This window comes from Geothrix sp. PMB-07 (genome assembly GCF_030758935.1).
Lineage (GTDB): Bacteria > Acidobacteriota > Holophagae > Holophagales > Holophagaceae > Geothrix.
On the sequence record NZ_CP132333.1, the window covers coordinates 1,482,169 to 1,705,641 of the forward strand.

General features: G+C 65.3%; 210 protein-coding genes, 3 tRNA genes, 1 pseudogene and 1 riboswitch (2 of these 215 cut by a window edge). Of the genes and pseudogenes, 125 read left to right on the forward strand and 89 right to left on the reverse strand.

Translation table 11 applies throughout. The features are described 5' to 3' along the window. Window positions 1-825, forward strand: the 3' portion of a protein-coding gene (fbaA, locus tag Q9293_RS06515; protein WP_306251219.1) for a class II fructose-bisphosphate aldolase. The gene continues 201 nt to the left of window position 1, outside the view; 825 of the gene's 1,026 nt are visible here — the last part of the coding sequence; its start codon lies beyond the left edge, outside the window; the stop codon is at window positions 823-825. Window positions 826-925: 100 nt separating this feature from the next. On the opposite strand, the gene Q9293_RS06520 is transcribed toward fbaA, so the two are convergent. The 5 genes from Q9293_RS06520 to lpxK all read right to left on the reverse strand — a co-directional run bounded on the left by Q9293_RS06520 (window position 926) and on the right by lpxK (window position 6,948). After that, a complete protein-coding gene (locus Q9293_RS06520) occupies window positions 926-1,642 on the reverse strand; it encodes an ABC transporter ATP-binding protein (RefSeq protein ID WP_372342203.1) in 717 nt (238 codons plus the stop codon). 11 nt (window positions 1,643-1,653) lie between these two features. Continuing rightward, on the reverse strand, window positions 1,654-3,609 hold the full coding sequence (locus Q9293_RS06525; protein WP_306251223.1) for a branched-chain amino acid ABC transporter ATP-binding protein/permease: 1,956 nt from the start codon (window positions 3,607-3,609) through the stop codon (window positions 1,654-1,656). A 1-nt stretch (window position 3,610) separates the two neighbouring features. After that, on the reverse strand, window positions 3,611-4,489 hold the full coding sequence (locus Q9293_RS06530) for a branched-chain amino acid ABC transporter permease (RefSeq protein ID WP_306251225.1): 879 nt from the start codon (window positions 4,487-4,489) through the stop codon (window positions 3,611-3,613). A 69-nt stretch (window positions 4,490-4,558) separates the two neighbouring features. Next, a complete protein-coding gene (locus tag Q9293_RS06535) occupies window positions 4,559-5,827 on the reverse strand; it encodes an ABC transporter substrate-binding protein (RefSeq protein ID WP_306251227.1) in 1,269 nt (422 codons plus the stop codon). Between the two features lie 104 nt (window positions 5,828-5,931). Then, window positions 5,932-6,948 carry a tetraacyldisaccharide 4'-kinase gene (gene lpxK / locus Q9293_RS06540; RefSeq protein ID WP_306251229.1) on the reverse strand — a complete coding sequence of 339 codons (1,017 nt, stop codon included), beginning with the start codon at window positions 6,946-6,948 and terminating at the stop codon, window positions 5,932-5,934. Window positions 6,949-6,973: 25 nt separating this feature from the next. Here lpxK and Q9293_RS06545 point away from each other — a divergent pair, with 25 nt between their 5' ends. The 4 genes from Q9293_RS06545 to Q9293_RS06560 are packed head-to-tail and all read left to right on the forward strand — an operon-like array spanning window position 6,974 to window position 9,006. Next, complete coding sequence (locus tag Q9293_RS06545; protein WP_306251231.1) at window positions 6,974-7,495, forward strand: GAF domain-containing protein; 522 nt, start codon at window positions 6,974-6,976, stop codon at window positions 7,493-7,495. A gap of 53 nt (window positions 7,496-7,548) precedes the next feature. Beyond that, complete coding sequence (locus tag Q9293_RS06550) at window positions 7,549-8,271, forward strand: cyclic nucleotide-binding domain-containing protein (protein ID WP_306251233.1); 723 nt, start codon at window positions 7,549-7,551, stop codon at window positions 8,269-8,271. 51 nt (window positions 8,272-8,322) lie between these two features. Then, a complete protein-coding gene (locus Q9293_RS06555) occupies window positions 8,323-8,532 on the forward strand; it encodes a hypothetical protein (protein ID WP_306251235.1) in 210 nt (69 codons plus the stop codon). A 24-nt stretch (window positions 8,533-8,556) separates the two neighbouring features. Further along, a complete protein-coding gene (locus tag Q9293_RS06560; protein ID WP_306251238.1) occupies window positions 8,557-9,006 on the forward strand; it encodes a DUF1569 domain-containing protein in 450 nt (149 codons plus the stop codon). Window positions 9,007-9,075: 69 nt separating this feature from the next. Here the strand turns inward: Q9293_RS06560 and Q9293_RS06565 are convergent, their stop codons facing one another. Continuing rightward, window positions 9,076-10,047 (reverse strand): electron transfer flavoprotein subunit alpha/FixB family protein, encoded by a 972-nt coding sequence (locus Q9293_RS06565; RefSeq protein ID WP_306251240.1) that lies wholly within the window; start codon window positions 10,045-10,047, stop codon window positions 9,076-9,078. Window positions 10,048-10,082: 35 nt separating this feature from the next. After that, window positions 10,083-10,832: an electron transfer flavoprotein subunit beta/FixA family protein gene (locus Q9293_RS06570; RefSeq protein WP_306251242.1), complete on the reverse strand. Its 750-nt coding sequence runs from the start codon at window positions 10,830-10,832 to the stop codon at window positions 10,083-10,085. A 185-nt stretch (window positions 10,833-11,017) separates the two neighbouring features. Here Q9293_RS06570 and Q9293_RS06575 point away from each other — a divergent pair, with 185 nt between their 5' ends. Further along, window positions 11,018-12,106, forward strand: a complete 1,089-nt coding sequence (locus Q9293_RS06575) for a glycosyltransferase (protein WP_306251244.1) — start codon at window positions 11,018-11,020, stop codon at window positions 12,104-12,106. Here Q9293_RS06575 and tatC read toward each other — a convergent pair. From tatC to Q9293_RS06590, 3 genes are all read right to left on the reverse strand, one after another. Then, entirely contained in the window at window positions 12,094-12,864 is a 771-nt protein-coding gene (tatC, locus tag Q9293_RS06580) for a twin-arginine translocase subunit TatC (protein WP_306251246.1), read from the reverse strand. The two genes, Q9293_RS06575 and tatC, sit on opposite strands and share 13 nt — an antisense overlap. Before the next feature lie 61 nt (window positions 12,865-12,925). After that, window positions 12,926-13,111 carry a twin-arginine translocase TatA/TatE family subunit gene (gene tatA, locus Q9293_RS06585; RefSeq protein WP_306251248.1) on the reverse strand — a complete coding sequence of 62 codons (186 nt, stop codon included), beginning with the start codon at window positions 13,109-13,111 and terminating at the stop codon, window positions 12,926-12,928. 123 nt (window positions 13,112-13,234) lie between these two features. Next, a complete protein-coding gene (locus Q9293_RS06590; protein ID WP_306251250.1) occupies window positions 13,235-14,593 on the reverse strand; it encodes a UDP-glucose/GDP-mannose dehydrogenase family protein in 1,359 nt (452 codons plus the stop codon). A gap of 57 nt (window positions 14,594-14,650) precedes the next feature. Here Q9293_RS06590 and Q9293_RS06595 point away from each other — a divergent pair, with 57 nt between their 5' ends. From Q9293_RS06595 to Q9293_RS06625, 7 genes are all read left to right on the forward strand, one after another. Next, window positions 14,651-15,346 (forward strand): MotA/TolQ/ExbB proton channel family protein, encoded by a 696-nt coding sequence (locus Q9293_RS06595; protein ID WP_306251252.1) that lies wholly within the window; start codon window positions 14,651-14,653, stop codon window positions 15,344-15,346. Window positions 15,347-15,516: 170 nt separating this feature from the next. Then, on the forward strand, window positions 15,517-16,161 hold the full coding sequence (locus Q9293_RS06600) for a DUF3473 domain-containing protein (protein ID WP_306252423.1): 645 nt from the start codon (window positions 15,517-15,519) through the stop codon (window positions 16,159-16,161). Next, a complete protein-coding gene (gene yaaA, locus Q9293_RS06605) occupies window positions 16,158-16,904 on the forward strand; it encodes a peroxide stress protein YaaA (protein WP_306251254.1) in 747 nt (248 codons plus the stop codon). The genes Q9293_RS06600 and yaaA overlap by 4 nt, the downstream gene beginning before the upstream one ends. After that, window positions 16,901-17,734 carry a DUF309 domain-containing protein gene (locus tag Q9293_RS06610; protein WP_306251256.1) on the forward strand — a complete coding sequence of 278 codons (834 nt, stop codon included), beginning with the start codon at window positions 16,901-16,903 and terminating at the stop codon, window positions 17,732-17,734. Before yaaA ends, Q9293_RS06610 begins: the two co-directional genes overlap by 4 nt. Then, window positions 17,731-19,305, forward strand: a complete 1,575-nt coding sequence (nadB, locus tag Q9293_RS06615) for an L-aspartate oxidase (protein ID WP_306251258.1) — start codon at window positions 17,731-17,733, stop codon at window positions 19,303-19,305. The genes Q9293_RS06610 and nadB overlap by 4 nt, the downstream gene beginning before the upstream one ends. 94 nt (window positions 19,306-19,399) lie before the next feature. Next, entirely contained in the window at window positions 19,400-20,800 is a 1,401-nt protein-coding gene (locus Q9293_RS06620; protein WP_306251260.1) for an L-serine ammonia-lyase, read from the forward strand. Next, on the forward strand, window positions 20,800-21,534 hold the full coding sequence (locus Q9293_RS06625; protein ID WP_306251262.1) for a hypothetical protein: 735 nt from the start codon (window positions 20,800-20,802) through the stop codon (window positions 21,532-21,534). Before Q9293_RS06620 ends, Q9293_RS06625 begins: the two co-directional genes overlap by 1 nt. Here the strand turns inward: Q9293_RS06625 and Q9293_RS06630 are convergent, their stop codons facing one another. The 10 genes from Q9293_RS06630 to Q9293_RS06675 all read right to left on the reverse strand — a co-directional run bounded on the left by Q9293_RS06630 (window position 21,535) and on the right by Q9293_RS06675 (window position 29,170). Then, window positions 21,535-22,137 (reverse strand): L-threonylcarbamoyladenylate synthase, encoded by a 603-nt coding sequence (locus tag Q9293_RS06630; RefSeq protein ID WP_306251264.1) that lies wholly within the window; start codon window positions 22,135-22,137, stop codon window positions 21,535-21,537. Next, window positions 22,134-22,808, reverse strand: a complete 675-nt coding sequence (locus Q9293_RS06635; protein ID WP_306251266.1) for an NUDIX hydrolase — start codon at window positions 22,806-22,808, stop codon at window positions 22,134-22,136. The genes Q9293_RS06630 and Q9293_RS06635 overlap by 4 nt, the downstream gene beginning before the upstream one ends. A 132-nt stretch (window positions 22,809-22,940) precedes the next feature. Beyond that, a complete protein-coding gene (gene rpsO, locus Q9293_RS06640; protein ID WP_306251269.1) occupies window positions 22,941-23,210 on the reverse strand; it encodes a 30S ribosomal protein S15 in 270 nt (89 codons plus the stop codon). Between the two features lie 141 nt (window positions 23,211-23,351). Continuing rightward, window positions 23,352-23,437, reverse strand: a tRNA-Leu gene (locus Q9293_RS06645). Window positions 23,438-23,535: 98 nt separating this feature from the next. Beyond that, a complete protein-coding gene (locus Q9293_RS06650; protein WP_306251271.1) occupies window positions 23,536-23,994 on the reverse strand; it encodes a type II secretion system protein in 459 nt (152 codons plus the stop codon). Continuing rightward, a complete protein-coding gene (locus tag Q9293_RS06655) occupies window positions 23,991-26,339 on the reverse strand; it encodes a secretin N-terminal domain-containing protein (RefSeq protein WP_306251273.1) in 2,349 nt (782 codons plus the stop codon). Before Q9293_RS06655 ends, Q9293_RS06650 begins: the two co-directional genes overlap by 4 nt. Window positions 26,340-26,356: 17 nt before the next feature. Continuing rightward, a complete protein-coding gene (locus Q9293_RS06660; protein WP_306251275.1) occupies window positions 26,357-27,010 on the reverse strand; it encodes a hypothetical protein in 654 nt (217 codons plus the stop codon). After that, complete coding sequence (locus Q9293_RS06665) at window positions 27,007-27,585, reverse strand: hypothetical protein (RefSeq protein ID WP_306251276.1); 579 nt, start codon at window positions 27,583-27,585, stop codon at window positions 27,007-27,009. Before Q9293_RS06665 ends, Q9293_RS06660 begins: the two co-directional genes overlap by 4 nt. After that, window positions 27,582-28,439: a hypothetical protein gene (locus Q9293_RS06670; RefSeq protein ID WP_306251278.1), complete on the reverse strand. Its 858-nt coding sequence runs from the start codon at window positions 28,437-28,439 to the stop codon at window positions 27,582-27,584. Before Q9293_RS06670 ends, Q9293_RS06665 begins: the two co-directional genes overlap by 4 nt. After that, window positions 28,439-29,170, reverse strand: a complete 732-nt coding sequence (locus Q9293_RS06675; RefSeq protein WP_306251280.1) for a hypothetical protein — start codon at window positions 29,168-29,170, stop codon at window positions 28,439-28,441. Before Q9293_RS06675 ends, Q9293_RS06670 begins: the two co-directional genes overlap by 1 nt. Window positions 29,171-29,403: 233 nt before the next feature. Between Q9293_RS06675 and smc the strand changes: the two genes are divergently transcribed. Continuing rightward, window positions 29,404-32,913, forward strand: a complete 3,510-nt coding sequence (gene smc / locus Q9293_RS06680) for a chromosome segregation protein SMC (RefSeq protein WP_306251282.1) — start codon at window positions 29,404-29,406, stop codon at window positions 32,911-32,913. A 345-nt stretch (window positions 32,914-33,258) separates the two neighbouring features. Here smc and Q9293_RS06685 read toward each other — a convergent pair whose 3' ends face one another. The 3 genes from Q9293_RS06685 to ruvA form a co-directional block, all read right to left on the reverse strand. After that, on the reverse strand, window positions 33,259-34,800 hold the full coding sequence (locus Q9293_RS06685) for a tetratricopeptide repeat protein (protein ID WP_306251284.1): 1,542 nt from the start codon (window positions 34,798-34,800) through the stop codon (window positions 33,259-33,261). 93 nt (window positions 34,801-34,893) lie between these two features. Continuing rightward, complete coding sequence (locus Q9293_RS06690; protein ID WP_306251286.1) at window positions 34,894-35,823, reverse strand: D-glycerate dehydrogenase; 930 nt, start codon at window positions 35,821-35,823, stop codon at window positions 34,894-34,896. Further along, entirely contained in the window at window positions 35,820-36,407 is a 588-nt protein-coding gene (ruvA, locus tag Q9293_RS06695) for a Holliday junction branch migration protein RuvA (protein ID WP_306251288.1), read from the reverse strand. Before ruvA ends, Q9293_RS06690 begins: the two co-directional genes overlap by 4 nt. A gap of 130 nt (window positions 36,408-36,537) precedes the next feature. Between ruvA and Q9293_RS06700 the strand changes: the two genes are divergently transcribed. From Q9293_RS06700 to Q9293_RS06760, 13 genes are all read left to right on the forward strand, one after another. Beyond that, window positions 36,538-38,373 (forward strand): acyl-CoA dehydrogenase, encoded by a 1,836-nt coding sequence (locus tag Q9293_RS06700; protein ID WP_306251290.1) that lies wholly within the window; start codon window positions 36,538-36,540, stop codon window positions 38,371-38,373. Window positions 38,374-38,532: 159 nt separating this feature from the next. Next, window positions 38,533-39,855 (forward strand): methyl-accepting chemotaxis protein, encoded by a 1,323-nt coding sequence (locus Q9293_RS06705; RefSeq protein ID WP_306251293.1) that lies wholly within the window; start codon window positions 38,533-38,535, stop codon window positions 39,853-39,855. Between the two features lie 251 nt (window positions 39,856-40,106). Next, window positions 40,107-41,444, forward strand: a complete 1,338-nt coding sequence (locus tag Q9293_RS06710; RefSeq protein WP_306251294.1) for a site-specific integrase — start codon at window positions 40,107-40,109, stop codon at window positions 41,442-41,444. After that, the gene (locus Q9293_RS06715; protein ID WP_306251296.1) at window positions 41,441-42,064 is read left to right on the forward strand and encodes a hypothetical protein; all 624 of its coding nucleotides are present in this window, start codon (window positions 41,441-41,443) and stop codon (window positions 42,062-42,064) included. Before Q9293_RS06710 ends, Q9293_RS06715 begins: the two co-directional genes overlap by 4 nt. A gap of 102 nt (window positions 42,065-42,166) precedes the next feature. Continuing rightward, window positions 42,167-42,382, forward strand: a complete 216-nt coding sequence (locus Q9293_RS06720; RefSeq protein ID WP_306251298.1) for an AlpA family transcriptional regulator — start codon at window positions 42,167-42,169, stop codon at window positions 42,380-42,382. Window positions 42,383-42,385: 3 nt separating this feature from the next. Further along, window positions 42,386-43,267: a hypothetical protein gene (locus Q9293_RS06725; RefSeq protein WP_306251300.1), complete on the forward strand. Its 882-nt coding sequence runs from the start codon at window positions 42,386-42,388 to the stop codon at window positions 43,265-43,267. An 11-nt stretch (window positions 43,268-43,278) separates the two neighbouring features. Further along, window positions 43,279-43,458: a hypothetical protein gene (locus tag Q9293_RS06730; protein WP_291271803.1), complete on the forward strand. Its 180-nt coding sequence runs from the start codon at window positions 43,279-43,281 to the stop codon at window positions 43,456-43,458. Between the two features lie 39 nt (window positions 43,459-43,497). Further along, entirely contained in the window at window positions 43,498-44,145 is a 648-nt protein-coding gene (locus tag Q9293_RS06735; protein WP_306251303.1) for a hypothetical protein, read from the forward strand. 173 nt (window positions 44,146-44,318) lie between these two features. Then, window positions 44,319-44,564 (forward strand): hypothetical protein, encoded by a 246-nt coding sequence (locus Q9293_RS06740; protein WP_306251306.1) that lies wholly within the window; start codon window positions 44,319-44,321, stop codon window positions 44,562-44,564. Next, window positions 44,554-45,027 (forward strand): hypothetical protein, encoded by a 474-nt coding sequence (locus Q9293_RS06745; RefSeq protein WP_306251309.1) that lies wholly within the window; start codon window positions 44,554-44,556, stop codon window positions 45,025-45,027. The genes Q9293_RS06740 and Q9293_RS06745 overlap by 11 nt, the downstream gene beginning before the upstream one ends. Beyond that, window positions 45,024-45,317, forward strand: a complete 294-nt coding sequence (locus Q9293_RS06750; protein ID WP_306251311.1) for a hypothetical protein — start codon at window positions 45,024-45,026, stop codon at window positions 45,315-45,317. Before Q9293_RS06745 ends, Q9293_RS06750 begins: the two co-directional genes overlap by 4 nt. Next, the gene (locus Q9293_RS06755; RefSeq protein ID WP_306251313.1) at window positions 45,314-45,631 is read left to right on the forward strand and encodes a hypothetical protein; all 318 of its coding nucleotides are present in this window, start codon (window positions 45,314-45,316) and stop codon (window positions 45,629-45,631) included. Before Q9293_RS06750 ends, Q9293_RS06755 begins: the two co-directional genes overlap by 4 nt. Before the next feature lie 169 nt (window positions 45,632-45,800). Next, on the forward strand, window positions 45,801-46,526 hold the full coding sequence (locus tag Q9293_RS06760; protein WP_306251315.1) for a hypothetical protein: 726 nt from the start codon (window positions 45,801-45,803) through the stop codon (window positions 46,524-46,526). 528 nt (window positions 46,527-47,054) lie between these two features. Here Q9293_RS06760 and Q9293_RS06765 read toward each other — a convergent pair. The 3 genes from Q9293_RS06765 to Q9293_RS06775 all read right to left on the reverse strand — a co-directional run bounded on the left by Q9293_RS06765 (window position 47,055) and on the right by Q9293_RS06775 (window position 50,152). Further along, window positions 47,055-47,130 (reverse strand) — tRNA-Ala (locus tag Q9293_RS06765). A gap of 148 nt (window positions 47,131-47,278) precedes the next feature. After that, entirely contained in the window at window positions 47,279-48,316 is a 1,038-nt protein-coding gene (locus Q9293_RS06770; protein ID WP_306251317.1) for a 2-oxoacid:ferredoxin oxidoreductase subunit beta, read from the reverse strand. A 12-nt stretch (window positions 48,317-48,328) separates the two neighbouring features. Next, entirely contained in the window at window positions 48,329-50,152 is a 1,824-nt protein-coding gene (locus tag Q9293_RS06775; protein ID WP_306251319.1) for a 2-oxoacid:acceptor oxidoreductase subunit alpha, read from the reverse strand. 214 nt (window positions 50,153-50,366) lie between these two features. Here Q9293_RS06775 and lexA point away from each other — a divergent pair, with 214 nt between their 5' ends. Continuing rightward, window positions 50,367-51,032 (forward strand): transcriptional repressor LexA, encoded by a 666-nt coding sequence (lexA, locus tag Q9293_RS06780; RefSeq protein WP_306251321.1) that lies wholly within the window; start codon window positions 50,367-50,369, stop codon window positions 51,030-51,032. Window positions 51,033-51,169: 137 nt separating this feature from the next. On the opposite strand, the gene Q9293_RS06785 is transcribed toward lexA, so the two are convergent. Then, window positions 51,170-52,219: an isocitrate/isopropylmalate dehydrogenase family protein gene (locus Q9293_RS06785; protein ID WP_306251323.1), complete on the reverse strand. Its 1,050-nt coding sequence runs from the start codon at window positions 52,217-52,219 to the stop codon at window positions 51,170-51,172. A 61-nt stretch (window positions 52,220-52,280) separates the two neighbouring features. Here Q9293_RS06785 and Q9293_RS06790 point away from each other — a divergent pair, with 61 nt between their 5' ends. The 3 genes and pseudogenes from Q9293_RS06790 (at window position 52,281) to Q9293_RS06800 (ending at window position 54,883) form a co-directional block, all read left to right on the forward strand. After that, window positions 52,281-52,793 (forward strand): peroxiredoxin, encoded by a 513-nt coding sequence (locus Q9293_RS06790; RefSeq protein WP_306251325.1) that lies wholly within the window; start codon window positions 52,281-52,283, stop codon window positions 52,791-52,793. Window positions 52,794-52,866: 73 nt separating this feature from the next. Further along, a pseudogene (locus tag Q9293_RS18665) lies at window positions 52,867-53,442 on the forward strand (ATP/GTP-binding protein); the annotation flags it as partial. Between the two features lie 925 nt (window positions 53,443-54,367). Then, window positions 54,368-54,883: an outer-membrane lipoprotein carrier protein LolA gene (locus tag Q9293_RS06800; protein ID WP_306251329.1), complete on the forward strand. Its 516-nt coding sequence runs from the start codon at window positions 54,368-54,370 to the stop codon at window positions 54,881-54,883. Here the strand turns inward: Q9293_RS06800 and Q9293_RS06805 are convergent. Further along, complete coding sequence (locus Q9293_RS06805) at window positions 54,867-55,574, reverse strand: HAD family hydrolase (RefSeq protein WP_306251332.1); 708 nt, start codon at window positions 55,572-55,574, stop codon at window positions 54,867-54,869. The two genes, Q9293_RS06800 and Q9293_RS06805, sit on opposite strands and share 17 nt — an antisense overlap. 6 nt (window positions 55,575-55,580) lie before the next feature. Next, entirely contained in the window at window positions 55,581-56,108 is a 528-nt protein-coding gene (locus tag Q9293_RS06810; protein WP_306251334.1) for an inorganic diphosphatase, read from the reverse strand. Window positions 56,109-56,446: 338 nt separating this feature from the next. Here Q9293_RS06810 and Q9293_RS06815 point away from each other — a divergent pair, with 338 nt between their 5' ends. Both Q9293_RS06815 and Q9293_RS06820 read left to right on the forward strand, forming a co-directional pair. Continuing rightward, window positions 56,447-58,375, forward strand: coding sequence for a TonB-dependent siderophore receptor (locus Q9293_RS06815; protein WP_306251335.1), 1,929 nt, complete (start codon window positions 56,447-56,449; stop codon window positions 58,373-58,375). A gap of 8 nt (window positions 58,376-58,383) precedes the next feature. After that, window positions 58,384-58,809 carry a hypothetical protein gene (locus tag Q9293_RS06820; protein ID WP_306251336.1) on the forward strand — a complete coding sequence of 142 codons (426 nt, stop codon included), beginning with the start codon at window positions 58,384-58,386 and terminating at the stop codon, window positions 58,807-58,809. On the opposite strand, the gene Q9293_RS06825 is transcribed toward Q9293_RS06820, so the two are convergent. From Q9293_RS06825 to ispE, 9 genes are read right to left on the reverse strand one after another with little or no spacing between them, the layout of a single operon-like run. Next, window positions 58,806-59,891 (reverse strand): PAS domain-containing sensor histidine kinase, encoded by a 1,086-nt coding sequence (locus Q9293_RS06825; RefSeq protein WP_306251338.1) that lies wholly within the window; start codon window positions 59,889-59,891, stop codon window positions 58,806-58,808. The two genes, Q9293_RS06820 and Q9293_RS06825, sit on opposite strands and share 4 nt — an antisense overlap. Then, window positions 59,888-62,305, reverse strand: a complete 2,418-nt coding sequence (locus Q9293_RS06830) for a HEAT repeat domain-containing protein (protein WP_306251340.1) — start codon at window positions 62,303-62,305, stop codon at window positions 59,888-59,890. The genes Q9293_RS06825 and Q9293_RS06830 overlap by 4 nt, the downstream gene beginning before the upstream one ends. Then, window positions 62,272-62,952 carry an HD domain-containing protein gene (locus Q9293_RS06835; protein WP_306251342.1) on the reverse strand — a complete coding sequence of 227 codons (681 nt, stop codon included), beginning with the start codon at window positions 62,950-62,952 and terminating at the stop codon, window positions 62,272-62,274. The genes Q9293_RS06830 and Q9293_RS06835 overlap by 34 nt, the downstream gene beginning before the upstream one ends. Continuing rightward, window positions 62,949-64,439, reverse strand: a complete 1,491-nt coding sequence (gene hutH / locus Q9293_RS06840; protein ID WP_306251344.1) for a histidine ammonia-lyase — start codon at window positions 64,437-64,439, stop codon at window positions 62,949-62,951. Before hutH ends, Q9293_RS06835 begins: the two co-directional genes overlap by 4 nt. Further along, complete coding sequence (locus Q9293_RS06845; RefSeq protein WP_306251347.1) at window positions 64,436-65,713, reverse strand: MFS transporter; 1,278 nt, start codon at window positions 65,711-65,713, stop codon at window positions 64,436-64,438. The genes hutH and Q9293_RS06845 overlap by 4 nt, the downstream gene beginning before the upstream one ends. 38 nt (window positions 65,714-65,751) lie before the next feature. Beyond that, window positions 65,752-68,928 (reverse strand): PAS domain S-box protein, encoded by a 3,177-nt coding sequence (locus tag Q9293_RS06850; protein ID WP_306251349.1) that lies wholly within the window; start codon window positions 68,926-68,928, stop codon window positions 65,752-65,754. A gap of 57 nt (window positions 68,929-68,985) precedes the next feature. Continuing rightward, complete coding sequence (locus Q9293_RS06855) at window positions 68,986-70,044, reverse strand: ABC transporter permease (RefSeq protein ID WP_306251351.1); 1,059 nt, start codon at window positions 70,042-70,044, stop codon at window positions 68,986-68,988. Window positions 70,045-70,046: 2 nt separating this feature from the next. Next, window positions 70,047-70,967: an ABC transporter ATP-binding protein gene (locus Q9293_RS06860; protein ID WP_306251353.1), complete on the reverse strand. Its 921-nt coding sequence runs from the start codon at window positions 70,965-70,967 to the stop codon at window positions 70,047-70,049. Window positions 70,968-71,022: 55 nt separating this feature from the next. Then, window positions 71,023-71,859: a 4-(cytidine 5'-diphospho)-2-C-methyl-D-erythritol kinase gene (ispE, locus tag Q9293_RS06865; protein ID WP_306251355.1), complete on the reverse strand. Its 837-nt coding sequence runs from the start codon at window positions 71,857-71,859 to the stop codon at window positions 71,023-71,025. Between the two features lie 38 nt (window positions 71,860-71,897). Here ispE and Q9293_RS06870 point away from each other — a divergent pair, with 38 nt between their 5' ends. Together Q9293_RS06870 and Q9293_RS06875 are read left to right on the forward strand one after the other, a co-directional pair. Next, entirely contained in the window at window positions 71,898-72,401 is a 504-nt protein-coding gene (locus tag Q9293_RS06870) for a thioesterase family protein (protein WP_306251356.1), read from the forward strand. Between the two features lie 23 nt (window positions 72,402-72,424). Then, a complete protein-coding gene (locus Q9293_RS06875; protein ID WP_306251358.1) occupies window positions 72,425-72,883 on the forward strand; it encodes a GNAT family N-acetyltransferase in 459 nt (152 codons plus the stop codon). On the opposite strand, the gene map is transcribed toward Q9293_RS06875, so the two are convergent. After that, window positions 72,880-73,671 carry a type I methionyl aminopeptidase gene (map, locus tag Q9293_RS06880; RefSeq protein WP_306252425.1) on the reverse strand — a complete coding sequence of 264 codons (792 nt, stop codon included), beginning with the start codon at window positions 73,669-73,671 and terminating at the stop codon, window positions 72,880-72,882. The genes Q9293_RS06875 and map overlap by 4 nt on opposite strands. A 44-nt stretch (window positions 73,672-73,715) precedes the next feature. Between map and Q9293_RS06885 the strand changes: the two genes are divergently transcribed. From Q9293_RS06885 to Q9293_RS06905, 5 genes are read left to right on the forward strand one after another with little or no spacing between them, the layout of a single operon-like run. Next, a complete protein-coding gene (locus Q9293_RS06885; protein WP_306251360.1) occupies window positions 73,716-74,057 on the forward strand; it encodes a hypothetical protein in 342 nt (113 codons plus the stop codon). Beyond that, window positions 74,057-74,680: a hypothetical protein gene (locus Q9293_RS06890; protein WP_306251363.1), complete on the forward strand. Its 624-nt coding sequence runs from the start codon at window positions 74,057-74,059 to the stop codon at window positions 74,678-74,680. Before Q9293_RS06885 ends, Q9293_RS06890 begins: the two co-directional genes overlap by 1 nt. Then, entirely contained in the window at window positions 74,677-75,972 is a 1,296-nt protein-coding gene (locus tag Q9293_RS06895) for a hypothetical protein (protein ID WP_306251365.1), read from the forward strand. The genes Q9293_RS06890 and Q9293_RS06895 overlap by 4 nt, the downstream gene beginning before the upstream one ends. A 46-nt stretch (window positions 75,973-76,018) precedes the next feature. Beyond that, on the forward strand, window positions 76,019-76,594 hold the full coding sequence (locus Q9293_RS06900; RefSeq protein WP_306251367.1) for a TMEM175 family protein: 576 nt from the start codon (window positions 76,019-76,021) through the stop codon (window positions 76,592-76,594). A gap of 41 nt (window positions 76,595-76,635) precedes the next feature. After that, on the forward strand, window positions 76,636-77,934 hold the full coding sequence (locus tag Q9293_RS06905) for a right-handed parallel beta-helix repeat-containing protein (RefSeq protein ID WP_306251369.1): 1,299 nt from the start codon (window positions 76,636-76,638) through the stop codon (window positions 77,932-77,934). 17 nt (window positions 77,935-77,951) lie between these two features. Here the strand turns inward: Q9293_RS06905 and purT are convergent, their stop codons facing one another. Together purT and Q9293_RS06915 are read right to left on the reverse strand one after the other, a co-directional pair. Continuing rightward, window positions 77,952-79,133, reverse strand: coding sequence for a formate-dependent phosphoribosylglycinamide formyltransferase (gene purT / locus Q9293_RS06910; RefSeq protein WP_306251371.1), 1,182 nt, complete (start codon window positions 79,131-79,133; stop codon window positions 77,952-77,954). Window positions 79,134-79,198: 65 nt separating this feature from the next. Then, window positions 79,199-79,672: an Lrp/AsnC family transcriptional regulator gene (locus tag Q9293_RS06915; protein ID WP_306251373.1), complete on the reverse strand. Its 474-nt coding sequence runs from the start codon at window positions 79,670-79,672 to the stop codon at window positions 79,199-79,201. 77 nt (window positions 79,673-79,749) lie between these two features. Here Q9293_RS06915 and Q9293_RS06920 point away from each other — a divergent pair, with 77 nt between their 5' ends. From Q9293_RS06920 to recG, 3 genes are all read left to right on the forward strand, one after another. After that, window positions 79,750-80,958 (forward strand): PLP-dependent aspartate aminotransferase family protein, encoded by a 1,209-nt coding sequence (locus Q9293_RS06920; protein ID WP_306251375.1) that lies wholly within the window; start codon window positions 79,750-79,752, stop codon window positions 80,956-80,958. Between the two features lie 94 nt (window positions 80,959-81,052). Then, a complete protein-coding gene (locus Q9293_RS06925) occupies window positions 81,053-81,841 on the forward strand; it encodes a VOC family protein (protein WP_306251377.1) in 789 nt (262 codons plus the stop codon). Window positions 81,842-81,891: 50 nt separating this feature from the next. After that, window positions 81,892-83,973, forward strand: a complete 2,082-nt coding sequence (gene recG, locus Q9293_RS06930) for an ATP-dependent DNA helicase RecG (protein ID WP_306251379.1) — start codon at window positions 81,892-81,894, stop codon at window positions 83,971-83,973. Here the strand turns inward: recG and Q9293_RS06935 are convergent. Further along, the gene (locus Q9293_RS06935) at window positions 83,966-86,989 is read right to left on the reverse strand and encodes a serine/threonine-protein kinase (protein ID WP_306251382.1); all 3,024 of its coding nucleotides are present in this window, start codon (window positions 86,987-86,989) and stop codon (window positions 83,966-83,968) included. The genes recG and Q9293_RS06935 overlap by 8 nt on opposite strands. 58 nt (window positions 86,990-87,047) lie before the next feature. On the opposite strand from Q9293_RS06935, the gene Q9293_RS06940 reads away from it, so the two are divergent. The 4 genes from Q9293_RS06940 (at window position 87,048) to Q9293_RS06955 (ending at window position 90,726) form a co-directional block, all read left to right on the forward strand. After that, window positions 87,048-87,563: a helix-turn-helix domain-containing protein gene (locus Q9293_RS06940; RefSeq protein WP_306251384.1), complete on the forward strand. Its 516-nt coding sequence runs from the start codon at window positions 87,048-87,050 to the stop codon at window positions 87,561-87,563. Window positions 87,564-87,680: 117 nt separating this feature from the next. Further along, window positions 87,681-88,781: a hypothetical protein gene (locus Q9293_RS06945; protein WP_306251385.1), complete on the forward strand. Its 1,101-nt coding sequence runs from the start codon at window positions 87,681-87,683 to the stop codon at window positions 88,779-88,781. A gap of 26 nt (window positions 88,782-88,807) precedes the next feature. Beyond that, the gene (locus tag Q9293_RS06950; RefSeq protein WP_306251387.1) at window positions 88,808-89,653 is read left to right on the forward strand and encodes a tetratricopeptide repeat protein; all 846 of its coding nucleotides are present in this window, start codon (window positions 88,808-88,810) and stop codon (window positions 89,651-89,653) included. After that, entirely contained in the window at window positions 89,650-90,726 is a 1,077-nt protein-coding gene (locus Q9293_RS06955) for a tetratricopeptide repeat protein (RefSeq protein ID WP_306251389.1), read from the forward strand. The genes Q9293_RS06950 and Q9293_RS06955 overlap by 4 nt, the downstream gene beginning before the upstream one ends. Window positions 90,727-90,733: 7 nt before the next feature. Here the strand turns inward: Q9293_RS06955 and Q9293_RS06960 are convergent, their stop codons facing one another. Next, the gene (locus Q9293_RS06960; protein WP_306251391.1) at window positions 90,734-93,769 is read right to left on the reverse strand and encodes an ATP-binding protein; all 3,036 of its coding nucleotides are present in this window, start codon (window positions 93,767-93,769) and stop codon (window positions 90,734-90,736) included. Between the two features lie 76 nt (window positions 93,770-93,845). Next, on the reverse strand, window positions 93,846-94,328 hold the full coding sequence (gene coaD / locus Q9293_RS06965; RefSeq protein WP_306251393.1) for a pantetheine-phosphate adenylyltransferase: 483 nt from the start codon (window positions 94,326-94,328) through the stop codon (window positions 93,846-93,848). Window positions 94,329-94,435: 107 nt separating this feature from the next. Here coaD and Q9293_RS06970 point away from each other — a divergent pair, with 107 nt between their 5' ends. The 6 genes from Q9293_RS06970 (at window position 94,436) to Q9293_RS06995 (ending at window position 100,213) form a co-directional block, all read left to right on the forward strand. Continuing rightward, on the forward strand, window positions 94,436-95,563 hold the full coding sequence (locus tag Q9293_RS06970) for a D-alanine--D-alanine ligase family protein (RefSeq protein WP_306251395.1): 1,128 nt from the start codon (window positions 94,436-94,438) through the stop codon (window positions 95,561-95,563). 53 nt (window positions 95,564-95,616) lie between these two features. Continuing rightward, complete coding sequence (locus Q9293_RS06975; protein ID WP_306251398.1) at window positions 95,617-95,934, forward strand: flagellar basal body rod C-terminal domain-containing protein; 318 nt, start codon at window positions 95,617-95,619, stop codon at window positions 95,932-95,934. A gap of 72 nt (window positions 95,935-96,006) precedes the next feature. Continuing rightward, window positions 96,007-97,209, forward strand: coding sequence for a S41 family peptidase (locus Q9293_RS06980; RefSeq protein ID WP_306251400.1), 1,203 nt, complete (start codon window positions 96,007-96,009; stop codon window positions 97,207-97,209). After that, the gene (locus Q9293_RS06985) at window positions 97,209-98,147 is read left to right on the forward strand and encodes a divergent polysaccharide deacetylase family protein (RefSeq protein ID WP_306251402.1); all 939 of its coding nucleotides are present in this window, start codon (window positions 97,209-97,211) and stop codon (window positions 98,145-98,147) included. Before Q9293_RS06980 ends, Q9293_RS06985 begins: the two co-directional genes overlap by 1 nt. 5 nt (window positions 98,148-98,152) lie before the next feature. Beyond that, complete coding sequence (locus Q9293_RS06990) at window positions 98,153-98,884, forward strand: penicillin-binding transpeptidase domain-containing protein (RefSeq protein ID WP_306251404.1); 732 nt, start codon at window positions 98,153-98,155, stop codon at window positions 98,882-98,884. 5 nt (window positions 98,885-98,889) lie between these two features. Then, window positions 98,890-98,952: riboswitch (Fluoride riboswitch) on the forward strand. After that, on the forward strand, window positions 98,936-100,213 hold the full coding sequence (locus tag Q9293_RS06995) for a chloride channel protein (protein WP_306251406.1): 1,278 nt from the start codon (window positions 98,936-98,938) through the stop codon (window positions 100,211-100,213). It overlaps the preceding riboswitch by 17 nt. Window positions 100,214-100,219: 6 nt before the next feature. Here Q9293_RS06995 and Q9293_RS07000 read toward each other — a convergent pair whose 3' ends face one another. Then, window positions 100,220-100,762: a cation transporter gene (locus Q9293_RS07000; RefSeq protein WP_306252427.1), complete on the reverse strand. Its 543-nt coding sequence runs from the start codon at window positions 100,760-100,762 to the stop codon at window positions 100,220-100,222. 79 nt (window positions 100,763-100,841) lie between these two features. Next, on the reverse strand, window positions 100,842-101,282 hold the full coding sequence (locus Q9293_RS07005) for an ATP-binding protein (protein WP_306251408.1): 441 nt from the start codon (window positions 101,280-101,282) through the stop codon (window positions 100,842-100,844). Window positions 101,283-101,481: 199 nt separating this feature from the next. Between Q9293_RS07005 and Q9293_RS07010 the strand changes: the two genes are divergently transcribed. Next, a complete protein-coding gene (locus Q9293_RS07010) occupies window positions 101,482-103,713 on the forward strand; it encodes a nitric-oxide reductase large subunit (protein ID WP_306251410.1) in 2,232 nt (743 codons plus the stop codon). 72 nt (window positions 103,714-103,785) lie between these two features. Here the strand turns inward: Q9293_RS07010 and ppc are convergent, their stop codons facing one another. From ppc to Q9293_RS07025, 3 genes are all read right to left on the reverse strand, one after another. Continuing rightward, window positions 103,786-106,533 (reverse strand): phosphoenolpyruvate carboxylase, encoded by a 2,748-nt coding sequence (gene ppc / locus Q9293_RS07015; RefSeq protein ID WP_306251412.1) that lies wholly within the window; start codon window positions 106,531-106,533, stop codon window positions 103,786-103,788. A gap of 94 nt (window positions 106,534-106,627) precedes the next feature. Further along, on the reverse strand, window positions 106,628-108,541 hold the full coding sequence (locus tag Q9293_RS07020; RefSeq protein WP_306251414.1) for a methyl-accepting chemotaxis protein: 1,914 nt from the start codon (window positions 108,539-108,541) through the stop codon (window positions 106,628-106,630). Window positions 108,542-108,610: 69 nt separating this feature from the next. Further along, a complete protein-coding gene (locus Q9293_RS07025; protein WP_306251416.1) occupies window positions 108,611-110,536 on the reverse strand; it encodes an ATP-binding protein in 1,926 nt (641 codons plus the stop codon). Between the two features lie 142 nt (window positions 110,537-110,678). Between Q9293_RS07025 and ispH the strand changes: the two genes are divergently transcribed. From ispH to Q9293_RS07040, 3 genes are all read left to right on the forward strand, one after another. Then, on the forward strand, window positions 110,679-112,400 hold the full coding sequence (gene ispH, locus Q9293_RS07030) for a 4-hydroxy-3-methylbut-2-enyl diphosphate reductase (RefSeq protein ID WP_306251418.1): 1,722 nt from the start codon (window positions 110,679-110,681) through the stop codon (window positions 112,398-112,400). A gap of 39 nt (window positions 112,401-112,439) precedes the next feature. Beyond that, the gene (locus tag Q9293_RS07035) at window positions 112,440-112,736 is read left to right on the forward strand and encodes a hypothetical protein (protein ID WP_306251420.1); all 297 of its coding nucleotides are present in this window, start codon (window positions 112,440-112,442) and stop codon (window positions 112,734-112,736) included. 74 nt (window positions 112,737-112,810) lie between these two features. Next, window positions 112,811-113,635: an SDR family oxidoreductase gene (locus Q9293_RS07040; RefSeq protein ID WP_306251423.1), complete on the forward strand. Its 825-nt coding sequence runs from the start codon at window positions 112,811-112,813 to the stop codon at window positions 113,633-113,635. Window position 113,636: 1 nt separating this feature from the next. On the opposite strand, the gene Q9293_RS07045 is transcribed toward Q9293_RS07040, so the two are convergent. Continuing rightward, on the reverse strand, window positions 113,637-114,089 hold the full coding sequence (locus Q9293_RS07045) for a cache domain-containing protein (protein WP_306251424.1): 453 nt from the start codon (window positions 114,087-114,089) through the stop codon (window positions 113,637-113,639). Between the two features lie 158 nt (window positions 114,090-114,247). On the opposite strand from Q9293_RS07045, the gene Q9293_RS07050 reads away from it, so the two are divergent. The 3 genes from Q9293_RS07050 to Q9293_RS07060 are packed head-to-tail and all read left to right on the forward strand — an operon-like array spanning window position 114,248 to window position 117,278. After that, window positions 114,248-115,423 carry an acyltransferase gene (locus Q9293_RS07050; RefSeq protein WP_306251426.1) on the forward strand — a complete coding sequence of 392 codons (1,176 nt, stop codon included), beginning with the start codon at window positions 114,248-114,250 and terminating at the stop codon, window positions 115,421-115,423. Then, window positions 115,424-116,533: a sensor histidine kinase gene (locus Q9293_RS07055; protein ID WP_306251428.1), complete on the forward strand. Its 1,110-nt coding sequence runs from the start codon at window positions 115,424-115,426 to the stop codon at window positions 116,531-116,533. It abuts the gene before it with no gap. Beyond that, entirely contained in the window at window positions 116,526-117,278 is a 753-nt protein-coding gene (locus Q9293_RS07060; protein WP_306251430.1) for a LytTR family DNA-binding domain-containing protein, read from the forward strand. Before Q9293_RS07055 ends, Q9293_RS07060 begins: the two co-directional genes overlap by 8 nt. Before the next feature lie 14 nt (window positions 117,279-117,292). Here Q9293_RS07060 and Q9293_RS07065 read toward each other — a convergent pair whose 3' ends face one another. Both Q9293_RS07065 and Q9293_RS07070 read right to left on the reverse strand, forming a co-directional pair. After that, the gene (locus Q9293_RS07065; RefSeq protein ID WP_306251431.1) at window positions 117,293-118,249 is read right to left on the reverse strand and encodes an alpha/beta hydrolase; all 957 of its coding nucleotides are present in this window, start codon (window positions 118,247-118,249) and stop codon (window positions 117,293-117,295) included. A gap of 7 nt (window positions 118,250-118,256) precedes the next feature. Next, complete coding sequence (locus tag Q9293_RS07070) at window positions 118,257-118,910, reverse strand: TetR/AcrR family transcriptional regulator (protein WP_306251433.1); 654 nt, start codon at window positions 118,908-118,910, stop codon at window positions 118,257-118,259. A gap of 242 nt (window positions 118,911-119,152) precedes the next feature. Between Q9293_RS07070 and polA the strand changes: the two genes are divergently transcribed. Then, window positions 119,153-121,963: a DNA polymerase I gene (gene polA, locus Q9293_RS07075; RefSeq protein ID WP_306251435.1), complete on the forward strand. Its 2,811-nt coding sequence runs from the start codon at window positions 119,153-119,155 to the stop codon at window positions 121,961-121,963. 10 nt (window positions 121,964-121,973) lie between these two features. On the opposite strand, the gene tpx is transcribed toward polA, so the two are convergent. After that, window positions 121,974-122,519 carry a thiol peroxidase gene (gene tpx / locus Q9293_RS07080; RefSeq protein WP_306251437.1) on the reverse strand — a complete coding sequence of 182 codons (546 nt, stop codon included), beginning with the start codon at window positions 122,517-122,519 and terminating at the stop codon, window positions 121,974-121,976. A 156-nt stretch (window positions 122,520-122,675) separates the two neighbouring features. Between tpx and Q9293_RS07085 the strand changes: the two genes are divergently transcribed. The 3 genes from Q9293_RS07085 to purD are packed head-to-tail and all read left to right on the forward strand — an operon-like array spanning window position 122,676 to window position 125,870. Next, the gene (locus tag Q9293_RS07085; RefSeq protein WP_306251439.1) at window positions 122,676-123,776 is read left to right on the forward strand and encodes a sensor histidine kinase; all 1,101 of its coding nucleotides are present in this window, start codon (window positions 122,676-122,678) and stop codon (window positions 123,774-123,776) included. Then, window positions 123,773-124,525 (forward strand): LytTR family DNA-binding domain-containing protein, encoded by a 753-nt coding sequence (locus Q9293_RS07090; RefSeq protein WP_306251441.1) that lies wholly within the window; start codon window positions 123,773-123,775, stop codon window positions 124,523-124,525. Before Q9293_RS07085 ends, Q9293_RS07090 begins: the two co-directional genes overlap by 4 nt. A gap of 40 nt (window positions 124,526-124,565) precedes the next feature. Beyond that, on the forward strand, window positions 124,566-125,870 hold the full coding sequence (gene purD / locus Q9293_RS07095) for a phosphoribosylamine--glycine ligase (protein ID WP_306251443.1): 1,305 nt from the start codon (window positions 124,566-124,568) through the stop codon (window positions 125,868-125,870). A 9-nt stretch (window positions 125,871-125,879) separates the two neighbouring features. On the opposite strand, the gene Q9293_RS07100 is transcribed toward purD, so the two are convergent. Continuing rightward, window positions 125,880-126,230 carry a hypothetical protein gene (locus tag Q9293_RS07100; protein WP_306251445.1) on the reverse strand — a complete coding sequence of 117 codons (351 nt, stop codon included), beginning with the start codon at window positions 126,228-126,230 and terminating at the stop codon, window positions 125,880-125,882. Between the two features lie 24 nt (window positions 126,231-126,254). Continuing rightward, a complete protein-coding gene (locus tag Q9293_RS07105) occupies window positions 126,255-127,142 on the reverse strand; it encodes a 3-hydroxyacyl-CoA dehydrogenase family protein (protein WP_306251447.1) in 888 nt (295 codons plus the stop codon). Between the two features lie 104 nt (window positions 127,143-127,246). Between Q9293_RS07105 and Q9293_RS07110 the strand changes: the two genes are divergently transcribed. Continuing rightward, window positions 127,247-127,726 carry a DinB family protein gene (locus tag Q9293_RS07110; RefSeq protein WP_306251449.1) on the forward strand — a complete coding sequence of 160 codons (480 nt, stop codon included), beginning with the start codon at window positions 127,247-127,249 and terminating at the stop codon, window positions 127,724-127,726. Between the two features lie 9 nt (window positions 127,727-127,735). On the opposite strand, the gene speA is transcribed toward Q9293_RS07110, so the two are convergent. Further along, entirely contained in the window at window positions 127,736-129,625 is a 1,890-nt protein-coding gene (gene speA, locus Q9293_RS07115) for a biosynthetic arginine decarboxylase (protein WP_306251451.1), read from the reverse strand. 91 nt (window positions 129,626-129,716) lie between these two features. Continuing rightward, complete coding sequence (locus tag Q9293_RS07120) at window positions 129,717-130,685, reverse strand: epoxyqueuosine reductase (protein ID WP_306251453.1); 969 nt, start codon at window positions 130,683-130,685, stop codon at window positions 129,717-129,719. On the opposite strand from Q9293_RS07120, the gene Q9293_RS07125 reads away from it, so the two are divergent. Genes Q9293_RS07125 through Q9293_RS07140 form a run of 4 tightly spaced genes read left to right on the forward strand, consistent with a single transcriptional unit; the run spans window position 130,678 to window position 133,287 of the window. After that, the gene (locus Q9293_RS07125) at window positions 130,678-131,253 is read left to right on the forward strand and encodes a hypothetical protein (protein ID WP_306251455.1); all 576 of its coding nucleotides are present in this window, start codon (window positions 130,678-130,680) and stop codon (window positions 131,251-131,253) included. The genes Q9293_RS07120 and Q9293_RS07125 overlap by 8 nt on opposite strands. Before the next feature lie 42 nt (window positions 131,254-131,295). Next, entirely contained in the window at window positions 131,296-131,943 is a 648-nt protein-coding gene (gene pgsA / locus Q9293_RS07130; protein WP_306251456.1) for a CDP-diacylglycerol--glycerol-3-phosphate 3-phosphatidyltransferase, read from the forward strand. Then, on the forward strand, window positions 131,940-132,554 hold the full coding sequence (locus tag Q9293_RS07135) for a DUF502 domain-containing protein (protein WP_306251458.1): 615 nt from the start codon (window positions 131,940-131,942) through the stop codon (window positions 132,552-132,554). Before pgsA ends, Q9293_RS07135 begins: the two co-directional genes overlap by 4 nt. A gap of 1 nt (window position 132,555) precedes the next feature. Next, window positions 132,556-133,287 (forward strand): SDR family NAD(P)-dependent oxidoreductase, encoded by a 732-nt coding sequence (locus Q9293_RS07140; protein ID WP_306251460.1) that lies wholly within the window; start codon window positions 132,556-132,558, stop codon window positions 133,285-133,287. Here Q9293_RS07140 and Q9293_RS07145 read toward each other — a convergent pair. Further along, the gene (locus tag Q9293_RS07145) at window positions 133,281-134,522 is read right to left on the reverse strand and encodes an MFS transporter (protein ID WP_306251462.1); all 1,242 of its coding nucleotides are present in this window, start codon (window positions 134,520-134,522) and stop codon (window positions 133,281-133,283) included. The genes Q9293_RS07140 and Q9293_RS07145 overlap by 7 nt on opposite strands. A gap of 62 nt (window positions 134,523-134,584) precedes the next feature. Between Q9293_RS07145 and Q9293_RS07150 the strand changes: the two genes are divergently transcribed. Further along, on the forward strand, window positions 134,585-135,817 hold the full coding sequence (locus Q9293_RS07150; RefSeq protein WP_306251464.1) for an FAD-dependent oxidoreductase: 1,233 nt from the start codon (window positions 134,585-134,587) through the stop codon (window positions 135,815-135,817). Window positions 135,818-135,834: 17 nt separating this feature from the next. Next, a tRNA-Arg gene (locus tag Q9293_RS07155) sits at window positions 135,835-135,911 on the forward strand. Between the two features lie 52 nt (window positions 135,912-135,963). On the opposite strand, the gene Q9293_RS07160 is transcribed toward Q9293_RS07155, so the two are convergent. Continuing rightward, window positions 135,964-136,923 carry a hypothetical protein gene (locus Q9293_RS07160; protein ID WP_306251466.1) on the reverse strand — a complete coding sequence of 320 codons (960 nt, stop codon included), beginning with the start codon at window positions 136,921-136,923 and terminating at the stop codon, window positions 135,964-135,966. Window positions 136,924-137,369: 446 nt separating this feature from the next. Here Q9293_RS07160 and Q9293_RS07165 point away from each other — a divergent pair, with 446 nt between their 5' ends. The 4 genes from Q9293_RS07165 (at window position 137,370) to Q9293_RS07180 (ending at window position 144,562) form a co-directional block, all read left to right on the forward strand. After that, window positions 137,370-139,955, forward strand: a complete 2,586-nt coding sequence (locus Q9293_RS07165) for a glycosyl transferase family protein (protein ID WP_306251467.1) — start codon at window positions 137,370-137,372, stop codon at window positions 139,953-139,955. A gap of 110 nt (window positions 139,956-140,065) precedes the next feature. Beyond that, window positions 140,066-141,676 carry a hypothetical protein gene (locus tag Q9293_RS07170; RefSeq protein ID WP_306251469.1) on the forward strand — a complete coding sequence of 537 codons (1,611 nt, stop codon included), beginning with the start codon at window positions 140,066-140,068 and terminating at the stop codon, window positions 141,674-141,676. 52 nt (window positions 141,677-141,728) lie between these two features. Continuing rightward, window positions 141,729-142,820 (forward strand): non-hydrolyzing UDP-N-acetylglucosamine 2-epimerase, encoded by a 1,092-nt coding sequence (gene wecB, locus Q9293_RS07175; RefSeq protein ID WP_306251471.1) that lies wholly within the window; start codon window positions 141,729-141,731, stop codon window positions 142,818-142,820. Between the two features lie 146 nt (window positions 142,821-142,966). Further along, window positions 142,967-144,562, forward strand: a complete 1,596-nt coding sequence (locus Q9293_RS07180; RefSeq protein ID WP_306251473.1) for a DUF2334 domain-containing protein — start codon at window positions 142,967-142,969, stop codon at window positions 144,560-144,562. A gap of 4 nt (window positions 144,563-144,566) precedes the next feature. On the opposite strand, the gene Q9293_RS07185 is transcribed toward Q9293_RS07180, so the two are convergent. Further along, entirely contained in the window at window positions 144,567-145,925 is a 1,359-nt protein-coding gene (locus tag Q9293_RS07185; RefSeq protein WP_306251475.1) for an alginate export family protein, read from the reverse strand. A 271-nt stretch (window positions 145,926-146,196) separates the two neighbouring features. Between Q9293_RS07185 and Q9293_RS07190 the strand changes: the two genes are divergently transcribed. Further along, complete coding sequence (locus Q9293_RS07190; protein WP_306251477.1) at window positions 146,197-146,997, forward strand: hypothetical protein; 801 nt, start codon at window positions 146,197-146,199, stop codon at window positions 146,995-146,997. Between the two features lie 65 nt (window positions 146,998-147,062). Here the strand turns inward: Q9293_RS07190 and Q9293_RS07195 are convergent, their stop codons facing one another. After that, the gene (locus Q9293_RS07195; protein ID WP_306251479.1) at window positions 147,063-147,842 is read right to left on the reverse strand and encodes a hypothetical protein; all 780 of its coding nucleotides are present in this window, start codon (window positions 147,840-147,842) and stop codon (window positions 147,063-147,065) included. A 322-nt stretch (window positions 147,843-148,164) separates the two neighbouring features. On the opposite strand from Q9293_RS07195, the gene Q9293_RS07200 reads away from it, so the two are divergent. The 9 genes from Q9293_RS07200 (at window position 148,165) to Q9293_RS07240 (ending at window position 156,892) form a co-directional block, all read left to right on the forward strand. Further along, a complete protein-coding gene (locus Q9293_RS07200) occupies window positions 148,165-148,491 on the forward strand; it encodes an HU family DNA-binding protein (protein WP_306251481.1) in 327 nt (108 codons plus the stop codon). A gap of 538 nt (window positions 148,492-149,029) precedes the next feature. Further along, window positions 149,030-150,340 carry a porin gene (locus Q9293_RS07205; protein WP_306251484.1) on the forward strand — a complete coding sequence of 437 codons (1,311 nt, stop codon included), beginning with the start codon at window positions 149,030-149,032 and terminating at the stop codon, window positions 150,338-150,340. A 144-nt stretch (window positions 150,341-150,484) separates the two neighbouring features. Then, window positions 150,485-151,630 (forward strand): ABC transporter substrate-binding protein, encoded by a 1,146-nt coding sequence (locus Q9293_RS07210; protein ID WP_306251486.1) that lies wholly within the window; start codon window positions 150,485-150,487, stop codon window positions 151,628-151,630. 62 nt (window positions 151,631-151,692) lie between these two features. Beyond that, window positions 151,693-152,562 carry a branched-chain amino acid ABC transporter permease gene (locus Q9293_RS07215; protein ID WP_306251487.1) on the forward strand — a complete coding sequence of 290 codons (870 nt, stop codon included), beginning with the start codon at window positions 151,693-151,695 and terminating at the stop codon, window positions 152,560-152,562. A 10-nt stretch (window positions 152,563-152,572) separates the two neighbouring features. Continuing rightward, window positions 152,573-153,622: a branched-chain amino acid ABC transporter permease gene (locus tag Q9293_RS07220; RefSeq protein WP_306251490.1), complete on the forward strand. Its 1,050-nt coding sequence runs from the start codon at window positions 152,573-152,575 to the stop codon at window positions 153,620-153,622. Next, complete coding sequence (locus Q9293_RS07225; protein WP_306251492.1) at window positions 153,622-154,341, forward strand: ABC transporter ATP-binding protein; 720 nt, start codon at window positions 153,622-153,624, stop codon at window positions 154,339-154,341. The genes Q9293_RS07220 and Q9293_RS07225 overlap by 1 nt, the downstream gene beginning before the upstream one ends. Next, a complete protein-coding gene (locus tag Q9293_RS07230) occupies window positions 154,334-155,038 on the forward strand; it encodes an ABC transporter ATP-binding protein (RefSeq protein WP_306251494.1) in 705 nt (234 codons plus the stop codon). The genes Q9293_RS07225 and Q9293_RS07230 overlap by 8 nt, the downstream gene beginning before the upstream one ends. A 24-nt stretch (window positions 155,039-155,062) precedes the next feature. Further along, window positions 155,063-155,485, forward strand: coding sequence for a CBS domain-containing protein (locus Q9293_RS07235; protein WP_306251495.1), 423 nt, complete (start codon window positions 155,063-155,065; stop codon window positions 155,483-155,485). 102 nt (window positions 155,486-155,587) lie between these two features. Beyond that, window positions 155,588-156,892 (forward strand): MFS transporter, encoded by a 1,305-nt coding sequence (locus Q9293_RS07240; RefSeq protein ID WP_306251497.1) that lies wholly within the window; start codon window positions 155,588-155,590, stop codon window positions 156,890-156,892. Between the two features lie 26 nt (window positions 156,893-156,918). Here Q9293_RS07240 and Q9293_RS07245 read toward each other — a convergent pair whose 3' ends face one another. Further along, window positions 156,919-159,078 (reverse strand): DPP IV N-terminal domain-containing protein, encoded by a 2,160-nt coding sequence (locus Q9293_RS07245; RefSeq protein ID WP_306251499.1) that lies wholly within the window; start codon window positions 159,076-159,078, stop codon window positions 156,919-156,921. Window positions 159,079-159,203: 125 nt separating this feature from the next. On the opposite strand from Q9293_RS07245, the gene Q9293_RS07250 reads away from it, so the two are divergent. Next, the gene (locus tag Q9293_RS07250) at window positions 159,204-160,796 is read left to right on the forward strand and encodes a methyl-accepting chemotaxis protein (protein WP_306251501.1); all 1,593 of its coding nucleotides are present in this window, start codon (window positions 159,204-159,206) and stop codon (window positions 160,794-160,796) included. Here Q9293_RS07250 and Q9293_RS07255 read toward each other — a convergent pair. The 5 genes from Q9293_RS07255 to Q9293_RS07275 are packed head-to-tail and all read right to left on the reverse strand — an operon-like array spanning window position 160,786 to window position 164,865. After that, a complete protein-coding gene (locus Q9293_RS07255) occupies window positions 160,786-161,631 on the reverse strand; it encodes a HAMP domain-containing sensor histidine kinase (RefSeq protein WP_306251503.1) in 846 nt (281 codons plus the stop codon). The genes Q9293_RS07250 and Q9293_RS07255 overlap by 11 nt on opposite strands. After that, complete coding sequence (locus Q9293_RS07260; protein WP_306251505.1) at window positions 161,607-162,281, reverse strand: hypothetical protein; 675 nt, start codon at window positions 162,279-162,281, stop codon at window positions 161,607-161,609. The genes Q9293_RS07255 and Q9293_RS07260 overlap by 25 nt, the downstream gene beginning before the upstream one ends. 13 nt (window positions 162,282-162,294) lie before the next feature. Beyond that, the gene (locus tag Q9293_RS07265) at window positions 162,295-162,642 is read right to left on the reverse strand and encodes a hypothetical protein (RefSeq protein WP_306251507.1); all 348 of its coding nucleotides are present in this window, start codon (window positions 162,640-162,642) and stop codon (window positions 162,295-162,297) included. Between the two features lie 51 nt (window positions 162,643-162,693). Beyond that, window positions 162,694-164,004 carry a Xaa-Pro dipeptidase gene (gene pepQ / locus Q9293_RS07270; RefSeq protein ID WP_306251509.1) on the reverse strand — a complete coding sequence of 437 codons (1,311 nt, stop codon included), beginning with the start codon at window positions 164,002-164,004 and terminating at the stop codon, window positions 162,694-162,696. A 51-nt stretch (window positions 164,005-164,055) separates the two neighbouring features. Continuing rightward, window positions 164,056-164,865: a menaquinone biosynthetic enzyme MqnA/MqnD family protein gene (locus Q9293_RS07275; RefSeq protein ID WP_306251511.1), complete on the reverse strand. Its 810-nt coding sequence runs from the start codon at window positions 164,863-164,865 to the stop codon at window positions 164,056-164,058. On the opposite strand from Q9293_RS07275, the gene Q9293_RS07280 reads away from it, so the two are divergent. The 4 genes from Q9293_RS07280 to Q9293_RS07295 all read left to right on the forward strand — a co-directional run bounded on the left by Q9293_RS07280 (window position 164,864) and on the right by Q9293_RS07295 (window position 168,041). Next, entirely contained in the window at window positions 164,864-165,367 is a 504-nt protein-coding gene (locus tag Q9293_RS07280) for a methylated-DNA--[protein]-cysteine S-methyltransferase (RefSeq protein ID WP_306251513.1), read from the forward strand. The genes Q9293_RS07275 and Q9293_RS07280 overlap by 2 nt on opposite strands. 42 nt (window positions 165,368-165,409) lie before the next feature. After that, window positions 165,410-165,934: a methylated-DNA--[protein]-cysteine S-methyltransferase gene (locus Q9293_RS07285; protein ID WP_306251516.1), complete on the forward strand. Its 525-nt coding sequence runs from the start codon at window positions 165,410-165,412 to the stop codon at window positions 165,932-165,934. A 191-nt stretch (window positions 165,935-166,125) separates the two neighbouring features. Next, complete coding sequence (locus tag Q9293_RS07290; RefSeq protein ID WP_306251518.1) at window positions 166,126-167,541, forward strand: DNA-3-methyladenine glycosylase 2; 1,416 nt, start codon at window positions 166,126-166,128, stop codon at window positions 167,539-167,541. Beyond that, entirely contained in the window at window positions 167,538-168,041 is a 504-nt protein-coding gene (locus Q9293_RS07295) for a methylated-DNA--[protein]-cysteine S-methyltransferase (RefSeq protein ID WP_306251520.1), read from the forward strand. The genes Q9293_RS07290 and Q9293_RS07295 overlap by 4 nt, the downstream gene beginning before the upstream one ends. Here the strand turns inward: Q9293_RS07295 and speD are convergent. After that, window positions 168,031-168,390: an adenosylmethionine decarboxylase gene (gene speD, locus Q9293_RS07300; RefSeq protein WP_306251522.1), complete on the reverse strand. Its 360-nt coding sequence runs from the start codon at window positions 168,388-168,390 to the stop codon at window positions 168,031-168,033. The genes Q9293_RS07295 and speD overlap by 11 nt on opposite strands. Further along, entirely contained in the window at window positions 168,387-169,619 is a 1,233-nt protein-coding gene (locus Q9293_RS07305; protein ID WP_306251524.1) for a class I SAM-dependent RNA methyltransferase, read from the reverse strand. Before Q9293_RS07305 ends, speD begins: the two co-directional genes overlap by 4 nt. A gap of 28 nt (window positions 169,620-169,647) precedes the next feature. On the opposite strand from Q9293_RS07305, the gene Q9293_RS07310 reads away from it, so the two are divergent. The 4 genes from Q9293_RS07310 to era all read left to right on the forward strand — a co-directional run bounded on the left by Q9293_RS07310 (window position 169,648) and on the right by era (window position 173,623). Next, window positions 169,648-171,372, forward strand: a complete 1,725-nt coding sequence (locus Q9293_RS07310; protein ID WP_306251526.1) for an HD domain-containing phosphohydrolase — start codon at window positions 169,648-169,650, stop codon at window positions 171,370-171,372. An 88-nt stretch (window positions 171,373-171,460) separates the two neighbouring features. Beyond that, window positions 171,461-171,925: a 3-hydroxyacyl-ACP dehydratase FabZ gene (gene fabZ, locus Q9293_RS07315; RefSeq protein WP_306251528.1), complete on the forward strand. Its 465-nt coding sequence runs from the start codon at window positions 171,461-171,463 to the stop codon at window positions 171,923-171,925. A 2-nt stretch (window positions 171,926-171,927) separates the two neighbouring features. After that, complete coding sequence (gene lpxA, locus Q9293_RS07320; protein ID WP_306251530.1) at window positions 171,928-172,713, forward strand: acyl-ACP--UDP-N-acetylglucosamine O-acyltransferase; 786 nt, start codon at window positions 171,928-171,930, stop codon at window positions 172,711-172,713. After that, window positions 172,706-173,623, forward strand: coding sequence for a GTPase Era (era, locus tag Q9293_RS07325; protein WP_306251532.1), 918 nt, complete (start codon window positions 172,706-172,708; stop codon window positions 173,621-173,623). Before lpxA ends, era begins: the two co-directional genes overlap by 8 nt. Here the strand turns inward: era and Q9293_RS07330 are convergent. Further along, the gene (locus Q9293_RS07330) at window positions 173,620-174,288 is read right to left on the reverse strand and encodes a carbonic anhydrase (RefSeq protein ID WP_306251534.1); all 669 of its coding nucleotides are present in this window, start codon (window positions 174,286-174,288) and stop codon (window positions 173,620-173,622) included. The genes era and Q9293_RS07330 overlap by 4 nt on opposite strands. Before the next feature lie 39 nt (window positions 174,289-174,327). Next, complete coding sequence (locus tag Q9293_RS07335; RefSeq protein WP_306251536.1) at window positions 174,328-175,059, reverse strand: ABC transporter ATP-binding protein; 732 nt, start codon at window positions 175,057-175,059, stop codon at window positions 174,328-174,330. 152 nt (window positions 175,060-175,211) lie between these two features. Between Q9293_RS07335 and Q9293_RS07340 the strand changes: the two genes are divergently transcribed. Further along, complete coding sequence (locus Q9293_RS07340) at window positions 175,212-177,851, forward strand: AMP-binding protein (RefSeq protein ID WP_306251538.1); 2,640 nt, start codon at window positions 175,212-175,214, stop codon at window positions 177,849-177,851. On the opposite strand, the gene Q9293_RS07345 is transcribed toward Q9293_RS07340, so the two are convergent. Continuing rightward, window positions 177,848-178,987 carry a thiolase family protein gene (locus Q9293_RS07345; RefSeq protein WP_306251540.1) on the reverse strand — a complete coding sequence of 380 codons (1,140 nt, stop codon included), beginning with the start codon at window positions 178,985-178,987 and terminating at the stop codon, window positions 177,848-177,850. The genes Q9293_RS07340 and Q9293_RS07345 overlap by 4 nt on opposite strands. Beyond that, a complete protein-coding gene (locus Q9293_RS07350; RefSeq protein WP_306251542.1) occupies window positions 178,984-179,553 on the reverse strand; it encodes a vancomycin high temperature exclusion protein in 570 nt (189 codons plus the stop codon). Before Q9293_RS07350 ends, Q9293_RS07345 begins: the two co-directional genes overlap by 4 nt. Before the next feature lie 186 nt (window positions 179,554-179,739). On the opposite strand from Q9293_RS07350, the gene Q9293_RS07355 reads away from it, so the two are divergent. Beyond that, window positions 179,740-182,919 (forward strand): hypothetical protein, encoded by a 3,180-nt coding sequence (locus tag Q9293_RS07355; protein ID WP_306251544.1) that lies wholly within the window; start codon window positions 179,740-179,742, stop codon window positions 182,917-182,919. A 16-nt stretch (window positions 182,920-182,935) separates the two neighbouring features. After that, window positions 182,936-184,309 carry a replicative DNA helicase gene (locus tag Q9293_RS07360; protein ID WP_306251546.1) on the forward strand — a complete coding sequence of 458 codons (1,374 nt, stop codon included), beginning with the start codon at window positions 182,936-182,938 and terminating at the stop codon, window positions 184,307-184,309. A gap of 47 nt (window positions 184,310-184,356) precedes the next feature. Here Q9293_RS07360 and Q9293_RS07365 read toward each other — a convergent pair whose 3' ends face one another. Both Q9293_RS07365 and gatA read right to left on the reverse strand, forming a co-directional pair. Continuing rightward, window positions 184,357-185,691 carry a dihydrolipoamide acetyltransferase family protein gene (locus Q9293_RS07365; protein WP_306251548.1) on the reverse strand — a complete coding sequence of 445 codons (1,335 nt, stop codon included), beginning with the start codon at window positions 185,689-185,691 and terminating at the stop codon, window positions 184,357-184,359. After that, window positions 185,681-187,156, reverse strand: coding sequence for an Asp-tRNA(Asn)/Glu-tRNA(Gln) amidotransferase subunit GatA (gene gatA / locus Q9293_RS07370; RefSeq protein WP_306251550.1), 1,476 nt, complete (start codon window positions 187,154-187,156; stop codon window positions 185,681-185,683). Before gatA ends, Q9293_RS07365 begins: the two co-directional genes overlap by 11 nt. A gap of 211 nt (window positions 187,157-187,367) precedes the next feature. On the opposite strand from gatA, the gene Q9293_RS07375 reads away from it, so the two are divergent. The 7 genes from Q9293_RS07375 (at window position 187,368) to pilQ (ending at window position 193,719) form a co-directional block, all read left to right on the forward strand. Then, window positions 187,368-188,087 carry a J domain-containing protein gene (locus tag Q9293_RS07375; RefSeq protein ID WP_306251552.1) on the forward strand — a complete coding sequence of 240 codons (720 nt, stop codon included), beginning with the start codon at window positions 187,368-187,370 and terminating at the stop codon, window positions 188,085-188,087. Window positions 188,088-188,089: 2 nt separating this feature from the next. Continuing rightward, window positions 188,090-188,857, forward strand: a complete 768-nt coding sequence (locus tag Q9293_RS07380) for a Stp1/IreP family PP2C-type Ser/Thr phosphatase (RefSeq protein WP_306251555.1) — start codon at window positions 188,090-188,092, stop codon at window positions 188,855-188,857. Window positions 188,858-188,975: 118 nt separating this feature from the next. Beyond that, window positions 188,976-190,019 (forward strand): type IV pilus assembly protein PilM, encoded by a 1,044-nt coding sequence (gene pilM / locus Q9293_RS07385; protein ID WP_306251557.1) that lies wholly within the window; start codon window positions 188,976-188,978, stop codon window positions 190,017-190,019. Then, window positions 190,016-190,615, forward strand: a complete 600-nt coding sequence (locus tag Q9293_RS07390; RefSeq protein WP_306251559.1) for a PilN domain-containing protein — start codon at window positions 190,016-190,018, stop codon at window positions 190,613-190,615. The genes pilM and Q9293_RS07390 overlap by 4 nt, the downstream gene beginning before the upstream one ends. Before the next feature lie 9 nt (window positions 190,616-190,624). Further along, window positions 190,625-191,233: a type 4a pilus biogenesis protein PilO gene (locus Q9293_RS07395; RefSeq protein WP_306251561.1), complete on the forward strand. Its 609-nt coding sequence runs from the start codon at window positions 190,625-190,627 to the stop codon at window positions 191,231-191,233. A 9-nt stretch (window positions 191,234-191,242) separates the two neighbouring features. Continuing rightward, window positions 191,243-191,695 (forward strand): hypothetical protein, encoded by a 453-nt coding sequence (locus Q9293_RS07400; RefSeq protein ID WP_306251564.1) that lies wholly within the window; start codon window positions 191,243-191,245, stop codon window positions 191,693-191,695. Further along, on the forward strand, window positions 191,692-193,719 hold the full coding sequence (pilQ, locus tag Q9293_RS07405) for a type IV pilus secretin family protein (protein ID WP_306251566.1): 2,028 nt from the start codon (window positions 191,692-191,694) through the stop codon (window positions 193,717-193,719). The genes Q9293_RS07400 and pilQ overlap by 4 nt, the downstream gene beginning before the upstream one ends. Window positions 193,720-193,783: 64 nt before the next feature. Here the strand turns inward: pilQ and Q9293_RS07410 are convergent, their stop codons facing one another. From Q9293_RS07410 to Q9293_RS07420, 3 genes are read right to left on the reverse strand one after another with little or no spacing between them, the layout of a single operon-like run. Further along, window positions 193,784-193,984, reverse strand: a complete 201-nt coding sequence (locus tag Q9293_RS07410) for a hypothetical protein (RefSeq protein ID WP_306251568.1) — start codon at window positions 193,982-193,984, stop codon at window positions 193,784-193,786. 25 nt (window positions 193,985-194,009) lie between these two features. Beyond that, the gene (locus Q9293_RS07415) at window positions 194,010-194,159 is read right to left on the reverse strand and encodes a hypothetical protein (RefSeq protein WP_306251570.1); all 150 of its coding nucleotides are present in this window, start codon (window positions 194,157-194,159) and stop codon (window positions 194,010-194,012) included. Next, a complete protein-coding gene (locus Q9293_RS07420; protein ID WP_306251572.1) occupies window positions 194,156-195,025 on the reverse strand; it encodes a 3-hydroxyacyl-CoA dehydrogenase family protein in 870 nt (289 codons plus the stop codon). Before Q9293_RS07420 ends, Q9293_RS07415 begins: the two co-directional genes overlap by 4 nt. 155 nt (window positions 195,026-195,180) lie before the next feature. On the opposite strand from Q9293_RS07420, the gene Q9293_RS07425 reads away from it, so the two are divergent. The 9 genes from Q9293_RS07425 (at window position 195,181) to Q9293_RS07465 (ending at window position 201,848) form a co-directional block, all read left to right on the forward strand. Further along, window positions 195,181-196,101, forward strand: a complete 921-nt coding sequence (locus Q9293_RS07425) for a PP2C family serine/threonine-protein phosphatase (RefSeq protein WP_306251574.1) — start codon at window positions 195,181-195,183, stop codon at window positions 196,099-196,101. Beyond that, window positions 196,098-196,709: a recombination-associated protein RdgC gene (gene rdgC, locus Q9293_RS07430; RefSeq protein WP_306251576.1), complete on the forward strand. Its 612-nt coding sequence runs from the start codon at window positions 196,098-196,100 to the stop codon at window positions 196,707-196,709. Before Q9293_RS07425 ends, rdgC begins: the two co-directional genes overlap by 4 nt. Window position 196,710: 1 nt before the next feature. Then, on the forward strand, window positions 196,711-197,259 hold the full coding sequence (locus Q9293_RS07435) for a hypothetical protein (protein ID WP_306251578.1): 549 nt from the start codon (window positions 196,711-196,713) through the stop codon (window positions 197,257-197,259). Window positions 197,260-197,264: 5 nt separating this feature from the next. After that, a complete protein-coding gene (locus Q9293_RS07440) occupies window positions 197,265-198,929 on the forward strand; it encodes an N-acetylmuramoyl-L-alanine amidase (protein ID WP_306251580.1) in 1,665 nt (554 codons plus the stop codon). 18 nt (window positions 198,930-198,947) lie between these two features. After that, window positions 198,948-199,370 carry a hypothetical protein gene (locus Q9293_RS07445; protein ID WP_306251582.1) on the forward strand — a complete coding sequence of 141 codons (423 nt, stop codon included), beginning with the start codon at window positions 198,948-198,950 and terminating at the stop codon, window positions 199,368-199,370. A 94-nt stretch (window positions 199,371-199,464) separates the two neighbouring features. Next, the gene (gene purE / locus Q9293_RS07450) at window positions 199,465-199,962 is read left to right on the forward strand and encodes a 5-(carboxyamino)imidazole ribonucleotide mutase (RefSeq protein ID WP_306251584.1); all 498 of its coding nucleotides are present in this window, start codon (window positions 199,465-199,467) and stop codon (window positions 199,960-199,962) included. A 43-nt stretch (window positions 199,963-200,005) separates the two neighbouring features. Beyond that, on the forward strand, window positions 200,006-200,491 hold the full coding sequence (locus Q9293_RS07455; RefSeq protein ID WP_306251586.1) for a molybdenum cofactor biosynthesis protein B: 486 nt from the start codon (window positions 200,006-200,008) through the stop codon (window positions 200,489-200,491). Then, complete coding sequence (locus Q9293_RS07460; RefSeq protein WP_306251588.1) at window positions 200,488-200,703, forward strand: hypothetical protein; 216 nt, start codon at window positions 200,488-200,490, stop codon at window positions 200,701-200,703. Before Q9293_RS07455 ends, Q9293_RS07460 begins: the two co-directional genes overlap by 4 nt. Window positions 200,704-200,789: 86 nt before the next feature. Continuing rightward, window positions 200,790-201,848, forward strand: a complete 1,059-nt coding sequence (locus Q9293_RS07465) for a PLP-dependent cysteine synthase family protein (RefSeq protein ID WP_306251589.1) — start codon at window positions 200,790-200,792, stop codon at window positions 201,846-201,848. 2 nt (window positions 201,849-201,850) lie between these two features. On the opposite strand, the gene Q9293_RS07470 is transcribed toward Q9293_RS07465, so the two are convergent. Next, window positions 201,851-202,579: a hypothetical protein gene (locus Q9293_RS07470; RefSeq protein ID WP_306251591.1), complete on the reverse strand. Its 729-nt coding sequence runs from the start codon at window positions 202,577-202,579 to the stop codon at window positions 201,851-201,853. Between Q9293_RS07470 and Q9293_RS07475 the strand changes: the two genes are divergently transcribed. From Q9293_RS07475 to Q9293_RS07485, 3 genes are read left to right on the forward strand one after another with little or no spacing between them, the layout of a single operon-like run. Continuing rightward, window positions 202,570-203,136, forward strand: coding sequence for a YqgE/AlgH family protein (locus Q9293_RS07475; RefSeq protein ID WP_306251593.1), 567 nt, complete (start codon window positions 202,570-202,572; stop codon window positions 203,134-203,136). The genes Q9293_RS07470 and Q9293_RS07475 overlap by 10 nt on opposite strands. A 60-nt stretch (window positions 203,137-203,196) precedes the next feature. After that, a complete protein-coding gene (locus Q9293_RS07480; protein ID WP_306251595.1) occupies window positions 203,197-204,606 on the forward strand; it encodes a deoxyribodipyrimidine photo-lyase in 1,410 nt (469 codons plus the stop codon). Window positions 204,607-204,664: 58 nt separating this feature from the next. After that, window positions 204,665-204,946, forward strand: coding sequence for a 2Fe-2S iron-sulfur cluster-binding protein (locus Q9293_RS07485; RefSeq protein WP_306251598.1), 282 nt, complete (start codon window positions 204,665-204,667; stop codon window positions 204,944-204,946). Between the two features lie 5 nt (window positions 204,947-204,951). Here the strand turns inward: Q9293_RS07485 and recR are convergent, their stop codons facing one another. The 4 genes from recR to Q9293_RS07505 all read right to left on the reverse strand — a co-directional run bounded on the left by recR (window position 204,952) and on the right by Q9293_RS07505 (window position 207,483). After that, entirely contained in the window at window positions 204,952-205,548 is a 597-nt protein-coding gene (gene recR, locus Q9293_RS07490; RefSeq protein ID WP_306251600.1) for a recombination mediator RecR, read from the reverse strand. Between the two features lie 136 nt (window positions 205,549-205,684). Beyond that, window positions 205,685-205,987 (reverse strand): YbaB/EbfC family nucleoid-associated protein, encoded by a 303-nt coding sequence (locus tag Q9293_RS07495; RefSeq protein ID WP_306251602.1) that lies wholly within the window; start codon window positions 205,985-205,987, stop codon window positions 205,685-205,687. A gap of 4 nt (window positions 205,988-205,991) precedes the next feature. Next, on the reverse strand, window positions 205,992-206,573 hold the full coding sequence (locus Q9293_RS07500; RefSeq protein WP_306251604.1) for a DUF2062 domain-containing protein: 582 nt from the start codon (window positions 206,571-206,573) through the stop codon (window positions 205,992-205,994). Next, window positions 206,566-207,483 carry a thiamine-monophosphate kinase gene (locus tag Q9293_RS07505; RefSeq protein ID WP_306251606.1) on the reverse strand — a complete coding sequence of 306 codons (918 nt, stop codon included), beginning with the start codon at window positions 207,481-207,483 and terminating at the stop codon, window positions 206,566-206,568. The genes Q9293_RS07500 and Q9293_RS07505 overlap by 8 nt, the downstream gene beginning before the upstream one ends. Before the next feature lie 133 nt (window positions 207,484-207,616). Between Q9293_RS07505 and Q9293_RS07510 the strand changes: the two genes are divergently transcribed. Continuing rightward, the gene (locus tag Q9293_RS07510) at window positions 207,617-207,871 is read left to right on the forward strand and encodes a ferredoxin (protein WP_306251608.1); all 255 of its coding nucleotides are present in this window, start codon (window positions 207,617-207,619) and stop codon (window positions 207,869-207,871) included. 79 nt (window positions 207,872-207,950) lie between these two features. Here Q9293_RS07510 and Q9293_RS07515 read toward each other — a convergent pair whose 3' ends face one another. After that, a complete protein-coding gene (locus Q9293_RS07515) occupies window positions 207,951-208,412 on the reverse strand; it encodes a chemotaxis protein CheX (protein ID WP_306251610.1) in 462 nt (153 codons plus the stop codon). Between the two features lie 117 nt (window positions 208,413-208,529). On the opposite strand from Q9293_RS07515, the gene Q9293_RS07520 reads away from it, so the two are divergent. The 3 genes from Q9293_RS07520 (at window position 208,530) to Q9293_RS07530 (ending at window position 211,433) form a co-directional block, all read left to right on the forward strand. Then, window positions 208,530-208,979 (forward strand): GatB/YqeY domain-containing protein, encoded by a 450-nt coding sequence (locus tag Q9293_RS07520; protein WP_306251613.1) that lies wholly within the window; start codon window positions 208,530-208,532, stop codon window positions 208,977-208,979. 142 nt (window positions 208,980-209,121) lie between these two features. Beyond that, window positions 209,122-210,960, forward strand: coding sequence for a proline--tRNA ligase (proS, locus tag Q9293_RS07525; RefSeq protein ID WP_306251615.1), 1,839 nt, complete (start codon window positions 209,122-209,124; stop codon window positions 210,958-210,960). After that, the gene (locus Q9293_RS07530) at window positions 210,960-211,433 is read left to right on the forward strand and encodes a hypothetical protein (protein WP_306251617.1); all 474 of its coding nucleotides are present in this window, start codon (window positions 210,960-210,962) and stop codon (window positions 211,431-211,433) included. The genes proS and Q9293_RS07530 overlap by 1 nt, the downstream gene beginning before the upstream one ends. Before the next feature lie 80 nt (window positions 211,434-211,513). On the opposite strand, the gene ndk is transcribed toward Q9293_RS07530, so the two are convergent. Further along, a complete protein-coding gene (gene ndk, locus Q9293_RS07535) occupies window positions 211,514-211,933 on the reverse strand; it encodes a nucleoside-diphosphate kinase (RefSeq protein ID WP_306251619.1) in 420 nt (139 codons plus the stop codon). 139 nt (window positions 211,934-212,072) lie between these two features. Between ndk and secA the strand changes: the two genes are divergently transcribed. Then, on the forward strand, window positions 212,073-214,691 hold the full coding sequence (secA, locus tag Q9293_RS07540; RefSeq protein ID WP_306251621.1) for a preprotein translocase subunit SecA: 2,619 nt from the start codon (window positions 212,073-212,075) through the stop codon (window positions 214,689-214,691). Window positions 214,692-214,790: 99 nt separating this feature from the next. After that, window positions 214,791-215,639: an RNase adapter RapZ gene (rapZ, locus tag Q9293_RS07545; protein ID WP_306251623.1), complete on the forward strand. Its 849-nt coding sequence runs from the start codon at window positions 214,791-214,793 to the stop codon at window positions 215,637-215,639. A gap of 6 nt (window positions 215,640-215,645) precedes the next feature. Here the strand turns inward: rapZ and Q9293_RS07550 are convergent, their stop codons facing one another. Together Q9293_RS07550 and Q9293_RS07555 are read right to left on the reverse strand one after the other, a co-directional pair. Continuing rightward, the gene (locus tag Q9293_RS07550) at window positions 215,646-216,767 is read right to left on the reverse strand and encodes a saccharopine dehydrogenase family protein (RefSeq protein WP_306251625.1); all 1,122 of its coding nucleotides are present in this window, start codon (window positions 216,765-216,767) and stop codon (window positions 215,646-215,648) included. A gap of 17 nt (window positions 216,768-216,784) precedes the next feature. Next, complete coding sequence (locus Q9293_RS07555) at window positions 216,785-218,200, reverse strand: APC family permease (RefSeq protein WP_306251627.1); 1,416 nt, start codon at window positions 218,198-218,200, stop codon at window positions 216,785-216,787. A gap of 47 nt (window positions 218,201-218,247) precedes the next feature. Here Q9293_RS07555 and mltG point away from each other — a divergent pair, with 47 nt between their 5' ends. Both mltG and Q9293_RS07565 read left to right on the forward strand, forming a co-directional pair. Continuing rightward, on the forward strand, window positions 218,248-219,264 hold the full coding sequence (mltG, locus tag Q9293_RS07560) for an endolytic transglycosylase MltG (RefSeq protein ID WP_306251629.1): 1,017 nt from the start codon (window positions 218,248-218,250) through the stop codon (window positions 219,262-219,264). After that, window positions 219,257-220,036 (forward strand): TlyA family RNA methyltransferase, encoded by a 780-nt coding sequence (locus Q9293_RS07565; RefSeq protein ID WP_306251630.1) that lies wholly within the window; start codon window positions 219,257-219,259, stop codon window positions 220,034-220,036. Before mltG ends, Q9293_RS07565 begins: the two co-directional genes overlap by 8 nt. A gap of 24 nt (window positions 220,037-220,060) precedes the next feature. Here the strand turns inward: Q9293_RS07565 and Q9293_RS07570 are convergent, their stop codons facing one another. Together Q9293_RS07570 and Q9293_RS07575 are read right to left on the reverse strand one after the other, a co-directional pair. After that, on the reverse strand, window positions 220,061-221,425 hold the full coding sequence (locus Q9293_RS07570) for an ATP-binding protein (protein ID WP_306251632.1): 1,365 nt from the start codon (window positions 221,423-221,425) through the stop codon (window positions 220,061-220,063). A gap of 5 nt (window positions 221,426-221,430) precedes the next feature. Continuing rightward, entirely contained in the window at window positions 221,431-222,993 is a 1,563-nt protein-coding gene (locus Q9293_RS07575) for an aldehyde dehydrogenase family protein (protein WP_306251635.1), read from the reverse strand. A 125-nt stretch (window positions 222,994-223,118) separates the two neighbouring features. On the opposite strand from Q9293_RS07575, the gene Q9293_RS07580 reads away from it, so the two are divergent. Beyond that, on the forward strand, window positions 223,119-223,473 hold the start of the coding sequence (locus Q9293_RS07580) for a site-2 protease family protein (RefSeq protein ID WP_306251637.1). It continues 395 nt past the right edge of the window; only the first 355 of its 750 coding nucleotides appear in the window; it begins with the start codon at window positions 223,119-223,121; its stop codon lies off the right edge, out of view.

Here is a 223,473-nt window from a genome sequence, read left to right on the forward strand (position 1 = left end):
ATGGCCAAGGGCGCCATCGCCCTGGCGGACTACGTCCACTACATGGCCCAGTACTACGATGTGAACGTGGCCCTGCACACGGACCACTGCCACCCCAAGTACCTCGATACCTTCGTGCTGCCCCTCATCGCGGAGACCGAGGCCCGCCGCGCCGCCGGGCGCCCGAACCTGTTCAACGCCCACATGTTCGACGGCTCCGAGCTGGGCCTCTCCGACAACATCGCCCGCTCGTCCGAACTGCTGAAACGCTGCGCCGCCAGTGAGATCATCCTCGAGGTGGAAATCGGCGTGGTGGGCGGCGAGGAAGATGGCCACGACACCAGCAACGTGGGCAAGGACAAGCTCTACACCACCCCCGAGGACATGGTGGCCACCCACTCGGCCCTGGCCCCCATCGGCCGCTACATGCTGGCGGCCACCTTCGGCAACGTGCACGGCGTCTACAAGCCGGGCAACGTGGTGCTGAAGCCCAGCATCCTCCGCGACGGCCAGGCCGCCATCGCCAAGGCCTGCGGCGGCGCCAGCTCCCTGCTGGTCTTCCACGGCGGCTCCGGCTCCAGCCTCGAGGAGATCCACGAGACGCTGGACTACGGCGTGGTGAAGATGAACATCGACACCGACACCCAGTACGCCTTCACCCGCGCCATCGCCGATCACATGTTCAAGAACTACGACGGCGTGCTGAAGGTCGATGGCGAGGTGGGCAATAAGAAGACCTACGACCCCCGCCCCTACATGAAGAAGGCCGAGCAGAGCATGGCCGACCGCGTCATCCGCGCCTGCAACGATCTGCGCAGCGCCGGCAAGACCATGGGCAAGATCTAAAAAAGGAATTCACCACCAAGACGCTAAGGCACCAAGAAGAGGACGGGATTCCCTCGTCTTTATCTTGGTGTCTTTGAGTCTTGGTGGTGATCTTTCGGAGTCAGCCCAGGTAGGCCGAAATGACTCGCTCATCGCGGCTCAGCTCGGCGGGCGTGCCTTCCACGGCGATGCGGCCGCGCTCCATGACGTAGGCGTAGTCGGCCACTTCCAGGGCGCTCTTGGCGAACTGCTCCACCAGGAGGAGGGTGATGCCCTCTTCCTTCAGGCGGCGGATGGTTCGGAAGACTTCCTGCACGATGACGGGTGCAAGGCCCATGGAGGGTTCGTCCAGCAGCATGACCTTGGGCTGGGCCATGAGGGCGCGGCCAATGGCCAGCATCTGCTGCTCGCCACCCGACAGGGTGCCCGCCGCCTGCCTGGCGCGGTCCCGCAGCCGCGGAAACAGGTCGTAGACCCGATCCAGGTCCGCCTTGGCCCTGCTCTGGAAGCCGAAGAAGCGGGGCAGGCGACCATAGGCACCCAGGAGCAGGTTGTCCTCCACCGACAGAGGGCCGAACACTTTGCGGCCCTCCGGCGCGTGCGCCAGGCCCAGGCGCGCGATGCGGGAGGCATCCAGACCCTGCACCTCTTTGCCATCCAGCAGCACCTTGCCGCGGCTGGGTTTGAGGCCGCCGGAGATGGCGCGCATGGTGGTGGTTTTGCCGGCGCCGTTGGCGCCGATGAGGGCCACGAGGGTGCCCTGCTTCACCGCCAGCGTGGTGCCAGTGAGCACTTCGCTGGCGCCGTAGCCCGCATGGAGATCTTCCACCTGCAGCATGGCTGGCTCCTTCATGCGGGCTCCGGCACAGGTGCGCCGGAAGGATCAGCTTCAGGAGGCTGGCCCAGGTAGGCCTCCACCACCCGAGGATTGCGTTTGACCTCATCAGGGCTGCCTTCCGCGATGACCTTGCCGCCATCCAGCACCGTGACGGTGTGGCAGAGCTCACTCACCACGTCCATGTGGTGCTCGATGAGGATGATGCTGATGCCGCGCGCGTGCACCCGCTTGATGATCTCGATGAGCTGCACCACGTCTGGATGCGCGAGACCTGCCGCGGGCTCATCCAGGATGAGCAGGTCGGGCTTGCGGGCCAGGGCCCGGGCCACCTCCAGGAAGCGCTGGGCGCCGTAGGTCAGATCCTTGGCCTTGGTGAGGGCCTGGTCCTTCAGGCCGATGCGATCCAGCAGGCAGAGGGCATCGGCCTGGGCGCGGCGCTCCTCCTTGCGGGCCAGGCCCAGCAGCACCAGGGGCAGGGGGCTGCGGTACACGCCCTTCAGCGCCACCATCACGTTTTCCAGGGCCGTGAGTTCTCCGAAGAGCTGCAGGTTCTGAAAAGTCCGTGCCACGCCCGACCGCGACACTCGGAAGAGACTCCCGGAGGGCAGGGCCTCGCCTCGCAGCAGGATGCGGCCCGAGCTGGGCGTGTAGAGCCCCGAAATGACGTTCACCACGGTGCTCTTGCCCGAACCGTTGGGCCCGATGAGGCCGTGGATGGTGCCGGAGCGGACGGTCATGGACAGGCCGTCCACGGCCTTCACGCCGCCGAAGTGGCGCCGGAGATCCTCCAACACCAGCAGGGGCGCGCCATCGGCTTCGTGGGGAGGCAGGATGGTTTCGATGTCCGAGGGTTCCGGAAGGGGCGCGTGAGGCACACGGAAGAGCTTGGCCAGGAAGAGGGCGAGGAAGCCCATGAGGCCTTCGGGTAGGCCCACGACGACCGAAAACAGCATCAGGGCGAAGATGGCTTTGCGCCAATCCTCGGTGTTCTCCACCAGCAGGCCGCCCGCCACCAGCAGGCCCATGGCCACCACCGGCGCCAGGGCCTGGAAGGGGCGCGTGGTCTTCTTCACCAGGCCCCGCAGGCCCGCGGCCAGGGCCAGCGCGAAGCCCGAAGCCGAGAAGATCTGGAAGAGGAGGCGGTTCGACAGCAGGTTGGGCAGGAGCACGATGACCGAAGCGCCCACGAAGGCGCCCCAGAGGCTCTTGCGGCCCCCCAGCACCACGCCTAGCAGCAGGATGATCATCAGGTCATAGGTGAAGCTCTGGGGCTGGAGATACTGGAAATTGAAGGCGTAGAGGCCGCCTGCGAGCTCACCCAGGCCCGAACCCAGCGCAAAGGCAGCCACCTTGTGCCGATAGGTGCCCACGCCCATGGCGTCGGTGGCGATGGGGCTGTCGCGCAGCGCCTCGAAGGCGCGGCCCCACTGGGACGAGAGCATGTTCCGCATGAGCATCCACACCAGGGCCAGCAGGGCCAGGCAAAGCCAGAAGAACAGCGGCGGGGTGAGCGTGTGGCCGAACACGGGCGGACGGCTGAGGCTGAGGCCCTGGGCGCCGCCGGTGAGGCTCTCCAGTTCGTTCAGGGCCGTGGTGCTGAGGGCCGCGAAGCTGAGGGTGGCCAAGGCGAACTGGGGGCCTTCGAGCCGCAGGGCAGGCAGGGCCAGCAGGCCTCCCAACTGCAGGCCCACGGCCATGGCCGCCAGCAGCGCCGGTCCCATGCCCAGGCCCAGCTTCGTGACCACGAGGCCCGCCGTGTAGGCGCCCAGGCCCAGGAAGGCCACATGCGCGAGGTTCACCTGGCCCAGGTAGCCCACGGTCACGTCGAGGCCGATGAGCAGGATGCCGTAGATGGCCAGCAGCGTGAGCAGGCCCAGGGCGTAAGGGTTCACCACCAGCAGCGGGATGGCGGCGAGGAAGGCGAAGGCAAGGAGCTCGGCGCCACGGAGGAGGAGCATTCTTTTCATCTCACACCTTCCGGATCACAGCTTTGCCGAACACGCCGGTAGGGCGTACGGCCAGGGCCAGAATCAGCAGCACCAGACCCGGGGCCTCACGCCAGCCGCTGCCCAGGTAGAAGCTGGCCAGGCTTTCCAGGGCCCCCAGGAACATGCCGATGAGCACCACGCCGAAGCCTGAATCGAGGCCCGCCACCACGGCCACGGAAAAGGCCTTGAGGATCAGTGCCGAGGCCATGGTGGGGCCCACGGTGGTGATGGGCGAGACCAGGATGCCGGCCAGGGCCGCCACCGCCCCGGAGAGCGCGTAGGAGAGCATGACGGTGCGCGTGGCGGAGACGCCCATGAGTTCGGCGGCATCGCGATCCGCCGAGACGGCCTCGAAGGCCTTGCCGAGCAGGGTGCGTCGCTTGAAGAGCTCGATGGCGCCCATGATGGCCAGCACGCCCACGGCCACGGAGAGCTCCAGCCGCGTCACATCCACGCCCAGCACATGGATGGGATCGGCCGAGATCGGCGTGGGGAAGGGTCGGTCGTCGCGGCCCCAGAGGTTCTCCGCGGCGGAGAAGAAGAAGAGGCCGAGGATGATGGTCAGCAGAATCCAGCCCTCGCTCTTCTGCTCCAGCGCCAGGCGCACACCGGCCCTTTCCACCACCAGGCCCATGAGGGCGCCAAAGAGCAGGCCGCCGGGAATCATGGCCCAGTAGGGCAGGCCCAGGTTCATGAGGGTGAGGCTGAAGAAGGCCGACACCATCACCAGTTCGCCCTGCCCGAAGTTGATGCTCTTGCTGGTGGCGTAGGTGAGCTGGAAGCCGTAGGCGATGAGGGCGTAGACCAGCCCCATCAGCGCGCCGCTGACCGCCATCTGTCCGATGATCGCTGCATTCATGCGAGGCCTGTTCCGGAAGCGGGGTGAAAAAGCGGGGGGCCGAAGCCCCCCGGGTCGCGGGTGCGGAGCCTATTTCTTCTTGGTCTTGGCGGCCTTGGCAGGCGTGGCGGTTGTGGCCGACTTGCGCAACCGCTCCCGGTCGGAGTCGTTGCCGAAGACCACGTGGCCATCCTGCACCATGCCCATGACCACCTGCTCGCGGCGGAAGGCCTCGTGAGTGGTCACGTCCGCGGGATCCCACTTGGTGTAGGGGTGGTTCCAAGTGGCGATGACGCCCTGCACGGGCTCTTTCAGATCCTCAAGAGCCTCCTTCACCTTATGGGTGTCGGTGCTGCCCGCCTGCTTTACGGCGGCGGCCAGAAGGTAGACGGCGTCGTAGCCCTGGGCGGCGGCCACGGGGGAGGGAATGCGGCCCACCTTGAAGGTCTTGTGGTAGCCGTCGATGAAGGCCTTGGCCTTGGGGGTGATGGGTTCTTCGATGAAGGTCTGAGGCATGAGGGTGCCGTTGCCGTTCTTGCCCGCGTTGTCGATGTAGTTCGACATGGACAGCGTCCAGCCGCCGATGAGCGGGGCCTTCATGCCGATCTTGGCCATGCCGTTGGAGATGGCCGCCAGCTCGGGGCCGATGCCCCAGATGAGGATGGCCTGGGCGCCCGCGGACTTGGCCCGCAGCAGCTGCGCGGTCATGTCCTTGTCGCCGATGTTGAACTTCTCCTGGGCCACCACCTCCAGCTTGTTCCCCTGCTTCTTGATCTGTTCCAGCATGTCATCGCGGCCCGAGACACCGTAGTTGGTGGAATCGAACACCACGGCCACTTTGGTGAACTTCCGGTTGATGGCCTCCTCCACCACCATGGCCGCCTGAATGCCGTCGTGGGCGGCGAAGCGGAAGATGGAATTCTCCTTCACGCCCGCCTTGCTCCACTGGGTCATGGAGGCGGAGCCCGCCGCCGGGCAGATGATCTTGGTGATGCCCTTCTCCTGCAGGTGCTTGTCCCCGGCGATGCAGACACCGGTGTTCACGGTGCCGATGACGCCCGCCAGGTCGCCCATGGCGGCCAGTTCCTGGGCGATGAGGGCGCCGCGCTCGTTCTTGGCTTCGTCATCGCGCTCGATGGCTTCGATCTTCAGTTTCCGGCCGCCCACCTGGATGCCCCCGGCGGCGTTGATCTCGGCGATGGCCAGCTTGGCGCCATCCCGCGCGGAACCGCCCATGGGCGCGGAGCCGCCCGTGAAGGGGCCCGTGATGGCGATCTTGACGGTGTCGCCGGCCTGGAGGCCCAGGGCCGCAAGCAACAGCGATCCGCAGAGTGATCCGTAGACAGTCTGCCTGAACATTCGATCCTCCTTGGAGGCGATGGATGGAAAGGATGGGTTGGCCGCAAGCATAGCCCCGCCCACGCCCACCGGGAAGGTGCATCGCCTGGTGCCTGCTCCCGACCTCAGGTCAGTTGAGCCAGAACCCAGGCCAGCAGTGGCGCTCCGCCGACCACCTTTTGCTCCGCCACCCGCAGGGGCAGGTCCAAAACGGCAGCGTGGGAGGGGCCCAGCTTGACCGCGTCCTTTTCCGTGCAAACCAGCCACGTGGCCCCTTCGGCGTGGGCCTCGGCCTGGAGCCTGCGCAGGTCTGCGGGCGAGGGGCCCCGGTGGTCTGCGAAGCTGCGCGAACCCACCCAGCGATGGCCCGCCAGCAGCAGGTCCGCATAGAAGGCTTCGGGGTGGCCGAGGCCGCACCAGGCGAAGGCCGGGCCCTCAGGGGGTTCTGGTCCGTCACCGCCCCAGGGGCGCAGAGCGCCGAGGCCGAAATCCACCCAGAAAACCGGGCCACCCGATCCATGGCGCTCCCACCAGGCTTCCACGGCAGCGCGATCCTTCGTTCTTCCGGCGCGTGTCACCACCAGGGCGTGGGCGCGGTGGGCGCTGGCCTCGGGTTCCCGCAGGTCGCCGAGGGGCAGCATGCGGCCATCGCCCCACAGACGCACGCCATCCAGCACCAGCAGATCCAGATCGCGATGCAAGGCTCGGTGTTGAAAACCATCGTCCAGCAACAGGCAGCGCGTCTCCGGCCGCTGGGAGAGGGCCCGCAGGGCGGCGGCATGACGTTTCCGGCCCACCACCACACGGTGGGTGCCCAGGCGCCGCGCCATGAGCAGGGGCTCGTCCCCGGTCTGGCGCGGATCCGAATCCGCTTCCACGCTCATGGGGTCGATCTCCCGCCGTCCGCCGTAGCCCCGGGACAGCACGGCGTTGGCCCAGCCCGCGGCCTCCAGCCCTTCGGCGAGAAAGAGGGTGAGGGGGGTCTTGCCGGTGCCCCCGGCGCTCAGGTTGCCCACGGAGATGACCGGGATGGGCACCGTGGCGGCCCGTTCGGGATGGTCGTCGAAGCTGCGGTTGCGGAAGCGGACCACGGCGCCGTAGAGGGGAGCCAGGGGAGCCGCCAGGTAGCGCAGAATGGACATGGATTCAGAGTAACGGAGGTTGAAGATGAGTGAGGGCATCCTGCTGGCGAAGGTGGCGCGGGGCACGCTGCTGCCGGAGGCCCAGCGTGTGGCGCGGCTGCGGGAGGCCCTGCCGCAGATCGAGGCCGCCCTGGCGGGGGAGACCGACGAGGTGGCCATCCAGGCCACGCTGGCCTGCCTGCTGTGGGAAACGCTACCCCAAACCAATTGGTGCGGCTTCTACCGCCGCATCGAGGCAGAGCTGTTGGCGGTGGGCCCCTACCAGGGCGGCATGGGTTGCCTGCGGATCCCTTTTCAGCGGGGTGTCTGCGGCGCCTGCGCCCGCACGGAAACCACCCAGCTGGTGCCTGATGTCCATGCGTTTCCGGGCCACATCGCCTGTGACGACGCCACCCGCAGCGAGCTGGTGATTCCTGTTCGGGCCGGTGGTCGCCTCATCGCAGTGCTGGATCTGGATTGCCCCCATCCCGACGGCTTTTCCGCCGCCGAGGCCCGGATTCTCGAAGGCCTTCTGGCGCGCACCTTTGACCAAGGTCCCACGGGCTGATGTTCCTTCCGACCCGGACCCTGGGTTAAGCTAGGGACCTCCCCGGGAACTCCATGGCTGAACCCAGCTTCATCGACCAAAGCAAGCTGCGCTTCCGCGAGGGCGAGATCATCTTCCGCAAAGGGGAGATGGCCCAGCAGATGTACATCATCCTGCAGGGCAAGGTGCGCTTGTACGTCTCCGAGGAAGCCAAGGGCGATTGGGCCGAGGAATTGGCCAAGGGTGATTTCTTCGGCGAGGGCAGCCTGCTGGAGGCCCTGCCTCGGCAACATACGGCCCTGGCCCTGGAGGACTCCGACCTCATCGCCATCAACCGGGGCACCTTCCTGCGCATGATTCGCCAGAACCCGGAAGTCTCCGTGAAGATGATGCAGCGCTTGGCCCAGCGGCACCGCGAAGTGGGCGAGCGCCTGGAAACCATGGACGCTTCGCGTCCTGCCAAAACGCCTACGGCGCCTGTGGCGAACCTGGTGTCTGTGCTCAGCGGCAAGCCTCATCCCATCCTGTCGCACGGGTCGCTCATTGGCCGTTTCGATCCCACCACCGGCGTCCATCCGGACATCGATCTGACGGATGAGGATCACAACCTGAGCGTGTCGCGCCGTCACGCCCGCATTCTGTGCGAACACGGTCGCTACTTCCTGCTGGAAGAACCGGGCGTGGCCAACGGCACCTTTGTGCGCGGCGAGCGCATTCTCCCCGGTGAGCCGCGGGAACTGAAGCACGGCGACCGCGTTGGCTTCGGCATGGTGGTGCTGTTCTTCGAAAAGACTTAGCTTTTAGCGCAGCAAAAAGCTAAGGGGGAAATGATGGGAACGGATCTGCATGTGGAACTTTGGCAGGACGAGCACGGCGTCCTGTGGGAACTGGTGCAGTTCGGGCTGGATGAGATCGGCGGCGCCTGCATCATCCGCGAGCGGAATGTGCTGGACAGCCTGGATGGCGATGAACGGGAGGGGGATGCGGTTATCGCCCGTTTCGGGGATCCTGAAGCAGCTCGGGATTTCCTTCGGGATGAAGGGTTTGAGCCCGCCTGAATTCATGCCTCTCTGGGAGCCGCCATGCCCTCCATTTTCGTCCCATCCGATCGGGATGCCCTCGCCCTGCGGGTGGCGGCTCTGGAACCGGACTCGCCGCGGCGTTGGGGCCGCATGAATGTGGCCCAGATGCTCGCGCATTGCGCCTTCGGCGTCGAGGATGCCTGCGGCGCCCGGCCCGTGAAGCAGGTCTTCCTCGGAAAACTGGTCACGCCTTTTCTCCGCAAGCTGGTCTTCGGCCCCAAGCCCTTCCGGCGCAATTCACCCACGGATCCCCAGTACGTCATGGCCCCGACCGAGGACTTTGATTCAGCCCGCGCCCGTCTGGCCAGCGCCATTGATCGATTGGTTCAGCGCGGCTCGGGGAAAACCGAGGGACTGGTCCATCCCTTCTTCGGGCGCCTCACGGGTGAACAATGGGGCGTCCTCATCTACAAGCACCTGGACCATCACCTGAGGCAGTTTGGGGTGTGAGAGGTTTTCCTCCCTCCAAACCAAAGCCCGGCAGGTGCCGGGCTTTGGTTTGGAGCAGGGAACGGCGCCTTAATTGGAACCGATGCCCAATGCCTTGGCGGCCTTGGTGAGTTCGGGAACAACTTCAAAGAGGTCACCGACGATTCCGTAGCTGGCCAGCTTGAAGATGGGGGCTTCGGGATCTTTGTTGATGGCCACGATGAATTTCGAGCCGCTCATGCCGGCGATGTGCTGAATGGCGCCGCTGATGCCGCAGGCGATGTAGAGGGTGGGGCTGACCACCTTGCCCGTCTGGCCCACCTGCATGCTGTGGGGCAGGCCCCAGCCCGCGTCCACGGCCGCGCGGGAGGCGCCGACGACGCCGCCGATGGCATCCGCCAGCTCTTCGAGGATCTTGAAGTTGGCACCGTCCTTCATGCCGCGGCCACCGCTGACGATGACGTTGGCTTCGCTGAGATCCACCTTGCCGCTGGCTTTGGCGAGGATCTCCTTCACCACGGACTTGAAGTCCCCGGCGGGGGCGGCGATGGATTCCATCGGGCCTGCTCCGGCCTTTTCAGCGGCGGGGAACACGTTGGGCCGGGTGGTGGCCACCTGCACCGCGCTAGAGAAGCTGGTGGTGGCGAAGGCCTTGCCCGCGTAGACGGGCCGCACGGCCTGGAGCTTACCATCGACCATGGACAGGCCGGTGACATCAGAGGCATAGCCAGCGCCCAGGCGGGCGGCGGCGCGGGGCGCCACATCCTTGCCCACGGCGGTGGCGGCGGCCAGGAGCACCGTGGCGCCCTTGGCCTTCACCGCATCGGCGATGACGGTGGCGAAGGCATCGCTGGAGTAGGAGGTCAGCGTGGCGCCCTCGGCGCTGAGGATCACATCGGCGCCATACTTGGCGGCGTCGGCGGAGCCGGCATTGGAGGCGCCCACGAAGAGGGCGCCGAGCTGCTTGCCCGCGGCGTCCGCCAGGCGGCGGCCCTCGCTCAGGGCTTCGGCGCTGGGCTTGCGGATCTGGCCATCCTTCAGTTCACAGAACACGAGAATCATGGATTGTCCTTTCGAATCGGAAGTCTGGAAACGGCCTAGAAGACCTTGGCTTCATCCTTGAGCGCCTGCAGCAGGGCCTGCGCCTGGGCGGCCGCATCCCCTTCCAGCTTGCGACCCGCGGGCCGCTCCGGGGGCAGGGCCAGTGTGCTGACGAAGGCTCCGGGGCTGGCGGGAGCCGCATCCAGCTCTTCGATGGTCTTCTTCTTGGCGGCCATGATGCCCTTGAGGCTGGCGTAGCGGGGCTCGTTGAGGCCCTTCTGCGCGGTGATCACAGCAGGCAGGGCCCCTTCCACGATTTCGGAGCCGCCTTCGATTTCGCGCTCGGCCTTGAAGGTGCCTTCACCCAGTTCGAGCTTCACGATGACATTGGCCTGGGCCACGCCCAGCAATTCCGCCAGCATGGGGCCCATGGCTGCGTTGTCGCCACCCAGCCCCTTGTTGCCGCAGAGGATGAGGTCGAAGCCCTTGTCCTTGGCATAGGCGGCGATCATCTGGGCCACGGCGTAGGCATCACCCTGGCCATCACCCTTCAGCAACACGGCCGTGTCGGCGCCCAGGGCGAGGGCGTTCTTCAGCACGTCCTTGGCGGCATCGCCACCCACGGACAGGGCCACCACTTCGGCGCCCTTGGCCTCCTTGAGGCGGATGGCCTCTTCCAGCGCGTACTCGTCGTAGGGGCTGGTGATCCACTTCACGTCGGCGGGATCCAAGGACCGGCCATCGGCGGCGACTTTGATTTTCGTTTCGGTGTCGGGAACCTGTTTGAGGGCGACGAGGATCTTCATGGGCGCTCCCTGATGCGTCATGGTTGGGCCGGCGGAGGGCCGGGCCAAAGGATAGAGTCTAGCCTGAGGGAACCTCCCACCCCAGCAGGGTTTGTGCGGGTGTGACCGTTGTCTTCGGGTAGGAGGGAGGCCTGCCTCCGGCCCTCCCTCCAGGTCGCCTTCGGTGCTTCCGGTATGGTGGAGGGATGTCCACTCCCATCCCGACCTTCCAGGATGCGCTGGTGCTTACCGGTGGCGGTACCGGGGGCCACTACTTCCCCGCGGTGGCCTTGGCCGAGGGGGCCCGGGCTCGGTGGCCCGACCGGCCCATCGCCTTTATCGGGGCCCGGCGCGGCATTGAGGCCCGGGAGCTGCCCGCCAGTGAATGGCCCCACCTTCTGTTGGAAGTGGAAGGGCTGGTGGGCCGTTCGCCGCTTCGCGTGTCCCGGGCCGCCTGGAAACTCTGGCGCGCTGTGACAGGGCTGAAGGGCCTGTGGCGCAAGGAACGCCCCCGAGCTGTCATCGGCACGGGCGGCTACGGCGCCGCTCCGGCCCTGCTGGTGGCGAGGTCCCTGGGCATCCCCTTCTTCCTTCATGAGAGCAACGCGGCGCCCGGCGCCCTGATCAAACTCGTGGCCCCCAAGGCGCAACGGGTCTGGTGCGGCATGGAGGCGGTGCAGCCTTTGCTTCCCGGCGCGGACTGCCGCCTGGTGGGCACGCCTGTGCGCGAAGCCTTTCTGCGGGCGTTCCAGCCGGTCAACGGCCTTCAGGCCCCTTTCCGGCTGCTGGTGCTCGGAGGCAGCGGGGGCGCTCGCGCGCTCAACGAGGCCCTGTTGGAGATCGCACCAGCGTTGCTGGAAGCCCAGCCCCACTGGGAGATCCTTCACCAGACCGGGCCCGCAGAGGGGGAACGCCTCAAGGACCGGATGCGCCATCCCCGGCACGCGGTGGTGCCGTTCCTCCCACGCATGGACGAGGTCATGGAAGCCACGAGTCTCGTGGTAAGCCGGGCGGGGGCCAGCACCTGTGCGGAGTTGAAGGCCGCCGGGCGGGGCAGCCTGCTGGTGCCCCTGCCCACCAGCGCCAATGATCATCAACGCATGAATGCCTTGGCCATGGCCAAGGAGGGCAGGGCGGTCCTCATCGAGCAGGGGCCGGACTTCACCACTCGCCTGGCAGCGGCGCTCCGACCTCTGCTGGCGGATTCTTCGGCGCGACAGTCACTGTCCATGGTTCCCGAACGAAACCGGGCCGTGGAGCTCTGTCTGGATGATCTGGCGCGCTACTTGGGCTGACGGGGCTCGGCCAGCCAGGCCACGATGACGGAAATGAAGTAGAGGCCCAGCAGCACGACGCTGAAGAAAATGGTGGTCACCACCACGTCGCCCGGTGTGAAGAAGGCGCTGAAGATGAGGATGACGATGGTGGCGTGGCGCCAGTACTTCAGCATCATCTTCGCTGTGACAAGGCGGAACCGCGCCAGGAAGAAGAACAACACCGGCAGCTCGAACATCACGCCGGTGATGAGGGTGGTGGAGATGAAAAGGTCGAGGTAATCCGAGGCGTGCAGGTTGGCTCGCAGGCCAGCCGAGGCCGCTTCTTGGAAGAGGATGTCGCCCAGGAACTTGAAGGCCTGGAAATAGGCGAAGGTGGCGCCGGCCAGGAAGCAGCCGGAGGTCACCACCACGAAGGGGATGACGAGGCGCCGTTCCTTGGGCATGAGGCCCGGCCGGATGAAGGCCCAGAGCTGGTAGAAGAGCAGGGGGGCCGCCAGGAAGGCCGCAGCCCACAGCGACAACCGCATCATGCTGAAGAAGGGTTCGGTGAGATCCGTGAAGGCGAAGGCCTCCAGATTGGCCATGGGCTTGCCGGTCTGACGCGCCATGGCCTCCAGGAAGGGCTTCTGGGCCCAGGCCCAGAGTTTGAACCTGTAGGCGTAAGTGACGGCGAAAACCACCGCCACGGACAGCAGCGAACGCACAATCCGCACCCGCAGCTCCTGCAGGTGCTCCCAGAAGCTCATCTTGTTAGGCGGGGTTTCAGGAAGCGCCATGGGCCCCAATCCGGAAAAGAACCGGCCTCCCGAGGGAGGCCGACCTAGAAAGGCTGTGGGACTACTTCTTGTCCTTGTCGGAAGTGACTTCTTCCTTCACGGAATCCGTCAGCTCGCGGCTGGCCTTCTTGAATTCCTGGATGCCCTTGCCCAGGCTCTTTCCCAGCTCAGGCAGGCGGCTGGGGCCGAAGAAGATCAGCAACGCGATGCCGATCAGCAGGATTTCCATCATTCCCAGATTGCCCATGGCTAGCTCCAAAACACGAGGGGTGATTCAACCTTACTTTTACGTCGGCGAGACGCCGCTGGATGGTTCCTGGTTCCATTCTATGCAAAGGCAGCCCGCGAGTCTGCCCCCAAGCGCCTGTCTTTACAGATTTCCTTCCACGGCCCGGCGGCCCAGGGAGTGGTAAGTCCAGCCCTTGGCCTCCATGGTTTCAGGGCGGAAGAGGTTGCGGCCATCGAACATGCGGCGGGCCTTGAGGGCCTTGGCCACGGCTTCGAGATCGGCTTCGCGGTACTGTGACCATTCTGTGGCGATGAGCAGGGCATCGGCGCCTTCGCAGGCGGCCAGGGGGGTTTCCGCGTAGCGCACCTTGTCGCCGATCCGCGCCTTCACAGCGTCCATGGCCGCGAAGTCATGGGCCACCACTTCGGCCCCCAGATTCACCAGGCCTTCGATGAGTTCCAGGGCCATGCTTTCGCGGATGTCATCGGTGTTGGCCTTGAAGGCCAGGCCCCAGAGGGCGAAGCGCCGTCCCTTCAGGGGGGCGGGCACCCCGGACTTCACGCCGAAATGCGCCTTCACCTTGCGCAGCAGGACCTGCTTCTGGTGGCGGTTGGCTTCCACGGTGGCGGCCAGCGTCATCAAGGGCTGGCCCTGCTCACGTCCCACCTTGAGGAGGGCCTGCAGGTCCTTGGGGAAGCAGGAGCCGCCGAAGCCGGGGCCGGGATTGAGGAAGGCGGGGCCGATGCGGTGGTCCGCGCCGATGGCGGTCTTCACATGATCCACATCCGCGCCCACGGCTTCAGCCAAGTTGGCGATCTCGTTGATGAAGCTGATGCGCAGGGCCAACATCGCGTTGGCGGCGTACTTGGTGAGTTCGGCACTGGGAGGATCCATGCGGAACCACTTGCCGCCGCTGCGATCCAGGAAAGGCTGGTACAGGGCCTTCATGACCGTTTCTGCGTGGTCGGATCGGCAGCCCACCACCACCCGATCCGGTTCCAGGAAATCCAACAGAGCCGAGCCTTCCCGCAGGAATTCGGGATTGCTCACCACCTCGAAGGCGCGGTCCGTATTGGCTGCGATCTCCGCATGCACCCGCGCCGCGGTGCCCACGGGCACGGTGCTCTTGTCGACGACGATCAGTGGCTTGGCGTCCTTGGCGCGCAGGGCCATGGCCTCGCCCAGCTGACCGGCCACCGCCAGCACGTACTTCATGTCGGCGCTGCCGTCCTCGCTCTGGGGTGTGCCCACGCAGATGAAGGCCGCGTCCGCGGCGGCGATGCCGGCCTTGAGATCCGTGGTGAAGCGCAGGGCGCCGGAGGCCAGGTGCTTGGCAAGCAGATCATCCAGGCCCGGTTCAAAGATGGGCGACTGGCCCTGACTCAGGGTGGCCACCTTGGCCGCGTCCACATCCACACCCAGGATGTGGTGGCCCGCCTCCGCGAAACAGGCAGCCGCAACCAAACCCACATATCCCGAACCGATGACCAGCACCTGCATGGCGTCCTCGCGCAAAGGAACCAGTGTAGCTTGCTATCATTCAGGGAAGGAGGCGGCATGGCTGTCTGGATCGCACCCACGGGCAACGAGGTCAACCTGCTGGAGGTCATGCTCCACGCGGGGCCGGTCTCCAAGATGGTGTTGCTGATCCTGGCCATCTTCTCGCTTCTCAGCTGGGTGGTGATCATCCGGAAGACGCTGCTCTACCGGAACAGCCGCGGCACCTCTGAACGGTTCCGAGATGCCTTCAAGCGCGCCACCGACTGGCGGGAGTTCAAGCAACAGGTGGAGAAATACTCCCTGAGTCCCCTGGTGGGCCTGTTCGTGGCTGGCTATGGAGAGGTGACCTACCAGCTGCGCCAGGTGGGCCAGGATGGACGCCCCCAGCTGCGCAGCATGGAGGCGGTGGAGCGCAGCCTTCAACGGGCCAGTGTGGTGGAGATGGGGCGCCTTGAGCGGTCCCTGGGCGGATTGGCCACGGTGGCCGCCGTGAGTCCCTTCATCGGCCTCTTCGGCACCGTGTGGGGCATCATCGATGCGTTTCGCGGCATCGGTGCCACGGGCAATGCGAACCTGGCCACGGTGGCTCCCGGCATCTCCGAGGCCCTGGTGGCCACGGCCATCGGCCTGGTGGCGGCCATTCCCGCCCTCATGGCCTACAACTTCTTCCAGGGACAGCTCAAGCAGTTCCAGACCGAACTCGACGATTTCTCCCTCGAGTTCATCAGCCTTTCTGAGCGGAACTTCACCTGAAGGCGCGCCGCCTACCTCTCTCCCTGGACTGGGAGGACTGGTTCCAGCTCTGCTGCCCACCCTTTGATCGGCTGGGAGCCCTGGATCGCTACGAGTGCCGCCTGGAGCTGGCCACGGAGCTGTCCCTGGCCCTGTGCGCCGATCTGGGCGCCAAGGCCACCTGGTTCTGCCTGGGCGATCAGGCCCGCCGCCATCCGGGTCTGCTCCGCCGCATCGCAGCCGCGGGCCATGCCATCGCCTTGCATGGCCTCACCCACCGCCGCGCCTTCGAGATGGACCGCGCGGATTGGCGCCAGGCGGTGCGGGACGGCAAGACCCTGCTGGAGGACCTTTCGGGTTCGGCGGTGCGAGGCTACCGCGCCCCGGAATGGAGCCTGCGCGGCGCCGCCGCGGATTGGTGGCAGGATCTGCCGGAATTGGGTTTTCACTACGATTCCAGCCGCGTGCCGCTGGCGGTGATCGGAACGCCCGCCTGGCCACGCCTTCCCCATCAACTCGCCGAAGGGTTCTGGGAACTGCCGCCGCCCGTGCTCTGGTCGGGGCCTGTGCGCATGCCCCTCTGGGGCTGGGGGCCGCGGGTGCTGCCCTTCAGCCTGGTGCGCCGGGCGCTGGAAACCCTGGCTCAGGAGGATGCAGGCACGCCCCTGGTGCTGCATCCCTGGGAACTGGATGCGGAGCAGCCGAGGCTGCCCGGATTGACGCTGGGGCATCGCTACACCCACAGCGCGGGCCTGCGTGGCTACGCGGGGCGACTGCGCGATCTTTGGGATGGCTTTCAGCTCACCACCCTCGAAACCTGGGTGGAGGCCCGATGACTGCGCCGATGACCGCGCCATTGACTGCGTTGCCTCTCATCCTGCTGGCTCCCTCGGAGGAGAAAGCCTCCGGCGGCGCCAAGGGCCGACTGGTAGAGTCCCCGGCCCAGCGCTGGGTGCGGGAGCGGCTGGTGGCCCTGGCCAAGACGGGCACGCCCGACCAGCTCCGGAAGGCTTTCGACGTGAAGGATCTGGCCCTGGACAAGGCCCGCAGCGAGGCCCTGGCCTTGGCGGGTGCCGTGCCCCTGCTGCCGGCCTTGGCGCGCTACACCGGCGTCGCCTTCCAGGCCCTGGATGCGGCCTCGCTGCCGCCCAGCGTGTGGCCCCAGGTCTACATTCTGTCGAACCTGCGAGGTCTGGTGCGGGGAGATGAAACCGTGCCGCCCTACAAGCTGAAGCTGGGGGCCATCCCCGGCCTGAAGGGGCATTGGCGCAAGGCCCTGGCCACCTCGCTGGAGGCCCTTCCGGAGGGCCCGGTCTGGGAACTGCTGCCCGGTGATTCAGCGGATCTGCTCAAGGGCTGGGCGCGGCCCCGGCATTCCGTGGAGATCTTCGATGCCCGCGGCAAGGCCATCAGCCACTTCTCCAAGAAATACCGGGGCCTCGTGGCCCGCTGGATCCTCACCCACCAGCAGGGTGATCCCAGGCGGGTGCTGAAGGGCCGCATCCCGGGCTGCCACTGGGAGGGACTTGGAGAGAACGAGCAGGGCGGCCTGACCCTGCGCCTGGTGGTGGAACCATGAGCGATGCCTGCAACCGCACCCCCTTCTGGCAGCGGCAGCCCCGGCTGCCCCTGGAGATCCACCGTTTTCTGCAGGACCGCATGGAGGCGGCGCTCCATGCTCCGGAGGCCCGGCAGATTCTGGTCTGGCCCACCATCCTCGGGGCTCCCGCCCTGCGCCAGGCCCATCCGGAGGGCGTGCCTGAGCCGCTGCTGCTGAACCATGCGGCGCGCATGCTGGGGGCCTTGGGTCATCACGATCCGGCGGGCGCCTGGCAGGCCCATCTCGGCACCTGGTCGGATACCGCCGAACAGGGGCAGGAGGGCGGCTGGCGCCCCTCGGCGGCCTGGGGCGCCTGGGGCCCCCTCGTCAGCCTGCGCAGCGGCTGGCAATTGGCGGCGCTTACACCCTTGTCTCCAGATGCCACCTATGCGCTGGCTTCGGGTGTGTCGCTCTTCAACCACGGGCTCTTCCACGAGAGCCATGACGCGCTGGAACCGCTGTGGACCTCGGCCCAGGGTGGCCTCAAGGATCAGCTGCAGGGACTCATTCTCCTGGCCGGTGGCTACCACCATCTGCAGCAGCACAACCTCGGAGGTCTGCGGGCCCTGTGGGAAGAGGCCCTGGTCCGACTCGAACCCTGCGGTGGTCGCGTGGCCGCGCCCTGGGGCGAGGTCCGCGCCGAGGCGGCGCTGGACCTGACGCGGCGGCGGCTGGACAGTGCAGGGCAACGGCTGGACCTGGCGGTTCATTCGCCGGACCATGAGAAGCGCCTGACAGATGACGCGGATGAAGCTGCGGTCTTTACATCCCTCTGGGATCTGGATCGCCCCACCTGGGAGCTGGCATGAGGGACGCCACGGATCTGCTGGTCTTGGGAGCGGGCATCGCCGGCTGTTCGGCAGCGCTGCGGGCCGCGGACCTGGGCGCCTCCGTGGTGCTGGTGGCCAAGGACGAACTGGGTGGCACCAACACCTCCTGGGCCCAGGGCGGCATCATCGGCCTCGCACCCCCGGAGGAAGGCGATTCGCCGGATCTGTTGGCCTCTGACATAGAAAACGCTGGTGCGGGACTCTGCCGCCACGAGGCCGTGCGCCTCTTGGCCGAGGAAGGGCCCAAACTCTGCCGCAGCTTCCTGTGGGAGCGGCTGGGCGTGCCCTTTGATCTGAATGGCCACGCCACGCCGGACCCCACCGCCGAGGCCGCCCACAGCGCACGGCGCATCTACCACGCCAAAGACGCCACGGGCCTCGCCATCCAGACCGCCCTCAGCGAGGCGGTGCGCCAGCATCCCAACATCCGTGTCGAAGAACGGCTCTGCCTGGTGGATCTCATCACCAGCCCTCACCACTGCATTAGCCCCGAGCGCATCTACGAGCCCATCCGTGTGCATGGGGCCTTCCTGTTCGATCCCGCCAGCGGCGAAGTGGAAGGGGTGCTGGCCAAGCGCACCCTGCTGGCCACAGGGGGCCTGGGCTACCTCTACCTGCACACCACCAACCCCCCCGGCGCCACAGGCGATGGTTTGGCGGCGGCCTACCGCGCCAGCGCCCGCATCGTGAACTGCGAGTACGTGCAGTTCCACCCCACGGCCCTCTACGTGCCGGGCAAGCCGCGGACGCTGCTGACGGAAGCCCTCCGGGGCGAAGGTGCCTGGCTGGTGAACCGCAAGGGCGAACGCTTCATGGAGAAGTACGAGCCCGAGCATCTGGAATTGGCCCCACGCGACGTGGTGAGCCGGGCCATCTTCCAGGAGATGGCACTCAGTGGCGAACCCAACGTGTTCCTGGATCTGGCCCCGGTGGCGGCGCACCTGGATCTGGATTCCCACTTCCCCACGGTGATGGCCGCCTGCCGGGCCGAGGGGCTGGATCCGGCCCGCCAGCCCATTCCCGTGGTGCCTGCGGCCCACTATTTCTGCGGTGGCGTGCTGGTGGATCTGGAGGGGCGCACCAGTCTGCCGGGGCTCTACGCGGCGGGTGAAGTGGCCTGCACGGGCCTGCACGGCGCGAACCGCCTGGCCTCCACCAGCCTGCTGGAGGGCCTGCTGTGGGGGTTCCGCGGGGCCGAGGCCGCCGTGCGCGAGCTGGGGGAGGCGAGCACGCCCGACCCGTCAGAACTGGCGCCCTGGCGCATGCCCGAATCGCCCGAGCCCACGGATCCCCTCCTCATCGACCAGGACTGGGGCCTCATCCGCAGCACCCTCTGGAACTACGCTGGCATCGTGCGCACCGGCGCCCGGCTGGAGCGGGCCAAGGCGGATCTGCACTACCTCAACCACCGCATCGAGCGCTTCTACCACGAGGCCGGCCTCAGCCGCGAGCTGCTGGAACTTCGCAGCGGCATCATCTGCGCCCGGCTGATCCTGAACGCGGCCCTGCAGAATCCAGAAAGCCGCGGCTGCCATTACCGGGTGGACTGACGGCAAACCAGGCCTTTCTGCTTTCTTGGTGCCTTAGTGCCTTGGTGGTGATCTTTTGTCTTTTTGATATGTGGATGAAGCGACAATGGAGGGCATGACGCTCTCGGTTTTCGACCTCTTCCGCATCGGCATCGGACCGAGTTCCTCCCACACGGTGGGGCCCATGCGGGCGGCGCGGAGCTTCGCGCTGCGATTGGAGCGGGAGGGCCTGCTGGCCCGCACCGCCGCGGTGCGGTCGGAACTTTTTGGCAGCCTCGGCGCCACGGGGCGGGGCCACGGAAGCGACACCGCCGTGATCCTGGGGCTGCTGGGCGAGACGCCAGAGGGCGTCGATGTGGCCGCAGTGGCGGGCCTTCTCGCGAAGGTGCGCGGCACGGAACGGTTGCGGCTGCTGGGGTGCCACGAGGTGGCCTTCCGCGAGGCGGAGCACCTGCTGATGTTGCGGAAGAACCTCCCCTACCATCCCAATGGCATGCAGTTCACGGCCCTCGACGATGGGGGCGCGGAGCTGCTGAGCCAGGTCTTCTACTCCACAGGCGGCGGCTTCGTGGTGGAGGAGGGCGCCGTGTCCAGTGGGCCGGAGCGGACCCCGCCTCCCCATGCCTTCCACACGAGCGCTGATCTGCTGGGCATCTGCCGCGACCTCGACCTGTCCATCAGCGAGGTGATGTGGGCGAACGAGCGGACCTGGCGCCCGGAGGAAGAGATCCGGCAGGGGCTGCTGGGCATCTGGGAGGTGATGCAGGCCTGTGTGCGGCGAGGCTGCACCGCCGAAGGGCTGCTGCCCGGAGGGCTGCAGGTCCCGCGCAGGGCCCCGGTGCTCTTCCGGCGCCTCACGGAATCCCCCGAGGCAGGCCTGAAGGATCCCCTCACTGCCATGGATTTCGTGAGCCTCTACGCCCTGGCGGTCAACGAGGAGAATGCCGCCGGGGGCCGCGTGGTGACGGCGCCCACCAATGGGGCCGCGGGCATCCTGCCAGCGGTGCTGCACTACTACCGCCGCTTCGTGCCCGGTGCCACGGATGAGGGTGTCGTGAGCTTCCTGCTCACGGCCGGGGCCATCGGCGCCCTCTACAAGGAGAACGCCTCCATCAGCGGCGCGGAAGTGGGCTGCCAGGGCGAGGTGGGCGTGGCCTGCTCCATGGCCGCCGGGGCTCTGGCGGAGGTGATGGGCGGCACGCCGGACCAGGTGGAGAACGCGGCGGAAATCGGCATGGAGCACAACCTGGGCCTCACCTGCGACCCCATCGGCGGGCTGGTGCAGGTGCCCTGCATCGAGCGCAATGCCATGGCCAGCGTGAAGGCCATCAATGCCGCGCGCATGTCGCTCTATGGCAACGGCCACCATTTCGTCAGCCTCGACAAAGTCATCCGCACCATGCGCGACACGGGCGCCGACATGAAGAGCAAATACAAGGAGACCTCCCGCGGCGGCCTGGCGGTCAATGTGCTGGACGCCTCCATGGATCTCACGGTCAACCTTCCGGAGTGCTGATGCGACGTCTGGCCTTCCTCTCCCTGGCTGCCTGCGGGCTTGTGTCGGCTCAGGGCTCGGGGCTGGACGAAGGCCGTCTGGATCCCGTCTGGTTCGGTTCTGCGGTGGTCTTTCAGCCTTCGAAGGATCTCGGGTTCCAGTGGCTCAAGCCCGGCTTGGATCTGCAGAAGCGTTCCCTGCGGTTGAAGGCCTGGGAGCCCACGGCCTGGCTGCTGGGCAAGCGGGGAACCCAGGATCAGCTCTTCCTGCTGAGGGTGGAGCGCAGCCTTCAGTCCGATCTGGACAAGCGCCTTCGCCGTGGGCTCAAGGGCGCGCTGCCCGTGTCCACCGCAGCGGGGGATGTGACGCTCATTGGCCGCGTGGTGGATGCGGTGGGCGCCGCCGAAGACAGCATGGTGCCCGGCACGATGACGCTTTCTTTCGACGTGAAGCTGGTGGATGGCGACTCCGGCGACCTGCTGGGCGCCTTCCACACCACGCTTAGCGGGCCGGGCACCGAGGCGGTCATGGGCCAGTACTGGCGGTGGTGCGAAGACCTTGGCCGGTTGCTGGCGAAGCAGGTTCCCGCGCCCGCGGCGGCGAAGCCGGTGGCTGCGCCTCCGCCCGCTTCGGTTCCTCCCGCCTTCGACCTGGAGGGTGCCCTGCGCCGCATCGAGGGTCTCAAGCGGGATGGCCTCCTCAGTGAAGAGGAGTGCGCGGTGCTGCGGAAGAAGGCCGCTGCAAAGGCGAAGTGATCAGAGCGGCCAGGGGCCTGCGCCTTCTCGCACCAGGAGGGGCTCGTCTCCGCTGAGATCGACCATGGTGCTCTGCATCCCCAGGGGTTGCCCGCAGTCCACCACCATGTCGAGCGCGTGGCCCTGTTCCTCCTCGATTTCCCAGGCGGTGTTGAGGATGGGCTGGTCGGGCAGGGTGGCGCTGGTGGTGATGATGGGCTCGCCCAGGAGCGCCACCAGCGCCTGGCAGAAGGGATGGTCCGGGATGCGGAGACCCACCACCTGCTTGTTCTGAAGGTAGCGGGGCACCTCACGGCTGGCGGGCAGCAGCACCGTGTAGGGACCGGGCAGCATCTGTTTCAGGATGCGGAAGGTGGGGGTGTCGAGGTGGCGTGTGTAGCGGCAGAACATTTCCATGTCCGAGCAGAGGATGGACATGGGCTTCTTGGGATCGCGCCCCTTGATCTGCAGCACCCGATCCACGGCCTTCTTGCGGGAGGCCAGGCAGCCCAGGCCGAAGAGCGTGTCCGTGGGATAGGCGATGACGCCATCCTTCCGCAACAGCTCGGCGATGCGCTCAAGGTGGCGCGCCTGGGGCGTCTCGGGGTGCAGGGTGAGGATCATGGCTGGTCCAGGATCTCCCAGCGGGCCCGCCCACGGGAAGGGTGATCCTTCGGCCGCTGGAAGAAACGCTCTGCCAGGGCCGGGTCGAGCTCTGCGTCAATGCCGCTGCGCCGGGCCTGGAGGGCCAGCAGGGCCATGACGGTGAGGCTGTCGGTGATCTCTCCGCTCAGGACCCGGCGGAGGCAATCCCGAAAGGGCTCACGGTGGATCAGCAGCTCCTCGTCATCCTCTGGGTGGTGGGCCTCCACGGGGGACAGCCCGGTGGCCAGGAAGAGGAAGGTCTCCTCGTCCGTGGAGGAATTGCTGGGGTGGAAGAAGCACAGGGGTTCCCATACCTGAGCCCGGAGGCCCGTTTCCTCGGCGAGTTCCCGCTGGATGGCCTCGAAGGGGCTTTCGGAGACCTCTCCGCCGCCCTCGGGCAGCTCCCAGGAATAGGCCTCGTGGGGGTAGCGCCACTGGCCCACCAGCACGACACGATCCTGCTCATCCATAGCGAGCACCCCACAGGCCGTGCGCTGGAATCCACATACCACGTAGCGGCCCTCGGCGCCCCGGCGGTGCTGGAAGCGATCCTCGCGGAGTCGCACCCACGGTGAATCGAACAGGAATGTCCGGCCTTGGATGGCGTAGGGGTTGGGATGTTCGGGCTGGGGCAGGGGCTTCAGGTCCATCCACTGACCATAACAAAACGCCCGCTTGCGCGGGCGAGATCGCTTGGGGATGAACAAGAAGAAGCCCAGCTTGGCCGGGCTTCTTCGAGGGGGTCCGGGGGTGTGCGCGCAGCGCGGAACCCCCGGAGAGATTTAACGACGGAGGCCGAGGCGCTCGATCAGGACAGCGTAGCGATCCTTGCTCTTCTTCTTGAGGTAGTCGAGGAGGCGGCGGCGCTGGCCGACCATGATCATGAGACCGCGGCGGCTGTGGTAGTCCTTGGTGTGGGTCTTGAAGTGCTCGGTCAGATCGTTGATGCGCTTGGTGAGGATCGCCACCTGCACCTCGGGCGAACCCGTATCTGACTCGTGCTGCTTGTAGTCGTCGATGATGATCTTCTTCTGTTCCACATTGAGGGCCATGGTGGCTCCTTTTCGGGGGATCGCCCGTCACCCGATCTTCAGTCCCGTACCGAAGGTGGGTCGAACCTGGGAAAGGCCAGGTGCCTTTATCAATCGTGCAGCTTTCTTTGCCCCTGCTTTCTTCGGCAGCGCCGAAAAAAGTGGTGCGGATAGAGGGACTCGAACCCCCACGTCTTGTGAACACTAGTACCTGAAACTAGCGCGTCTACCAATTCCGCCATATCCGCTTGAAAGATCAATTCGTGCCCCGTGGGATCCGAATGTGCCGAACTCCAAGCCTAGCGCGGTTCGCCGCCAGAGGCAACACCGATTCTCGAGGGAGGGATCACCACTCCCGATAGGGGATGCCATTCATGCCGGTGCCGTTGGAGAGGCTGTAGACGTCGTAGACGTGGCCACCGCCCCAGCTGGTGCTGTTGGCGTCATCGCTGGTGCTGCGAAGGCCCCACTCGGCTTTCCCGGTCATGGGGTCCACGGGAATGCGCCGGAGGAACTTGATCTTGCGGCTGAGCGACCCGGTCATGGGCACGCCCTCCACCAGGATCTCGAGGCTTTCCGGATAGAAGTTCGCCTCGGGAGGAGGAGCCTTGATCTTCTGCTGCTCCGCCTGCTTTTTGTACTCGTCGATGGCGGTGCGCATCTCCCGGAGGTTGCGCCGCAGTTCCAGCTCCTGCTGCCGCTTGTGGCCATTGCGGGCCAGGGGCACGGTGACGGAGGCCAGAATCATCAGCACCGCGGCCGTGACGACCAGCTCCAGCAGGGTGAAGCCGCGCTGGCGGCTCACTGCACCGTCACGAGGGCGTTGGACCACCGTCCGGAAATGGGGGCCGTGCCGACGAGGAACTGTCCGCTCTGAATCAGCACCGGCGCGTTGCCCCCGCTGAGGCCTTCCAGTTCCAGGGTGGCGAAGGGGCCTGAATCGCTGCCGCCCGGGTTGCGCCGGAACGTCAGTTTGAGCACGCCATCCTTACCCGGGAACTGCTCGAGGCCACCGCCTTCGCCCATGAGGAAATCACCAGGCGTCACGCTTTGGAGGCGCAGCCCCGGGGGAATGCGCAGTTCCATCGAACCGGACGTGAGGCCGCCACCACCGCTCACGGTGAGGTTGATGCGAACCCGCTCACCAGCCTTGATCTCTGAAGCCACCGGCGACATGAAGATGACGAGATCGGAGGGTGCGGGCGGCGGATCGTTGGGCTTCTTCTCCTGGATGGCTGTGGAGGGCGGGGCCGGGTCGGTGGGGAGCGCAGCTGGGGGCGGAGTGCCCTGTGGCGGAACCTGCGGGATGGGGGACGTGGCCGGAGGCACGGGTGCCGCGGGGGCAGGTGCCGTGGGCGTCACCGTTGCGGGGTTCGAAGTGGCGGGCATGGCCGGTGCTGTCGGTTTGGCTGTCGCAGGCTTTTTGGCCTCTGGCGGCGTGAAGGGCCCGGCCTTCGAGGCGGCGTCATCGGGGTTGAAGGGAGCCATGTCCTGCTCGGACAGGACGGGCTTGCGCACCAGCACGGCACGGATGGTGAGGATCACGTCCGTCTTGGCCTTGCTGTTGTGGGTATTGCCAATGAGCCGACCGATGAGGGGGATGTCGGCCAGGCCCCAGATGCCCTGCAGGCTCTTCTGCTCCTCATCCTTCAACAGGCCGCCGAAGATGGCGGTTTCACCATCTCGCAGGCGGGCGGAAGTCTTGATCTCGCGCTTGCCCAGGTCGGGGCGCCCTGGTGTGGATCCCGACTTCAGGGTGGTGACCGTGCTGTCGATCTTCAGCGTGATTTCGCCGTTGTTGTGGACGCGCGGCTCGACCTTGATCTTCACGCCCACGTCTTCGTAGGAGAACGAGGTCTGGCCCACGCCGCCCAGCAGCGACGAGGCGCTGGCGGCTCCGGTGGTACCCGTGGTGGGCAGGGAGAGCTGACTCTGGGTGGTGGAGATCTTCTCGCCGATGTTCACTTCGCCGGTTTCACCGGAGGACACGCGAACGTTGGGGCTGGCGACCAGGCGCGCATCGCCATTGCTCTTGAGGAAATCCAGAGCGAGGTTGGGGAAGAGCACGCGGATGTCGGCGGTGTGGATCTTGGTGAAGCCGGAATTGGTGTTCATCCCGGAGGTGTTGTTCACGGTGGTGGCGCCCAGACGGTAGGTGCCCGCGCTGTCGGAGGCGTTGAGGACGGGCAGCAGGCCCACGGATTCGAGTGTGTTCTCCGTGACTTCCATGAGCTCGAAATACACCATGACTTCAGCCTTGCCCTTGTCCAGTGTGCGGATCACCTGGTCGGCGATGGCCAGTTCCACAGGCTTGGCCTTCACGATGAGCGCGTTGGTGCGCTTGTCGGTGAAGACACGCAGCTGCGGGTTCAGCGTGGTCAGGGTGGAGCGCAGTTCCGCCGGATCGGCGTAGGACAGGTAATAGGTCTTGATGATCTGGTTTTCGTACTTGTCCTTGTTCTGCTGGGTGTCCTTGAAAACCATGATGGTGTTCTTGTCGATCACCTTGTAGAACAGGTCGTTCTGCAGCATCAGCGTGTCCAGGATGCGCTGGAAGGGCAGGCCCCGCAGATCGATGGAGATGCTCTGATCCTGGTAGGAGGCGTGGGCGATGATGTTCACCCCGGAGGCTTTGCTGAGGGTCGCGAAAATCTCTTTCAGGCTGGTCTTCCGGCTGAAGTTCAGATCGAGGCCATCGACGGAGCGCGGGTTGAGCTGAATGGCGTTGATGGCGTCGGCCTTCACCTTCATCAGTTCGAGGTCTTCGGAGGCGTCGGCCTCGGCCTTGTCCCTGGCGGCCTTCTCCTCCAGGCGGATCAGCCAGTCCTGGGCGATCTGGTTGTCGGGATCGAGGATCAGGGCCCGCTTCACTTCGCTGAGCACCGTGTCGCTGAAGCCGCGCATGTCGGCCTGCCGGGCCAAGGTGAGGTGCGCCTCGCAGGCCCGCTGGGAAGCGCGCTTGATGCCGATGCGGGCCTTGGTATTGGTGGGGTCGCTGCGCAGGGCTGCGCGGTACTCCACCACCGCGTCGTCGAAACGCCCTTCGTCATAGGCCTTGTTGGCTTTGTGCAGGCTGCAGCCGAAGGCCAACAGCAGGACCGCGACGGCCAGCAGGGATTTGCGGAAGGGAGCGAAGGAGGAGATGGGCATCGGTGGCATCCTTCGGATCAGAATTGATTCACAGGCGCGCCGCCGGAGGCCTCGCGGACCTCCAGGACCACCCGGAGGTCCGGGTATTTCGTGTTTTGGAATTCTGCGCGGGTATCGAGCACGGTCACGAGCTTCCAACGGTCCCGAAGCAAGGTGCCTTGCACCAGCGTCACGGGTTCTTCGCCCTTCATGAAGGCGCCCACCGTGCCGGCGGGGCTGCCCTTGAAGAAGCCCAGGTAGCGCAGATCCTGGGGGCGGCCCGCGAATTCGGCGGCCTTGGCCTGGGCCAGCCGCTGACGCTCCAGCTCTTCCGCCGTGGGTGGCGGTGGTGGTGGCGGGACCACGACTTTGGCGGGAGGGGGCGGGGGCAGCGGGGCCTCGAACATGAAGAGATCTCGCTGGGCCTTGGTGGCGGGCGGCAGCTCCCCGGCCTTGCCCAGGGCCGCCAAGTCGGGCAGGTGCCGCAGCCCCTGCAACTGACGGGCATCAAGGCTGGCGCCACCCCGGTTGGCCGCGTCCTTGCGGCCCTTGGGTGTGTCGGGCGAGACCATGGTGTAGATCAGATAGACCAAGACAGCGGCGAAGGCCGCCAGGGCGATCTGGGTTTTGGGGTTGGAGCGGAGCTCCTGGCCCATGGCCCGGAAATCGAGGTTCGAGGAAACGGCGCTCATGCCTCGGCCTCCTCGCGCTCGGCCCCGGTCTTTCGGAAGGCACGCAGGACGATGGTGAGGCGGGCCCCCTCGGGACTTTCATCCAGACGGCCATCGCGCACGGCGAAGGGCAGCCCGGAGCCTTCGAGATCCAGCATGAAGGCCTTGTGGTTGGCGTAGACGCCCAGGGCGACGAATTCCACTTCCACGGCTTCCAGGTCGGTGCCCTTGGCGCCTTCCCGGCTGGGCAGGCCATATTTCACGGTGATCAGGCGGAGGCCGTGCTTCTGTGTGAGGGCGTGAAGCGTCTTGCTCAGGTTCCACTGCAGCTCACCGGCAGAGCCACGGGGCAGCCTCGTCTCCAGATCCGCCAGGGTTTCCTTGCCCCGGCGGATGCGATCCGCCAGCTGCTGGAGCTCCTGGAGCTGCTGCACCTGCTGATTTCGTTTCAGCTCGGCTTCCCGCTTGGCCTTGAGCTTCTGGGAGAGCTGCTGGGAGGCATCCGGCAGCAGGAAGAAGGCCACCGCCAGACCCGTTGCGGAGGCCAGGATGCCCAGGGCCAGGCGGAGGCGGCTGGCGCGCAGGGGCGTGTTCATTCAGACGTCCTCGGATCGCCCGCGGGGCGGATTCGGGTGGGGCGATGAGGGCGGGTCCTCTCATCGTAAGGGTTTGCAGGTGGCGTCACAGTCCGGTTTTGCAGCCCGTCCGCCGTTCCTTGGAGGGGGGGGGCGGTCTGGGGTGGCGCCAGCTGGGTGGGGCGGGTGGGGGCAGTAACCGCGGCACGGGGGGCGGGGACCGCCACGGGGCGGGCCGGGGGCGCCGCCTTGGCGGGCGAGGCCGCAGTCGCGGGGCCCAGCTTGATGGCCTTGACTTGGAAGGGTGGGGGCACCGGGGCGGTGGGCAGGGTGATCTCCACATCCCAGCCGCCGCCCAGGCGCTCGGACTCGCGTTCCAGCACCACCTGGGCGAAGACCGGTGTGGCGCGCAGGGCCTCGATGAAGGCCGACTCAGCTTCGCGGGTGCGGGCCTCGACCTTCAATTTCATGACCACCTGCTGGGAGTTGGCGCGGGTTCGCTGCAGCCCCTTCAGGCGCATGTCGGGCACCATGCACTGCTCCAGTTCGGCGGTAAGCCGGGACCAGGGCAGGCTGCGCTCCAGGAGGATCCGTTCCGCCAGTTTCCACCGCGACTGCTCGCGGGTGGCGTCCATGTCCTGCAGCGACGTCTGGAGTTGCTGTTCCTGCCGCGCGGCCCGCTTGGCCTCTTCGGTCAAACTCACGGCCTCCCGACCGGCCCGGCTGGCCTGGTGATAGGCCCGCCAGGTGAGCCCTCCGGCGCCAATCAGGATGAGGCCGCCCACGGCGAGCGACACCCAGCCGATCAGGAGGTGGCGCTGGCGCCAAAGGCTGGGCCGGGGGGCCAGATTGAGCGGAAGAACGGGGACGGCCATCAGCGCGCCTCCCCGAGCAGGGAACGCTCGTCGATCATCCGGAGGGTCAGGCTGCTCTCAGGCCAGCGGGGCGCGCCCCAAATGTAGAGGTTTTGTGGCGTGCGGGATTCCCGCTGCAGGAAGGCGGCGCTGGGGGCGATGCGTTCCTCCAGCCAGGCCTCGGGATCCAGCGGTTCCTGCCACTGGCGCAGCAGACAGAGCGTGCGGCCCCAGGCCACCAGGGTGCCGGCGTAGCGGCCGGATTCCGCGGGGCTGAGGGAAAGCAGCATGCCCGGCAGATCCAGGGACGGGGCCAGCAGATTGTAGAGGTGCAGCCAACGGGGCGTGAGCGAATGAATGGTCCGATCGAGGCGCAGGCTCAGCGAGAGCATGCTCTCGCGGAATGCCTCCGGGATTCCCGAGGCCAGCCAGATGCCCGACTCCACTTCCATGGCCTGGACGAAATGGGGTTCCTCCAGCGCCAGGGCCTGCATGAAGCGCCATCGGAAGAAGGCCTCCTGGGCCTCGGAGCCCTTGGGCAGTTCGGTGAGGTCGCGCAGCAGCACCGAGGGCGTCCAGAGGTCATCCACCACCCAGCGGGTGGGCCCGGGGGGCAGGGCACTGAGGGCTTGGGCCAATTGGTCTTCGGTGGGAGAGGCGCTCAAGGGGCGCCGGTGGGCGCCGGCCACGACCCGGTGGGCCTCCAGCCAGAGAAGGGTGCCGTCGGGCGGAGCCAGGAGCGGAAGTTTCACAGCCAGTATCCTGAAACACGGCCATTCCGGGCCAGGTCATCGGCCGCTTGGTGGCGCGGAGGGGCTGGGAAAGGCTGCAAGGGGGACTCCTGACTGGCCTGGGAAGCCTGAAGTCTAACGGGCTTCCGGTCGATTCCCAAGAGGGCCAACCGTAAGCAGGGCTCAGATCCCAGGCCTCATGTGGAATGATGGGGGGAGATGTTCCCATCTGATCTCCCAGGAGCGCTGCCCGCGTGCGTCTGATTTCCCTCGAACTCCATGGCTTCAAGTCCTTCGCCGATGCCCAGAAGCTCAGCTTCCCGGGCGGGATGACGGCGGTGGTGGGCCCCAACGGCTGCGGCAAATCGAACATCTCCGACAGCCTGGCCTGGGTGCTGGGTGAACAGCGGGTGTCCATGCTTCGGGGCGCCGAAATGGCCGATGTGATCTTCGCGGGCACGGCCCAGCGGCGGGCCACGGGCATGGCCGAGGTGAAGCTGGTGCTCGAGATGCCGGACCCCGCCCTGCCCGGGGCCACGCGCGAGGTGGTGATCTCGCGCCGACTGTACCGCGATACCGGCAGCGAATACCGCATCAACGGCCGCGAGGCCCGGCTCAAGGATGTGCAGGACCTGCTGCTGGATACGGGCATGGGCACCCGGGCCTACAGCTTCATCCAGCAGGGGCAGATCGATCTGATCCTCAGCAGCAAACCCAAGGACCGCCGCCTGCTGCTGGAGGAGGCCGCAGGCATCACCCGCTACAAGCTGCGCCGCGCCGATGCGGAAAAGCGGCTGGATGAGACCAAGGCCAACCTGCAGCGCCTGGACGACATCCTGTTCGAGCTGAACAAGCAGATGGATTCCCTGCGCCGCCAGGCCTCCCGCGCCCGGAAGGCCAAGGAGCTGGATACCGAGATCAAGGCCACCCAGCGCATCCTGCTGGCAGGCAAGGCGGTGGAGTTGGAGGCCGCCAAGGTCCGCATCCTCGATCAGCTGGATCAGACCGAGCGCCGGGTGGCCGAGCTCACGGTGCAGGTGTCCGAGAAGGCCTCGGAAGTGGAGGCCCTGCGTCTTTCCGTGGACGACCAGCAGCGGGCCCAGGCCAAGCGCCACAGCGCCATGCTGGCCCTCGACCAGCGTCTGCAACTGGCTGAGCAGGAGCGCGGGTTCCAGGAGGAACGCCAGGGCGAAGCCACCGCCCAGCGGAACCGTCTGCAGGAGCGCATCCAGGCCCTGGCGGAACGGCTGGCCGAATCAGGCGATTCCTTCACGTCGCTGGAGGCTCTGCTGAGCGATGCCGCCAAGCGACTTGGGGCCTGCGAAGAGGATTTGGCCAAGGCCGAAGAGATGGTGGCTCTGGCCCAGGGCTCCCTCCGCCACGAAGAGGCAGAGCTACACGCCCTGCGGGACCGCAAGGCCGAAAGTCAGAAGGAGGCCCTGGCCCGGCAGAAGCAGCGCCTGGGCTTCCAAAGCCAGATCGCCCAGTTGGAGGGTCGCCTGGATGCCCTCAATCACGAGGAATCCGTGCGTGCGCCCCGGCTGGAAAGCCTGCAGGCGGAGGCCACCCAAGTCGAGCGTTCGCTGGAGGGGCTGCTCTCCCAGCTGGAACAGGCAGAAGAAGCGGCCTTCGACCAGCGGCGCCGTGCCGAGGTGCTGGAGGAAACCCAGCGCGCCCTGGCCCAGGACCACCACCGCGCCGAGGCGGAGCTGGATGCGGCAGAGCGCCGCCTGCGTCAGATTTCCGATCTGCTGGCCCAGAGTTTCGGGGATGAGGAACTGAAGAAGGGGCTGACCTGGCTGCGCGAGCAGGGTCTGCGCCCCAACGCTCTGGTGGAACTGCTGACCGTGGACGAGGCCCTGCGTCAGGACCTGGAACGGCTGCTGGGCACTTGGCTCCAGGCCCTGTCCGTGGACGCCCCGATGGCCCAGAAGGCCGCGGAGGCTCCAGGGCACTTGTTGCTGGCCCTGGAGGGCGACACCGCCGTGCCTCCCACACCGCCCGGCTGTGAGGCCCTGCGAGATCATCTGCACTGGAGCGGTTCTGAGCGGCCTTTGGGAGCCTTGGTGGACCGGGCCTTCCGCTGTTCCGACGAGGCCCTGCCTGCATTGGCCCAGGCCCATCCCGATTTGGCCTTCGTATCGCCGGGCTTCATCCGGCTGCCGTTTGGTCCCCTGCAGCTGGGCGTTTCCGCCCCGGCGGCCTCGCCCATCAAGCTTCGCGCGGAGCAGGAGGAGGCCCGGGCCACCCGCGAGGCCCTGCTGGACCGGCTGGAAGAGCTGGAAGCCAAACGCGGCCAGGGCGGGGATGAAGCGCGGGGCGCTCGGGAGCGGTCCCAGGAAATCGACGAGGATCTTCGCGCCCTGCGGCGCCGGGCGGACACCCTCAAGGCGCAGCGCACTTCTCTGGATGGCCAACTGGCGGAGATCCGCCAGGCCAGCGAGCGGGCCGATGCCCTCTGGGAGCAGATCGAGACCGAGATCAAGCGCATCCAGGGCCTGCTGCGCGAATTGGATGAGCACCCCGAAGAGGCTGGTGATGCCGCTCTGGACGAGGCCATCCAGCAGGCCGAGGGCCTGGTGCGCGAGGCGCGCCTGCGCCTGGATGAGCGGCGCGACCAGCGGTCGGAATCCGCCAGGACGCGCGATGCCGCCTGGGCTGAGCGGGATGGTCATGAGCGGCACTTGCAGCTGGCGCAGCGGGGGCGCTTTGATTTGGAAGCGGAGCGCCAGCGGCTCGAGGTCGAAGCCACGGAACAGATGGACCGGATCACGGCCTGTCAGCAGCGGCTCGGGGAATTGGAGGCTGAATCCCAGCAGCTGCTGCAGGACCGCGAGGCGGTGCAGGACCAGGCCCGCGAGGCCCAGCCCCGCCTCGAACTGGACCAGGAAGCCCTGCGGGTGCACGAACGGGCGGCGCGGGAATTCCAGGAGGCCCTGGAGAATGCCCGCGCCCAGCACCAGGAGGTGCTGATCCATGGCGCCCAGGTGCAGGGCAGCCAGGAGGCCCTGGCCAAGGAAGTGGAATTGGCGTTGGGCCTGGAGGTGCCTGCCTTCCTGGCCGGGCTCAGCGATGAAGAGCGGGAGGCCTGGGAGGAGGGCGAACTGGTTCACCAGACCCGGCTCAACGAATTGCAGGGTCGGCGCATGGACCTGGGCGGCGTGAATCCCCTGGCCATCCAGGAGCTGGAAGAGGCGGAAACGCGGCTGACCTTCATGAACGAGCAGCGGGCCGATGTCACCGAGGCCATCGGCAACCTGGAATCCACCATCCAGGAGATCAATGCCACCAGCGAGGATCGGTTCCGGGAAGCCTTCGATTTCGTCAATCTGCGCTTCCAGGAGGTCTTCCGCGAGGCCTTTGGCGGGGGCAGCGCCCAGCTCAGCCTGGAAGATCCCAAGAACCTGTTGGAATGCGGCATCGAAATCACCGCTCAGCCGCCAGGGAAGACCGCCAAGGCTCTCACGCTGTTGAGCGGCGGGGAGAAGGCTCTGACGGCCATTTCCCTTCTGTTCGCCATCTTCCATTTCAAGCCCAGCCCCTTCTGCGTGCTGGACGAGGTGGACGCTCCTCTGGATGAGGCCAATGTGGGCCGCTTCGCCGCCATGGTGCAGAAGATGAAGACGGACACCCAGTTCATCGTCATCACCCACCAGAAGCCCACCATGGTGGCCGCGGACACCCTCTACGGCGTGACCATGGAGGAGGCCGGCTGTTCCCGTCTGGTGAGCGTCCAGCTGCGGGAGGCGGAGGCTCTGGTTTAGCTTTTGACCGTGACATCCGGATGACAAAAGGGGTTGACACCCGCCGTTTCGCCCCGGTCTGACCGCAATCCAAGGGCATCTTCCTTGTCAATGCGAAAGAAAGCGGAAATTGTGGAAAACCCCTGATCGAGGCGGCTCGGCAGAAACTGCTAGCATCGTCAATGTAAGTACTGAAAACAGTTAATTAATATTGACGAGAAATTGCCTTGCCGGAGACAGGAAATCCGTATCCGGACAAGGTTTAGCCCATCGAAAAGGGGGCAATCCACAGGTTTATCCACAGCGGAACGACAAGCCGCTGTAACTGGTTGGAAACGTTCACGTGAAGGACGTGTGACCGCCAGGTCACTCCTGGGTTTCAGCTACCAGAAAACCAGGCCGCAGCCATTCGCGGATGGTTTCGTCATCGACCCCGAGTCGGGTCAAGTGATCCGTGGCCATCTTAAGGCTCTGATCTTCGTCCCGGCAGATGAGAAGCCGCTGTTTCCAGGCTTCCGTGGCTCGGGCGCGGAGTTCCGGCTCCCCCTGGCCCATGCGCTTCTCGAGGACGAAGCCCAGGTTGTTGGCGGCCTTGCGGTGCTGGGGCTCCAGGGAAAGGGCCTTTTCGTAGGCTTCGGTGGCTTCCTTCAGACGACCCACCACCTCCAAGGCCACACCCTTGGCGTTCCACACATCCGCGTCGTCGGGGGCCAGGGTCATGGCCTGATCCACCATGCTCATCTGATCCTCGCGCCGGTTGGCGAAGCGGTAGACCTCGGACAGGCCCAGATAGGCGCTGTATTCGCCGGGATCCAGCTCCAAGGCCTGGAGGAAAGCCTGCTCAGCGGCCATGCCTTGGCGGGTCTCCACCAGCACGTAGCCCAGTTGCACCTGCAAGTCCGCCGCATCGGGCTCGCGGAGAAGGGCTTCGCGGTAACAGCGCAGGGCATCCTCCCAGCGGCTGTCCTCCCGGGCCATGTCACCCAGGGCGGCCCAGGGATTGGCCGCTTCGGGATCGGTTTCGGTGGCGAGACTGAAATAGGACAGGGCTCCATCCCGGTCGCCCATGTCGCGCTTCAGTTCACCCAACAGGGCCTGGGCCTCCGCCAGTACCGGGGCCGGGGGGGCCAGCAACACCAGGGTGTGGAGCTGGCCCTGGGCCAGCTCCAGGTGCCCCTGTTCGCTGAAAATCTCAGCGAGGATGAAGTAGCTGGCGGGATCGCAGGCATGGAGGCTGCGGGCCCGGTGGATGCAGCGCAGGCCCTCGGTCAGTTCGCCGCGCTTCAGAAGCAGTTCGCCCAGGGCATGCCAGCCCCAGTAGTAGGATTCCTCGGCCTGGAGTGCCGCCACAAGCTGGGCTTCGGCCCCGGTCACGTCGCCCAGCTGCTCCATGGCGATGGCCAGCAGGCGCAGGGTGCGGGGATCCCGGGGATTGAAACTGAGCGCCTTCAGTAGCCAGGCTTTGGCGTCGGAGGCGTGATCGAGATGGAGTTGAACAAGGCCGGCAAGCTCCAGGGCTTTGGCATCCTGCCCGTTCAGGGCCAGGGCCTGCTTGAGGGCGTGCTCCGCCCCCTCCAGGTCCTGGATCAGCAGGCGCAGGTAACCCAGGTTGCGAAGGTGGCCCCCGTCCTTGGGGTGCTCGTCACGCAGGGATTCCAGCTGCGCCAGCAGGTCCAGACCCTCTTCCTCACCGGCATGGTCACTGAAACAGAGCAGCCGCTCGAACCAGGCTTCCACGTGGGAACGATCTTCTGCCAGCAGCTGGTCGAGGATTTCCTGGGCTTCGATGTGGCGGGCCCGCCCGTTGAGCGCGCGGGCCAGGGCCAATCGCGCCTCAAAGGAGGTTCCTGCATCGGTTTTGAGGGCCGTCAGGCCGGGGTCTAGCAGCTTGAGCCAGGGGCGTGCCATGGGTTGCCTCGTCAGTTGGTTCAGGGTATCACCCGATGCTGCCGGGGGGGACCGCCTGCTCGCTTCCCTCGCGAGTGCCCCCCGAGGCCGGCATCAAGACATGAGTGCTGCTGCAAGTCCGTCACAGAGGAGCCGCGCCATCGCCTCGCGGGTTTCCACCGTGGCGGAACCCAGGTGGGGCAGCAGCACGGCACGCGGTGCCTGGAGCCAGCGCGGGTTCAGGCGGGGTTCCCCTTCGTAGACATCCAGACCCACGCCCCCGAGGCGGCCCGCCTCCAACAGGTCGATGGCCGCGTTCTCATCAATGATGCCGCCGCGAGCGGTGTTGATGATGATGGCGCCCGTGGGCAGCTGCTCGAGGGCCGAACGGTCCAGGAGGCCGCGGGTCTGGTCCGTCAGCGGACAGTGCAGAGAGAGTACGGCACTGCGGGCGAGGAGGTCTGGCAGGGGAAGGCGAGGGGCGCGGCCCGCGCCGAAATCCACCTCACCGCCCTTCTGATCGCGGTCCCAGAACACGGGCCTCATGCCCAGGGCCCAGGCCCGCCGCGCAAATGCCAAGCCGATGGGGCCGCTGCCCAGGATGCCGCAGTCCTTGCCCGCGAGTCCGGGGCCCATCAGCTGGTCCGGTGCCCAACCCTGCCAAGAGCCAGAACGCACCAAGGCCTCGCCTTCCGCCACGCGGCGGGTCAGAGCCAGAAGCAGGGCCAGGGCGATGTCAGCGGTGGCGTCTGTCAGCACACCCGGTGTGTTCACCACGGCGATGCCCCGGGCCTGGCAGGCTCTCAGAGGCAGGTGGTTGACGCCCACCGAGTAGGTGCCGATGGCTTTCAATTTGGGTGCGGCTTCCAGGTCCGCCTCGGTGATCGGCTCGGATAGCAGCACCACCAGCGCTTCGGCCTCGGGCAACGCCGCGTTCCACTCGGGCGACCGGAACGCGGCCAAGCCCAGCTCGGGAAAACGGGTGCCGAGTTCATTCAGGGCGGGACCGACAAGAGGCGAGGTGGAGAGGATACGGATGCTCATCGCTGCAGGGCCTTCAGGGCTTGGCGGATGGCCTCCGCCAGGGGCGGCTTCTCGGTGCGGAGCCCGGCCACCACGGGCAGCACCGCGTCCTCCTTGAAGCCAAGGTTGGTGAGGGCGGAACGCAGGCTCTCTTCCCACGGATCGCCCGAAGGCACGCCCGAAAGACCATCCAATCCTGAGAGCCCGCCCATTTTTTCAGAGAGTTCGAAGCACATTTTTTCGGCGGTCTTCTTGCCCACGCCGGGGATGCGGGTGAGCACCTTGACATCGCGGCCGCGGATGGCCTGCACGAGGTCTTCGAGCGGCAGGGCTCCCAGGGCCGCGAGGGCCAGCTTGGGCCCCACCCCATCCACCTTGATGAGCAGGCGGTACAGTTCGCGTTCCTGCGGGGTGGCGAAACCCAGCAGGGCGATCTCGTTTTCCCGTACCAACAGTTCGGTGTGCAACACCACCTGGGCTCCCACCTCGCCCAGCAGGCCGTAGGTGGAGAGGCTGATGGCGGCGGCGTAGCCCACCCCGCCGCACTCGACGAGGGCCAGGTTGGGCAGCTTCTGGATGAGTTCCCCGCGGAGGCGTCCGATCATGCCTCGAGGATACCTGAAGGCGGAGCTGGGCCGGGAAGTGGCGACCCGCGCGGCATTCCTGTCTGAACGTGAAAAAAACTGGCATTGCCAGTGAATTCAACCAAAGCTTGAGGGATTCCCCGGAGCCGCCATGACCTATCTCGACGATGATCGCGACATTCGTTTCAACCTGCTGGAGTGGCTGGATCTGGACGCCATTCTGAAGGAAGGGCCCTACCAGGAGGTGGATCGGGAGCAGTTGGCCATGGTGTTGGATGAGGCGCTGAAGGTGGCCAAGGGCAGCCTTTCTGCCTGCAACGGGATCGGTGATCGCGTGGGCGCCCAGTTGGAGAACGGCCAGGTCCGGCTGCCGGAGGGCTTTCCTGAAGCCTTCCGCGATCTCGCGTCAGGAGGCTGGATCAGCGCCACCATGAATCCCGAGTTCGGCGGCATGGGTCTGCCGGAATGTGTGGGCACGGGCATCAGCGAGTTCCTCATGGGTGCCAACACGGCCCTGGGTCTCACGGTGCTGCTGACGCGCGGATCTGCGCATCTTATCGAAGCCTTTGGCAGCGAGGCCCTCAAGGCCATCTACTGTGAGCGCATGTATGCGGGCGAGTGGACGGGCACCATGTGTCTCACCGAGGCGGGCGCGGGCAGCGATTTGGGCGCCCTCAACACCAAGGCCCTGCGGCAGGCCGATGGGAGCTACCTCATCAGCGGCGAGAAAATCTTCATCACCAGCGGCGACCACGGCCTGACCCCCAACATCGTGCATGCCGTGCTGGCGCGCACGCCGGATGCGCCTGCGGGGCCGAAGGGGCTCAGCCTCTTCGTGGTGCCGAAAATTCGCGTGAACCCCGACGGCAGCCTCGGGGCCTCCAACGACGTGACCTGCGCGGGCATCGAGCACAAACTGGGCATTCACGGCTCGCCCACTTGCAGTCTGGTGTTCGGAGCCAACGACGCCTGTCAGGGTTTTCTGCTGGGGCAGGAAGGCCAGGGGTTGGCCCACATGTTCCAGATGATGAATGCCGCCCGCTACGAGGTGGGTGTCCAGGGCCTGGGCAATGCCTCCGCCGCCCATCAGGCAGCCCTCGCCTACGCCAAAGAGCGCCTGCAGGGGCGCGGGCCCCATTCGCCGCGGAGCGCCACCCAGTCGCTCATCATCGAGCACCCCGATGTGCGCCGCATGCTCCTCATGCAATCCGCCTATGTGCAGGCCATGCGGGCCCTGGTGTCCTACACGGCCTGGTGCATGGACATGGCCCATGTCTCCGAAGGCGAGGAGCGGGATCGCTGGCAGGGCTTGGTGGAGCTGCTCACCCCCATCAGCAAAGCCTGGTGCTCAGATTGGGGCTTCCGGGTGACGGAATGGGCGCTGCAAACCTATGGCGGTTACGGCTACACCATGGACTACCCCGCGGAGCAGTACCTCCGCGATTGCAAGATCGCTTCGATCTACGAGGGCACCAACGGCATCCAGGCCCTGGATCTTGTGGGCCGAAAGTTCAGGATGCAGGATGGTCGCCCGGTGAAGCATCTGATGAAGCTCGCCCAGGAGGCGGCGGAGGCCCTCGCTGGAGATCCTGTGCTTGGGGCTTCAGCAGGTCAGCTTCAGGAGGCTGTGAAGGCCCTGGGCGCCGTGCTGGCCCAGGTGCCGACGCGAGAGAATGCCGCGCTGCTGACTTTGCTCAACGCGGTGCCCATGCTGGACATGCTGGGTCATGTGGTGGGCGGCTACCTCCTGCTGCAGCAGGCGGAGTTGGCAGGGCGGAAACTCGCCGCGCTGCTGGCGGAGCGGGGCGTGGATCCAGCAGATCCCGAGGCGCTGCGCGCCCTATGGAAGAGCAGTCGCGATGCGGCCTTCTACCAGACCAAGATCCAGGCGGCAATCCACTTCGCCCACCGCGGCCTGCCGCTGGTTGGGGCCCATGCGACTTCGATTCTTGCAGGCGAGACCGCGCCCATGGAGGCTGTGTTGTAACCAGGCGGGCGCCCGGGAAGCGGAGCTTGCCGTCGACACGGACTCATGTCCGAGCTCCTGCGTGACGTTGAGCCCTCCAAGGCTGGGAATCTGCCGGCTCGTCGAGGGACCTGTGCGTGGGCTCTTCCCGGGACGATGGGTGGCCGCAGGGAGTGGTAGATGCGCTTGGGCTGGCGGGGAAAGAACAGGGCGGAATCGGGGCAGGACGAGCGCCGTCTGCAAGCCATCCTGGATGCCATGGATCGCTCCAATGCCCGCGTTGTCTTCGCGCCGGATGGCTCCATCCTTGAGGCCAATGCCAATTTTCTCAACCTTATGGGGTACTCGGAAGCCGAGGTTCTGGGGCAGCACCATCGCCTATTTTGCGAGGCGGTGTATGCCCAGTCGGCGGAGTATCTGGGTTTTTGGAACGAGCTGAATCGCGGAGAATTTGCCTCGGGGCGCTTCAAACGGGTCACCAAGGCTGGTCAGCAGGTCTGGCTGGAGGCCAGCTACAACCCGATCTATGACGAGAACCGGCGCCTGATCTCGATCGTCAAATTCGCCACCGACATCACCGCGGCTGTGAACGAAGACAGTGATCGGGAAAGCCGCTTGACCGCGCTGGACCGCTCCATGGCGGTCATCGACTTCGACCTGGATGGGCATGTGCTTGCAGCCAACGAGAACTTCCTGCGGGCCATCGGGTATTCCCTCGCCGAGATCAAGGGCCGGCATCACCGCATGTTTTGCACGCCTGAATTCGCCTCGAGCCCGGATTATGAACGCTTCTGGCACCAACTCGGACGCGGGGAGTACATCTCGGGGCGTTTTCACCGGATTCGGAAGGATGGACGGGATCTCTGGCTGGAAGCCTCCTACAACCCAGTAAAGGATGCGGAAGGTCGACCCTACAAGGTGGTGAAATTCGCCTCGGACGTGACTGCGGAAGTGGAGCGGGTTCACCGGGAAGTGCGGAATGCCAAGGAGGCTCTGGAACTGTCGGTGGAGAACGAGAGCCTCTCCAATCAGGGATTCGCGGTCATTGAAGAGGTCTCGGCCAAAATGCACGAGATCGCCGACCGGGCCCGGGAGGCCGCGAGACTGATCGAGGCCCTGGGCGAAGAATCTGGGCGGATTACCTCCATTGTGAACACCATCCGCGACATCGCAGACCAGACCAATCTCCTCGCCTTGAACGCGGCCATCGAGGCGGCCCACGCGGGTGAGCATGGGAAGGGCTTCGCGGTGGTGGCGGAGGAGGTGCGACAACTGTCGGAACGCACCAGCGATTCAACCACAGAGATCTCCGACATGATCGACAAGGTGCAACAGGGCACCCAGTCCGCTGTGGCGACCATGGGGAGTACCCTGGAACAGGCGGTGCGGAGCGCCGAATTGGCCACCCGGGCCGCTGCCGCCATGGGCCAGATCCGGGATGGCGCCTCCCGGGTGGTTCAGGTGGTGGATGCGTTCTCGGCTGTGCTCAAGTCGGACAGGTGATTCCTCAGGGCGGCCACGGCGGGAACAGAAAAGCCCCCCGGGTGATCCGGGGGGCTGACTGGTGGACCTGATCAGGATCGAACTGACGACCTCTGCATTGCGAAAGCGAAAAAAAGGTGATAGACGGATAATGTCGGAAGGCATAAGAAACTGATAAAACACGCACATAGTAGTTTATCTTCCGTTTGCATATTATACGGTTTGGGACTACCTTTTGAGCACCGTTTGAGCACGGAACGGGGGGGCTCAGGATGGCCAAAACCAAGCGCAGCGCCAAATTCGACACTTCAACCGCCCGCAAGAAATTGGCTCGTGGGAAGGTGCATCAGGAGCCCCTGAAGGATGGGCAGTATCTCTGCTACCGGAAACCGGAGAGCGGGGCCGCTGGTTCCTGGTCTGCCCGGTGGCGGTATGAGGGGCAGATCCTCCAGACCAAGCTAGGCGCAGCCGATGACCACCACGCCTCGGATGGGGAGACAATCCTGAGCTACAAGGAAGCGCAGGATAAGGCGAAGAAGTGGTTTCAGGAACGGACAGAGCAGGCCCTTGAAGGTGAGGGCATCACCATTCAAAAAGGCCCCTACACCGTGGCCCAGGCTGTCGCCGATTACCTGCGAGAGATGAAGAACAAGGGGCGCAAGTCCATTGCTACCTCGGAGAGCTACGCGAAAACGCACATCATTCCCGCCCTGGGTGAGATCCCCCTGGCGAAGCTGAACAAGCGCAAATTGGAAGATTGGCTTTCATCGGTGGCCGCGAAGCCTCGAATGAAAACCGGATTCGGGATGAGCGAGGTCTCTGAGACCTGGGCCAAGAAACCGACCGAGGATCAGCTTCGAGCCCGAAAGAACACGGCGAATCGAATCCTCTCGATCCTGAAGGCCGCCTTGAATCTCGCCCTCAGAAACACCAAGGTTTCGAGCCATCGAGCGTGGATTCACGTTGCCCCGTTCGAGTCCGTGGTGAAGTCTCGCGTCCGATTCCTGAGCCAGGAAGAGGCCCAGCGCCTTGTGAATGCTTGCCCCCCAGACTTCAAAAGCCTTGTGCAAGGTGCCCTCCTGACGGGAGCCCGATACTCCGAACTGGCAAGGCTTCAGGTGCGGGACTACAACGCCACGGCGGGAACCATCCTCATTGCCGAATCGAAAAGCGGTAAGTCCCGTCAGATTGTCCTGACGGATGAAGGCCGGTCCCTACTCGACGGGCTGTGTGCCGGGAAGGTAGCCGATGCAGCCGTGTTCCAGCGAGACACCTGGAAGCGGACCCTTCGGAAGGATCTGGGCTCATCATGGGGGCACTCAGACGCCGCAACCTTCATGGAGGTCTCCTGCAAGGCCGCCAAGGTCGGATCGGTGCGCTTCCACGAACTCAGACACACCTATGCCTCCATGCTCGTGAACGCTGGATGCCCCTTGGTCTATGTCGCTGCCCAGCTTGGCCACGCTGATACCCGGATGGTCGAAAAGCACTATGGGCACTTGGCCCCGAATGCCCTTGCTGATGCCGTGCGAAAGCTGATGCCAGACCTGGGCTTGGTGAAGCGCCCGAAGGTTGCGGGCCTGAAGATCAAGACGGGGGGTGCCTCGTGACCCCTGAGCAGCGCCTTGAAGGCTACTTCCCGCAAGCCCTGGCCATCCTGGGCATCCCTGCCGATCCCCGCGCCTGGACAGACTTTGGAGAGACCCAGGCCCGTGCCTTCGCTGCCTTGGAGCTTCCCCGCCGCCACGCCCGCCAGGATGCTGCCCAGGATGCCGGGGAGCCCCCGCGCCTGGAGCGTGATGAGGCCGCGAAGGTGGCCCGCCTTGCCCGTGATCTGCGGGAAGCCCTCCAGGATGCAGGCCCAGACCTTCAACGCTCCATCGCGGGCCTGTGGGAGGGCCGCACAGGTGGCAGAGAGGGTGCCAGCTTGGCCTTGTGGGCAGAGGCCGCCCCTGCGCTTCCCGCTGCCCTGATGGGTGGCCTGGAGGCACTGGAGGGCATCGCACGGGACAGAGCTGAACACCTGCGGGGGAGCATCGCCCGTCAGCACAAGCCGGAGACCCCGGATGCCGCCCTCGTGCGGGAAGCCCTGGCCCTGGCCAAGCGGTGCGGGGTGAGCCAAGAAAAGGGGCTTCAACTGGCCCGCCTCGCGTTCGAGGCCAGCACGGGCAAGGCCCCCAAGGGAGAGGACTGGGGCCGATCTGCGAAGCGTAGGCAGTCCGTCAAGTGACGGAACCTCGCCTCTGATCGCAGGTTCCGACACTTCCAGAGACAGACGGCGGAACACAACCTCTGAGCATCGCGGATGACATCGCTACCGCCCGGAGGAAACATGAAAACCGCCACCGTCCCAACCCCTGAGCCGTCCCTGGTTCCCGAACGATTGATGACCCTGAAGCAGGTTGCAGACGGGCTCGGAGTCACCCTTTCGACTGTCTACGTCCTGCGAGGCCGTGGCGAGTTTGAAGTGGTGAAGGTCGGGGCCAAGGCCGCCCGTGTCCGTGCGACTGAATATGCCCGCTACATCGGCACCCTGAAGAAAGGGTAGGGCATGACCCCCGCGCCGTCTGGGCAGGAGGCGCAACAGAACGACGCGACGACCTCGGGACCGACCACCCCTCTTGCCTTCTTCAAAGTCTGGACCCTTGAAGTCCAGGGTGATCCAGCGTTTCAGGCCATGACAGACGCAGACTTGGGCTTCCTCATCCGCTGCAAGTGCGTTGCCGCCCGGAGCGGGGGATTCATCCCAGCCGATGGGAAGGCGCTTGGAAGGCTGCTCTCAAGGCGCTCTGATCATGCCCTTAAGAGCCTGTCTAGGGTGGCCTTCCTCTTCGCGGAAGATCCATCTAGACCGGGCTTCCTGTTGATCCCAAGCGTCCTTTCCGAGGTGGCCGCATACGCCAAAAAGTGTGGTGCCAACAGGGAAAACGGCAAAACAGGTGGCCGCCCACGGAAAAACCCAGTGGGTTCCTGTGGTGAAACCCAAGCGGTTTCCAATAAGAAGAAAGAAGAAGAAGAAAAGAAAAAGAATCCCCCAAAGGCCCCCAGGGGCACTCGGAAGGGTGAGGTGATCGTCACCTTCCTTCGAGGGGAAGAATCCGCTTCTGCTTTCGAGATGACCTGGAAGAACTGGCCCGCCTCAAAGCACGTTGACCGTGACGGCAACGAATCCATGCGAGTGAAGCGCGGGGATCGCATGGCCGCTGAGCGGTGCTGGCAGGCCATCGTTGATTCAGGAGAGGCCACGCCTGATCAGCTTCGCCGGGTGGCCGAACTCTACGTCACGAAGCACCCCAAGGTGGCCGAAGGCTTTGTTCAGCACGTCAGCACCTTCCTTGCACCTGCCGGTGGCCGTTGGGCCGAAGGTCTGCGAACTCTCCGGGCCTTTGAACATCAACAGGCCGCGCCCCACCCCGAATCCGCCATGCCCTGAAAGGAGCCGCCATGCGAAGCACCGGAACACCCGTTCGAGTCTGCCGAGAACCCGCCCCCCTGATCCTCTCTCGATCCGAGGTGGAAGCCCTGCCACTGAATCACCCCCGCCGCCCTGAACTGTTGGCACAGATCGAGGCGAAGGAAACCGCCGTCAACGCCGCACACGCTGCCAGACAGCCCAAACCCTAACCCCGGCGCTGATCAGCGCCACCACCGAAAGGACGCACCATGAAAACCCTCGCTGAACTCCGAGGCATCAAAACCGCACTCCAGGGGCTCGCCTCCTCCGCAGAGGCCGCCTACAAAAAGGTCAACGTCCAGGCGGATGCCGTGAAGGGTGACACGCACCTTAGCCCCGCTGGCATGAAGGTTCGCCTGGATGAACTCTGCAAGCCTATCGAGGATGCCCTTGGCCAGATGTTGGGAGAGGCCGAACGCCTGCTTCGTGACCTGGACGGGCAGGAGGTCTACTGGGGTAATCCCTGGCTTGCCTTCCGCCTGACTCACCTGTCCACCACCTGGACCCCGGAGCGGATCGCCGCCCTCCAGGTGGAAACCGATCACCTGCCCGAGCCCATGCTGGACCTCGCGGTCAACGCTGCCATCGCCCTCCAGGATTGCGGCCGCGCTTACACCCTGAGCCTTCGCAAGGAACCCCTCGCCGCCCTTCTGCCCCAAGATCCCGAGCCCATGGAAACGCTGCGAATCGCCAAGGGGTTCCATGCCGAGGTGGAACGGGCCTTCAAGCTGGTGAGGGTCAGCGTCAAGGAACTGCCCGGAGAGGGTGCCATCTTCGGCGGTCACGCTGACAAGCTCGCCATGGCCCGCAGGATCGAAGGTGGACGGGCCGCAAACGTGCGACTGGCCCCCAAGTAATTCACCCGCCACACACGAGGGGGCCGCGCCCTCTCTTCAAAATCCACACGCTTGAAAACATGCACCCAAGGGCCGAAACGCCCGCCCCGCCTGGATCTTCGGCCCTTGGGACTGCATCAAACCGCCCTTAGCTGTCGCGTTTCTGCACTCAAACCGCCCTTGGAGGCCCCCAAATGACACGGACCCCAGCGCCCAAGCAACCCATCCGGGGCCGCAAGCTGGCCACCGCCAAAGACGCCATGAAGGCCACCGCCTGGGCTCTGCGGTCACTGGAGGCCCGAAAGATCACCCCCACCGCCGCCGCGTCCTACTTCCGAGGGGTCGGGATTCTCTTGAAGGCCCTGGAAGTGTCCGACATTGAAGGCCGCCTGAACCGACTGGAATCAATTGCCAAGCTGGAGAACCCCGATGCCTTTTGAGACCTTCACCCCGCGCCCCCGCGCCACCCTTCGCCGTGGTCCCACCGGGGCCATCATCGCCGCCTCGATCAAGGTGCATCGCCGCCCCGGTGAGAGTGCCGCCGCCTTCCAATGCAGGCTCCAGAGGGACTTCGGCGCGGTCATGGAGGCCCACCGGGAGCATGAGCCCCTGGCCCCGATGCCCGAAGGGGACTTCGGCGGGGAAACCCCTTCGATCCCTACCGCGCCCGTCTGCAAGGTGGAAGGCTGGATTCGGAACGGATTCAACGCCATCCAGGGTGCCCGCCTGCGAACGATGGGACCGAATGGCCGTTCGTTCGAGGTGATGATGCGCGGCATGGATGAGATTGGGGGCTTGTATGGGTTCCTCAATCGCCTCCAGGCCGAACACAACGCCCTGATCCCACAGGATGCCTTTATCGAGGCCCTGGCCCGGTTCTCCTGCCACGAGGATGAGCCGTGACCTACCGCGCCCGCCTTCATCGCCTGGAGACCATCACCCGCCCCGTCTGGGTTTGTGCATTCTTTCCCGCTGGGAGTGCCGAGCCCACGAGCGCCCATGCCTTCGATGGGAAGCAACGCCACGAGTCATTCACCCGCGCCGATGGTGAGTCTGTGGAAGCCTTCCGGGGCCGCCTCCAGTCCAGAGGGGCAGACCTTCGCCGCGCTGATCTCATGGCCCGCGCCTTCGCCGCTGTGATGCAGGGGGGCTTCATGGACCCCGAACCAGAGCCCGATGAGGTGATGCCGTGACCTATCCGCCCTGCGAGCTTTCCATCCGGCGATCCTGGAAGCTGGAGGCCGAAGGTGGGAACCATGCTGAGATGACCGACCGGGCCGCCCTCGCTGTTCTCCAGATCCTTCGGGAAGAGGCCGAACCCGGCGACCTGATCTTCCTCAAATTCAGGCGGTCGAACGGGTTCCCAGAGACTTTGCGCCTCGTGGTTGAACCTGGGCCGCGCCTGCTCTGCCCATCCCACCCCCCGGAATTGATCGGGGACACCGTTCGCCGCGTGCAGGCCGTCTATGGGCTCAAGTCTGTGGTCCACTTCGCCGCTACCACCTGACCATCGGCCCCAGGGATCGTGAGTGCCACCCTGGGAACCGTGCCCCCCTCCAGACCTGCCCCTGGAGGGGGGTTTCTCTTTGTTGGGCTGATTCGCTCCTGCCCGTAATCAACTCTTGGGTCGTCATCACGGGACACCTGATAGGCTGAACCGAAAACAGGGAGCAATCATGGGACTTTGGGCCGGTAGCTTGCTCGCGCTTTTGTTGGTCATGCCACTGGTGGGGCAGACCGCGACGAAGAAGGCGAAGCCCCCGGCAGTCAAGAAGGCACCGCTTCCAGACACCCCGCCTTTCGAGCTTGCTTCCGAATGGGTGCGTGAACTGACCGCCTTCAGAGGCATCCTGGCCAAATATCTGGAAGAGAAGAAGGAAGGGAACGAACCGATGATGGACACCATCCGTCACGGGTCACGGATGAAGCTAGAACTTCAACTGAGCATCAACATGCTCAAAGGCATGAGACTGAACTCTGAACAGTTCAAAGTCCTGCTTCCGTTTGTGATTGGCAGTTATCAGGGGAAGATCGCGCTTCATCAGGAAGTGAATGAGATTTCAGGGAAATTCATCGTCCCGAAGGATGGGGTGGACTATGGCAAACTCGCCGCCCGGATGCCTGAAATCACCGCTGCCCTTGAAGACATAGACAAGGGGCTGTTCGATCAAGCCAACATGATGTTTTGCATGATGCTCATTGACCAGAAGGCGAACAGTCAGGGGCATCTCGACCACCTGCTAATCACCAAGGCCGAAAGAAAAACCTTGGTGGATCGCATTGATTCGGGGTTTGGTGACAGCCTCAATGACAAGGTGAAGAACTACAACGCCTCCTCTGCGGTGGTCTTGCGAGGTCTCCTGGTAGGGGCTCATAAGAGTGCAGAAGATCCTTGGGATTAGGGGCAGGAGCTTCCCCCCTGCGTCAATTTGCCCTGTCTGACCCTCTCGGAGTGGGAAGGGTGCAGAGAGGGTGCCAAGGGGCCTTAAAACGCAAGCCAGGGGCCTTCCTGGGCATTATTCCGTCATCTTCCGCCAATGTATGGGAACACTCAGACCCAGCATTGACGCGGGTTCACGATGAATAGACCCCCTCGCACCTGCCCCATTGGATGGGCCGCCCTCGCCTGAGAGCCCGTCTGAGCCGCTGGGCAAGCTGTGGCGTCCAGGCCGTGCCGAAGGGAACGATGGAACCCTCAAAGGCCCGGTCGTATGCCTCGATCAACCGGATACAGGCCCGTGTCTCCCTCTCTTGCCGTTCCGCCGTCCGGTTCACCTGACCCTCCCACTGGAGAGGATATGCCCGATGTTGCCCGGCACCATCCAAGCCGATCCGGGACTGGGTTTTGAGCACCGTTTGAGCAGGAGGCCATTTGCTAAAAAACCATGCCGATTAAAAACAAGTAGCCCCTTGATTTCTCAAGGGGCTTTTGGTGGACCTGATCAGGATCGAACTGACGACCTCTGCATTGCGAACGCAGCGCTCTCCCAGCTGAGCTACAGGCCCACGAACCCTTAGTCTACCTCGGCCATTCCAACCGTCAATGTTTGATCGGAAACGGCCCCCCCGCGAGGGAGGCCGCTGGAATGGCGGTCAGGCGGCATAACCCCCGCCGGGAGTCGACTTCGAACGCCTCACCGTCACCGGCGATTGGCTACATCAGGGACTGCATGATCTCATCCAGCACGGCGGGGCTGGGCTTGAGCACATCTTCGCCCAGGCTGGCCAGGGGTTCGTCCACGAGGTTCAGCACCTGCGGCAGGGGGGGCTGGATGGGGTTGATGTAGAGCAACCCCGTGAGGAACTCGCCCTTCTCCATGGATTCGTGGATGGCTTTCATGGCGCCGAAGCGGTCGGTGGGATCGTAGCTTTCGTGGATGGCCTTGATGGCCACCTTGGAGCCGTCGGGGAAAGTGACCACTTCGGTCTCGCCAGCGGCGATGTCCACGTCCTCCACTTCCGAATACTGGATGAAGCCCAGATCGTGCAGCGGGAAATCGTGGTCCTTGACGTGCTTGTAGGAGCGCGTGGAAGCGTCATGGTTGTTGAAGGTGACGCAGGGGCTGATGATGTCCAGCACCACGGTGCCCTCATAGGCGAAGGCGGCTTTGAGCACGGCGTTCAACTGCTTGGGGTTGCCCGAGAAGCAGCGGGCCACGAAGCCGCAGCCCAGCTCAATGGCCAGGGTGCAGGGGTCGATGGGGGGCAGGTCGTTCACCGCGCCGGACTTCAGGTGCGACCCCTTGTCGGCGGTGGCGGAGAACTGGCCCTTGGTGAGGCCGTAGACGCCGTTGTCCTCGATGATGTAGATCATGGGGATGTTGCGGCGCACGGCGTGCACGAACTGGCCCATGCCGATGGACATGGAGTCGCCGTCGCCGGAAACGCCGATGTTGATGAGCTGACGGTTGGCCAGGGAGGCGCCGGTGGCGATGGCGGGCATGCGGCCGTGGACGCTGTTGAAGCCCCAGCCCTGGTTGATGAAGTAGGCGGGTGTTTTCGAGGAGCAACCGATGCCGGAATACTTGGTGACCCGGTACCCTTCGATGCTGGATTCAAAGGCTGCGCCGATGATCTGGGCCGTGATGGCATCGTGGCCGCAGCCAGCGCAGAGGGTGGACTTGGAGCCCACGTAGTCCTGCTTGGTGAAGCCGAGCTTGTTGGTGGGAGCGGAGGGCGTGGCGGTCGTCATGGTCGGCTCCTCTTACTTCTGCTCGAAGGCGGTGATCTGGTCCACGATGCACTTGGCGTCGATGGCGTGACCGTTGTAGTGCAGGACGCTCTTGAACTTGGTGGCGTGCTCGGGATACGTCTCGCGGAAGATGTTGGCCATCTGTCCGTCACGGTTCTGCTCCACCACGTAGACCACCTTCTTCTCCTTCACGAAGGCATCGACCTCGGAGGTGAAGGGCAGGGCGCGCAGGCGCAGGTAATCCGTCTTCAGGCCACCTTCGGCCAGGATGTCCTGGGCCTCGATGACCGCAGGGTCACTGGAGCCGAAGGCGAGGATGCCCTTGGTGGAACCCTGGTTGCGGAACACCGGCGTGGGCACGTGGGTCTTGGCGGTTTCGTACTTCCGCTTCAGGCGGTCGACGATGTCGAGGTAATCCTCAGGCTTTTCGGAATACTGCGCGTATTCGTTGTGGCCCGATCCGCGGGTGAAGTACGAACCATTGCCGCCCGGGGTGCCGGGCAGGGAGCGGTAGCAGATGCCATCGCCATCCACGTCCTTGTAGCGGCCCCAGTCCTTGATCTCGGCCAGCTGCTGCTGGTTGAGGACCTTGCCGCGATCATAGGGCTTGCTGGGGTAGGCGAAGGGCTTGGAGGACCAGTTCTGCATGCCGAGGTCGAGATCGGTCACCACGAAGATGGGGGTCTGGAAGCGCTCGGCCAGGTCGAAGGCGTCGTAGGCGAACTGGAAGCACTCCTCCATGTTGCCGGGGTAGAGGTTGATGTGCTGGGTGTCGCCGTGGCTGCACTTGGCGCACAGCTCGATGTCGGACTGCTGGGTGCGCGTGGGCAGGCCCGTGCTGGGGCCCGTGCGCGCCACGTTGAAGAACACGCCGGGCGCTTCCACGTAGTAGCCCAGTCCGATGAACTCGCTCATGAGCGAGACGCCGGGGCCCGCGGTGGAGGTCATGGAGCGGGCACCGGCCCACCCGGCGGCCAGCACCACGCCGGCGGAAGCCAGCTCATCTTCCATCTGCACGATGGCGACATTGGACTTTCCGGTCTTGGGGTCCTTGCGGTATTCCTCGGCGTATTCGATGAAGGTTTCGACGAGGCTGGAGGCAGGCGTGATGGGATACCAACCCACCACCGTGACACCCGCGAAAAGGGCGCCCAGAGCGCAAGCCTCATTGCCATCCACGATGATCAATCCATCGGTCTTGTTGTCGCGCACGACACGGATGTGGTCCTGTTCGGGCAGGTTCTCCACAGCCCAGTCATAGCCGGCCACCGCCGCCGCCTGGTTGATCTCGATGGCCTTGGCCTTGCCCTTCAGCTGCTTGGTGATGGCCTTTTTGACCTCGTTCATGTCGACGCCCAGCAGGCGTGCCGCGACGCCCACGTAGATCATGTTCTTCACCAGCTTGTGGAGCTTGGGCTCAGGACAGGAGGCCGTCACCAGCTTCTGGAAGGGAACGGGGATGTAGGCGAGATCTTCGCGAAGCTTGTCCAGCTGCAGGGGCTCATCGTAGATCACGAGGGCGCCGGGATCGGCCTTGCCGATGTCCTCCTTGGCCGTCTCGGCGTTCATGAGGATCAGCATCTCGTTGCTGGCCTTGCGGGCCACGTAGCCCTTGGCGCTGGCGCGGATGGTGAACCAGGTGGGCAGGCCCGCGATGTTCGAGGGGAACAGGTTCTTCCCGCTGACGAAGACGCCCATCTGGAAGATGGCGCGCAGCAGCACCGTGTTCGCCGTCTGGGAACCCGATCCGTTGACCGTGGCCACCTGGATGGAAAAATCATTGATCCGGGTTTTCGCCCCACTCGCGTGGGAGGGGGCGACAAGACTGGCGGTCATGGGAACTCCTTTCACATTCGGGACATGGACGCCTGAAGGGGCGGAAAGATGACGAATAGGGCGTAAATAATTGACTTTCAAGGCCGTCTTTCAGTATGGCAGAGGCCGCAGATCGGTTCTATCGAAGGTCTTGGAGGGCTCTGAGTGGGGTATCTGAAATAAAGCGAAAAAAAAGGGATTGACGACCTCCCGCTCAACTCTTACCTTGGAACCCATGAAAGCCAGCGATCTCACCAAACGCCAACAGGCCGTCCTGAAGTTCATCCGCACGTTCGTGCAGGGCGAAGGGCGAAGCCCCACCCTGGCGGAAATCGCCAAAGGGGTGGGCTCCAGCGCCGTGTCCACCATCCACAAGCATGTCCAGCATCTGATGGATAAGGGCTTCCTGGTGCGAAGCCACGGCAAGGGCAACAACCTGGTGGTGGCTGCGGCCTTGGAAGATGAGGCGCCGAGCCCGCGACACGTCCGCAGCGAGTCTCGCCCAGAGGCTGTGCCGGGGGCCCGAATCTTCCCCTTCTGCGGCGATGTGGCTGCAGGTTCGCCTATCCTGCCGGAAAGCCGGGCCCTGCCCATCGAGGTGCCCAACAGCATCCATCGGCAGCGCGATGAGCTGTTCGTGCTGCGCGTGCGGGGCGACTCCATGGTCGATGACGCCATCCTGGACGGGGATCTGGTGGTGTTGCAGCGCAAGGGCGAATACCGGAATGGAGACCGTGTGGTTGCTCTCATCGACCGGGAAGAGGTCACACTCAAGGAATTCCGTCGGGATGCCAAGGGCGTGTGGTTGATTCCCCATAACCCCGAGCTGCAACCCCACTGCTACGCGCCCCAGCGCATCGACATTCAGGGCGTGCTCGTCGGCGTCATGCGCAGCTGCTGAAGGCTGAACGATTCTCACTTGCCAGAAGCATTTTGAAAGCGAAGGTGAGCGGAGAAGCTGAGGAAGCCGGAGAAAAGATGTCGTATCGTTCTCCGCTTATTTCTGATTCCTTTTTCGATGGATTTCGGGATGCGGGATCAGGGCAATTGATCCCGGATGGCTTGGCCCATGGCCTTGGTGCTGAGGGTGCCGCCGAGGTCGCGGGTTCTGGCGCCCTCGGAGAGCGCCCTCGCCACGGCGCGCTCCAGGGCTTCGGCCTCTGGCTCCCAGGCCAGGTGGCGGAAGAGCAGGGCGGTGCCGAGCAGCATGCCCGTGGGATTGGCCAGGCCTTGGCCTGCGATGTCCGGGGCCGATCCATGCACCGGCTCTGCCAGGGCTGTGCAGCGAAAGGGTCGGTGTGGCGCCCAGCTGAGGGAGGGGGCCACGCCCATGCCACCGATGTAGGCGGCGCAGAGGTCGCTGATGAGATCGCCCAGGTAGTTATCGGCCGCGAGGATGCGAAAGGCGGTCGGATCCTGCACCAGGGCGCAAAGCAGGGCATCGGCGTGCATGCCGCGGGCGGCGACCTGGGGATGCTCTCGCCGCAGGGCCTCGAACACCCGCATCCACAAGCCGTGGCCATGCTTCAGGACATTGGCCTTGTGGGCGAGGACCAGGGGATGGCCGGTGGCCTCGGCCCGTCGAAAGGCGGCGCTCAGCAACCGGTGCACGGCGGATTCGGTGTGGATGGCCAGATCCACGGCGCGTCCGGGTTCCGTGGAACCTTGAAGGCAGTAGGGCCCTTCGGTGTTCTCACGGAAGACTTCGATGTCCACCGAAGGCGTTCGATTCTCCATGCCTGGGTAAGGCGTTGGGCAAGGGGTGCGGCAAGGACGGAAGTTTACGGTCAATTGCAGGTCCTGGCGGAGCCTCAGCAGGATCTCCTCCGCGTGGCGTCCATCGGGAACGCGCGGGTCGCCCACGGCGCCAAAAAGGATGGCGTCGCAACGGTCCCGGATGTGAAGGAAAGCTGTTTCGGGCAGAGTCTCGCCGGTGGCGAGGAAGTGGTCAGCACCATAGGGTAGTTCGATGGTTTCCACGGCTCTTCCCCGGTTCTGGGCCCATTCGAGGCAGGGCCGGGCTTCGGCCATGACCTCGTACCCGACGCCGTCGCCGGGGATGAGCGCGATGCGAACCGTGTTGTCCAAGTCCCTTCCTCCCCCCTGAAGAGCCGATGGTGCCACACTCCATCATCTTTCCGGAGTGGCCATGGATCGGAGATGGGGGGTGGGCATGGGGCTTTTCAGCATGTTGGGTCTGGCCTCAGGTGCTGGGGTGGTCGAGGGCGCCAAGGCTCCCTTGTTTGAAGCGAAGGATCAGAACAATGCCTTGGTTCGACTGGCGGATTACCAGGGCAAATCGGCGGTGGTGCTCTACTTCTATCCCAAGGACGACACCCCAGGCTGCACGGCCCAGGCCTGCAGTCTGCGGGATGGTTTCACTGCCATCCAGGCCGTCGGGGCCGTTATTCTCGGAGTAAGCGCGGACGATGGGCCAAGTCACAAGGCTTTTGCGGATAAATTCCACCTGCCTTTCAGTCTGTTGGCGGACCCGGACAAGCGGATCATTGGGGCCTATGGCGTGAAGATGCCGTTGCTGGGATTCGCGAAACGGGTGACCTTCCTGATCGACCGGCAGGGTGTGGTCCGCAAAGTCATTACGGATGCCAAAACGAAGGACCACGACCAGCAGATACTCGCCCTCCTGAAGGGAATGTCCTAGGGAAATCCAGTATTTGCATTGAGTCTGGGGGGCTTTCCGGGCTAGACTTCGTTTATCCCCACGAGGTCCTGGAATGGTTTTCTTCAACCACGCCACCCGGCAGATGACGGCGAAAATCGTCTACTACGGGCCGGGTCTATGTGGAAAGACCACGAACCTCAACACCATCTACGGCAAGACGAGTCAAAAGGCCCGCGGCGAGATGGTGAGCCTGAACACGGAAACAGACCGCACCCTGTTCTTTGACTTGCTGCCCATGGATGTGGGCATGGTCGGGGGCTTCAAGACGAAACTGCAGCTTTACACCGTGCCCGGCCAGGTGTTCTACAACAGCACCCGGAAGCTGGTGCTCAAAGGGGTGGATGGCATTGTCTTCGTGGTGGACAGCCAGACCCCCATGCTTGATGCCTGCCGGGAGAGCTACCAGAACCTGGAAGAGAACCTTCGCGAACTGGGGCTCAACCTCCATGACATCCCCACGGTGTTCCAGTGGAACAAACGGGATCTGCGCAATGTGGTGCCCGTCGAAGAACTCGAAGCGGTTTTCAACCCCAAAGGCGCCCCCAGTTTCCAGTCCGTGGCCGCCGATGGTTCTGGTGTTTTCGAGACCCTCCGGGGCATCACCAAGCTGGCGCTCTTCCACATCAAGACGCACGTCCTTGGTGAAGGACAGGGGGCCCCGTCTTCCGTGCCTCCCGTGTCGGTGCCCGCGCCCTCTAGCCCCGTGGCATCGGCACCTTCGGTGGTGACTCCGGTGGCCGAACCACCTCGCAATTCCGTGGAGGCCCTTACGCTCTCCGATCTGCCCTCCGTGACCGACATCCTCGACATGGAAGAGTCGGCCTCCTTTGGGGCTGCCCCTGGATCGGTGCCACTGCCCGACGAAGATGAAGACACCGGCTTCTACATCGAAGCCCCCGTGCTGCCCGAGCACCCTGGGGCTGCGAACGACGATGTGTCTTTCCTGATGCTGGATGCCCCGCCTTTGCCTCCAATGGCGGCACCACCATCTCCCGCCGCAGAGCCCGAGGAAATCGACTTTCCTCAAACCACTGCCGACCTTCCGGTGGCCATGGTTGAGTCTCCGGCTCCGCCGCCTTCGATCCCCGATTCTCGTGTCCATGAATCACTACCAGTCGCGAGGCCGACTCCTGCCCCCTTCGTGCCCCAGCCGGTCCATGCTCCGGCAAAACCTGCCGTGAAGGTGGATCCCCTGGCGGCACTGGCCTCCTTGAAAGTGGATGCGAAACGGCCCCCCATCAAGGCCAAGCCTTCGGACAACAAGGACGCCATCAACTCGCTCATGGGTGAACTCACCCAAGTGGGGCGCACAGGCGCACCTTCCGTGCTGCGCCTGGAAGTGCCTTCGGTGGTCGATGGCCAGGAGCTGGAAGTTGTGGTCCAGCTGCGCTGCCGCGGCGAGGTTGTCGCGGAGGGGCAGATCCATCGCCCCGCGCCGGTCAAGGGCATCACGGCCAAGCTCAGCGTTGAAATGAAGCGGAGCTGAAGTGCGGCGTGCCACGATCTGTTGTTTGATGGTTGTCCCTGCCGTGGCTGGAGCTCCCTCTTGGTGGATGGCTTTCTCCAAAATGCCCCCCTTGGAAAGCCGTTTCCGCCAGGAGAGCGACAGTGCGGTGTTCGGCAAGATCTCGAAGGAAGGGCGCCTGGCCCTGGCGCGGGGTGGCCGATTGCGGGTGGCCTACGAGGGTGGGCTGACGGTGACCTGTGATGGGAAGTACCTGGTGCAGTACGATCCCGATACTCGAACGGCCCAGAAAATCGAACTGGCCCGCGCCGTCCGGGATTTCCCCCTCCTGGGCCTGCTCCTGGAACCGGCCCGTCTGGAGCGGCTTTACCGCACGGATGCCTTCGGCGGTGAGACGGTGAAGCTCACGCCTCGGGAAGCCGGTCTGCCGGAGCTGAAGGCCACGGGGAGCAAAGGACTGTTGCGCACCCTGGAATGGACAGATCCCAGTGGCGCCAAGCAGCGGCTGGAACTCCTGAATCCCAAATCCCCGGCCGCACTCTCTCCCGACACCTTCAAGGCCCAGGTGCCCGCGGGCACGCGCTGGTCTACTCCGAACGGCTGAAGGCGTCGAAGCGTTCCGGCTGCGGGAAGCGCAGGCGCAGCCAGGCATCCAGCTGTGGAACGGTATCGAAGATGTGCTCTGCTCCCGCTGCAGTGAGTTCTTCCCGGCTGCCATAGCCCCAGCCCACGCCGATGGCTTCCATTCCATGATCGCGGGCCGCCGTCATATCCACCCCCCGGTCGCCGATGAAGACGCCACCTGGATGGATGGTGCCTTGGGCCGCGAGTCCGCCCAGAACCTCGGTCTTGGGCTGCCAGCGGCCCTTGAGGGTGCTGCCGAAGATGTCATCGAAAATGAGGTTCAGGTCGAACTGGTAGGCGATGCGCCGGGCGAAGAGGCTGGGTTTGGCGGACACGATGTAGATGCGGTGCCCCTGGCGCTTCAGCCGGTGCAAGAGGTGAAACACCCCGGGGTAGAGTTCATGCTCGAAGACGCCATCCTCGCGGTAGCGTTCCCAATAGAACTCAAGGGCTGCCTCCAGGCGTTCGGGATCTTCCAGGGCCTTCAGGGTGGCCAGCGATTCCCGCATGCCGAAGCCGATCCAGCCGCGGATGGTGGCCTCATCGGGCATGTCCAGCTGGAAGGCGGCGCAGGTCTTCCGCAGGCAGTTGCGCACGCCTGCCATGGGATCCACGAGGGTCCCATCCAGATCGAAACAGACGAGCCCGGGGGCCGCCTCCACCGTCGTCACCGCGAGCTACTTGTTCTGCTTCTTGTTGAAGGCTTCGATGGAAGCCCGGACGAAGGCATGGGCCTCATCCTTGCCGCCCCAGCCATCGCTGGACACGCTCTTGCGCTCGAGATCCTTGTAGGTGAGGAAGAAGTGTTCCACCTCTAGAAGGAAGTGCGGGGGCAGGTCGCTGCGGGAGGTCACATGCGCGTAGGTGGGATCATCCGTGGCCACGGCCAGGATCTTCGCGTCGTGTCCCTTGTCGTCGGTCATGCGCAGCAGGCCGATGGGCCGCGCGCGGATCACCACGCCCGGATAGGTCGAGCCATTGATGAGCACGAGAATGTCGGCGGGATCACCGTCATCGGCCAGGGTGCCCGGAATGAATCCGTACTCGGCGGGGTAGTGAAAGGGGGAGAACAGCACCCGGTCCACATGGACCAGGCCTGTGTGGTGGTCGATCTCATACTTGATGCGGGATCCGGTGGGAATTTCAATGATGGCATTGACGATTTCCGGCGCCTGCTTGCCAGGACTGAGGTGGATCAGCGACATGGGCGCTCCATAAAGAGGTCGATTTTCGCATGTTCTGGCCCAGGCGTCGCCTCCCGGTGAGCTGGAACACGGCCGGACCCACTTCAAAATTGCCCATGGAACGCGATTGCCCAGCAAACCACTGTTGTATTTTCGAGTAGGCAGCTTTTTTACGTCGAAATTTATCCATTCCTGCTGGGTCGACGATGGAGCCCCGTCAATCGGCGCACCCCACGGTTTTCGATCTGCGTGTCTGCCTGAAGGTCGCGGCCACGGGATCTTCCAGCCCGGAGAAAGTCGGCCAACTCACCCAGGAACGGCGGCCAGCCGCCTGGGGGATCTCTGCATGAGGAGGAAGGATGAAAGGGCAAACGGCACTGTGTTTTCTGCTGGCCTCGGGACTGCTGCAGGCCCAGGCGCCACCCGCGAAGGATCAGAACCTCGCCGCGGAGCTGGAGGATCTGCTCAACACGCCGATCACGGTGGCCTCGACCAAGGCCATGACCATCCGCGAAAGCCCCGGCATCATCACGGTCTTCAACCGGGAGGAGATCGTCGCTTCCGGCGCCAAGGATCTTCTCGACGTGCTGCGGTTGGTGCCAGGCTTTGAAATCGGCACGGACACCCAGGGGGTCACCAGCGTCTTCGTGCGCGGCATCTGGGGGCACGAGGGGAAGGTGCTCATCCGCGTGGATGGGCAGGAGGCCAATGAGCTGCGCTTCGCCTGCCTCTACCTGGGGAACAGCTTTCTGACAGAGACTGTCCAGCGCATCGAAATCATTCGGGGCCCCGGCAGCGCCACCTACGGCGGTTTCGCGGAACTGGCCGTCGTCAACATCGTGACCCGCGGCGCCAACGAGCTGAAGGGCGCCTCGGGCTCGGTGAGCGTGGGAAAAACGCCCGACAGCTGGGGGCACCAGACTCTTTCGGCCTCCTACGGCGATGTGGCCGGGGACTTCAAGTATTCCGTGGCCGCGGTGGGATCCCGGGGCAACCGCTCGGACCAGGATTTCATCAGCTGGGATGGCGTCGCCACCACCGTGATCCCGCTGAAGGACAACGTGGGCTATCAGAACGACACCAACATCAACGTGGGGGTCCAGGGGAAGGGCCTGGGGGTGCGGTTCATCGAGGACCGCTACGCCACCTTCGACTACCAGTCGTCGAACGCCCGAATGGAGTTCAATCACCGCTTTGCGGAAGTGAACTATGCCTGGGCTGCGGCCGAAGGGCTCACCCTCACGCCCAAGCTCAACTACAAGCGCAGCCAGGGATGGTTCTACCCCTCCCGGGAAGCCACAGGGGACAAGGAAGTCACCCGGATCACCGGAGAGCTTCAGGGCCTCTGGGATCTCACCAAGGATCTGAACCTGGTCTTCGGGGGCCAGTCCTTCCGGGATGAAGGCGTGGCTCGCGGGAGTGGACAGCTCTGGGACAACGGCAAAGACACCATCACCTACACCACCAAGGCGCTCTACGCCCAGGCCCTTTGGAATACGCCCCTGGTCAACGTCACCCTGGGGGGCCGGTATGAAGATCACAGCTCCGCCGGCTCGGCCTTCGTGCCCCGCTTCGGGCTCACCAAGGTCATGGGCCGCTTCCATGCGAAGCTCCTGGTGGCCAAAGCCTTCCGCACGCCTGTCATCGAGAACCTCGAAGGCAGCGTGGTGCATCCAGAAAAGACCACAGCCTACGAAGTGGAAGTGGGCTACCAGCTCACACCCCAGATGCTGCTGACGGTGAATGGCTTCAGCTTGCGGATCCAGGATCCCATTGTGTTTGGCAGCATCGCCGCCACGGCCGCGAACCCCTACACGAACCTGCCTAAAACCGGCAGTCGCGGGCTGGAATCCACCCTCGCCGTGCGGGGAGCCTGGGGTTATCTGAATGTGACCGGGGCCTACTACCAGGCCAACAGCAACCAGGTGCCCGATTACGCGGTGCCCCAGAACGACCGGACGCTGCTGGGGGCGCCCCGCCTCAAACTCACGGCCTATGCGAACGTCATCCTCACGCCCTCCTTGAGCCTGGCGCCCTCCGTGATCCGCTCGGGCTCCTACTATGCCTACGATCAGGCGCATGCCCTCGTGCCTGGCGAAAGGGATGGCAAGACGATCCTCAACGTCTTCGCGAACTACCGCTGGCAGGGGACCAAGCTGCTGGCCTCGCTCGGCGTGGCCAATCTGACGGACGCCAAGCTCTCATACGGAGGCGGCTACATTTCCGCGCCCTCGCCCAATCCCGCCCAAGGCCGAGAGGTTACCCTCCGCCTCGGCTACAACTTCTAGGAGCCACCATGTCCAAGCGTTCGTTCTTCTCCTGTTTTTGTGCAGGCGCGCTGCTGCTCGCTGCCAGCACCCTTTCGGCGGGGGATCTCCCCGCGGCGGTTCAGGCCAAATTTGTGAAGATCCTCTGCGCGGCGGCGGGTTCGCCGGGCAAGGTGGCCTGCAAGGATTCCGAAGTTCTGGCCGAACTCGAGAAAATCGGCGTGGCCCATGATGCCAGCGCGAAGGTTGCCTGGGGGAAGGGCGGTGAGGTGAAGGCACTGAAGGCCGCGGGGAAGTTTGTCATCTGCGCCAAGCTGGATGACCTTCCGGCCGGTGGCGCCATCGCCATCGTGGAGGAGGGCGGGAAGCCGCAGATCTACCTGCACATGGGCAACATCGCCGCCTCCGGGGTCACCCTGGCCGACAGCGTCTTGAAAATCGGCAAACGGCTCTAAGACGAAACCGCCGCGCCGAGGCGGAGATGCACCGTGGTTCCACGGCCGACCTGGCTTTCGATGAAGAGCAGGCCGCCGTGGGCCACGATGATGCGGTGACAGACGGCCAAGCCTAGCCCGGTTCCGCCACCGAAGGTGCTGAAGAAGGGGTCGAAAACCTTCGACAGGGCCTCGGCGGGAATGCCGCAGCCGTTGTCGGCCACGGTGAGATGCCAGCAGGGCTCGCCGTCGAGCCGTTCTTCCACGGCGTTCAGGATGATGCAGGGTGATTCCACATCTTCTGTGGCTCGGGTCGCATTCTGGAGGAGGTTCTGCGCCACTTGGCGCAGCAGATCCGGGTCGCCCCGCCAGGTGGCCTGCTCCGGGATCTGGTTGTCCCAGGGCACGGTTTCCGTCAGCGTCGCGCTGCGGAGGGCATCTTCCCAAAGGCTGCGCAGGAATACGGTGCCCGCCTTGGGGTGCAGGTCCCGGCTGAAGGCCAGGGTGTTGCCCACCACGCGGTTCAGGCGCCCCACGCCCTCCTGCATCTTGCGGGCGAGTTCCAGGGGACCGGCCTGCTCGGCGAGATCCTGCACCAGCATTCCCGAGAAGAGGGAGAGGCTGCCCAGCGGGTTTCGGATTTCGTGGGCCAGTTCAGCGGCCATGCGGCCCATGGCCGCCAGCCGGTCTTCCCGGGTGGCCTGCTGGGCCCGCAGAACGGCCTCGGTGACATCGCGCAGGGTGACGATGGTGCCCCCGTGGGGTGCGGAGCGCCGCTCTTCTTCGAAGATCAGTTCCCGTCCCTCGGCGGTCTTCACGCGGCGCTGGCCTCCGGCGCTGCCAGGCTCCCAGGGCGCGGGGCCATCCAGAAACCACCCCTCCATACCTTGGGGACGGTTGGTGAAGCGCAGCGATCCATCTTCGCCCAGCACCCAGATGGCGAAGGGCACTGCTTCCAGCACGGTCTGCAGCTCGCCCTGCAACTGGCCTAATTGTGCTTGCAGGGCTTCGTAGCGGGCCTGCAGATGTTCCGAGGCGGCGGTGAAGGCCTCGAAGGCCTCCAGGAGTTGGCGCGGATCCGGGTGGACCTGCGGTTCTGTCACGAGGACACCGGCCGTTCGAGGAGGCGCTGCATGGCCTCACGATCTTCACCCTTGGGTTCGCCGTCCACGGCCTTCTTGAGGGCGTTCAGCGCCTCGGGGCTGCCGAGCGCAGCCATGGCCCGAGCCGCAGCCAGGCGGATGGGCTGGCTTTCTCCGCCCCCGAAGAAGCCCTTCCGTTTGATGCACTCCAACATGGTGGGCAGGGCCTTCGGAGAGGCGATGTGCCCCAGCGTATCCAGAGCCTGAATGCGGATCCGCTCCAGCACGCGCTTATCCAGGGCGAGCTCCTCGATCTGCGGCAAGCCCGCCTCGGAACGCAGTTGCCCCAGCGCGAAGAGGATCTCCTGCATGGTTTCCACGTCCGTGTCTTTCATGCGGGCGAGCAGGTGTGGTTCGGCCACGGGGCCACCCAGCTTCCAGAGGGCGCGGACGGCCGTGCGCCGGACTCGGGGCTCCGGGTTTCGGAGGTGCGGAATGATGGCGGGGACGCAGTCGGCGGCACCCAGATCCGAGAGCAGCGTCAACGCATTGCGCACGAGGTACCAGGCCGGTGATTCAAGGGATTCCAGAAGGGTTGGCAGGGCGGTGGGCCCCAGGCTCCGTACCGCTTCCACCAGGCGGCCCCGGCGGGCCCGGTCAGTCTCGTCGCCAAGGCGGTGGGTGAGGTGGCGGGCCATGGGCTCACCGATGAATTCGAAATAGGGCTGCATTTCGGGAAGCATGTCTTCCCGTTTGAGGGAGAGGGCGTAGTCCACCGCAAGGTCGAGCAGCTCGGGCCTTTGGATGGCGGTCCGCAGTCGGCCAAGCGCCTCGTTGCGCCAGGGCTGCTGTTCGTCGAGGAAGGCACACAGCCCTTCGAGTTCTTGAAGGTCCGCCAGGACAGGGCCCAGTTCGCCCCGGCATATCAGGCCGGTGAGCAGGGATTCGAGGGCTTCGGTGGTCCAGCGGTGGATGGGGGGATCGGGCTCCCAGGCGAAATGGGCCCGCAGGGCTTCCGCCAGCGAACCTTCCGCTTCAGGGGGGAGGCCGGGATCGAAGGTCCACCGGGCGACGCCGTTCAGGGTCTTGATGCTCAGCAGGCGCAGATCGGCCCGTTCGCTGCTGAGGGTTTCCAGCATGATCTCCTGGATGCGGATGAAGTCATCGAAGCGGCGGAGGTCCAGCAGCTCGCGCAGCAGGGCCAGCCGTTCTTCGTGACTCAGCTCGTAGAGGTGGCCCTCCTCCAGAACCTTGAGAATCTTGGCTTCCAGGCTGAGCTCTTCCCAGGCCAAGTGCCTGAGGATGGCTTCGGCCTGAGAGGCGTCCTGCCCTGTGACACGGAGGTGAGATGACAACGTGCGCATGAGGCGCTCGCGGTCCGGAAGGGGGCGCAGGATGTCTTGGACGGGGCCCTTCAGCTGGGGCCAGCTGAGCCCCTGGGCCAGCAGCGTGCTGGTGGACACCGCCAGGATTTCCCCGGCCAGGGCCTTCACGCCCAGGCCAAGACCAGCTGGGTGTTCGGGCAGGCTGCCCAACCCGGCCAGGAGGCTGAACTGCACTTCCGGGGCAAGCCCCATGAGCACCTGCCGCAGGGTGCCCAGCTGGCCAGGCGTGGGCATGCCCTCGCCCAGGCCCAGTTCCCGCCCCAGGGGCCCGAGGCCGCTGAGATCGGCCGGACCGAATCCTGACATAGGACCGACTCCCCCTTCGTCGGCAAGACCGCCGGGAGAACCATCCTCGTCGCCGCCGATGGAGCCGCTGCGGACCCCGCCCACCGAGAAGCCGGTCTTGCCGAAGCCAGGGCCCGAGGCGCTGCCGGTGGTGGTTCCCGGTCCGGCCCCTTTGGCCAGGGTGGTGAGCAGGGCCTCTCGGATGAATTTGACCAGGTTCTCCGGCGAATGGGAGGTGGGCGGCGGGGGCTGGGCTGGCGGGGCCGGGGAAAAGGCCGGGGCCTTGTCGCCTGCACCGGATTCTTCGCCCTCGGTCACTTCCTGGTACCGGGTCTGGGACACCTTGATGTGGCGGACATCAGAGGCTTTCAGCAGGCCCTCAAGACCACCGACTTCTTCCAGCTTGGCCGGTTTGGTCGCCATGCCCTGGAGGAAGGTCAGGACCTCTTCCTGGGTGAGGCCTCGTTCAAAGGAGAAGCCGCTGATGCCCCGTTCCGAAACCAGCCTGATCAGGCTGGCGATCTGGGGAATACGTGCGTCCTGCACCTGCCCATCCACGAAAGCCTTGGCTCCCGTGACGATGAACTGGATGCGCGGCTGGTCCAGCAGGCTGGCCTCCAACACCAGATGGGCCTTGGCCAGGCCCTCCTGGGCACGGGGGTGCATGGCCGTGTACATCTGCAGCGCCTTGAGGGCCACGGTCAGGCTCTGGGCCACCTGCAGGAAGTCGTTCATGGCGGCGTCATCTCCATGGGATCGGACCACTCGCGCCTCAGCTGGGCGTAATGGGCTTCGATGAAGGCCAGCCTGCGGCGGCCTTCCTCCTGGGCGGGCTCGGTGTTGAAGCTGGCCGTGATGGTGCGGGCGAGATCCAGCCAGGCCTCGCCCCGGCGCAGGATCTCGGCGGTGCTGATGGGCTGGAAGGCCCCGCTGATGCAGCCGAAGTGGATGAGGCTGGCGGCTCCGATCTTGCTGAGCTTGTCGCAGTCCCAGAGGCAGGCGGTTTCCAGCGGCTCGAGGCGCCGGGTGAGCTTCAGTCCCACGTGGTGTTCGATGGCGTGGCGCACGGCGGGGATCTTTTCCGTGGGGAAGTCCGTCCCCGCGAGGATCTCCTCGACCTTGGCCGAGGCATCCTGGGCGTGGGTGTCCTTGCCGTGGGGATCCTTCAGCCGCTTGGCCACATCGTGCAGCCAGGCGGCGCACTCCACCACCTCCGCGTCCGCGCCGGTGGCCGGGGCCAGCCAGCGGGCCAGCAGCACGGCCGCGTAGGTGTGTTCAAAGCGGTAGTTGAAGATGGGCTGGTAGCTCCCATCCACCTCATGGCCGATGCCCCAGAACCGGATCGAGTCAGCATCCGAGAAGCGCCGCAGCGCTTGTTCACAGGCGGTCCGCCAGGGAGTGGTTGGGGTCATGGACGGGCTTCCTCATAGTCCGCGAGCGCATCGAGGGTGGCTTGTATTTCCACAAACATGACGCGATCCGACCAGGGTGCGCAAGCCTTGGACAGCTTTTCCATGAGGGGCTCCAGGCCCTTGGCCGGGGCCAGGCCGAGGATGCGCACCCCTTCCAGGGCCATGCGGGCCTCGATGGCCAGCACCTGCTCCAGGGCATCCACGGCCCGCAGCAGCTTGCGGGCGGCGATGGGGCCCATGCTGACGTGATCCTCCTTGCCGGCGCTGGTGGGGATGGTGTCCACGCAGGCGGGGTGGGCCAAGCCCTTCATCTCGCTCACGAGGGCGGCGGAGGTGACGTGGGCCATCATGAAGCCGGATTCCAGGCCGCCGTTCTGGGTGAGGAAGGCGGGCAGGTCCGAGTAGGCGGGGTTCACCAGGCGCTCCTGACGGCGCTCGGAAATGCTGGCCAGATCGGCCGCGGCAATGGCGAGCACATCGCAGGCGAAGGCCGGGTACTGGCCATGGAAGTTGCCGCCGGAGCGGGATTCCTGCGTGTCCGTGAAGATCATCGGGTTGTCGGTGGCGCTGTTCAGTTCGGTTTCCAGAATGGCGCCGGCGAAGGCCAGGGCATCGCGGGTGACGCCATGCACCTGGGGCAGGCAGCGCAGGCTGTAAGCATCCTGCACACGGTGGCAGTCCTTGTGGCTTTCGGAAATGGCGCTGCTGGTGCCGAGGATCCTCCGCATGTTCTCGGCCACGGCGATCTGGCCGGGATGGGGGCGGGCCGCGTGGATGCGGGGATCGAAGGCCGCGCGGGTGCCGCGCAGGGCCTCCAGGCTGAGGGCCGCGATCTCATCCGCGAGGGTGGTCAGACGGGTGAACTTCTCCACCGCCAGGTTGCCCAGCGACGTGATGAGCTGGGTGCCATTGATGAGGGCCAAGCCTTCCTTGGCCTGCAGGGTGACAGGCTTGAGGCCGGCCTTGGCCAGGGCCTCGCCGCTGGGGACATGCTTGCCGTCGGACCAGGCCAGGCCTTCGCCCACGAGCATGAGGGCCATATGGGCCAGGGGAGCCAGATCGCCGCTGGCGCCGACGCTGCCCTGGCTGGGCACCACGGGCACCACGTCCTGGTTGAGGCAGGCCGCCAGCAGGTGGATGGGTTCGGGCCGGATGCCGCTGTGGGCCTTCAGCAGGCAGTTGATGCGGGCGGCCATGAGGGCCCGCGTCTGGTCCTTGGGCAGGGGCTCACCCACACCGGCCGCGTGGCTGCGGATGAGGTTGAGCTGCAGCTGCTGCAGTTGGTCCGGCGCGATGACCACGGTGGCGAACTGGCCGAAGCCGGTATTGATGCCGTAGACGGTGCGGCCTTCGGCGACGATGCGGTCAACGACCGCGCGGTTCTCGGCGACGAGGGCGAGGGCGCCTTCATCCAGCGTGACGCCTTCGCCGGCGGCGATGCGCGCCAGCAGGGACGCAGTGAGGGAGCGGCCATCGAGATGAATCATGAGACTTCCTTGGGGGGGGTGGGGGAAAGGGTGAGGGCCAGCACCAGGGCCAGGCCCAGGGTGAGTCCGGCCACGGTGTAGGTGGTTTGTCCGCCCCAGCGGGCGAAGGTGAAGGTGCCCACGGCGGGGCCGATGATGCGGCCCATGCCGGTCATGGCATTGATGACGCCGAAGAGGGCCCCCTGATCTTCAGGCGGCGTCAGGCGGCTGGCCAGGGCCGTGCCCGCGGTGTTGCCCATGCCACTGCCCCAGGAGAGCGGAATGAAGAGCAGGACGAAGGGCCACATCCAGGCCGCCTTGGGCATCAAGGGCAGGGTCACGCCCATGAGCACCAGACCCGTGATGAGCGCCACCCGCTCGGGGATGCGCTTGGCCACCACCCGCACCAGGCCGCCCTGGTAGATCACCAGCAGCACACCGATGCCCGCAAACAGGTAGCCCACCTCGCGCTGGTGGAAGTCGAACCGCTGGTGCACCAGCAGGGCGAAGGTGCCCTCCATCATGGCGAAACCCGCCATGGCCAACAGGGACACGCCGAGAATCTGGGGCAGGCCCGGTCGCTTGAGTGCCTTCACCAGGGCGTGACCGCGGCTCTCGTGGGAACGGGCGCGGGCACGGACTTCGGGCGTGAGGGTTTCCGGCAGCCAGAAGAGCACCATCAAGGAGGCCAACAGGGACAGGCCCGCCGCCACAAAGAAGGGCAGGTGCCAGCCCTTGGTGGCCAGCAGGTGGTGGCCGAAGGCGCTGCCACTGAGTACGCCCGCCATGGCGGGGCCCAGCACGAAGCCCAGGCCGAAGGCGGCGCCGATCATGCCGAGGACCTTCGAGCGCTCCTCCGGCGAGGAGGTATCGGCCATGGCCGCCTGGGCCACCGAAATGTTGCCGCCGGTGATGCCATCAAGAATCCGCGCGGCCAGCATCCACTCGAAGCGGCTGGTGAGGGCCAGCATGAGGTAGCCGAAGGCCGAGCCCACGAGGCTCATCCACAGCACGGGCTTGCGGCCCACTTTGTCTGAGACGCGGCCCAGGATGGGCGAGGCAATGAACTGCATGACGCTGTAGCTGAGGAAGCCCACGCCTGCCCAGAAGGCGCCCGGCGTGGTGCCCGCGCCACCCAGGCCCAGGAAGTGATTGACGCTGGCCATCCAGGCGCTGGGGTGGTCTGCGATGGCCTGCGCGTAGAGCGGCAGGATGGGAATGACGATGCCGAAGCCCAGGAGGTCGACGAAGACCGTGAGGAAGATGGCCGTCCTGGCGCGTTTGGAAGACTGCATGAGGCTCTCCAGGCTCCCAGTGTAGCCCGGGGGCGCCCCTAAACCCCCAGCACCCTCTGCACCAGAAGGCGCAGTTCCTTGATTTGGTAGGGTTTCTGGATGAACTCGGCAGGGCCCTTGCCGGACAGGGTGCGGAGGGAGTCCTGCTCGGTAAAGCCGCTGCTGAGCACCACGGGGACCGAGGGATCCAGGTTGTGCATGGCCTCGAAGGCTTCCCGCCCATCCATGCGGGGCATGGTGAGGTCCATCAGCACCAGATCTGGCCGCGGGGCCGCCTCCCGGAACACCTCCAGGGCCTCCAGGCCGTCCCGGGCCGTGATCACTTCCAGGCCCAGGGTTTCCAGGGCCGCGCCGATGGTTTGGCGAATCAATTCCTCGTCATCTACCAGCAGGATCCGGCCCCGCATGGGGTGCGCCAGGGCCTCTTGGACCCCCGATTCGCAGGGAGCCGGTTGCTCGCTGGACGCTGGGAAGCAAAGCCGGAAGGTGCTGCCCCGACCCACCTCACTCTCGATCTGCAGCCCGGCCCCATGGCCGCGGAGGATGCCCAGCATGGCCGACAGGCCCAGCCCCCGGCCCGAGGCCTTGGTGGTGAAGAAGGGATCGAAAATCCGCGCCATGACCTCCTGGGTCATGCCCATGCCGGTATCGGTGACTTCCAGCATGACGTAGCGGCCCGCGGGCAGCGACTCCGCGCGGTAGGCGGACCGGAGCTGCCGTTCATCCAGGTCCGTGGCGTAGGTGCCGAGGTGGATGGCCCCTTCCCGGTCCCCGATGGCGTCGGCGGCATTGGTCACCAGGTTCATGACCACCTGCTGGATCTGGGTGGCGTCCGCCTGGATGGCGGGCAGGCCGGGCTCCAGATCGAAGCGGAGCCGGATCTTCTTGGGGATGGAGACTTCGAGCAGGTGGGTGACGTCCCGCACGAGGCCGTTGAGGTCGTGGGGCTGGACGAGGAAATGGCCGCGCCCGGAATAGGCCAGCATCTGCTTGGTGAGGTCCGTGGCCCGCAGGACGGTGGCCTCCATCTTGGCCAGGTAGGGGCTTGCGGGTGATTGCTCCGGCAGGTGCATCTGGGCCAGGTTCAGGTTGCCCAGCACCACCGTGAGCAGGTTGTTGAAATCGTGGGCGATGCCGCCGGCCAGGATGCCGAGGCTTTCCAGTTTCTGAGATTGCCTGAGGGCGTCCTCGGCCTGGCGCCGATCGGTGATGTCGAGCAGGTAGCCCAGGTAGTGGGTCGGGTTCGGGCCCGGGGAGGCCGCGGCGGAAAAATCGTAGAACCAGCGGTATTCGCCCGAGGCGGTGCGCAGCCGGTACTGCTGCTCGAAATGGCTCTTGCCCTGGGTTTCGACCTCCTGCGCCTCCTGGATCACCCGGCCCGCATCATCGGGGTGGAAGAGGCTGCGGAAGGGAACCCGTCCCTCCACCAGGTCGCTGACGGAGTAGCCGAGGATGGATTGGACGTTGGGCGAGACGTACTCCACTGGCCAACCTTCGATGGTCCGCCACTTGAACACCATGACCGGCCCACCGATGAAGAGGCCGCGCTCGGCGGCCAGGGCCTCTTCGGCGGCCTTGCGGTCTGTGATGTCCCGGGTGATGGAGAGCACGCAGGGGACGCCATCGACCTGCATTTTTTTACCGGACATGAGGCCGGTCAGCAGGCTGCCGTTTTTCCGACGGAAAGTGGTCTCCAGACCGGTGAATTCACCGTCGCGTTCAAGTTGCTCCATCATGCGCTGGCGGTCTTCGGGAACGGCCCAGAGGCCAAGATCACGGGATGATCGGCCGATCACCTCCTCCCGGGTCCAACCGCTGATTTTTTCGAACCCTTCGCTGACATCCACATAGGTCCCATCCGACAACCGGGTGAGGTTGATGGCATCCGGACTGGCGTGGAAGGTCTTGGAGAATTTCTCCTCGCTGGCGCGGAGGGCTTCCTCCGCGGCCTTCCGCGAGGTGATGTCGCGGGCGTAGGTGAAGATGATGTCCTGGCCTTCCGTGGACAGGAAATTGCTGCTGATCTCCACGGGAAAGATGCTGCCGTCCTTGCGCAGGTGCCGGATCTCCAGGCGACGGGAGCGGAGGGAGCGCACCAGGTCCCAGCGTTCGGGCCAGCGGGTGAGGTCCACATCCGGATCGATGTCGCTCAGGTTCATCCGCTCGAATTCTTCCCGGGTGTAGCCCAGGGCCGCGCAGGCGGCCTGATTGACGAACACGAAACCCGCCTCGGAATCGATGCCCATCACGGGGTCGGCCGCGCAGTCAATGGCCGCCGTCAGGAGCCGCTGCTGGGACTGGGCCTTGGCCCGGTCGATGGCCAGCGCGACCTGGGAGGAGACGAAGGCCAGGAGGTCGCGGTCTCCGGTGTTGTAGCGGTGTCCGCCCGTGTAGCTCTGCACCACCAGGACGCCGAAGACGCCCGAATCATTGCGCAGCGGCACCCCCAGCCAGTCCAGGGAGAGGGTTCCCTGCGGCGCCACTTCGCCGGCCGCCTGGAGCGCCTTCAAGGTCTCTGTATCGATGAGCAGGGGTTGGCCGCTGCGGAGAATGTATTCGGTGAGGCCCCGTCCGACCCTTCGCTTTCCGGGGACCGGGTCTTCCTGATCCACCCAGTAGGGAAACGAGAGGGTGTCGGAGGCTCGATCCCAGAGGGCGATGTAGAGGTTTTCCGCGGGCATGAGGTCGCGGACGATGGCGTGGACGCGCTCAAAGAGTTCACGGCTGCTCTTGGAATCCAGAGCCGCCTCGGCAATGCGGAAGGTTGCCTGTTGGGTCTGTTCAGCTCGCTTCCGTTCAGAAATGTCCTGAGCCACGGCGACGATGACCTGCTGGCCCAGATAGGTGCCTGGGTAGAGCCGCACCTGCTTGGGAAAGAAGGAACCGTCGCTCTTTCGGCCCCAATACTCAAACTGTTGTGGTTCGCCGTGCAGGGCCTTTGCGAAAAAGGTCTCGAGGACGGCGAGATCATTGCGTCCCGGCGCGGAGATGGCTTCCGGCGTTTTGCCGATGAAAAAGGACCGCGGGTAGCCGTACATCCGGGCCGCGCCCTCGTTCACATCCAGGAAGCGGCCCTGGGCATCCTGGACATAGATGGCCTCGGAGATGGCATCGAGCATGCCGTGGGTGGCATCCAGGCGGGCCTTGAGTCCATCGACCCGCAGGTCAGAGGGGTCTGAGGCGGTCCTGAGGTCTCGGGGGGCTGGGTCTGCCATGACGACACCATCGGCCAAAAGGCGCCGTGAGCCAAGTCTAGCGGTTCAGATTTGGCCTCAGGCCCAGCGGAAGCGCCGCACGGCCAGCAGGAAGGCTGCCACGCCCCAGGCGCCCACGATGGCCAGGCCCATGCCATGGCCAGCAAGGCCGGCGCCATCGTTGAACACGGCCCGCAGGGCCTTGATGAAGGGGGCCAGAGGCAGCACGGCCACGGCATGCTGAAGCCAGGCCGGGGCGGCGTCCAGGGTGAAGTAGACGCCGCTCAGCAGCATCAAGGGCAGAAACACCAGGTTCGAGATGGCCGCATAGCCTTCGGAGGTATCGGCGAAGCTGCTCAGGGCGAAGCCGAAGGCCATGAAGCAGCCGGTACCCAGCGTCATGACCAGCAGCAGGAGGCTGAAGGAGCCCTGGTTCTGGATGTTGAAGACGAGCCGGCCCACCAGCAGGAGGATGGCGGCCTGGAGCACGGTGAGGGTGAGCCGGTGGGTGACCTGGCCCAGCAGGAAGATCCATTTGGGCAAGGGCGTCACCGCCAGGCGCCGGAACTTCCCCTTTTCGCGGTAGGACACGTTCACCATGCCGACGCTGAACAGGCCCATGCTCACCAGGTTCAGGCCCAGCAGGCCGGGCAGCAGGAAGGAGGCGTAGTTGGTGGCCCGTTTGTGGCCGGGGCTCTCCACCTGGGTGGGGATTTTCAGGGGCTCGGGTGACCCGTTGAGCCGCGCCTGCGCCACCAGCCAGGCCTGGTTCACGAGGCCCGCCGTGGCCCCGGCCTGGGCCATGAGGTAGCTGTTCAGACGCAGGCGGTAGCCTTCGCCGTCCGGCTCCACTTGGGCGGCCGTCTCCCCCTGGGCCCAGCGGGCCTCGGCTTCCGCCTTGGTCAGCGGCTGGACCTTGAGCTGCAGGTCGGCCAGGGCCTGGTCGAAGGCCGCATCCTTGGGCGTCGACGTGGCTGAGAGGACACGCACCACTGAGAGCCTGGGGCCTCCGCTGTCCCTAAACATGGTGCCGAAGCCCAACAGCAGGACCACCGGGAAGGCCAGGGTCCAGAACATGGCGGCCCGGTCGCGGCTGTAGAGCCGCCATTCCATGACGAATTGTCTCCAGAGCAACATGGCTACTCCCTCAGGCTCCGGCCCGTGCGGTGCAGGAACACATCCTCCAGGGTGGCTCGGCGGACATGGACCTGCTGGAAGGGGATGGCCTCGGCCTCGGCGGATTCCAGCAGCCGGGGCAGCAGGGCCTTGGGATCGGGCGTGGGGATCTCCCACAGGTCCGCGCGGTGTTCGACGGGTTGACCGAGCCGATTGGCGAAAGCGGTGGGATCGGGCGCCTCGCCCTCGAAGGTCAGTTCCACCACGCTCGGAATGGCCAGATCGGCAATGAGCGAGGCCGGTGTGCCCGTGGCGATGACCTTGCCGTGATCCATGATGGCCAGCCGGTCGCAGAGGGCTTCCGCTTCATCCATGTAGTGGGTGGTCAGCATCACCGTGCGCCCCTCGGCCTTGATGCGCCGCACCACCTCCCAGAGGCTGCGACGGGCCTGGGGATCCAGGCCCGTGGTGGGCTCATCGAGGAACACCAGCTCGGGATCGTTCACCAGGGCGAGGGCCAGGGCCAGCCGCTGCTGCTGGCCGCCGCTGAGGGTGATGTGGTAGGCGTCGGCCTTCTCCTCCAGCTGCACCAGCTCCAGCAGCTCCTTGCTGCTGCGGTTCTTCGGATAGTAGCTGCCGTAGAGATCCAGCGCCTCCCGGGGGGTGATCTTGTTGAAGAGGCTGGTGCTCTGGAGCTGCACGCCGATGCGGGAGCGGATCTCCTGTCCCTGGTGCTTCCAGTTCAGCCCCAGGATCTCGATGTCGCCGGCATCGGCCGTGGTGATGCCCTCGATGATCTCGAGCGTGGTGGTCTTGCCGGCCCCGTTGGGTCCCAGCAGGCCGAAGACCTCGCCCCGGGCCACTTCCAGATCCACCCCGTCCACGGCAACCACCTTGGGGAAGGCCTTGCCGAGACCGCGAATGCGAAGGGCGGAATCGGACATGGGCACCTCAGGTTTCAAAGGGGGGGGGGGAGGCAGACAGTCTGTCACGACACAATCAGATCGGCCAGACGCACCAGCTCTCATGGAGTCGTCGCAGCATCGCCACCGCACGGTCGCGGTGAGCTGTGGAATCGAAGCGCGCCGCCCAGCAGCTTCCGGACCCGCAGAGCAGCGGCTCCCCACCGGCGGCGGCGAGGGCTTCGCGCACTTCCACGAGGGCGGGGCAGACTTTCAGGGCAGCCGCAGTCAGATCATTGCGCCAAGGTGGCGCGATGCCCTCTGGCAGGGAAAGCAGAGGCCGGGGATCTGCGTACCCAAGTTCCGCCAGAACCCGGTACACGTTGGGGGTGCTCACATGCAGCCCGGGGTGCACGAGCAGCAGCGGTTCAAAGGGCAGGGGGCGCAACGGAAACACCCGCTCACCCCGGCCCAGGCCCAGCGTGGTGCCGCCCAGCAGGAAGAGGGGCACGTCGCTGCCCAGGGCCGCCGCCAGATCCAGCAGGGTCCTCTCTGCCAGCTCGAGGTTGAAGAGGCTGTTGCCCAGCCGAAGGGCCGCCGCCGCATCGCTGCTGCCTCCGCCCAGGCCCGCCCCGTGGGGAATGCGCTTCTCCAGGTGGAGGGTCGTTGGAAGGGCGCGTTCCGCGGCGGCTTCGAGCAGGCGCCAGGCCCGGATCACGAGGTTGGATTCATCGGTTTCCAATCCTTCACCGGCGGGCCCCGAGATGCTCAGCGACAGGCGGGGGCCGGGCTCTCCGGAGAGCGTGTCCGTGAGTTCTGCAACGCCTTCGAGCACTGTGGTGACCAGCTCCAGCTCATGGAAGCCATCCGCCCGACGGCCGAGCACGGCGAGGAAGCGGTTGAGTTTGGCGGGGGCCTGGATCGAAAGAACCATGCCTCCACGGTAGCGCAAGGGCCCGCTAGGCTGGAGGGATGGTTCTGCTGCTCCGCACCCTCTGGAAAGGCCTCACCCTGCGCTTTCGGGCGCCTCTGGAGGCCCTTGAAGCCTCGGTGCTCAGCTTCCGCGTGTGGCCTAACGACCTTGATGTGAACGTCCACATGAACAACGGCCGGTTTCTGAGCGTCATGGATCTGGGCCGCTTCGATCTCACGTTCCGCACCGGCCTGGGGAGGGCCATGCTTCGCAACCGCTGGAAGCCGCTGGTGGGAGGCGTCACCATCCGTTACCGCCGCAGCCTGGATCCCTTCGAGGCCTACGAACTCCACACCCGCTTGCTGGGCTGGGATGCCAAGTGGTTCTTCCTGGAGCAGCGCTTCGTGAAACGGGGCGGGGAGCTGGCCGCCGAAGGTGTGGTCCGGGCCCTTTTCCGCGGCCGGGAGGGGAATGTGCCCGTGGCCGAAGTGCTGAGCCAGATGGGTTACGTCGGGCCCGACATCAATCCGCCCGAAGCGCTGCGCCGCTGGGCTGAGGGCTGAATCCATTCACTTGTTGAGGGACCATGGCACCGATCCCGGAAACCCATCGCATCTCGCTTGATCCGTCGGAACTCCAGTTCGATGTGATCCATGGCTACCTGACCCGGAGCTACTGGTCCCCGGGCATTTCCCGGGAGCTCGTGGAGCGGGCCGCCCGACATAGCCTCTGCGCGGGCGCCTTCGGGCCCCGGAGCGTCCAGGTGGGGTTCGCACGGCTGATCACCGACCACACCACCTTCGGCTACCTGGCCGATGTGTTTGTGCTGGAGGCGCACCGGGGCCTGGGTTTGGCCGAGGCCATGGTGCGAACACTCATGGATCTGCCAGAAGTTCAGGGCATGCGTCGCCTGATGCTCGCCACCCGCGATGCCCATGGCCTCTACCGGAAGCTGGGGTGGGAACCCGTGACCGATCCCGCGCCCCTCATGCAGATCCGCCGGGCCAACCTGTACCAGGCTCCACAGGAAGGGATGGAAGGCTAGAGTCCGTCCTCGAGCTCGAACTCCGGATCCGGGATGCTGAGGATTTCCGGGCCGTCGCGGGTGATGGCCACGTCGTGCTCGAACTGGGCCGAGAGCTTGCCGTCCTGGGTCCGTACGGTCCAGCCATCGGATTCCACCAGGCATCGGTGGCTGCCGATGTTCAGGATGGGTTCGATGGTGATGGTCATGCCCGGTTCCATGCGGAACCCGGTGCCCGGCCTCTGTTCGGCGAATACCACCTGGGGATCCTCGTGCAGATCCCGGCCCAGGCCGTGGCCGATGTACTCGCGCACCACGGAGTAGCCGCGTTCCTCGGCGAAGGATTGCACAGCGGTGGCCATGTCACCCAGGCGCAGCCCCGGGCGGCAGTGCTCGATGCCCACGAACATCGCCAGCTGAGCCGTCTGGATGAGCATGCGGGCTTCATCAGATATCTTGCCGACGCCCACCGTCAGGCAGGTGTCGCCATGGAAGCCATCGAGCTTGGCACCGCAGTCGATGGCGATGATATCGCCCTCTTGCAGCACGTACTTGGAGGGAATGCCGTGCACCACCTTGTCGTTCACGGAGGTGCAGAGGGTGCCGGGGAAACCATGGTAGCCCTTGAAACTGGGCGTGGCGCCATTCTGGCGGATGTAGGTTTCAGCGATCTTGTCGAGTTCCAGCAGGCTTACGCCCGGCCGCGCGGCCCGGGCGGCGATGCGCAGCGCGTTGGCCGCCAGGCGGCAGGATTCCCGCAGCTTGTCGATTTCCTTGCGGCTCTTGTATCGGATCTGTTCGCGAATCAGGACCGTGCCCCCCTCTTCCTCATTCTAGCGGGTAGAATGACGGCATGGCGCGACCTTTGATTTTCCTTCTGGCGACAATGACCCTGGCGGGATGCCTGGTGGATTGTGGCGGCGCGCCTTCGCGTCCCGCGTCCGTGTCGTCCGAGGCCCTGTGGGGCGGCGACGCGAAGAAGGGCGTGTTTCTCAAGGTCAATGGCCACCAGGGCACGCTCTGGCAACTGGAAGTCTGGAATCGCAAAGGGCAGCTTTTGGGAGCGGGCGGCTTCCGCCTGCGCGGCTTCGGCAAGGCCCGGATCATCCCCGACGAGATCATCGGATGGGAGAACGGCGCCCTGCACCTCAAGGACGGCACCTGGCTGGTGCCGGAACCCGCTGCTTCCCACTGATGCCCTACAGCCGCGACGAAAAAGACTGGCTGGAGCGGGAATGGGCTTTCCGGGCCTGGGGCCGGGCGGGGTTGCTGAGCACCGAGGACTACCGCCAGGTGCTGGCCTGGGAGGCCGGTGGTGTGCCCATGGATCTGGTGGTGGCGGCCCTCAACACCTTTTTTGATCGCCGCGAGAAGAAAGAGAAACCTCGCACCTTCGTGGCCCTCAAGCACATCGATCGCGATGTGGCCAAGGCCCTGAAGCTGCGCGAGTCGCTGTTGCGCGCGGGCCCAGAACTGGATGCGGGGAAGGGTTGGGAGCAGGTGAAGGCGCCCTTGCGGGAGGATCCCGCAGCGAAGGCGGCCTTTGAGGCCTGGCAGCGACTGCGGGCCTCGGCCCCCTCGCCAGAGGCCGCAGGCTACCTGGCTCATCACGATCAGGAACGCGAAGCCCGGGCGGCTTTGCTGGATCAGGCGGAAGCGGCTCTGGGCCCCGCGGCGGAACCCCTGCGGGCGGAGCTTCGCCAGCGCCTTCTGGCGGCGGACATGAAAGAAGGCGGTTTGGTGTGGAAGCGCGCGTGGAGCCACCATTGGGGCCGGTTGGTGGCTGCGGCGTGGGCGCTGCCCCTGGAGGGTGCATGAGCGTCGAGGCTCGCTGGCAGCAGGAACTGGAAACGCCTTCGGAGGGCTTCTTCGCGGCTTTCGCGGAACGGATCGCTGGCCCTGGCGGTCTGCGGGACGCCCTGCGGGAGGCCGTGAAGACGATCATTCCCCGCATCGACTGGGAGGCCTACCAGCCGCATGTGCCCCACGGTCTTCTGGGCCTGAGGGCGGTGCTGCGGTTACGCGAGTTCCTGGATGAGCGGAGCTTCCTACGCGCCATGGCCATTCAGCTGCACATGGCGGCTCACGAGGGGCGCCGCTCTGACCAGGCGGTGGCACAGGTGTTGGGGGCCAAGGGCAGTGGCCAATGGCGCAACCTCGAGGCTTTCATTGTCGCGCGGAAGCCAGGTCTGGCCTTTGCGGAAGCCCAGGGTTTCGACCTTCCCACGGCCGAGGATTTCCGGCGGCTGGCGCGCCTCTGCGACCTGGACATGGCCAACGTGGGCCACAAGGCGGTGCTTTGCGACGATCTCGCCGATCTCCACGAGCGCCTCGAACGGCCTCGGGCCACGGGCCGCCGCCTCTTCGGCCTGGCCGCCTGGCTGGCGGCCACCACCGAAGACACTTTCTGGGCGCGCCGCGCCGCCAAGCGGCTGGTGGGCTCTGAAACCATCGTCGCTTGGGGCGAGTCGACCCTCACGGAAGCGGCGTGCCAGGCCCAGGTGAGGGATATCTGCGATCAGGGGCTGGTGACGCTGCTGGACCGGTTCACGGACCTGCTGAAGCAGGGCCAGGGCGGCGCCGACACCCTGGCCACGCTGACCCTGGCTGCCGCCGAGAAGCAACTGGATGCGCGCCGCGACCTGGAAGGCAAGACCGCCTGGACCTTTGCCTACTTGGCCCACCTCGCACGCACCCGCCCGACGGATCCCCGCATCTGGTGCCAGGCAGCGGCGCTGGTGAATCTCTTCCCCACCGGGGAAACCGAGGAACGCCCTCAGCCTGCCAAGATCGCTGCGGCCAGCCCTGAGGCCTTGCGCGAGGCCGTGCTGGACATCGAACCGCTGATCGCCATGGGCCAGGCCCAGGGGCTGACGCGCGCCGATCAAACCCGGGCCGCTCTGGCCGCTCTGGCCGAGGCCGCCACGCGGAACGATCCCACCTTCAACCACGCCCATCAGGTGATCGCAGTGGCCGCCGCCGCGGACCTGCTGCCCCATCTGCCCGGCCAGGCCCAGGAGGCTCTGATGGTGGCCCTGGCCAAGAACCTCGCCAACAGTCAGGGCAGCGGGGATCTGGGGCGGCTCGCGGACAAACATCTGAAGGCCTGAGCATCCATCACCGGGCTGTGGAACAATCGCGCATCCGGAGATGACCATGGGCAAGAACAGGCTGGAAGCCTTCAGCGATGGGGTGCTGGCGATCATCCTCACCATCATGGTGCTGGAACTGAAGGTGCCGCATGGCGACTCCTTCGCGGCCCTGGCGACGCTGCTGCCCACCTTCGTGAGCTACGCGCTGAGTTTCATCTACATCGCCATCTACTGGAACAACCACCACCACCTGCTGCACGCCGTGAAGAAGGTGAACGGGCCCATCCTGTGGGCCAACACCCACCTGCTGTTCTGGCTGTCGCTGGTGCCCTTCGCCACGGCGTGGATGGGCGATAACCATTTCGCCGCGCGGCCCGTGGCGCTCTATGGCTTCATCCTGCTCATGGCCAGCCTGGCCTATTACGTCCTCAGTCAGTGCCTCATCCATGTCCAAGGGAAGGATTCGGTGCTTGGCTCCGCCGTGGGCGGCGACCTCAAGGGCAAGCTCTCCTCGGCGATCTACGCCACCGCGATCCTGGCCTCCTTCGCCAATCGCTGGGTGGGCTTCGGCCTCTACTGGGTGGTGGCCCTCATCTGGCTGGTGCCCGATCGGCGCATCGAGCGGGCCATGGGTGAGTAGACCATGGAGGCTGGATCCGCTTCCCATGTTCCGGAGGTGAGATGAGACCCGCTGACGCCACTCTTCGCAAAGTCCTGGCCGGTACCCTTTTCTTCCTGAAGGTTGCCTGTCTGTCCAGTTGTGGCGGCGGGAGCGGCAGCACGACGACGGCTTCACCGACGCCGACGCCGACGCCGGCGCCGGTCCCGGGTTCCTGTGCCCCTTCGCCCTCTGCATCGCTCGTCGTGAACGTCCGTGACGCGCCGTACGGCGCCATGGGCGATGGCGCCACCAACGATACGGATGCCATCCAGAAGGCCGTGAACGCGGTGGCCGGGACCGGAGGCACGGTTCAGATTCCCAGGGGTACCTACATGATCGACGCGGTGGCCACGAGCCCGGGTTACGGCATCCGCCTGGGGAACAACATGACCTTGCGCCTGGAACCTGGCGCGACCCTGAAGGCCCAAACCAACGCCTCTGCGGGTTACATCATGCTCCTGGCCAGCGGCGTCAGCCACGTGAACATCGTGGGGGGCGGCACCATCCAGGGCGACCTCGCCACCCACGCGGGCACGGCCGGAGAAGGAGGCTACTGCCTGCAGCTGAGCAATGGCGCATCGAACATCGTGGTGGCCGACATCACGGCGAGGGAGGGCTGGGGGGATGGCTTCTATGTGTCAGGCGCCAGCAACATCCTGTTCTGCAACGTGACGGCGGATCACAACCGACGCCAGGGCATGTCGATCGTGGACGGCAACCACCTGACGATCAAGAACTCGACTTTTACCCGGACGGTGGGTTACGCGGATACCAGCGGCGCCCTGGTGTGTGGCACGGGCCTCGACATCGAGCCCAATCCGGGCCAGACCGTGAGCGATGTGTTGATCAGCGGTTGCACCTTCTCGGACAACCTCGGCGGGGGCATCTCCTCCGGGCTTTCCCAGGCCAACGCGGGCGTGGCGTTCACGCACGACATCGTGATCGATGGGAACAAGGTCACGGGAAACGGTTCCACAAGCCGCCCCCGACCCGGCATTGAAATCAGCGGCCAGACCAGCCTTCAGCGGATCTCGAACAACCTCGTGGATGGCAACACCAGCATGGGGATCTACCTGCGGGGAGGGGCCACGGACATCCAGGTGACGGGCAACACTGTGAACAACACCCATGCCTCGCCAGGAACAACGGATGTGGTGTTCCGGGCGGGCTACGGCATCCTGGTCGCCTACCTGAAGGGGATCACGGTGACGGGGAATGTGGGCAGCGGCAACGACGGTTGTGGCGTCTGCGACCTCAACCCATCAGGAACGAACACCGTCAGCGGCAACGCAGTGTCGGGCAAGGGCAGCTGCCCCTAAAGGGGACCGCGTGCGGCCTACTGCAGCTCAATGGTGATGGCAGTGGCCATGGCCTTGGCGTTGCGCCGGGCTTCCTCCAGGTTTGCCGCCGCGGCGATGGCCACGGCCAGACGCCGGTGGCCCTTGCACTCGGGCTTTCCGAACAGCCGCACCTGGCTGTCCGGAAGGACCAGGGCCTGCTCCAGGCCGTGGAAGGCGGGAACCCCGTCGCCGTGCCCCAGCAGCGGCACGCTGGCGGCGGGCGAGAGCAGGCGCACGGGCGGGACCGGTAGGCCCAGGATGGCGCGAGCGTGCAGGGCGAATTCACTCATGTTCTGGCTGCCCAGGGTCACCAGGCCCGTGTCGTGGGGGCGCGGACTCACTTCGCTGAAGATGACCTCCTCGCCACGGATGAACAGCTCCACGCCGAAGATGCCGTGGCCGCCGAGGCCCTGCACCACCTGCTGGGCGATGGCCTGGGCCTTGAGCCAGGTGGCCTCGCTCATGGGCATGGGCTGCCAGCTCTCGCGGTAGTCGCCGTCGATCTGAATGTGTCCGATGGGCGGGCAGCACTGGATGCCGTTCACGGCGGACACGGTCAGGGTCGTGATCTCGTAGTCGAAGGCAACGAATCCCTCCACGATGCAGCGTCCGGCTCCGGTGCGGCCACCCTCCTGGGCAGTGGCCCAGGCCGCGTCGATCTGGGCCTCACTCTTGATGACACTCTGGCCTTTGCCGGAGCTGGACATGATGGGCTTCACCACGCAGGGCAGGCCCAGGGCCTGCACCGCCTCGCGCAATTCGGCCTCGGTGGAGACGAACCGGTAGGGAGACGTGGGCAATCCCAGCTCCTCTGCCGCGAAGCGCCGGATGCCCTCGCGGTTCATGGTGAGGTTGGCGGCTCGAGCGGAGGGGATCACGGTGTATCCCTCGGCCTCCAGCTTCAGCAGCTCCTGGGTGGCGATGGCCTCGATCTCAGGCACGATGAGGTGGGGTTTCTCCAGCGTGACGATCCGGCGAAGTTCAGCCGCATCCAACATGGAAAACACATGGCTGCGATGGGCCACCTGCATGGCGGGGGCGTTCGGGTAGCGGTCGCAGGCGATGACCTCGCAGCCCAGCCGCTGGAGCTCGATGGCCACTTCCTTGCCCAACTCGCCGGAGCCGAGGAGCAGGACGCGCGTGGCGGAGCTGGAGAGGGGCGTGCCGAGGGTGGTCATGGAAGTCCCGAAAGGCCCCATTCTGCCCTGGAATCCGCGGCTTGAGCCGGGCGCTCGCGCCCCGGTCAGCTCTTCGTCCTCCGGTAGTTCGGCATCACCTTGCCCTTGGCACACTCGAAGATGAGGCTGGTCTGGATGTGGGCCACTTCGGGGCGGGTGGTGAAGGCATCCAGGGCCAGGTCGCGCAGGTGGTGCGCGTCGCGCACGGCCACGTGCACTTGGAAATCGTGGGTGCCAGCCACGTGAAAGGCCGAGAGCACCTCGGGCAGGCCCATGACGTGTTTCCAGAAGGCCTTCACCTGGGCGCGGCTGTGCTGGCGCAGCTGCACGGCGATGAGGGCCTGAAGGCCCACGCCCAGGGCGTCGGGATCCACCTCGGCGTGGGCGCCTTTGATCACACCTTCCATTCGCAGGCGCTGCACGCGGGCCAGGCAGGAGGATGGGGCGAGACCCACGGCCGCCGCGAGTTCCTTGTTGGACAGCCGAGCATCCTTCTGTAAATGCTCGATCAGAACGAAATCAATTCGGTCGAGTTCCATATGAGGCATTGTTTCACGAAATCAATTCGGCTGATGACCGAATGTGTCGAACCTACATTGGGCCCAGGAGAACATCCATGACCCATCCGTCCGCTTCCCTGTCGCTGGAAACCCAGGCCGTTCACGCGGGCCGCGAGGTGCTGCACGAGCAGGGCATCCACGCCATGCCCATCGACCTCAGCAGCACCTATCCCGTGCAGGACCTGGACGAGGGCGGGCGCAGCCTGGAGGCCATGGCCATGGGTGGCCTGCCCATCGGCAGCCCCGTCTACTCGCGCCTCTACAACCCCACCGTCGCCCGCTACGAGCAGGCCCTGGCGCAGCTGGAGGGCGCCGAGGAGTGCGTGGCCTTTGGTTCGGGCATGGCCGCCGTCACCGCGGCCCTCATGGCCGCCAAGACCCGCGGCAACCACATCGTGGCCGTGCGCCCACTCTACGGCGGCACCGACCACCTGCTGGCCTCGGGCATGCTGGGCCTGGAAGTGACCTGGGCCGAAGCCGATGGCATCACGGCCGCGCTCCGCCCCGACACCGCCATGGTGATCGTGGAGACCCCCGCCAACCCGACGCTGGCACTGCTCGACTTGGATGACGTGATCCGCCAGGCCGGCAAGGTGCCCGTGCTGGTGGACAACACCTTTGCCACGCCGGTGCTCCAGAACCCCATTGCCCAGGGCGCCACCCTGGTCCTCCACAGCGCCACGAAGTTCCTCGGTGGCCACGGCGATGTGCTGGCGGGCCTGGTGGCCACCAACCACGAGTGGGCCGTGGAGCTGCGCAAGGTGCGCGTCATCACGGGCAACGTGCTGCATCCCCTGGCCGCCTACCTGCTGCACCGCAGCATGCCCACTCTGCCCATGCGCGTGCGCAGCCAGCAGGCGGGCGCCCAGATCCTGGCCGAGCGCCTGGCCAAGCACCCGGCCATCTCCGCCGTGCACTTCCCCGGCCTCCCCGGCCAGGACCCCAAGGGCCTGCTGGGCCGCCAGATGAAGGGCCCCGGCTCCCTCATGGCCTTCGAGGTGGTGGGTGGTTTCGAGGCGGCCTCGGTGGTCATGTCCGAAGTGAAGCTCATGACGCCCGCCGTGTCCCTGGGCAGTGTCGACACGCTCATCCAGCACCCGGCCGCGCTCACGCACCGCGTGGTGAACCCTGATGCCCGCGAGCACAGCGGCATCTCCCAGTCCCTGATGCGGCTCTCCGTGGGCCTCGAGAACCCCGAGGACCTCTGGGCCGATCTGGAACAGGCCCTGGTCAAGGCCATGGCCAAGGTCGCCGCCCACGTCTGACACTCCAAGTCATGAAAAAGGAGCAGGGCCGCTCTGGGAACGGGGCGGCCCTGGGCTTATGCTGGGGGCCCTTCCCCTGACATAAGGAGACCCCATGGCGGACAAACCCATGCCCACCGGCTTTGGCACCTTCTGCTGGAGTCAGCTGAACGCCAGTGATGCGGCAGCCTGCGAGCCCTTCTACCTCAGCCTCTTCGGCTGGTCTGCCGACCACAAGGACCTGGGCGGCCTGCCCATGACGCTGTTCAAGCGCGGCGCGGATGAGATGGGCACCCTGATGCAGATTCCCCCGATGGCCTCCGGGACGCCCCGCAGCCACTGGATGGGCTACGTGTGGGTGCAGGATCTGGACGCCACCTTCGCCCGGGCCAAGGAGCTGGGGGCCGCACCCTTCGTGCCGCCCACTACGGTTCCCGAGGCGGGGCGCTTCGCGGTCATCGGCGATCCCGGCGGCGCCGTGCTGGGGCTCTTCGAGGAGGCTCCGAGGCCGGGCCCCTCCCGGCCCATGCCCACCGGCCATGGCGCCTTCTGCTGGTACGAGCTCACCACCCGGGAGGTGGCGGCCTCCATCGCCTTCTATACCCAGCTCTTCGGTTGGACCACCCGCGAGTGGCCCATGGACTTCGGCATCTACACCCTGTTCCTGCGCGGCGAAGAGGCGGTGGCGGGCCTCATGCCCATGGCGGGGCCCGAGTGGGAGGGCATCCCCAACCACTGGATGCCCTATGTGGGCGTCAACGATGTGGACGAGCGCTTCGCGGCGGTGCCCGGGCTGGGCGGAACCGGGTGCGTGCCCCCGACCGACATCCCCGAGGTGGGCCGCTTCGCCGTCATTGCCGATCCCACGGGGGGCGTGATCTCCCTGATGAGGGGACTGGACTGAAGCCCGCTGCGGGCCTGCGTCTCGGAGGCCGACCCCGCTAGTCTGGAGGCATGTCCTTCGCGCCGCTTCCCCTGTCGTCCAAGGTCACGGTGCTCCGTGGCCTGGGCCCGGCGCGGGCGGCGGCGCTGCAGGAGGCGGGCATCGACAGCCTGCGCGACCTGCTGTGGAGCCTGCCGTACCGCTACGTGGACCGGGGCAGCCTGCGGCCCTTGGGCAGCCTGGAGATGCGGGGCTTCGAGGCGGATCCGGGCCTCGTCACGGTGCTGGGCACCATCCAGGACCTGCGTCAGAGCACCACCCACGTGCAGCGCATGGCGCTCACGGAAGTGCTGCTGGCGGACGAGACCGGCAGCCTGCGCCTCGTCTGGTTCAACCAGCCCTACCTGGGCCGCTCGCTCAAGGTGGGCGACCGCCTGCTGGTCTTCGGCAACCTCTTCCTGGGCCGGCACGGCCTGGAGATGCGGGGCCCCCAGTTCGAGCTCATGGAGCGCAGCGGCGATATCGGCTGGGTGAGTCGCTACCTGCCCCTCTACCGCCGGCTCGGCCCCCTCACTGGCCGGGTGCGGCAGAAGCTGGTGGTCGAGGCCCTGGGCCGGGCCCACCTGGGCGAGGACTGGCTGCCCCTGGACCTGTCGCAGGATCTGCCCGACACCCTGACGGCCCTGCGCCTGCTGCACGAGCCGCCGGACAGCAGCGAGGCCCAGGCGCTGGAGGAGGGCACCACACCGGCCCACCGACGGCTGGCCACCGAAGAACTCTTCGCCTTTTCCCTGGGCGTGGCCCTGCGCCGGGCCGGGCGCCTGAAGCGGCGGGGCCTGGTGGTGCCCACCTCGCCCGAGCTGCGGGAGCGGCTGCGGGCCTTCCTGCCCTTCCGGCTCACCGGGGCCCAGCGGCGCTCGTTCAAGGAGATCGTGGACGACCTCACCTCGGGCCGCGTGATGAACCGCCTCCTCCAGGGCGATGTGGGCAGCGGCAAGACGCTGGTGGCGCTGCTTTCGATGGCCATGGTGGCCGAGACCGGCGGGCAGGGCGCCCTGCTCGTGCCCACGGAAGTGCTGGCCCGCCAGCACGCTGCCAGCTTCCAGCGCTACCTCGGCGCGGATGCCGAGGCCATGCAGCTGCTGCTGGGCGGCATGCGGGCAGCCGAAAAGCGGGCCGCCCTGGCCCGCATCGCCAGCGGCGAGGCGCGCTACGTCATCGGCACCCACGCCCTCTTCCAGGAAGCCGTGGCCTTCCATCGGCTGCAGCTGGTGGTGGTGGACGAGCAGCACCGCTTCGGCGTGAAGCAGCGCGAGGCCCTGAAGGAGAAGGGCGGCGATCCCCACTGGCTGGTGATGAGCGCCACGCCCATCCCGCGCTCCCTGGCCCTGGCCGTGTTCGGCGACCTGGACCAGAGCGTGCTGGATGAGCTGCCGCCCGGCCGCCAGCCCATCACCAGCCGCCTGTTCAAACCCGACCTGGCCGAGCGGGCCTGGGAGCTGGTGCGCCGCGAACTGGCCGAGGGACGCCAGGCCTTCGTGGTGAGCCCCAGCATCGACCCCTCGGATGAGGGCAAGGTGCAGCTCCGCGACATCCAGGCCATGGAGGCCCTGCTGCGGGCCATCTTCCCCGACGAAGCGCTGGAAGTTGTCCACGGCCGCCTGAAGGCCGACGACATGGCGGCTCGCATGGCGCGCTTCGTCTCGGGCGAGGCGCGCATCCTGCTCGCCACGACCGTGATCGAGGTGGGCGTAGATGTGCCCAACGCCACCGTGATGGTGGTGGATCACGCCGAGCGCTTCGGCCTCAGCCAGCTGCACCAGCTGCGCGGCCGGGTCGGCCGCGGCGCCCACCGCAGCCACTTCCTGATGATCAGCGGCTCCGAGACCGAGCGGCTGCAAACGTTGGTGGAGACCCAGGATGGCTTCCGCATCGCCCAGCGGGATCTGGAACTGCGCGGCCCCGGGGAGTTTTTCGGCGTGCGGCAGGCAGGCCTGCCCCAGTTCCAGGTGGCCGACTTGGTGCGCGATCGCACCCTGCTCCTGCGCTGCCGCGAGGCCGCAGACCGGGCCGTGGCCCAGGGGCTAAGCGAGGCCCAGCGGGACTGGCTGAATCGGGAGCACGCACGCCTGAAGCTGGCGGAGATCAGCTGAGCGGATCCCCCTTCGCTCCGCTGGCAGGCGGTCGGGCGGGCCTCAGGAAGGTGGCGAGCAGGGTATCGCGCCGGGCCAGCCGATCCAGCTCCTGCGTGGCCTGGTCCCAGCGCGCGGCATCCCTTGCCAGCGTGGCTTGCAGCAAGTGCAGGGAGGCGAGAAGGCTGGCCCGGGTGCCGGGCCGCTCGAAGTCCAGATCCGGCCCTGGCGTCCAGACGGAGGCGGCAGTGGCCAGGGCCTGCTGGAGGCTTCGGGACGGCGCCACGGGGCGGGCCGTCTGGCTGAGCCAGCCCTGGGACGGCCAGAGCGGCGCCGCTGCCGTTTGAGCATGTCCGAGCTGGCATTCCACCCGGCGCAGCGCGACCTCGGCCTGCAGCAGGGGCGCCTGCGCCCGCCAAGCGGCCACGCCTTTGCCACTGGCGGCGCGAGCCAGGCCGCGGGCGAGGGCTGCGGCGCGGTCCAGGGACGCGACGGGTGAGTGCCCCTGGGCGTGATCCCACTGGGCCTGCAACAGTGCCACCTTGGCGGCGTAGACCTGGAGCTTGGCCCCACCGCCCAGGCGCTCCCCCTCCTGGAGGCTCCGCTCCAGATCCGACAGGGGTTCCCGGGGATCCTCCCGTCGGCGGAGGCGGTGCTCTGCCCGGGCCAGGAGGGCCCAGACGCGCAGGTCGAGGCGCCGGGCGGCGAAGGTGCTCGCGGCTTCGGTGCGGCGGCTGAGCGCCAGGATGGCCTCCAGGTCGGCTTCGGGATCGCGCCCCTCGCCCATGGCCTGCCAGGCCCGGTGGAGGTGGAACCAGGCGGCCATCTGCTCGAAGAACTGGTACTGGGGCTCCAGGTGCAGAGCCTCCTCCGTGGCCCGCTGGGCCTCGGCCTCGTCGCGGGGATCGGGGCGGCCCGCCTCCAAGCGGTACTGGTAGCGGCGGAGCTTGGCCTTGGTCAGCTTCTCCAGGGCGATGAGGCCGTGGTGGCTGCCCCTGGGCACCAGGCGCAGCAGGGCCTCGCTGGCGGCCACGCTTTCCTGGATGGCGGCTTCGGGATCCTGCCCGGCCTGCCACTGGTGGTCCACGGCCCGGGACAGCGTGGCCGCCAGCAGCACCCAGCCGTAGTCATCATCCGGGTCGAAGCGGGTGGCGAGGCGCGCCTCTTCGATGGCCTGGCGGTTGTCCGTGGGGCCCTGGGCGCGGCGCCACAGCACGTAGGCCTGGCAGCAGTGGCCGCGGGCGCTTTCGGCGTCGAGCTCCAGCAGGCGGCGGGTGATCGCGGCGGTGTCCTCCAGCAGGTGGTCCACCTCCTGGTCGCGGTACACGCCCCGGTCGTTGTGGGAGAAGATGAGGCGGCAGGCCAGGCCCTCGAGGGCCCGGGGATCGCAGCGACCCACGGCGGCCGCGGCTTCATAGCTGGCCTGGATGGCGGCTTCTTCGGCTTCGCTGGCGGGCCAGTCCTTGGCCTCGATGGCCTCGACGTAGCGCTGCTGGTGGATGGCCCCGGCCAGCAGGCTGGCCTCGTAGGCCGCCGGGGACTGACGCAGGGCGAGTTCCGCCTGGCGCAGGGCGCCCTCCGCGTTTCCCTGCAGCCACAGGATGAGGGCCTCGATGTGGGCGGGGGCGGGGCTCGCGCCCTTGCCCGCCTGCAGGTGCGCGAAGGCGGGATCGCGCAGCTCCCGGTGGAGCTTTTCCCGCTCGAGGGTGCGGGTGGCGGGATCCTTGAGCTGGGCCACCACCCGGAGGCGCCGCTGGTAGAGCTCCGCCTGCACGAGGCCCAGGGAGAGTGCCGACTCGGCCGTGCGATGCCCCAGGGCCCAGGCCCGCTCCAGATTCTGGCGCGCCGCGCCCCACTCCCCCAGGGCCATGTGGCCGCGGCCCAGGGCATGGTAGGCGGGGCCCGTGGAGGCCTCCGGCAGCTGCGCGGTGAGGGCCTGCACTTCCGCCATGCGCGCCCGTACCTGGGCCTTGTCCGGGGCCAGGGAGTGGGCGGGCAGGAGGTAGGCCAAGCGCATGCGGGTTTCCACTTCCCGGGACACCGCGCCCATCTGGGCCGCCACCCGGGAGGTGCGCTCCAGTGCCATGCGGTTGCGGGCGATGAGGCCTGCCAGGGTGAGCAGCAGCAGCAGCACGGCGCCCAGGCTGGCCGTCAGCAGCGGGTGGCGGCGGGCCCGGCGCACCCACTTGGCCAGCCAGGTGCCGCGCTTGGCCGCGATGGGCTCGCCCTCCAGGAACCGGCCCAGGTCCTCGGCCAGGGCCTTGGCGGTGTCGTAGCGCCGGGCCGGGTTCCGTTCGAGGCAGGTGAGCAGGATGGTGTCCAGGTCCCGGGGCAGGGCGGGGTCCAAACTGCGGGGTGCCACCGCTTCCCCATCGGACAAGCGCCGCAGGGTGTCCATGGGGTTCTGCCCCTCGAAAGGGGGACGTCCGAGCAGCAGCTCGTAGAGCGTGGCCCCTAGGCTGAACACATCCGACCGCCGGTCCACCCGGGCCGATTCGCCTTCGGCCTGCTCGGGCGACATGTAGGCCGGGGTGCCCATGGGCATGCCCGTCAGGGTGAGGTCCGGGCCCTCCACATCCCGCACCAGCCCGAAGTCCAGGACCACGGGTTGCAGGGCGCCGTCGGCATCGCGGGTCACCATGATGTTCGCGGGCTTCAGGTCACGATGCACCAGGCCCAGCCGGTGGGCGGCATGGATGGCTTCGGCCACGGTCCGGATCAGGCCGATCTTCTCCCGCTGGCCGAGCCGGGCGGAAGCCTCCTGCAGCGTCTCGCCTTCGACGCGCTGCATGGCGATGAAGGGCAGGCCCTCGTGCTCGCCCACCTCGTAGATGCGGCAGATGTGGGGGTGCTCCACCCGGGCCAGGGCCTGGGCCTCCAGCAGGAGCCGCACCATGGCGTCATGGCTGCCGTGCTGCACCAGCTTCAGCGCGACCACCCTCCCCAGGGTGGCGTCGAGGGCCTGGTAGACCCTTCCCATGCCGCCTTCACCCAGACTGGCCTGCACCAGGTATTTGCCGATACGGCGGCCCTCCATCCCTGGTGGGGGGGATCATCGAAGCAGGAAGAGGGCTGCGGGTCGGGGGCCATGGGGGATGCTCCAGGTTAACCTTCCCGCGGCATCCCCCGTCGCGAAGAAGGGCCAGTTTGGTATCGTCAGGGCCATGGTCACCCGCGGTCCCTACGATTCCAGCAACGCCTCCGACTTCGACCCCCGGTCCCTGGGCGACCGCATCAAGAAGCTGCGCTGGCACCGCGGCTGGACCCAGAGCGACCTGAGCCAGGCCGTGAACACGGACCAAGCCATCATCTCCAACTGGGAGCGGGACAAGGCCAAGCCCTCGGGCGCCGCGCTGGCGGCCCTGGCCCAGGTGTTCGGGCTTTCCCCCACGGCCCTGGAGACGGGCGAGGGCTTCCACCTTCCCGATCCGCCTGTGGAGCGGGGGAAACGCGGGGGCCTGAACCTGGACCTGCCGGCTCCGGGGCAACACCCCATCACGCTGGTGGATGCTCCCAGCGGACAGGGACGGGGCCTGGAGTTCCAGGAGGCCCTGGCCCACCTGCTCAAGGCCACCCAGGCGGGTCGCCGCGTATGGTTGGTGGTGGAGTAGCTCCATATTTCAAAATATGTAATTGACATTTTTTGAACCGAGCTCATCCTTGGGGTGAGCTTCACCGGTTTCTGCCCATTCCCGTTCTTCCCGTGCCCTGCTTTCAAGGAGCCTTCCATGACGTGTGCCTTCGCACGCCCGCTGCTGGCGGGCCTGATCCTCCTCGCCCCCCTGGCTGCCGACGAGGCGTCAGCGCCCCCCAAGGCGGTGTTCACGGATTCCACCCCGGCGCCCCTGGGCACCACCCGGCGCGTGGCCATTTCGCAGCTCGTGGTGTCCTTCCAGGCCTCGGTGGGCAAGACCATCGGCACCGGCGGCCTGGGGAAGGACCTGGCGAAGTACGGCCTCGGCGGCCTGCTGCGCCACGACAAGACCACGGAGACGGGCTACCTGCAGATGGACCTGGATCCCGAGTTGACCCATCGGCTGGCGAACACCCTCTACAGCCGCCTGCAGGCGGAACTGGCCGCCGCCGGTTTCGAGGTGGTGCCCGAGGCCGAGGTGGTGGGCCAGGAGGCCTACAAGGCGCTGCTCAAGGAGGCGGGCTATGCCAACAGTGCCCGCTTCTACAACGGGGACGGCGACACCCTGCTGGTGGCTCCGGACAGCCTGCCGCCCTACATGCCCTATGCGAAAGAGCTGGGCGAGTACTTCAACAGCGGCGAGCCAAAGACCTACCGTCCCGGCTGGATCAAGAAGATTCCCTTCGCCGGGGGCAGCAGCACGCCGGGTGGCCCCAAATTCTCGCTGGCGGGCTCGGTCTATGGCGTGCCTGACCTGGAGGTGAAGCTGGCCAAGGCCCTGAAGGCCCATGTGCTCAAGGCCCACCTGGTGGTGACGATCGGCGACCTCGATCTGAAGGCCACCCACGACTACAGCAACCTGCTCTATACCGACAAGGGCGCCACCACCATCACCTCGGGCAGCGCCGTCGCGGTGCTGGGTCTGAAGGCCTGGCAGACGCGCCTCGCCTTCCGCACGCCCGAGGGCAGGGGGCAGTCCGCTGCCAAGCAGGGCAAGGTGGTGGCCGCCAAGGATGGCGATGTGGTGGTGACCCTGGATCAGCCCCTCCGTGGGTTGGGCGACCACCTGTCGGTGAAGAGCACCAAGGAACTGGTGGGCGAGGTGGTCATCGCCGAACCCGACCTCTTCGCGACCCGCGCGCTGGACCTGCTCGATGGGGCGCAGAAGAAGCTGGTGGACCTCGTCAAGCGCTGACACTCATCCCCTCATCCGGAGAAACCATGAAGACCCATCACGCCCTGTTCGTGTTGCCCGCCCTCTGCCTGACGGCCCAGGCGCCAGATCCGGCCGCCAAGATCGATGGCAGCACGCCCCTCGAGACCCTCACCGCGCTGGCCACCGCGGGTCGCGCCGATGCGCAGTTCGTGTTGGGGCTGCGCCACCACGAGGGCGCAGGCATGCCCGTGAACGAGGCGGAAGCGGCCAGCTGGTGGCGCAAGGGCGCCGAGCAGAAACACTCCGCCTGCCAGTACAACCTGGGCGTGCTGATCCTGAACGGGCGGGGCGTGGCGAAGGATGAGAAGGCGGGCGTGGCCCTGGTGCGCGCCGCCGCGGAGCAGGCCTACCACCCGGCGGAGAAATCCCTGGGCCAACTCTACGAGTTCGGCGACGGGGGCCTCGGCAAGGATCTGGTGGAGGCGGTGCGCTGGTACCGCAAGGCCGCCGAGGGGGGCGATGCGGATGCGCAGTACCGCGTGGGCTGGGCCTACCAGCAGGGGAAGGGCGGGCTGCCCAAGGATGCCTCCGAAGCGGTGGTCTGGTTCCGCCGCTCGGCCCAGCAGGGCTTTCCCACCGCGCTGCTGAACCTGGGGCTGCACCATGAGGAGGGCCTGGGCACGGCGAAGAACGCCTCCATGGCCTTCGACTGCTTCAGCAAGGCCGCTGAAAAGGGGCTGGCCTCGGCCCAGCAGAAGGTGGGCTACTGCTACGCCACCGGCACGGGGACGTCCCAGGACCTGGTGCGCGCCGAATACTGGTGGAAGAAGGCGGCGGCCCAGGGAGACCAGGTGTCCCGCAACAACCTGGAACAGCTGAAGGCCATGAAGGCCGCCAAGGCGCGACGGTGAGGCGGCTGCTCCTGCTGAGCCTGGCGGCGGCGCTGCCCGTGGGCGCCCAGGTGCGCCAGACCTACTACAGCCACCTGGGCGAGCGCGGCTCCAAGATCTACTACGAGCAGCGACTCTCCGCCGAGCGGCAGCGCGAACGGGCCAACCAGCAGCAGGCCCTGGAGGATGCCCGGAGCCGGCATGGCCTCTCCGGGGCTTCGGCCGCGTCGGATCCCACCGCGCCCCTGGGCCTGCTGGCGGGCACCTTGAGTTCCCTGGCCCAGCGCTTCCAGGCCCGGGCGCCGGAACCCCAGCTCACGGTGGAGCAGAAGCTGGCGAAGGTCCGCGCCAAGGCGGAACAGGGCGACCTGGAAGCCCAGACGGCCCTGGCCTGGGTGTATGCGAATGGCTACCGCGACAAGAACGGCTTCCAGGTTCCCAAAGACGAAACCCAGGCCCGGCATTGGGTGCGCCGGGCCGCAGAGGGGGGCGATCCCGCCAGCCAGATCGACCTGGGCATCCAACTGCTGTTCGCCGAGGATGGGGCGGGAGATGCGGTGGCCGGCGCCGGCTGGATCCAGAAGGCCGCGGCGCGCGGTCACGCCGATGCCCAGTACCTGCTGAGCATCCTGCTGGAGGCGGGCAAGGGCCTGCCCAAGGATCCCATCAAGGCCGCGGCCCTGCTGCGGTCCGCCGCGGAACGGGGCAGCGCGGGGGCCCAGGAGGCGCTGGGAGAGCACTTCTATTTCGGGGAGGGCATGCCTCGCGACGACCGCCAGGCCCAAGCCTGGTTCACACAGGCCGCGAATCAGGGCCTGGCCCTGGCCCAGTACAACCTCGGGGCCATGCACCTCAAGGAGCGGGGCGGGGTGGAGGGCTGGGAGGCCTTCAAAGTGGCGATGGGCTGGTTCCAGAAGGCCGCGCGCCAGGGGCAGGTGGATGCCCAGTATTCGCTGGGCTTCATGCATGCGAGTGGGGTGGGCACGGAGCCGGATCTGAACGAAGCCGAGTTCTGGTACACCCAGGCCGCGGAGCAGGGCGATGCCCCCAGCCGCAAGGCGCTGCAGGACATCGTGAGGCTCCGAAACCGCTGATCCCGCCTCAGTGGGCGGCCGAGTTCGCGCTGTCCTGCTCCGGAGCCGCACGGACCTGAGGTGGCGTGGGAGGGATCCTCAGGGTGAAGGTGGTGCCCACGCCTGGTGAAGACTCCAGGGCGATGGTGCCGCCCAGCAGATCGGTGAACTTCTTGACGAGGGTGAGGCCCAGGCCGGTGCCGCCGAACTTCCGCGTGGTGTTCTCGTCGGCCTGCACGAACTCGTCGAAGACCACGGCCTGCTGTTCGGAGCTCATGCCGATGCCATCATCCTGAACGCTGGCCAGAAGGTGTCCATCCTCGGACCAGGCCCTGACCTGGACGTGTCCGTTCGTCGTGAACTTGGCCGAATTGCTGAGCAGGTTGACGAGGATCTGGCGCAGGCGGGTGGGATCGGAGTGGAAGTGCCCGGGTGCATCTTGGGCCTCGATGTCGAACTGATTTCGATTCTTCTCAACCAGGGGCCGCACGGTGGCGTCGAGATCCTCGAAGAACGGCCCCAGCTCGAAATCGCGGAGGTCCATGCGCATATGGCCTGCTTCGATTTTCGACATGTCGAGGATGTCGTCGATGAGGCTGAGGAGGTGCCTCCCGGCGCCCTGGATCTTCACCGCGTCTTTCCGGAGACCCGCCAAGGCAGGATCTTTCGTGTCCTCCTGGAGAAGCTCTGAGTAGAGAAGAATCGCGTTGAGGGGAGTCCGCAGTTCGTGGCTCATGTTCGCCAGGAAGGCGCTCTTGGCTCGGGACGCGGCCAGAGGCGCAGAGGTTTGTCGCGCCACTTCCTCCATCAGCTCGCGGTTGCGCCGCTCGAGGCTGGCCTGGCGAAGCTTCACAGCCAAGCCCACGAGGCCCATGAGGCCTAGGATTCCCAGGGTACGGACCCACCACCGCTCCCACCAGGCGGGACGCACTCTGAACTCGAATCGCGTCACCGGGCCCGGATCGCCCTGCCGGGTGAGGGCACGAAGCTCCAACACATGCGGTCCCGCCGGAATGCCTGCGTAGCGCAGATGGGGTGTCTCGAGTCGCACCCAATCTGAGTCCACCCCGGACAGTTTCGCCGCGTAAGAGATGGTGTCTTTGACCTGGTAGTTGGGAACCATGAAGCGCACTTCCAGCTCGTTGAACTCGCGGGCCAGTTCAGGCACCGGCTCCAGCAAATCCAACAGTCGGCCGCCGCTGCGCGCCGAGAGCAGCAGGGGGGCGCGCAGGTCGGGGTGGCGGGGCAGGGGCATGGGATCATGGCTCACGAGGCCCGCGGGGGTGCCGAGCCAGACTCGGCCCGGTTCCACCAGAATGGCGTTCTCGTCGCACTCAGGGCTGATGATGCGGTCCTCGGTGCCCAGCATGCGGAAGGTGCTGGGGTCATCCCCATCCAGGTACCCGAGGCCCCGGGCGGTGCCCAGCCAGATGCGACTTTGCTCCAGGGCCACGCCATAAAAGACGAGGTTGGTCCCGGCATCGGTGAGCGCCAGGGTCGCGGTGCGGGTGATGGTGCCGTTTTTCAGCCGATGCACTGTCAGGGCGCTGCGGTTCTTGTAGGCGATGACGAGCTTGCCCGTTGCATCCACCGCGGCCACCCAGGGGAGATCCGGCAACAGGTCGGGTACCGGATGCCAAGCCCCGCTGTGCCAGAAGGACGCGGATTGATCATGGAGCATGAGGATGCCGCCGCCTGGCAAGGCCATCAGACTGCGCACCCCGCGAAGTGCCGCACCGGGCGTGGGCATGGGTGTCCACATCCAGTTTCGGCCATCGCGCATGCCACGAACTGGATGCCCCTGCTCGTTGACCACCCAGGGCAGCCCGTCGGCATCCACGGCCACGCCCGCGCTGATGCGCGCCACGGGCAGAGGCTCGATGCGAAGCGCCTTGGTTGCCAGGGTCTTCGTGTCCACCGTATGAACGGTTCCCCCGGGACTGCCTGTGGCCCAAAGGGTGCCATCTTCGGCCAGGGCCAAGGTCAGGAAGCGGCCCGGCAGCACCCGTTGGAACCGGGCCCCATCCAGCATCCAGAGCCCTGCGTCCATGGCCACCCAGAGGCGGTTCTGGTGATCGCGGAGCATCTGCCAAGTGGTATCGAGGGGCAGGCCGTCCTGGGGGCCATAGGAGCGCCAGCGGGTCTGGCCCAGGATCCGCAGCACGCCCTTGTCGGTGCGCAGCCAGAAGCCGCCCTCCTGATCGACGATGCCCCCCCGGGCATCATCCTGGGCGTGGCCAAAGGGTTCGCGGCGGTCCCCCCTCACCCGGGAGAGGCCTTCGGCGGCATCCACCCAGACCCAGCCCTGCCGATCCCGGCTCAGCCTGGAGATGTGGCTGTAGCCGCCTGCCATGCGCCGCCCGATCCAGCCCGAACCTTCGCCGCCGGGAAGCCGCCAGAGGGAGCTGCTGGTTCGCACCCAGAGATCGCGGTCGCCATCCACAGCGATGTCGAGCAGGATTTCGCCCGGTGCGAATTGAGGGGATGCCAGGGGCTCCCAGTGGTTCTCCTGCCAATGCCAGATGGTGCGGGACGTGATGGCCCAGGCTCCGGACAAGGAGGGGTCCGCGAACAGGTGCGCCGGCAGTTCCTGGCCAGGCCAGGGCGTGGGAACGGTGAAGCCCTTGGGGGCATGCTCCACCCGGATGCCCTGGGAGGTGAGGGCCCAGAGGTGCCCTTCGGCGTCCCGGGCCACCTCCTGTACGGCCCCCTGGGGAATGCCGTCGGCTTCCGTGAAGATCCGTGAGCGGCCGTGGCTGATGCGGGTGAGGCCGCCGTCTGTCGACACCCAGACGGCGCCATCCAGATCCACGGACAGGTTCAGGATGAAGCCCGGCGCCAAGGCCCCAGAGTAGGGCAAGAATTGGCGACCATCGAAGGTGGATAGTCCGCCCTCGGTACCCACCCAAAGCTGCCCCTCATGATCCTGGACCATGGAGGAGACCACCTCGCTGCCGAGCCCCTGCTCCGTGCCATAGCGCCGGACGGGAAACACCCCTGCCGCCTGGGCCTTCAGGGGAGGCATGGACAGAAGGCAAAGAAGGGCCAGGGCGCGCAACATCATTGGAGGAGAACCCATTCATTCTAATCGGGCGGGGCTGCCTCAGGCTCCAGTTTTCGAGTTGGGGCGAGCCTGTCACTCAGGGTTTCTGAAGCCTTCCCGCGATGCGTTCCCGGAGGGTATCAGGCACCAGGTCGGCCAGGTTGCCGCCCATGCTGCCGATTTCCCTCACCAGGCGGCTGCTTACGGCGCTGTATTTCTCTTTGGGCATGAGGAAGACCGTTTCCAGTTCCGGCGCCAGCTTGCGGTTCATGAGGGCCATCTGGAATTCGTACTCGAAATCGCTGAAGGCGCGCACGCCTCGCACAATGAACTGGGCACCTTGGGACTTCGCGAAGTCCACCAGCAGGCCGTGGAAGCTGGTGATGACGATGTTGGGCCGGTCCCCCACGAGTTCCCGCAGCATGGCCACCCTTTCCTCGACACTGAAGGCCGGGCTTTTCGAGGGGTTGTAGAGGACCGCCACCACCAGCTTGTCCACGAGCTTTTCCGCCCGTTGGATGATGTCCCAGTGGCCGAGGGTCACGGGATCAAAGGAGCCTGGATAAATGGCCGTCCGCACGGGAACTCCGGGAAGGATCCTAGCCTAGCGCACCGGATGCGGCGCCGGTGTCACAGTGTTCCAGCCCACTGGTTTTGCGCGGGGGCGCTTGGGAGTACAGTGGTTGCATGAGCGAGCAGCCAAGCAAGCAACTGGGCAAGCAACCGGGCGGGCCACTGAGCGTTGGTCTGCTCTTCGGCGGGGAATCCCCCGAGCACGAAGTCTCCATTGTCACGGCGCGGGCCATCGCGGAGCATCTGGATCCCGCACGGTTCTTGGTGCGGCCCATGGGCATTGCGCGGAATGGCGTTTGGGCGGTCAATGGCGACCCCTTCGCCCGGCTGGCTGCGGGCGAACTGCCAGAGCGCAGCGACCATCCCTTCCTTCCGCTGGAAAGGGGCGCTGAAGCGCTGGCCTTGCCGGATCTCTTCTTCAATGCCCTCCATGGCGCCGGCGGTGAGGATGGCCAGATCCAGGGTTACCTGGAACTGCTTCACCGCCCCTACACCGGTGCCGGTCTGCTGGCCATGGCCGCGGGCATGGACAAGTGGATCACCAAGCGGCTGTGGGAATCCGAGGGGTTGCCGGTGGTGCCCTACGTGGGGCTCACCGAGGAACGTTGGAACCGGGAACAAGCCGCATGCCTGGTGGATTGCGGGAAGCTGGGCCTGCCCCTGTTCGTGAAGCCCGCCAACCTGGGCAGCAGCATCGGCGTGGAGAAGGTCAAGCGTGCCGAGGATCTTCCTGGCGCCCTGGACCGGGCTTTCACCTTCGACCGCCGTGTGCTGGTGGAGCAGGGGCTCGACATCCGTGAAATCGAGGTGGCGGTCCTCGGCGGGGATGAACCGCTGGTGTCCCAGCCCGGCGAAGTCATCGTGGCCGACGAGTTCTACACGTTCGAGGACAAATACCTCCACGGCAAAAGCCGTACGGAGATCCCCGCCCAGATCCCCGAAGAACTGACGGACCTGGTTCGCAAGCTGGCGGCGAAGGCCTTCGCCGCCTCGGATGGCTACGGCATGGCGCGGGTGGATTTCTTTTTGGAGCGGCTCACCGGGCGGATCTTTCTCAACGAGCTCAACTTCATTCCCGGCTTCACCAGCATTTCCATGTATCCCAAGATGATGGCCGCCAGCGGCGTGCCCTACGCCACCCTGCTCACCCGTCTCATCGATCTGGCCCTGGCCAGGCATGCCCAGACTGCGGCCAAACAGAAGGGGTTCCAATCCGGCAGTACGTGGTTCCAGAAGGGTTAATTTCCCAGATTTTTTTAGTCAAGTCGGATCGGAAAGCCGCCGATAGATTCCCCATGGACGTTGCAGGCATCGCACTCTCCGGTCTTCGCGCTTCCAGCGCTGGATTGGCTGTGCAGGCCAACAACGTGGCCAACCAGTTGTCTGGCGGATACAAGGCTAAGCGCGCAGACCTGGTGGCTGAAGCCTCGGGGGGGGTGCGGGTGTCGGGTGTCTCAGAAGACCCCACACCCGCCGGCCCCGAAGGCTCGAATGTCGATCTCGCCACTGAAACGGTGCAGGGCATGGGCTTTGACCTGATGTACAAAGCCAATCTGAAGGTCCTTAAATCCCAGGATGAGCTGACGAAGGCGACTCTGGACTTGAAGGCCTAAGGATTCCGGACCCTTCAGCGACATCGGGCGATAGCTGGAAGCCTTCGAGCGGTTTCCTCGTAGACTGTTTCCATGCACGCACGCACCTGGCTCTCGGTTCTGTCGCTTCCCCTGGTGGCCGCTTTCACCGTGCCGGTGATGCAGCAGGGCAACCCTCCGAAACCTCAGCCGCAGGCCGGGGCCAAGGCCGCGCCCCAGGATCCCCTGGCGGGACTGTCCGACATCCAAGATGTGCTTTCCCTCGTGCAGCAGAATTACGTCGATCCGCCCGACATGGAGAAGGTGGTGTCAGGTGGTGTGCAGGCCGTGCTGGAGCGGTCCCACCCCCTGAACGCCTACCTGACCGCCGAGGACCTTCGCCTGCCGGACCCTGGGCCAGCCGAGGCCGGCTTGGTGGTGGTCAAGCGAAACATCTACGCCACGGTCGTGGCGGTGACGCCCGGCGGACCCGCCGCAAAAGCCGGCATCCAGCCCGGTGACGTCATCCGCAAGGTGGATGGGGATTCCGTGGGCTACCTCAGCGCCTGGTCCCTGGAGCGCAAGATGCACGGCCCTGAAGGCTCGTCGCTGGACCTCTACCGCTACAACGCCAATGGCGACCTCACCAAAACCACCGTGGTGCGCCAGCGCCTGAGCCCAGGTGCCGTGGCCATCAAGCAGGGGCAGGGCGCCCTCATGGCCTCGCTGCCGGATCTGGCCCCGGGTCGCGCTGAGGAATTGAAGAAGCTGCTGGCGGCGGCTGATCGCTCCCAGACCTTGCTGCTCGACCTGCGTCAGTGCCAGAAGGGCGCCATGGAAGAGGCCGCCGCGGTGGCGGGTCTGCTGGGTGCCACGGGTACCTTCGCCACCCTGCAGGAGGCTGGCAAGCCCGAGCGCCAGGTACCCGTGGTGGGCCAAGGCACGCCCTTCGCCCGTCTGCTGCTTCTCACCGGACGCTCCACCCTCGGGGCCCCGGAAGTCTTGGCTTCCTGCCTCAAGAAGGGCGGCGCCAAGACCTTCGGTGAGCGGACACCCGGCCTCGGCGTGGAACGGTCCCGTTTCCCCCTGAAGCAGGGCGGGGCCGTGGAACTGGTGTCCAAGCGCTGGATCGGCCTGGGCGGTGAGAAGCTGGATCGGCAGGGCATCATCCCGGATCAGGTGCTGCGCATGGCGGACAGCGAGGATGCCCTCGCCAGGGTAATGACGGCCCTGGCCGCGCCGCCCAAGACCGCGGGTCAGGCTTCTGAAGCTGGCGGCGCATCGAAAGCTGAGCCCGCTCCGAAGCCCCTCCACTAATGGCTGCTGGCAAGCGGAAAGGCGCTTCCACCCTGGCCTTGGTGGGCTGGGCCCTGCTCATGCTGGGGCTGGGGCTGGGCGTGGGTGTGGTGCTGGGCCAGCAAGGCTGCAACCGGCGGGAGGCCCCCGCCAAGCGAGACACAGCGCCCCGACCTGAATCGAAAAAGCCGGAGAAAAAGCAGCCGGAGTCCAAGCCGAAACCCAGTCCCGAAGCGACGAAAGCCAGCCCTGATGCGCCCCGGGTGCCGAGCCAGGAGCCGGAGCACCCGCTGCCCCGCTTCGCCCTCGTCATCGACGATCTGGGCTACATGCAGCCGGAAGTGGTGACCCGTCTCTGCAGCCTATCCATTCCCTTCAGCGTGGCGGTGCTGCCCTACCAGGAACACACTCGGGAGAGCGCTGACATCGCCCACCGGCTGGGCAAGGAAGTGATGCTGCATCTGCCCATGGAGCCCGTGGGGTATCCCGGGCCGGGCCGGGATCCTGGGCCCTACGCGATCCTCTACAACCTTCAGGAAACCGAGATCCGCCGCCGTGTGCGCATGGCGCTGGATGAGATTCCCCATCGCGTCGGTGTGAACAACCACATGGGCAGCCGCATCACGCCGGACCGAACCCGCATGGGGTGGGTGCTGCAGGAGATCAAGGCGTGGAAATGCTTCTTCGTGGATAGCCGCACCGAGAAGGACAGCGTGGCCTACGACGTGGCCGAACAGATGGGCGTTCCGGCCGTGCAGCGGAAGGTCTTCCTGGATGACGACAAGGCCTTCCCCGAAATGGAGAAGCAGTGGGACCGGGCGCTGAAGTTGGCGGCGAAGGAGGGCTCGGTGCTGGTCATCGGCCACATCTACCCGGAAACCGTGGAGGCCCTGGAGAAGCTGGTGCCCCGCACCAAGGGGCAGGTGCGTTTCGTGACGGCGGGGCAGCTGGTCAAGTGAGGCGCGTGCTCCTGCTCCTCTCTTCGGTCGTGGCCTTCGGACAGGATTGGACCGAGGCCCAGGTGGCCAGGGCCTTGGCGCCCTTCGATTACGTGCTGTTGCTGGATCGCGGCGTCTCTGCCCAGCGCTGGTCCCATGCCCTGAAGGCCTCGGACGCCTTCCTGCCCTGTTCCACCTTCAAGCTGCCCCATGCCCTCATCGCCCTGGACACGGGCGTGATCACCTTGCGGGAGAACCGGAAGCGCTGCAACGCACAGGAATGCCACAGCAGCCATGGGGAACTGGATCTCGCCGAGGCCATTCGCGTGTCCTGTGTGAGCTACTTCCGCCAGACCGCCCGCGCCATCGGGCCGGAGCGAATGGCTGCCGGGCTGGCGAAGCTGGGCTATCCCGCCACAGGAACGCTGGAACCGCTCGATGGCTTCTGGCTCACGGGCGGCATGCGGATCACGGCCGAGCAGCAGCTGCGGTGGATCCGGCGCTTCTACACCGAGGCCCTGCCGGTGAAGGCCGAGCATCTCGAGGCGGTCCGCGCGGCCTCCCTGCGCACCGGGGCCGGCGATTGGGCGATCCAAGGCAAGACCGGCGCCACCGGGCAGGAGCTCGGTTGGTTTGTCTGCCAGGCCTCGCGGGAAGGGTCTGCTCGTTGGATGGTGATCCTCTTGAAAGGGAAGGGGGCCACCGGCACCGAAGCCGAGCGGCGTCTCAGGGCTCTCCTCAGCGGTGAAATCCGGTAGGATCTAAGCATTCTGGCGATGGTGTCCGCCCCATAACCGCTCCTCGAGCTGATGGCGCCTACGGTTTTCTTCCGGGAGGGCGTGGGCATGGATACGGTGAAGCGGGCTGGATTCGTCCTGTGGGATGGGGTGGCGGGTTCTCTCGTGGGTCTGTTGGCAGGGCTTGCCTCGGCGGGTTTCATGTGGCTGCTGGAGCGGGTGATCCACTTGCGGGAACAGCACCTCTGGCTGCTGTGGCTGCTACCTCTATTCGGTGTGTTATCAGCCTGGCTCTATCAGCGATTTGGCGCTGCCTCCGAGGGCGGCAACCGCCTGGTCTTCGATGAGGTGATCGATTTCCAAGGTCGCGTGCCCTCGCGCATGGCGCCGTTGGTGCTTGCGGGCACGCTGCTGTCGCATCTGGGTGGGGCTTCTGTGGGCCGGGAAGGCACGGCGGTGCAAATGGGCGCCAGCCTGGCCCGCAGCCTCGGAAAACTGCAGGGCACCAAGCTGGGTTCCTGGTTCCGGCTGACCGAATCGCGGCAGCGGCTGCTGCTCATGGCGGGCGTGTCTGGCGGTTTCGGTTCGCTGTTCGGAACGCCGGTGGCTGGCGCCATCTTCGGCATGGAGGTCATCGCCATCGGCAAACTGCACTACGAGGGCCTGCTCGTCTGCACGGCAGCTTCCTTCGTGGGCGACTGGGTCTGCCGAGGCCTCGGCGCGCCGCACGCGCGGTTCCTGGTGGCGGCCCAGCCCTGGAGTGCCGCGTTGGGGCTGAAGCTGCTGCTGTTCGCCCTGCCGGTGGCCCTGGTGGCGGGGGGCTTTTCGGAAGCGATGCAGGCACTGGGGGGTTGGGTGCGCGCGCGCGTGGCTTCCCCGTTGTGGCGTCCCTTCCTGGGTGGTCTGGCCATGATTGGCCTGGTCTGGCTGTTCCGCCGCACGGATTTCCTCAACCTGGGCACCGTCTGGTTTCCGGCGGTACTCCAGGGCGCGGCGCCGGTGCCATCCTGGGCCTTCGGGGCCAAGTTCCTGTTCACGGTGGTGGCCCTGGGTTTTGGCTTCAAGGGCGGTGAGGTGACGCCTCTCTTCGCCATCGGCGCCCTGCTGGGGGCGGCCTGCGCGCCTCTGTTGGGCGTGCCCGTGCCCTACCTCGGCGCCCTGGGTTTCGCGGCAGTGTTCGCCACGGCCAGCAACACGCCCATCGCCTCGCTGCTGCTGGGTGCGGAACTCTTCGGAGCGGCCTTCCTCGGCCCCTTGGCCCTCATCTGCTTCCCGGCCTACATCCTGGTAGGACATCGGGGCATCTACGGCGCGCATCGGGTGCAGACCCGCAAGGATTTGGCGGATTGAGTTGGTTCAGCCGTGGCTGCAGCCGCAGCCGCCGGTGAAGTCCTGGCGATTGGCGGCGCGGATCATGCTGCGCCCCTCCCAGCCGATGAGCAGGGCCAGGGCCAGGGCGGCGGCGCCATCCACCCACCAGAGCGAGGGCACCAGCAGAAACAGAAGGCTGCCCGCGAAGAGCACGCCAGAGAGTTGGATGCAGGCCCGGCTGCAGGCGGCATCGGCCTCCAAGGCTGCACTGTCCAGCACTTTCGCCGTCTGGAGCTTGGCCCGCCAGAGGGCGAACATGAAGGACAGCGACAGCGCTGAGATGATCAGGCCCGGCAGGGTGGTCGGCGGGTGGCGGTGGGCGGTGAGCTGGAGTATCGCGCCTCCGGCGATCCCGAGGGCGAGGGCCGCGAACAGCCAGCCGATGCGCCGGGTGGCTTGGCGTTCCCGCTCGAGGTTGCCGTGATCCAGCAGCTTCCAGAGCACCAGCAGGGCCGAAGCCACTTCGATGAAACTGTCGGCGCCGAAGCCGAAGAGGGCGAGGGAATCATCGGCCCACCCAAAGGCCATGGACACCAGGCCTTCCACCAGGTTGTAGGCGATGGTCAGCCCCGCGAGCCAGAGGGCCCGTCTGCGCCACCGCTCCCGGTCAGGAATGGGCTTCCCTCACCTTGCGGGCCTTCACCAGCACCAGGGTCGATCCGGTAGGCGTGCGCTCCATGGTGACTTCATCCATCACCTGACGCATGAAGAAGACGCCGCGGCCGCCGGGCTTGAGCAGGTTCTCGGGCAGGTTGGGATCAGGCAGGGCCTCCAGGTCCACGCCGGGGCCGCGATCCTCGATGCGGATCTCGAAACGGTCCACCCTGGGCGTGAAGGTCACCTTGACGGACTTGTCCTTCTGCAGCTTGTTGCCGTGCCGCATGGCGTTGGCGATGCCTTCCTGGATGGCCAGCCACAGCCGCTCGCCGTCTTCCTGGGTGAAGCTGAGGTGCTTGAGGAACTCCGCGCCCACGACCTGAATCAGGTCGATGAAGCGGAGATCCGTGTTGCACGTGAGGACGACGGGCAATAGGGCGGGATGGGCCATGGAAGAAGAATCCCTTTCAAGAGATCAGGAGAACCACGCTCAAGGTACTTGGAATCCTGCCTCCCAGGCCAGTGGTTTTGCCAGGGCAGGGGTGAGTGGCGGCGTGCCTTGGATCACAATTAAGAATAGTTGGTCTTAAATATGGAATTTTGTGAAACACTGCTTTTCGGCGAGCAGATGCGCCCCGATGGAGGTTCCCATGAAGGCAAGATGGTGGCTGGTGTTGCTGGTGCTCCTGGCGGGCTTTGGCGTGCTGGGACTGGGCGGGCGGCAGATCGCCCAGAACGCGCCGCCGATTCCGCAACGGGTGGTGACGGAGGATGGAACCCTCCTGGTGGGACCGGGCCAGATCCTCGAGGGCCAGGTCAGCTACCTGGGTCACGGCGGCCAGCACATCGGCTCCATCTGGGGCCATGGGGCCTATCTGGCACCGGACTGGACGGCCAAGGCGCTGCACCAGTGGGCCTCCCACACGTTGGAAGGCGCCCGGGCTGAGGGCGGATCCTCCGCCGATGCCCAGGCCAAAACCATATCTGTATTTCAGGACAATAGGTATGAATCATCCAGCGGCACGTTGACTCTAAGTTCGGCCCAGGCAGCGGCCTATCTGAAGACCCGCGCCGAACTGGCGAAAATCGCCGTGGAGGGCGACAGGGGCGCCGCCATTCCAGCCCACTGGATTCCCACGATGCAGGAAGGCGAACGCGTGGCCGACTTCTGGCTGTGGACGGCTTGGACCGCCGCGGCCCGCCGTCCCGGCATGGATCACAGCTACACCCAGAACTGGCCCCAGGAATCCCTGGTGGGCAACACGATCACGCCCATCAGCCATCTGTGGAGCATCCTTTCCATCATTTTGCTGATCCTGGGCGTGGGCCTGATGATCTGGCACCACGCCAGCCAGCCCGCCGAGGACTTCCCCGCGCCCCAGGCCATTCCGGCCGCTCCCGCCACGCCCAGCCAGCGTTGGTCGGCCCTCTACTTCGCCGTGGCCATGGCGTTGTTCCTCGTGCAGATCGGCATGGGCGTGCTCACGGCCCACGATGCCGTCGAGGGCAATGGCCTCTACGGCATCGACCTTTCGCACATCCTGCCCTACGCGGCATCGCGCACATGGCACCTGCAGCTGGCCGTCTTCTGGATCGCCACGTGCTGGCTGGCCACGGGCCTCTATCTGGGCCCCAAGCTCAGCGCCAAGGAGCCCAAGGGCCAATGGCTGGGCGTGGCGGGCCTGCTGGCTGCCCTGGTGGTGGTGGTGGTCGGCGCCCTCGCCGGAGCGCACCAAGCCATCGTGGGCAAGCTGTCGGGCTCCTTCATGCTGGGCCACCAGGGCTATGAATACGTGGAGCTGGGCCGCCTTTGGCAGATCTTGCTGACGGCCGGCATGCTCATTTGGCTGGTGCTGGTGCTGCGGGTGCTGATCCCCGCTCTGAAGGGCGAGAAGGGCCGCCTGGGCCTGCTCAAGCTCTTCGTGCTGTCGGCCATCGCCATCCCGCTCTTCTATTCCGCGGGCTTCATGTACACCCGCGAGACCCATGTCGCCCTCGCCGAATACTGGCGCTGGTGGGTGGTCCACCTCTGGGTGGAGGGCTTCTTCGAGGTCTTCGCCACGGTGGCCATTGCGCTGCTCTCCACCCGCATGGGCCTGCTGCGCGAGAGCACCGCCCTGCGTGCCGTGAGCACCTCCATGGGGCTCTTCCTGGGCAGCGGCGTCATCGGCACCTTCCACCACCTCTACTACACGGGCTCGCCGGCCTCCATCTCGGCCCTGGGTTCCGTGTTCAGTGCGCTGGAGATCGTGCCCCTCACCATCGTGGGCTTCGAGATCGCCCAGAGTCTAAAAGCCGGCAAGGCCATCGGCAGTGGTTATGAGTGGCCCTTCAAGTTCTTCGCCGCCGTCTGCTTCTGGAACCTCATCGGCGCCGGTGTCTTCGGCATGCTGATCAACCCGCCCTCGGTGCTCTACTTCGGCCAGGGCCTCAACACCACGCCCATTCACAGCCACGCGGCCCTCTTCGGCGTCTACGGCTTCCTCGCCATCTCGCTCATGCTCTTCGCCCTGCGCGGCATGACGCCGGACAAGGCCTGGGACGAGAAGTGGCTGAAGGTCGGCTTCTGGGGACTGAACCTGGGTCTGGTGCTCATGCTGGTGTTCTCGCTGATCCCAAGCGGTTTCTATCAGATCGCCCAGAGCCTCGAGCACGGCACCTGGTACGCCCGCGGCGCTGAGGTGGTGCAGAGCCCCCTCATGCGCACCTTCACCTGGCTGCGCATGCCGGGCGATGTGCTCTTCGGCCTCGGCGCCTTGGCGGTGATCCTCTTCACGTTCAAGGCTGTCGTGGGTGCCTGGGGGTGGAGGACGGTGGAGGAAACTGATTCCACGCGGGAAACCGCAGATGGTGCGGTGGTCTGCGCCGTGGTCAACGACTGAAGTCGGCCCTGAATGAGTGAAGGCCCTCGCCATCCGGCGGGGGCCTTCGCCTGTCTGCGTGTTTCCAGGGGTTCAGCCGCTGTTGCGCAAGCCGGCCGCAATGCCATTGATGGAGAGGAGGATGCCGCGCTCGGTGCGGTCGTCGGTGTCACCGGCGCGGTAGCGGCGCAGCAGCTCGACCTGCAGGTGATTCAGCGGGTCCAGGTAGGGGAAGCGGTGCTGGATGGAGCGCATCAGGTAGGGGTTGCTCTCCAGGAATTCCCGTTGGCCGGTGATGGCTTTCAGGGCCGTGATGGAGGCTTCGCATTCTTCCTGGATGCGGGTGAAGATGCGGTCGCGCAGGTTCCGGTCGCCCACCAGATCGGCGTAGCGGGAGGCGATGGCCAGATCCACCTTGGCCAGCACCATGTCCATGTTGGACAGCAGGCTGCGGAAATAGGGCCAGGTGGCGTGCATGTCCTGTAGCAAGGCCAGCCCGGTGGCGCCGTGTTCCGCTTGGAAAGCGCGCACGGCGGCGCCGAACCCATACCAGCCCGGCAACATGAGGCGGCACTGGCTCCAGCTGAACACCCAGGGAATGGCGCGCAGATCCGTGATGGAGCGGCCGCCCTTCCGGCTGGCGGGCCGGGAGCCGATGTTGAGCTGGGCGATTTCGGCGATGGGGGTGGATTCCCAGAAGTACCGCTCGAAATCCGGGGCGCCGTAAATCAGGTCGCGGTAGGCCTCGCAGGCCTTGGCGGACAGCGCATCCATGGTCTTGGTGAAGCGGGGATCGGCGCCGGGATCTTGTGCCACCGGCAGGCTGGCCTCCAGGGTGGCGGCCACCAGCACCTCGAGGTTGCGTCGTGCCACGGCGGGGTGCCCGTACTTGGCGGCGATGACTTCGCCTTGTTCCGTGAGTCGGATCTGGCCGTCCACGGCGCCCGGAGGCTGGGCGAGGATGGCTTCATAGCTGGGGCCGCCACCGCGACCCACAGAGCCACCACGCCCGTGGAAAAGACGCAGATGAACGCCATGGCGCCGAGCCACGTCGAGCAGCCGCCCCTCGGCCTTGTAGAGCTCCCAGCGGGAGGTAAGGAAGCCACCATCCTTGTTGCTGTCCGAGTACCCCAGCATCACTTCCTGGATGTCACCGCGGCTTTGCAGCAGGCGGCGGTAGAGGGGCAGGGACAGCAGGCCGTCCATGATGTCGCCGGAACGCTGCAGATCCTCGATGGTCTCGAACAGGGGGATGAGGTTGAGGTCGAGCCGGTTCTCGGCGGGGCGCAGGATGCCCGCCTCGCGGAGCAGCACGGCCGCCTCCAGCAGGTCGGAAACATCCTCTGTGTGGCTGATGATGCAGCTGGGCAGGGCCTCGATGCCAAGGCGTTTGTGGTTGACTGCCGCAGTGCGGAAGAGGGTCAGCTCCCGCTGGGTTTCTTCGCCGTAGGTGAGAAAGGGCGAGGCGAGGGGGCGTGGGCTTTCCAATTCAGCCGAGAGCAGCGCGACCTTGGCGGCCTCGGGCAAGCTGGCGTAGGCGGTGCCTGGGCGCAGGGCTTCCAGCAGTTCCGCCACCACGCGACCTTGAACTTCGGAGCCCTGGCGGAGATCCACCGGGGCCAAGTGGAAACCGAAAATGGAGACGGCGCGCCGCACGTCGCGCAGACGCCCTCGGGCCAGGCGCCGACCGCCGTGGCGCCGCAGGGATTGATCCAGCACATCCAGATCGGCCTTCAATTCGGCGGGAGCCGCATAGGGCTCAATGGCCGAATCCTCGGTCGGGCCGCCGAGGGAAACCCGCCTTCGCGTGGCACTGAGCCGCTGGTGTATGAGAATCAGGGCGCGCCGGTACGCTTCGTCCCGGCGCTGGGGTGAAGCATCCGCAGAGCGGTCAGCCAGATCCAGCACTTCCTGGGAGGCCCGCGACACCTGGAGGCTGAGCGAGAGCTCTTCGCCCAGGGTTTGGATCTCCTGCAGCAGGAAATCCAGGATGGTGCGGCTGTGCAGATCCAGCGTCTGCTGCAGCACCTCGGCGGTCACGAAGGGATGGCCATCGCGGTCGCCGCCGATCCAGCTGCCCAGCTGGAAGAAGGGCGGAAGCTCAGCGTCGCCCCAGGCGGGATCCAGGGCCAGACGGTCCTCCAGATCCGCGTAGAGGGCCGGGAGCTGGTGCAGGAAGATGCGCTCGAAATAGGAGAGAGCGTTCGACACCTCGTCTGTCACTGCGGGCCGCTGGGGCCGCAGCATGCGCGTCTGCCACAGCAGCAGCACCTGCCGCTGCAGCTGCTCGTCACGAAGGGCAGCCTCCCGGGGGGTGGACGCGCTGCGGTCGCGTTCATCCAGCAGCCGCGCAATCTCCACCTGGGCGTTGAGGATGCTTTTGCGTTGCACCTCTGTAGGGTGCGCTGTCAGGACGGGGCGTACCTGGGATCGGGCGAAAAAGGACTGGAGCCCCTGGGCGTCCAGACCGGCCGCCGAGGCTTGGGCCAGCGCATGGCCCAGGGAACTGGGGCGGGGCGCTTCCTGGGCCATGCGGTGGGTGCGGGAGCGGCGGATGTGGTGCTGATCCTCGGCCAGATTGGCCAGCTGGGAAAAGTAGCTGAAGGCTCGCACCACGAGGATGGCCCGTCCGGGGCTGAGGCCCTTGAGGATCTCCTTCAGGGCATCGCTGGCTGCGGAATCCATGCCCCGGCGGAATCGCACCGCGCTCTGGCGCACCTGTTCAATGAGTTGGAAGGTGTCATCACCCTCCTGTTCCCGGATGGTGTCACCCAGCATCCGGCCCAGTTGGCGGATGTCCTCCTTGAGGGGAAGGTCCTTGTCAGCATCAGCAACAACCATGGCGGGCGTCCGGGCGAGGCGGGGAAATGAAAGATCCATCCTGCCAGATTAATGGCATTCCGCTGGTTGGCGGATGCAGATGCAGCCGAGGTTTTTACACGCGGAACTGATTGACGGCCTGGGATACGGCCTCTGCCAGACCTGAAAGCTCTGCCGCGAGACGGGACACTTCCTGCACCGACTGGGCCAATTCAGCGGATCGTGCCGCGTGGTCGGCGGCCTGGGTGTCGACGGTGGCGGCCTGCTGGGATGCCTCGCCGCTCAGGTGGGCTTGGCGGCCCGTGGCGCTGGCGATGTCTTGAACCAGCCGCGAGATGTCGCCGATCTCGGATTTGATCTCCCGCACTGCCCCGAAGGACGCGGCGGTGGTGCGAAGCCCCTCTTGCACGGCGGTGTCGCTTCGCTCGATCAGCACACTGATGTCCCGGGCCGCGGCCGCGGAACGCTCGGCCAGCTTCCGCACTTCTTCGGCCACCACGGCGAAGCCTTTGCCCTGGGCACCTGCCTTGGCGGCTTCGATGGCGGCGTTCAGGGAGAGGAGGTTGGTCTGGCGGGCGATGTCCTGGATGAGCCGCACGGCGTTGACCACTTCGGCGGTGGCAGATTGGATTTCCGCCATGGCCTGCGCGATGGAACTGCTGGCGGCTTCACCTGCGTCCGCGGCCCGGATGGCGCCATCCACCCGGTGTTTGGTCTGGTCCAGGTGCCCGTTCACGTCCTCGACAGAAGCATCCAACTGGGCCACGGTCTGGCGAATGTCCCCCGCACTGCGTCGAGCGCCCTGGGCGCCTTCGGCCAGAATCCGGGTGGTCCCGCTCATCTGATCCGCTGAGATTGAAAGCTGAGTGGCCCCTGAGGCCACTTGGCGGGAAGATCCCAGCACCGAGGTGAAGGCCTCACGGAACCGGCCCAGGGCCCCTTCGGCGGATTGGGCCACTGCCTCGAATTCATCCCGGCTTTCCAGAACCACCTTGGTGTTGAGGTCACTGTTGGAAAGGGCGAGGATGAGTTGCTGCAGGGTTTCGCCCACCGAGCGGTGCAGCCCGGTGAACAGGTAGGCGCAGAGGAGAAGCCCGCCTGCGGCCACGCCCAGCGCCAGAGCCAGGCTGCGCTCCTTCTCCTGGATGCGGGCCTCCAGCAAACGCTCCAGGGCCGGAACTGCGGCCAGGAAGAGTTTCCGGTTGGCGTCCATGGCCAAGCCCGTGTGCTGTCGAAGGGTCGCCTGATCGGCGTGGCCGGACCCCTGCATCACAGGGCCCTCCAGGAAGGCGATGCAGGCCTGGGTGGCCGCCGTGGCTTCCCGGAAGGCGGGGCCAAGACGCTGAGCGGAATCCGGATTGCTAAACCCTTTGGCAGGCTTGAGGTCGTCCTCCATTCCCGATTGGTTGGCCCGCAGGGTGCTCAGGAGAATGGCCAATTGCGTGGCCTCCTCCGGCTTCACGGCGCGGCGGGCCAGGAACCCTTCCGCCAATGCCTGGGATTGCGCCAGGGCGTCCCCCTGCTGCAGCAGTTTCAGCAGGGCCAGATCCATGACGTAGTAACTATCCAATTGGGGATCGAGGATCAATCCGGAGGTGTCACCCACTTTGGAAACCGCGGTGAAAAGATCACCGCTGAGGGCTTCGAGCCCTGCGGAATCCGTTGCGAAGCCTGCTTGTCGCCAAGCGGCGGCCCGGCCCGACCAGCCCGCATCCATGCTCAAAGGGCCTCCGAGGCGGGCATGCACGTGATCCAGCCGGTCGAGGGCAGTGGTGAGCTCCGCCTTCAACGTTTCCGGCGCCACCCCGGAGCGCAACCGGGAGATCCCCTCGGAGACTCCCCCCAGGGCCTCCAGATAGTCGGTGCCCTGACGTTCCAGCTGGGCCGTGGCCAAGTCCCCCCTGATCACTTTCACCATGCTGGCGGTGTTCCAGCCCAGGGCCAGGAATACCACCAGCCCCACGACCAGAAATTTGCCCCGGAAGCGCAGACGGTGCATCAGGCGGACAGCAGGTGCAGTCATGTCCATGGCGTCTCCGGGCCGGATCAACGTCTCTTCCATCGGCCCAGGGGCTGCCCCAGATGAACAATGCCGCCATCAGGACGCAGGATGCCTGGGGAAGTGGAGGATGAACCGGCTGCCTTGGCCCAGCGTGCTTTCCACGTCGATTTCGGCGCCGTGGGCACGGGCGATGCCCTGGACCATGGCCAGGCCAAGTCCGGAACCCCGGTCGGCCGACTTGGTGGTGAAGAAGGGCGTGAACAGCTGCTGCTTCACTTCGGGCGAAATGCCCTGACCCGCATCGGACACGGCCAGGAAGGGGCGATGATCTGCCCCCAAGCCTGCCTCGAGGGTGAGGAGTCCGCCTTTGGGCATGGCGTCCCGGCCATTCACCGCCAGGTTCAAGAGCACCTGCTCGAGCTGGAGGCGATCCCCGTGGATCCACACAGGCGCTTGAGGGGCCTGCACCTTCAGGGTGACCAGGGCGCCCAGCAGTGGCTCCAGCAGGGCGCCGGATTCCCGGAGCAGCTGACCCAGCTCAATGGGACCGGGTTCTTCTTCCACCGGCCTGCCAATGGTCAGCAGGGCCCGCAGGAACCCACGGCTGCGCCGGAGGGCCGTGGAGGCCATGCCCAAGCTGCGCAACCGGGAAGCCTCCGGCAGGCCCTGGTCCTGGGCCAATTCCAAATTCGCGCCCGCAGCGGAAATGAGGTTGCCCAGGTCGTGGGCCACTCCCGCCGCCAGGGTCCCAATCATCTCCCGCCGCTGGGCCTGGCGAAGGTGGCCCTCCAGGTTGGCCTGTTCCTCCAGGGCAATGGAGGCCGCCCTCAAGCTGCGAGCCAGTTCCTGGAGCTCAAGGATGCGGGTTTCCGGCGGTGTGATGGCGTGGGCTTCCGCCAGAGAGCCGGCCTGGGCAGCCAGTTCTTCGAGGGGTGCCGCAATCTGGCGGCTGCTCCAGGCCATGCGCCAGGCCAGAAAGGTCAGGGCACCCAGGCAGGCGGCCAGGGTGGCCAGGGCCAGCTTTCGCGGCTCCCTGAGCAGATCCCCCTCGGGAATGGCCATCAGGAGCTCCCAATCCAGGCCGCCCTCCAGATGAACCCTCCGGCGCTGCACCAGGAAGGTTTCGGCGCCCACTTTGATCTGGGGCCAGAGGCCTGGGCGGATGGCGGTGGGCGTGTTGTGGATGGCCGTGGGGATGGGATGGCGGACCGTATCGAGGGGTTCTGGCGTCAAGATCCGCGAAGCCTCCGGATCCTTGGAATCCGGCTCCTGCTCGGGTGGCACCAGCAGACGGCCGTCACCATCAAGAATGGCCAGGCGGGTGCCTTCGGTGGGCTTGGCCTCATTCAGCCAGGGACGGAGGTCGCCCAGCACCAGGTCCACCCCCAGCACACCCAGGGGGCGGTCCCCCCGGGAAACGGGAACGGTGTAGGTCAGTCCAAAACCCACCTTGCCGAGGAAGAGGTAGGGGGGGGTCCAGCTGCCGCGGCCTTCCCGCAGCCCCTGGATCACCCAGGGGCGAAGGCGCCAGTCCGGGGGCGCGGCGGGATCTGGCATCGACTGAACCCGCTGGTAGTGGTTGTCCCAGAGGTGCAGCATGCGTTGCGGTAGGCCCCGCTCGAAGTGGGTGCCACGGGTGAGCCAGTGGTTTTGATACTGGGCTTCGGGCGCGTTGGCGGCGGAGGCTTGGCCATCGGGCAGCACGAAGGTGAGGTTGGAGAGGCTGGGGCGACTGCTCAGCTCCGTGAGCAGCTGCTGCTCCCCTGCCAGGGTGTCCATGGGGGCCAGTTGGCCCATTCGCCCCATCTGGGCCAGGGCTTCCCCAGTGCGGACGGCCTCTTGGAGACTGGCCTGTACACGACGCTCCACCTCCCGAAGCCCCGCCTCAGCCCTCATTTTGGCTTGGGCCACCATGATGGCCCGGGCCCCCCACCAGCCGAGGCCAGCCAATCCAAGGCCTCCCAGCCCCACCACCAGTAGGCTTTCACGGAGCAGGAGACGGCGGAGGGGCAGTGGCTTCATGGCAACGCCTTTTCTTCGGCAGGTCGCGAGGGGCTGTTGAGGATCGCCAGGGCGCCTGAATGGTGCTCGTGCAGGTGCGCCCCCGGATTCCCGGCGCTATGATGAAGATCCTGACCAACCTGGTCAGGATTCAGGGGCTGCCATGAAGGTCATCGTCGCCAAGACCGCGGGTTTTTGCTGGGGCGTGAAGCGCGCCATGGACGCGGTGCTGGAGGCCTCCGTGCGCAATGACGGCCGACCGGTGCAGACGCTGGGGCCGCTCATCCACAACCCCCAGGCCCTGGAACTCATCGGCAAGCGGGGCGTGGCCGTGGCCGAGGCCCCCGACAAGGTGCAGAACGGCACCGTGGTGATCCGGGCCCATGGCATTCCCATCCAGGACTTGCGGGGCCTCAAGGAGCGTCAGGCCAAGGGCGAGCTGACCATCGTGAATGCCACGTGCCCCGAAGTGGCGAAGGTGCACCACAAGATCAAGAAATGGAGCCCCAAGGGCTATTTCACCGTGATTCTCGGCAGCCATGGCCATGCGGAAAGCGTGGCCCACCGCAGCTTTGCAGAGCACGGCTCGGTCATTGTGGCCAACATGGCCGAGGCCGAAGCGCTCACCGACGAGCAGTTGAAGAAGGTGCTGGTGGTGGCCCAGACCACCTTCACGGTGAAGGATTACCACGCCATCACCGATTACATCCGCGGTCGCGCCGGCGATGCGGTGTTCGAGAACACCATCTGCGAAGACACCTGGATGCGGCAGGATGAGGCCAAGGAACTGGCCCGCACGGTGGATGCGGTCATCGTCGTGGGCGGCAAGGCTTCCAGCAACACCAAACACCTGGCCGAACTGGCCCATCACTACGGCAAACCGGTGCAGTACGTGGAGACCGCCTGTGAATTGGATCTCAGCGCCTTCACGGGCCGGGAGACCGTCGGTGTGCTGGCGGGCGCCTCGACTCCCACCTGGCTGGTGGACGAGGTGGTGGATGTGTTGGAGCAGTTGGGTGACGGCCCCAGCCGCTGGCGCAGCTTCCTGCAGGGCGCGTTTGGAAGCTCTTCGCTGATGGCCGTGGGCGCGGGGTTGATGACCCTGGGGGTCCACCGCTGGCTGGGCCTGCCGCTGGGCTGGCGCTATCCCCTGCTCACTGCCGCGTATGTGCTGGCCATGTACCTGCTCAGTCCTTTCCTGGATCCGCTGGGCCTGGGCGCCAAGGGACCGGCCCGAGCCCGTTTCCTGGAGCGCAACCGAAAGGTGCTGTTGGCCTCGGCCCTGGCGGCCCTGGCGCTGACCTTCGGTTTGGCCGCCAGCCTGGGCGGAAAAGTTTTGAGCATCGTCGCCGCCGCCTCCTTGGTGGGCGCCGCCTACAAGCAGCGCATCCGCCTGGGTGGCCGGGAGTGGGCCCTGCGCCGGATTCCCGGCTCGAAGGATGTGGTGGTGGCCCTGGCCCTGGCCACGGTGGCGGTCATCACACCGGTCTGGCAGGAAGGACGCGCCTGGGATCTGCGGGCTTTCGCGGCCATCTTCCTGGTGGGCGTGTTGGCTTTTGTGCGCACGGTGATCTACGAGATCCACGACATGCAGAACGATCAGATCGTGGGCAAAGAGACGCTGCCCATCCTGCTGGGGAAGCGCGCCACCAAGGCCGTGCTCCTGAGCCTTCTGGGCACCCTGCTGGCCGGAACCCTCTGGCTCACCTTCGACAATCGCACCCATGGACATCCCATGGCTGTGGCCCTTGTGCTGGTCATCTGCGCCGCCTACCCGGTGATCTACCTCTGGCTGTACCACGAGCGCTTCACCACCGGCAGGACTCGCTTCGAGTTGAGCGTGGATCTGAGTTTTTACCTCGTGGGCCTGCTGGCGCTGGTCTGATTCTGATAGCCTGGGCGCACCTTTCCTGAGGAGTGTCCCATGCGCATGAAGTCCCTCGCCGTGCTTGCCACTACCGCCATTTTGGGCGCCGCCCTGGGCTGGGCTGCCGCCGCGGCCAGCTACCAGAAAACGGGCGTTGTGAAGGAAGTCTCCACCGATAGTTTCACCCTCGATTTGGGCAAGGAGGAGTGGCGCTTCTATACGGATGGCGGCACCGCCGGGAAGGATGCCATCAAGGCCGGCGACAAGGTGACCGTCACCTACAAGCAGGTCGCCACCAAAGTTGAAGGCAAGGGCGGCGACAAGAAGGACGCGAAGGGCGGCAAGAAGAAGTAATCGTTCCGCAGCCAGGTTGACCCGCGGAGAGGACGCTTGGCGTCCTCTCCGCTTGTTTATGGAAGGATGGAGGCATGCGGAACTGGGTGCTGATCACGGGATGCTCCACGGGTATTGGACGGGCTCTGGTGCCGCTCTGCCGTGCTTCGGGCTGGGGCGTGGTGGCCACAGCCCGGAAGGCGGAGAGCCTGGCGGACCTGCCGCTGGGGGATGACCTCCGCATCCTCGCCCTGGATGTGACCGATGCCGACAGCATCACCAGGGCGGCCGGGGCCTGTGCAGACCTGCGTCTTCGCGCCCTGGTGAACAACGCGGGTTACGGCCAGGTGGGGCCCCTGGAGCTGCTTCGTGCAGAGGAACTCCGGGCGCAGTTTGAAACGAACGTCATCGGCCTCCATCAGGTGACCAACGCCTTCCTGCCGCTGCTGCGGCGGGAGCGGGGGGCGCGAATCCTACAGGTGGCTTCGATGCTGGGACGTCTGTCCATTCCGCTGGGAGGCGCCTACAACGCCTCCAAACATGCGGTGGTGGCCCTCGCTGAGACCCTGCGGTTGGAGGTGGGTCGCGAGGTGGCCGTGGTGCTGGTGGAGCCCGGCGCCATCCGCACGGCCTTCCGCGACAGCCTGCCCCTGGTTTGGGGTGACCTGCCGGAACGCTCCCAGGGCACGCCCTATGAAGGCGTCATTGCCAGCTACCTGGAGAACCGCAAAGGCCAGGCCGAGCGGTATGCCATGGATGCCGGGGCCTGCGCCCGCAAGATGCTGCAGGCTCTCAACGCCAAGCACCCGCCCCGCCGCCTGGTGATTGGGTGGGATGCCCACTGGGTGGGCAAGCTCAAGGCCCTTCTGCCCGCGGCCTGGTGGGAGGCCCTGATGTGGCGGGTGTACGGCCTCGGTTGAGCTAACGGTAGACGCCGCAGCCCACGATCCAGCCGTCGAGATACTCCACGTACGAGGTTTTGGTTTCGATCTTGCCGGTGGTTGGGTTGGGGTATTTGTAGTCCACCCAGCCGCTGCCCTTGGTCTTGGCGACCTGGACCAATTCCTGGATGAAATACTTCCCATCAGGATCCTTCACGCCCCAGCGGTTCACGCCGACCAGCTGGCTTTGATAGCCGATGGCCTTGCAGACACCGGTCATGTCATAGACGAAGATGTACAGTGCCTTGCCGTCGCGTGAATGGAAGCGCCCTTGGCCCTGGTTGGTCTCGCGCAGGAGGGCCTCCTTCCCCTGGGTTTTCGCATAGCCGACGGCCTCCTTGACCAGGGCCTGCGCCTGATTCTGCTGTCCCTGCGCCGGAAGGCTGCTGGCGAGGCAGGCCAGAATCGAAACGCAGATTGAGGGGCGGGGCATCGGGGCTCCTTCGGGCAGCTTCCATCCTAGCGGGGCTCAACGAGGAGGACACGAATCCCGGGGAGATCATCCGGCTCAGGCCCTCACGGATCCGTTTCAGGCCGGGCGCAACCCGAAGCGAGCCATCCGCGCGATAGCTTGGCCGGGAAGGGGGTTCCATGTCCGATCCATCCGCCCGCAGGCCCGACCTCGATGGCCTCCGCATCATCTGCATCCTGCTGCTGCACCTCTACCATTCGGCCCGGATGTTCAACGTGAACGATCCCTGGCACGTGAAGGCACCGCAGTTGCTGGCGGCGCTGAATGGCCCCATGGATCTCCTCCACATGGTGCGCATGCCCCTGCTGATGCTCATCGCCGGGATGGCCACGGCCTTTGCCCTGCGTCGGCGGAGTGTCGGCGCCTTCGCCTGGGACCGGGTGAAGCGGCTGCTGCTGCCCCTGGTCTTCGGCATGCTGGTGATCGTGCCGCCGCAGGTTTGGGTGGAATGGGTGTGGAAGGGGCAGTACGCAGGCAGCTACATTGCGTTCTGGCCTTCGGTGCTGCGGGGCGTTCCCTATCCCAAGGGCAGCCTCAGCTGGCACCACCTCTGGTTCGTGGCCTACCTCTTCGTGTTCTGCATGCTGGCACTGCCGCTCTTCGGCTGGTTCCGCAGCGCCTCCGGCGCCCGGCTCCTAGGGCGCACCGAGGCGTTCCTGGCCCGTGTGGCCAATCTTTGGTGGCTGGCGGTGCCGATCATGCTGGGGCGGTTCCTGCTGCGCAACCATCCCGAGACCCACGACCTGGTGCGGGATCCCAAGAACCTCGCGTTCTATGGCGGGCTTTTCCTCGCGGGGCATTTGATGGGTCTCTTGCCCAGTCTTGGTGAGCGGGTGAAGGCCCTGCGCCATTGGCATCTGGGCCTCGCCCTGGCCACCCTGGCAGGCGTGTACCTGGGAGACAAGCTGCCGGTACCGCTGCGCTACCTCACGTTCTACACCGCCATCTGGGCTTCGTTGTGCGCGGCTCTTGGGTACGGTCATGCCCACATCACGCGTTCTACGCCCCTGCTGCACCACGCCCAGGCATTGGCCTATCCCTTCTACATCTTCCACCAGAGCGTGATCGTGGTGCTGTGCTGGTGGATGCTGCGCTTCCATCTGCCGCCCTGGACCTTTTTCGGCCTGCTCACATTGGCCTCCTTCCTCGCCACCTGGGGGCTCTGCGAAACCGTGGCACGCATCGGCTGGCTGCGCCCCTGCCTGGGCATGGGGCCCCGGAAACCGCCAAGCCATCCCGCGGAGACCCGCCCGGATGCCCGGCTTGGCGCCATACTTTCAGACGAGGCCCACTGAATGCAGACCTACCTCTCCACACCCACCACCTGGCGCTGGCCTCGGCTGCGCCTGCGTTGGGCGGCACTGGCGCTGGCCCTGTTCTTGGCCAATGGGGTGTGGCGGGCGGTGACGGTGGCGCTGGATCTTCGCGCCTCCGGGCTATCGACGCGGATTTGGGAGCCCCTGGTCTGGGAACTCAGTTCCTCCCTGGTGGTCTGGGCCCTGCTGCCTCTGATCATGGCCGTGGTCGAGAACGCCCCCTGGCGCAAGGGTGGAAGGCTGCGTTTCCTCGGCTTTCATGCGCTGGGCTGCCTCCTGTTCTGGGGCTTTCATGTGGCGGGCATGTGGGGGCTCAGGATCTGGGTCTACCGGTGGTCGGGCTGGGGTCCCTACGACTACGGGCGCACGGCCTACCGGGTGCCCATGGAGGGGTTCAAGGATCTCATCAGCTTCGCGGGTTTGGCCCTGCTCTTCCATCTGCTGGAAGCCCGCCGCGCCCGCCAGGCACGGGACCTGGCGGCGGCGCGCCTGGAGGCGGAGCTGCGTGAGGCCCGGCTGCAGGCCCTGTCCGCGCAGCTCGACCCCCACTTCCTGTTCAATGCGCTGAACACGCTGAGCAGCCTGATGTATGAGGATCTGCCCAAGGCGGATCACCTCATCACTGCGTTGGGACAGATGTTGCGGGATGGGCTTCAGGCCGAGGGCCCCACCTGGCCCCTGGACCGAGAGCTGGAGCACCTCCAGCACTACCTGGCCTTCGCCGAGGCGCGTTTCGGCGATCGGCTTCAGGTGGAGCAGGCCATTGCGCCGGGTCTGGGACGCCTGCCGGTACCGCGCTTCGCCTTGCAGCGCCTGGTCGAAAACGCCCTCAAGCACAACGAGGGCACCCCTGGGCGGGTGCTGCGTGTGCGGGTGGAAGTCCAGCAGCACGGCGGACTGGCGCGGCTCTCCGTTTCAGATGATGGTGTGGGGTTTCTGGATGCCAAGGCTGGCGGTCTCGGCCTCGACAACCTGCGGCGGAGCCTCGCCCTGCTGCATGGGGACATGGGGACGCTGGACGTGGGCGAGGCGCCTGGCGGCGGCGCTCGGGTTGGTCTGAGCCTGCCCGTGGAGGCCGCCCATGGCTGAGCCGTTTCGCGTGTTGGTGGTGGACGACGAGGCTCCGGCCCGCTCCAAACTGAAGCGAATGCTCGCCTCGGATGCGCGATTCACCTGGATCGGCGAGGCCGCCGATGGGCTAGACGCAGTGGCGAAAACCCGGAGCCTCAAGCCGGACCTGCTCATCCTTGACATCCAGATGCCGGGGTTGACGGGTTTCGAGGTGCTGGAGGCCCTGCCAACACCCCTGCCGCAGATCATCTTCTCCACCGCCTACGATCAGTACGCCCTGAATGCCTTCGAGGCCTCGGCCGTGGATTATCTGCTGAAGCCCTACGACGGGGAGCGGCTGGCCCGTGCGCTGGATCGGGCCGCCTCGTTGCTTGGCGCAAGGAAGCCTGACGAACTGAAGGGCCTGCTGAGCCGCGTGGCGCATCTTCCCCTGGAGCGCCTGCTGGTCGAGGGCGAACGTGGGCTGGAGGCCCTGCCTTTGAAAGCCATCCTCCGCCTGGAGGCCGAGGGCAAGCTGGTGCTCGTGCACACCGAAAAGGGTGTGTTCGAAGTGCGTCGGGCCCTGAGAGATCTTGAAGCGCGGCTGCCGCCCCATCGATTCACCCGCGTGCACCGCAGCACCCTCGTCGCGCTGGAAGCGGTTCAGCGTCTGGAACCCTGGGATCACGGCGATGGCCTCCTTGTCCTCCGCGGTGGCAGCCACTGTGTACTGAGCCGCACCTACCGGGCCGCCTTTCTGGAGCGCTGGGGTGGCGGCGCCTGAGGTGAAGGCACGCTTCAGGCCTGGATCAGCTCGGGATCTGAACAATCCCCCCGGCATTCCCGGTGGAAGAGGTGCCATTCCAGGCTGCGCGGGCCGTCGCCATGGAAAGGCAGGGGCCTGAGAGTCCCGCCCTGTTTCAGGAAGGCGAGGGTGGCCTCGATCACGCCGGGATCCCGCAGGAGGCGGCGATGGCCCAGTCCCTCCGTGCTCAGCAGGCGTCCCCGCGGCGCGGCCAGTGCGATGGATTCGCCATCGGACCAGGGCACCTCGCGATCGCCCTTGTCGTGGATCACCAGCACGGGTGGAGCGAGGCGGGGCGCCAGGCTGCGCAGGCGCAGCCGCTCCGGGGGCAGGCCGGCGCGACGGGCGTAGGCCTTGAAGGCAGCCGGGTGCTCCGATTCCGGGAACCCCAGCAGCGACAGCACGCCGTGATAGAAGGGATCGGGCCGCGCCGGCGGCGCCAGGAAGACGGCGCGGGGGACCTGGAGGCCGCGGTCCATGGCGACTCCCACGCCGGCGGCGCCCAGCGAGTGGGCCACCACCCCATGGATGGGGCCGACCTCGGCCACGAGATCGAGGGAGGCCTGGGCCCAGTCCAGGGGCCCGCTGCGACGGCCCTGGGAGCCGCCGTGGCCCGGCTGATCGAAGGTCAGCAGCGAAAACCCAGCCTGGGTCAGGGGTTCCACGAAGGGGTGGAATTGCGCGCCCCAGCCTTCCCAGCCATGGAGGCAGAGCACCGCGGGGCCCTCACCCCAGAGGTGGCCGCGGAGCCGCAGTCCCCTGGACTGGAAGTGGAAGGTGCGTCCTGTGCGCAGCAGGGTGCGCTCCTGGTCGGTTTCCCTCCGCCGCCGTGGAGTGGAAAAGAGGCGCTCCGCGCCGCGGCAAGCGAGATCGCGGGAGAGCAGCCGCAGGGCCTGGAACCCCACCCGCAGGGCCCGGATGCGCAGATCGTTCGGATTCGGCCGGGTCATGGGTGCCTCAGAGGGAGGGAAGACGAGTTCCGGGGGTGGCGAAGGTTTTGAGCCGCTCCTTGATGGCGCGGCGGGCCATGGTGAAACTGCGGTGATCACGATGGAGCTGGAAGGCGCCGTTGGCGCCGATGGCCAGCGCCTCGAATTCGAAGGCCAGCTGATCGGGATCGGCCCCACGCGAAAGCTCGCCGGACTCCTTGGCCTCGGAAACGAGGCGCGCCAGGGAGGCCCGCCAGTCCCCCATGCAGGCGGCCACCATGTCTTTCACGGGACCGGGCCGACTGTCGAACTCCACCGACACCGCGGCGAAGAAACAGCCGCCGCGGAACATCTCACGTTCTGCGTAATTGAGCCAGGAGACCAGGGCCGCGCAGAGGCGCTTCAGCCCGCGCGGCGCCGCGAGCGCGGGCGCGAAGACCTGCTCGATGAAGAGGGCCCGGGCGGCTTGCACGGTGGCCAGCTGAAGCTCTTCCTTGGAACCGAAATGGGCGAAGAGTCCGCTCTTGCTGAGGCCCGTCGCTTCGGCCAGAGAGCCGATGGTCAACCCCTCCAGCCCGCTCACCGAGGCCAGATCCATGGCCTCTTGGAGGATGGCCTGGCGCGTGAGGGCGCCCTTGTTGGCGGGCAGGGGGACGAGGGTTTTGGGTGCGGCGGGGGTCATGGGCATTCCATCCGTGGTTATAAAAATAGAACGATCGTTCGTGCTGTCAAGTCGCTTTCCCGACAGCAACCACAAGTCCAGCCCAGGGTGAAGTTCGAGCGGACAGGCTTGATCAGGTGGGATTCTGAGACACTGGTGCATGCCTGAAGACCGCCTCTACCTCATCGACACCTTCGTCTTCATCCTCTCGGTATCGGATGCGCCGATACGCGAGACCTCGCCGTGGAATGGGGAGGTGGCCCGTGGCTGAGGAACGCCTTTACCTGATCGACACCTTTGCCTTCATCTTTCGGGCGTACTTCGCCAATCCGCGGCTGAAGAACGGAGCGGCCTACACGTTCACACGGCTGGTGCTGCAGCTGCTGGAGAAGCACAAACCCACCCACATCGCCTGTGTGTTCGATACGCCAGAACCCACCTTCCGGCATGAGATCTATCCCGAGTACAAGGCCAACCGCGATGCCATGCCCGAGGATCTGCGTCCGCAGATCCCCATGATCCGCCAGCTGGTGGAGGCCCTCTCCATCCCCATCGTGGAGCTGCCTGGGTTCGAGGCGGATGATGTCATGGGCACCCTGGCGCGGGAATCCGCAGCCATGGGCCTGCCGGCGGTCATCGTGAGCCCCGACAAGGACCTGCTGCAGCTGGTCAACGATGAGCTGCGCATCCAGGTGCTGAACACGAAGGATGGCGAGGTCTGGCACGACCGCGAGGGTGTGAAGGCCCGCATGGGCGTGTGGCCGGAACAGGTGGTGGACTTCCTCTCCCTGCTGGGCGATGCCTCGGACAACGTGAAAGGGGTGCCTGGCATTGGCGAGAAGGGCGCGGCCCAGCTGCTGGAGAAGTTCGGCAGCCTGGATGGCGTCATCGCCGCCAAGTTCGAGCTGAAGCCCAAGCAGCGCGAAGGCTTGGAGGCCTCGCTGGATCCCGAATCCGGCTGGCTGGAGCTGACCCGCCGCCTGGTCACCGTGGTGACGGACCTGCAGCTGGCCCTGCACCCGAAGGATCTGGCCTATCCAGGTGTGGATGAGGCCAGGGCCCGGGAGACCTTCAAGGAACTGGGTTTCCAGACCCTCACCAAGGAGTTCACCCAGAGCGCCCAGCAGTCCGGCAGCGCCCGGACCTACCGCGCCGCCACGACCCTCGCCGATCTGGAAACCGCCGTGGCCGCCTGCCGCACTGCCGGGCGCTTTGGGCTGGATACGGAAACCACGAGCATCGATCCCACACGGGGTCACATCGTGGGCTTGAGTCTGGCCTGGGCACCGAACGAGGGCCTCTACGTGCCGCTGGCGCACCTGAAGCCCGCCACGGCGGATACAGAAGGCTCCTTGCCGGGCCTGCTGCCGGACAGCGGCCTGCCCGAGACCCTGCTCGATCTGCGGGGCGACGCCGTGGCTTTCTTCGCGGAGCTGGCGCCCCACCTGGATCCGCGCAACCTGCCCTTTGCCGAGGCCCAACGCATTCTGGCACCGCTATTGGCCGATCCCGCCGTGGGCAAGTGCGGCCAGAACCTGAAGTACGACCTGCAGGTGTTCGCACGGCATGGCCTGCCGGTGGAAGGGCTGGCGGATGACAGCATGATCCTGAGCTTCCTGTTGGAGAGTGGCGTGCGCCACAACCTGGACGATCTCTCCGTGCGCCTGCTGGATGTGAAACCCATCGCCTTTGAAGAGGTGGTGGGGAAGGGCAAGGCCCAGAAGCGCTTCGACGAGGCTGTCTTCGAGCAGGCGGTGCAGTACGCCGCCGAGGATGCCGACCTGGCTCTGCGCCTGTGCGACAAGCTGCGGGAGAAACTCACCGATGACCAACTGAAGCGGCTCTACGCGGACGTGGACCTGCCCCTGGTGGAGGTGTTGGCGGCGCTGGAGGGCCACGGTGTCCGCCTGGATTTGACGGTCTTATCCCAACTCGCCATGCGCATGCATGGCGAGCGTGAGCGCGCCTCCGCGCGCGTCATCGAGCTCGCTGGCGAGGCCTTCAACCTGAACAGCCCCACTCAGCTGGGCGCCATTCTCTTCGGCAAACTGGGCTACAAGCCCGTGAAGTTCACCGGGAAGACCAAGGCGCCCAGCACCGATGAGGACGTGCTGCAGGAACTGGCGGAGAACCAGGGCGCCGAGATCGCCCGGGAACTGCTGCGTCACCGCCAGATGGTGAAGCTGCTGGGCACCTACGTGGAGGCCCTGCCTCAGATGGTGAACCCCGTGACGGGGCGCGTGCACACCAAGCTGCACCAGGCGGTGGTGGCCTCAGGGCGCCTGGCCTCCAACGATCCGAACCTGCAGAACATCCCCATCCGCACCGAAGAGGGCCGCGCCATCCGCGGCGCCTTCGTGCCCGAGCCCGGCTGGGTGCTGCTGGACGCGGACTACAGCCAGATCGAGCTGCGCGTGGTGGCAGCCCTGGCGGAGGATCCGGTGCTGCTCGGTGCCTTCGCAGCCGGAGAGGACATCCACCGCCGCACGGCGTCTGAAGTCTTCAATGTGCCCATGGAGCAGGTCACCTCGGATCAGCGCAGCGCCTCCAAGGCCGTGAACTTTGGCCTGCTCTATGGCCAGGGGGCCTTCGCCTTGGCGGCCAACATCGGCGTCAGCCAGAAGGAGGCCAAGGCTTTCATCGAACGTTATTTTGAGCGCATGCCTAAGGTAGCCGCCTGGATCGAAGGTGCCAAGGAAAAGGCGCTCGCTGAAGGCCTCGTGCGCACCCACTGGGGCCGCATCCGCCGCATCCCCGAGCTGGAGAGCCCCAACAAGCAGTTCCAGGCCCAGGGCCTGCGCGAAGCGGTGAACACCATTGTGCAGGGGACGGCGGCGGACCTCATGCGGCGGGCCATGGTGCGCCTGCACCGCAGCCTGAAGGCCGAGGGCCTGCGGGCGCGGCTGCTGCTGCAGGTCCACGATGAACTGCTCATGGAAGCCCCGCCTGAGGAAGTGGAGCGGGCCTCAGCTTTGTTGAAGGAAGCCATGGAAGGGGCTGATGATCTGGGCCCCCTGGGCGTGAAGCTGGCCGCGGAAGTCCGCACCGGCGACAGCTGGCTGGCCTGTAAGTAGCCTTGAACCCCTACTCTGCGCTTTCCAGCGCATCCTCCGGGCAGGGGTGGTGGTGGCCGCGGATGGCCTGGATGGCCAGGTCGTAGTTGGGCTCCCGGGTGATCTCCGCAACCAGTTCCGAGTGGGATACGATGCCGTTTTCATCCAGGGCCACGACGGCTCGGGCGAAGAGGCCGCGCATCGGGCCATCCACCAGGGTGACGCCGAAGGCCGTGCCGAAATCCGGATGCCGGAACGCGGACACGGGTTCGGCGCGATCCAGGCCGTGGGACCCGCAGAAGTAGCCCTGGGCGAAGGGCAGGTCCATGGAGACGCAGAGCAGCACCGTGTCCTTCAGATCGGCCGCCAAGGCGCTGAAGGTCATCATGCTCTTGGCGCAGGTGGCCATGTCCAGGCTGGGAAAGATGCTCAGGAGCACCCGCTTCCCTTCCAGATCCGCGCTGGTGACTTCCCGGAGATCGGTGCGGGTGAGGGTGAAAAAGGGAGTCGGCTGCCCGGGCAAAGGCAGGTCACCGCAGGTGTGGATGGGGGTTCCGTTCAGGGTGATGACGGCCATGGGTTCCTCCTGGCCCGACCATGCTATCCACATCCCTGCAGCCCGGGAATTCATTTTATACCAATCAGTCATCTACGGATGAAATCACCCCGTGAATGCCTCGTTTGGCCCCTGAGAGGCTGGTCCGAAGCGCGGGCCTCCTCTAGGCTGGGGGGCATGCAAAGCCTGAACCTGAGCTGGAAGTGGTACTGGGGGATATGGGGCCTGATGGGGCTCTACATGACCACCTGGGACATGGCGCTTTACCCCTCCAGCCCGGTGCTTCGTCTCCTGACCATGAATCTGTTGCAGAACGGAGCCTGGGGGCTGCTGGGGCTTTTCCTGATCTGGTTGGCCCACAGCCATCCCATCGAATCCTTTACTTGGACCGGCTGGCGCGTGTGGTGCCTGCACCTGCTGGCCAGCGTGGTGGTGGCTGCGCTTGGGCTCCTTGTGGCCTACCTCATCTCGCTGCTGGTGCAGTCGAACGAATGGAAGACGCTGGACTGGGCCATGATCCGCAGGGCACTGCCGCGGTTCTTCCGCGCATACTTCCACACCAACCTCCTCTTCATGTGGGCCGTGGTCGGCGCCTTTCACGGCCTGCGGCTATATCGGAAATACAAGACACGTGAGGTGGAGGCCGCTCGGCTTGAAGCCCGCTTCGCCGAAGCCCAGAACCTCGCTCTGCGCATGCAGCTGCAGCCGCACTTCCTCTTCAACACCCTCAATTCGATTTCAGCCCTGGTGCATTCCAGCCCTGAGGGCGCTGACGAGATGATCGGCCGTCTGGGTGATTTCCTCAGAAAGACACTGGATGCGCCGCCGGACCAGTTCGTGCCGCTGGGGCGGGAACTCGCGTTCATCCAGGATTATCTGGCCATCGAGCAGATCCGCTTCCAGGATCGCCTGCAGGTGGTGATCCAGATCCCCGAGGCGCTCATGAATTTGCCTGTCCCTTGTTTCATCCTCCAGCCCCTGGTGGAAAACGCGTTGAAGCATGGATTGTCGGACCGGCCGCAGGGGGGAACGTTGCATCTGGGGGCGGCTTTCGAAAGCGGGAAGCTGGTCCTGGAGATTCGTGATGATGGTGAAGGGTACCTCCCAGGGCGCGAGGGCGTGGGCTTGGCGAACGTCAGGTCCAGGCTCGACCTGCTCTACAAGGGGCGACATCGCCTGGAAATCAAGGGCAGCCGCGGCCACGGGACCCAGGTGACGCTTCGCCTCCCCATTGATGTCGATGAAGTCACCGGGGCCGACGCCATGGTGGCGCCATGAATCTCCGTGCCCTGGTGGTGGATGATGAACCACTGGCCCGCCAGCGCATCCGGCACCTGTTGAAGCGGGTCACGGACATCGAGGTGGTTCAGGAATGCGGCAATGGTCTGGAGGCCCTGAAGGCCATCGAGGATTTGGCGCCCGACCTGGTGTTCCTGGACGTCCAAATGCCCGAGCTGGATGGATTCGGCGTGGTGGAGGCGGTGGGGGCCGCCCGCATGCCGCCCACGTTGTTCGTCACCGCCCACGACCAGCACGCGCTCCGCGCCTTTGAAGTCCACGCCCTGGATTACCTGCTGAAGCCCTTTTCCGCGGAGCGCTTCCACCAGGCTTTGGAACGGGCCCGCCGCTGGTGCGCGCCTCATCTGGCCGGCGGCGCTCCCGACTTGGCTGCCCTCATCGAAGGCGTTCGGCAGGAGCGGCCCTGGGTGGACCGCCTGCTGGTGCGCCAGGGCGAACGCCACGTGCTGGTGCGGACTTCGACCATCCAGTGGATCGAGGCTGAGGACAACTACGTGCGGCTGCATGTGGAGGGAACCTCCCACCTGATGCGCCAGACCATGACCGGCCTGCTGGCACGGCTGAACCCCGCGCAGTTCCGGCGCATCCACCGCTCCGCCATCGTGAACCTCGATTGCATCCGCGAATTCCAGCCCTGGTCTGGCGGCGATCATCTGGTGATCATGCGGGACGGCACCAAGCTCACCCTGAGCCGCACCTTCCGGGATCAGTTCGGGGAATGGCTCTAAGTCGGCTCTCTCGGCGATACTGGAGGCTCGCGGAGGCCCCATGAAGATCCTGCTCCTCGGCTCTGGCGGCCGGGAACACGCCCTGGCTTTGAAACTCAAGGCCTCGGCCACAGCCGTGGAACTGGTGTCGGCACCCGGCAGCGATGCGCTGGCGGAGCTGGGCACCTGCGTGAAGCTGGATTTGGAGCGGCCCGTCGAGGTGGCCCAGTGGTGCGCCGCCCACCGCCCCGACCTGGTGGTGGCCGGGCCGGAAGTGCCCCTGGTGGCCGGTGTAGCCGATGCGATACGGGCTCTGGGCATTCCTGTCTTCGGCCACGATGCGGCCACGGCGCACCTGGAAGGCAGCAAGGCCTTCGCCAAGGCCTTCATGCAGCGGCACGGCATCCCCACCGCCGCCAGCCACACCATCACCGATCTGGCTGCGGGAGAAGCCCTCGTGCGGGGATGGACGCACGGCTTTCCCATTGTGCTGAAGGCCGATGGCCTCGCCGCAGGCAAGGGCGTGGTGCTCGCACAAACGGAGGCGGAGGCGCTGGAAACCTTCCGGGCCTTCATGGCGGGCCAGTTCGGCGATGCCAGCCGCACCGTGGTTTTCGAGGCGCCATTGGTGGGCATGGAGCTTTCGCTGCACGTGCTGGTGGATGTGGATGCGGATCATGCCGCCTACGCGCTGCTGCCCGCCTGCCAAGATCACAAGCGCATCTTCGAGGGCGATCAGGGCCCCAACACCGGTGGCATGGGTGCCTTCGGCCCCTTGCCGTTCCTGCGTCCCGAGGACATCGAACGCATGCGGGTGGACCTGGTGGAACCTACCGTGAAGGGCCTGCAGAAGGATGGTCTGGTGGCCCGCGGCGTGCTTTTCTTGGGCGTCATGTGGACGGCCCAAGGGCCGGAACTGCTGGAATACAACGTGCGCTTCGGCGATCCCGAAACCCAGGTGCTCATGCAGCTGCTGGACGAAGACCTCGTCTCCCTGCTGCTGGAAGTGGCCGAAGGTCGTTTTGCACCGCGCACGTTGAAGCTCAAGCCCCACACGGCCATCGCCGTGGTGCTGGCTGCGGAAGGCTACCCCGAAACCGCCAAGAAGGGCGTGCCCATCACCCTCGGCGCCCCCGGCACCACGCTTATCCACGCCGGCACCAAGCGGCAGGACGGCCAGTGGGTGACGAACGGCGGTCGCGTCATGAACCTCGCCACCTCCGCGCCCGACCTGGCCACAGCCCGCGACGCCATCGACGCTTCGCTGTCCCAGGTGCAGTGGCCCGGCATGCAGGTGCGTCGCGACATCGGACTGAAGGCGCTGCGCCATGCCCAGGCGGGGAAGACCGTTCAGGACGCTTGGTAGTGCCTCGGTTCAGCCGCGGTTCCGCAGCAGCCACACCACGGTGGTGAGGGCCAGGGCGAGCAGGGTGAGGGTGCCGAAGGCGCGATGGATTCGCGGAAAGGCCGCGTGGGTGCTGCGGGCTTCCCGCCAGGCCAGGGCCATGCGCCCCAGCAGCAGGGTGGTGCCCGCAGCGGCTAGGACGGCCAGCCAGAGGCCGAGGTGGGTTGGCAGCAGGGCGCGGGGGTGAAGCACCAGTCGCAGCCCAATGACGGTGAAGGCCGCCAGCATGAGGTGGCCGTGAAGGCGATGGTCGCCCCGGCGCACGGCCTGAAGGGCCAGTACAAGCAGCAGGGCTGCCGGGATCAGCAGGACATCGAGCATGGGGCCAAGCCTACCTTGGATGGATCACAGGGGCATCGCCTCCAGACGTTTTTCGCCCTCCCAGCAGTAGAAACCCGAACCCGTCTTCCGCCCCAGACGACCGGCCGCCACCAGCTGGCGGAGCAGGGCAGGGGCCTTGAAGCGGGGTTCGCCGAAGGCCTCGAAGAGGACTTCTGCCACGCTCTGCATGGTGTCGAGGCCAATGAAGTCGCTGAGGTGCAGAGGCCCCATGGGGTGCCCGCAGCCCAGCTTCATGCCCATGTCCAGATCCTCCACCGTGGCCAGCCGTTGCTCGGCGCAGCGCATGGCATCCAGAAGGTAGGGCACCAGCAGTCGGTTGACGATGAAACCCGGGGCGTCCGGCGCCAGGACTGGGGTTTTGCCCAGGGCCTTCACGAATGCCTGAAGATCGGCGAGGGTTTCGGCGCCAGTGGCCAGGGTACGGACGACTTCCACCAGAGGCATGGCGGGCACGGGATTGAAGAAGTGCAGGCCCGCCAGTCGGGAAAGGCGCTGCAGCGCGAGGACGGGGCTGAGCTGGGCCACGGAGAGGCTGGAGGTGTTGGTGCAGAGGATGGCCTCCGGCCCCAGCACCTGGTCGAGGTGGGTGAAGGCCTGCAGCTTCAGATCCAGGCGTTCGGGAATGGCTTCCACCACCAAATTGCAGGACGCCAGATCGTCGAAGGCGAGGGTGCCGTGGAGCCGTCGACGCCATTCCTCGCGTTGGGCCTCAGTGGCTTTGCCCTTGGCCACGGCCCGATCCCAGGTCCCGGCGATGCGCGCGAGCCCGCGATCCAGAAGGGCTTCGTCAGCCTCCTTGATCCATACCTCGAAGCCGGACTCCGCGGCGCATTGGGCGATGCCTGCACCCATGAGCCCACAGCCGACGACACCAACACGCTGAATGTCCATGCTTGCCTCCGGGGTCTGGATGGATGGCCTCCATTCTCCGGGAAATCCCAGAGGGCCGGGGCGCCGACCTCCGGTAGAATTCGCGCATCGAAATGGGAGGGAGCATGAGCGGCGCCTTGAAGGACTTGCTGGCCCACCAGGCCTGGGCGGATGCGAAATTCTTCTCGGCCTGGCAGAGGTCGGGCCTGTTGCAGGATGAGGAACTGCGGATCCGGGCTGATCACCAGGTCACGGTGCTGGAGGCCTTCCTCCACCTGCTGAAAGGGGGGGAGGTGGCGCTTCCTGAACGGCCCATTGCGGGCTTTCATGAACTTCAGGCCCGTTGCGGAGCGGCCCACCAGGTGTACCTGGCCCTGGGCCACAGCCTCGACAGCACCACCCTGGAGCGGACCCTGAGGGTGCCCTGGTTCCCGGAGCCACCCTGCGTGCTCAGCGTGGCCGACCTCCTCCTGCAGGTCTGCATGCACAGCCAGCACCACCGCGGACAGAACATGGCCCGCCTGCGCGCCTTGGGCGGGCAGGTGATCAATGTGGATTACATCATCTGGCTCTGGAAGCAGAAGCCGGAGGCGCGCTGGTCCTAGGTTTCCAGCCTAGATTTCAAGATAGGTGTGCAGGTTGCGCTCTTCCGTGAGGAGGGCGCGCAGGGCCTCGGCCGCGTCGTTCTTCACGCTGGCCTTCCGCTTGGTCTGGGGCCCCTGGATGAGCACATCGGGATCGTAGTGGACGCTGCGCAGCACGTGGTCGACGGTGTCGCCCTTGACGATGTGCTGCACCTTGAAGGTGTCGTCCTCGTGGACCATGATGTGCGCCTCATTGGGCGCGCCGAAGAGGTTGTGCCGCATGCCCAGGATGTCCTGGTAGGCGCCGGTGAGGAAGAAGGCCACGTAGTAGGATTCGCCGCCCCGGGGCTCGTGGAGCGGGATCTCGTCGCGCACATCCTTCAGGTCGATGAACTTCTCCATCTTGCCGTCGCTGTCGCAGGTGATGTCGCAGAGCGTCGCCGACAGACCGGGCTTTTCCTTGAGGCGGTGGATGGGCATGACGGGGAAGAGCTGCTCGATGGCCCAGTGGTCGGGCATGGATTGGAAAATGCTGAAGTTGGCGATGAGCTTGTCGGCCAGGCTCTTGTTGAGATCCTGGAATTCCTCGGGCACGTACTTCAGGCTCTTGTTGCTGAGGATGCGCGAGAGCTTCCGGCAGACTTCCCAGAACAGCGTCTCGCCCTTGGAGCGATCCTCCAGGCCCAGATAGCCCAGGTTGAAGAGCGTGAGCATCTCGTCCTTCTGGGTGATGGCGTCGTGGTACATCTCTGAGAAGTTCTTGATGGAGATGTTGTCCCGCGTGTAGGCCAGCTCCTTGAGGATCTGGGGCTCATTGCCCGTGAGGGTCACGGAGTATTTGGTGTGGGTGGTGTCGATGAGGCCGATGATGTCGACCACCACCACCTGGTGGTAGGCCACGATGGCGCGGCCCGATTCACTGAGCAGATCCGGCATGGGCACCTGCTCCTGGGCGCAGATGTCCTTGGTGGTGTAGACCACGTCGGCCGCGTATTCGGCGATGGTGTAGTTCATGGAGCTGCTGAAGGTGGTCTTCGAGCCGTCATAGTCCACGCCCAGGCCGCCGCCCACGTTGAGGTAGCGGATGGGCACGCCCATCTTGCGGAGCTTGGCGTAGATGCGGGTGGCCTCCTTCATGGCCGACTTGACCTTGCGGATGTCCGTGATCTGGCTGCCGATGTGGAAGTGAAGTTCGATGATGCTGTCCAGCAGGTCGCGCTTCTCCAGCACCTCGATGGCATCGAGGATTTCGCGGGTGGTGAGGCCGAATTTCGCATGATCACCGGCGCTGGTCTCCCACTTGCCCGAGCCCTGGGCGTTGAGCTTGGCGCGCAGGCCGATGAGGGGCTCGACCTTCAGTTCCTTGGCCACTTTCAGGATGAGGGGCAGCTCCGTCATCTTCTCGACGGTGATCACCACCTTGCGCCCGGCCTTGCGGGCCAGCAGGGCCATGCGGATGAAACTCTCATCCTTGTAGCCGTTGCAGAGCACCAGGGCCTCTGGGTGGAGATCCAGGCTGAGGGCGATCATGAGCTCGGGCTTGGAGCCGGCCTCCAGCCCGTAGTGGTACTTGTTCCCGGCGCGGATGATCTCCTCGACCACTTCCTTGGTCTGGTTGGTCTTCACGGGGTAGACGCCCTGGTAGCCGCCCTCATAGCCGAACTCGATGATGGCGTGGCGGAAGGCCTCGTTCACTTCGATGACCCGGTGGGCCAGCACTTGCGGAAACCGCAAATTCACGGGGGTGCGAATGCCCTTCTTCTTCAGATGCTGGACGATCTCATAGACGTCGCAACTGAGGGACTCGTCCTTGGTGGGTGTGATTTCGAGATGGCCCTTGGCGTTGATGCCAAAGTAGCCATTGCCCCACTCGCGGATGCCGTACAGGCTCGCGGCATCCTGGACCGTCCAGTGCTTCATGGGCATCCGAGGGGCCTCCTCAAACCGGGGCGGCCACCTTTGGCCGGAAGTTTGTTTATATGGGAAAAACTCAATCCCTCCAACGAAAAAATCAGTAACCCAGGATTCGAGCCAGGGTGGCCCGCCAATGGCGGTCCCGCACCCGCCTCAGGGCCGTCCGTCGGATGCGCTTCCGCCACTGGGCGGCGCCCCGGGGCAGATCCTCGGCCGGGAGGGTGTGGAGCGGGCTCGGGCCACCCCAGAGGGCAGGATCTCCCCAGACCGGCGCACGGTTCCAGGGGCAGGCCTCCTGACAGGCGTCGCAGCCCGCGGCCCAGCGGCTGCTGGCCAGGGCCGCGGCCACCACCGCAGGCGGCTCGGCTTCCGTTTCGATGGAATACGTGGTGAGGCAAAGAGCTGGATCCAGCCGGAAGGATTCCAGGGCCCCCGAAGGGCAGGCCTCCAGGCAAGCGGTGCAGGTTCCGCAGAATTCGGTGAGGGTCGGCGCGTCTGGCGGCAAGGCCACGGACAGCAGCAGCACACCGAGGAAACCCCAGGAGCCCGCCTTCCCCAGGATGAGCAGGGTGTGTTTGCCCTGCCAGCCCAGGCCGGCGCGGGCGGCCAGCTGTCGTTCCATGAGGGGTGCAGTGTCTACGCAGACGCGGCCCTCCAACTCGGGCCACCGGGCCTGGGCGGCTTCCATGAGCCGTGTGAGCCGGGGCTTCAGGATCATGTGGTAGTCCGGGCCCCAGAGGTAGCGGCTCAGTTTCAGGCTGCCGGGTGCCGCGCCCGGTACCGCATCGGGCCGGGCATAGGGGAAGAAACCCACCATGGCGGTGCGCGCCTGGGGCCAGAGGGCCCTGGGATCCAGCAGCGTGGCAGGGTCCAGATAGTGCAACAGGGCGCCCCGGCCCGCCTGGAACCAGGCCTGGAGGCGCGTTTCCTCGCCAGAGAAGGGCTCGCAGGAGGCAAAGCCCACGGCGGAGAACCCCGCCTTCTCGGCCTCGGAACGAAGCCAGGCCTTGAATGCCAGTGGATCCGGGTGTTCAACTGGCACGCGAAGGTCACCTCCCATGGACATTCTTACCCTCGAGCTGCTTGACGTCACGGTCTTCCAGGCCCTGCTGGAGCTGCGGGGTCTGCTTCAGGATCACCCGGGCGAGCCCCTACGCATCCGCGGGGAAGAGGAATTGCTGCGGGTCAACGTGACGGGCTTCCTGGAAAAGCAGGGCCGGACGGTGCGGGTCAACCGGGCGGGCATCCCCTGGGAATTGCAGGTGGCCCCAGGGCCCCGGCCGGTGCCGGTGCTCAGTCCCCTGGCGCCCGCACCGCCTGCGGTGATGCCGGTGCTGCTGTTGCGGAGCGCGTTTGCGCCGGGGGATCGGGCCCTGGGTCGACGGCTCCTTCTGGAGACCATCGCTCGCCTTGAGGTTGGTACACCCTGGCTTTGTCTGGCCCACCAGGCGGTGGAGCTGTTGGAAGATCCCGGCGCCGTGGCCCTGCTGGAGGGCTTACGGGGGCGGGGCATCCCGGTGCAGGTGTCTGCCGCAAGCCTGGCCCACAGTGGTCAGGAATCCAGTGGTTTCGAGGTGGTTTCGGACGAGGTCTGGCAGAAGCTCCTGGTGCGCGGTGGCGTGACCGTCCTGTAAAGGAAAAGCGGGTAGGCTGGATCTGGAGCCGATCAGCACCCCATGAACCTTCCGAACCTTCTTTCGCTCGCCCGGATCCTCATGGTCCCTGTTCTGGTCGTGGTGCTCATGACCAAGGTGACGAACCACGAGGTCATCGGCGTGGTGGTGTTCTGGGTGGCCTCCATCACGGATTGGCTGGACGGCTACCTGGCCCGGCGCTGGAAGCAGGTGACCACGCTCGGCAAGCTGCTGGATCCCCTCGCAGACAAGCTGCTGGTCTCGGGTGCCCTCATTTCGCTGGTGGAACTGAACCTCGCGCCGGCCTGGATGACCTTCGTCATCGTCGCGCGTGAATTCGCCATCACAGGCCTGCGCGGCATCGCCAGCGAAGAGGGCATGACCATTCCCGCGGGCACCGTGGGCAAGTGGAAGATGGGCTTCCAGGTGGCGGCCATCTCCTGCCTCATCCTCGGCCCAAGGCTCGACTACTGGCTCTACGAGTGGACCCACAAGGAGATCTTCCACTTCTTCATCCAGCTGAACCGGCCCTACACCTTCTTCTGGGGCATGGGTGTGCTGCTGCTCTGGGGTGCGGTGATCCTGGCCATCTGGAGCGCCATCTCCTACTTTCACGGCTTCTGGAAGGTGGTGGGCCCGCGCATCATGGCCGGGAACAGCCACCTGACCGGGCCTGAGGATTCCGAATGATCCGAAAGTATCTCCTCGCGGGCCTGTTTACCCTGCTGCCGCTGGTGGTCACGCTGTGGATCCTCAAGGGCATCTTCACGGCCCTCATCGGCATCTTCCGTGGACCCCTCACGTGGCTCGCCCACCTGATCCATGTGCCCGATCCACCCACCTGGGGCCTGGCGCTCTTCTCGGCCCTGGCCACGGTGCTGCTGCTGCTCCTGGTGGGCGCTCTGGTGGGTAATTTCATCGGCCGCCAGGTGCTGAGCTGGCTGGACGAGCTGATGATGCACATCCCCGTGGTGAAGACCATCTACGGCGCCACCCGGCAGCTCATGGGCGCCATCCAATCGGGGCAGGGCGGTAGCTTCAAGGATGTGGTGCTGGTGGAGTGGCCTCATCCCGGGTCGTACACTCTTGGTTTCGTGGCCAGCCGCAACTGTTCCTGGGCCATTGAGGGCGGCGAAAGCCTGGTGGCGGTCTACGTGCCCACCTCGCCCAACCCCACCTCCGGCTACGTGGTGATGGTGGAGGCGGCCAAGGTGAAGCCCGTGGATCTCAGCGCGGACCAGGCCCTCACCTGGGCCGTGAGTGGCGGGGTGGTGGTGCCTGATCCCAACCGGGGCCGCTGAGGTGGCCGGGGCCCTGGAAGGCAAGCGGATTCTGGTGACCGGCGCCGGCAGTGGCATCGGCCGCGTGGCCGCCCGCCTGTTTCAAGAACGTGGGGCCGCCCTGGTGCTGGCGGGCCGACGTCTGGAGGCGCTTCAGGAGACCTCTCCACTGGCTCAGTGCGTGCAGCTGGATCATGCCGACGAGGCCGCGGTCGCAGGTTTCACCGCCGGGTGCGGTCCCCTGGATGGTCTGTTCCTGGCTGCAGGAGAACTTCGGACAGGCTCTGTCGAATCGACTTCCACTGCGGATTTTGAGGCCGTCATGGCTGCCAACCTTCGCGGCCCCTGGCTGTTGGCCCATCACCTGGGCCCGCTGCTGCGGGAGGGCGGCAGCGTGGTGCTGGTGGGCTCCAACATCGGTTTGCGCGCCATCCCTGACAGTGCCGCCTACAGCGTGGCCAAGGCCGGTGTGCACATGCTGGCCAAAGTGCTGGCCCTGGAGTGGGCGCCGCGCCGCATTCGCTGCAACGCCATCGCACCCGGGCCGGTGCACACGCCCATGGTGGATGCGCGGCTGGCCGTCAGCGCGGATCCCGCCCGCGATCTGGCCCGCCTCTCGGAAGTGAACCCCTTGAAGCGCCTGGGGACCGCCGAGGAAGTGGCGGCCCTCGCGGCCCACCTGCTGAGCGATGAAAGCGCCTGGACAACCGGGGCCGTCATTCCCATGGATGGCGGCGCCGACGCGGTCTACTGAATCCGTATTCGCCCTACTCCACGAAATCGAGATCCCGCCCCGTGGGTTTCCGGCAGGCCCCAAAGGGCTCCGAAGGCGAGGGCGAAGCAGAGGGCGCCCACCGCCCAGGCTGCGCCCACCATTCCCATCGAGCCCCGGAAGTACAGGAAGCTCCCGGTGATCAGGGGCACCGCGCCCCGCACGAAATTGGGCACCGTGGTGGCCACTGTGGCCCGCAAGTTGGTGCCGAACTGTTCGGCGGCGATGGTGACAAACACGGCCCAGTAGCCCGTGGCCAGGCCCAGGTAACCCGCCAGGATGTAGAAAAGTGTCGGGGTGAGGCCGCGCACGCTCAGGTAGATCACCACGCCTCCCAGTGCCGCGGCGATGGACCAGCCCACCACCTTCTTGCGCGTGTGGTAGGCCTGACTCAGGAAGCCGCTGAGCACGCTGCCGAGGGTGATGCCGGTGTAGCAGAAGGCCACGGCCGTGCCCGCGTTCACCTTGCCGCTGACCTTCAGCACCGGCGCGAATTCGGGTGAGAAGGTGATGAGGATGCCCACCACGAACCAGGTGGGCAGCCCGATGAGAATGCAGCGGATGTAACGCCCAAGCCGGTTCCAGTTGGTGAAGAGGCTGAGGAAGTCGCCCCGTGCCACCGTGGCTTCGTGCGTTTTGGCGAACATGAAACTCTCGCGGATGCCCACCCGCAGAAAGAGCAGGGCGATGCCCAAACCGCCGCCGATGGCGTAGGTGACGCGCCAGGGAAAGAAATCGCCCACCAGCTTGGCGGTGACGGCTCCGAAGATGCCCACGGCCGCCACGATGGCCGTGCCGTAGCCGCGCAGATCCTTGGGCAGGATCTCCGACACCATGGTCACCGCCGCGCCCAGTTCGCCCGCCAGACCCAGGCCCGCGAGGAAACGCCATAGCGCGTACGCAGGTACCGAATGGACGAAGGCATTGGCGAGGTTGGCCATCGAGTAGAGGGCGATGCTGCCGAAGAGGGTGGAGAGGCGGCCCTTCTTGTCGCCCAGCACGCCCCAGAAAATGCCGCCCAGCAGCATGCCCACCATCTGCCAATTGAGCAGGCTGGCGCCCACTTCGATCTGGAGGGCGGGCGGCACGCCCAGGGCCGTGAGGCTGGGCTGGCGCACGATGGGGAAGAGCAGCAGGTCGAACATGTCCACGAAGTAGCCGAGGGCGGCCACGAGGACGGTGAGGTTCAGGACGGTGCGGAGTCGGCTCTGGGTCATGGTGACTTTATTGAATCACAGCGGCCGGTCACAGAATCACAGAGACCGGGCACACTGCTTCCATGTCCGAACCGGCCTGGCCCACTCCCCCCACAGGCACCTGCGCACAGCCTGCCTCCACCGATGTGGACGTGGCCATCCTTGGTGCGGGCATCCATGGCGCGGCCCTGGCCCGGGAACTGACGCTGCGGGGCGTCTCCTGCGCCCTGGTGGACAAGGGCGAGGTGGGCGGGGGCACCAGCCAGTGGTCCAGTCAGCTGCTGCATGGCGGTATCCGCTACATGCTCACGGGTGACATCACGCAGATGCGCGAGGGCCTGGCGGAGCGCGCCACCTGGGCCCGCATCGCGCCCCAGCGCTGCCGCTGGGAGGCCTTCTGGATGCCCCACCGGTTCTGGGCGGAGGGCCTGGCTCACCGCGTCGGCATCGGCCTCTACGACCACTGGGGCGCGGACCGCCCTGACTGGCCATCAGCCCTGCTGCGTGGCGGCGTTCCCTCCCGGGTGTTCGAGGCCGATCCCCGCAGCGCGAAGGGACCTTTCCGCGGCGCCACGGCCTATGCCGACCTCATGACCTGGGACCAGGAACTCACCAAGGACCTCGCGGCTTCCAGTGAGGCCCGCCTGCTGGATTTCCATGAGCCGGGGGCCTTCGTGGAAGAGGGAGGCGCCTTGGTCTCCCTTCAGCTGCGTGATCGGCGGGATGGAACCGTGCGCACCCTGGCGGCCCGGAAATGGGTGTTCGCCCTGGGGCCCTGGACCGATGGCGCCATGGCTGCCTGGTTCGGCGAAACGCGCAAGCGGCTCCGCCTCTCTTCGGGCATCCACCTCTGGTTCGACGCCGTCCCAGGCTGTGAACGCCCCTGGGCCATCCGCCGCCCCAAGGGCCGCATCCTCTTCGTGATTCCCCGCGACGGTTTGCTCCAGGTGGGTACCACTGAGCGCGAAGTGGAGGATGGATGGGTACCCATCCTGGATTCGGAACGAGAGGAGCTGTTCCTGGCCCTGGAGGAGAACCTGCCCGCCATCGCCTGGCGCCGTTTGCCCATCCGCGTGGAGGAGCTGGGGGTGCGGCCCCTGGTGGCTGCCGGAGGCACCACCAGCCACCTCAGCCGGGAAGCGGTGCTGGAGCAGCATGCGCGCTTCCATAACCTCACCCTGGTGCTGGGCGGCAAGCTGACCACTGCCCGCGCCCTCATGGATCGGCTGGCCACGGAGCTCACCGGTCTGCCCTGCGCAGCCTCCAGAACCAAGCCCCTGCGCCTTTGGGATGGACAGGCCGCCGGAATCCGGTAGAATCATTCTTTCAGTGCGGTCCCGTAGCTCAGCTGGATAGAGCACAAGACTACGAATCTTGGGGTCGGGCGTTCGAGTCGCTCCGGGACCACCACTCACTGGCATGCAAACCCCCTGAAGCCTTCTGCTGACGGGGTTTTTTTGCATCAAGGGGCTTGGGCCTGGAGGCGGTGCAGCACCTCCCAATCCGGGCTGGTCTGAGGCACCATCGTCTGGCGGAAGTGCCAGTAGAATCCCCCGCCCACGAAGGCGGGCACGCTGGGTACGCGATAGCCATACATGCGTCGCAGCAGGTCAGATCGGGTGGAGAAGGCGGCCGGAATGCCGCCGCCCCAGCCGAATTCTCCGAAGGCCAGCCGGGCCTTGGGGAACCGGACGGCCAGGCCGCGGAACAGCCTGCCGAGCTCCTTCGGGGTGAGCCGGTGCCCCTGGTTCTGATCCTCGTAATAGCTCACCAGCACCAGGCTCACGCCTTTCCGCAGGCGATGCCCCTTCGGGAAGTTGGCATCGATCCAGGGAAGGAGGCCGTGGCCCTTCGGCGGGGCGACTTCGTAGTAGAAGGTGATTGCCGAGGGTTTGCCCGCGGCCGTCACGGCATCGAACATGGCCTCGACCTTGGGCACGACCTCGGAGCCGAGCCAGTTCCCGTTGACCTCGTTGCCCACCTCCCAGATGGCCACGAAGGGGCTCAGCGCTTCCAGGTATTCGGCGATGCGGCGTCGAACCGTCGGAAGGTCCATCGAAGCCATGGCCGAGGAGTCCAGGGGAAGGCCCATGATCTCCGCTGCCGTGGCCAGAGCCTGTGTGGCGGGCACGTAGTCCGTGGCTGTGGGATGCCCTTCGGCGGGTGGGTCGAACACCACGCGCAGGGTGGTGCGGTGGGGCAGGGCCTTCAGCGCCTCAATCTGGCGGGGGGTGTCGAGGGTGGGGTCGTCGGTGGTGAGGCCCCAGACCCGGGGGGCCGGGACGGCGGCTTTGGGTCGATCCGCGGCCACCCCAGATGCCAGGGACAGCGCGGTCAGGAGCCACCCCAGTCCGAGGCGACGCCAGAACCAGGGCCAGGGCTCGCTGGCCGGATGGAGTTGTCTCGCAGATGCCTGGATCATGACCGTCTCGATGGAATGGAAAACGGGGACTTAGTGTGACGGCAGCGGAGGGCGTCATTTCTAGACAAATCAATGGGGTGAAGGCGATTTGCTGATTTGGTTGTCTGAGTGAAAACCTCCGAAAAACCTGGAAGGATTCCGAATTCATTTGTGTTAACGATGTAAATATTAATTCAATAAACATTGATGTTAGCAAAATAAATATGAGTGGATCTATTGACAGGTTTTTTCCGCTACTCGATGATCAAAAAACGGGAATACCGTGAAGGTTGTTCAAATGCTGGTTGTCACAGCGTAAACAAGATTACCTGCACATCCACTGATTTCTTTCCGTTCCGTGTTCCGGGACCGGAGGGAATCGTCTTCTCAAGCGGCCCCCCGGTGGGGGCCGCCATCGGCCTAACTCTAAAAAAGGAAGGGCTCGCATTCAAAGCGGGTAACTGCCCATGGACCTCATGCTTCAAGTGATCTTTGGCCTCGCTGTTTTCGTGAATGTCCTGGTGTTCGTGAGCAGCTGCGATGATGCGTTCATCGACGGCTATTTCTGGATCCGTCAGGCTTTTCGGAAGCTGACGATCCAGCGCAAGCATCCTCGCTTCCGCCTGGAGGACCTTCACGAAAGGGTGGAAGCCCCTTTCGCCATCATGGTTCCCGCCTGGAAGGAATTCGACGTCATCGCCAAGATGATCGAAAACACCAACGCCACCATGGAGTACCGGAACTACCAGATTTTTGTCGGGACCTACCTCAACGATGGCGAAACCCAGGCCGAAGTGGACCGGATGGCCCGGCGGTACAAAAACGTTCAGCGTGTGGATGTCCCGCATTTTGGCCCCACCTGCAAGGCCGACTGCCTGAACTCGATCGTCGATGCCGTGTTCCGTCACGAGAAGGAAACGAATCAGGCCTTTGCCGGGTTGGTGATCCACGATTCGGAGGATGTCATTCATCCCCTGGAGTTGAAGGTCTTCAACCACCTGATTGACCGCAAGGACCTCATCCAGCTTCCCGTGCTCAGCCTGGAGCGCGACTGGCATCAGTGGGTGGCAGGCACCTACCAGGATGATTTCGCGGAATGGCACTCCAAGGATCTGGTGGTTCGGGAGAGCCTGACGGGTCTGGTGCCCTGCGCGGGCACGGGCATGTGCTACTCGCGCCGTGCCCTGGGGGCGCTCATGGAGGAGACCGGCGAGGCCCCCTTCAACACCTCCACCCTGACCGAAGACTACGATTTCAGCTTCCGCCTGAAGAAGTTTGGATTGAAGCAGGCGTTTGTGAAGATCCCCTTGCAGTACAGCAAGCACATCAAGGATTGGCGCGGTGAACGTACCGTCGAACGCCACGACCTCCTGGGCGTTCGGGAGTTCTTTCCCTCCACCTTCCGCACGGCCTACCGCCAGCGGGCCCGTTGGATTCTGGGCATCGGCCTGCAGGGTTGGGAGACCATGGGTTGGAAGGGGGATCTGAAAGCGAAGTATTTCATGTTCCGGGACCGCAAAGGCCTCTTCACCAGCCTGGTCACCATTCTGGCCTACCTGCTGTTCACGGCCCTGGGTTCGATTCTCATCTTCCAGCACCTTGGAATCGGCGGCGCACACCTTTCTGCCGGATTCCGGCCAGGCGGCTGGCTCATGCGCCTCATGCAGGTGAACGCGGTGTTCATGCTGAACCGCCTGGTGCAGCGGTTCATCTTCGTCCGCAGGCTCTACGGTACGGTTCATGGGCTGCTCGCCATCCCGAGGATCCTGGTGAGCAACCTGGTCAATTTCGCAGCGGCTGTGCGGGCCTGGCGGCAGTACGTCGGCCACCGTGTCTCGGGCCGTGCCCTGACCTGGGACAAGACCGCCCATGCCTACCCGACCAGCGCAGACATGCAGCCCTTCCGCCGGAAGCTGGGGGAAATTCTGATCCAGTGGAACGAGCTCGACAAACAGCGCCTCGACGAGGCTCTCAGCGAACAGGAGAAGACGGGTCGACGACTGGGGACCATCCTGATGGAGCGCTACGGCCTTTCCGAGGCCAATCTGGCGGACGCGATCGCCAGCCAGTCAAACCTTCCGCGCAGTCTGCTCCACCTGGACTCGCTCGAACAGACTCAGTCCCTGCTGCCGCATGCCCTGGCTGTCCAGCACGGCTGGGTGCCCTTGGGCGTCGGGGAAAAGGAGGAACTGCTGATCGGTGTTTCTGCGCCGCCTTCCGAAGAAGCAAAAGCCGAAGCTCTCAAACACCTCCGAGTGGCCCCGAAGTTCTTCATCCTGACGGAGAGCGAAACAGCTCGCGCTTTGGCGTTCCTCATCACGGGCAGCGCCGCCACAGGTGTCGCAGGTTCCACGGATTCCGGCCGGTTGGGGCAATTCCTCGATCTGAAGTTGGGCGAGATCCTGATTCAGTGGAATCAACTCGATGAGCACCAGCTGCAAGCCGCGCTTGAAGAACATGGCAACACTGGCGAACGCATTGGCCGTGTGCTCATGGAACGGCAAGGCCTGTCCGAGGCCAGCCTCGCTGACGCCATCGCCTTCCAGGCCAACCTTCCGCGCAAGCAGCTCGACATGGGCGTGGTCGAGCAGCTGCACGCCTTCCTGCCGCGGACCCTGGCCCTTCAGCATGGATGGATCCCTCTCGGCATCGGGAACAACCACGAACTCCTGATCGGAGCTGCCAATCCCCCGACGAAACAGGCCATGGCCGAGTTCCGTGATCGATTCACCGTGATGCCTCAGTTTTTCATCCTGACGGAAAGCGAAGTCGCCTGTGCTTTGGCCTACCTGATCCTCGGTGAGGCCTCAGCAGAGGACATTGGGTCGGTGGTGGGAACGCAGCTCAACCTGGGGTTCTCCTTCCGGAAGGGCCGCTCCGCGGTCCAGTTGAGAGATGTCCTGGCTGGCTACTGCTATGCCAAGCACGGGAGCCTGCGCGCCTTCCTGGAGGACCGGGGGCTTGTCGAGTCAGTATCGACGGAGCGCTCCCAGGCTGAAGTCCGCCTGTCCGCCATCGGGCTCCAACTTTCAACCGCTGCCAAATCCTGCTGAACGTCTCCGATCCCGCCCTCATTCGAGTCCCTCTCATGCCACGATGCTCCACCGGTCTTCTGTTCGCGTTCCTTGCCTGCCCAATTCTCCATGCCCAGGCGCCCCTCCCCTTGGAGGGCGAACCTTACCGTTTGGCGGAAGAGGCCTACCGGCTGCAGCAGAACCAGGATGTGAACGGCGCCTTGCATGCAGTGGACGGCGCTCTGGCTTTGGCGCCCGGCCACCCTCAACTGCTGGCGATCAAGCGTGAGCTGTTGTTTGCGTCGGGGCGTCTGGATGAATCCGACACGGTGAATCACAGCATCCTGGCGCAGCAGCCGGGGAATGCCGAAGCCCGTCTCTTTCTGGTTTACCTGAGACAGCGCCAGAGCCGATTCGCCGAAGCGCTTGAGGCCGCTGGCCGAATCTCCAGCGATCCGGCCACTCCGAAAGACGTCCATCAGAAAACGCGCTCTGCGATGGTCGATCTGTTGCAGGCCATGGGGCGCCCGGCGGAGGCGCTGACCGCATTGGAGACCCTCGAAGGGGAGCCCAGTCTGGTGGATCAATCCCGGCGGGCCTTCCTGGTGCTTGCGTGCGGTCGACCGGAAGCGGCCTGTCCGGAGTTTGAAAAGGCTCTGGCGATGGCACCGCCCGCAGAGCAGCGGCGCACGCTTCTTCAGGGACTTTGCGATGCAGCCCGTGGCGCCAAGAAACCCGATCTGGAGTTGAAGGCCTTGGAGGCCCTGCGTGCCCAGGGTCCGAAGGACCATCGCGTGGCCCTGGATCTGGCCTATGCCTACCTGGGCCACCAACGTGACCGCGAGGCGCTGGAACAATTCCGCGTGGCCCTGGATTCTGCGAGTCCCTCCGGTGCCTGGTTGGATGCCGGTTATGCCGCCAAGAGGGCGGGGAAGAATGCCGAGGCTGCCGGTTACTTCTCCAAGGGCATCGAAGCCCGAGCGAAGGCTGGTGAGCGCGAACCCGTGCTGGATTTCGGCCTTCGCCGTGAAGTGGAGAGCCTGAGCCGGAGTTGGGGCTTGGTCTCGGGCACGGCTTACCGTCAAGGTGGCTTGCTTCCGGGCATCGAATCCGAGCAGAAGGTTCTGCAGCAGGGCCTTGAAGCCTATTGGCAGCCCGAGTTCCTCACGCGGGACGGCCGGATGGTTCAGATCTTCGCCCAGGCCTTTGAAAACCTCTATTCCGCCAGCGCCAGCACCACGGGGGGGCCCACCCTGCAGGGGGCCGCCGGCATCCGGGTCAAGCCTCTTTCTTCACAAAACCTTGTCCTGACCGCAGAGAAGCTCATCAAGGTCGGCCGGTTCGCCATGGATGACTGGATGTTCAGGGCGGCCTATTCGCTGGATCAGGGGCTCGACCTGCGCCCCTGGCAGTCTGATTGGAACTACTGGAGCCTTTACACCGAGGCGGCCTCCTTCGCCAAGACCGGCCAGTACGTCCACCAGTTGGAACTGCGTGCGGGCCATTCCTGGCGAATTCCAGTCAGCGATGGCCGGAATGTGCTTTCGCCGCACTTCGTGCTGGCCGGGGATTACGACAACCGGTTGCTGGAGACATCTGCGGCTGGCCTGGGGGCGGGGGCTTCCTTGCGCCACTGGTTCCGGGAGGATCGGAGCCACGCTCCTGCCAGTTGGGTTGAACTGACCATCCAGGGGCGCACGAAGCTCAACAGCGCCAGCCGCGGTGGCGGCGTGTTCGTCACCCTCTCCTGCTGGTTCTAGGTCACCACCCATGGTGAGCGGAGGGGCAGTGGCGAAGAGAGTCGTGTGTGTCATGGGCACGAGGCCCGAAGTGATCAAGATGGCCCCCGTGGTGAAGGCGCTCCAATCCTCTGGGCTGGACGCCAGGGTTCTGGCGACGGCCCAGCACCGGGGCATGCTTGACCAGATGATGGAAACATTCCAGCTGAAGACCGACTGGGATCTGGATGCCATGCGTCCGGGCCAGACCCTGCCTGACCTCACGGGCCGCCTGATTCCCGCCTTGGCGGACGTGTTCCAATCCTCGGGCGCTCAGGCGGTGCTGGCCCAGGGGGATACGACGACTGTGTTCTGCGCGGCGCTGGCCGCTTACTTTGTGGGAATTCCGTTCGGCCATGTGGAGGCAGGTCTCCGCAGCGGCGACCTGCTCTCGCCTTTTCCCGAAGAAGGCATGCGGCGGCTCACGGCGCCGCTGGCCAGGTGGCATTTCGCTCCTACCGAAACTTCACGCACGGCCTTGTTGCGGGAAGGGACCGCAGATTCAAGCATCCACGTGGTTGGCAACACGGTCATCGACGCGCTTCTTGCCACGGTGGCGCGACCCGATCTGTGCCTTCCTCCGGTGGTTCGCTCCTTGAAGGAAGGAGAGCGTCGGGTGTTGGTGACGCTTCATCGCCGCGAGAACTTCGGTGAGCCCCTCGAGCGCATTCTCGGGTCGCTGCGGCGCTTCGCCCAGCGCCACCCCGAGGCGAGTCTGGTCTACCCCGTCCATCCCAACCCCAACGTGCTTGGGCCGGCGCAGGATCTTTTGGGGGGCCTGTCAAACGTCCAGCTGATCGATCCCCTCGATTACCCGGGACTGGTCGCGGTCATGAGGGAAGCCTACCTGGTGCTTACAGACAGCGGCGGCATCCAGGAAGAGGCTCCAGCCATCGGACGGCCTGTGCTCGTCTTCCGGGACGTGACGGAGCGTCCGGAGGCCGTGGAGGCAGGCGGCGTGCGTCTGGTCGGCAGTGACCCTGACCGTTTCGATCAGGAGGTCGAGGCGCTTTGGAATGATTCGAAGGCCTACGCGGACATGGCTCGGCCCCGGTTCCCCTACGGCGACGGAAGCTCGGCTCAGCGCATCGCCTCCATCCTCAAGCGGGATGTGGCTGGAGGCTGAGACTCTGGAGCAGCCGGGCCTTTCGTCGTCTGATCGGTCGATGGACACCAGCTATCTTCAGCGCACCTTCTCTTCCATGATGGATGTGATGGATCGTTCTGGCTGAGGCGGGTGAGGGCATGCGGCTTCATGGTTGGTTTTGTGGCTTGGCGCTCCTGCTCCTGCCGGTTTTTGGGATGGCGGCCCCCGGGCCTGTCCCCGGCCCTGGCTTAGCGGTCGACGCTGCCGAACCCCAGGTGCTCGCCATCCTGAATCTGCCGGAATCAGAGATCGAAAAGCAGGCCAATATCCTGGCGATTCTTCTGGGGCATTTTTCGACCAGGGTGACGTTGGTGAAAGCCCAGGCATTCATCCCGCCGGAGGGGTGTGGCCCCTCGCACGTGGTCTACTTTGGAGGGCAAGGCACCGAGATGCCAGGTCGCGTGGTGGATTTTCTCCAGAAGCGGCAGGGCCGTACGCTCTTCATCGGCCACGGCATCGAGAACGTGCCGTGGGCGGCGAGCCGGATGCTCGCCGCAACCGATGCGCTGTACGACGGCCTGCAGGCAGGTGAGGGGACGCTCAAGTCCCAACTGGAAGTCACGCACCTGATGAAGCGCATCGAGGCGAGGCCCGGTGTGGCTCTGACGGTTCATGCCCAGGCCTTTTTCTCGGGGGTAAGCACACCCTTTTGTGCCTCGGCGGGTGACCTGTTCAGCCTGGCGCCCGTGGCCCTGGATCAAGAGATCCTGCCCATCGTCGGGGAGGTTCTCTTTGCCTTTTTCGAGCAGTCCGGAGCAAGGACCTTTCCCCTCGTCTATCTCCGCCTGGAGGACATCCACCCCAATGCCGACGCCCAGAAACTGTTCGCCATCGGAAGGTATCTGAAAGGGAAAAAGATTCCGTACATGGTGGGTGTCATTCCGACCTACCGGCATCCGGAGACGGGCCGCATCAAGCAGCTCTCGGAGGCTCCTGAGGTGGTCAAGGCCCTGCGATTCATGCAGGATAATGGCGCTTCGATCCTCCTGCATGGCCATACCCATCAATACCGGAATGCAGAAACGGGTGAGGGCTTTGAATTCTGGGATGTGGAGAATGACCGCCCGATCTATCAAGGCCCGATGGAGCCTGCGAACGTTCCGGCGGATCCCAAGGACGCGCCGGAGTGGTTGAGGAGGGGGCAAGCCTACGAGAAGGCCTATATCCATTCGCACCTCCAGCAAGGAGTGCAGGCCCTGGTTGCGCAGCGGCTTTATCCCCTGGCTTTCGAGGCGCCGCATTACGCCATGTCCCAGGCTGGCTATCGCTACCTTTCGGAATCCTTCTCCAGCTGTGTGGGGCATCTGCAGGTGTCCGATGTCACCTGGAAGAACCAGATCTCCAGCTTGCACCTCAGCCGACCGGCCTTCCTGAATGGCATGGTGGCCTACCCAGAGAACCTGGGTTTCGTGCTGGGCAATCAGCCAGACTCTGCAGTCAGGATCCGTGAAATGACCATGGCTCGGTCCAAGTACCGCGATGCCTTGCTGGGCGTGTTCTACCACCCCTATCTCGGCTTGGAGAAGCTGCAGGGACTCGTCGCTGAGCTGGAGAAAGTTCCGGGGATCCACTGGGTGGACCTCAAACACGAGGAGAACTGGGTGCGAGTCCCGGGCCTTTCGATCCGTTCAGGCCTGCATGGCATCACGGTCGACGCTGACCGCGCACAGGGCGCTTCGAGGAAAGCCCGTCCAACGCTCAGGGAGAATCCGAAATCCTAAGGACTCAGAAACGGGATTTGAACGTGTAAGTGAGCTCGAAGCGCAGGAAGTGGCCTGAGTCATCCCCGGAGTAGAACGAGCCAGGCGTGAAGTGCTCATAGAGCACGTGGCCTTTCAGGGAGGGGCTGAACCGGTAGTCGGCACGGGCCTGCCAGAGGAGCCCGCGCTTCTTGCCCGTGCTGAAGATGGGCCCTGGTGTCAGCGCAGGAGCCTCCATGGCGGCCATCTGGTAGAGGGTGCCGCGGAGATCCAGGGCCTGCGTCGGGCTGCATTTGACTTCAGCTTCCCACATGCGGGTGTTGGTGGCGTAGCCGATGGCCTTTTCCGGTGCCGTGGAGATGACATAGAACTCGCTCCACTTGGGCCAGCGGCTGAAAAGCGGATCCCAGGCTGTGATCTTGTCGGAGCTGCGATCCTGCCCGGATTGGGCGATGCAAGCCAGGGAAACCGAGGGTTTCCAGTCCGCCTCGAAGCCCTTCTTGGCGCGAGCATAGCCGCCCCAGGCGCGGATGCTTTTGGACGGCTCCGGCGTGCCAGGGTGGCCGTCCTGGGTGCCCCGTTGGCCCGCGGCTTCTGCGCTCAACGTCCAGCCGCTTTGCAGATCCTGCACCACTCGCCCGCCCAGGGTATGCAGGCGGCGGTCGGGCTGGAAGGCCGGTGACGTGACCGCCCGGTAATCCTTCTTCTCGGTCTTGTAGAAGTAGTAGCCCTCCAAGCTGGTTCCCGGTATTTCCTGGCCGGTGCAGTAGAGGCCAAGGGCCTGTTCATCCCATTCGTTGAGCAGAATTTTTTCCGCAGGATTCTTGATTTCATTGATCACCGGAAGCTGGTCTTCCTTGGGATCGGAAATGACCAGGAACTCCAGCTTGGACTTGCTCCAGGCGAAGGTGGCATCGATGGCGTTGAAGTACGTGGTGCGGGAACCATCACCGGAACTGCCATCGAAAAGCACGAAACCCTCGCCGCGCATCAGGTTCTGGCGCCCCACCCGCACGGAAAAGGCCTGGGAGAACCTGTAGTCGAGGTAGAGCGTGTCGAAGATGACTTCGCGACCGTTGTATCGGAAATTATCCGGGCGGGTGGTCTTGCGGTTCTCGTTGCAGAGGCCCGCAGAGACTTCGAGATCCTGGGCCAGGTTGGCGGTGAGCCAGGCTCGGCTTCGGAAGCGGTAGTGCGTGCGGTAGTCCACCTTGGCATCGTTGTGATCGGCGATGTTGTCCCAGTCTTCGGAGCGAACGCGTTCTTCGAAACCGAATTCGGCTTTGGCGCCACTGGGAAGGGACTGGCCCAGGCTTGGCAAGGCGGCCAGGAACGAAAGGAACGTGGTTGCGGCCAGGGCTGCATGAGGGCGCTTGGGTGCCAAGGAGAATCTCCCGGGGGATGTGGTTCAAGGTTCAGGCAGGCAGCTCGGTTATCCGATTTCGAGGAGATGCCTGGATTCCAGGGAGAGGCCCGGATCTTCTGAAGGGTCGCCCAGACGCGGCGGTCCAACGACCCCATGCTAAATCGGCCTTCGTGAGGCATGGATCACCTCGGCAGCTGGCCGCCATCGAGGGCTGAGAAAGATGGTTTCAGAGATCTCACCCAGCAGGCGTTCCAAGCCGATACAGAGGTCTCGCCGCAGGGAGGTTCTCATGTCCATCCGAATCGGTACGGCTGTGGCAGCGACGCTGGGCCTGGTTGCCTGCACTTCCAGCACCACCAGTGAGATCCAGGTGAAGAACACCGATGCCGCCTCTTTGAAGGCCTCGCCCGCCGGTGTGGCCACCACGGTGTTCACGGATCTGGAAAGCATCCGCCCCGACAACCTGGCCACGGGCACCTCCAGCAGCGGCTGTGTCACGGTGAGCCCCCTCAGCCCGACCAGCTTCCGGTACACCTTCAATGGCTGCCAGTCAGCCAACGGCGGCACCATGACTGGCACGGTCACCGTCACAACCTCGGGGACGGGTACGGTGGTGAACAATGCCCTCTTTGATGTGGTTGTGACCGACGCCACAAGTTCCTGGCATTACGCAGGGACCAAGGTCATCACGCTCAATGCCTCGGCAAGGACCGCCTCCCTCACGGTCCCCGATGGCCAACCCTTCACCGTTTCCCACCAGGTCACGGCCGACGCTTCCAAGAACAAGGCCTGGACGTATACCACCAGCCTGCAGGCGGATTGGTCGAATGCCAGCGCCGTGAGGTTCTGGGGCGAGTACGCCTTCCATCAGGCCCAGCCGGTGGGTGACACCATGACGGTGACCATCCCGCAGGTCATGCCGCTCACCTGGTCGCCTGGTTGCGCCTATCCCAGCGCGGGTGTGTTGAACCTTTCCCTTCCACCGGCCAGTGCAGAGGTGCGCTTCAACACCTCCATCACCGATGCGACGGTGCAGCAGGGCTGCGGCGTGATCACCATCAATGGCTACCGGCTGGCCTTGGGGCAGTGAAGCCCATGGCGTCATGAACAGGCCCCGCCGATGCGGGGCCTGTTGCTGGATGCAACGGCTCGAGACTAGAAGCGCAGGACAACGCCAAAGCCGGTACCCTGGCGGTCCAGCCGGATCTCGAGGTCGTCCTTGACCGAGCCATTGGGCACATCCAATTTTTCCGTATCCGTGAACACCCGCACTCCCAGCCATCGCACCGGGAAATAGCGCAGGTCGGCGCCGACGTGATGGTAAGTGGCTCCCTTTGCGCTGAGCAGGTGGTAGTAGCCCTTGGCGATGATCCGTTTGTCGAAGGCGTTGAAGCCTGTGGAGAGTCCGATCTGCGGGATGGGCAGGGGCACCTTCTCGGTGACGGGGGGGACATAGGCCGTGGTCAGCGGTTCATAGGCAGAGGCGGTCATGTCGAGGTCCCACACACGTGCCCCGAGATCGATGCCGATCCAGAACTGGGGCCAGGTGAGGGCGCGGATGGTCCAGTTGAAGGTGTAGTCCTTGAGCTTGACGTTGGAGTCGACCAGGGCCCCCGCATGGAAGGTGGTGCCATTGAGCTGCACATCTTTCTGGATGAAGTTGTGGCCACGATAGTCCTGCTCTTCGCCTGAGAATTCAACGCCGAAGCGGGGCCCTTGGTACTCCAGGCTGAGGCCAAGCTTCGTGGAATCCTTCTGGAGGCCGAAGTCGTCCTGGAGATCTACCCTCAGGGGTTTTCCGTCCTGAATGCCCTTGAAGTGGCCTTCGAAAGTGGGTCCCACGCGATGCAGATCGAACTGGAAGGTGCGATCCAGGTCGCCGGAGAGCAATGGCACACAGGAGATGAGGCCTAGCATCAGGCCGGTCCGGTTCATGGTGGGCTCCTTGTCGATACTCCCGAATCGGCACCGGAGGAGTCCGGCATGCATTCTGGCCCGAATGAGGCGGGGCGCCATTGGAGGGCCGTCCGCTGCGAGCCGAAATGGCCAAAAGCCCCGTAGAATGGGCGTTTTGAGGGCATCGGATAGGCCTTCGTAGCGGCTCACCTGCGGGATTCCTGCATCCCCGGCCAAACGATTTGCATTCTGAATGCTTGATCTCATCCAGATTTGAGGCAATATCCAAGCGGCAAGGCGTTCGCGCCCCACCCATCAACAACCCGCGCCCGATGGCGCTTTCACACACAGGAGGCCTCTCTTGGCCGAAAACCTCTCCAAGGCTGAAATCGTCGATGTGGTCGCCAAGGCCGCCGACATCACCAAAACGGCTGCTGCCACGGCGATCAACTGTGTCCTCGAGACCATCGCCACCCACGTGAACAAGGGTGGAAAGGTCGCTCTCGTCGGCTTCGGCACCTTCAGCCAGAAGAGCCGCAAGGCTCGCACGGGCCGCAACCCCCAGACGGGCGAGCCCATCAAGATCGCCGCCTCGAAGTCCATGAGCTTCAAGGCCTCGAAGGCTGCCAAGGCTGCCAAGCCCAAGGCGAAGGCTGCCAAGCCCGCCAAGGCTGCCAAGAAGAAGTAAGCACCTCTTCGCTGCAGGAAAGGGGCCTCATGGCCCCTTTTTTTGCGCCCGCCCGCGGCGCCGCGGTACTCGCCTTCAGGCGGTGCGACCGGTTCGGATTGAACCGGCCGCATCGACCACGCACCTCGCCCGGAACCTGCTTCGGATTTGCCACATGGTCAAAACGCAGAGGAGCTTGGCTGTAAATTATGTATTACCGCTCGACGCCCTTATGCCTAAGGCCCATAAGCTGGTTTTCAGCCAGTTGGGTACATGCCGAATGAGGGAATTTTCCGCATCCCTGCCAAGAGGTGTTTAGACCAGGCACCTTTTTATAACACCTTTGTTTCCAAAAAATCACATAAACACGTGCATCTAAGTGGGCTTTGCTACACACTTGGTCAACTCTTCTGCCGTTTTTGATGGACTCAGGCTGGACGCCCGTTTAGCTTGAATTCGTCTGTTACAGCCCAGCGACCGGTGCCCCATTTCCTCAGGTCTTCTGGTGCGTGTCCCCTTTCCCCTTGTCCCCTAACCCCCACTCATATGGAGTCCAACCATGAAGATCACCCGCATCGCCGGTATCGCAGCGCTGCTCGCCGCCGGGTTCACCCAGGCCCAGGCCCAGACTCCCGCCGTCAAGTTCGACGGCGCCCTGATCGAGTTCTGGTACACCCAGATGCTCGACAACAACCTGCGCTACAACTCCCCGGCCAAGTCCTACTACGACGGCCTGAGCTCCTCCCAGGCCAACGTCGGCAACGCCCAGGGCAGCCTGGGCCGGTTCCAGGAGAACACCTTCGCCATCAAGCGCTCCGAGGTCTACCTCAGCGGCAAGGTGTCGGATGACGTCAGCTGGAACGTGATGTTCGATCCCAACAACAGCGCCAACGGCACCGGCAACAACGTGCTGCAGGACGCGGTGGTGACTTGGGCTTTCGCCAAGGGCTTCACCCTGAAGGCCGGCCAGTTCAAGATGCCGACCACCTATGAATCCACACTGGTCTCGGCCCGCGAGATCCTCTTCTTCGACCGCACCCAGTTGAGCCGTCTCCTCGGTGAGCGCCGCGACCGGGGTGCCTGGTTCAGCTACGGCTATGGCGATGCCGCCGGTTTCCAGGGCAAGCTCAATGTCGCCATCTCCAACGGCACCTCCGATGACGGCAGCACCGGCAAGAACAACGATGCCAATGCCCAGAAGGATTGGACCTTCCGCTTTGATGGCGGCTACGGCACCGCCCACAAGTTCGGTTTCTGGTATCGCGAAGGCGAGACCGGCCTGAAGAGCAGCGCCACCGTGGCGGGCACCACCGCCGCCTGGGGCGCCACTGGCGCGACGGCCGCGCAGATCCTGGACAACCGGGACAAGACCACGGCCCAGGGTGTGTTCTATGCCTATGACGACAGCACCTGGCACGCCGATTTCGAGTACGCCACCGGTCTCCTGGGCCGCCGCTTCCCCACCCTCTATGACACGACTGCCTCGGCCGTGAAGCGCGAGCACCTCGACCAGAAGTTCACCGGCTACGCCCTCACCGGCGTCTATAAGATGGGCGCCCACTGGCTGACCGCCCGTTACGACCTGATGAACTACAACTCCGGCGACAAGTGGTACACGGCCTTCAACCCCTACAAGGAAAGCGCCGTGGGCACACCCCTGCTCGTGAACGGCGCCCCCGTGGACTACACGCCCAAGTACACCGAGATCACCGTGGGTTACAACTACCTCTTCGTGCCCACCAAGCAGACGGCGGGCAAGCTGAAGCTGGACTACATCACGCGCAGCAAGAACTTCCTGATTCCCCGTGCTGGCCAGACGGGCGAGCAGGGCGGCAACAGCCTCGTCGCTTCTCTGATGGTCGCCTTCTGATTTGACGTAACAGGCTGATTTCTTTTCAGCTGCGGAACCACGGGATACCTGGGTCACAACCCATGGGTCCCGTGGTTTTTTTGATGGGGATAGGTGTAGACTCCCGGACACCATCCATCCATACCATTTTGATCGGGAGCACCCATGCGAAAGCACCTCCTGGCCCTGGGCGTTGCCACGGCCCTCTCTCCTTGCCTGATGGCCCAGAAGATCGGCGTCATCAACACCATGAGCGGTGCCGAAGCGCCCATCGGCGAAAACATCACCAACGGCATCAAGTTGGCCGAAGAGGATCTGAAGAAGAAGGGCTACAACCTGCACCTGGTATGGGAGGACGACACGGGCAAGCCGCAGATCTCCATGAGCGCCATGGAGAAGCTGGCCACCCGCGACAACGTGGCGGGCGTGGTGGGGCCTTACACGTCCGCTTGCTCCAATGCCGTGGCCAAGCTGGCGGAGAAGTACAAGGTGCCGCTTCTGATTCCCGCCGCCGCCAAGGAGGAGATCACCCGTCAGGGTCTCAAGTTCGTCTTCCGCATGAACGCACCGGCGGACAAGTATGCCTCCAGCCTCATCGATGCGGCCCTGACGCTCGGCAAGGCGAAGACCATCGCCTTCGTGTACGAGAATACCGACTTCGGCACCTCCACCTCGAAGACGGCCAAGGACTATGTGGCCAAGAAAGGCCTCCAGGTGGTGGGCGATGTGGCCTACCCCAAGGGGTCCGCGGACTACCGTTCGAGCTTGGCCCAGATCAAATCGAAGAATCCGGATCTGGTCTTCATGGTGTCCTACGTGGCCGATGCCATCTTGCTCATGCGGCAGTCCAAGGAAGTGGGGCTCCAGCCCCAGGCTTTCCTCGGCGCGGGTGCCGGTTTCACCACGGTCGAGTTCGCCAAGGAGAAGGCCATCTCAGAGGGCGTCATCTCCTGCACCCAGTGGACCGATGATGTGAATTGGCCGGGCGCCAAGGATTTTGGTGCCCGCTACAAGGCCAAATTCGGCAAGGAACCCACCTATCACGCAGCCTGCGCCTACGCTTCCATGGTGATCATGGCGGAGACCGCGAAGAACGCGGGCGGCGACCGAGCCAAGACCCGTGATGGGCTCAAGGGCGGCAAGTGGAACGGCATCATGGGCGAGGTGCAATTCGCCGACTACGACGGGTTCAACAACCAGAACAACCACACGATGCTGGTGCAGCAGATCATCGCGGGGAGCTACGAAACGATCCTGCCCGCACCGTTCGCGACGAAGAAGGCGGTCTATCCCTTCCCCAAGTGGAAGTGATGGACTTTCTGCCAAGACCCACTGAACCGAACCGGGGCTGACACCACGGAGGTGAAGCGTCCATGGCCGTCTTCATGCAATCGCTCCTCAGCGGCATCCTCATCGGAGGGGTGTACGCGCTCATCGGCATCGGCCTGACCCTGATCTTCGGCGTCATGCGGGTCATCAACTTCGCCCACGGCGACATCCTCATGGTGGGGATGTATCTCACCTACATTTTGTTCAGTTGGCTGCACATCGACCCCTTCATGTCGGTGCTTATCACCTTCCCGCTGATGTTCCTCTTCGGGGGCTTCCTCCAGAAGGTGTTCATCAACCGGGTGCTCAACGCCCTCGCCCAGAACCAGATTCTGCTGACCATTGGTCTGGGATTGGTCATGAGCAACACCGTGATGCTCATCTTCACCTCCGACTACAAGATCATCTCCACCTCCTACTCCTCCTCCACCATCCAGGTCGGAGGTGGCGTGGCGGTGTCCACACCGCTGCTCATCTCCTTCTGCATCACCGCCGCCATCACCGCGGCGCTGTACTGGTTCCTGCTCAAAACGGACACGGGCCAGGCCATCCGAGCCACGGCCCAGGACCGCGAAGCCGCCCAACTCATGGGCATCAACGTGAAGCGCATGTCCATCATCGCCTTCGGCCTTGGCGCCGCCTTCGCGGGAACGGCCGGGGCCCTGATCTCGCCCACCTACTACATCTTCCCCCAGGTGGGCGGGGTGTTCACGCTGAAGGCCTTCGTCATCACGGTGCTGGGCGGCATGGGCAGCGTGGTGGGGGCCACCCTGGGCGGCATCCTCATCGGCATCACGGAATCCCTGAGTGCGGTTTACATCTCCTCGGGCTGGAAGGATGTGGTGGTCTTCGTCCTCTTCCTGCTGGTGCTCCTGTTCAGGCCCGCGGGCTTGATGGGCAAGTCCCGGACCTGAGGAGGACGCCATGACCAACAGCCTCCTCAAACCCTCCGCGGGCATCCTGATCCTGGCCATTCTTTTTGCCCTGCCCAGGTTCGTGGAGAGCCCCTACGCGCTGCACATGATGATCCTTCTGTTTCTGAGCGTCTCTCAGGGCCAGAGCTGGAACATCCTCGGTGGTTACGCGGGTCAACACTCCGTGGGCCATGCGGCCTACTTCGGCGTGGGCGCCTACACCACCATGATGCTCATGCACACGAAGCAGATCGCCCCCTGGATCGGCGTCTGGGCTGGCGTGGGGCTGGTGGTTCTGGTGGCCCTGGTCATCGGCAGCATCTGCTTCCGCCTGCGCGGTCCCTACTTCGTGCTGGCTTCCATCGCCGTGGCGGAGATCCTCCGACTGTCAGCCATCAACCTGACCACCCTCACCAATGGCGCCGAGGGCATTCTGGCCACGGAGCTGCCACCCTTCAAGGTGGGCGCCACCTTGATCACCGACTTCTCCACCAAGGTGCCCTTCTACCACATCGGCCTGGTGCTGGCCCTGGCCACCATCGCCATCACCTATTGGGTGCAGCACTCCAAACTCGGCTACTTCCTGCAGGCCATCCGGGAGGATCAGGATGCCGCCCACTCCCTGGGCATTCCCATCTCGCGCTACAAGAACATCGCCCTGGTGATCTCCGCGGTGCTCACCTCGCTGGCGGGCAGCTTCTACGGCATCTACGTGGGGTTCGTCGATCCCCCCACGGTGCTGGGGCTGGATGTCTCCGTCCAGATCATGCTCATCTGCATCATCGGCGGCATGGGCACGCTCTGGGGGCCGGTGCTGGGCTCCCTGGTGCTGGTGCCGCTGTCGGAGGCCCTGCGGAGCAACCTGATCACCGAGGCCCTGGTGAAGGTGGGCGCAGTGAACGCGGATTCCCGCACAGGCCTGTTCCTGAAGGAGAACCTCTCGCACGCCCACGTGCTGCTCTACGGGATCCTGGTGGTGCTGGTGATCCTCTTCATGCCCGATGGCCTCATGGGCTTCTTCCGGAGGCTGACCGCACGCCGTCAGCGGGAGGCGGTTTGATGGCCATCCTCGAGATCCAGAAGGTCAGCAAGTTCTTCGGTGGCCTGGCCGCCAATTCCAATGTGTCCTTCTCCGTAGAGGAGGGCAGCATCATGGGCCTCATCGGACCCAACGGGGCGGGCAAGACCACCCTCTTCAACTGCATCACGGGCTACTACCCCCCATCGAGGGGGGAGATCCTCTTCGATGGCCGCCGCATGAATGGCCTCGATCCCGACAAGGTCTGCATGCTGGGCATGGTGCGCACCTGGCAGAAGGTACGGCCCCTGGCGAAGCTTTCTGTGGTGGACAACGTCATGGTGGGGGCCCTGGCTCGCACCGCCTCGCTGAAGGTCGCCCGGGCCTTGGCCATGGAACAGCTCCGAGTGGTGCGCATGGAGCACAGGGCTGATTTCCCGGCTGGGGGCCTGCCCATCGGAGAGCGAAAGAAGCTGGAGGTGGCGCGCTCCCTGGCCACGCAGCCGAAGCTCCTGCTGTTGGATGAGGTCATGGGCGGCCTGAATCCGGCGGAGAGTGAGGAGATCATCCAGCTCATCCTCGACATCAAGGCGCGCGGCCTCACACAGATGGTCATCGAGCACGACATGAAGGCCATCATGCGCATCTCGGACCGCATCGTGGTGCTGGCCTCGGGCGAAAAGCTCATGGAAGGATCGCCCCAGGAAGTCGTCAGCCATCCGGAAGTGATCAGCGCCTACCTGGGTGAGAGCCATGCTTAGGGTCGAGAAGCTCACCTTCGCCTACGGTGACCTCAAGGTGCTTTGGGACGTGGATCTGGAGGTGAAGGAAGGCGAGATCGTCACGGTGGTGGGCGCCAACGGCGCCGGGAAATCCACCACGCTCAAGAACATCTCCCGGCTGGTGAAGCCCACTTCGGGCAGCCTCATCTTCCAGGGGCGCGACCTCACCCGGCTGCAGCCCCATCAGGTGGTGGAGGCGGGCGTGGTGCAAGTGCCTGAAGGCCGCCGCATCTTCCCCGAGATGACGGTGCTGGAGAACCTCCGCATGGGTTCTTATGTGAAGGCCACCCGGGCGGATCGTCAGAAAAACATTGATTGGGTGTTCGAGCTGTTTCCCCGGCTCAAGGAAAGGGAGAAGCAGCTGGGTGGGACGATGTCCGGCGGGGAGCAGCAGATGCTGGCCATCGCCCGGGGGCTCATGGCCAATCCCAAAATCCTGCTCCTGGACGAGCCCTCTTTGGGGCTTTCCCCCTTGCTTGTCAAAAACATTTTCGACATCATCATCGGCATTAACCAGCTGGGCGTTACCATCCTTCTGGTGGAGCAGAACGTCTACCAGTCCCTCCGCATCTCGCACCGGGCCTACGTGATGGAAACCGGGCGGGTCGTGCTCACGGGCAAGGGGGATGAGCTGCTCAACAACGACCACATCAAAAAAGCCTTCCTAGGCATGTAAGCCCGACCATGTGAGGAGCATCCGATGGCCACCGTCCAGCAGTGGATGACCAAGAATCCCATCACCATCGATCAGGACGCCTCCATCATCGAGGCCATCCACCTCATGAAGGAGAAGGGCATTCGCCGCCTGCCGGTCATGGCCAAGGGGGTGTTCACGGGCCTGATTACGGAACGGATGATCAAGGACTACACGCCGGGCAAGGCCACCTCTCTGGATACCTGGGAGGTCCACTACCTCCTATCCAAAACGCCTGTGAAGGACGTGATGAACCCGGCCCCCCGGCGCGTGACGCCGGACACTGATTTGGCCACGGCCGCGCAGGAAATCCTGGACCACAAGCTCTATGGCCTTTGCGTGGTGGATGCCAAGGGCGAGCTGGTGGGCATCATGTCTGTGGGGGACATGCTCAGAGCGGTTGTGGAATTCGCAAGGGCCGCCAAATAGGTTTCTCGTCTCACCGCAAGGCCGGGCCCAGGGCGGCCTGGTCGATGTTCCTGGCCCTTTCCATTCCGGGTTGACCACCACGACGAAACCCCGGGAAGATCGATGGGCAGTCCCCTTTCCGGAGGCACCTTGGGCTTCGCTCAGCGTTTGCAAGACATCCGCCATGGATTCGAGCGGCCCTTCTGGGTGGCCAACATCAGTGAGTTGTTCGAGCGCCTCTCGTACTACGCGGCCTTCGCCTCTCTGGCCCGGTACCTCAATGAATCGCTTGGGTTCCCGGCCCAGGATGCGAGCAGCCTTACGGGTGTTTTCGGCGGTCTGGTGTGGTTCATGGCGGCCTTTGGGGGCGCCGTGGCGGATCGCCTGGGATTTCGCCGGGCCCTGTCCCTGGCCTACCTGATCCTCAGCAGTTCGTATTTCCTGCTGGGATCGCTGGGTGCCTCGTGGATGGTCCCGGTGCGCGGCGCCGTGCCCCTGGGGGCCCTGGTGGTCTTCCTGCTGATGCTGCCCGCGCTGGGCGTGGCCTTGGTGAAGCCCGCGGTGGTGGGGACGACGGCCCGGGCCTCCAAGGAAAATGTGCGCACCATCGGCTATTCCATTTACTACACCCTGGTGAACATCGGTGGCGCAGCTGGCCCCTTCGTGGCCTCGTATGTCCACCGTCACATGAGCGTCGAGAATGTGTTCCGTGTGGCCGCGGTCAGTGTCTTTGCCATGTTCTTTGCCGTGCTTCTGCTCTTTAAAGAACCGCGACGGGAGGGCGATGCGCCGCCGCCGTCCCTGGTGGAAACGGGGAAGAACTTCCTTACCGTGATTTCCAACCCGAAGTTCATGCTGTTCCTGATCATTTTCACGGGCTACTGGGTGGTGTACTGGCAGGAGTTCATCACGCTTCCTCTCTATGTGGTGAAGTACATCGACCCCAAGGCGGACACGGAACTTCTGCTGATGACCGGGCCGCTCGTCGTGATCTCGCTGACGGTTCTGCTCAACCTCGCCACGCAAAAGATCGCCTCCATGAAGGCTGTGACACTGGGCACCCTGATTTCATCCCTCGCCTGGATCGTGCTGGTCTTCAAACCGACCGTGACGGGAGTGATCATCACCCTCGTCTGCGTGGCGCTCGGCGAGATTGTCCAGTCTCCCCGCTACTACGAGTACATTTCCCGGCTGGCCCCGGCAGGCCAGCAGGGCACCTACATGGGGTTCGCCTTCCTCCCGATCGGACTCGGCTCCATCATTGGCGGCTGGTTCGGCGGAAAGCTGATGCACCATTTCGGCGAAGTGAAGCATCAGCCTACGGGCATGCTTTGGACCATCATCGGCGTGGGTTTGCTCACGGCCGTGTTGCTATGGGTGTACGACCGCATGCTGTCCGCGGGAAGGGGCGGACAGACGAACGGTTGAGCCCAGAGTCTATGGGTTGATGGGCCCTACAGGTTCTTCAAGAGGAACTCCCACTTGGCCTGATTCACCGCCCAGACCTGTTCCGGGGTCCGGGGTCCGTGCTCGGCGCCGGGAAGCAGGACAAACTGGAGCTGGTGCCCGGCCTTCTGCAGCGCGTCGATGAGCATCACGCTGTTCTGGGGATGCACGTTGTCATCCAGGGTGCCGTGGAAGAGCAGCAGCTTGCCCGAGAGATCCTTGGCGGCTTTCTGCACGGAGCTGGATTCATAGCCGGTCTTGTTTTCGCTGGGCAGGCCCATGTACCGCTCGGTGTAGATGCTGTCGTAGAGGCTCCAGTCGGTGACCGGGGCGCCGGCGATGCCCAGCTTCCAGGCTTTGCTGTGGGTGAGGGCGTAGGTGACCATGAAGCCGCCGTAGCTCCAGCCATTAAGGCAGAGGCGGTCCATGTCCGCCCAGCCCTGGGCCTTCAGCCAGGCGTGTCCATCCAGCTGGTCCTGCAGCTCCTGGGCACCGAGGTGGTGGTGCACCCCGAAGGCGCTGGTGCCCTTGGCGGAGGCGCTGCGGTTGTCGCAGACCCAAACCGCGATGCCCTGCTGGGCGAGGAACTGGTACCACAGCATGTCCCGGCCGAAGGCGTTGCGCACCGATGCCGCGCCGGGGCCGCTGTAGAGGTACTGGAACACGGGGTATTTCTTGGATGGATCAAAGGGTGTGGGCAGCACCAGCATGGTTTCCATGGGGAAGCCATCGCGGGTCTTCACCTGTTGGAAGCTGACCTTGCCGAGGGCGAGTTCCTTCAGTTTCTCGCTGGGGTTGGCGTCGATGAGGCGCAGGCTCTTGCCAGAGGCATCGTGCAGGCTCTGCTGGGCGGGGGTCAGGGCGTCGCTCCAGGTATCCAGGAAGGCCGTGAAGGTCGCGTTGAAACGGACCCGGTGGGTGCCGGCTTTCTCCGTGAGGCGCGTGAGGCCTTTGCCGTCCAGGCCGATGCGGTAGGCATCCAGGCCGATGGGGCTGCGCTCGGTGGCCTCGAAATAGACCTGCTTGGTTTTGGGATCCACGCCATGCACGCGGCGCACATCCCAGGTCCCGGCGGTGACCGGTCCCAGAATCTGGCCCGTCGGGCTGTAGTGGTAGACGTGGTGGAAGCCCGTGCGCTGGGATTCCCAAAGGAAGCTCCCGTCCGGCAGATACTGGGGCAGGGGCAGGCGCTCCTGCCAGGCCTTGCTCGCTTCGCGGATCAGCACCGAGGACGCCGATCCCTCATAGCGGCGCAGGTCCAGCCAGGACTGCACGCGGTCCTGGTGGGCCGCGAGGAGGTGCCCGGTGGGATCCCAACCCACCTGGACAATGAGTGTTTCCTTCCCGGGATACGGCTCGGTCATCCAGGTGGTGTGCCCCGCGAGGTCGACCACGCCGAGCCGGGCGATGGGATTGGGATCTCCCGCCTTGGGATAGCGGGCCTTGTGGGCCTGCTGCGGCTGAAACCGGTCATCCATCAAGGTGAAGACGGGCACCTTGGTTTCGTCGAGGCTTAGGTAGGCGAGGCGCTTGGAATCCGGCGCCCACCAGAAGGCCTTGAAGCTGCCCCGGCCATACACCTCCTCCTGGTACACCCAGTCCAGGCGGCCGTTGAACACGGTCTCGTTGCCGCCGGACGTGAGCCGGGTTTCCTTGCCGGTGGCCACGTCCGCACAGTACAGATCGTTCCCCCGGAGAAAGGCCACATGCGCACCATCGGGGCTGAGGGAGGGCTCATCAGGTTTGCCGCTGGCCACCAGCTTGGCGCTGGCGGCTTTCACATCCACGACAAAGAGCTGGTCCTTCACCTCCAGCAGGAAGGCGGTGCGCCCTTCATTCCAGTCGAACTGGCCCCGGCCCAGGGCGGTCTTCGCATCCGCCTCCGGCGCGCCAGCGGCCATCAGAGCTGCCTGGAGCGGCGCCGCTTCCAGCAGGGGCTTGGCTTCCCAGGTTGAGGGATCCACCCGCAAGAGGGCCACCTGGTCCTTATCCCGCTTGGTTTGCAGGAGGGCCCCATCTGGAAGCCATTCCAGGCGGGTCGTGGGCATGCCCACATAGGGTTTCTTAAGGGTGGGATGGGCGAGGGCCTCCAGGGTGAGGCGCTCGGTGCCCTGGCCCAGAAGACAGGAGGCAAGGAGGAAAGTGGCCAGGCCGGTACGGATGGACATGAGGCTCCCGGAGAATGTCTCTATGTATATCGCAAGGCGAGGTGTTTGGCATGGGTGATGGGGGAAATTGAGAAGGAGGGCCCGTGCTCCGATGGATGGGGAGTGACCTTTTCTAACGAGGCTTCATGTCGACATGGCTGGATCGATGGACCCCCCGCTCCCTGGCGGGGAAGATTCTTCTGGTGGGGCTCGGCCCCCTGGGCATGGTGTTCCTGGTGTCCTGGCTGGTGTTGGTGCCGGCCGTGGAAGATGGGTTTCTCAGAGCCCGCAAGGATGAGATCCGCAACCTGACAGACACCGCCTTGGGGCTTCTCGCCTCCCAGGAGGCGCAGGCCGCGGCGGGCACCATCACCCGGGAAGAGGCCCAGAAACGGGCCTTGGCGGTCATCCAGTCCACTCGATACGCTGGGGGCAACTACTTTTACGTGTTCACCCCTGAGCCTCGCATCGTCACGGTGCCCATCCGTCCCGAAATGGCTGGGAAGCTGGTGGATGATTTCACCGACAAGCAGGGCACGCGCATCTACGTGGAGTTGAACCGCCTGGGAGGCCAACCTGAGGGCGGCTACCTCAAGCTCTGGTTCGGGAAGCCCGGCGTGGAAGGTGTGTTCCCCAAGCTGAACTACGTGAGACGTTACGAACCCTGGGGCTGGAACATCGGCACCGGCGTCTACATCGATGATTTGCAGGCCGAGGTCCGTCGGTACACCTGGTCCATCCTGGGTGGGCTGCTGCTTCTATCCGGCTTGCTGTTCTTCGTGGTGCGAAGCGGCGCGCGACGCATGACACGCCCCCTGGCGGACCTGGTGGATGGCCTGCAGAACAGCGATCTCACGCGGGAGATTCGCATCGACAGCCAGGATGAGATCGGCGCCGCGGCAAGGGCCTTCAACCTCTACAACGCCGGATTGCGGAGCCGCATCCTGGAGGTGTCCGGTTTTGCGGCACGGGTGGCTTCGGGCAGCACCGAGCTGGCGGCCAGCTCGGAGCAGATGACCCGGGCCGTGGATGAGATCGCCCAGGTCAGCGAAGAGCTGAAACAGGCGGGTGAGCGCGTGGCTCAGGCCATGGCAGGGCTTTCCCAGGAGTCACGGATGGTGGTGCAGCACAGCCAGGAAGGTGGCCAGGAGGGCCAGGCTGCGGTGGCGGAAACGTTGCGAAGTGCGGAGGCCGGGCAGGCCGCCGTGAACGGCATGGGGGAAATCCAGGGTGCCACGGCCCAGATCGTTCAAGCGGTTCGGGTCATCCAGGAAATTGCCCGACAGACGAATCTGCTGAGCCTCAATGCGGCCATCGAGGCCGCCAAGGCCGGGTCCATGGGCAAGGGGTTCGCGGTGGTCGCCGAAGAAGTGCGGAAGTTGGCAGAGCGCAGCCGCACCTCGGCCAAGGAGATCGAGGAACTCATCCAACACGCCCAGGACGCCGTCGAAGGCGGCGTCGAGAGCGTGCAGGGCACCATGCAGAGCCTCGAAGCCATCCGGGAACGCATCCAGCAGGTGGCCAGCCGGGTGTCCCAGATCGGCACCTTCGCTCAAGGGCAGGCGGGCACCAGTGCGGAAGTCACGCAGATGATGGATCAGACCAGCCAGGGACTTGCCCAGAACGCCACGGCCACGCACGAACTGGCCGCCACCGTCCAGGAGATCGCCAAGACCTCCGAGGATCTCGCCCAGGTGGCCGAGGGCCTGCGCGCCTTGGCTGGCAGTTTCAAACTCTAGGATCGCCCTCTGGGAGGCGGATCTCCACCCAGGCCCGGGTGCCGCCGGTGATCGATTCGAGTCCCATGCGGCCGCCGAGCAGGTCTAGGATGCCTGCGGCCAGAGGAAGCCCGATGCCCAGGCCGCCCCGGCGGCGCCGGAAGCCCTGCTCCTCCTGTTCGAAGGGACGGAGCAGACGCTCCCAATCCAGAGCGATGCCGGGACCCTGGTCCGTGATCTCGAACCGCAGGAACCAGTCGGATCCTTCTGGACGGGCCTTCAAGGTGAAACCGATGGTGCCGCGGTCCGTGAAGCCGATGGCGTTGTCCAGCAGTGCATCGAGGGCCTGGCACAGCCTTGAGGCATCGCAGTGCAGCGGCTTTGGGAGGGGGTCAAAGGCGGTGCTCAGATCAAGCCCCTTCTCAGCGGCTTTGGCCGCGGAAGCCCGGGCCAGCCAAGTGAGGTGAGGCCCGAGATCCGTCAGGGCGGTGCGGGTGGGAAGGGTGCCGTGGGCCAGGCTGGAAAGGTCGAGCAGGCCCTGCACCAGGCGACCGAGTTGCGTGGCCGTGGTTTGGGCCAGCCGAAGGATCTGCTCCTGCTCCGGCCTCGGATCCATGTCCTGCAGCAGTTGCAGGTGGCTGGCCAGGATCTGCAAAGGTGTCCGCAGCTCATGGTGCGCGTTGTCTGTGAACGATTCCTGGGCCCTGCGCAGCCGCTGCTCGGCTTCGAGAGCCCGTTTCTGTTCACGGATGATGCGGGATTTGGCCGTGACCACGCTGAAGAGCGTAAGCCAGGCCATCATCACGCCGCCGAGGGTGGCGAGTACGAAGATCAGGACGAGGTGGGTTTCGGACACAGGAACACTTTGGCCATAAGGAAGTAATACATCACATAGACAACATTCACAGCCACCCAAGGAATGGGCAGCAGGTCATGGGTCAGTGTGCGCAGGAAGTAATTGGAGGTGGCATTGAACAGCAAGGAGCCGGAAGCGAAAACCAGCAGCGCAGAGAAAAACCAGAATTCAGGCCGGGCCGCTACGGGGACATCATCCTCGATCATCAGAATCCAGCGTAATTCAATGCTGGAAACGATCAGGTAGATCAGGCTTTGAACCGTGGTGAACACCGAATTGCGGTAGGCGGGGGTATCCAAGGCGTAACCCATGGCGGCGGCGAGCAGGCCCAAGCCCATGGCGACCAGGTACCAGTTTCGTCGTAGCCTGGACATCGCGGGGATCTGCAGTACCACCAGAAGGGTGGCGACAAAAGTCAGCGGCCGGGTGAGGTGTAAGAGTCCTACGTTCGGGATACCTGCAAATGCAAGTCCCGTCCCAAGCACCCCGAAGGAGGCTTCCAGAAATTCCCTGGGTACGGCTCCAGGCAGGCCTATCGGTTTCGCATAAGTGCCCCGATACCGACTCCACAGATAGGCGGCAACGGGAACCAGCAGCGTCGGATTGAGGACGTAGACGACGAGGAATCGCCAGACCTTAAAGTGAATCACTTCGCGGTCGGGTTCAGGAAACGAGGATCGATCCACCGCAGAAGGGCGGGCACTCGTGACCGTTCTGGATAAACACAGATTGTGCAGAATCCAAATCCTTGCCAGCGTTATCCACCGCGACCATAACCATGGTGGGCGAACCATCCTTGTGCTTCGCGTGGTAGATGCGGATGCCCGCTGCTCCCGGCTGCGCCAGCAGGTGCTCGAAGGCGCTCCGATTGAAGGCGGACGCGTGATGGAGGGGGGCCTGGGCGCCGGCCTTCAGCGCGGCCTTGGCGGCGGACTGATGGGCTTGGACGAGCGTGGCAGCCTCGTCCCGGGTGATGCGGTGCTCACGTTTGACGTCGAAAGCCTCAGACATGCTTGCTCCTTGGAAGTGGTGCGGTTGCTGGGGGCTTTTGGTGCGGAAGGCTCAGCGGGGCAGGTGCGGCCTCGTGAGATTGCGATGTCCGGTGCGAGTCACCAGCAGATTGTCCTCAATGCGGATGCCGCCGCAAGGGGTCAACTCATCGATCAGGGACCAATTGAAGGCTGCTTGATGTTCGTTTCCACGGAATGGGCGAAGCAGCATGGGGATGAAGTAGAGGCCCGGTTCCACTGTGAACACCTGGTTCACATCGATGTTGCGCGTGGTGCGCAGGGTGGGGTGCTGGGGCGGCGGCGGTGCGGGCGTGCTTTCGGGTGATCCCTGCCGGCCAGCGACGTCATGCACCTGGATGCCCAGGTGATGCCCCAGGCCGTGGGGGAAGAAGGGGCGTGTGAGCCCCTTGTCGACGGCTTCCTCAGGGGCCGCTTTCAGGATGCCGCTCTCCTGCAATAGCCCGGCAATGAGCAGGTGGCCCTGGTGATGGAGTTCGCCGTAGGGCATCCCGGGTTTCACCAGATCACAGAGCTTCAGTTCGATGGTCTCCATGCCCTTGATGAGGGCCGCGAACCGACTGTCGCAATGGGGCGCCGCCACGGTGCGGGTGATGTCCGAGGCGTAGCCATGCACCTGGGCACCTGCGTCGATGAGCAGCACCGCGCCGTTCCGTTCCTTCCGCTTGCCTTCGTAGTGGAGGATGGCGCCCTTTTCGTTGAGGGCCACGATGCTGCCGTAGGGCATCTCGTGATCCACGATGCCTGCAGCCTGAATGTAGGCGTGATGGATGTCCAGTTCGCTGCCCCCGGCCAGGAAGGCGGCCCTGGCAGCTTCGTGGCCCCGGGCCGCGATGACCGTGGCAGCTTCGATGCAGTGCACCTCATAGGCGGATTTGGTGGTGCGGTTCCAATCCAGATGGGCGGTCAGCAAGGCTGGGTTCACCTCGAGACCGGCGGCCTGGGCGCGATCCGTTTCGTTGCCGATGTAGGCGGCTTTCTGGAGGGTGCCCAGCCGTTTCCAAACGTCTTCGACGGTGCCCACTTCTTCAATGTCGAATTCCGAGGCCCAGAAGGGCTGGCCCAGGGGGGCCTGTTCGTACCAGAAATCCTCGGGGGCAAAGCGGATCAGCCGGGGGCGCTGGCCTGGCCGCACCACCAGCACGTGGTGGGGTCCGGTCAGGGGGCACCAGTGGGCGAAGTGGGGCGTGGGATGGAAGGGAGCGTCCTGATCGTCGGCGAAGTGGGTGTAGACCTTCCCGCTGGAGATCACCAGAGCGTCGAAGCTGGTCCTAGCCAGGGCCTCGGCTGTGGTGCGCTGACGTTCGGCAGCGTGGGCGTGGAAGAGGGGCGAAAGGTCAGTCATGGGCCGTCCTGGTGAGGGTTCAGGGTGTCAGAGATGGGGGTGTTAAAAAGGTCACAGAAACCGCAGGGGTTTTTCTTCGGGGGCGAAACCGTGGCGCACGGCTTTCTCGAAGAACAGTGCCAGGCTTTCCCGCTCGGCCTCGCCGAGCGTGTAGCTGATGTTCTCCGTGAGGTATTCCTGCAGTTCGATCTTGGTCCAGCCGATGGTGCGCCGGGCCTCCTCCACGATGACGGGCAGCTGAGCCAAGCCAATCTCCAGGCTCTTGTGGAAGAAGGGGGCCACGCCGCCGGGAACGGGCAGCTCGGGGGCATCCTGGCGCACGAGCCAAAGGGCGAAGACGAAGGGTAGCCCCGTCCAGGCATGCCACTCCTCAGCCAGGTCCAGCACGAACAGCCCCTGCCTGGGTGCGCGCATGGCTGCATCGCCGATCATCAGGGCTGCGTCGTTGGCTTCCAGCATGGCGGGCAGGTCCGGGCCCATGTCCACCACCGACGGCGTGACACCGTAGCGTTCCCGCAGCAGCAGCTGGGCCAGCACGACGCTGGTGCGGCTGGAGGTGTCCAGGGCCAGGCTGCGGATCTGCTCCGGGGGCACCTTGGAGAGGATGACCACGCTGCGCACCCGCTTGGGCGAGGCAATGCAGAGCCCCGGCACGATCCGCAGGTTGGGAATGCGCAGATACTCGATGGAGCTCACGATGCCCGCATCCACCTCGCCGTCGCGCAGGCGGTCCGCGCAGGCGGACGGGTAATGGAATTTCAGGTGGAAATGCTCCCAGCCCAGCCCGTGCTTGAAACCATGGTTCAGGGGGGCGGCATTCAGGTAGTCGATGATGGACAGGCGGAAGGGTGAGGCGACCATGGCACCAGTCTATGCGAGTCCATGCGATGATTCCCTCATGCTCCTCTGGCACTACGAGCTGAACACCCCCATGGGGCTCATGCGCGCCGCCTTCGACGGCCGGGGCAGGCTGTTGGAATTGGTGCTGGCCGCCTTCGATCCGCGCCAGACCAGCCCCCTGCCGCCGCGCGAGCAACGGGAGGCCAAACGGTTTTTGGACCGGCAGGTGGAGGCCTATCTCCGCGGCACCCTCCGCACCTTCACGGTGCCCCTGGATCCGCAGGGAAGGCCCAACGAGTTGCTGGTCTGGGACACGGTGCGCACCATTCCCTACGGCCAGACGCGCCAACCCGCGGACCTGGCGGCCTGGCTGGGCCTGGACGAAGATTTGATCGTCATGGCCTGCGTGGCCAACCCCATCACGCTGCTGATCCCCTCCCACCGCGTGATCCTGCCCGGGGACGGGCCCCTGCCCAGGGCCCTGCGGGATCTGGAATCAGGCCTGGGCTGGCGGAACCCGTGAATGGGTGCTTCTGCACCCATTTAAAAAGCTCGGGATTCTGACATGCTGATGGGCATGCCAGGAGTCTTCCATCTGATCGAAACGCCCACGGGAGATCTGGGTGCGGAGTTCAATTCAGAGGGGAAACTGGTTCAGCTCATCCGCTTCCATGGGGCCAAGCCTCCGCTCGCGGCGGGCCCGGTGCCCAAGAGCCTGCCCTATCTGAAGCGGCAGTTGGAGGCTTATTTTTCGGGGAATTTGAGGAATTTCAACATCCCCTTCGAGGCCGAAGGCACGGAGTTCCAGCGCCGGGTCTGGAAGGAGCTCCAGAAGATCCCCTATGGCCAGGCCATCTCGTACCTGGAGCTGGCACGCCGTCTGGGCGACGAGCACTGCATCCGCGCCGCGGCCCGGGCCAATGGGGCCAACCCCATTTCCATCCTCATTCCCTGTCACCGCGTCATCGGCTCCGATGGTTCCCTCGTGGGCTACGGCGGGGGGCTGGACATGAAGGAATTCCTGCTCCGCCTGGAAGGCGTGCTGCCCAAAGCGCCGCCTCAGCCGCGGCTGCCGCTGGAGTGGGAGTAACCACCGGAACCCAGAGGACGCGGAAATTCCGCAGAGGGCACAGAGGGAAAGGCTGGATTCAGGCCCTTTTCTGTGTCTTCTGCGGCTCTCTGTGCCCTCTGCGGTCCTGTTATTCCAGAGCCAGGGTGGTAAGAAAATTCCAGCGGCGGCCTTCGGAGGACATCGCCCACCCAGGCTCTTAGCATGGGGTCATGCGCTGGTCGGATGAGCACCTCTACGAGCGGATCCTGGCGAAGGACGCGTCCTTCAACGGCCGGGTTCTGACGGGCGTTCTCACCACCGGGATCTACTGCCTGCCTTCCTGCACCGCGCGCAAGCCCCTGGCCGTCAACGTCCGCTTCTTCGAGGACGAGGCGGCGGCCCAGGCAGCGGGGCTCAGGCCCTGCAAGCGGTGCAAGCCGGATGCCTTCTACCGGGGCGAGGATGCCGATCTGGCCCGCCTGGAAACCACGCTGGCGCAGGCAGCGGCCGATCCCGCCGCCTTTCCCGAGGTGGAGGCCCTGGCGGAGGGCGTGGGTGTGGGCGTCACGAAGCTGAAGGATCTGTTCCGCGACCACGTCCACTTCCAACCAGCGGCCTTTCTCCAGCGGGTGCGCATCCAGAGGGCCTGCGTCCTCCTGGCGGCAGGAGCGACAGGGCTGTCGGATCTGGCCTTTGCTTGTGGCTATGAAAGCGCCTCGGGGTTCCACGAGGCCTTCCGCCGCCAGACGGGCCTGAGCCCCGGGGCCTATCGATCCATGCTTGGCGCGGATCGCTTCGTGCTGCCCAGGCCCGAAAGGCTGCGGGTGGAGGATGTGCTGGCCTTCCATGGACGCGATCCCCTGAGCGTTTCCGAGCGGGTGGAGGGTCGGGTGCTCCGCAAAGCCTTCCTGTTTGAAGGGCGGCCCGCCGTGCTCCGTCTCGCCTTTGGCGAGTCCGATATCGAGGTGACCTTGACCGGGGCCACCGGCGCCGCGGCCATGGCCAAGGCGCATGGGGCGACCCTGCGGTTGCTGGGCTGGACCGGCGATCCCGCCGCCTTCGAGGCAGCCCACCCCCAACTGGCGCACGGGCGCGAGGGGTTGCGGGTGCTGTTCACGCTGGATCCCTTCGAGGCCCTGGTGTGGGCCATTCTGGGCCAGCAGGTGAACCTGGCCTTCGCCTATGCCATGCGCCGCGACCTCATCCGTCTGGCTGGGATCCCAGCGGCGGAAGGCCTCATCGCCCATCCCGACGCCAACCACCTGGCGGCCCTGAAGGTGGAGGAACTCCAGGCCCTGCGCTTCTCCCGGCGCAAGGCCGAGTATCTGCTCCACGCGGCGGGAGAGGTGGCCAGTGGCCGGCTGCGGCTGGAGGACTTGGCCACGGCCACGGGCGCCGCCAAAGCCCTGGAATCCCTGCGGGGCTGCGGTCCCTGGACTGCCCAGTACGTGCTGATGCGGGGCCTGGGCTTTCGGGACTGCGTGCCCGTGGGCGACGCGGGCCTCACACTTGCACTGCAACGCTGGTTCCACCTCGAAACTCGCCCCGACGCTTTGGAAACCTTGCGCCTGATGACGCCTTTCGCGCCCCACCGCAGCCTGGCCACCTTCCACCTCTGGGCCAGCCTGAAAGGAACCCCCGCATGAGCGGACTCCATACCCTCGATACGTCTCTCGGCCCCATCCAGGCGGCCTTTGATGCCGAAGGCGCGGTCATCTACCTGGGCTTCGCCGATCACGAATTCCGAGAGGCCCTGATGGCCAAGGTGGCTCGCCTGGGCCCGGTCTCGCGGCCTGATGCCGTGGCGTTGGAGCGACTGCGCGAGCAGCTGGAGGCCTATGGTGCCGGGCAGCGCAGGGTCTTCGAGGTGCCCTTCCGCCTCCATGGCAGCCCCTTCGAGCAGCGGGTCTGGGCGGCGCTGCAGCGCATCCCCTTTGGTGAGATCCGCAGCTACGGGCAACTGGCCGCGGACCTGGGGGATCGCAACCTGAGCCGGGCCGTGGGTCGCGCCAATGGGGCCAATCCGGTCTCGATCCTGGTGCCCTGCCACCGCGTGATCGGCGCCAACGGCACGCTCACGGGCTATGCCGGCGGCTTGGCCCGCAAGGAGCACCTGTTGAGGCTGGAGGGTGCGCTCAAACAGTGATGGGTTTCAAGGGGCCCCGTTCCAAAGCCAGGCGGGTTTCCCCTTCGGCGCCCAGGGCCTGCTTCAGCATGGCCAGACCCCGCTCCATGTCCACCTGGCCACAGGTGAAGAAATCCACCGCCGCGAAGCGATGCTCGGGCCAGGTGTGGATGGCCAGGTGGCTTTCGGCGATGATCACGGCGCCACTGACGCCGTAGGGGCTGAAGTGGTGGAAGCTGTGGGTCACCACCCTGGCGCCGGAGGCCTCGGCGGCACGGAGCATGGCGTCCGTGACGAGCTGGAGATCCGCCAGGGCGGTTGCGTCGCAGCCGGTGAACTCGGCCAGCAGGTGATGCCCCAGGGCGGTCATGGGCGCTTGGTCATCAGGGCCACGCATTCCACGTGGGTGGTGAGGGGGAAGAGGTCGAGCACCGCCAGCTGGTCCAGAGACCAAGCGGGCGCGAGGCGTTTCAGATCGCGGCAGAAGGCGGCGCCATCGCAGCCCACCAGCACCAGCGTGCCTGCACCGGCCGTGAGAAGGCGGTCGCAGAGGGCGGGTTCCAGACCGGCCCGGGGTGGATCGAGCAGGATGACATCCGCGGCCTGGCCAAGCCCCTCGGGCACCCAGGCGGCCACGTCGGCCACCAGGCATTCCGAAGCCAGTCCGGCGGCTTCCAGATTCTTGCGGGCCCAGGCCACGGCCGCCTCGCCGGATTCCACCAGGATGCGGTGCTGAAAGCGCTCGCCCAGCAGGACGGAAAACAGGCCCACGCCGCCGTAGAGATCGAACAGAGTGGCGCCCTTCACATCCCAGGTGTTCAGCAGACCGCCGAAGGCTTCGGCGGCCCAGGGCGGGCTCACCTGGAAGAAGGCCCCGGGCTCGTGGCGGAGGGCGGCTTCTCCAAGGCGATGCCGAATGGGTTCGTCGCTGCGGTGCCAGCCATCGGGCTCCAGCATCCAGGTGCGCCCGCGCTCGTCGGTGGCCCAGACCGTGTTGGCCGGGCTGTCCGTGGACAGCTCCCAGCGCCCGCGTCGGCCCGGCAGCACCCGGCCTTCCATGGCGGCCTGGAGGCGCGGGATGGCCGCAGACAGGGGATCCGTTGCGGCAGGGCAGGTGGAAATGGGCACCAGGGCGTGGCTGTGGCGGCGGAAATAACCCAGGGCCGCTCCATCCCAGTGCAGCTGGATGCGGTGGCGACGGGCCGAGTCCGGCGCGGGGTGCCAGGTCCAGGGGACATCTTCACCCAGCTGACGACGGAGCAGGTCGGTGACCATCTGCTGTTTGAGGTCGGCGGCGTGACGGCCCGCCTCCCAGAGGTCGCAGCCGCCGCAGGTTTCGGCCACGGGGCAGGCGGCCTGGGCGCGCTTGGGGTCGCGGGTGATCCAGCGCGACACGCGGCCCTCGCCATGGCGGGCCTTCCAGATGACGGTGGCCTCCACCACCTCACCGGGGAACAGGGCCAAAGGGGCTTCCAGGAGCAGGAGACGACCATCCTCGGCATGGGCCACCCCCTTGCCTCCCCAGGCCAGCCGTTCGATGGGCCCCTTCCAGCTTTCAGCCGGGGCCGGGGAATTCCGATAAGCTGGCCTTCCCTTCACGTTCGGATTCCTGGAGCCTGATTCCCGCTTGCGATTCACTGTCGCCATCCCCCCAGAGCACCGTAACACCGTCCTGGACCGGGTTGCCGGGGAGATGCGGCGTGCCCTGGTCTTCCAGGATGCCCCGGCAGTGGATGGGCCGGCGGACGTGGTGTTGGGCCTGGACGGGGAGGGGCAGTTCGCCTCCTGCGCCACCTGGCCCGGGGCCGATGCGGCCCTGGCCCTGGTGAAGGCTGGCTGGGAACGATTCAAAGACCGCCGCTCCATGGAGCGGCTGCACGAGGTGGGCCGGGCGCTGGCATCGGAGCAGAACCTCGATCGCCTCATGGATCTCATCCTCACTCAGGCGCGGGAGCTGCTCCAGGCCGAGGCGGGCTCCATCTACCTGCTGAGCGGCGAAGCCCCGAAGCGGGAGATGCTGTTCGCCCACACCCAGAACGCCAAGGTGAAGCTGCCCTTCCACCGGGTGACCATGCCCGTCTCCCTGCGCACCCTGGCGGGATTTGTCGCGCTCACGGGACAGTGCCTGAACATCGAGGATGTCTACCGCATCCCGGCGGATTCGCCATTCACCTTCAATGACAGTTTCGACCGGCAGGCGGGCTACCGCACCACCTCGGTGTTGGTGGTGCCCATGCAGGACACCGAAGGCGAGGTGTTGGGCATCCTGCAACTGCTGAACCGGGTGGAGGAGGATGCCGGTGGCATCGGGACCTTCTCCGCCGAGGACGAACGCCTAGCTCAGAGCCTGGCGGGGCAGGCGGCGGTGGCCGTGCGGAACGCCCAGCTGCGGGAGGAGATCGAACAGCTCTTTGAGGGTTTTGTGGCGGCTTCGGTGACGGCCATCGAGGCACGCGATCCCGTCACCAGCGGTCACTCCGGCCGGGTGGCCGACCTGACCGTGGGCCTGGCCGAAGCGGTCAACGCCACGCCCAACGGTGTTTACGGCGAGCTGCTGTTCACGGACCGGCAGCTGCGGGAGATCCGCTATGCCAGCCTGTTGCATGATTTCGGCAAGGTGGGCGTACGGGAGCAGGTGCTGGTGAAGGCCAAGAAGCTGGAACCCAGCCAGCTGGAGATCATCCTGCAGCGGCTCCGCCAGCGGGAGCTGGAGCAGGCCTTGGACCTGCTGTCCGGAGCCTGGAAGGGGGGAGAAGCCTTCGACCGGACCCGCTGGGACCAGGTCATCGGGGACCGCCAGGCCGAAACCGAGCGCCTCATGCAGCTCATCCGCCAGAGCAACGAACCCACGGTGATGGCCCAGGGTGTGGCCGAAGGGCTGGGGCTGCTGGAGGAGCTGACCTTCACGCATTGGTCGGGGGAACGGCGGGGGCTGGTGGAATCCGAGGACGTGGCCCGGCTGCGGATTCGCAAGGGCAGCCTGTCGGAGGCCGAGCGTCTCGAGATTGAAAGCCATGTCACTCATACCTTCCGGTTCCTGGAGCGCATCCCCTGGACCCGGGATCTCGCTGGAGTGCCCGAGATCGCCTATGCCCACCACGAGCGCCTGAGCGGGAAGGGTTATCCCCGCCAACTGGGGGAGCCGGAAATCCCCGTGCAGAGCCGGGCCATGGCCATTGCCGATGTGTTCGATGCCCTCACGGCCCGGGATCGGCCCTACAAAGGGGCGGTGCCCCTGGATCGCAGCTTGTCCATCCTCGAGGAAGAGGCCCGGGAAGGGGCCATCGACCGGCCCTTGCTGGACCTGTTCATCGAGGCCAAGGTTTTCGAGCGGACGGTGCCCAGGGGCTGACCCCCGGAGCTGGCCCCGGAGCCGACCTTGGGCCCCCCAGGCTGGAGGATGGAAGCCGGACGGGTTAGGCTAGAGGATTGGAGTGTCCATGTCTGAACGTGAGCCACGCATCATCGACCTGCAGGGAATCATGGACCTGCTGCCCCACCGCTACCCCATTCTGCTGGTGGACCGGATCCTTGATTACGAGCGCAAGGAATGGATTCGCGGCCTGAAGAACATCAGCTTCAACGAAGAGATCTTCCAGGGTCACTTCCCCAGTCGGCCGGTGTTCCCGGGCGTCTACATCGTGGAGGCCATGGCTCAGACCGGCGGCTGCCTTCTCATGCAGGAGTACGAGGACCGGGCCCGGAAGGTCATCTACTTCATGGGCATCGACGCGGTGAAGTTCCGCAAGCCGGTGCTGCCCGGTGATCAGCTGGTCATGGAAGTGAAAGTCGTGCAGTTCAAGGGCCGCATCTGCAAAATGCGGGGCGAGGCCTTCGTGGGCGGCCAGAAGGTCGCCGAAGCGGAATTCATGTCCATGCTGATGGACCTGGCAGAGGGAGAATGACCATGGGCGCGCAGATTCATCCGAGCAGCGTGGTCAGTCCGGAAGCCCGCCTGGGCGAGGGCGTGGTGGTGGGTCCCTTCTGTGTCATCGAGGGCAACGCGGTCATTGGGGCGCGCACCCTGCTGCGGAGCCACGTGGTCATCGGACCCCATACGGAACTGGGCGAGGACAACGACATCTACCCGCATGCCACCCTGGGCATGGGGCCGCAGGATCTCAAGTTCAAGGGTGCTCCCACCCGCCTGCAGGTGGGCCACCGCAACGTGATCCGGGAAGGCTGCACCCTCCACCGGGGCACCGAAGGCGGCGGCGGCTTGACCACCCTGGCCGATGACAACTTCCTGATGACGGGTTCCCACGTCGCCCACGATTGCCATGTGGGCAGCAAGAACATCTTCGCCAACTGCGCCACTCTGGCGGGCCACGTGGAAGTGGGCGATGGCTGCAACATCGGGGCCTTCTCGGCCGTCCACCAGTTCTGCCGGGTGGGCGACCACGCATTCATGGGCGGCTTCACCGTGGCCACCCAGGACGTGCTGCCCTTCATGAAGACGGTCGGCGCCCGGGACACCAAGAGCTACGGGGTGAACAACATCGGCTTGCAGCGGAAGGGCTTCTCCGTCGACGTGATCGAGGGGCTGAAGAAGGCCCACCGCCTGCTCTTCCACGCGGGGCTCCTGCGCGACGAAGCCATGGCCCAAGTCGAAAAGGAGCTGGGCCAGATCGCCGAGGTGGCCTACCTCCTAAAATTTATCCGGGAAGCCAAGCGGGGCGTGCATCGTGGCTGAGTCCACGCGCCGCCACGCCACCCTCGCCATCATCGGCCTGCCCAACGCCGGGAAGTCCACGCTGCTGAACGCCCTTCTCGGGCAGAAGCTGGCGGCCACCAGCCAGGTTCCCCAGACCACCCGCACGCGGGTGCTGGGTGTGGTGGATCGCGGCGATGTGCAGCTGGCTTTCCTGGATACGCCGGGCATCCACCTGCCCAAGCACGCCCTCAATGAGCGGATGATGGCTCACGTGGAGCAGGCCCTTGAGGAAGCGGACATGCTCTTGTGGGTGGTGGATGCCGACGACTACCTGGGTACGGGCGAACACGCCTTGGCCAAGCGGTTGCGTAAGCTGGGACGCCCCACCTACCTCCTGTTGAACAAGATCGACCTGCTGTCCAAGGGACGTCTGCTGGAGAAGATCGCCACCTACAAGGATCTGCTCCCCTTCCAGGAGATCGTTCCCATCGGCGCGAAGATGGGCCTGAATCTGGATCCGCTCTGGACCATCCTGGAGCGGGATGCGGTCCAGCCCGGTTGGCTGCACGATGAGGAAGTCTTCACGGATCAGACTGAGCGCTCGCTCGCTGCGGAATTCATTCGCGAGAAGGTGCTCCGCAAGACCCGCGAGGAAGTGCCCCATGGCGTGGCCGTGCTCATCGAGCAGTGGCTGGAACCCGGTCACGAGGATTACCCCGAGGATCTTGGCCCCGAGGGCGTGCTCATCGCGGCGCAGATCCTTGTGGACCGCGATGGCCACCGGAAGATCATCCTGGGCAGCGGCGGCGAGATGATCAAGGACATCCGTCAGAGCGCCCAGCGGGAGCTGCGCAAGCTGTTGCAGCACCCCGTGCGGCTCGAACTCTTCGTGAAAGTGGATGAGGGCTGGCGCGATCGGCCCGAACGCCTGGACCGTCTGTCGATTTAAATCGACAGATCCGTGGCGCGGTGCTGCTCCGTGAGGGGGGCCAGTCCATCCGTGCCCGTGACGGAGGTGTACTGGCCCCGGGCCGGATCAAAGGCGAAGACCTCACCCGTCTCGATCTTGTAGACCCAGGCGTGGAGGTGCAGCATGCCGTTCGCCACGGCCTTGGCCACGGCCGGGTGGCTGCGGAGGTTGTCCAGCTGCACAAGGACATTCTCCTCCACCGTGGCGTGGAGCAGCTCATGGCCCTGCAGGTGGCCGTAGCTTTCCCACATGATCCGCTCGGTGGCGCGGGCGTGGGCCAGCCAGGCCTTAGTGGCGGGCAGTTCGCTGAGCTGTTCGGGTTCGAGCAGGGCCCGCATGGCTCCGCAGTTGGAGTGGCCGCAGATGATGATGTCCTTCACCTGGAGGCTGGAAACCGCGAATTCGATGCCCGCCGCCATGCCGCCCGTGCTGTCGTAGGGCGGAATGAGGTTGCCCACGTTGCGCAGGATGAACAATTCGCCAGGCTGCGTCTGTGTGATCAGGTTCGGGCTGATGCGCGAATCCGAGCAGGTGATGAACAGGGTTTCCGGCGTCTGGTCCTTGTCCAGCCGCTCAAAGAGATCCTTGTGGGAGCTGAAGATCTGCGTCTGGAAGTGGTGGATGCCTTGGACAAGTTTCTGCATTCGATGATTCTACCGGAGGTCAGCGACCCGGAATCAGAATCAAAGGCTCAGATTCGCCATGTGCTCTTCAGGCGTGATGGGAACGTTGGGTTCGTCATGAATGATCTTGCCATCGCGAAGTTTCACGATGCGGTGGGCGTGGCGGGCAATGTCCTCTTCGTGGGTGACGAGGATGATGGTGTTGCCCTTCTGGTACAGCTCCTCGAAGAGGGCCATGATTTCGATGCTGGTCTTGGAGTCCAGGGCACCCGTGGGTTCGTCTGCCAGCAGGATGGAGGGGTCGTTGACCAGGGCACGGGCGATGGCCACACGCTGCCGCTGGCCGCCGGAGAGCTGGTTGGGCATGTGGTCGCTGCGGCTGCCCAGGCCCACATTCTCAAGGGCTTTCAGGGCCATCTGGTGACGCTCGGCCGGGGTTTTGCCCGCATAGATCAGGGGCAGCTCCACGTTCTGAAGCGAGGTGGTGCGGGCCAGGAGGTTGAAGGTCTGGAAGACGAAGCCGATTTCCTCGTTGCGGATCTGGGCCAAGTCATCGTCGGTCATGGCCGAGGCCAGCTTCCCGTTCAGTTCATAGGTGCCATCCGTGGGGGTGTCCAGGCAGCCGATGACATTCATCATGGTGGATTTGCCTGAACCCGAGGGGCCCATGATGGCCACATATTCGCCGCGCTGGATCTCCATGGAGACGCCATCCAGGGCCCGCACCTCCATGTCACCCATCTGGTAGATCTTGGTGATGTCGGTCAGGCGGATCAGGGGTGAATCGGTCATGAGGCCCTCGCATGAAACCCTGGCAGGTTACCTCACTATACTTCGCATCGGGGCTGCAGCGGTTTAGGGCTTGGAAAAGTTTCCCGCTACAATCCCGAATTCCTACTTGCCCGGGCGATGAGCCCGCCATTGCTGTCAGGTCCTGAATCCCGATGATTGCTTCCCTGATTCGAACGCTGGGTCGGCCGCTGTTGCGGCTGCGGTACCGCATCCACCAGGAGGGTGGATTGCCTCCGGCCGCCGGACGCCGGGGCAGGGACAAGGACGGAATCCTGTTTCTGGCCACCCATCCCTCACTGGTGGATCCGTTTCTCTTGATCTCGGAACTGCACCACCGCTTCACCCCCACCCTGGTGGCCGGGCGCGATCACGCGGCCCCCGCCCCCCTGCGCTGGCTGGCCCGGCTCTTGGGCGCGCGGGCCCTGCCGGATCCCACGCAGCATGGGGCCGCTTGCCGGGAGGTGCTGAACGCCGAATTGATGGGCCTCGCCCGGGCCCTCACCCAGGGACGGAACCTGCTGCTGTTTCCGGGCGGACGTCTGGCCCGCCAGAAGACCGAAGATCTCGCCGACAACAGCGTGGTGGAGGCGATCCTGCGCCAGGCTCCGGGCACCCGGGTGGTGGTTGTCCGCCTGCAGGGCCTGTGGGGAAGCCGATTCAGCGCCGCTTCGGGAAGGAGGCCTGCCCTGGGGCTGGAGCTGATCAAGAGCCTGGGCTACCTCTGGGCCAACGCGCTGTTCTTCATGCCCCGGCGGGAAGTCCGCCTCGCCTTCGAAGAGATCGAGCTGCCCCTTCCGCAAGGCCGGGCGGCGGTGAACCAGGCCCTCGCGAGGGCCCTGAACCGGGACGCTGCGCCCAGAACCTTCGTGCCCTACCTGGTGTGGAAAGATCATGCGCCGCGGACGCTGCCCGAGCCTCCAAGGCCGAAGATCGAGGGGAATCCGCGCAACGTGCCTCCCCAGGTGCGGGAGGCTGTGCGCAAGCATCTGCAGGCCCTCACAGGACGCAAGGACATTCAGGAAACCCAGTCCCTCGTGGGTGACCTGGGGCTGGATGCCCTCGACCACCGGGAGCTGGAGCTGTGGATTCAGCGGGCCTATGGCTACGCCTGCAGCGACCCCGCTTCGATCCAGACCGTAGCGGACGTGCAGCTCGCGGCTACCGGGGCGGCCGTGTCCCTGCGGCAGGGTGAACTCAAGGCCGTGCCCCACGCCTGGTTCCATTCCCGCACCGACCTTCCCATCGACCTGCCTCATGGGGACACCATTCCCGAAGTCTTTCTCAAGCAGGCCAAGCGCGATCCCCGCCGGGTGGTGCTGGCGGACCAGCTGGGCGGCGTGAAGACCTACCGCGATGTGCTCACCGCCATCCTGGTATTGAAGCCCATCTTCGAGGGCCTGGAGGGAAGCCACGTCGGGCTGATGCTGCCCGCTTCCGGCGGCGCCAGCATCCTCTACCTTGCCTTGCTCTTCGCTGGGAAGACGCCGGTATTGGTGAACTGGACGGCGGGCTCCCGCAGCATGGCTTATGGGCTAGACCTGGTGGGGGTCAAGCATGTCATCAGCGTGTCCACCCTCATCAGCCGATTGGATGCCCGGGGGGTGGACCTTGCGGCCGTCAAGGAGCGCCTCCTGCTGTTGGACGAGGTCGGGAAAAAAATCCATCTGTCCACCAAGTTGGCGGCGGCCTTCCGCGCCCGCTTCAACTGGACGTCCCTTCTCGATGTGAAACCTCCCGAAGTGGCCGCCGTGCTGTTCACGAGTGGCAGCGAAAGCCACCCGAAGGCCGTGCCCCTCACCCACGGGAACATCCTGGCCAACATCCGCGACGCCGCCCAGGCCCTGAACTTCAAGGAAGACGAACGGGTGATGGGCTGCCTGCCACCCTTCCACGCCTTCGGCCTCACCACCACCACCATCCTGCCGCTCCTGCTGGGCCTGCGCGTGGTCTACCACCCCAACCCCACCGAAGGGCGCATGCTGGCCCGCATCATCGAGGCCTACCACGCCACCCTGCTGGTGGGCACACCCACCTTCCTCGGGGGCATTCTCCGCACGGCCGAGGATCGCCACCTGGAATCCCTGAGAATCGTGGTGTCCGGGGCGGAGAAGTGCCCCGAGCAGATATACGCCACCCTGGCCCGGCGCTGGCCGAAAACCACGGTGCTGGAGGGCTATGGCATCACCGAGTGCTCACCGGTGGTCTCCGTGAACCGGGAGGATGATCCGAGAACCGGCACCATTGGCAAGCCCCTGCTTTCGGTGGAGTGGGCTGTGGTGGATCTGGAATCGGGACGCCGCGTCGAGCCCGGGCAGCCCGGCATGCTGCTGGTGCGTGGCCCCAGCGTGTTCTCCGGCTACCTGAACCAGAACGTCGAGTCGCCCTTTGAAACCTTCGAGGGGCGCCAGTGGTACCGCACGGGGGATCTCGTGTATCAGGACCGCGGTGTGCTGGTGTTCTCAGGCCGGCTCAAGCGCTTCGTCAAACTGGGCGGCGAAATGGTGTCGTTGCCCGCTATTGAGGAGGCCCTGTCCCGGCGTTTCCAGGGCGACGAGGAGACCGAACCCCTGCTGGCAGTGGAATCTTCGCCGGAGGAGCTGAACCCGGATCTGATCCTCTTCTCGGTGGCGGGCATCGCACGGGATGAGGCCAATGCGGTCATCCGGGCGGCAGGGCTCTCCTCGTTGCATAACATTCGCGTGGTGCGCCAGATCGATCAGATCCCCACCCTGGGCACGGGCAAGACCGATTACCGGGCCTTGAAGGCGCTGTTGGCGGAAACCGCCGTCTAATCCTCGGTTTCGATCAGCACGGCCAGGCCCAGGCCGCCACCAATGCCGATGGTGGCGACGCCGAGCCCGCCGCCGCGCTGTCTCAACTGATGGACCAGGGTGCAGACAATGCGGGCCCCGGAGGCCCCGATGGGGTGGCCCAGGGCCACGCCTCCACCCGCTACATTCAGACGCTCCGGGGGGAGGTTCAGCTGGCGTTGGCAGACGAGCAGCTGCGCGGAAAACGCTTCGTTGAGCTCCCAGAGGTCGATGTCCGCCACAGCCAGACCCTGATCGGCCAGCAGGCGCTTCACGGCGAATGCGGGGGCTTCGCCCATGTCCATGGGATCCACACCGACCTCGCTCCAGCCCAGGATGCGGGCCAGAGGCCTGGTGCCGTCGACCTGATCGCGCCGCGCCAGCAACAGGGCCGCGGCGCCATCGGATAGGGCGGAGGCGTTGCCTGCCGTGATCTGACCTTCATGATCAAAGACCGGGGCCAGCCGGGCCAGCTCGCTTGCGGAAACTCCGGGCCGCACCGACTCGTCGTGATCGAGTTCGGGATGAGGCACCAGCTCCGTGCTGAAGTCACCGAGCGCAGCCCGACGGTGGCTTTCGGCGGCCCAGGCATCGGCTTCGATGCGAGTGATCCCGCGCTTGCGCACCAAGGCCTCAATGGTTTCACCCATGAGCAGCCCCGTCACCGGGCAACGGAGGCCATCCTGATGCATCACATCCGGCAGCTGGCGGTGCCCCATGCGGAAGCCCCAGCGCAGGCCCGGCACCAGGTGAGGCGTGTCGGACATGGCCTCACTGCCGCCCACGAGGATGGGGGCTTCGGCCTCCGCCAGGCGCTGGCAGCCAAGGATGAGGGCCTGGAGGCTGGAGCCGCAGGCCATGTTGAGGGTGAAGGCGGTGGTGTCGTGGGGCAGGCCGGCTTTCAGCGCGAGGGTGCGGGCCGGGTTCATGCCCTGGGTGTGGCTGCGCGCCATGCCCCAAAGCAGGCTGGTCGGACGGGGCAGGGCGGGGTGCCTGGTCAGAGCCTCCACCACGGCCAGGCCCAGGCCCACGGCCCCCACCCCGGCCAGGCTGCCGCCATAGCGGCCCTGGGGCAGCCGTCGGGCGGCGAGGATGACACTGTCATTGGCCTGCTTCATCGAACGGGATCCCAGTCATCGGGGGTGGGTTCGCGGGGGCCCAGCCGGGCATTGGGTGGGAACCAGGCGTCCCAGAGCGCCAGATGCCGGGCCACGTACTCGCGGCCCCAGAACCGCAGGCGTGCGGCCCAGGGGCGGTCATCGGTGCGGGCGGGCACGCCCCAGGCCTGCAGTCCCATGGAATCGGCCAGGTAGAGGGCCCGGGGCAGGTGGAAGTCTGAGGTCACAATCACGACCTGTTTCTGTCCGAAGACCGCCTGGGCCCGCCGCAGGCTGTCCCAGGTGCGGTTTCCCGCGTAGTCGCTGACGATGTGGGTGGGGGGAACACCTTGTTTCACCAGCCAGCGTCGCATGGCCTGGGGTTCGTTGTAGGTGGCATGACGGTTATCTCCCGAGACCAGGAACCACCGGATCTTGCCAGTCCGGTAGAGCTCCAGGGCTGTGCGCAGACGACCTTCGAGAATGGAGGTGGGTTCCCCATCTCCGTAGACACCTGCCCCCAGCACCAGGACAGGCCCACCCACCGCGGGAAGGCGGTCGGCGGGAAAGGTCTGCAGATGATGCATGGCGGGGAACCTTCCCAGGGTCCAGAGCAAATCTCCCAGGAGGACCAGCGTCGGGACCAGGATCAGAGGCCACCGGCGTTGCCAGCAGCGATGAAGGAAGGCGGAGATCGGCATCGTGAGTTAGCATAGACCTTTCGTCCGCCCAGCCCCATGGACCTCCGATTTTTGCGAGCCCCGTTGATGAACATGAGCCCCTATTCCGCAGCCTCCCCTTTCCGGGGTGCCCTGACCGGCCATCTAAGGCTGCTGATGCCCCTCACCCTGGTTCTGGTGGCGGGAAGCACCGGCTGCTTCCGGGCCACGGGCATCTCAAGGCCCGCAGTGGCGGTCGAAGAAATCCCCGCCACGGGTGGGGATCGGATCGCCGGTCTCAAGGCGACATCCGGCCCCGGGGACTTCTTCCTCGGCAATGATTCCGTGCAGCTGGCGGTGGATGGCGCGGCCTTTGGCGACCGTGAGGGGCAATTCGGCGCTCCTTCCGGTGGAGCCATCCTGGACGTGGGTTCCATCGCCCTCGATCAGAGCTTCCATCGGGTGTCCATGCCCACGGACCTGCTTGAGCGGCTGGGCCCTGTGGCGAACCAGGACCCGGATCTGCCGCTGGTGTTTGACCGCTTCGTCCCGACCACGAGCAACAACTCCGTCCGCCTTGACATGCAGGGCTATCTGCTGGATCGCAAAGGGAAACTGGGCGCCGCCACGGACGCTTCCGGCCGCGTGAACGGGGTCTCCGTGCAGCACCGGATCACCCTCAACAAGGGGGAGCTGTTCTTCACGCTGGAAACCACGTTGACCAACGGCAGCGGCGCGACATTGTCCCTTCGAAACCTGGGAGACCACCTCTCCCAGCACGGGGGAGGGTTCCGCTTCAATGTGCCTGCCATTTCAGATTTTTCGGGGGCCCCCATCAATACCTGGGGCGTTGAAATTCCCGGATCGGACTTTACAAAGCCTCTAGCCACCAGCGTGGTCGCGCCCATGGTGGGCCTCATGGGGGCGGAGTCGGCCGGGAACACGTTTGATTCCCATTCATCCCTGGGCATCATGCCTCTGGATGTGGATTCCTTGCTGGTGGCCTCAGATCCCCAGCATGCCCTGACGGAAAACCGCCCCCTGTTCCCCGCCCGGCTGGTGGTTGGTAGCCCTGCGGTTGCCAGTCTTGGGGATGGTCAGTCGCTTCAGTACCGTCGCCGCCTCTACGTTGTTGGTGGGGCGAGCGCCGCCTCGATCGTGCCCGCCCAGGCCACTGCCGTGATGAACGAAATGGCGCAGGCGAGGGCTGGATTCAAGGGGCAGGACGTGGGGTTCCTGGGCTACATGTCTTTTGGCACTGCGGCCACCAACGGGCCACTGCAGACTGAATTCCGCTTTGAGCGCTACATCTATGCCGGGGCCGATCCGGACAAGTCAGTCAACCTCACGAATGCCGCGAACTGGCAATTGGAGCGGGTGGAGTGGCGGGAACCGGCGGATGTGTCGTCCACCTCTTCGACGATCGGATTGCTTCTCCCGGCGATTGCGGATGGGTCCACTGGGCAAAACCAGCGCTACCGCCTTTCCGCACGCAATCGATTTGAACAGAGCCCCTACCTTTACTTGGGCACCAACACCCTGGACACCACCCGTCCTTACCTGCCTACGCCCATCACGCCCTCAAAGACCCAGCCATGGAATGTGAACGAGCCATTGAGCCCTGAGCGGGCGGATGTGTTGGATCCCGCGGGCAATGTCATTAAGAACCGGCAAACCGTCCATGTCTTTAGTGCAAGACAAGCTGGAACCCAGGAAACCAGTGGGATGAATCCTCTGCGATTCACCTTCCAAGGTGTTGGAACCGCTGACCCTGCCATGCAGCGCATCCGTCAGGTTTCCAGCATCTACAGTGAGGTGCTCAAGGCCAAACTTCCGGTGGGGTCATTCCCGAAATACGGAGCCTACCAATACACGGCTGGCAACCAAATATTCGGTGCGGCATTTGGTCCTTACAACGCGCAATCTCTGATGGACTTCGCTCCGGGTGACTATGTGGCTTATGCCACCCGGGGGCCCATGTCCCACCTGGATTCCTTGCCGCTGAATGCTTCGGATGGCCAGCTGAATACTTCGCACCCGTTCGTGGTATTCACGCCGACCCTTCCTTCCGGCTGGACCTCCTTCGATGTGCCTGGTCCCACCCAGGCGACCACCGGCGGCTTCAATCCCGGCGAGATGCTGAGTTCCGCCCTGGCCGAAGGTGTGCAGGTGGTGGGCCGGACCGAAGAGGATGTGCTCACCGACCCCAAGGCCCTGCGCGACGAATTCCGAGCGGAGATCGATACCCCCTTGGTGTCGGATGCCCAGCGCGCGCCGCTGGGGTTGGATCCTTTCGTGGTGGGTGCCCGCAGCTCCGCACTTGCGGATGGATTTGTCACTGCCCTCTTCACCCCGACGCCCACCACGGATCGCAACGGTGGGGCCCGGCCATCCAAGGGATGGAACCTGGCCGAATTCATTGCCCAAGCCGAGGGTGGCTATACCGTCATTCACCGCCCCCGCGGTCCCCAGGGCCTGTTCACGGTGAGGGGGTTTGACCCCACGGTGGCCATTGGCACGGGTGTGAACAGCTGGTGGACGCAGACGGGCCCGGCCTCCCTTGGCAAGCATGTCGGTGATTTCGACGCGTTGGAACTGCTGCGCGCCGAAGGCTGTGATCCCGCCAATCCAACCGCGTGGTATGCCGAGTATTCCGCCGTTCGATCCGACTGGTTTGCCCTCCTCAATCAGCAGACTCCGACCGCCTTCACCAAGGGCCTGGGCCTCTCCTCGGCACGATTCAGCCTGGACACACCCGTGGGTTTGGCGCGCACGTATCTCAAGGTCGGTAGCGCCACCCTCGATCAGACGGCCCTCGGTCCAGTGTTGACGGCCCTCCAGACCGGTGCCGCCGTGGCCTCCACCGGGCCGCTTCTGGATGTGTCGGTCAACGGCATTGGGCCGGGAGGATTGGTGGCGGGGCCTGCCACGAGCGTCACGCTCAGCATCTCGCTTTACGCGCCCGATTGGGTGCCCGTGGATGAGGTGCGCGTGGTGGTCAATGGTGGCACTCCCATTCAGGTGCCGCTGGCCAGCTTTACGGCTTCGACCGCGGACACCCGGCTGCGCACCGCCACAGTGAACGTGCCCATGCCTGTCGGGAAGGACGCCTGGCTGGTGGTCGAAGCGGGAGTCTCCCGGGCTCAGACGGGGCCCTACCAGGGCGAGTCGTCACCCGGAAAGAATGACGGAACCCCCTGGAACAAGATCATGAAGGGGATCTATCCCATCGCCATCACCAATCCCATCTTTGTGGATGTGACTGGCGGCGGCTACACTCCTCCGGGACTCTGATTCGGCGGGAGTGGCCATGGCGGACTGGCTTCCGGAACGGCTTCCGGAGGATATCGACGCAGAGCGGTCCTTCTTGGCCACCTGCTGCGCTCCTGGCGCTGGCTTCATCGCCAGCGAGGCGGTCTTTTCGCTGTCGGAGGAGGATTTCGTCCACCCGGCCCACCGGGCGGTGTTTCGGGCGCTGAAAACGCTCATCGAGGCCCAGGTCGAGGTCAACTCCCTCACCTTGAAGGATGCGCTCGATCAGGACGATAGCCTCAACAAGGTGGGCGGCTATCCAGGCCTGGTGGAATTGCTTGCCGGCGAGGATGTGGAACGCCCTCAGGTGCTGGCTGACGTCATCCGCCGCAAAGCCAAGCTGCGCCGGCTCGTGCATCTCGGCGCCCAGCTGGTCCGGCAGGCTGCCGAGGAAGACGAGGCGCCGGAGATCCTGGTGGATCAAACGGCCCAGAGCCTCTTCCACCTGGCCCAGGGCGATGCCAAGGCCAAGGGGCTGCTGTCGATCCAGTCGGTGGCCGACGATGCAATGGAGCGGCTGTCGGATCGCATGGAAGGCCGCCTCTCGCCGGGCATCCGTGTGGGTTTCAGTCGCTTCGATGAACTGACGCAGGGATTCCAGCCGGGCAACCTCATCGTGCTCGCGGCTCGCCCGGGCATCGGCAAGACCGCTCTGGCGCTGAATTGGATCCTGCGGGCGGCCGAAGAGCGGAATGGCCAGCCAGGGCACTGCGGGGCTTTCTTCAGCCTGGAAATGAGCCATGAGGAAGTCTTCATGCGCCTGCTCTCCGCCAAGAGTCAGACGAACATGAAAGATCTGCAGTCCGGCCGGGCCACCGGGCGCATGGATCACGTGCTGAAGACCCGCGATGAACTGGCCCAGCTGCCGCTGTTCATCTGCGACCTGGCCTCCATCACCGTGCCCCAGATCCGGAACATGATCGTGAAGCAGGGCAGCCAGAGCAATCGGAAGATCGACTTCGTCATCGTGGACTACCTGCAGCTGCTGAGCAGCCCCGAAGGCAGCCGTGGCGCCAAGCAGAACGAGGCGGTGCGCATCGGCGAGATCAGCCGCGGCCTCAAGATCATGGCCAAGGATTTCGGCATCCCCGTGGTGGTGCTGTCGCAGCTGAACCGCGAGGTGGAACACCGCACGGGTGGCCGTCCCCAGCTCAGCGACCTCCGCGATTCCGGCGCCATCGAGCAGGATGCCGACATGGTGGCCTTCATCCACCGGAAGATGATGCCCTCGGCCACGGAGGAACCGGATCCCTCCGCAGAGCTCATCGTGGCGAAACATCGCAACGGCCCCACGGCCATCATCCAGCTCCACTTCCAGGGCGAGTTCGCCATGTACCGGGAGCTGGTGCGGGAAACCTCCTATAACGGCTAACAAAAACGGCGGCCGGTGGCCGCCGTTTGCTGGTGATTTCCCGGGGACTATTCGAGCCCGAAGGTGGAATTCTCCAGTTCCTTTTTGACGAAGGCCATGAACAGGTCGCCGGTGGCGCCGTCAATGATCCGGTGATCGAAGCCCAGGCTGCTGAACATCATCTGGCGGATGGCGATGAAGTCGGTGCCGTCGGGGCCGGTGATGACCACGGGGCGCTTCACGATGGCGCCCACGCCCTGGATGGCCACCTGGGGCTGGTTGATGATGGGCAGGCCGAAGGTGTCGCCGTAGACGCCAGGATTCGTGATGGTGAAAGTGCCGCCGCTGATCTCGTCGGGCTTGAGCTGCTTGGTGCGGGCGCGCTCGGCCAGGTCGTTGAGGCTGCGGGCCAGGCCGCCCAGGTTCATCATGTCGGCGTTCTTGATCACCGGTACGATGAGGCCCCAGTCCAGGCTCACGGCGATGCCGAGGTTGAGGTCCTGCTTGTAGACGATGTTGTCGCCGTCCACGGAGGCGTTGGCCACGGGGTAGGCGCGGAGGGCCTTGCAGGCGGCCATCATGATGAAGGGCATGAAGCTGAGCTTGGTGCCGAACTGGGCCTCGAAGGCTTTCTTGTGCTTGTTGCGCAGCTGGGCCACGTGGGTCATGTCGATCTCGAAGACCGTGTAGACATGAGCCGAGGTGCGTCGGCTGGCCACCATGCCATCGGCGATGATCTTGCGCATGCGCGTCATGGGCTCGACCTTCACCCGCTCACCCGCAGCGAAAGCTGGCACGGCGGGGGCGGGGGGCACGGATAGCGCGGGCGTCAGGCCCATGGTGGGCGCGGAGGGGTCGTGCACGGCCGGGAGGGAAGGAGCGATGCTGGCGGGAGCGGGTGCAGCTGGGGCAGGTCCCTTGGCGAGGTAGGCTTCAAGATCCTCCTTGGTGACACGGCCAGCCTGGCCGGTGCCCTGGACCCGCGCGAGGTCCACACCGTGCTGCTTGGCCATCTCCCGAACCAGCGGGCTGCTCTTGGTGCGCAGGCGGCCCTCGAGGCTGTTGTCATCCTCTTCGGCGACCCGGGCCGCGGCGGGGATCGCGGCGGCGGCAGGAGCTGCTGTGGCGGCCACGGGGGAGGCGGCCGCACCTGCTGGCTTCTCCGAGGCATCGCCGATGCGGGCGACCACGGTGCCTACGGGCACGGTGACGTTCACATCCACGAGAATCTCCAGCAGCGTGCCTGCCGCCGGGGCGGGAATTTCAGCATCCACTTTGTCGGTGCTGATTTCGTAGAGGGTATCGTCCTTGGCGATGACGTCGCCCACCTGCTTGTGCCACTTCAGCACGGTGGCTTCGGCAATGCTTTCGCCCATCTGGGGCATGACGACGTCAAAGGCCATGATTCGCTCCTGTGCGGAAAAGGGGTGGCGTGTCTCGGTGGTGGTGGGTGATGGACTGGAAGGCGTGCGCCGTTTCCAACAGCATGACGTCGAAGAGCGCGGGCCCGATGAGTTGGATGCCAACTGGAAGCGCATTGGTGAAGCCTGCTGGCATGGACAGGCAGGGGAGGCCCGCCAGGGGGGCTGTCACGGTGTAGGCATCCGCCAGGTACATGGCCAGCGGGTCGTCGGTTTTCGATCCAAAAGGGAAGGCTGTGCCGGGGCTCACGGGCGTGGCCAGGACATCCACGGTTTCAAACGCCTTCTCGAAATCCTGGGTGATGAGGGTGCGGGCTTTCATGGCCTTCAGGTAAAAGGCATCGTAGTAGCCCTTGGAGAGGCAGAAGGCCCCGAGCAGGATGCGGCGCTTGACCTCTGAACCCAGACCCTGGTCCCGGGTGTCGGCGATCATATCCGTGAGCCTGGTGGCTGAGGCCCGATGCCCGAATCGGACACCGTCGAAGCGGCTGAGATTGCTGGACACTTCGCTGGTGCAAAGCAAGTAGTAGGTGTCGATCGCGTATCTGGTGTGGGGAAGGCTGACCTCACGGAGCTCAGCGCCCTGGTCAGAGAGCACCTTCAAGGCCGCTTCGAGGGTGCTCCGCACGCCGGGCTCAAGCCCTTCGGAGAAATATTCTTTCGGCAGGCCGATGCGAAGCCCCTTGAGTTCCCGCGGCTGCAAGTGGGTCAGGCCTTCGGTGCGGGGGAGATCCACCGAGGTGCTGTCCATGGGATCCCGGCCAGCCATCACCTGAAGGGCCAGGGCGATGTCGGCGGCGGATCGGGCGATGGGTCCGACCTGATCAAGGCTGGAGGCCATGGCGCTCAGGCCGTAACGGCTCAGCACGCCAAAGGTGGGCCTGAGGGCGGTGACGTTGCAGAAGCTGGCCGGCAGCCGCACAGATCCACCCGTATCGCTTCCCAGGGCCAGGGGCGCGTAACCTGCGGCGACGGACACCACCGAGCCGCTGCTGCTGCCGCCGGGCACCCGTGCAGTGTCCCAGGGATTCCTGGCGGCGCCGAAGGCGCTGTATTCGCCGCTGGAGCCCATGGCGTACTCATCCAGGTTGGCCTTGGCCACGGGGACCGCGCCGGCGGCCAGCAGCCGCGCCACCACAGTGGCATCGTAGGGAGCCTGGTAGCCTTCCATGATCCGGGAGCCGCAGGAGACTTGAAGGCCCGACCAGTTCAGATTGTCTTTCAGGATGAAGGGCAGCCCCAGCACGGGGGATCGCTCTCCGGCGCGCAGGCGGTCATCGGCTTTTCGGGCCAGGGCGAGGCTTATGGATTCATCCAGGGCGAGGATGGCTCGCAGGCGACCCTCGCCAGAGGTGATCCAGTCCAGAGACTGCTGAACCAGGGCTTCAGAGGACAGGTCGCCGGCATCAAGCCCCTCGCGCCAATCCACCGCCATGCCCACTGCCATGCTTATGCCTCCAGAGCCTTCTACTTTGCCATCGAGCAGGGGCCACAACCAGCCCGGATCCGTGGGAATGAACCCGCTTTCCCAGGGGCCCCTGCTCCTTTCTGAAGCTCAGGGCCTGCGTTCAGGATGGAAATAGGCTACCATCCTCATGCTCAAGCCCTGTCCCTCCATCCTGTTCGATGCGCCGGTCACGGGCCTTCCCTGGAATGCCATGAATCCATTCACTGTGCTGGAAATTTCACCGGACGCCTCCCCGGACGACATCAAGGCCGCTTATCACCGGCTCGCGAAGCGGTGGCATCCCGACCGCTATACCGGCGATGAGAAGGTCGAGGCCGAGAACCGGTTCCGCGAACTGGCGGAAGCCTTCAGCGTGCTGAAGGACCCCGCGAAACGGCTCACGTTCCAGCAACAGCAGCCCAGGCCCCAAGCAGGTTCCGTGGCCTTAGAGGTGGACACCCCCCAGGAGCGCACCTCCGAAGACTGGGCGGTCATGGCCAAGGCCGCTTTTGAAGAGGGCAACAATGATCAGGCCCGGGCGCTTATTTACTACGCGATCCGGATGGATGGGGAAAAGCCGCAATACCATTCCCTGCTCGCCTCCATCCTTGAAAAGGAGGGTGGCGATCTCCGGGCTGTCGTGAAAGCCCTCGAAACGGCAGTGAGGCTGGCTCCGCGGGATGTGGACAGTCACATCCGTCTGGCTCTTCACTTCCAGACGCTGGGCATGGCGGCCCGGTCGCAGCGGCACCTGCAAGCGGCCCGGGAGATTTCCCCCAACCATCCCAAACTGCGGACGCCACTGCCAAAGGGTCCGAAGGGCACCAAAACCCAGGCTGCGGCGGGTCAGAAGGGCAAGCTTCCCGCTCCGCCACCGGGACTCCTGGATCAACTTAAGGACCTGTGGGGCCGATTGACGGGAAAGGGTTGATCATGGACATTCGCGCTGCGGGCATCTCGGATGTGGGCTGTGTCCGCAAACAGAATGAAGACAGTTTCCTGGTGGACCCGGCCCTGGGCCTGTTCGTGGTGGCGGATGGGCTGGGCGGCCACGCGGCGGGTGAAATCGCCAGCCAGATCGTGGTGGAGACCGTGGCCCGCTTTGTGGCTGAAACGGTGGAGTCGGACCGCACCTGGCCCGTGGAATACGATCCAACGCTCTCCTACGACGGGAACCGGTTGAAGGTGGCTCTGCTGCTCTCGGACCAGGCCATCGCCGATGATATTCGCCAGAATCCCGAACGGGAAACCATGGGATCCACCGTGGTGGCCGGGTTGTTTCACGGCCAGAGCCTCACCTTGGCCCACGTGGGCGATAGCCGGGCCTACTTGCTGGACCGGGAGGGCATCCGCCAGGTGACCCGGGACCATAGCTGGGTCGCGGAACAGGTGGCCAACGGCATCCTGACGCCATCTGAGGCCCGCGTGCACCCTTTCCGGAACGTCATCACCCAGGCCTTGGGCAATGGGGGGGACTTGGATGTGGAGATTCAAACCCTTGAGCTCTCCAAATCGGAGCGACTCTTGCTATGCTCCGATGGCCTGTCAGGAATGATCGGCGATAAACAGATCTGGGATATCGTTGCTCAAGCTAAAGATATCCAACAGGCAGTCGAATCATTGATTTCCAAGGCCAGGGAACACGGGGGGGAAGACAATATCACCGCTGTTCTGGTGGGTTGGGATTCGGAAGAAGTCTGACGCAAGCACAGTAAACCTTGACCTAATTCATTCCCGCGATACTCTTTCCATTACCTAAATTCTCCAAGTGAGGCATCCGGTGGGTCTTTTCGGAAGCAAAACCAAAAGTCTTGTCGGCTTGGACATTGGCTCCAGCTCCGTCAAAGTCTGTGAACTCCAGCAGATGGGCAAAGGGAGCAATGTCCGCTACCGCCTCCAAAAACTGGGGCAGGTGGGCCTTCCTTCTGATGCGATCGTGGATGGCGACATCATGGATAGCAACGCCGTAGCGTCGGCTATCCGGCAGGTTCTCGCAGAACAGAAAATCAAAGCCAAGGAAGTGGCCATCTCCTTGTCGGGTCAGCAGGTGATGGTCAAAAAAGTGACATTCCCCCTCATGAGTCAGGCCGAACTCGCTGAGTCGGTCCGCTGGGAAGCCGAAAGCTTCTTCCCGGCGGGGCAGGGGTTGGACTCCTACGCTCTGGACTATTACCTCATCGAGGAGCGGGCTGGCGAAGGGAACATGGATGTGGTGCTTGTGGCCTGTCGGAAGGACAAGCTGGAGGCCTATGTCAGCTGCGTGGCCCAGGCTGGCTGCAGCCCCAAAGTGGTGGACGTGGACGTGTTCGCGGTCCAGAACGCCTATGAGATCAACTCGGCTGGTGGCAGCAGGGATGAAGTGGTGGCCCTGGTCAACATGGGTGCAACCTTCACCAATCTCACCATGATGGTGGGCGGCAAGTCGGTGTTCTGGCGGGACATGGCCTGGGGCAGTGGCCGCTATTCGGAAAAACTGGTGGAGGACTGGGGTCTTTCTCGGGAGGCGGCCGAGTCTTTGAAGCGAAACAAGGCTGCCGAGGGCCGGGAGCCCGAGGAAATTCAGCCTTCTATCAATGCGGTTTCCGATGCCTTTGCTGATGAACTGACCCGAACACTGGATTTCTTCAAAAGCAGCTTCAAGGTGGATCGCTTGGACCGCGTGCTGGTCTGCGGCGGCGGCTCCATGATCCATGGCCTTCTGGATGTGCTCGGCGACCGTCTGCGGGTTTCCGTGGACCGCTTCAATCCCTTCCAACTCATTGAAGTGGATGGCCGCACCGAAGATCCTGTCACGGTCCGTGAGATCGGCGGCGGCGCGGCGGTCGTCGTTGGGCTGGCCTTGCGCCAAGTGGGGGACCGATGATCAAGATCAACCTGCTCGGTGATGCCCTGGCCCAGGCCGGGGGAAAAAAGGGAGGCGATAAGTCCGCCTCAGAGCCAGTCCAGGTGTATACCGGCGAAGGCGGAAGCCGTGCCAGCCTGCCCATTGCGGGTGTGGTGGTTGGTCTGCTCTTCACGGCCCTTGGCGGTGTCTACTACCTTTGGCTGAATGGAGAGTTCACCAAGGCCGAAAAGAGAAAGGCTGACCTGGAGCGGGACAAGAAGCAGTACGAGCCCTACATCGCACTGGAGAAGAAATTCCGCGAGAAAAAGGATGCCCTCCAGAAGAAGGAAGAGGTGATGACCACCCTCAAGCGTCAGCAGGCTCTGCCGGTGCATCTGCTTGAGGAATTGGCGAACAGTCTGCCTGACGATGTCTGGTTCAAGAAAGTCACCCAGAAGGGCATGGCCATCACCATCGAAGGCGAGGGCCGGAACTTTGAATCCATCAATTCGTTCTACGGGAATCTCCAGTCCCGCACCCGGTGGTTCAAGAAGATCAATTACCCTGGTGCCAAGCGCAACGCGGGTGGATCTTTCGAATTCACCATCTCCTTCGAACTCCAGAACGCCGTCTGAGGGTAGGCCATGAATCCCCAACTTCAGAAACAGATCGGCGTGGGTGCCCTGATTGGCATTGTCCTGGCGGGTTTGGTTTATTTCCTGCTCGGCGGCAAGCGGTCCGATTTGGAAGCTGTCAACGCCGATGTCAAGGTTCTCCAGGCGGATGTGGACAAGGGCAAGTTGCTGAAGGCCAGCTACGAAAAGCTACGCGAAGAGGTGGCCCGGCAGGACAAGCGCATCGAAGAACTGATCAAAATCATGCCCTCGGATGCGGATTACGGTGAGATCCCCTACCGCATCAAAAAGCTCGCGGACGATGCAGGCATCGATCAGGTTTCTTTCTCATTGAAGCCCGAGCGGAAGGACACCTACTACACCGAAAAGCCAGTGGAATTTGAATTCCGAGTGGGCTATCACTCCTTCGGCCAGTTCGCTTCGCTCCTTTCCGGCTACGACAAGATCATCAACATCTCCAACATTGAATTCAGCCGGAAGACGGACACACGCAGCCTCTATCCGGCGACCGTGAAGTGCCTCATCAGCGCGTTCGTCTACAATCCCGAGCCTCCCCCTGCGGAAGCCGTGAACAAACCCGCCGCCCCGGCCCCGAAGGCCGGCAGCAGAGAGGACTGAGGGACTGCCATGCTGCGACGAATCTCCTCAATGCTCATGGCCGCAGGCGTTGCGCTGCTGGCTGAGGCTCCGCCAAAGGCCGCTCAAGCCCCCCCAGCCGTCACCCCCGCGGGAGTCAGCACCGAGGATGTGGCCCTCATCAAGGCTGTTCCCTACCGGCCCTCCATCCAACGTGATCCTTTTTCTGCGCCGAGGGAAGATCGCCCGGTGGACGCCCTTGATCTCTTGGATGACATCGGAGTCAAAGGCATGATCCGCAAGGATGGCAAGAATTTCGCTGTAGTCACTGACAGCCGTGGAAATGCCCGTTGGCTGCCCGTGGGCCATCGTTTCAAGGATGGCGAAATTTCTGACATCACTGATAAGGAAGTGGTCTTCCACCAATGGGATGTCAATACCACCAACCGTTCTGTGTTCCGAACCATCAAGAAAACGTTCAAGCGTGAGGAGGGTAAACGATGAATGCTCGCCTGAGTTCCTTGCTGGTCGCAGGGGGCGTGGTCCTGGCGGGGATCCACACGGGGTCCCTCCATGCCTCGCCTGTCCTAGAGGGGGCGGCCAAGGCCAGCCTTCTATCCACCTCCTTGGAAGCTGATGGGGCCGGGGCCACCCTGTTCCTTCGGGTGCCAGGCTTGGCTTCACAACCGGGCGTCCAGGTGCTCTCCAATCCGCATCGTGTGGTTCTGGACCTTCCAGGGGTGGATCGCGGCGCCCTGGTCACCCGTAAGGAATTGGCCCAGCTGGTTCACCCTCTGATCCAGAAGGCTCGTCTGGCACAATTTGCCACGGAGCCGAAACCCATCACCCGTTTGGTGTTGGAGGTGACCGCAGGGACCCAGGTGGTCGTGCGCACAAGCCCAGAGGGCGTGCAGTTGCACTTGACACCGGGTAGCGGCCGGATCCAAGCCCAGTTTGAAGGTGAGTTCCAGCCGGTAGTCCCAGCCAATTCATTTCGGACGCAGCAGGCTTCAGCACCCTCCCAAGCCGTGTCCACGTCCAGCGCCGGACCGGTCTCGGTGGCCAAATCCTTGGCGCCTCTTCCGGGGGCTGTCAGCACCTTCCAGGCCCTTCCCCAACTCCTCGGGATGACCATTCTCACGGCTGCGGCTCCAGAGGCAATTCAGTTACCTGAGGGCTCCAAGCCGAATCTTCCCGTTGCGAGCCACACTGGAACCCGGACCCTGGGTGAGGGTGGCCCCAAGTACTCCGGGTCAAAGATCACGATTGCTCTGGCCAACACAGACATTCGTGAGTTCCTGCAGATCATTGCCGACACCGGCAAATTGAATCTGGTCCTCGATCCTGATGTCCAGGGGACCTATGGCTACCGCTTCACCGAGACCCCCTGGGATCAGGTTTTGGATGTCACGCTGAAGAATGCCGGCCTCGGCAAGGAAATCCAGAATGGAGTCCTTCGCGTGGCCAAAATCGAGAAACTTCAAAAGGAAGAAGAAGAACGGAAGAAGCTGGATGAGACCAAGGCATTGGCCGGGGATCTCCAAACCATCACCCGCCCCTTGTCCTATGCCAAGGTCGGGGATGTTCAGAAGATCCTCAAGGACATGCTCTCCAAGCGTGGTTCGGTGATCCTGGATGACCGCACCAACACGCTGATCATCACAGATCTACCCCGGCACATTTCGGTGGTTTCTGATCTGATTGATACCCTGGATGTTCAGATTCAACAGGTCCAGATTGAGGCCCGGGTCGTTGAAGCGAATAAAAATTGGCAACAGCAGTTTGGTGTGAAGTGGCCTACCTCAAATAGTGGGTCAGTGGCCATTACGGGTTCAGGTTCAAGTACAAGTAATCCTCCGTGGGTTGGGCCCAATGCCCCGTTCTGGAATGGTGTAAATATCAATAATCCCGATTCCAAGAACCAGGCCTGGGCTGCATTTACCCCCGGCAAGGACGGATCGACCTCTATCGCCGCACCCTCTGGTGAATTGTGGCTGAGCTTCCTGAGCAATCGATTTAGCATCAACGCTGTTCTTCAAGCCATGGAAAGCGAGGGCACACTTAAAATTGTGTCATCACCCAAAGTCGTGACGCAGAACAACAAGAAAGCCACGATCCTCAGCGGCGAAAAGATTCCTTACCCCACCCAGCAGGGTGGCGCTTCTGGTGGCGCCATCACGGTGGCCTTCATCGATGCCAACTTGCAACTTGATGTGACGCCCCAGATCACCAACGAAGGTACCATCATCATGGACTTGAAGGTCGAGAAGGCGGAAGCCGATTTCGGCCGCACGGTGAATGGAACACCAACCATTCTTCGAAAGTCCATCGAGACTCAGGTCTTGGTTCGGGATGGCGGTACCGCTGTGTTGGGCGGTGTTTACATTACGAATACTGCTACTGGAACGAACGGCGTTCCCTTCCTCTCCAAGATCCCTTTGATTGGATTCCTGTTCCGGAACAACACCAAGCAGGATCAGAACGCCGAACTTCTGATCTTCATCACCCCGCGCATTCTTCGCCAATAGGCTGGATACTTGACATGGAAACGGCCCCTTGCGGGGCCGTTTCCATGTTTGAAGCAAGCGGGAATTACTTGGCGATGGGCAGGGTCCGCACCAGGCGCTTGCAGCTGTTGCAGAGGATGGTGAAGTTGTCGGCCTGCTCGAAGTGGTATTTGAAGCCGGGATCCTCGTCGACCTTCTCCAGGCGACCGAAGCGGTACTCGGCAATGCGCACGCTCTGGGGGGCGGTCAGATCGGCGCCGCAGTGGGTGCAGGAGATGGCGGCCATGCTTGCTCCTTGGGAAGGCTGTGCTTCATAGGTGGAAGAATTTCCAGAGCCCCCAGCTTATCAGAGCCAGCGCGGCCAGGCCGACGAAGACCCGCAGCAGCACCTTGCCGAGGTGATATGCGACATAGATCACGATGAGCGCGGCCAGAATGGCCAGAATCAGTGTTGGGGTCATGAAGTCCGCCTGCCTTCCTTATTCCAATGGTGGAACCCCTTCTGCGCTGTGATTCCCGTATGGCCTGCATCGACCAGGGCCCTGAGGAGGGCGGGGGGCTGAAAGCGCGCTTCACCCGCAGCAGTGAGCCCTTCGGCGATGCGCAGCCGCAAATCGAGCCCCACCCGGTCGGACAGTTCCAGGGGGCCTACGGGGTGGCCATAGCCCAGGGTCATGAGGGCGTCCAAATCCTCGGCGGAGGCGACACCAGCCTCCACGAGCCGCATGGCTTCGAGTCCCTGGGCCAGGGCCATCCGTGCTGCGGCGAAGCCCGGTTGATCGCGAACCTGGACCACGCGCTTCCCCAGGGCTTTGCCCAGATCCCTGGCCTGCTCCACACACTTGGGCAGGGTGCCGGGCGCCACGGCCATTTCAACAACCGCCATGCGTGGCACGGGCACGAAGAGGTGGAATCCAACCAGTCGGCCGACGAGCCCTGATCGCCGGGCCAATTCCGTGATGGGGAGTGCCGATGTGCCTGATAGAAGCAACACGTCTTTCGGCCCCCACTCGCCTGCGGCGGCAAGGACAGGATGTTTGACCTCGATGTTTTCGGGGAGCGCCTCCAGGAAGGTAGCGGCTCCCTGCAAGGCCTCTGGGCCAAAGGCGGCGGCCGACAGCCGCCTGACGGCCATCGTGCGCGCCTCAGAGGAGAGCCGCTCCCGTTCCACGGCCCGGTCCCAGCGGGTGTGGATCCGCCTTAAACCTGCTTCTGCATGATGCTGGTCTCGTCCGAGCAGGCGAGTTTCGAGGCCACATTCCGCAGCCCATTGAGCCGCAGAGATCCCCAGGGTTCCGGGCCCCAGGATGGCCAAAGGCCCGGTCATGCGCCTGCCTCCAAACCGAGAGAGGCCTGGTTGGCAAGATCTGAATCCAAGGGTGCTTCAGGCATTGTTTCGCGCCTCCACCCGCTATGATGAACGGAAAGGGCCGTCAGTCCATCACCTCAACCCAGCCCAACACTCACGGGCCATCACGCCTCATGCTCATCGATTACGCCGCCATCACGCACCCGGGCAAGATCCGGAAGAACAATGAAGATGCCTACCTGCTGAGCGCGCTGGACGGCGAAGAGCCCATCATCAATGGGCGGGCCAGGCCTCTGAAGGTCGGTGAGCCCGGCCTCCTGGTGGCGGTGGCCGATGGCATGGGCGGGGCCGCAGCGGGCGAAGTAGCCAGTCACGAAGGTTTGGCGGCGGTGTCGTTGTTCCTTTTTGGCCACTGGGGCCGACTGGCCCCTGAGAAAGTGGCTGAGACAGAACTCCTCAAGGCGCTGAAAACCGCCGTGGAACAGGCCAGTGACGCGGTGCTGCGGTATTCGGATGATGACCGCACTGCCCGGGGCATGGGTTCCACCCTGACGGCGGCGGTGATTTGGCGGGGCGCGGTCTATGTCGCTCAGGTGGGTGATTCCCGGGCCTACCTGTTCAGGCAAGGTCGGCTGCACCAGATCACGGAGGATCAGACCCTCGTGAACGACCTGGTGGCTCAAGGCGCCCTCACGCGGGAGCAGGCGCGCGTCCATCCCCAGCGCAACATGATCACCCAGGCGTTGGGATCACCTCAGCCCCTGCGAGTGGTGCTGACGCGCCTGGTCTTGCGCCGGGGAGATCGTCTGCTCTGCTGTTCCGATGGCCTGCACGGGGAAGTGCATGATGATCGCATCGAGGAAGTCATGGGTCAGGCCCTCAGCCCCCGTCGCAGCTTGGAGCTGTTGGTGGATGAAGCCCTCATCCAGGGCGGCAGGGATAACATCACGGCCGTGATTCTGGCCCTCAACGATCCCAGCCTGGCGCTGCCAGCGCCGGATGAAGGGCTTGATCTGTACCACCCCGACCTCACCTCCCGCGGACGCGGGTTGTGGGAGCGGTTTCTTCACTTGATTGGAGGCGGCGCCTCATGAGCATGCTGCAGGGGAGTGTCTCCCTTAAACGCTTTCTGGTGTTGGGCCCGGTGCCCGATGAAAAAGATCTTCAGGCGGGCCTCGAACAGGATCAGTTCCGCCCCTTTCAGGATGGGCTCGAGGAAGAGCGCATGGGCTGGTGTGATTGGCGGAACCCGCTGATCACTCCGCCGGATGCCGATTGGGTCAGCCAAGAGCGCTTCGCGGTTTTCGCGCTGCGCATCGACACGCGGCGCGTGCCGCCGGCCCTGCTGAAGGCCCATGTGGATCTGCGCCTGCAGACCCTGCAGAAGGAGAAGGACCTGGCCTTCGTGGGAAAGGAAGCTCGCATTTCTCTGGCCGACGAAGTGAAGGTGGAGCTTCTTCGGAAAGTATTGCCCTCGCCCAAAGTGGTGGAGGTGGCCTGGGATCTCAAGAATGGCATCCTCTGGACCACGGCCTCGTCCAGCAAGGTCCAGGGGGCTTTGACCACGCTGTTCATCAAGTCCTTTGGGTGCGAAATCCACCCCCTGGCGCCCCTGGTGCTTTCGGGTCGGCTTTGCCCCGATCTTTCTGTGGAAGCCTTGATGGCATTGGATCCGCTCGATCTCGAACTTGAGGAGGCCTGAGGTGAAGCCTCTCGAACTGATGGAACAAGGCCGTTTTCTCGGCGAGGAATTCCTGCTGTGGCTCTGGATGCGCAGCATGACTGAAGGGGGCGCCAGCGGCGAGGAAGGCGATGGCTCCGGTTGTTTCGTGGATGATGCCATCCAGCTCACCTCCGAGCGGGGTGAGGTGAAGGAAATTTCCCTGCGCAAGGGCAATCCCGCCGAAAGCCGCGAGGCCTTTGAATCCCTCGGCCGCGGCATGCGTCCTTCCAAGATGAAGCTGCGCATCCTCTCCGGCGATCTGGAATGGGTGTTCACCCTCAATGCCGCCACCCTGGACATGGGCACACTCAAGCTGCCGCCCAGCACGGGCAAGGCGCCGCACGAGCGGCTGCATGACCGCATCTTCCTGCTGGAGGAAGGCGCCGGGCACCTGGAGCGCCGCCTCAAGCTTTTCCTCCGCGCCCGGGCGGAAGATCCCGATGGGATGCTCGAAGCCATGCGCGGCTGGGTGCGCGTAGCCCGTTCGGGTGAAGCGCTCGCCAACGGCGAGGCGCCTTGGGAGGCCTGAGACCCGTGCCGCTGGCCTGGGGCCTGCTGCTTCCGGTGTGCTTTGCCGCACCGGTGGCGCAGGAGCCGGCGCCGGTCATGGCCCAGGCCCGCACGCCGGAGGGCCGTACCGTCCTCCTGCGCCTGCAGTTCAAGAAGGGCCTCAGCGTGGAAGGCAAGGGCCTGCCGAAGGCCTTCTTGGCCAAAGGCGCTGATGGTGCCGGTTGGGTGGGGTTCGACAACCTGTCACCGGACGGAAAACGCTGGGCCTTGGCCGCGTTCTTTCCGGACGACCAATGGAGGCCGGAAGAGGTGCGGCATCGCGTGCGCTACGCCGAAATCGAATCGGTGTGGACCCTGGCGGCGCTGTTCACGGGGCACGGCCAGAACTACGACCGCCTCATGGCGGAAAATCCGGATTTTCCTGAAAAGCTGCGCGAAGGCGATGTCTGGCGCATCCCCCGCGGCCTGCTTTCAGTGGATCTGGGCGGCACGGGGCGCGGCCCCGACCGCACGCGGCCCGAGGATGAACTGGACGATGAGTCGCGGGTATCCGCCTACCGCGGCCTGCTGTCCTTCAGCGATGACGCCCAGGGCAAGTTCGCGGCCTATCGCATGCGCAAGGGCGAGGCGCTGTACTCCAGCGTGGTCATCCGCTACACGGACCGCGTGGATCCCAAGGGGGTGAACGAACTGGCGGATCGCATCGCGAAACGCAGCGGCATCACCGATGTGCGCGGCATTCAGCCCGGCCAGCTCATCAAGATCCCGCTCGAGTTCCTGGCAGATCCCTTCCAGCCGGAGGGCAGTTCGCAGCTGGCGGAGGAGCGCGAGGTGCGCGCGGAGGTGCGCCGCATCGTGCGCGTGGAGGCCGGTCCCAAGCTCAAGGGCGTGCGCGTCATCCTCGACGCGGGCCACGGCGGCGTGGATCCAGGCGCCCGCGCCAACGGCATCTGGGAATCGGATTTCGTCTACGACATCGCCATGCGCGTGCGCCGCCTGCTCGAACAGGAAACCGAAGCCCAGGTGAGCAGCACCATTCGCTATCCGGCCCTGGGTTTCAAGAGTCGCGAATCCATCACCACGCCCAGCCGGGCTGCGGACATCCTCACCACACCGCCCTTCGCCGTGGATGGTGAAAGCCCCACGGCCCTGAGCGTCAACCTGCGTTGGGTGCTGGCCAATGATTGGTTCGCGGCCTTCCGCCAGGCCAAGGGCGATGCCCAGAAGACCCTCTTCCTGAGCTTCCACGCGGACAGCCTGCACCCTTCAGCCCGGGGCTCCATGGTCTACGTGCCCAGCGCCGCCCTGGTGCCCAGCACCCATGCCATGGGGCTGGTGAAGGTGGGGCGCGTGGCTGAGGCCAAGCGCTCGGCCCGCGTGTCGTTCAGCAGCCGGGAGAAGCTTCAGGGCGAGGCCCGCAGCCGCCAATTTTCGGAAGCGCTCCTGAAGGCTCTGCAGAAGGAGCGCATTCCCGTCCATGCCAACCGGCCCATTCGCAACGTCATCTACCGGGGTGGTGGCAAGTGGGTGCCCGCGGTCATCCGCTATAGCACCGGCGCCACCAAGGCCCTGGTCGAGGTGGCCAACCTCACCAACGAAGACGATGCCGCCAGCCTGCGTGATCCGGAATTCCGCGAGCGCTATGCGGCCGCGGTGGTGAACGCCATCCGGGCGTATTATCGGAAATAGGCCGTGTAGGGAGAGACCATGCGATGCCTCGTGCTGGCCCCGTGGCTGGTGCTGCTGCTCTTTGGCGCGGGCTGCCGGAAGCCGGAGCCTGTGGCGCGGCCGCAGGCCCAGCTCATCGTTCGATTTCTGGATCGGGATGCGGTGCTCGATCTGGCAGCGGTTCCCCCCGCAGGTCCCTGGCGAGTGATGAACGCGGGCCTGTGGGAACCCCTGGAGATCCGATGGAAGCCAGGCCCAGTGCCCATCGGCGCCGCCGTGGTGGGCCGCACGGCGCCGGACTGGGTGCTTCTGGAAGATCCGGCGCAGGACACTCACCGCGTGGTCATGCGCGGCCCCGGCCCCGAAGAACTCGCACGCCGCAATGAACGCATGGATCCTGATGAACGCGACGCCCTGGCCCTGCTGGGGGTGCTGTGGGCTTTGAGCTGGGCCCGGCACTGAATGTCCCGGCTGGGTGGGTCATGGTTCGCTCGGGTCCGCTAGAATGGCCCTTCCCTTGATCGGCCTTCACGGCCCCACATGTGCTGAGGCATTCATGACGACCAACCCCCTGGTGGGCATCCTGATGGGCTCCAAGAACGACTGGGAGACCATGCAGCACACCGCTTCGACTCTGAAAGCCCTGGGCATTCCCTGCGAAGCCCATGTGGCCAGCGCGCACCGCACCCCGGAAAAAGTGGTCGAGTTCTGCAAGGGCGCCGAAGGGCGCGGCTTGAAGGTCATCATCGCCGCTGCCGGTGGGGCGGCTCATCTGGCGGGTGTCTGCGCCAGCAAGACCCACCTGCCGGTGCTGGGCGTGCCCATGAAGGGCTGGGCCACCGAGGGCATGGACGCGCTCCTCTCCACGGTGCAGATGCCCTCGGGCATCCCCGTGGGCACCCTGGCCATCGGTAAGGCTGGGGCCATCAATGCCGCCCTGCTGGCCACGTCGATCCTGGCGCTGGGTGATGCCGCCATCCGTGACCGGTATTTGAGCTACCGCCAGAGTCAGACCGAAAAGGCCTTGGCGGATGACGATCTGGTTCTGCCCTGATCCATTCTTCCAGGCCATTGGGGAATTCCTTGGAGCCCGAGCGATGGAGCACGTGCATCTCATCACCCTGTCGGATCGCGCGTCGCGAGGCGAGTACCAGGATCAATCAACGCCGCTGTTGACCGCTTGGCTCGAAGGGCAGGGTGTGAGGACCGTGAGCACCGCGCTGATGCCCGACGATCCCAGTCTCCTGGAGGCTGATCTTCGCCACGCGGTGGCCCAGGGGGTGCCCCTGGTGCTCACCTGCGGGGGAACTGGATTCGGATTGCGGGACACCACCCCGGAGGCCTCTCGCCGCGTCATCGAACGGGAAGCGCCGGGCATCTGCGAATTGATCCGGGCCAAAGGCGGCCATCCTTTGGCCTTTGCGAGTCGCGCGGTCTGCGGCATCGCCGGCCGCACCGTGATCTTGAACCTCTCGGGCAGGCCCGCCGCGGCGCTGGAGCAGATCCAGTTGGCCTGGCCCCTGCTGGTTCACGGCGTGGCCGTTCTGCGCAAGGAAGCGGCGGCAGGAGGGCCCTGCACATGAATGTATGGGCGCGGATCAACCATGTGGGCTGGGTGCATCTCTGGCGGCAGCGCGAGGATTTCGAGGCGGCCGAGCCGTCCGCCCATTTCCTGAACGGCCGCACGGATCCCCGCTGGCTGGAACTCGCCCTTTCCGCCGAACAGAAGGCCCGGCTCGAGGCCGGAGATCTGGTGGAGCTGGAGGATCCCGGCTACTTCACCGACGAAACGTAAAGGCCATGGGGCCATCCTGCCACCTCGGGGTGGGATGAAGCCGTCGCCCATGAGAAGGTTGAACCTGTCTGTTGATGAGGCCCGGAATGACCGATGTGCAGTCGACCTTTCGCACCTTGAACCGCCTGGTGGGCTTCACGCCCCTGTTGGCGTTGGATGTCCTCTACAAGGGCGAGCCGCGCCGCATCTATGCCAAGGCGGAGAATTTCAACTTCACCGGCAGCATCAAGGACCGCATGGCCCTGCACATCCTGCGAAGGGCCCATGCCAGCGGAAAACTCAGGCCCGGAGCTGCCATCGGGGAAGCCACCAGCGGCAACACGGGCATCTCCTTCTCGGCGTTGGGTCGGGCCCTGAACCATCCCGTGACCATCTTCATGCCGGACTGGATGAACCAGGAGCGCAAGGATCTGATCCGCTCCTTCGGCGCCGAGGTGCGCCTGGTGAGCGCGGCGGAGGGCGGCTTCCTGGGCTCCATCCGGCTCAGCGAGGAGTGGGCGGATCGGACGCCGGATGCCTTCCTGCCCCGCCAGTTCGCCAACGATGCCAACGTGGAAGCCCATGCCACCACCACGGGCCCGGAAATCTGGGCCCAGCTGGGTTCCCAGGGGTTGCGCCCCCAGGCCTTCGTGGCCGGTGTGGGCACGGGGGGCACGGTCATGGGTGTGGGGCGTTTCCTCAAAGCCCAGAACCCGGCCATCCAGGTGCATCCGGTCGAACCCTCCAACTCGCCCACCCTCCACACGGGCCACAAGGTGGGGAAGCACCGCATCCAGGGCATCTCCGACGAGTTCATTCCCGCCATCGTGCAGCTGGATCAGCTCGACGACATCCTCTCCGTGGATGACGGCGACGCCATCCTCATGGCCCAGAAGCTGGCCAGCCGGGGCCTGGGCGTTGGCATCAGCAGTGGTGCCAATTTCCTCGCGGCCCTCCAGGCCCAGGATCGGCTGGGTCGCGATGCGGTGGTGGTGACGGTCTTCAGCGACAGCAACAAGAAATACCTCTCCACCGATCTGATGAAAGAGGAACCGGCCAAGGACGGTTTCCTCAGTCCCCAGATCGAACTCATCGGCCTCGGCCACTCCATCCGCGTATGCGAACTCTGCATCCAGGGCAAGCATGCCGCCGGGTGCGGCTGCTGAATTCAGGCCTCTGAAGGCGAATCCACCTGCGCTTCCAGGCGCCGGAAGAGGGCCAGCAGGGCGCAGCTCAGCCAGAGATTCAGCATGCCGCTGGTGAGGTTGAACGCCCAGAAGGCTGGGTGTTTCAGCCGCAGCAGAGCTCCAGGAACCGAGTTCGGATCCGCTGAGGGCACCAAGCGCTCCATGGCCCAGATGGAGATCCCCTGGTAGACCAGGGCCACCAGCATCATGGCCAGCACAGCCTGAACGATCCGGGGCCAGTGCCGCGCCATGGCGGTCTGGCTCCACTTCAGGGCGGGCAGGAAGCCATCTCCACGCAGGAGCATGCGCAGGGGAGCCCAGCCGAACAGCGTCATGATCACGATGCCGGGAATGATGAACAGCAGCACGCCGATGCCGATGGCCATGCTGATGCCAATGCGGGCGAGGAACGTCGGCAGCCAGCGCTGGTCGAAGGTTTCCCGCCATGCAGCGGTGTTCCGGCTCTCTGCGTCCAATTGCGCCTGGAACCTCGGGATGAAATACATCTCCAGAGGCAGCAGTCCGGCAAAGCCGAAGATGGGCTGGAGAAGCGGGTTCGGGCCTGCCCCAGCCGCCAACTCCAGGGCCGGGCCCAGTTGGGCCAGGGCCATGGCCAGGAACGCCAGGCCCAGGAACTGCCAGGGATGGCGGCGGAGCAGCGAAACGCCCTCGCGAAGGGCACCGAGGTGGGAGGGCAGGGGTGTGCGCATCCCTACAAGCCTACCGCCTGGCCTGGGCTATCATCATCGGCATCATGTCGTACGAAGCACCTTGCCTCCTGGTGGCCAGTCCCGCCCTGCTGGACCCCAACTTCCTCCACACCGTGGTGCTCATCGTTGAGCACGACGAGGAGGGGGCCCTGGGGCTCATCCTGAACCGGCCCCTGCCCTTGGCCCTGGCCCAGGTCTGCGACGAAGGCGGCATGGCCTTCCGGGGCTCGGAGGAGGCCACTGCTTGGCGGGGTGGTCCCGTGGATCCCCAGCGCGGCATCCTGCTCTCCCAGGGCGGTCTGCCTGAGGAAGAGGACACGGTGGTGGACCTCACCCACTTCGTGAGCCACCGCAAGGATCTTCTGGAAACCTTGCTGGGCGATCCCACCGCCCACTATCGGCTGTTCCTGGGTTATGCCGGCTGGTCGCCTGGGCAGCTCGACCAGGAACTGGCCGTGGGCGCCTGGATGCGCCGCCCCTTGGTGTCCGAATGGCTCATGCACCCGGATCCTTCCGGCCTGTGGCAGGTGGCCCTGGCCAGCGGGGCCCACGAGTGATCTGAACCCGTCCAGGTTCCAAGGCCACCCTCGCGACCACGCCTCCGCTAGGCTCACCTCATGCGAAGCATCGTGTGGTTCCGGGGGAAGGATCTGCGGCTGGCGGATCATGGGCCACTGGTGGAGGCGGTGGCCGCCGGGGAGGTCATCCCACTGTTTGTGCTGGACCCGTGGTTCTTCGCGGCGGAGCGGGCTCAGCAGCTGCCGCACAGGATGCAGTTCCTCCTGGAGTCCTTGAGGGCATTGGAGGCCAACCTGGCCCATCTGGGCTCCAGGCTCCTGGTGGTGCCAGGCCGCAGCGTGGAGGTGCTGCCGCGCCTGGCGGCCCGCTGGAAGGTGGACCAAGTCTTGGCCCATCGTTGGGTGGAACCCTTCGGCCGGGAGCGGGACCGCCGTGTGGCGCAGGGCCTGGCGCGGGAGGGCATCGCCTTCCGGCTGTTCGAGGGCGAAACCCTGCTGCCGCCTGGCACCGTTCGGAACGGGCAGGGGGCCATGTTCCGAGTGTTCACGCCCTTCAGCCGCGCCTGTGGGGTGAGGCTGGACCTCGGTGCGCCGCTGCTGGCTCCGCGCCGCCTGCCGCCGGTGCCGACCGACATCGAGGGTGCCACCAGCGGCATTCCCACTCTGCTGGACCTTGGGCTGTCGCCGAATCCAGGCCTTCAGCCCGGTGGCGAACGGGCGGCCCGGTCGCGGCTGAAGGCCTTCATCACTGGCCCCATCGAGACCTACGGATCAGACCGCGATCGCATGGATCGGCCCGGCACTTCGCGACTCAGCGCCGATCTGAAGTTCGGAACGCTCTCCGTGCGAACGGTGTGGCAGGCCGCCGCGGCTGTGGATGCAGGCGAATCCGTGCGGCGTTACCTCAACGAACTGCTTTGGCGGGAGTTCAGCCACCACCTGCTGTGGGAATGGCCAGAGCTTCTGAACAGCCCCTTCCGCCCAGAATTTGAAGGCTTCCCCTGGCGAGAGGATCAAGGGGCTTGGGAAGCCTGGACCCAGGGTCGCACCGGGTACCCCGTGGTAGATGCCGCCGCCCGGCAGCTGCTGGCGGAGGGGTTCGTCCACAACCGGGCCCGCATGGTGGCGGCCAGTTTCCTGACCAAGCACCTGCTGCTGGACTACCGCCGGGGTGAAGCGCACTACCTGCGCTGGCTCACCGATGGTGACTGGGCCCAGAACAACTCAGGCTGGCAGTGGAGCGCCGGTTGCGGCTGCGATGCCCAGCCCTGGTTCCGCATCTTCAACCCCGTGGCCCAGGGGCTGAAGTTCGATCCCCAAGGCGACTACGTCAGGCGCTGGGTGCCGGAACTGGCGTTCTGCCCAACGGCCTTGATCCATGAGCCCTGGAAGGCGCCCAAGGCCCTGAGCGCTGCGTGGGACTACCCGGAGCCCATCGTGGATCATGCGGTGGCCCGGGAACGGTTCCTGGCCACGGCGAAAGGGCATCTCCGACGGGGGCAGGCCTGATAGAGTGGAGTTGTTGATTGTTTCTATCCACTCTGCTTTAACGACTTATGGGTAACACATGCACATGGTTCGTTTCGATGGCAAAACCCCCGGCGCGGCGGAATGCGACCGGGAAACAGCCTTGCTCGCCGCCAGCACCAAGGCCGGGGTGCCCCTCCCCCATCGCTGCGGGGGCCACGCCCGCTGCGGCACCTGCCTCGTCACCGTGGTGGAAGGCGCCGAGCACCTCAGCGAGAAGGGCGCCGCCGAATCCCGCGTGCTCCTGGCCCTGAAAGCCCAACCCGACCAGCGCCTGGCCTGTCAGACCTGGGCACGGGGTGACGTCCGGGTGACGTACTAGCGGCCTTAGACCAACCGCCGCCCTTCCATGGCACGGTCTAGAGTGAGTTCGTCGGCGTATTCGAGATCGCTGCCGATCGGTAGGCCAAGGCCGATGCGCGTGGTGCGCACGCCAATGGGTTCGAGCATGCGGGCCAGCCAACTCGCGGTGGCTTCGCCATCCACCGTGGGGTTGGTGGCCAGGATGATTTCCTGGATGGCGCCATCTTCCAGGCGCTTGAGCAGTTCGCGGATGCGCAGCTGATCCGGCCCCACGCCGCGCAGGGGCGAGATGAGCCCCCCCAGCACGTGGTAGCGGCCCCGGAAATGCCCGCTGCGCTCGAAGCTGAGCACGTTGGAGGCTTCGGCCACGATGACCAGGCTGGCGGGGTCCCGGCGGGGATCCAGGCAGATGGGACAGATGGGTTGGTCGGTGAAGGCCCCGCAAACCTGGCAGAAGCCCACCTTTTCCGCCGCCTGCTGCAGCTGATGGGCCAGGTGGGCCATGGCCTCTGGGCCTTCCTTCAGAAGGTGCAGGGCCATTCTTTGCGCGGACTTGGAGCCCACTCCCGGGAGCTTCTGGAGGCTTTCGACCACGGCCTCGAGGGGCGGCGGCAGCTTCATGACGTGGCCTCCGCGAAGGGAAAACGATTCACCACGGAGGCACGGAGTTCACACGGAGAAAAGTGGAAGTGCCTGCTTCCCTCCGTGGTTCTTCTCGGTGTTCTCCGTGTCTCCGTGGTGAACGTCATGAAAGCCCTCAGAGCCCGAGGCCGGGCAGGTTGAGGCCGGCGCCCATGCCGCCCATCTGCTTCTTCATGGCCTCGTCGGTCTTGGTGGCGGCGTCGCGGAAGGCCGCCAGCAGCAGGTCTTCGAGCATGGAGGGATCCTCGGGATCCATGGCGTCCTTGGCGATGGAAAGACCCACCAGCTCCTTGGAGCCGTTGAGAGTGACCTTCACCAGCTCGCCACCGGCGGTGCCTTCGACGCGCAGATTCGCCTGGGCCTCCGCCAGCTTGGCCTGCATCTGCTGGGCTTGTTTCATCAGAAACCGCATGTCCATGGGATCAACCTCCAGGTGGGATGTCTTGGGGTGGGCAGGCCGGTTCCAGCAGGTGCGGCCAGTGAATCCGCCGCAGGCGCTTGGCCAGCCAGAGCATGAAGAAGTAGCCAACAGGCAGGGCCACCACGGTGCAGATGGTCCCGCCGATGAGGTAGGACTTCAGAACGGGGCGCAGCATGGTGGTGGTGGCTTCGAAACCGTCCCAGGTAAGGAAGCTGCGCCAGCCGATGGCGTGCCAATCGACCTTGGCGAGGTTGGCGGCGGTGAACCGGCCTCGCACCAGGTTGCCCACCCAGGCGCTGGCGGTGGCGATGGGCACCATGGTCCAGGGATTGTTCACCAGCATGGCCATGATCATGAGCGGGCGATGAAGGCGGCGGAAGAGGATGCAGAAGAGGAACACCATGCCGGTGTGAAGGCCCAGGAGCGGATTCCAGGCGATGGAGAAGCCCAGGGCGAAACTCCAGGCCACCTGTTCCGGCGAGAGTTCCGGGTGCAGGATGTGCGCCTTGAGGCGGTTCCATAGGCCCTTGGGCGCGGCGGGAGCGGCCGTGGCCGGGCTTTGCTGTTCAATGGGATCAGTCATGGGCGAAGTGGTCGAATCCAAGGTCCGGCAGGGGGCGCGGCCCATTCCCATCATAGACGAGCAACGGCGCAGCCCCAGGTTCCTGGGCGCGACCCACGGGAATCAATGCCACTCCAAGGCGCCGCTCGAGGTCGTCCTGGGCCATGGCTGTGCCGAAACAGCGTGCGTAATCCTCGCCGCCGCGCAGCGCATCCTCATCCAGGCTCGATTCCACCGCGATGCTGAGGCCCGATGCCAGGGCCAGGTTGCGGAGGTCGCGGCTGAGGCCGTCCGAGAGATCGAGGCAGGCGTGGACTTCCGGCATGCCGGCCAGGCGAAGCCCCAGGCCCAGATTGGGGGAAGGCGCGAGATGGGCCAAGAGGTCGGGATCGGGATGGTCCGCGTCCCACCGCTGTCCACCCTGGAGTTTGCGCAACCCGCGAAGGCTGGCGCCGGGACGCTGATCCACGAAGATGCGATCGCCGAGTTGAAGTCCATCCCGGCGCAGCCAGCGCCTGGCGAAACCAAAGGCGGTGAGGCCCAGCCCCAGTCCGGCTGGGCGCCCCACGGTATCGCCACCGAGCACCTGGACCTGAGTTGCGCGGGACGCTGCGGCAAGCCCCTCCAGGAACCGCTCGAGCCAGGCACCATCAATCTCGGGCCCCAGGGCCAAGGTGAGGGTGTAGCCCACGGGTCTCGCGCCGGACGCATCCAGATCCGAGAGGTTCACGGTCAGCAGCTTTCTGGCCAGCAGGTCGGGGGGGTGCCAATCCAGCCGGAAATGTTGATCCGATTCCATGAGGTCGGTGGTGACGAGCAGTGTTTCACCAGGCGGCGTGGGGGGCAGGGCGCCGCAGTCATCCACAAGCCCTCCGCCTCCAGGCAGCAAGGCCCGGATCCGGGCAAGAATTCCCGATTCCTCCAGGCTCATGGTTGGACCTCCGTCACAAGTCCAGTCTCCCACGCCGAGAGGGGCCAGGGGAGGCTTGGTCCTTGGCTGCGGCGATGCTAGGTTGGTTGGATCTGCCCACGACGGGCCCCATTTGAATCTCGAGGAGACGACCATGGCCATCACCAAAGTGTGGATCGAAGAAGGCTGCATCGTGTGCAACGCTTGCGAAGCCGAGTGCCCCGACGTCTTCCACGTCACCGACACCAGCTGCAACGTCAATGGCTCCGTGCGTGAGGACGGCCAGGACACCGAGAACCGCGACGAGATGAGCCCCCTGTCCGGCAGCTACGGCACGGACCTGGAAGCCAGCATCGAGGCCGCCGCCGCCGGTTGCCCCGTGGAAGTGATCAAGTACGAAAAGGCCTGAGCCGGAAACGGCGACGCCGTTTCCCTCAAGCGAAAGGGCGCCTTCGGGCGCCCTTTCTGCATGAATCGGAAGAAGGAACCTATTCCTTCAGGCCGACGTTGACTTCAAATTCGCCGAACTCGGTCTTGAAAGGAATGGCGATGCAGGGGACATCGCCGCTGCGGCTGATCTTGTGGCCTTTGCCGACCACCACCGTGGGCACCGAAATGGAGAGGCTGAACCCATCCTGGATGAGCAGGCGCCGGGCATCCCCCACCACGATGTTGCCGATTTCGCCGATGGCATCCTCCACGCTCTTGTCCAGGGCGGTGATCTCCTCCATGAGCATGTTGCTGGCGATCTTGCAGGCCAGGTTCACCGGAAAACTGAGGATGATGGAGCCCGATGTATCGCCGGTGATGCCGATGATGGCCGAGATGTCGTAGGTGGTTATGAGGTCCTCCTTCACGGAGAGCCCCGCCTTCTCGGCCGCGATGCTGGCCATCATCTCCAGGCTGCGGAGGGTGGATTCAATGAAGGGATTGATGAATGCGACGTTCATGGGGCCCCATGGATGGACTGCATCCTCTTTCGGTCGAGGCACATCCTCGCATGACTTCTGGCATTGAGCGACCCGCCCAGTCGCGTCACCATGACCAGGACACCCGAGGAGTCACCCATGCTGGACCGCCTGCAGGCCGATCTGAAGACCGCCATGTTGGCTCGGGACGCGGCCCGCACCCAGGTGCTGCGCATGGCCCTCGCCGCCTACAAGAACGAAGCCGTGGCCAAGGGCCTGGGGCCCCAGGGCGTGCTGGCCGATGCGGATGCCTTGGCTGTCTTCAAGCGGCTGGTGAAATCCCGGGAAGACAGCGTGGCCCAATTCGAGAAGGTGGGCCAAGGGGATCGGGCCTCCCAGGAGCGTGCCGAGATCGAGCTGCTTCGGCCCTACCTGCCGGCCATGATCGAGGGGTCGGCCCTGGAGGAGGCCGTGAAGGCGGCCATCGCCCAGAGCGGGGCGGCCTCCAAGAAAGACATGGGCCTGGTCATGAAGGCCCTCCAGGCCGCTCACGGCGGTGCCATTGATGGCAAGGCCGCCAGTGCCCTCGTGCAGAGCCTCCTGAATTGATGCTGTCCGGGGGGACCGCCTGCTCGCTTCGCTCGCGATGTCCCCCCGGGCCCCCATCCAAGGGCCAGCCGAAGCCTGGCCGTGGGATCTGAGGCCGCAGGAACAGTGGGGCATGGGCTAGACTTGAAGGTTCGAGGCCCCCATGAAGCAATCCAAGCTCCTGATCCAGACCCTGCGCGAGACGCCGCGCGACGCTGACGTGGTGAGTCAGCAGCTCATGATGCGGGCGGGCATGATCCAGAAGGTGGCCGCCGGCATCTACAGCTACCTGCCCCTGGCTTTCCGGAGCATTCGCAAATTTGAGGAAATCGTCCGCGAAGAGCTGGCCAAGGATGGCTGCCAGGAGCTGACCATGCCAGCGGTGCTGCCTGCGGAGCTGTGGCAGGAGAGCGGCCGCTGGAAGTTCTACGGCGACGAGCTGCTGCGCTTCTGCGACCGCAAGGCCAAGGCCGAGGTGGCCGAGCGCCGTGCCCGGGGTGAGAAGCCCGATGAGCGTGAGTTCTACAACTTCTGCCTGGGCCCCACCCACGAGGAAGTCATCACCGACATCGTCCGCAAGAACGTGCGCAGCTACAAACAGCTGCCCATGAACCTGTTCCAGATTCAGACCAAGTTCCGGGATGAGCGCCGCCCCCGCTTCGGCCTCATGCGCGGCCGTGAATTCACCATGAAGGACGGCTACTCCTTCCACGCGGACGATGCCTGCGCCGACCGTGAGTACTGGGCGATGTTCAACGCCTACAAGCGCATCTTCGCCCGCCTTGGGGTGAAATTCCGTCCGGTGGAAGCCGATAGCGGCGCCATTGGCGGCAGCTTCACCCACGAGTTCCACGTGCTGGCTGGCAGCGGCGAAGACGCCATCCTCAGCTGCAATGCCTGCGACTACACCTCCAACATTGAGAAGACCGAGGCGCCCGCCTTGCCCGCGGGCGACCACGGAGCGGCCTTTGAGCTGAAGCGGGACCACTTCTGCACGCCAGGGGTGCTGGGTCAAGTGGAGCAGGCTGCCGGCATGAAGGACGCCGAGCACGACGGCATGCCCCTGGCTCAGACCAGCAAGTTCTTCCTGTACCGTGTCACGTTCGCGGACGGCGCCACCAAGCTGGTGGGGGCCGTGCTGCGCGGCGATCACGAAGTTAATCCCGTGAAGGTGAAAAACCACGTAGGCGCCGCCGAAATGGAGCTCATGCCCCTGGAGGAAGCCGAGGCCTTCACCGGCGCCAAGACCGGCTTCATGGGGCCGGTGGGCCTGAAGGACGTGCAGATGCTGGTGGACGCCAGCCTCAAGGGCGCGGTGAACCTCACCTGCGGCGCGAACCGGACGGACTACCACCACTTTGGCCTGGATCCCGCCCGCGACCTGCCGGGTTGCGCCTACGTCGACTTGCGCACCGCCTCCGAGGGCGATGCCTGCACCCGCTGCGGGAAGGGCAGCTACCAGGCATTCCGGGGCATCGAGGTGGGGCAGGTCTTCAAGCTGGGCCTGAAGTATTCCAAATCCATGTCCTGCACCTTCCTCGACGAGCAGGGCAAAGAGAATCCCATGGTCATGGGCTGCTACGGCATCGGCATCACCCGCACGGTGGCCGCGGCTGTCGAGCAGAACTACGATGCTGACGGCATCATCTGGCCCTGGCCCATCGCGCCTTACCAGGTGCACCTGGTCTGCCTGGATCCGGGCAGCGCCGAGGTGTCTGGCGTGGCCAGCCAGGTGGAGAAGGATCTGGAAGCCGCCGGTTTCGAGGTGCTGCATGACGATCGCGAGGGCCTGAGCCCGGGCGCCAAGTTCAAGGACGCCGACCTGCTGGGCTTCCCCCTGCGCCTCACCGTGGGCGCCAAGGGCCTGAAGGATGGCATCGTGGAACTGCGGGATCGCCGCACCAAGGACGTGATCAAGCTCAAGCCCGAGGCCGCTGTGGCAGAAGTCTCCACGGCCCGGGACCGCATCATGCAGGAACTGGAAACCGCAGGAGGCCGCTGATGGCAGAGGGGCGAGTTCACCTCACGACCTTCATCGAAGGCGTGCTGGTCCATGGCCAGCAGACCCCTTTCGTCCTGCTGGTGCCCTCACCCCACAGCCCCCATCGAGGCTTGCTCATGCCGGCCCAGATCCCCTGGGCGCCAGGCTTCCTGCCGACCTCTCTGCTGAACGCCCAGATCGAAGCCGCTTGGGGCATGCCCTTCCGTTTCGTGGACAGCTCGGTGCTGCCCGTGGTGTTTGATGAACGCACCAGCCGGCTGCCCACGCCATGGCTGCTGCGGCTTGAGGGCCTGGAGGGCCAGCAGCGTCTCTACCTCAGCCACCTCCTGCGCACGAAGGCGCCTGAAGACGAGCTGCCCCCCCCGCCTCCGGGCGGCCAGTGGTTCAGCGACAAGGGGCTGCAAAGCGCCGATCTGATGCCAGGCGTGCGGCGGCTCTGCCAGTCGGCGCTGCAGGCGGTCGCCGAGGTCTGAGGTTCTGCCAGGCTTCCGCTCATGACGAAAATCGGCGCCGATGGCGCCGATTTTCGCGAGGGGCTTCGCCCCGGGAAGGCTCAGAACTGCTCGAACGCGTTGAAGAAGTAGCCGACCTCGAACCTGGCGCTCTCGGGCTTGTCGCTGCCGTGGGTGGCGTTGCGGCCGATGCTGGCACCGAAGCGCTTGCGGAGGGTGCCTTCGGCGGCATTGGCCGGGTTGGTGGCGCCCATGAGATCGCGCCAGCGCAGGATGGCGTTCTCGCCTTCCAGCACCATGAGGGCCACGGGGCCTTCGGTCATGAAGGCCTCCAGCTCGGCGTAGAAGCCCTTGCCCACATGCTCGTGGTAGAAGCCCTGGCAAATGGCGGGGGTGAGGCGGGTCAGCTTGAGGCCGACCACCTTCAGGCCGCTCTGCTCGATGGCGCTGATGATCTCACCGATGTGGCCGTCCTTGACGGCGTCGGGCTTCACGATGGCAAAGGTGCGTTCAACGGTCATGTTTCCTCCAGAATCCAAACAATCAGTCTGCCTTGGACGGGTAAAGTCGGCAACCGCGAAGCCTTGAAAGGTCGGACCAGCGCTGGGAAACGGGGGGCCACCACGCTACAATCGATGGTTTACGCGACTGGACGGTTCCATGCTCGACAACCTTCTCAAGAAACTCATCGGCTCCAAGAATGACCGGGAGCTGAAGCGGCTGTGGGCCAAGGTCCAGTTCATCAACTCCCTGGAGCCGGAAATTTCGGCCCTCAGCGACGAGGCCCTCAAGGCCAAGACGCCCTATTTCAAGGAAAAGCTGGCCAACGGCGCCACGCTGGACGACATTCTGCCGGAGGCTTTCGCCGTGGCGCGCGAGGCCAGCAAGCGTGTGCTGAAGATGCGCCATTTCGACGTGCAGCTGGTGGGCGGCATGGCCCTGCACGAAGGCAAGGTGGCGGAGATGCGCACGGGTGAGGGCAAGACGCTTACCGCCACGCTGCCCCTCTACCTGCACGCCCTGGCTGGCAAGGGCGCCCACCTTGTCACCGTGAACGACTACCTCGCCCGCCGCGACGCGGAATGGATGGGCCGCCTCTACAACTGGCTGGGCCTGAGCATCGGCGTCATCCAGCATGGGCTGGACGACCAGCAGCGGCGCGACGCCTATGGCTCCGACATCACCTACGCCACCAACAACGAACTGGGCTTCGACTACCTGCGCGACAACATGAAGTGGGATCTGGCCGACTTCACCCAGCGCGGCTTCAACTTCGCCATCGTGGACGAAGTGGACAGCATCCTCATCGACGAGGCGCGCACGCCGCTCATCATCGCGGGCAGCAGCGAAGAGGACACCTCCAAGTATTTCCGCATCGACGCCATCGTGCCCAAGTTGAAGGCCGAGACGCACTACAAGGTCGACGAGAAGGACCGCCAGGTCATGCTCACGGATGACGGCATCCACCACGCGGAGCAGCTGCTGGGCGTGGCGAACCTCTACGACCCCACCAGCATTGAGACCCTGCACGGCCTCAACCAGGCTCTCCTGGCCCACAACCTCTACAAGCTCGACGTGGACTACATGGTCCGCCCCAAGGAGGACGGCAAGGGCATGGAAGTGGTCATCGTGGACGAGTTCACCGGCCGGGCCATGCCGGGTCGGCGCTGGTCGAACGGCTTGCACCAGGCCATCGAGGCCAAGGAAGGCGTCGAAGTCAACGCCGAGAACCAGACCCTCGCCACCGTCACCTTCCAGAACTTCTTCCGGATGTACAGCCGGCTCTCCGGCATGACGGGCACGGCGGAAACTGAAGCCACGGAACTGCACTCCATCTACAAAGTGGATGTGCTCGTGGTGCCCACCAACATGCCCATGGTCCGCAAGGATTTCGCCGACACGGTCTACTCCACCCGCGCGGGGAAGAAGAAGGCCATCGTCGAGGAGATCCGCGATCTGCACACCAAGGGCCAGCCGGTCCTGGTGGGCACGGCCAGCATCGACAGCAGCGAGGAGCTGGCGGATTCCCTCAAGGCGGCCCGCATTCCCCACGTGGTGCTGAATGCCAAGCACCATGAGCGTGAAGCCGAGATCATCGCCCAGGCCGGCCGCAAGGGCGCCGTCACCATCGCCACCAACATGGCGGGCCGCGGCACCGACATCATCCTGGGCGGCAATCCGGAAGGCCTGGCCCGCATCGAGGCGAAGAAGAAGGGCATCGCGCTCTATGACGAAGAGGGCCTGGAGACCGCAGAGTTCGCCGCCCTGGTGGAGAAGATGCGCGAACAGACCGCCGTCGAGCATGAGGAAGTGGTGGCCCTGGGTGGCCTGCACATTCTTGGCACCGAGCGCCACGAAAGTCGCCGCATCGACAATCAGCTGCGCGGCCGCGCCGGCCGCCAAGGCGATCCCGGCTCCAGCCGCTTCTACCTGTCCCTTGAGGATGACCTCATGCGGATCTTCGGCGGCGACCGCATCAAGAACCTCATGGGCGCCATGGGCATGAACGATGACGAGCCCATCGAGGCCGGCATGGTCACCCGCGCCATCGAGCGCAGCCAGAAGCGCGTGGAAGCCCACCATTTCGAGATCCGCAAGCACCTGCTCGAGTACGACGATGTGATGAACAAGCAGCGCATCTTCTTCTACGGACTGCGCACGGAAATCCTCAAGGGCAACACCAAGGAGTACGTCCTCCGCGTGGCGGGCGAGATCGCCGAAGGCCTGGCCCATGATTTCCTGGTGGACAAGGGCGAGCGCGACCTGCCGGGCTTCCGCGAGCGCGTGGAGCAGCTGTTCACTCTGACGGGCGAGGAGGTGGATGGCATTGGGCATCTGCCCCAGGCCCAGGCCAGCGAGGCCCTGGCCAAGCTGGTGCAGACCTACTACGAAGGCAAGGACGAGCGTCTGGGGGGGGAGGGCATGCGCAGCTACGAGCGCTGGTCCATCCTGCAGATCATCGACGCCGCCTGGAAGCGCCACCTGCTGGTCATGGACCACCTGAAGGAGGCCATCGGCTTCCGCGGCTACGGCCAGAAGGATCCGCTCGTGGAATACAAGCGCGAAAGCTACGAGTATTTCGAGCAGATGCGCTTCGGCTACGAGGACGAAATCATCTCCTACCTTTACCGCGTGGAACCCCAGCCGGCCTATACGCCCGATGAAGACTTCTTCCGCGGCCCCTCGGAGACTTTCGAGCTGGGCCCCGATGAACAGGGCAATGCCCCCGACGGCATCCAGCGCGTGCTGCGCTTCACCGCCGGCGGCCTGGAAGACTGATCAGCCCTTTCTGTTCCAACCGGGAAAACCGCAGGGGGCCTTTGCGCCCCCTGCGATTTTCTTGAGCCATGGCCGCAGGCCCTGCTGCACACTAGGGGCATGGAACTCATCGTCGTTACAGGACTGTCAGGGGCGGGGCGGCACTCGGTATTGGGCGCCCTGGAAGACAGCGGCTGCACGGCTTTGGACAATGTGCCGCCACGGCTGCTGGAGCCGCTGCTGGAATTGGAATCCAAGTTGACGCCTGGCCACGAGCGGCTGGTGGTGGGCATGGACAGCCGCCAGGCGGATTTCGCGCTGGAGTTTGGCCCTCTCGTGGATCGGCTCCGTGGTGGCGACGTGCCGGTGCAGATCGTGTTCGTGGAGGCGGATGAATCGGTGCTGCTGCGCCGCTATTCCGAAACCCGGCGCCCTCACCACCTGGCCCTTCTGGGCACGGCGGGAGAAGGCATCCAGCGGGAGCGGGAGCTGCTGGCGCCCATCCGGGCCATGGCCACCACCATCCTCGATACGACGGGCCTGAGCCTCTCCGAGCTTCGGCTCCGCATCGCCTCGCTGGTGCCGCAGCTGCCCACGCGTGAGACGGCGGTCCGCCTGCTCAGTTTCGGCTTCAAGCGCGGCGTCCCCGCAGATGCGGACGTGGTGCTGGACGCGCGGTTTCTGCCGAATCCCTTCTATGTGGAGGCTCTGAAGCCGCTCACCGGGCGGGACTGGGCCGTGCAGGAGTACCTGCTCGAGTCCCACGAATTTCGGGAGTTCCTGGAAAAGGCCGAGGCATGGCTGCGCTGGTCCCTGCCCCTGGTGCGCCAGGAGGGCCGCGCCTATCACACCCTCGCCATTGGCTGCACCGGCGGCCAGCACCGCTCTGTGGCACTCGTCGAGATGCTGGCCCACCGCCTCAAGGGCGATGTGGCGGCCCTGACCATCCGCCACAGGGAACTGGACTGAGTTGGCCTAACTCTCGGTGAAGACTACGCCGTGCCGCGCCAGGTCTTCCCGGATGAAGTCCCAGGCCCCGGGCTCCTGGCCCAGGAATTCCGGCGGGCTGATGCCCTTGCGTGAGTAGCCGCCCTTGGCCAGCAGCCGCACCGCCGCCGTGCAGGTGTAGCCCGTGGTGCGGGCCATGGAGGTGGTGCGCGTGGTGCGGTCGTAGCGATCCAGCAGGTTCAGTTCTTTGCGCATGCGCTGGCCGTTCTTCTCGCCTTCCACCACCACCCGCATCACCGTGAAATCCTCGTCGCCTTCCTCCATGAACCAGAGGGGGAAGAGCAGGGCGGTGGTCAGGTCCAGGGGGCTCACCTCCACGCCTCCCACCAGGATCTTGTCCTTGCCGAAGAAGCCCGATTCCCGGAGCATGCGCATCTTCTCGATGTGGCCGGGATAGCGCAGGGTTTTTTCCTTCATGGAAGGCACCTTGGGAAAGGTCTTGATGATGCTGCGCAGGCCATCGGTGTTGAAGGATTCCAGCGTGCCCAGGCCCTCGAAATCCAGCAGCTCTGGTTCCGATAAGGCCGGCAGGGTGACCACGCGGCCATCCTTCACGTAGCGGGCGGGACGGGTGTATTCCTCGATGACATCGATGGGACTGAACCCGGCCTTGTACTCGTAGGGCCAGGTGCGGACCACGGGCAGGCCGCCCACCAGGCACTCGAAGGAGGTGATGCGATCCCACTGCCGGGAGAGGTCGCCCAGGATGAGGTTGCCGCAACCCGGCGCCACGCCGCAGTCCACGATGGCCGTGAGGTTCTGGCGTTTGGCAAGGGCATCCAGCTCGAAGCAGTCCTCGTCGAAGAAGGAGATGTCCACCAGGGGTTTGCCGGCCTCCAGCACGGCTCGGGCCATGGCGAAGCCCATGAAGCCGGGCACGGCGCCTACCACGAGGTCCGCGTCTGCCACGGCTTCTGCCACACCCTCTGTGCGGGAGACATCCGCCAGCCGCGTGTCCGGTCCCGTCCCCCGCAAGCGGGCCAAGGCGCTGGGGGCGCGGTCCGCCACCGTGACCCGGAAATCCTGGCTGAGATCCTTGGCCATGGCGCCGCCGACGCGACCGGCCCCGAGAACGACGACATGGAGCATATGGACTCCTTTGGGAATCAGGCTTTCACGCGGGGTTTCACCGCCAGGTACACGGGCCCACCCAGCGCCACCAGCAGGAGGCCAGGCCAGGAATAACTGGGACGGTAGATGAAGAGGGCGCCGACGATGGCGGTGGCGCCCAGGAGGTAGAGGGCCGGCACCACCGGATAGCCCCAGACACGCACGGGGCGGTCCAGTTCGGGCCGCCGCCAGCGCAGGAGGAAAACACCACCCACGGTGAGGATGTAGAAGAGGATGGTGGGCAGCATGACGAAATCCAGCAGCTGCCCGTAGGTTCCCGTGAGGGTGAGCAGGCAGGTCCAGAAGGCCTGGATCCAGAGGCCGAAGGCTGGCACGCCATGCGTGTTGAGCTTGGCAGCGCTGGGGTAGAAGAGGCCATCCTCGGCCATGCGCTGGTAGACCCGGGCGCCGGAAAGCACCAGGCCGTTGAGGCAGCCGAACATGGACACGAGGATGCTGCCAGCCATGATCAGCCCGCCGCCGCTGCCCAGTAGCACCTGCAGGGCCAGGCTGCCCACCCGGTCCTGGGGGGCGTTGGCGATCCCGGTGGGCCCAAGCACCTTCAGGTAGACGGCATTGGCCAGGAAGTAGAGACCGCAGACCGTGGTGGTGCCGATGAGCAGCGAGTAGGGAATCGTGCGCTGGGGTTCCTTCACTTCCCCCGCGATGAAGGTGACGGAATTCCAGGCATCCGCGGAGAACATGCTGCCCGTCTGCACCACCAGCAGCGCGGTGAGGAAGGGCAGGGCGGGCGAGCCGTCCAGGGGCAGGAAGGGCGTCTGGACCGGGGCCACCGAGGGCTTCAGCAGCAGCCCCAGCAGGATCAGCGCGGCGAGGCCGCCGATCTTGGCGACGGTGAACAGGTTCTGGATGCGGGCGCCGAGCTTCACGCCGTAGAGGTTCACGGCGCTGAGGAACAGCACCACCGCGATGCCCGAGAGGCGCGAAGGCGTCAGTCCCAGGTGGTAGGGGCCCACACTGATGGCCTGGGTGACCCGCATCAGAGGCACGTCCAGGTGGGGGCCGATCCAAGCCGTGTCGGTGATGGCGGGGAAGAAGGAACCCAGATACTTGCCGAACCCCACGGCCACGGCGGCGATGGTGCCGCACTCGATGACCACGAAGAAGGTCCAGCCGTAGAGGAACCCGGCCACGGGACCGTAGGTTTCGCGGAGGTAGGTGTACTGACCCCCGGCCTGGGGGAACATGCCCGCCAGTTCACCATAACTCAGGGCCGCGAAGAGGGTGAGGATCGCCGTGAGGCCCCAGGCCGCCAGGAGGAAGCCCCCCGTGTGGCCCGTGCGGACCATGTCCGCCGCGACGATGAAGACACCGGAGCCGATCATGGAGCCGGCGATGAGCATGGTGGCGGAGAACAGGCCGACGTGGCGGCGGTAGCCGGGTGCGCTCATAGGTTCCTTGGGTAGATGGATCCACGCTACCACGGCATCCTGGAGGCATGGCACGATCCTCGACTTCCCTCCGGCTTCTTCTGGCCACCCTCGTTCTCGCGGCGATTCCCGGCTTTGGGGGCTGGTGGGCCTGGAAGGGGCAGGGCCCCCTGCAGCAGGAAGCCACGGTCCTGGTGAAGCGGGGTGCCAACATCAACCAGGTGGCGGATCAGTTGGAGCGCGATGGTGTCATCCGATCCGCTTCCCTGTTCAAGCTCTGGGCCCGGTCCCGCAAACTGCAGCTCATCCGCGGCGAGTACACGTTCAGCCCCCGCACCAGCCTGGCCGATGTGGCCGGAAAGCTTCGCCGGGCCGAGATCCACTACACCACCGTGTCCATTCCCGAAGGGGCCCACGCCTGGTCGGTGCAGAAACGGCTGAAGGATTTCGTTCCCGAGGAGGTGTTCTGGACGCTGTGGAAGAGCCCCAGGCTGGCCAAGTCCGCCGGCTTCGAGCAGGCGGAAACCCTGGAAGGCCTCATCGCCCCCGCCACCTACAAGCTGCACCATGCCATGGAGCCGGAGGAGGTCATGCTCATGCTGGTGGAGGCCTTTCACAGCCAGGTGCGCCCCAAGTTGGAGGGCGGCGTGCTGCCCCCCTACGAGACCCTGATCCTGGCCAGCCTGGTGGAGAAGGAGACCAAGCTGGTGGAGGAGCAGCCGCATGTGGCGGGGGTCTACAAGAAGCGCCTGGACATCGGCATGCGTCTGCAATGTGACCCCACCAGCCTCTACGCCCGCTGGCTCAGCGAAGACCTGCGTTTCACCGCGCCGACTGTGGCTGACATCCGCCGCTCTCACCGCTTCAATACGTATACCGTGAGTGGCCTGCCCCCCACGCCCATCGCCATCCCCAGCCCCACGGCCATCCAGGCGGCCCGGGAGCCCCTCGTGGGCAAGGATCTCTACTTCGTGGCCACGGGGAAGGGCGGCCACAACTTCGCGCCCACCCTGCGGGATCACAACCGCAACGTGGGGGTGTATCGCCAGGAAATCACCCGCCAGAAACGGGCTGCCCGTGGCTAAGCAGCGGCTCGACCTGCTTCTGGTGGAGCTTGGCCTCTGCGAGACCCGCGCCAAGGCCCAGGCCCGCATCCTCGCCGGGGATGTGCTGGTGGAGGATCGTCCCATCACCAAGGCGGGCACGGCCGTGGATGAGGCCGCCATCATCCGACTGCGGGGCGAGGCCCTGCCTTTTGTGAGCCGAGGCGGCCTGAAGCTGGCTGGGGCCCTGGATCGCTGGGGCATCGATCCCAGCGGGCTCGTCTGTTTCGATGCGGGCTCCAGCACCGGGGGCTTCACGGATTGCCTGCTGCAACGAGGCGCCGCGAAGGTTTACGCCGTGGATGTGGGCACCAACCAACTGCACTGGAAACTCCGCAGCGATGCCCGGGTGGTGTCCATGGAGCAGGTGAACCTCCGCACCTGGGATCCGAATGTCATTCCCGAAAAATGCGCCCTGCTGGTGGCCGATCTGAGCTTCATCTCGCTGCGGCTGGCCATTCCACCTGTGTTGCCCAGCCTGCTGCCGGGGGCGGAGGCTGTGCTGCTGGTGAAGCCTCAGTTCGAGGCGGGCCGCGAGGATGTGGGCGCCGGGGGCATCGTGCGCGATGGCGCCGTGCACCGGCGGGTGCTGGTGGACACCTGGGCCTTCTTCGCGGAAACCCAGTTGCGGCCGCAAGCCCTGGCCCTCAGCCCCATCAAGGGCGGGGAGGGAAACGTGGAGTTCCTCCTGCGCCTGCGGTTGGGAGCGGAGGCGGGCGACCTCGGCGCGGCTTTGGCGGCCCTGGAACTCTGATCGGCGCCCCGTCCGGTTCCTGATTCAGGCCCTGGGTAGCCGCACGTCCACGGTGAAGGTGGTGCCCTTGTCCTGGGTGCTTTCCACCTGGATGCTGCCGCCCATGAGGCGCAGCAGTTCATGGCTCAGCGCCAGCCCCAACCCGCTGCCGCCGTACTGCCGGGTGATGCCCACATCGGCCTGGGTGAAGGGGCGGAAGAGGCGCTGCAGCACTGCCGGAGACATGCCGATGCCCGTGTCTTCCACGGCCCAGCGCAGGTGCAGGAACGGGCCTTCATCCTCTACCTGCAGGCGCAGGGTGATGCTGCCCTGGGCGGTGAACTTCAGCGCATTGCCCAGCAGGTTGTTGATGACCTGCCGCAACCGCAGGGGGTCGCCCACCACGGCGGGAACCTCCGCGGGAAGGGCCATGAGGAAGGCCAGCCCCTTGCCGGTGGCGTCGGCCTTCCAGAGGCTGGCGCAGTCCTGGGTGAGCACGATGGGCGAGAACGCGGAGCTTTCCAGCGTCATGCCACCGGCCTCCACCTTGGAGAGGTCCAGCACCCGATCGAGCATGTCCAGCAGGTTGCGGGCCGCCTTCCAGCCGATCTCCGTGATCTCGCGCTGATCCTCGTCGAGGTTGGTGGTCATGAGGTAGCGCGACATGGCCATGATGGCGTTCATGGGCGTGCGGATCTCGTGGCTCATGGTGGCGAGGAACACGGATTTCAGGCGGGCGGCCTCGTGGGCCTCCTGGGCCGCGGCGGCCAGGGTGGATTCCCTCGCCTGCTGGCTCTCCATGTTCTGGGCCACGCCCAGGTAGCCGAAGAGGCTGCCGTGGCGATCTCGAAGCGCCGTGACCGCCAGCCGAACGGGAATGTGCTGGCCGTCGGCACGGCGGTAAGTCCAGGTGCGCACCTCGCTGAGGCCCCGCTGGGGCAGGGCCGAGTACACCTCGAAACCGCGGATGGGCACGCCCAGGGCCTCGCTCAGCTCCCGCCCCCGGGCCTCGGCCTCCTCGGGCAGGTGAAAGGCCTCGGGCGTCATGCGGTGGATGACCTCCTGCGCCTTCAGGCCCAGCATCTGTTCCGCGCCCGCGTTGAAGAGCTGGATGACACCCTGGGCATCCGTGGCGATGAGGGCCACTTCCGTGGCGGCGTCCATCACGGCCTTCAACAGCCGCTGCTGGGAATCCCGCTCCTCAGCCAGGCGGGATTGGAGCTCCATCCGGCGACGCACGAGCAGGAAGGACAGAGCTGCCACCCAAAGCAGAAGGATCACCACCAGTGCGGAGCCCAGCCACCAGGCTGGGCGCGCGGCTGGCGCTGGTCGAAGCAGCTGCCAAGCGATGAGCGCCGGAGCACCCAGGGCCGCCAAGCTGATCCAGAAGTGTCCGGGGCGGGCGGCCATGGAGACTAGAGGCTGGCCCAATCGGTCTGGATCACCGGGGCCGAGCCATGCTCAGGCATGGGAGCGGCTGCTTCATCCGGTTTTTGATTGGTGGACTGCCAGCGGCTGAAAACCTCCAGGGCGTTTTGTCGACCGGGACGGGTGCCATGGCCCGTGAAGGGCAGGAGGGCGGAAGGATCTGTGGCCGTGGCGTTGACCAGCACGAGGTCTGCCCGGCTCTCGCGCTGGAAACGCTGGATGGCGGCTCGATCACGGGTGTAGAGGCTGTGCGCCAGGCTGCCTTCGGCAGCGCCCAGCCAGCCCATGGCCTGATCGAGATCGCTGCAGGTGATGAGGTTCACCGTGGGCCCCAGCACGCGATGGCGGAACAGACCCATTTCCGGGGTGACACCCTCCCACACACAGGGCTGCATGTAGACGCCATGACCCACGTTGCCCTTCACCTGGGCGGTGCGATGGGATTCATTCCACTGTTCTCCACCGGTGAGCAGGGTGGCGCCTTCAGCCTGGCCCTTCTCCCAATGCTCCCGGAAAGTGGTGGCTGTGCGGGCATTCAGGATGGGGCCGTAGGCCACATCGGGATCGCTGAGGGGATTGCCTACTTCCAGGCTGGCCACCTTGGCCAGGAAGGCTTTCTTGAAGGCCTCGGCGCAGTCTTGATGAAGGAGGATGTTGCCGAGGGCGACCTGTCCCTGGCCCGCCTGGCTGAAGGCGGCGAGGGCAGCGTCGGCCGCGGCCTGCTTGAGGTTCGCATCGGGCAGGATGACCATGAAACCTTTTCCCACCACTTCCAGGTTTGGCTGGATCAGGTTCCGGCCGCAGATCTCGCCCACATGGCGGCCCAGGTCGGCGGAGCCCACGAAGCTGAAGGACTGGAACAGGCCCTTGTCGATGCCGGCCAGAAAATGCTTGCCACAGCCAGCCCGGCCTCGACCGTTCACGGTGTTCACGACACCGTGGGGCAGGCCCGCCTCCATCATGGCGCGCAGCAACAGGTAGGCGGCCGTGGGGGCGTTGTCGCTGGGTTTCCACACCACCGTGTTGCCGCTGAGGATGGCCGGGAGGATCTTGCGGGCTGGAGCGGCCAGAGGCGAGCAGCCTGTGGCGAGAATGGCGCAGACGCCGAGGGGCCGACGGCGGGAACCCTTGGTCCTGGGGCGCTTCAGGATGGCTTCGGTTTCAGCGGCGAAGAAGGTGCAGGCCTCGATGGCTTGCCGGACTTCGCTTTCGGCCTCGCGGGGGGTCATGCCGATTTCCCGGATGATGATGCGTGCCAGCTTGTCCAGGTGGGCGGTCAGGATGGCCGCCGTCTGGCGGGCCACAGACTGGCGCTGAGCCAGGGGTGTATGAGACCAGGCGCCGAAGGCATCGGCTGCGGCCTTCGCGGCCCGAGCCACATCCTTTTCGCCGCTGTCGGGGAACATGCCCACCAGATCGCGGCTGTCCACCGCCGACTTGGATTGGATGAGGGACAGGTCCCCCTCTACCTCTTTGCCGTTGATGACGTTGAACCCGATGACGCTTTTTCCCGCCGAGGCGGCATGGGGCGAGTTGGCTTTCAGATACATGCCGGGCTCCGGAGCGGATGGATCCAGGATAACCACAGCAAGTGCCATTCCTGCATCTGTTCCCGCAGGGACGGTTTCCATGGGCGCGCTTTCAGCCTGTACACTGGGGGATTGCCGGAGTCCAGGTGTTCGACAACCTCTCCATTCCCACCATCCTCGTGAGCTACGTGGCCCTGCTGTTCAGCCTCAGCGTCCACGAGGCCAGCCATGCCACGGCGGCCTACTGGCTGAAGGATGACACCGCTGCGCGGCTGGGGCGCATGACCCTGAATCCGCTGGCCCATATGGATCCGCTTGGGACCTTCGTGTTCCCGCTCCTCGGCATGGCCACGGGCTTCCCCTTCATTGGTTGGGCTAAGCCGGTGCCCGTGGATCCGCGCAACCTGGACCGCCGTTTCTCCCAGCGGGGCGGCTATGCCCTGGTGGCCGCGGCTGGGCCCACCTCGAACATGATTCTGGCCCTGATCTTTCTGGGCATCC

Excerpts from the sequence above, each read along its gene's own strand:
- Q9293_RS06520 (WP_372342203.1), bottom strand. The coding sequence starts at position 1,642 with ATGCTGCAGGTGGAAGATCTCCATGCGGGCTACGGCGCCAGCGAAGTG.
- Q9293_RS06525 (WP_306251223.1), bottom strand. The coding sequence starts at position 3,609 with ATGAAAAGAATGCTCCTCCTCCGTGGCGCCGAGCTCCTTGCCTTCGCC.
- Q9293_RS06530 (WP_306251225.1), bottom strand. The coding sequence starts at position 4,489 with ATGAATGCAGCGATCATCGGACAGATGGCGGTCAGCGGCGCGCTGATG.
- Q9293_RS06535 (WP_306251227.1), bottom strand. The coding sequence starts at position 5,827 with ATGTTCAGGCAGACTGTCTACGGATCACTCTGCGGATCGCTGTTGCTT.
- lpxK (WP_306251229.1), bottom strand. The coding sequence starts at position 6,948 with ATGTCCATTCTGCGCTACCTGGCGGCTCCCCTGGCTCCCCTCTACGGC.
- Q9293_RS06545 (WP_306251231.1), top strand. The coding sequence starts at position 6,974 with ATGAGTGAGGGCATCCTGCTGGCGAAGGTGGCGCGGGGCACGCTGCTG.
- Q9293_RS06550 (WP_306251233.1), top strand. The coding sequence starts at position 7,549 with ATGGCTGAACCCAGCTTCATCGACCAAAGCAAGCTGCGCTTCCGCGAG.
- Q9293_RS06560 (WP_306251238.1), top strand. The coding sequence starts at position 8,557 with ATGCCCTCCATTTTCGTCCCATCCGATCGGGATGCCCTCGCCCTGCGG.
- Q9293_RS06565 (WP_306251240.1), bottom strand. The coding sequence starts at position 10,047 with ATGATTCTCGTGTTCTGTGAACTGAAGGATGGCCAGATCCGCAAGCCC.
- Q9293_RS06570 (WP_306251242.1), bottom strand. The coding sequence starts at position 10,832 with ATGAAGATCCTCGTCGCCCTCAAACAGGTTCCCGACACCGAAACGAAA.
- Q9293_RS06575 (WP_306251244.1), top strand. The coding sequence starts at position 11,018 with ATGTCCACTCCCATCCCGACCTTCCAGGATGCGCTGGTGCTTACCGGT.
- tatC (WP_306251246.1), bottom strand. The coding sequence starts at position 12,864 with ATGGCGCTTCCTGAAACCCCGCCTAACAAGATGAGCTTCTGGGAGCAC.
- tatA (WP_306251248.1), bottom strand. The coding sequence starts at position 13,111 with ATGGGCAATCTGGGAATGATGGAAATCCTGCTGATCGGCATCGCGTTG.
- Q9293_RS06590 (WP_306251250.1), bottom strand. The coding sequence starts at position 14,593 with ATGCAGGTGCTGGTCATCGGTTCGGGATATGTGGGTTTGGTTGCGGCT.
- Q9293_RS06595 (WP_306251252.1), top strand. The coding sequence starts at position 14,651 with ATGGCTGTCTGGATCGCACCCACGGGCAACGAGGTCAACCTGCTGGAG.
- yaaA (WP_306251254.1), top strand. The coding sequence starts at position 16,158 with ATGACTGCGCCGATGACCGCGCCATTGACTGCGTTGCCTCTCATCCTG.
- Q9293_RS06610 (WP_306251256.1), top strand. The coding sequence starts at position 16,901 with ATGAGCGATGCCTGCAACCGCACCCCCTTCTGGCAGCGGCAGCCCCGG.
- nadB (WP_306251258.1), top strand. The coding sequence starts at position 17,731 with ATGAGGGACGCCACGGATCTGCTGGTCTTGGGAGCGGGCATCGCCGGC.
- Q9293_RS06620 (WP_306251260.1), top strand. The coding sequence starts at position 19,400 with ATGACGCTCTCGGTTTTCGACCTCTTCCGCATCGGCATCGGACCGAGT.
- Q9293_RS06625 (WP_306251262.1), top strand. The coding sequence starts at position 20,800 with ATGCGACGTCTGGCCTTCCTCTCCCTGGCTGCCTGCGGGCTTGTGTCG.
- Q9293_RS06630 (WP_306251264.1), bottom strand. The coding sequence starts at position 22,137 with ATGATCCTCACCCTGCACCCCGAGACGCCCCAGGCGCGCCACCTTGAG.
- Q9293_RS06635 (WP_306251266.1), bottom strand. The coding sequence starts at position 22,808 with ATGGACCTGAAGCCCCTGCCCCAGCCCGAACATCCCAACCCCTACGCC.
- rpsO (WP_306251269.1), bottom strand. The coding sequence starts at position 23,210 with ATGGCCCTCAATGTGGAACAGAAGAAGATCATCATCGACGACTACAAG.
- Q9293_RS06655 (WP_306251273.1), bottom strand. The coding sequence starts at position 26,339 with ATGCCCATCTCCTCCTTCGCTCCCTTCCGCAAATCCCTGCTGGCCGTC.
- Q9293_RS06660 (WP_306251275.1), bottom strand. The coding sequence starts at position 27,010 with ATGAGCGCCGTTTCCTCGAACCTCGATTTCCGGGCCATGGGCCAGGAG.
- Q9293_RS06665 (WP_306251276.1), bottom strand. The coding sequence starts at position 27,585 with ATGAACACGCCCCTGCGCGCCAGCCGCCTCCGCCTGGCCCTGGGCATC.
- Q9293_RS06670 (WP_306251278.1), bottom strand. The coding sequence starts at position 28,439 with ATGGCCGTCCCCGTTCTTCCGCTCAATCTGGCCCCCCGGCCCAGCCTT.
- Q9293_RS06685 (WP_306251284.1), bottom strand. The coding sequence starts at position 34,800 with ATGGCACGCCCCTGGCTCAAGCTGCTAGACCCCGGCCTGACGGCCCTC.
- Q9293_RS06690 (WP_306251286.1), bottom strand. The coding sequence starts at position 35,823 with ATGAGCATCCGTATCCTCTCCACCTCGCCTCTTGTCGGTCCCGCCCTG.
- ruvA (WP_306251288.1), bottom strand. The coding sequence starts at position 36,407 with ATGATCGGACGCCTCCGCGGGGAACTCATCCAGAAGCTGCCCAACCTG.
- Q9293_RS06700 (WP_306251290.1), top strand. The coding sequence starts at position 36,538 with ATGACCTATCTCGACGATGATCGCGACATTCGTTTCAACCTGCTGGAG.
- Q9293_RS06705 (WP_306251293.1), top strand. The coding sequence starts at position 38,533 with ATGCGCTTGGGCTGGCGGGGAAAGAACAGGGCGGAATCGGGGCAGGAC.
- Q9293_RS06710 (WP_306251294.1), top strand. The coding sequence starts at position 40,107 with ATGGCCAAAACCAAGCGCAGCGCCAAATTCGACACTTCAACCGCCCGC.
- Q9293_RS06720 (WP_306251298.1), top strand. The coding sequence starts at position 42,167 with ATGAAAACCGCCACCGTCCCAACCCCTGAGCCGTCCCTGGTTCCCGAA.
- Q9293_RS06725 (WP_306251300.1), top strand. The coding sequence starts at position 42,386 with ATGACCCCCGCGCCGTCTGGGCAGGAGGCGCAACAGAACGACGCGACG.
- Q9293_RS06730 (WP_291271803.1), top strand. The coding sequence starts at position 43,279 with ATGCGAAGCACCGGAACACCCGTTCGAGTCTGCCGAGAACCCGCCCCC.
- Q9293_RS06735 (WP_306251303.1), top strand. The coding sequence starts at position 43,498 with ATGAAAACCCTCGCTGAACTCCGAGGCATCAAAACCGCACTCCAGGGG.
- Q9293_RS06740 (WP_306251306.1), top strand. The coding sequence starts at position 44,319 with ATGACACGGACCCCAGCGCCCAAGCAACCCATCCGGGGCCGCAAGCTG.
- Q9293_RS06745 (WP_306251309.1), top strand. The coding sequence starts at position 44,554 with ATGCCTTTTGAGACCTTCACCCCGCGCCCCCGCGCCACCCTTCGCCGT.
- Q9293_RS06760 (WP_306251315.1), top strand. The coding sequence starts at position 45,801 with ATGGGACTTTGGGCCGGTAGCTTGCTCGCGCTTTTGTTGGTCATGCCA.
- Q9293_RS06770 (WP_306251317.1), bottom strand. The coding sequence starts at position 48,316 with ATGACGACCGCCACGCCCTCCGCTCCCACCAACAAGCTCGGCTTCACC.
- Q9293_RS06775 (WP_306251319.1), bottom strand. The coding sequence starts at position 50,152 with ATGACCGCCAGTCTTGTCGCCCCCTCCCACGCGAGTGGGGCGAAAACC.
- lexA (WP_306251321.1), top strand. The coding sequence starts at position 50,367 with ATGAAAGCCAGCGATCTCACCAAACGCCAACAGGCCGTCCTGAAGTTC.
- Q9293_RS06790 (WP_306251325.1), top strand. The coding sequence starts at position 52,281 with ATGGATCGGAGATGGGGGGTGGGCATGGGGCTTTTCAGCATGTTGGGT.
- Q9293_RS06800 (WP_306251329.1), top strand. The coding sequence starts at position 54,368 with ATGGCTTTCTCCAAAATGCCCCCCTTGGAAAGCCGTTTCCGCCAGGAG.
- Q9293_RS06810 (WP_306251334.1), bottom strand. The coding sequence starts at position 56,108 with ATGTCGCTGATCCACCTCAGTCCTGGCAAGCAGGCGCCGGAAATCGTC.
- Q9293_RS06815 (WP_306251335.1), top strand. The coding sequence starts at position 56,447 with ATGAAAGGGCAAACGGCACTGTGTTTTCTGCTGGCCTCGGGACTGCTG.
- Q9293_RS06820 (WP_306251336.1), top strand. The coding sequence starts at position 58,384 with ATGTCCAAGCGTTCGTTCTTCTCCTGTTTTTGTGCAGGCGCGCTGCTG.
- Q9293_RS06835 (WP_306251342.1), bottom strand. The coding sequence starts at position 62,952 with ATGACCCCAACCACTCCCTGGCGGACCGCCTGTGAACAAGCGCTGCGG.
- hutH (WP_306251344.1), bottom strand. The coding sequence starts at position 64,439 with ATGATTCATCTCGATGGCCGCTCCCTCACTGCGTCCCTGCTGGCGCGC.
- Q9293_RS06845 (WP_306251347.1), bottom strand. The coding sequence starts at position 65,713 with ATGCAGTCTTCCAAACGCGCCAGGACGGCCATCTTCCTCACGGTCTTC.
- Q9293_RS06850 (WP_306251349.1), bottom strand. The coding sequence starts at position 68,928 with ATGGCAGACCCAGCCCCCCGAGACCTCAGGACCGCCTCAGACCCCTCT.
- Q9293_RS06855 (WP_306251351.1), bottom strand. The coding sequence starts at position 70,044 with ATGTTGCTCTGGAGACAATTCGTCATGGAATGGCGGCTCTACAGCCGC.
- Q9293_RS06860 (WP_306251353.1), bottom strand. The coding sequence starts at position 70,967 with ATGTCCGATTCCGCCCTTCGCATTCGCGGTCTCGGCAAGGCCTTCCCC.
- ispE (WP_306251355.1), bottom strand. The coding sequence starts at position 71,859 with ATGGTTCTTTCGATCCAGGCCCCCGCCAAACTCAACCGCTTCCTCGCC.
- Q9293_RS06870 (WP_306251356.1), top strand. The coding sequence starts at position 71,898 with ATGGTTCTGCTGCTCCGCACCCTCTGGAAAGGCCTCACCCTGCGCTTT.
- Q9293_RS06875 (WP_306251358.1), top strand. The coding sequence starts at position 72,425 with ATGGCACCGATCCCGGAAACCCATCGCATCTCGCTTGATCCGTCGGAA.
- Q9293_RS06885 (WP_306251360.1), top strand. The coding sequence starts at position 73,716 with ATGGCGCGACCTTTGATTTTCCTTCTGGCGACAATGACCCTGGCGGGA.
- Q9293_RS06890 (WP_306251363.1), top strand. The coding sequence starts at position 74,057 with ATGCCCTACAGCCGCGACGAAAAAGACTGGCTGGAGCGGGAATGGGCT.
- Q9293_RS06895 (WP_306251365.1), top strand. The coding sequence starts at position 74,677 with ATGAGCGTCGAGGCTCGCTGGCAGCAGGAACTGGAAACGCCTTCGGAG.
- Q9293_RS06900 (WP_306251367.1), top strand. The coding sequence starts at position 76,019 with ATGGGCAAGAACAGGCTGGAAGCCTTCAGCGATGGGGTGCTGGCGATC.
- Q9293_RS06905 (WP_306251369.1), top strand. The coding sequence starts at position 76,636 with ATGAGACCCGCTGACGCCACTCTTCGCAAAGTCCTGGCCGGTACCCTT.
- purT (WP_306251371.1), bottom strand. The coding sequence starts at position 79,133 with ATGACCACCCTCGGCACGCCCCTCTCCAGCTCCGCCACGCGCGTCCTG.
- Q9293_RS06915 (WP_306251373.1), bottom strand. The coding sequence starts at position 79,672 with ATGGAACTCGACCGAATTGATTTCGTTCTGATCGAGCATTTACAGAAG.
- Q9293_RS06920 (WP_306251375.1), top strand. The coding sequence starts at position 79,750 with ATGACCCATCCGTCCGCTTCCCTGTCGCTGGAAACCCAGGCCGTTCAC.
- Q9293_RS06925 (WP_306251377.1), top strand. The coding sequence starts at position 81,053 with ATGGCGGACAAACCCATGCCCACCGGCTTTGGCACCTTCTGCTGGAGT.
- recG (WP_306251379.1), top strand. The coding sequence starts at position 81,892 with ATGTCCTTCGCGCCGCTTCCCCTGTCGTCCAAGGTCACGGTGCTCCGT.
- Q9293_RS06935 (WP_306251382.1), bottom strand. The coding sequence starts at position 86,989 with ATGGAGGGCCGCCGTATCGGCAAATACCTGGTGCAGGCCAGTCTGGGT.
- Q9293_RS06940 (WP_306251384.1), top strand. The coding sequence starts at position 87,048 with ATGCTCCAGGTTAACCTTCCCGCGGCATCCCCCGTCGCGAAGAAGGGC.
- Q9293_RS06945 (WP_306251385.1), top strand. The coding sequence starts at position 87,681 with ATGACGTGTGCCTTCGCACGCCCGCTGCTGGCGGGCCTGATCCTCCTC.
- Q9293_RS06950 (WP_306251387.1), top strand. The coding sequence starts at position 88,808 with ATGAAGACCCATCACGCCCTGTTCGTGTTGCCCGCCCTCTGCCTGACG.
- Q9293_RS06960 (WP_306251391.1), bottom strand. The coding sequence starts at position 93,769 with ATGATGTTGCGCGCCCTGGCCCTTCTTTGCCTTCTGTCCATGCCTCCC.
- Q9293_RS06970 (WP_306251395.1), top strand. The coding sequence starts at position 94,436 with ATGAGCGAGCAGCCAAGCAAGCAACTGGGCAAGCAACCGGGCGGGCCA.
- Q9293_RS06975 (WP_306251398.1), top strand. The coding sequence starts at position 95,617 with ATGGACGTTGCAGGCATCGCACTCTCCGGTCTTCGCGCTTCCAGCGCT.
- Q9293_RS06980 (WP_306251400.1), top strand. The coding sequence starts at position 96,007 with ATGCACGCACGCACCTGGCTCTCGGTTCTGTCGCTTCCCCTGGTGGCC.
- Q9293_RS06985 (WP_306251402.1), top strand. The coding sequence starts at position 97,209 with ATGGCTGCTGGCAAGCGGAAAGGCGCTTCCACCCTGGCCTTGGTGGGC.
- Q9293_RS06995 (WP_306251406.1), top strand. The coding sequence starts at position 98,936 with ATGGCGCCTACGGTTTTCTTCCGGGAGGGCGTGGGCATGGATACGGTG.
- Q9293_RS07000 (WP_306252427.1), bottom strand. The coding sequence starts at position 100,762 with ATGGCCTTTGGGTGGGCCGATGATTCCCTCGCCCTCTTCGGCTTCGGC.
- Q9293_RS07005 (WP_306251408.1), bottom strand. The coding sequence starts at position 101,282 with ATGGCCCATCCCGCCCTATTGCCCGTCGTCCTCACGTGCAACACGGAT.
- Q9293_RS07010 (WP_306251410.1), top strand. The coding sequence starts at position 101,482 with ATGAAGGCAAGATGGTGGCTGGTGTTGCTGGTGCTCCTGGCGGGCTTT.
- ppc (WP_306251412.1), bottom strand. The coding sequence starts at position 106,533 with ATGGTTGTTGCTGATGCTGACAAGGACCTTCCCCTCAAGGAGGACATC.
- Q9293_RS07020 (WP_306251414.1), bottom strand. The coding sequence starts at position 108,541 with ATGGACATGACTGCACCTGCTGTCCGCCTGATGCACCGTCTGCGCTTC.
- Q9293_RS07025 (WP_306251416.1), bottom strand. The coding sequence starts at position 110,536 with ATGAAGCCACTGCCCCTCCGCCGTCTCCTGCTCCGTGAAAGCCTACTG.
- ispH (WP_306251418.1), top strand. The coding sequence starts at position 110,679 with ATGAAGGTCATCGTCGCCAAGACCGCGGGTTTTTGCTGGGGCGTGAAG.
- Q9293_RS07035 (WP_306251420.1), top strand. The coding sequence starts at position 112,440 with ATGCGCATGAAGTCCCTCGCCGTGCTTGCCACTACCGCCATTTTGGGC.
- Q9293_RS07040 (WP_306251423.1), top strand. The coding sequence starts at position 112,811 with ATGCGGAACTGGGTGCTGATCACGGGATGCTCCACGGGTATTGGACGG.
- Q9293_RS07045 (WP_306251424.1), bottom strand. The coding sequence starts at position 114,089 with ATGCCCCGCCCCTCAATCTGCGTTTCGATTCTGGCCTGCCTCGCCAGC.
- Q9293_RS07050 (WP_306251426.1), top strand. The coding sequence starts at position 114,248 with ATGTCCGATCCATCCGCCCGCAGGCCCGACCTCGATGGCCTCCGCATC.
- Q9293_RS07055 (WP_306251428.1), top strand. The coding sequence starts at position 115,424 with ATGCAGACCTACCTCTCCACACCCACCACCTGGCGCTGGCCTCGGCTG.
- Q9293_RS07060 (WP_306251430.1), top strand. The coding sequence starts at position 116,526 with ATGGCTGAGCCGTTTCGCGTGTTGGTGGTGGACGACGAGGCTCCGGCC.
- Q9293_RS07065 (WP_306251431.1), bottom strand. The coding sequence starts at position 118,249 with ATGACCCGGCCGAATCCGAACGATCTGCGCATCCGGGCCCTGCGGGTG.
- Q9293_RS07070 (WP_306251433.1), bottom strand. The coding sequence starts at position 118,910 with ATGACCCCCGCCGCACCCAAAACCCTCGTCCCCCTGCCCGCCAACAAG.
- tpx (WP_306251437.1), bottom strand. The coding sequence starts at position 122,519 with ATGGCCGTCATCACCCTGAACGGAACCCCCATCCACACCTGCGGTGAC.
- Q9293_RS07085 (WP_306251439.1), top strand. The coding sequence starts at position 122,676 with ATGCAAAGCCTGAACCTGAGCTGGAAGTGGTACTGGGGGATATGGGGC.
- Q9293_RS07090 (WP_306251441.1), top strand. The coding sequence starts at position 123,773 with ATGAATCTCCGTGCCCTGGTGGTGGATGATGAACCACTGGCCCGCCAG.
- purD (WP_306251443.1), top strand. The coding sequence starts at position 124,566 with ATGAAGATCCTGCTCCTCGGCTCTGGCGGCCGGGAACACGCCCTGGCT.
- Q9293_RS07100 (WP_306251445.1), bottom strand. The coding sequence starts at position 126,230 with ATGCTCGATGTCCTGCTGATCCCGGCAGCCCTGCTGCTTGTACTGGCC.
- Q9293_RS07105 (WP_306251447.1), bottom strand. The coding sequence starts at position 127,142 with ATGGACATTCAGCGTGTTGGTGTCGTCGGCTGTGGGCTCATGGGTGCA.
- Q9293_RS07110 (WP_306251449.1), top strand. The coding sequence starts at position 127,247 with ATGAGCGGCGCCTTGAAGGACTTGCTGGCCCACCAGGCCTGGGCGGAT.
- speA (WP_306251451.1), bottom strand. The coding sequence starts at position 129,625 with ATGAAGCACTGGACGGTCCAGGATGCCGCGAGCCTGTACGGCATCCGC.
- Q9293_RS07125 (WP_306251455.1), top strand. The coding sequence starts at position 130,678 with ATGGACATTCTTACCCTCGAGCTGCTTGACGTCACGGTCTTCCAGGCC.
- Q9293_RS07120 (WP_306251453.1), bottom strand. The coding sequence starts at position 130,685 with ATGTCCATGGGAGGTGACCTTCGCGTGCCAGTTGAACACCCGGATCCA.
- pgsA (WP_306251456.1), top strand. The coding sequence starts at position 131,296 with ATGAACCTTCCGAACCTTCTTTCGCTCGCCCGGATCCTCATGGTCCCT.
- Q9293_RS07135 (WP_306251458.1), top strand. The coding sequence starts at position 131,940 with ATGATCCGAAAGTATCTCCTCGCGGGCCTGTTTACCCTGCTGCCGCTG.
- Q9293_RS07145 (WP_306251462.1), bottom strand. The coding sequence starts at position 134,522 with ATGACCCAGAGCCGACTCCGCACCGTCCTGAACCTCACCGTCCTCGTG.
- Q9293_RS07150 (WP_306251464.1), top strand. The coding sequence starts at position 134,585 with ATGTCCGAACCGGCCTGGCCCACTCCCCCCACAGGCACCTGCGCACAG.
- Q9293_RS07160 (WP_306251466.1), bottom strand. The coding sequence starts at position 136,923 with ATGATCCAGGCATCTGCGAGACAACTCCATCCGGCCAGCGAGCCCTGG.
- Q9293_RS07165 (WP_306251467.1), top strand. The coding sequence starts at position 137,370 with ATGGACCTCATGCTTCAAGTGATCTTTGGCCTCGCTGTTTTCGTGAAT.
- wecB (WP_306251471.1), top strand. The coding sequence starts at position 141,729 with ATGGGCACGAGGCCCGAAGTGATCAAGATGGCCCCCGTGGTGAAGGCG.
- Q9293_RS07190 (WP_306251477.1), top strand. The coding sequence starts at position 146,197 with ATGTCCATCCGAATCGGTACGGCTGTGGCAGCGACGCTGGGCCTGGTT.
- Q9293_RS07195 (WP_306251479.1), bottom strand. The coding sequence starts at position 147,842 with ATGAACCGGACCGGCCTGATGCTAGGCCTCATCTCCTGTGTGCCATTG.
- Q9293_RS07205 (WP_306251484.1), top strand. The coding sequence starts at position 149,030 with ATGAAGATCACCCGCATCGCCGGTATCGCAGCGCTGCTCGCCGCCGGG.
- Q9293_RS07210 (WP_306251486.1), top strand. The coding sequence starts at position 150,485 with ATGCGAAAGCACCTCCTGGCCCTGGGCGTTGCCACGGCCCTCTCTCCT.
- Q9293_RS07215 (WP_306251487.1), top strand. The coding sequence starts at position 151,693 with ATGGCCGTCTTCATGCAATCGCTCCTCAGCGGCATCCTCATCGGAGGG.
- Q9293_RS07220 (WP_306251490.1), top strand. The coding sequence starts at position 152,573 with ATGACCAACAGCCTCCTCAAACCCTCCGCGGGCATCCTGATCCTGGCC.
- Q9293_RS07225 (WP_306251492.1), top strand. The coding sequence starts at position 153,622 with ATGGCCATCCTCGAGATCCAGAAGGTCAGCAAGTTCTTCGGTGGCCTG.
- Q9293_RS07230 (WP_306251494.1), top strand. The coding sequence starts at position 154,334 with ATGCTTAGGGTCGAGAAGCTCACCTTCGCCTACGGTGACCTCAAGGTG.
- Q9293_RS07235 (WP_306251495.1), top strand. The coding sequence starts at position 155,063 with ATGGCCACCGTCCAGCAGTGGATGACCAAGAATCCCATCACCATCGAT.
- Q9293_RS07240 (WP_306251497.1), top strand. The coding sequence starts at position 155,588 with ATGGGCAGTCCCCTTTCCGGAGGCACCTTGGGCTTCGCTCAGCGTTTG.
- Q9293_RS07245 (WP_306251499.1), bottom strand. The coding sequence starts at position 159,078 with ATGTCCATCCGTACCGGCCTGGCCACTTTCCTCCTTGCCTCCTGTCTT.
- Q9293_RS07250 (WP_306251501.1), top strand. The coding sequence starts at position 159,204 with ATGTCGACATGGCTGGATCGATGGACCCCCCGCTCCCTGGCGGGGAAG.
- Q9293_RS07265 (WP_306251507.1), bottom strand. The coding sequence starts at position 162,642 with ATGTCTGAGGCTTTCGACGTCAAACGTGAGCACCGCATCACCCGGGAC.
- pepQ (WP_306251509.1), bottom strand. The coding sequence starts at position 164,004 with ATGACTGACCTTTCGCCCCTCTTCCACGCCCACGCTGCCGAACGTCAG.
- Q9293_RS07280 (WP_306251513.1), top strand. The coding sequence starts at position 164,864 with ATGGCACCAGTCTATGCGAGTCCATGCGATGATTCCCTCATGCTCCTC.
- Q9293_RS07275 (WP_306251511.1), bottom strand. The coding sequence starts at position 164,865 with ATGGTCGCCTCACCCTTCCGCCTGTCCATCATCGACTACCTGAATGCC.
- Q9293_RS07285 (WP_306251516.1), top strand. The coding sequence starts at position 165,410 with ATGCTGATGGGCATGCCAGGAGTCTTCCATCTGATCGAAACGCCCACG.
- Q9293_RS07290 (WP_306251518.1), top strand. The coding sequence starts at position 166,126 with ATGCGCTGGTCGGATGAGCACCTCTACGAGCGGATCCTGGCGAAGGAC.
- Q9293_RS07295 (WP_306251520.1), top strand. The coding sequence starts at position 167,538 with ATGAGCGGACTCCATACCCTCGATACGTCTCTCGGCCCCATCCAGGCG.
- speD (WP_306251522.1), bottom strand. The coding sequence starts at position 168,390 with ATGACCGCCCTGGGGCATCACCTGCTGGCCGAGTTCACCGGCTGCGAC.
- fabZ (WP_306251528.1), top strand. The coding sequence starts at position 171,461 with ATGTCTGAACGTGAGCCACGCATCATCGACCTGCAGGGAATCATGGAC.
- lpxA (WP_306251530.1), top strand. The coding sequence starts at position 171,928 with ATGGGCGCGCAGATTCATCCGAGCAGCGTGGTCAGTCCGGAAGCCCGC.
- Q9293_RS07330 (WP_306251534.1), bottom strand. The coding sequence starts at position 174,288 with ATGCAGAAACTTGTCCAAGGCATCCACCACTTCCAGACGCAGATCTTC.
- Q9293_RS07335 (WP_306251536.1), bottom strand. The coding sequence starts at position 175,059 with ATGACCGATTCACCCCTGATCCGCCTGACCGACATCACCAAGATCTAC.
- Q9293_RS07340 (WP_306251538.1), top strand. The coding sequence starts at position 175,212 with ATGATTGCTTCCCTGATTCGAACGCTGGGTCGGCCGCTGTTGCGGCTG.
- Q9293_RS07345 (WP_306251540.1), bottom strand. The coding sequence starts at position 178,987 with ATGAAGCAGGCCAATGACAGTGTCATCCTCGCCGCCCGACGGCTGCCC.
- Q9293_RS07350 (WP_306251542.1), bottom strand. The coding sequence starts at position 179,553 with ATGCATCATCTGCAGACCTTTCCCGCCGACCGCCTTCCCGCGGTGGGT.
- Q9293_RS07355 (WP_306251544.1), top strand. The coding sequence starts at position 179,740 with ATGAGCCCCTATTCCGCAGCCTCCCCTTTCCGGGGTGCCCTGACCGGC.
- Q9293_RS07360 (WP_306251546.1), top strand. The coding sequence starts at position 182,936 with ATGGCGGACTGGCTTCCGGAACGGCTTCCGGAGGATATCGACGCAGAG.
- Q9293_RS07365 (WP_306251548.1), bottom strand. The coding sequence starts at position 185,691 with ATGGCCTTTGACGTCGTCATGCCCCAGATGGGCGAAAGCATTGCCGAA.
- gatA (WP_306251550.1), bottom strand. The coding sequence starts at position 187,156 with ATGGCAGTGGGCATGGCGGTGGATTGGCGCGAGGGGCTTGATGCCGGC.
- Q9293_RS07375 (WP_306251552.1), top strand. The coding sequence starts at position 187,368 with ATGAATCCATTCACTGTGCTGGAAATTTCACCGGACGCCTCCCCGGAC.
- Q9293_RS07380 (WP_306251555.1), top strand. The coding sequence starts at position 188,090 with ATGGACATTCGCGCTGCGGGCATCTCGGATGTGGGCTGTGTCCGCAAA.
- Q9293_RS07390 (WP_306251559.1), top strand. The coding sequence starts at position 190,016 with ATGATCAAGATCAACCTGCTCGGTGATGCCCTGGCCCAGGCCGGGGGA.
- Q9293_RS07395 (WP_306251561.1), top strand. The coding sequence starts at position 190,625 with ATGAATCCCCAACTTCAGAAACAGATCGGCGTGGGTGCCCTGATTGGC.
- Q9293_RS07400 (WP_306251564.1), top strand. The coding sequence starts at position 191,243 with ATGCTGCGACGAATCTCCTCAATGCTCATGGCCGCAGGCGTTGCGCTG.
- pilQ (WP_306251566.1), top strand. The coding sequence starts at position 191,692 with ATGAATGCTCGCCTGAGTTCCTTGCTGGTCGCAGGGGGCGTGGTCCTG.
- Q9293_RS07410 (WP_306251568.1), bottom strand. The coding sequence starts at position 193,984 with ATGGCCGCCATCTCCTGCACCCACTGCGGCGCCGATCTGACCGCCCCC.
- Q9293_RS07415 (WP_306251570.1), bottom strand. The coding sequence starts at position 194,159 with ATGACCCCAACACTGATTCTGGCCATTCTGGCCGCGCTCATCGTGATC.
- Q9293_RS07420 (WP_306251572.1), bottom strand. The coding sequence starts at position 195,025 with ATGACCGGGCCTTTGGCCATCCTGGGGCCCGGAACCCTGGGGATCTCT.
- Q9293_RS07425 (WP_306251574.1), top strand. The coding sequence starts at position 195,181 with ATGCTCATCGATTACGCCGCCATCACGCACCCGGGCAAGATCCGGAAG.
- rdgC (WP_306251576.1), top strand. The coding sequence starts at position 196,098 with ATGAGCATGCTGCAGGGGAGTGTCTCCCTTAAACGCTTTCTGGTGTTG.
- Q9293_RS07445 (WP_306251582.1), top strand. The coding sequence starts at position 198,948 with ATGCGATGCCTCGTGCTGGCCCCGTGGCTGGTGCTGCTGCTCTTTGGC.
- purE (WP_306251584.1), top strand. The coding sequence starts at position 199,465 with ATGACGACCAACCCCCTGGTGGGCATCCTGATGGGCTCCAAGAACGAC.
- Q9293_RS07455 (WP_306251586.1), top strand. The coding sequence starts at position 200,006 with ATGGAGCACGTGCATCTCATCACCCTGTCGGATCGCGCGTCGCGAGGC.
- Q9293_RS07460 (WP_306251588.1), top strand. The coding sequence starts at position 200,488 with ATGAATGTATGGGCGCGGATCAACCATGTGGGCTGGGTGCATCTCTGG.
- Q9293_RS07465 (WP_306251589.1), top strand. The coding sequence starts at position 200,790 with ATGACCGATGTGCAGTCGACCTTTCGCACCTTGAACCGCCTGGTGGGC.
- Q9293_RS07470 (WP_306251591.1), bottom strand. The coding sequence starts at position 202,579 with ATGCGCACACCCCTGCCCTCCCACCTCGGTGCCCTTCGCGAGGGCGTT.
- Q9293_RS07480 (WP_306251595.1), top strand. The coding sequence starts at position 203,197 with ATGCGAAGCATCGTGTGGTTCCGGGGGAAGGATCTGCGGCTGGCGGAT.
- Q9293_RS07485 (WP_306251598.1), top strand. The coding sequence starts at position 204,665 with ATGCACATGGTTCGTTTCGATGGCAAAACCCCCGGCGCGGCGGAATGC.
- recR (WP_306251600.1), bottom strand. The coding sequence starts at position 205,548 with ATGAAGCTGCCGCCGCCCCTCGAGGCCGTGGTCGAAAGCCTCCAGAAG.
- Q9293_RS07495 (WP_306251602.1), bottom strand. The coding sequence starts at position 205,987 with ATGGACATGCGGTTTCTGATGAAACAAGCCCAGCAGATGCAGGCCAAG.
- Q9293_RS07500 (WP_306251604.1), bottom strand. The coding sequence starts at position 206,573 with ATGACTGATCCCATTGAACAGCAAAGCCCGGCCACGGCCGCTCCCGCC.
- Q9293_RS07505 (WP_306251606.1), bottom strand. The coding sequence starts at position 207,483 with ATGAGCCTGGAGGAATCGGGAATTCTTGCCCGGATCCGGGCCTTGCTG.
- Q9293_RS07510 (WP_306251608.1), top strand. The coding sequence starts at position 207,617 with ATGGCCATCACCAAAGTGTGGATCGAAGAAGGCTGCATCGTGTGCAAC.
- Q9293_RS07515 (WP_306251610.1), bottom strand. The coding sequence starts at position 208,412 with ATGAACGTCGCATTCATCAATCCCTTCATTGAATCCACCCTCCGCAGC.
- Q9293_RS07520 (WP_306251613.1), top strand. The coding sequence starts at position 208,530 with ATGCTGGACCGCCTGCAGGCCGATCTGAAGACCGCCATGTTGGCTCGG.
- proS (WP_306251615.1), top strand. The coding sequence starts at position 209,122 with ATGAAGCAATCCAAGCTCCTGATCCAGACCCTGCGCGAGACGCCGCGC.
- Q9293_RS07530 (WP_306251617.1), top strand. The coding sequence starts at position 210,960 with ATGGCAGAGGGGCGAGTTCACCTCACGACCTTCATCGAAGGCGTGCTG.
- ndk (WP_306251619.1), bottom strand. The coding sequence starts at position 211,933 with ATGACCGTTGAACGCACCTTTGCCATCGTGAAGCCCGACGCCGTCAAG.
- secA (WP_306251621.1), top strand. The coding sequence starts at position 212,073 with ATGCTCGACAACCTTCTCAAGAAACTCATCGGCTCCAAGAATGACCGG.
- rapZ (WP_306251623.1), top strand. The coding sequence starts at position 214,791 with ATGGAACTCATCGTCGTTACAGGACTGTCAGGGGCGGGGCGGCACTCG.
- Q9293_RS07550 (WP_306251625.1), bottom strand. The coding sequence starts at position 216,767 with ATGCTCCATGTCGTCGTTCTCGGGGCCGGTCGCGTCGGCGGCGCCATG.
- Q9293_RS07555 (WP_306251627.1), bottom strand. The coding sequence starts at position 218,200 with ATGAGCGCACCCGGCTACCGCCGCCACGTCGGCCTGTTCTCCGCCACC.
- mltG (WP_306251629.1), top strand. The coding sequence starts at position 218,248 with ATGGCACGATCCTCGACTTCCCTCCGGCTTCTTCTGGCCACCCTCGTT.
- Q9293_RS07570 (WP_306251632.1), bottom strand. The coding sequence starts at position 221,425 with ATGGCCGCCCGCCCCGGACACTTCTGGATCAGCTTGGCGGCCCTGGGT.
- Q9293_RS07575 (WP_306251635.1), bottom strand. The coding sequence starts at position 222,993 with ATGTATCTGAAAGCCAACTCGCCCCATGCCGCCTCGGCGGGAAAAAGC.